The 163426-nt window shown below is 48.1% G+C and carries 142 protein-coding genes, 3 tRNA genes and 1 rRNA gene (1 of these 146 running past the window's edge); 119 read left to right on the top strand and 27 right to left on the bottom strand.

Annotation, left to right across the window (positions count from 1 at the left end; all coding sequences use genetic code 11):
• The 4 genes from GGC63_RS12475 to GGC63_RS12460 form a co-directional block, all read left to right on the top strand.
• Nucleotides 1-97 (top strand): 23S ribosomal RNA (locus GGC63_RS12475); the annotation flags it as partial.
• Nucleotides 98-231: 134 nt separating this feature from the next.
• Nucleotides 232-317 (top strand) — tRNA-Leu (locus GGC63_RS12470).
• A 9-nt stretch (nucleotides 318-326) separates the two neighbouring features.
• Nucleotides 327-411 (top strand) — tRNA-Leu (locus GGC63_RS12465).
• Nucleotides 412-417: 6 nt separating this feature from the next.
• Nucleotides 418-494, top strand: a tRNA-Arg gene (locus GGC63_RS12460).
• A 91-nt stretch (nucleotides 495-585) separates the two neighbouring features.
• Here GGC63_RS12460 and GGC63_RS12455 read toward each other — a convergent pair.
• Entirely contained in the window at nucleotides 586-792 is a 207-nt protein-coding gene (locus GGC63_RS12455; protein ID WP_192702603.1) for a hypothetical protein, read from the bottom strand.
• A 70-nt stretch (nucleotides 793-862) separates the two neighbouring features.
• Nucleotides 863-1045: a hypothetical protein gene (locus GGC63_RS12450; RefSeq protein ID WP_192702602.1), complete on the bottom strand. Its 183-nt coding sequence runs from the start codon at nucleotides 1043-1045 to the stop codon at nucleotides 863-865.
• Between the two features lie 279 nt (nucleotides 1046-1324).
• Between GGC63_RS12450 and GGC63_RS12445 the strand changes: the two genes are divergently transcribed.
• The 6 genes from GGC63_RS12445 (at nucleotide 1325) to fumC (ending at nucleotide 9374) form a co-directional block, all read left to right on the top strand.
• Nucleotides 1325-3523 (top strand): PAS domain S-box protein, encoded by a 2199-nt coding sequence (locus GGC63_RS12445; RefSeq protein ID WP_192702601.1) that lies wholly within the window; start codon nucleotides 1325-1327, stop codon nucleotides 3521-3523.
• Between the two features lie 58 nt (nucleotides 3524-3581).
• Nucleotides 3582-4511 carry an aldo/keto reductase gene (locus GGC63_RS12440; protein WP_079911901.1) on the top strand — a complete coding sequence of 310 codons (930 nt, stop codon included), beginning with the start codon at nucleotides 3582-3584 and terminating at the stop codon, nucleotides 4509-4511.
• 412 nt (nucleotides 4512-4923) lie between these two features.
• Nucleotides 4924-5865, top strand: a complete 942-nt coding sequence (locus tag GGC63_RS12435; protein WP_318781040.1) for a PRD domain-containing protein — start codon at nucleotides 4924-4926, stop codon at nucleotides 5863-5865.
• 30 nt (nucleotides 5866-5895) lie between these two features.
• The gene (locus tag GGC63_RS12430) at nucleotides 5896-6402 is read left to right on the top strand and encodes a PTS glucose transporter subunit IIA (RefSeq protein ID WP_079911900.1); all 507 of its coding nucleotides are present in this window, start codon (nucleotides 5896-5898) and stop codon (nucleotides 6400-6402) included.
• A gap of 34 nt (nucleotides 6403-6436) precedes the next feature.
• Nucleotides 6437-7891 (top strand): PTS transporter subunit EIIC, encoded by a 1455-nt coding sequence (locus GGC63_RS12425; protein ID WP_192702600.1) that lies wholly within the window; start codon nucleotides 6437-6439, stop codon nucleotides 7889-7891.
• A gap of 94 nt (nucleotides 7892-7985) precedes the next feature.
• Nucleotides 7986-9374 (top strand): class II fumarate hydratase, encoded by a 1389-nt coding sequence (fumC, locus tag GGC63_RS12420; protein ID WP_192702599.1) that lies wholly within the window; start codon nucleotides 7986-7988, stop codon nucleotides 9372-9374.
• 71 nt (nucleotides 9375-9445) lie between these two features.
• Here fumC and GGC63_RS12415 read toward each other — a convergent pair whose 3' ends face one another.
• The gene (locus GGC63_RS12415; RefSeq protein WP_192702598.1) at nucleotides 9446-10267 is read right to left on the bottom strand and encodes an AraC family transcriptional regulator; all 822 of its coding nucleotides are present in this window, start codon (nucleotides 10265-10267) and stop codon (nucleotides 9446-9448) included.
• Nucleotides 10268-10562: 295 nt separating this feature from the next.
• Between GGC63_RS12415 and GGC63_RS12410 the strand changes: the two genes are divergently transcribed.
• Nucleotides 10563-11246, top strand: coding sequence for a rhamnogalacturonan acetylesterase (locus GGC63_RS12410; protein ID WP_192702597.1), 684 nt, complete (start codon nucleotides 10563-10565; stop codon nucleotides 11244-11246).
• Between the two features lie 49 nt (nucleotides 11247-11295).
• Nucleotides 11296-11928, top strand: coding sequence for an NUDIX hydrolase (locus GGC63_RS12405; protein ID WP_192702596.1), 633 nt, complete (start codon nucleotides 11296-11298; stop codon nucleotides 11926-11928).
• A 79-nt stretch (nucleotides 11929-12007) separates the two neighbouring features.
• Here the strand turns inward: GGC63_RS12405 and GGC63_RS12400 are convergent, their stop codons facing one another.
• Nucleotides 12008-12268: a YpbS family protein gene (locus GGC63_RS12400; RefSeq protein ID WP_192702595.1), complete on the bottom strand. Its 261-nt coding sequence runs from the start codon at nucleotides 12266-12268 to the stop codon at nucleotides 12008-12010.
• 112 nt (nucleotides 12269-12380) lie between these two features.
• Nucleotides 12381-13247: a LysR family transcriptional regulator gene (locus GGC63_RS12395; RefSeq protein ID WP_192702594.1), complete on the bottom strand. Its 867-nt coding sequence runs from the start codon at nucleotides 13245-13247 to the stop codon at nucleotides 12381-12383.
• 242 nt (nucleotides 13248-13489) lie between these two features.
• Between GGC63_RS12395 and GGC63_RS12390 the strand changes: the two genes are divergently transcribed.
• From GGC63_RS12390 to GGC63_RS12255, 28 genes are all read left to right on the top strand, one after another.
• Nucleotides 13490-14146: an NADPH-dependent F420 reductase gene (locus GGC63_RS12390; protein WP_192702593.1), complete on the top strand. Its 657-nt coding sequence runs from the start codon at nucleotides 13490-13492 to the stop codon at nucleotides 14144-14146.
• Nucleotides 14147-14494: 348 nt separating this feature from the next.
• Nucleotides 14495-15688 carry an ornithine--oxo-acid transaminase gene (locus tag GGC63_RS12385; RefSeq protein ID WP_192702592.1) on the top strand — a complete coding sequence of 398 codons (1194 nt, stop codon included), beginning with the start codon at nucleotides 14495-14497 and terminating at the stop codon, nucleotides 15686-15688.
• Between the two features lie 22 nt (nucleotides 15689-15710).
• Nucleotides 15711-17261, top strand: a complete 1551-nt coding sequence (gene pruA, locus GGC63_RS12380; RefSeq protein ID WP_192702591.1) for an L-glutamate gamma-semialdehyde dehydrogenase — start codon at nucleotides 15711-15713, stop codon at nucleotides 17259-17261.
• 18 nt (nucleotides 17262-17279) lie between these two features.
• Nucleotides 17280-18209 (top strand): proline dehydrogenase family protein, encoded by a 930-nt coding sequence (locus GGC63_RS12375; protein WP_192702590.1) that lies wholly within the window; start codon nucleotides 17280-17282, stop codon nucleotides 18207-18209.
• Between the two features lie 17 nt (nucleotides 18210-18226).
• The gene (rocF, locus tag GGC63_RS12370) at nucleotides 18227-19129 is read left to right on the top strand and encodes an arginase (RefSeq protein WP_192702589.1); all 903 of its coding nucleotides are present in this window, start codon (nucleotides 18227-18229) and stop codon (nucleotides 19127-19129) included.
• Nucleotides 19130-19257: 128 nt separating this feature from the next.
• Complete coding sequence (locus GGC63_RS12365; RefSeq protein WP_225948170.1) at nucleotides 19258-20034, top strand: aminoglycoside adenylyltransferase domain-containing protein; 777 nt, start codon at nucleotides 19258-19260, stop codon at nucleotides 20032-20034.
• A 203-nt stretch (nucleotides 20035-20237) separates the two neighbouring features.
• Nucleotides 20238-22001, top strand: a complete 1764-nt coding sequence (locus GGC63_RS12360) for an ATP-binding cassette domain-containing protein (protein WP_192702587.1) — start codon at nucleotides 20238-20240, stop codon at nucleotides 21999-22001.
• A gap of 7 nt (nucleotides 22002-22008) precedes the next feature.
• The gene (locus GGC63_RS12355; protein WP_192702586.1) at nucleotides 22009-23811 is read left to right on the top strand and encodes an ABC transporter ATP-binding protein; all 1803 of its coding nucleotides are present in this window, start codon (nucleotides 22009-22011) and stop codon (nucleotides 23809-23811) included.
• Between the two features lie 25 nt (nucleotides 23812-23836).
• Nucleotides 23837-24736 carry a phosphotransferase family protein gene (locus GGC63_RS12350; RefSeq protein ID WP_192702585.1) on the top strand — a complete coding sequence of 300 codons (900 nt, stop codon included), beginning with the start codon at nucleotides 23837-23839 and terminating at the stop codon, nucleotides 24734-24736.
• A 146-nt stretch (nucleotides 24737-24882) separates the two neighbouring features.
• On the top strand, nucleotides 24883-25512 hold the full coding sequence (locus GGC63_RS12345) for a DUF2185 domain-containing protein (RefSeq protein WP_192702584.1): 630 nt from the start codon (nucleotides 24883-24885) through the stop codon (nucleotides 25510-25512).
• A gap of 140 nt (nucleotides 25513-25652) precedes the next feature.
• Nucleotides 25653-26399, top strand: coding sequence for an N-acetyltransferase (locus GGC63_RS12340; RefSeq protein ID WP_192702583.1), 747 nt, complete (start codon nucleotides 25653-25655; stop codon nucleotides 26397-26399).
• A 220-nt stretch (nucleotides 26400-26619) separates the two neighbouring features.
• Entirely contained in the window at nucleotides 26620-28917 is a 2298-nt protein-coding gene (locus GGC63_RS12335) for a helix-turn-helix domain-containing protein (protein WP_192702582.1), read from the top strand.
• A 244-nt stretch (nucleotides 28918-29161) separates the two neighbouring features.
• Nucleotides 29162-30130, top strand: a complete 969-nt coding sequence (locus GGC63_RS12330) for an ABC transporter permease (protein ID WP_192702581.1) — start codon at nucleotides 29162-29164, stop codon at nucleotides 30128-30130.
• Between the two features lie 21 nt (nucleotides 30131-30151).
• Nucleotides 30152-31033 carry a carbohydrate ABC transporter permease gene (locus tag GGC63_RS12325; protein WP_192702580.1) on the top strand — a complete coding sequence of 294 codons (882 nt, stop codon included), beginning with the start codon at nucleotides 30152-30154 and terminating at the stop codon, nucleotides 31031-31033.
• A 145-nt stretch (nucleotides 31034-31178) separates the two neighbouring features.
• Nucleotides 31179-32699, top strand: a complete 1521-nt coding sequence (locus GGC63_RS12320) for an extracellular solute-binding protein (RefSeq protein ID WP_192702579.1) — start codon at nucleotides 31179-31181, stop codon at nucleotides 32697-32699.
• Between the two features lie 274 nt (nucleotides 32700-32973).
• On the top strand, nucleotides 32974-33654 hold the full coding sequence (locus GGC63_RS12315) for a Crp/Fnr family transcriptional regulator (protein ID WP_192702578.1): 681 nt from the start codon (nucleotides 32974-32976) through the stop codon (nucleotides 33652-33654).
• Nucleotides 33655-33700: 46 nt separating this feature from the next.
• A complete protein-coding gene (locus tag GGC63_RS12310; RefSeq protein ID WP_192702577.1) occupies nucleotides 33701-34627 on the top strand; it encodes an MBL fold metallo-hydrolase in 927 nt (308 codons plus the stop codon).
• A 95-nt stretch (nucleotides 34628-34722) separates the two neighbouring features.
• Complete coding sequence (locus GGC63_RS12305; protein ID WP_192702576.1) at nucleotides 34723-35376, top strand: glycosyltransferase; 654 nt, start codon at nucleotides 34723-34725, stop codon at nucleotides 35374-35376.
• A gap of 483 nt (nucleotides 35377-35859) precedes the next feature.
• Nucleotides 35860-37185 carry an ABC transporter substrate-binding protein gene (locus GGC63_RS12300; RefSeq protein ID WP_192702575.1) on the top strand — a complete coding sequence of 442 codons (1326 nt, stop codon included), beginning with the start codon at nucleotides 35860-35862 and terminating at the stop codon, nucleotides 37183-37185.
• Nucleotides 37186-37220: 35 nt separating this feature from the next.
• Nucleotides 37221-38510: an ABC transporter substrate-binding protein gene (locus GGC63_RS12295; protein ID WP_192702574.1), complete on the top strand. Its 1290-nt coding sequence runs from the start codon at nucleotides 37221-37223 to the stop codon at nucleotides 38508-38510.
• A 36-nt stretch (nucleotides 38511-38546) separates the two neighbouring features.
• Entirely contained in the window at nucleotides 38547-40346 is a 1800-nt protein-coding gene (locus GGC63_RS12290) for an exo-alpha-sialidase (protein WP_192702573.1), read from the top strand.
• Nucleotides 40347-40604: 258 nt separating this feature from the next.
• Entirely contained in the window at nucleotides 40605-42380 is a 1776-nt protein-coding gene (locus GGC63_RS12285) for a 2-oxoacid:acceptor oxidoreductase subunit alpha (RefSeq protein WP_192702572.1), read from the top strand.
• Nucleotides 42381-42554: 174 nt separating this feature from the next.
• Nucleotides 42555-43022, top strand: coding sequence for a hypothetical protein (locus GGC63_RS12280; protein WP_192702571.1), 468 nt, complete (start codon nucleotides 42555-42557; stop codon nucleotides 43020-43022).
• Nucleotides 43023-43178: 156 nt separating this feature from the next.
• Complete coding sequence (locus GGC63_RS12275; protein WP_192702570.1) at nucleotides 43179-43841, top strand: YdeI/OmpD-associated family protein; 663 nt, start codon at nucleotides 43179-43181, stop codon at nucleotides 43839-43841.
• Nucleotides 43842-43941: 100 nt separating this feature from the next.
• The gene (locus tag GGC63_RS12270; protein ID WP_192702635.1) at nucleotides 43942-45378 is read left to right on the top strand and encodes an aldehyde dehydrogenase family protein; all 1437 of its coding nucleotides are present in this window, start codon (nucleotides 43942-43944) and stop codon (nucleotides 45376-45378) included.
• Between the two features lie 124 nt (nucleotides 45379-45502).
• Nucleotides 45503-46549 (top strand): ABC transporter substrate-binding protein, encoded by a 1047-nt coding sequence (locus GGC63_RS12265; protein WP_192702569.1) that lies wholly within the window; start codon nucleotides 45503-45505, stop codon nucleotides 46547-46549.
• A 70-nt stretch (nucleotides 46550-46619) separates the two neighbouring features.
• Entirely contained in the window at nucleotides 46620-47498 is an 879-nt protein-coding gene (locus GGC63_RS12260) for an ABC transporter permease (RefSeq protein WP_079911866.1), read from the top strand.
• Nucleotides 47499-47502: 4 nt separating this feature from the next.
• Complete coding sequence (locus tag GGC63_RS12255; RefSeq protein WP_079911865.1) at nucleotides 47503-48297, top strand: ABC transporter ATP-binding protein; 795 nt, start codon at nucleotides 47503-47505, stop codon at nucleotides 48295-48297.
• Nucleotides 48298-48379: 82 nt separating this feature from the next.
• Here GGC63_RS12255 and GGC63_RS12250 read toward each other — a convergent pair whose 3' ends face one another.
• Nucleotides 48380-49252: a helix-turn-helix transcriptional regulator gene (locus GGC63_RS12250; RefSeq protein ID WP_192702568.1), complete on the bottom strand. Its 873-nt coding sequence runs from the start codon at nucleotides 49250-49252 to the stop codon at nucleotides 48380-48382.
• A gap of 256 nt (nucleotides 49253-49508) precedes the next feature.
• Here GGC63_RS12250 and GGC63_RS12245 point away from each other — a divergent pair, with 256 nt between their 5' ends.
• The 12 genes from GGC63_RS12245 to GGC63_RS12190 all read left to right on the top strand — a co-directional run bounded on the left by GGC63_RS12245 (nucleotide 49509) and on the right by GGC63_RS12190 (nucleotide 62494).
• On the top strand, nucleotides 49509-50543 hold the full coding sequence (locus GGC63_RS12245) for a glycoside hydrolase family protein (RefSeq protein WP_192702567.1): 1035 nt from the start codon (nucleotides 49509-49511) through the stop codon (nucleotides 50541-50543).
• Nucleotides 50544-50702: 159 nt separating this feature from the next.
• Nucleotides 50703-51005 (top strand): UxaA family hydrolase, encoded by a 303-nt coding sequence (locus tag GGC63_RS12240; protein WP_412973861.1) that lies wholly within the window; start codon nucleotides 50703-50705, stop codon nucleotides 51003-51005.
• Complete coding sequence (locus tag GGC63_RS12235; protein WP_192702566.1) at nucleotides 50992-52173, top strand: UxaA family hydrolase; 1182 nt, start codon at nucleotides 50992-50994, stop codon at nucleotides 52171-52173. The genes GGC63_RS12240 and GGC63_RS12235 overlap by 14 nt, the downstream gene beginning before the upstream one ends.
• A gap of 126 nt (nucleotides 52174-52299) precedes the next feature.
• Entirely contained in the window at nucleotides 52300-53382 is a 1083-nt protein-coding gene (locus tag GGC63_RS12230; protein ID WP_192702565.1) for a VanZ family protein, read from the top strand.
• A gap of 461 nt (nucleotides 53383-53843) precedes the next feature.
• Entirely contained in the window at nucleotides 53844-55418 is a 1575-nt protein-coding gene (locus GGC63_RS12225) for a glycoside hydrolase family 43 protein (protein WP_192702564.1), read from the top strand.
• 14 nt (nucleotides 55419-55432) lie between these two features.
• The gene (locus GGC63_RS12220; RefSeq protein WP_192702563.1) at nucleotides 55433-56566 is read left to right on the top strand and encodes a hypothetical protein; all 1134 of its coding nucleotides are present in this window, start codon (nucleotides 55433-55435) and stop codon (nucleotides 56564-56566) included.
• 17 nt (nucleotides 56567-56583) lie between these two features.
• The gene (locus GGC63_RS35110) at nucleotides 56584-58110 is read left to right on the top strand and encodes a glycoside hydrolase family 43 protein (RefSeq protein ID WP_318781036.1); all 1527 of its coding nucleotides are present in this window, start codon (nucleotides 56584-56586) and stop codon (nucleotides 58108-58110) included.
• A gap of 198 nt (nucleotides 58111-58308) precedes the next feature.
• Nucleotides 58309-58713, top strand: a complete 405-nt coding sequence (locus GGC63_RS12210) for a cupredoxin domain-containing protein (protein WP_192702562.1) — start codon at nucleotides 58309-58311, stop codon at nucleotides 58711-58713.
• 281 nt (nucleotides 58714-58994) lie between these two features.
• Nucleotides 58995-59981 (top strand): lipoate--protein ligase, encoded by a 987-nt coding sequence (locus GGC63_RS12205; protein ID WP_192702561.1) that lies wholly within the window; start codon nucleotides 58995-58997, stop codon nucleotides 59979-59981.
• 71 nt (nucleotides 59982-60052) lie between these two features.
• Nucleotides 60053-60484, top strand: coding sequence for an NUDIX hydrolase (locus GGC63_RS12200; RefSeq protein ID WP_192702560.1), 432 nt, complete (start codon nucleotides 60053-60055; stop codon nucleotides 60482-60484).
• A gap of 17 nt (nucleotides 60485-60501) precedes the next feature.
• Nucleotides 60502-60981 carry a GNAT family N-acetyltransferase gene (locus GGC63_RS12195; RefSeq protein WP_192702559.1) on the top strand — a complete coding sequence of 160 codons (480 nt, stop codon included), beginning with the start codon at nucleotides 60502-60504 and terminating at the stop codon, nucleotides 60979-60981.
• A 97-nt stretch (nucleotides 60982-61078) separates the two neighbouring features.
• Nucleotides 61079-62494, top strand: a complete 1416-nt coding sequence (locus tag GGC63_RS12190; protein WP_192702558.1) for a serine hydrolase domain-containing protein — start codon at nucleotides 61079-61081, stop codon at nucleotides 62492-62494.
• A gap of 77 nt (nucleotides 62495-62571) precedes the next feature.
• On the opposite strand, the gene GGC63_RS12185 is transcribed toward GGC63_RS12190, so the two are convergent.
• Nucleotides 62572-63465: an AraC family transcriptional regulator gene (locus GGC63_RS12185; protein WP_225948139.1), complete on the bottom strand. Its 894-nt coding sequence runs from the start codon at nucleotides 63463-63465 to the stop codon at nucleotides 62572-62574.
• 195 nt (nucleotides 63466-63660) lie between these two features.
• Between GGC63_RS12185 and GGC63_RS12180 the strand changes: the two genes are divergently transcribed.
• The 7 genes from GGC63_RS12180 (at nucleotide 63661) to GGC63_RS12150 (ending at nucleotide 70019) form a co-directional block, all read left to right on the top strand.
• A complete protein-coding gene (locus GGC63_RS12180; protein WP_192702557.1) occupies nucleotides 63661-64431 on the top strand; it encodes an NUDIX domain-containing protein in 771 nt (256 codons plus the stop codon).
• Nucleotides 64432-64466: 35 nt separating this feature from the next.
• Nucleotides 64467-65000 carry a cysteine hydrolase family protein gene (locus GGC63_RS12175; protein ID WP_192702556.1) on the top strand — a complete coding sequence of 178 codons (534 nt, stop codon included), beginning with the start codon at nucleotides 64467-64469 and terminating at the stop codon, nucleotides 64998-65000.
• 66 nt (nucleotides 65001-65066) lie between these two features.
• Nucleotides 65067-66509, top strand: coding sequence for a nicotinate phosphoribosyltransferase (locus tag GGC63_RS12170; RefSeq protein WP_192702555.1), 1443 nt, complete (start codon nucleotides 65067-65069; stop codon nucleotides 66507-66509).
• A gap of 211 nt (nucleotides 66510-66720) precedes the next feature.
• Nucleotides 66721-66975 carry an HPr family phosphocarrier protein gene (locus GGC63_RS12165; protein ID WP_079911849.1) on the top strand — a complete coding sequence of 85 codons (255 nt, stop codon included), beginning with the start codon at nucleotides 66721-66723 and terminating at the stop codon, nucleotides 66973-66975.
• A 137-nt stretch (nucleotides 66976-67112) separates the two neighbouring features.
• Nucleotides 67113-67958: an alpha/beta hydrolase gene (locus GGC63_RS12160; protein WP_192702554.1), complete on the top strand. Its 846-nt coding sequence runs from the start codon at nucleotides 67113-67115 to the stop codon at nucleotides 67956-67958.
• A 109-nt stretch (nucleotides 67959-68067) separates the two neighbouring features.
• The gene (locus tag GGC63_RS12155; protein ID WP_192702553.1) at nucleotides 68068-68661 is read left to right on the top strand and encodes a TetR/AcrR family transcriptional regulator; all 594 of its coding nucleotides are present in this window, start codon (nucleotides 68068-68070) and stop codon (nucleotides 68659-68661) included.
• Nucleotides 68662-68798: 137 nt separating this feature from the next.
• The gene (locus GGC63_RS12150; RefSeq protein WP_192702552.1) at nucleotides 68799-70019 is read left to right on the top strand and encodes an MFS transporter; all 1221 of its coding nucleotides are present in this window, start codon (nucleotides 68799-68801) and stop codon (nucleotides 70017-70019) included.
• Nucleotides 70020-70194: 175 nt separating this feature from the next.
• On the opposite strand, the gene GGC63_RS12145 is transcribed toward GGC63_RS12150, so the two are convergent.
• Entirely contained in the window at nucleotides 70195-71079 is an 885-nt protein-coding gene (locus GGC63_RS12145; RefSeq protein ID WP_192702551.1) for a TetR/AcrR family transcriptional regulator, read from the bottom strand.
• 255 nt (nucleotides 71080-71334) lie between these two features.
• Here GGC63_RS12145 and GGC63_RS12140 point away from each other — a divergent pair, with 255 nt between their 5' ends.
• The 5 genes from GGC63_RS12140 (at nucleotide 71335) to GGC63_RS12120 (ending at nucleotide 78834) form a co-directional block, all read left to right on the top strand.
• Nucleotides 71335-71853, top strand: a complete 519-nt coding sequence (locus GGC63_RS12140) for a GbsR/MarR family transcriptional regulator (RefSeq protein WP_179136078.1) — start codon at nucleotides 71335-71337, stop codon at nucleotides 71851-71853.
• A gap of 33 nt (nucleotides 71854-71886) precedes the next feature.
• Nucleotides 71887-75003 carry an efflux RND transporter permease subunit gene (locus GGC63_RS12135; protein ID WP_192702550.1) on the top strand — a complete coding sequence of 1039 codons (3117 nt, stop codon included), beginning with the start codon at nucleotides 71887-71889 and terminating at the stop codon, nucleotides 75001-75003.
• 52 nt (nucleotides 75004-75055) lie between these two features.
• Complete coding sequence (locus GGC63_RS12130; RefSeq protein WP_192702549.1) at nucleotides 75056-76306, top strand: efflux RND transporter periplasmic adaptor subunit; 1251 nt, start codon at nucleotides 75056-75058, stop codon at nucleotides 76304-76306.
• Between the two features lie 26 nt (nucleotides 76307-76332).
• Nucleotides 76333-78066: a hypothetical protein gene (locus GGC63_RS12125; RefSeq protein ID WP_192702548.1), complete on the top strand. Its 1734-nt coding sequence runs from the start codon at nucleotides 76333-76335 to the stop codon at nucleotides 78064-78066.
• 198 nt (nucleotides 78067-78264) lie between these two features.
• On the top strand, nucleotides 78265-78834 hold the full coding sequence (locus GGC63_RS12120; RefSeq protein ID WP_225948138.1) for a GNAT family N-acetyltransferase: 570 nt from the start codon (nucleotides 78265-78267) through the stop codon (nucleotides 78832-78834).
• Here GGC63_RS12120 and GGC63_RS12115 read toward each other — a convergent pair.
• A complete protein-coding gene (locus GGC63_RS12115; RefSeq protein ID WP_192702547.1) occupies nucleotides 78809-78979 on the bottom strand; it encodes a hypothetical protein in 171 nt (56 codons plus the stop codon). The genes GGC63_RS12120 and GGC63_RS12115 overlap by 26 nt on opposite strands.
• Before the next feature lie 186 nt (nucleotides 78980-79165).
• Here GGC63_RS12115 and GGC63_RS12110 point away from each other — a divergent pair, with 186 nt between their 5' ends.
• From GGC63_RS12110 to GGC63_RS12090, 5 genes are all read left to right on the top strand, one after another.
• A complete protein-coding gene (locus GGC63_RS12110) occupies nucleotides 79166-79939 on the top strand; it encodes a glycosyltransferase family 2 protein (RefSeq protein WP_192702546.1) in 774 nt (257 codons plus the stop codon).
• Entirely contained in the window at nucleotides 79936-80298 is a 363-nt protein-coding gene (locus tag GGC63_RS12105) for an EamA family transporter (RefSeq protein WP_079911834.1), read from the top strand. The genes GGC63_RS12110 and GGC63_RS12105 overlap by 4 nt, the downstream gene beginning before the upstream one ends.
• Before the next feature lie 31 nt (nucleotides 80299-80329).
• Nucleotides 80330-81751, top strand: a complete 1422-nt coding sequence (locus GGC63_RS12100) for an ArnT family glycosyltransferase (protein ID WP_192702545.1) — start codon at nucleotides 80330-80332, stop codon at nucleotides 81749-81751.
• A 157-nt stretch (nucleotides 81752-81908) separates the two neighbouring features.
• Nucleotides 81909-83480, top strand: coding sequence for an FAD-dependent oxidoreductase (locus GGC63_RS12095; RefSeq protein WP_192702631.1), 1572 nt, complete (start codon nucleotides 81909-81911; stop codon nucleotides 83478-83480).
• Nucleotides 83481-83757: 277 nt separating this feature from the next.
• Nucleotides 83758-84204 carry a GNAT family N-acetyltransferase gene (locus tag GGC63_RS12090; RefSeq protein ID WP_192702544.1) on the top strand — a complete coding sequence of 149 codons (447 nt, stop codon included), beginning with the start codon at nucleotides 83758-83760 and terminating at the stop codon, nucleotides 84202-84204.
• Nucleotides 84205-84313: 109 nt separating this feature from the next.
• Here GGC63_RS12090 and GGC63_RS12085 read toward each other — a convergent pair whose 3' ends face one another.
• The 4 genes from GGC63_RS12085 to GGC63_RS12070 all read right to left on the bottom strand — a co-directional run bounded on the left by GGC63_RS12085 (nucleotide 84314) and on the right by GGC63_RS12070 (nucleotide 88907).
• Entirely contained in the window at nucleotides 84314-85672 is a 1359-nt protein-coding gene (locus GGC63_RS12085) for a sulfatase-like hydrolase/transferase (protein ID WP_192702543.1), read from the bottom strand.
• A gap of 52 nt (nucleotides 85673-85724) precedes the next feature.
• The gene (locus tag GGC63_RS12080; RefSeq protein ID WP_225948137.1) at nucleotides 85725-86585 is read right to left on the bottom strand and encodes a carbohydrate ABC transporter permease; all 861 of its coding nucleotides are present in this window, start codon (nucleotides 86583-86585) and stop codon (nucleotides 85725-85727) included.
• A complete protein-coding gene (locus GGC63_RS12075; RefSeq protein ID WP_225948136.1) occupies nucleotides 86585-87481 on the bottom strand; it encodes a carbohydrate ABC transporter permease in 897 nt (298 codons plus the stop codon). The genes GGC63_RS12080 and GGC63_RS12075 overlap by 1 nt, the downstream gene beginning before the upstream one ends.
• Nucleotides 87482-87587: 106 nt before the next feature.
• Nucleotides 87588-88907: an ABC transporter substrate-binding protein gene (locus tag GGC63_RS12070; protein WP_192702541.1), complete on the bottom strand. Its 1320-nt coding sequence runs from the start codon at nucleotides 88905-88907 to the stop codon at nucleotides 87588-87590.
• A 184-nt stretch (nucleotides 88908-89091) separates the two neighbouring features.
• Between GGC63_RS12070 and GGC63_RS12065 the strand changes: the two genes are divergently transcribed.
• The 6 genes from GGC63_RS12065 (at nucleotide 89092) to GGC63_RS12040 (ending at nucleotide 95033) form a co-directional block, all read left to right on the top strand.
• Nucleotides 89092-89838 carry a response regulator gene (locus GGC63_RS12065; RefSeq protein WP_192702540.1) on the top strand — a complete coding sequence of 249 codons (747 nt, stop codon included), beginning with the start codon at nucleotides 89092-89094 and terminating at the stop codon, nucleotides 89836-89838.
• The gene (locus GGC63_RS12060) at nucleotides 89828-91669 is read left to right on the top strand and encodes a sensor histidine kinase (protein ID WP_192702539.1); all 1842 of its coding nucleotides are present in this window, start codon (nucleotides 89828-89830) and stop codon (nucleotides 91667-91669) included. The genes GGC63_RS12065 and GGC63_RS12060 overlap by 11 nt, the downstream gene beginning before the upstream one ends.
• Before the next feature lie 173 nt (nucleotides 91670-91842).
• Complete coding sequence (locus tag GGC63_RS12055; protein WP_192702538.1) at nucleotides 91843-92424, top strand: HAD-IA family hydrolase; 582 nt, start codon at nucleotides 91843-91845, stop codon at nucleotides 92422-92424.
• Entirely contained in the window at nucleotides 92421-93065 is a 645-nt protein-coding gene (locus GGC63_RS12050) for an adenylate kinase (protein WP_192702537.1), read from the top strand. The genes GGC63_RS12055 and GGC63_RS12050 overlap by 4 nt, the downstream gene beginning before the upstream one ends.
• Nucleotides 93066-93206: 141 nt before the next feature.
• The gene (locus tag GGC63_RS12045) at nucleotides 93207-94283 is read left to right on the top strand and encodes a hypothetical protein (protein WP_192702536.1); all 1077 of its coding nucleotides are present in this window, start codon (nucleotides 93207-93209) and stop codon (nucleotides 94281-94283) included.
• A 312-nt stretch (nucleotides 94284-94595) separates the two neighbouring features.
• Nucleotides 94596-95033 carry a c-type cytochrome gene (locus GGC63_RS12040; protein ID WP_225948135.1) on the top strand — a complete coding sequence of 146 codons (438 nt, stop codon included), beginning with the start codon at nucleotides 94596-94598 and terminating at the stop codon, nucleotides 95031-95033.
• Nucleotides 95034-95080: 47 nt separating this feature from the next.
• Here GGC63_RS12040 and GGC63_RS12035 read toward each other — a convergent pair whose 3' ends face one another.
• Nucleotides 95081-95770, bottom strand: coding sequence for a YjgB family protein (locus tag GGC63_RS12035; RefSeq protein ID WP_192702535.1), 690 nt, complete (start codon nucleotides 95768-95770; stop codon nucleotides 95081-95083).
• A 176-nt stretch (nucleotides 95771-95946) separates the two neighbouring features.
• Here GGC63_RS12035 and GGC63_RS12030 point away from each other — a divergent pair, with 176 nt between their 5' ends.
• On the top strand, nucleotides 95947-96198 hold the full coding sequence (locus GGC63_RS12030) for a hypothetical protein (protein WP_079911817.1): 252 nt from the start codon (nucleotides 95947-95949) through the stop codon (nucleotides 96196-96198).
• A 160-nt stretch (nucleotides 96199-96358) separates the two neighbouring features.
• Here GGC63_RS12030 and GGC63_RS12025 read toward each other — a convergent pair whose 3' ends face one another.
• Nucleotides 96359-96664 carry a hypothetical protein gene (locus GGC63_RS12025; RefSeq protein WP_192702534.1) on the bottom strand — a complete coding sequence of 102 codons (306 nt, stop codon included), beginning with the start codon at nucleotides 96662-96664 and terminating at the stop codon, nucleotides 96359-96361.
• Between the two features lie 64 nt (nucleotides 96665-96728).
• Between GGC63_RS12025 and infC the strand changes: the two genes are divergently transcribed.
• The 6 genes from infC to GGC63_RS11995 all read left to right on the top strand — a co-directional run bounded on the left by infC (nucleotide 96729) and on the right by GGC63_RS11995 (nucleotide 101745).
• Nucleotides 96729-97205 (top strand): translation initiation factor IF-3, encoded by a 477-nt coding sequence (gene infC, locus GGC63_RS12020; protein WP_192702533.1) that lies wholly within the window; start codon nucleotides 96729-96731, stop codon nucleotides 97203-97205.
• 96 nt (nucleotides 97206-97301) lie between these two features.
• Entirely contained in the window at nucleotides 97302-97649 is a 348-nt protein-coding gene (locus tag GGC63_RS12015) for a hypothetical protein (RefSeq protein WP_192702532.1), read from the top strand.
• 318 nt (nucleotides 97650-97967) lie between these two features.
• The gene (locus GGC63_RS12010) at nucleotides 97968-98675 is read left to right on the top strand and encodes a FadR/GntR family transcriptional regulator (RefSeq protein ID WP_192702531.1); all 708 of its coding nucleotides are present in this window, start codon (nucleotides 97968-97970) and stop codon (nucleotides 98673-98675) included.
• A gap of 120 nt (nucleotides 98676-98795) precedes the next feature.
• Nucleotides 98796-100007 carry an MFS transporter gene (locus GGC63_RS12005; protein WP_192702530.1) on the top strand — a complete coding sequence of 404 codons (1212 nt, stop codon included), beginning with the start codon at nucleotides 98796-98798 and terminating at the stop codon, nucleotides 100005-100007.
• Between the two features lie 163 nt (nucleotides 100008-100170).
• On the top strand, nucleotides 100171-100344 hold the full coding sequence (locus GGC63_RS12000) for a hypothetical protein (protein ID WP_179136076.1): 174 nt from the start codon (nucleotides 100171-100173) through the stop codon (nucleotides 100342-100344).
• Between the two features lie 195 nt (nucleotides 100345-100539).
• Nucleotides 100540-101745 carry an MFS transporter gene (locus GGC63_RS11995; protein ID WP_192702529.1) on the top strand — a complete coding sequence of 402 codons (1206 nt, stop codon included), beginning with the start codon at nucleotides 100540-100542 and terminating at the stop codon, nucleotides 101743-101745.
• 26 nt (nucleotides 101746-101771) lie between these two features.
• Here GGC63_RS11995 and GGC63_RS11990 read toward each other — a convergent pair whose 3' ends face one another.
• Nucleotides 101772-102866: a GerAB/ArcD/ProY family transporter gene (locus tag GGC63_RS11990; protein ID WP_192702528.1), complete on the bottom strand. Its 1095-nt coding sequence runs from the start codon at nucleotides 102864-102866 to the stop codon at nucleotides 101772-101774.
• Between the two features lie 386 nt (nucleotides 102867-103252).
• Here GGC63_RS11990 and GGC63_RS11985 point away from each other — a divergent pair, with 386 nt between their 5' ends.
• Together GGC63_RS11985 and GGC63_RS11980 are read left to right on the top strand one after the other, a co-directional pair.
• The gene (locus GGC63_RS11985) at nucleotides 103253-106723 is read left to right on the top strand and encodes an Ig-like domain-containing protein (RefSeq protein WP_192702527.1); all 3471 of its coding nucleotides are present in this window, start codon (nucleotides 103253-103255) and stop codon (nucleotides 106721-106723) included.
• Nucleotides 106724-106744: 21 nt separating this feature from the next.
• Nucleotides 106745-106933, top strand: a complete 189-nt coding sequence (locus tag GGC63_RS11980) for a hypothetical protein (protein ID WP_192702526.1) — start codon at nucleotides 106745-106747, stop codon at nucleotides 106931-106933.
• Nucleotides 106934-107193: 260 nt separating this feature from the next.
• Here the strand turns inward: GGC63_RS11980 and GGC63_RS11975 are convergent, their stop codons facing one another.
• Nucleotides 107194-108051: a pentapeptide repeat-containing protein gene (locus tag GGC63_RS11975; protein WP_192702525.1), complete on the bottom strand. Its 858-nt coding sequence runs from the start codon at nucleotides 108049-108051 to the stop codon at nucleotides 107194-107196.
• Between the two features lie 200 nt (nucleotides 108052-108251).
• On the opposite strand from GGC63_RS11975, the gene GGC63_RS11970 reads away from it, so the two are divergent.
• Nucleotides 108252-109133: an aminoglycoside 6-adenylyltransferase gene (locus GGC63_RS11970; RefSeq protein ID WP_192702524.1), complete on the top strand. Its 882-nt coding sequence runs from the start codon at nucleotides 108252-108254 to the stop codon at nucleotides 109131-109133.
• 106 nt (nucleotides 109134-109239) lie between these two features.
• Here GGC63_RS11970 and GGC63_RS11965 read toward each other — a convergent pair whose 3' ends face one another.
• Complete coding sequence (locus tag GGC63_RS11965) at nucleotides 109240-109995, bottom strand: GTP pyrophosphokinase family protein (RefSeq protein WP_144027910.1); 756 nt, start codon at nucleotides 109993-109995, stop codon at nucleotides 109240-109242.
• Nucleotides 109996-110075: 80 nt separating this feature from the next.
• Entirely contained in the window at nucleotides 110076-110957 is an 882-nt protein-coding gene (locus tag GGC63_RS11960; RefSeq protein WP_192702523.1) for a LysR family transcriptional regulator, read from the bottom strand.
• A gap of 146 nt (nucleotides 110958-111103) precedes the next feature.
• Between GGC63_RS11960 and GGC63_RS11955 the strand changes: the two genes are divergently transcribed.
• From GGC63_RS11955 to GGC63_RS11930, 6 genes are all read left to right on the top strand, one after another.
• Nucleotides 111104-112318, top strand: a complete 1215-nt coding sequence (locus tag GGC63_RS11955) for a CynX/NimT family MFS transporter (RefSeq protein ID WP_192702522.1) — start codon at nucleotides 111104-111106, stop codon at nucleotides 112316-112318.
• Nucleotides 112319-112549: 231 nt separating this feature from the next.
• Nucleotides 112550-114067, top strand: a complete 1518-nt coding sequence (locus tag GGC63_RS11950; RefSeq protein WP_192702521.1) for an endonuclease/exonuclease/phosphatase family protein — start codon at nucleotides 112550-112552, stop codon at nucleotides 114065-114067.
• Between the two features lie 215 nt (nucleotides 114068-114282).
• Complete coding sequence (locus tag GGC63_RS11945; RefSeq protein ID WP_192702520.1) at nucleotides 114283-116586, top strand: helix-turn-helix domain-containing protein; 2304 nt, start codon at nucleotides 114283-114285, stop codon at nucleotides 116584-116586.
• 245 nt (nucleotides 116587-116831) lie between these two features.
• On the top strand, nucleotides 116832-117800 hold the full coding sequence (locus GGC63_RS11940; protein WP_192702519.1) for an ABC transporter permease subunit: 969 nt from the start codon (nucleotides 116832-116834) through the stop codon (nucleotides 117798-117800).
• A gap of 37 nt (nucleotides 117801-117837) precedes the next feature.
• On the top strand, nucleotides 117838-118713 hold the full coding sequence (locus GGC63_RS11935) for a carbohydrate ABC transporter permease (RefSeq protein WP_225948134.1): 876 nt from the start codon (nucleotides 117838-117840) through the stop codon (nucleotides 118711-118713).
• 196 nt (nucleotides 118714-118909) lie between these two features.
• Entirely contained in the window at nucleotides 118910-120454 is a 1545-nt protein-coding gene (locus GGC63_RS11930; protein WP_192702518.1) for an extracellular solute-binding protein, read from the top strand.
• Nucleotides 120455-120549: 95 nt separating this feature from the next.
• Here GGC63_RS11930 and GGC63_RS11925 read toward each other — a convergent pair whose 3' ends face one another.
• Nucleotides 120550-120738 carry a hypothetical protein gene (locus tag GGC63_RS11925; protein ID WP_192702517.1) on the bottom strand — a complete coding sequence of 63 codons (189 nt, stop codon included), beginning with the start codon at nucleotides 120736-120738 and terminating at the stop codon, nucleotides 120550-120552.
• A gap of 175 nt (nucleotides 120739-120913) precedes the next feature.
• On the opposite strand from GGC63_RS11925, the gene GGC63_RS11920 reads away from it, so the two are divergent.
• The 5 genes from GGC63_RS11920 to GGC63_RS11900 all read left to right on the top strand — a co-directional run bounded on the left by GGC63_RS11920 (nucleotide 120914) and on the right by GGC63_RS11900 (nucleotide 126752).
• Nucleotides 120914-121819: a polysaccharide deacetylase family protein gene (locus GGC63_RS11920; RefSeq protein ID WP_192702516.1), complete on the top strand. Its 906-nt coding sequence runs from the start codon at nucleotides 120914-120916 to the stop codon at nucleotides 121817-121819.
• Between the two features lie 225 nt (nucleotides 121820-122044).
• Complete coding sequence (locus tag GGC63_RS11915) at nucleotides 122045-123235, top strand: oligogalacturonate lyase family protein (protein WP_192702515.1); 1191 nt, start codon at nucleotides 122045-122047, stop codon at nucleotides 123233-123235.
• 203 nt (nucleotides 123236-123438) lie between these two features.
• Nucleotides 123439-123978 carry a hypothetical protein gene (locus GGC63_RS11910; RefSeq protein WP_079911785.1) on the top strand — a complete coding sequence of 180 codons (540 nt, stop codon included), beginning with the start codon at nucleotides 123439-123441 and terminating at the stop codon, nucleotides 123976-123978.
• A gap of 241 nt (nucleotides 123979-124219) precedes the next feature.
• Entirely contained in the window at nucleotides 124220-125545 is a 1326-nt protein-coding gene (locus GGC63_RS11905) for an ABC transporter substrate-binding protein (protein WP_192702514.1), read from the top strand.
• Between the two features lie 127 nt (nucleotides 125546-125672).
• A complete protein-coding gene (locus GGC63_RS11900) occupies nucleotides 125673-126752 on the top strand; it encodes a glycosyltransferase family 4 protein (protein ID WP_192702513.1) in 1080 nt (359 codons plus the stop codon).
• Between the two features lie 51 nt (nucleotides 126753-126803).
• Here the strand turns inward: GGC63_RS11900 and GGC63_RS11895 are convergent, their stop codons facing one another.
• Nucleotides 126804-127400, bottom strand: coding sequence for a C40 family peptidase (locus tag GGC63_RS11895; RefSeq protein ID WP_192702512.1), 597 nt, complete (start codon nucleotides 127398-127400; stop codon nucleotides 126804-126806).
• 197 nt (nucleotides 127401-127597) lie between these two features.
• The gene (gene hcp, locus GGC63_RS11890; protein WP_192702511.1) at nucleotides 127598-128887 is read right to left on the bottom strand and encodes a hydroxylamine reductase; all 1290 of its coding nucleotides are present in this window, start codon (nucleotides 128885-128887) and stop codon (nucleotides 127598-127600) included.
• A 571-nt stretch (nucleotides 128888-129458) separates the two neighbouring features.
• Here hcp and GGC63_RS11885 point away from each other — a divergent pair.
• From GGC63_RS11885 to GGC63_RS11855, 7 genes are all read left to right on the top strand, one after another.
• Entirely contained in the window at nucleotides 129459-130115 is a 657-nt protein-coding gene (locus GGC63_RS11885; RefSeq protein ID WP_192702510.1) for a response regulator transcription factor, read from the top strand.
• 3 nt (nucleotides 130116-130118) lie between these two features.
• A complete protein-coding gene (locus tag GGC63_RS11880; RefSeq protein WP_192702509.1) occupies nucleotides 130119-131549 on the top strand; it encodes a sensor histidine kinase in 1431 nt (476 codons plus the stop codon).
• 4 nt (nucleotides 131550-131553) lie between these two features.
• Nucleotides 131554-132321, top strand: a complete 768-nt coding sequence (locus tag GGC63_RS11875; protein ID WP_192702508.1) for a hypothetical protein — start codon at nucleotides 131554-131556, stop codon at nucleotides 132319-132321.
• A 729-nt stretch (nucleotides 132322-133050) separates the two neighbouring features.
• Nucleotides 133051-134937: an acyltransferase family protein gene (locus tag GGC63_RS11870; protein WP_192702507.1), complete on the top strand. Its 1887-nt coding sequence runs from the start codon at nucleotides 133051-133053 to the stop codon at nucleotides 134935-134937.
• A gap of 58 nt (nucleotides 134938-134995) precedes the next feature.
• A complete protein-coding gene (locus GGC63_RS11865; RefSeq protein ID WP_192702506.1) occupies nucleotides 134996-136258 on the top strand; it encodes a DUF418 domain-containing protein in 1263 nt (420 codons plus the stop codon).
• Between the two features lie 208 nt (nucleotides 136259-136466).
• Nucleotides 136467-137132 (top strand): MBL fold metallo-hydrolase, encoded by a 666-nt coding sequence (locus tag GGC63_RS11860; protein ID WP_192702505.1) that lies wholly within the window; start codon nucleotides 136467-136469, stop codon nucleotides 137130-137132.
• Nucleotides 137133-137284: 152 nt separating this feature from the next.
• Nucleotides 137285-138586 carry an ABC transporter substrate-binding protein gene (locus GGC63_RS11855; RefSeq protein ID WP_192702504.1) on the top strand — a complete coding sequence of 434 codons (1302 nt, stop codon included), beginning with the start codon at nucleotides 137285-137287 and terminating at the stop codon, nucleotides 138584-138586.
• 6 nt (nucleotides 138587-138592) lie between these two features.
• On the opposite strand, the gene GGC63_RS11850 is transcribed toward GGC63_RS11855, so the two are convergent.
• Nucleotides 138593-139399, bottom strand: a complete 807-nt coding sequence (locus GGC63_RS11850; RefSeq protein WP_192702503.1) for an AraC family transcriptional regulator — start codon at nucleotides 139397-139399, stop codon at nucleotides 138593-138595.
• A gap of 139 nt (nucleotides 139400-139538) precedes the next feature.
• Here GGC63_RS11850 and GGC63_RS11845 point away from each other — a divergent pair, with 139 nt between their 5' ends.
• From GGC63_RS11845 to GGC63_RS11785, 13 genes are all read left to right on the top strand, one after another.
• On the top strand, nucleotides 139539-141806 hold the full coding sequence (locus tag GGC63_RS11845) for a TIM-barrel domain-containing protein (protein ID WP_192702502.1): 2268 nt from the start codon (nucleotides 139539-139541) through the stop codon (nucleotides 141804-141806).
• A 196-nt stretch (nucleotides 141807-142002) separates the two neighbouring features.
• Complete coding sequence (locus GGC63_RS11840) at nucleotides 142003-142647, top strand: PspA/IM30 family protein (protein WP_192702501.1); 645 nt, start codon at nucleotides 142003-142005, stop codon at nucleotides 142645-142647.
• A gap of 37 nt (nucleotides 142648-142684) precedes the next feature.
• A complete protein-coding gene (locus tag GGC63_RS11835) occupies nucleotides 142685-143716 on the top strand; it encodes a TFIIB-type zinc ribbon-containing protein (RefSeq protein WP_192702500.1) in 1032 nt (343 codons plus the stop codon).
• The gene (locus GGC63_RS11830; protein ID WP_192702499.1) at nucleotides 143713-144552 is read left to right on the top strand and encodes a TPM domain-containing protein; all 840 of its coding nucleotides are present in this window, start codon (nucleotides 143713-143715) and stop codon (nucleotides 144550-144552) included. Before GGC63_RS11835 ends, GGC63_RS11830 begins: the two co-directional genes overlap by 4 nt.
• 39 nt (nucleotides 144553-144591) lie before the next feature.
• Nucleotides 144592-145548: an SPFH domain-containing protein gene (locus GGC63_RS11825; RefSeq protein WP_192702498.1), complete on the top strand. Its 957-nt coding sequence runs from the start codon at nucleotides 144592-144594 to the stop codon at nucleotides 145546-145548.
• A 77-nt stretch (nucleotides 145549-145625) separates the two neighbouring features.
• A complete protein-coding gene (locus tag GGC63_RS11820; protein ID WP_192702497.1) occupies nucleotides 145626-145898 on the top strand; it encodes a hypothetical protein in 273 nt (90 codons plus the stop codon).
• 151 nt (nucleotides 145899-146049) lie between these two features.
• Nucleotides 146050-146727 carry an HAD family hydrolase gene (locus GGC63_RS11815; protein WP_192702496.1) on the top strand — a complete coding sequence of 226 codons (678 nt, stop codon included), beginning with the start codon at nucleotides 146050-146052 and terminating at the stop codon, nucleotides 146725-146727.
• A gap of 107 nt (nucleotides 146728-146834) precedes the next feature.
• Nucleotides 146835-147752, top strand: coding sequence for an ArsR/SmtB family transcription factor (locus tag GGC63_RS11810; protein WP_192702495.1), 918 nt, complete (start codon nucleotides 146835-146837; stop codon nucleotides 147750-147752).
• Between the two features lie 376 nt (nucleotides 147753-148128).
• The gene (locus tag GGC63_RS11805; RefSeq protein WP_192702494.1) at nucleotides 148129-149448 is read left to right on the top strand and encodes an ABC transporter substrate-binding protein; all 1320 of its coding nucleotides are present in this window, start codon (nucleotides 148129-148131) and stop codon (nucleotides 149446-149448) included.
• A gap of 67 nt (nucleotides 149449-149515) precedes the next feature.
• Entirely contained in the window at nucleotides 149516-150445 is a 930-nt protein-coding gene (locus tag GGC63_RS11800; RefSeq protein WP_225948133.1) for a carbohydrate ABC transporter permease, read from the top strand.
• 12 nt (nucleotides 150446-150457) lie between these two features.
• A complete protein-coding gene (locus tag GGC63_RS11795) occupies nucleotides 150458-151300 on the top strand; it encodes a carbohydrate ABC transporter permease (RefSeq protein WP_192702493.1) in 843 nt (280 codons plus the stop codon).
• A gap of 9 nt (nucleotides 151301-151309) precedes the next feature.
• Nucleotides 151310-152305 carry a LacI family DNA-binding transcriptional regulator gene (locus GGC63_RS11790; RefSeq protein ID WP_192702492.1) on the top strand — a complete coding sequence of 332 codons (996 nt, stop codon included), beginning with the start codon at nucleotides 151310-151312 and terminating at the stop codon, nucleotides 152303-152305.
• Nucleotides 152306-152364: 59 nt separating this feature from the next.
• Nucleotides 152365-155127, top strand: a complete 2763-nt coding sequence (locus tag GGC63_RS11785) for a glycoside hydrolase family 2 protein (RefSeq protein ID WP_318781034.1) — start codon at nucleotides 152365-152367, stop codon at nucleotides 155125-155127.
• Between the two features lie 111 nt (nucleotides 155128-155238).
• On the opposite strand, the gene GGC63_RS11780 is transcribed toward GGC63_RS11785, so the two are convergent.
• A complete protein-coding gene (locus tag GGC63_RS11780) occupies nucleotides 155239-156276 on the bottom strand; it encodes a LacI family DNA-binding transcriptional regulator (protein ID WP_318781033.1) in 1038 nt (345 codons plus the stop codon).
• 517 nt (nucleotides 156277-156793) lie between these two features.
• On the opposite strand from GGC63_RS11780, the gene GGC63_RS11775 reads away from it, so the two are divergent.
• From GGC63_RS11775 to GGC63_RS11765, 3 genes are all read left to right on the top strand, one after another.
• On the top strand, nucleotides 156794-158275 hold the full coding sequence (locus tag GGC63_RS11775; RefSeq protein ID WP_192702491.1) for a DUF5060 domain-containing protein: 1482 nt from the start codon (nucleotides 156794-156796) through the stop codon (nucleotides 158273-158275).
• 249 nt (nucleotides 158276-158524) lie between these two features.
• Complete coding sequence (locus tag GGC63_RS11770) at nucleotides 158525-159853, top strand: ABC transporter substrate-binding protein (RefSeq protein ID WP_192702490.1); 1329 nt, start codon at nucleotides 158525-158527, stop codon at nucleotides 159851-159853.
• A gap of 32 nt (nucleotides 159854-159885) precedes the next feature.
• A complete protein-coding gene (locus GGC63_RS11765; RefSeq protein WP_192702489.1) occupies nucleotides 159886-161199 on the top strand; it encodes an ABC transporter substrate-binding protein in 1314 nt (437 codons plus the stop codon).
• Between the two features lie 128 nt (nucleotides 161200-161327).
• Here GGC63_RS11765 and GGC63_RS11760 read toward each other — a convergent pair whose 3' ends face one another.
• The 3 genes in view from GGC63_RS11760 to GGC63_RS11750 are tightly spaced (each overlapping or abutting the next) and all read right to left on the bottom strand, a layout consistent with a single transcriptional unit that may run on beyond the window.
• Nucleotides 161328-161681: a hypothetical protein gene (locus GGC63_RS11760; protein ID WP_192702488.1), complete on the bottom strand. Its 354-nt coding sequence runs from the start codon at nucleotides 161679-161681 to the stop codon at nucleotides 161328-161330.
• Nucleotides 161674-163104 carry a radical SAM protein gene (locus GGC63_RS11755; RefSeq protein ID WP_192702487.1) on the bottom strand — a complete coding sequence of 477 codons (1431 nt, stop codon included), beginning with the start codon at nucleotides 163102-163104 and terminating at the stop codon, nucleotides 161674-161676. The genes GGC63_RS11760 and GGC63_RS11755 overlap by 8 nt, the downstream gene beginning before the upstream one ends.
• Nucleotides 163088-163426, bottom strand: the 3' end of a protein-coding gene (locus GGC63_RS11750; protein WP_192702486.1) for a prolipoprotein diacylglyceryl transferase. It continues 477 nt past the right edge of the window; the window shows 339 of its 816 coding nt (coding positions 478-816); its start codon lies beyond the right edge, outside the window; the stop codon is at nucleotides 163088-163090. Before GGC63_RS11750 ends, GGC63_RS11755 begins: the two co-directional genes overlap by 17 nt.

The raw sequence follows: 163426 nt of genomic DNA, 5'->3' as shown, positions 1-163426 counted from the left end.
GTAAGACCCCTTGAAGACGACGAGGTAGATAGGTTCGGGGTGGAAGCACGGCAACGTGTGGAGCTGACGAATACTAATCGGTCGAGGGCTTAACCAATTATCTGCCATACGAAGTATGGTCAGAGAGCTGCGATGCGTAAGCGTCGCAGGCCCCGAAACACAAATTGCTCAAAAACACGCATGCATTTCGTATCTAGTTTTCAAGGTGCAAGCCATCTTGAAATAGAATATGCGGTTGTGGTGGAATGGCAGACACGCTATCTTGAGGGGGTAGTGGGCGTAAGCTCGTGGAGGTTCGAGTCCTCTCAACCGCACCATATCACTTTGCAGTCGTGGCGGAATTGGCAGACGCGCACGGTTCAGGTCCGTGTGGGCTAACCCCCCGTGGAGGTTCGAGTCCTCTCGACTGCATTTTATGTGCCCTTAGCTCAGCTGGATAGAGCGTTTGACTACGAATCAAAAGGTCGGGAGTTCGAATCTCTCAGGGCACGCCATTTAACTGTTCGTACCTGGCATAATAACCTCTATATAAAGAAACCTGTGATTGGAATGATTCCTCACAGGTTTCTTTGCGTTTCTTAATATTCACTGGTAATCAGACTCTTCCTCATTTACCGCAGAGGAGGCCGCATTTGCATTCTCCGTATTGCTTTGCAGCAAAGAAGAAAGCTCTTGGACTTGCTGCTGCTCTTGTTCATTTTCTGCATTAGCTTGAGCCGCATTAATACCATGTTGAATGGCATTATTGTTGTTTTCAGCCACAGGGATCACCTCCTCGCTTTTATCATCCATAGTATTCCACCAATGTCATGAGGACATGCATTAGCACGAGGAATAGAATGTAATTTTCTTTGAAAGAAGATTACGGTTGATTGCTGTTGCCGCTTTGCAAATGCATAGTTCCGCTCTCCAGCTGAACGTTTCCGTCGCTTGTCCCAGCATTATATACATCACTTAGCTGCTCTTGAGTTATTTCTTGCCCTTCCAAGCGGGAAGCTTGGGACTGACTTTGTTTATTCTGCGTGGAAGCCGATTTAGTCTCCATAAACTGACAACCTTTCTTTTTGGACTGGACCAATTGCCTTTTTAATGTGTCACAGAATGGGTTAAATATACTCGAAGCTTGTTTTTTGGGCAGGTCCATCCGATGGATTGTGCGATAGTTGTCGAGCGATTATAGAATTAAATATGAGGATATAAGAAGGAAAAGCTCATTATTTGAAGAACATTAGTAATACTGTCGAAAAAATAATCGGATATGAGGTACATTGCCATGTGCGAATCGCAGCAGAAAGTACGAAATAGAGCTGGGAATCATAATTGGTTGGAAACATCCTTGCATGTGAATGACGCATTATTCCGTGTTGCTTTTGATTATGCTGCAACGGGAATGGCCTTAAACGATCTAAGTGGAAAATGGCATAAGGTCAATAAAGCATTATGTGGAATTACAGGCTATTCTGAACAAGAGCTGCTTTCGACGGACTATCAAAGCCTGACACATCCGGAAGATCTGGAAGTCAACATCGACTACATGACACGTTTGCTTTCCGGAGAACGGGAAAGCTTTCAAATAGAGAAGCGTTTTTTACATAAAACAGGAAGAGTAATCTGGATTTTGCTTCATGTCTCTCTAGTCCGCGACCCTGAAGGTGAACCTATGTATACGATTTCACAAATTCAGGATATCAGTCCGCGGAAGCAGCTAGAGCAGAAATATCGTTCCCTTATTGAATATAATCCAGCTGGCATATTTTCATTGGACCTAGACGGTAAGATCGATGGGATCAATCCGGCAATGGAAAAAATAATCGGATACGAAGCACAAGAGCTGCTGCATACCTCGTTCAAATCGCTGATCGCAGAGGAAGAGGAGCATCTCCTCATATTGCAAAACGTGCTGGAAAACGATCAATACAATCATGAAATCACACTGACGCATAAGCAAGGCCATCAAGTATATTTGGGGGCAAAGGATGTTCCTATCATTGTGGATGGACGGATCGTCGGATTTTACATCATCGCCAGGGATATTACGGAGCATAAGAAAACCAAAGAATCGCTGCGGTTGGTGCAGCAGGACTTACAGGATGTCGTAAAGAAGCAGCAGGGAATGACGTTCAAATTCAAAATGATCGATGGCAAGTTCATTCACACCTTGTGCGACGGAGAACTGGTCTATCGTCTCGGCTTCAAACCTGAGCATATTGTAGGCTGTGAGCTGAAAGATATCTTACCGCTGGAGATTGCCTTAAATAAGGAGGAATATTATAAACGCGCTTGGGAAGGGGAGGAGCATGTCCTATATGAGGGAATGCTGAACCAGATTCCCTACTTGGCTTCACTTAGACCCATCAAGCGGGATGGACAAGTAGTCGAGGTTATTGCTTCCTGTATCGATATTACCGAACGCAAGCAAACCGAGGAGGATTTGCGGGCGACCAAGGAGATGCTGGAATCCTTTATTTCAAACACATCGGATGCGATTGAAGTTATAGACTTGGATGGCCATGTTTTGCAAATTAACAATGCTTTCGAAAAAATTTATGGCTGGACTTGCGAGGAGATTATAGGCGAGAAGCTGCCGCTGATTCCAGAAGAACGTGTAGACGAATTATATGACATAGTGAATCAGCTGTTATCCGGCAAAGAGATTACGGACTACGAAACGATTCGACTGCACAAAGATGGAACGGTACTTCAGGTTAGTCTAACCATTTCGCCGATCAAGGATGCAGATGGGGTCACTATCGCGATAGCAGGGATATCCAGAGACATTACCGAGCGCAAAAAGACGGAAGAGCTATTAAGAAAATCGGATAGGCTTGCTGTCGTTGGGCAGCTGGCTGCGGGACTCGCACACGAAATCCGTAATCCGCTGACTTCGTTAAAAGGCTTTTTGCAGCTGATGTATGAGAAAGGGCCGAATCAGCAGCGTTACTACGATATTATGAGCAGCGAGCTGAATCGGATCAATTTTATAGTCAGCGAATTTCTGATTATAGCCAAGCCGCAGGTGATCGAGTTTAATATGAAATCACTGAAGCAGATCATTCAAACGGTGATTCAGTTGATCGAGCCCGAGGCCACCATGAACAATGTGCAAATTTCGGTACAGATGCCTAAGAAGGATCCGATTATGATATGCTGTTCGGAATTTCAGATCAAGCAAGTGTTTATCAATTTATTAAAAAATGCCATTGAAGCCATGCCAAACGGCGGCGAAATTCAGATGGAGATCCGTCATGATGAGCACGAAGTTCATATCCGTATTGTAGATAACGGCCATGGCATTCCTCAGGAACGTCTGGCGTTCCTCGGTGAACCGTTCTATACAACGAAGGAGAAAGGCACCGGACTTGGGCTTATGATGTGCTACAAAATTATTGAGACTCATCAAGGGACCATTCAAATTGAGAGCCAGATTAATGCGGGCACGGAGGTCAATATGACGCTTCCGAAATCATTGAAATGCTCGAATGACCATTCTATGAGGCTGACAGCTTATTCAAGCAACACTTGATCCTGTCGACGAATCATGGTATGACTGGGTATGTACAACTTTTGGAGGAGGAATTCAATTGAAATTTTTACCATTAGGCAAAAGCGGTTTGGAAGTATCAAGAGTCACGTTCGGCTGCTGGGAGCTGGGCGGAGGGCCATGGGAGTTTACAAGCGACGAAAATAATATCAAAGCGCTTCAGGCTGCTTTTGAAATGGGGATAACCACCTTTGATACTGCGGAAGGCTACGGCTCCGGTCACTCGGAGGAAATTGTGGGCAGCGCTCTTCTTGGGATCAGAGAGCAGTGCGTCCTTTCCACCAAAGTCAGCCGCGCTAATCTGGCGCCAGCCGATGTTCGCCGTTCCGCAGAAGCCAGTCTGCAGCGATTGAAAACCGACTACATCGATATTTATTATATCCATTGGCCCAGCTTTGACATTCCGGTTTCCGAGACCTTAGGGGAGTTCAACAAGTTGAAGGAGGAAGGCTTGATCCGCGCCATCGGAGTATCGAACTTTTCTCTGGAGCAATTGGAGGAAGCGTCCCGCTACGCGCAAATCGATGTCATACAGCCGGAGTACAGCCTGCTGCACCGGTCGATAGAGCAGGACCTTATACCTTATTGCAAGGCAAACAGCATTGCTATTATGAGCTACAGCTCGATTGCCAAAGGTATACTGACAGGAGCATTTCATTCGGGGAAGAAAAAGCTGGATGCAAACGATTTCCGCAGTACGCGGCGGTTATTTTTGCCCGAGCATTTGAAAAAAGAGGAAGAGCTCATACAGCTGTTAAAGGAGATTGCCGACTCGAGAGGGAAGGCCATTTCGCAAATTGCCATTAGCTGGCTGCTGCATCAAGAAGGCTTGACTACGGCTATCGTCGGCTCTCAAAGCATCGCCCATATGAAAGAAAATATTGATGCTGTAGATATCGAGCTGAACTCGGATGAGTTAAATGCGCTTGATTCCGTAAGCAAGAAAGTCATCGCCAGTATCGACGCCTAGTATGGACGGGAGCTCTTCCAAAAATGTACCATTAAACCAGCAACCTGTTTCTGTTGCCATAACATATACGTGGTGCCCTAAAACAATGAAAGCCCTACCTCTCTTTCATCCTTGCGGCTCCGAAGACCGCGCCAGTGTGAATCAGTAACACAACAACAAATTCTTTAGGGTTAATTGGAATTTGAAATGTTGAATGGGTGGAGGTACAACGAAAAACTAACGGAGATTTAACGTTTCGAGGTTACCTTGCAATGATACATTTGATAATGATAACATAATTTTCTTACTTTTGCAAAGGAAATGAAAGACATTTTTGATTGACTGCAGCGCTTTCTTTATTATAAGATTACATTAAGTGAATAAATGAGGCGTGTTACCTTGCGAAAAGGGCATGAGCCGAGGAGAGTTTTCTATGCAGATAGAAAAACTTTTCTTGGCTCTTTTTTCTTTTATTGTATATAGTATCCATATGGACAAAATAGGCGGTGATTCGTCAGTGAAGCCAGAGAACAACCATCGCATCGAGAGAGTAATCGGAAATAATGTGATTTTGGTCAAGGAGCTGGGTACAGACAGAGAGTATGTATGGCTGGGCAAAGGAATCGGCTTTGGTACTAAAGCTTCCGAGTTCATTGACGCCAAGGATCCAAGAATTGAAAAAAGGTACCGGTTGGACGATAGAGATCAGTTGACACAATACCATTCCTTTCTGGAAGGGATTGATCCGGAGGTGATAGGTATTTCGGAAACGATTATTGCACAGATCGAGACCCATTTTTCAACCCCGGTGAACCATAAGGTGTATTTCGCCTTGCCGAGTCATATTCAATTTGCCATACACCGCCTACGCAATGGAATGGATATCGTGAATCCTTTTTTGTATGAAACGAAAATGTTTTTTCCTATGGAATATAAGATTGCCCAGCAAGCCGCGGAGCTTATCAGCAAGCAATTTCAGATTAACATCCCGGATGATGAAGTCGGCTTCCTCACTTATCACGTGCATTCGGCTGTAACGAATGTTCCGGTAGGACAGCTGGTCAAGTTCTCCAGCCTGATCAATGAAATGGTGGAAACGATTGAACATTTCAGGTCCATTCGCATCCCAAAGGAAAGCATGGACTATGTAAGGCTTGTTACTCATCTACGGTTTTCGCTAGAGCGTGTGACCCAAAAGAAAGTGGTCAGCAATCCGTTCCTTAAGCAAATGAAAAAGCAGTATAAAGAGGAATATCGATTAGCCCTGGAGCTGGCAGAGGTGATGAAGGATCATCTTCAGACGGAAATTCCAGAGGATGAGGTAGGCTTCTTGGTCATGCATTTGAATCGGTTATTTCAGGTTTATACATCATGAGGCAGGTCTAAAACAACAAGGGGGATCCGCATGTTTACTCACTGGCTTACCAACAAGACGAAGTACCAGGCTTTGGACATCAACTCACCATTAACCGGGAAATCGGTTCCCCTTGATAGGGTTCCTGATAAAGCTTTTGCCAGTAAACAGATGGGAGAAGGCCTAGCTATTGTTCCTGCGGAAGGGGTCCTTGTTGCCCCTTTTGACGGCGTGGTGGCTTATCTGATCCAATCCAAGCATGCTCTCATATTGGAACATGAATCGGGGCTGCAGCTGCTGATCCATATCGGAATGAATACAGTAGCTCTAAAAGGAGAAGGGTTCCAATCGCTTATATCCAACGGCGAAACGGTCTTGGCCGGACAACCATTGATTACATTTGATTTGAGCTATTTGAGGGAAGCCGGCTATGAGCCCATTACACCCATAGTGATTGTAAACGATATGCTTTCAGCTGAGGTCTCCTGCTCCTATAAAGAGGTCCATGCTGGCGAGCCTTACATGATGCGTGTAGTATGGCAGAGCACGATTTCATAGGCAGATGTGTTTAGAGAAAAAGGGGTTGACTTGAATGCTCGCTTCTTTACAAAAAATCGGAAAGGCGCTCATGCTGCCGGTTGCAACACTCCCTGCTGCGGCTTTGCTGCGAAGGTTCGGTGCAATTGATTATATCCATGATTTTCACCTGGGAGATAACATCGGCGGGTTTCTGAACCAGTATGTTGCCCCATTCCTTCAAGCCGGCGGTTCAGCCATCTTTGATTATTTGCCTCTGCTGTTTGCAGTGGGCATTACGATCGGTTTAATCGGCGACGCTGCGGCAACATTGGCGGCAGTGATTGCTTATCAGGTACTGGTAACGGTCCTCAGCAAGATGCCGGTAGCGTTTCCCGAATTCATAGGAAAAGATGAAAAGCTGGATATGGGCGTTATCGGAGGGATTATTGCCGGAGTCATTGCATCCTATTTATTTAAAAAATACCATGCGATCAAGCTTCCCGAATGGCTTGGTTTTTTTGGCGGGAAACGATTTGTACCGATCATAACATCGCTTACGATGGTTCTTGTCGGCATTATCCTTGGCTTGCTATGGGGACCTGTACAGCACGGGCTTGATTCGTTCGGACGATGGTTTACCGATTTGGGAAGTGTAGGGGCGTTTATTTTTGGGACGGCGAACCGTCTGCTGATTCCATTCGGTTTACATCATGTAATCAATTCCATTGCCTGGTTCCAAATCGGGGATTATACGAATGCGTCAGGTCAAATCGTCCATGGGGATCTGTACCGGTTTTTTAGCGGAGACCGGACGGCGGGTCAATTCATGACAGGCTTTTTCCCTATTATGATGTTCGCGCTGCCAGCGGGAGCTCTGGCCATTATTCATTGTGCGAAGCCGGATAAAAGAAAGCTGATCTCTTCTGCATTTATCGGAATCACCTTGACGTCTGTTTTGACAGGCATTACGGAGCCTCTTGAATTCGCTTTCATGTTTGCGGCGCCTGGATTATATGTGATCCACGCTATTATGACTGGCTTATCAGGAGCTATTGTTGAATCCATGGGGATTAAGCTCGGGTTCGGCTTCTCGGCTGGTCTTATTGATTATGTATTGAATTATCCACTGGCGACGCATCCATTGATGATCATTCCGATCGGTTTAGGCTTCAGTGTCGTATATTATGTCTTATTTCGAGTGCTTATTTTGAAATTTAACCTGAAAACGCCCGGACGAGAGGAAGAGGAGCCTTCATCCGCTGCTGCAGGCTATATGTCTCCGAGGCAGCGTACGCGGGATAAGGCACAGCGTGTACTGGCAGCCATTGGCGGAGCCGGGAATGTCGGCGGGGTGGATGCGTGTATTACCCGTTTGAGGCTCGTGCTCACAGATGATAATCTTGTCGATGACAAGGAGCTTAAGGGGCTTGGCGCTTCCGGTGTTATGCGGCTTGGCCAAGGCGCTGTTCAGATCATATTCGGCACGCAATCCGATCAATTGAAGGATGAAATCAAAAAGCTGCTCTAAGCTCTATGAGGAACGAAGTTCATATTCTATAATGGTTAGAATATCCCTGAAAATGGGTAAAATACCATGGTAGAAACAGGAGGTGCATTTCGTTATGAAATATAGAGTGGAAAGAGATACGATGGGTGAGATTCAAGTCCCCATAGATAAATTATGGGGAGCACAAACCCAGCGCAGCAGCGAAAATTTTAAAATCGGTTCGGAGCGAATGCCGCTGAGGGTGATTCAGGCGTTCGCCATCTTGAAAAAAGCGGCGGCACGGGTGAATCTTCAGCTGGGCAAGCTGGACAAGGAGAAGGCGGAAGCAATCGTTACCGCGGCTGATGAAATCCTGGCAGAGAAATGGGATGACCAATTTCCTCTTGTTGTATGGCAAACGGGCAGCGGGACGCAGTCCAATATGAACGTCAATGAAGTTATAGCCCACAGGGCCAACCAGCTGCTTGAAGCGGCGGGGAAACCGGCAAAGGTTCATCAAAACGATGACGTAAACAAATCGCAAAGCTCGAACGATACGTTTCCGACGGCATTGCATATCGCGGGGGTATTGGCGGTGGAGAACCAGCTGCTGCCTGCGCTCAAGACGCTGAAAGAAACGCTTCGAGGCAAGATGGAAGCATTCGCTGATATTATTAAAATCGGCCGGACCCACTTGCAGGATGCTACTCCCTTGACACTGGGGCAAGAGATTAGCGGTTGGTGGGCCATGCTGGAGAAGACGGAGCGAATGATTCGAGAAAGCGTCCATACGATGAAGGAACTCGCAATAGGAGGAACGGCGGTAGGGACAGGGCTTAACGCTCATCCGCAGTTCGGGGAGAAGGTAGCGGAGGAAATTAGTAAGGAGACGGGCAAGGAGTTCGTATCCGCCCCTAACAAATTTCATGCTTTGACGAGTCATGATCAGGTCGTCTACGTTCATGGAGCTATGAAAGCATTGGCAGCCGACCTGATGAAAATCGCCAATGATGTTCGTTGGCTTGCCAGCGGTCCGCGCTGCGGAATCGGAGAAATCACTATTCCGGAGAATGAGCCAGGCAGCTCGATTATGCCGGGTAAAGTGAATCCGACTCAGAGCGAAGCTATGACGATGGTGGCATGTCAGGTGATGGGCAACGATGCAGTCATAGGCTTTGCGGCCAGTCAAGGGAATTTTGAGCTCAACGTATTTAAGCCGGTGATTATTCACAATTTCCTTCAATCCGCTCAGCTGCTATCGGACACGATGCTGTCCTTTAATGACCATTGTGCGGTGGGTATTGAGCCTAACCGTGACGTCATTGATAAATATGTAAGGGAATCCCTCATGCTTGTCACTGCACTCAATCCGCATATCGGCTACGAGAAAGCGGCGATAATCGCCAAGACGGCGCACCATGAGAAGCTCACGCTAAAAGAAGCTGCCGTCCGAAGCGGCTTCTTGACAGGGGAGCAATTCGATGAATATGTGCGGCCGGAGCAAATGGTGACGCCAAATGCATAAATAGGGATTATTATTAAGAGAACCTGTCCGGCGGATACCGGACAGGTTCTTGTGTTTGATCCCCAAAGCAGCTATTTGTAATATTTCCTGTACTCTAACGGTGTCATGCCTTCATGCTGCTTAAACACGGCGCAGAAATAGCTGGGAGCCTGAAATCCGACTCTCGAGCCGATGTCCGCTACGGAGAGCTCTTCCTGATCGAGCAGCAGTTCCTTTGCCTTTTGCAAACGTAAACGAATTAAATACATGACCGGGCTCATTTGTAATGACTGCTTGAACAAACGGCATAAATATTGCGGTGATACCCGGATGATCTCGGCCAATTGGTCTAGGGAAATATCCTCGGACAAATGAGCTTCAATATGGGAAAGTACAGGCTGCAGACGATGATAGGTCGAGCTGCTAGTCTCATAATGCTCCTGATTGACGCTGCGGCTAAGCTCAATTAAAAAGCTGTAAAGCTTTCCCGAGGAGAGAAGCCCGCTGTCGGGATGGTTAGATAACGCTGATACGTAAATATCATTTATCAATCTATCGAGGAGCTGCAGATTTATATGTTTGAACACTTGAGAGCTATGAAGTCCGGTCTGCTGAAGAAAGCTGCCGACTGCATGCCCTGAAAAGGCAACCCAATGGGTTTCCCACGGCTCCTCGACTGCTGAGTAGACATAAGAGCTCTCGGGATAGAGAAGCAAGCCTGATTGCTCCGTCAGGGAATGCTCGACTCCATTCAAAAGAAGCTTACCGGCTCCTCGAATCGTATGAAGCCAAACATAATGGGGATAACCATGCAGCCGCCGGATCGGAGTTTGATTGACCATGCCCCCAACAGAATATACATAAAAAGGAAGCTGTTTCTCGGAGGTGATAATTGGAAGCACGAATTTATTCATACTTGCCCCCCAGTAGGTTTCAGAAATTGATATAAGTTCAAAAAATTAAGCTTGTTATGTCTATTATAAAACCTTAATCTATAAAAGAAAAGCAATAGGAGACAGCTCCCGTCATTCATTAAAATAATATCATTCTGCAATCGGCTTGCTCCTGGGTGGCTGGATGGAAGGATAATGTTTCACCATCAGCTCCTATGAGGGGATATCGTTGGCATCATATTTTACCAGGTGGCGCGCCAGGATGACCGCAAGAAAAAGCTGAGAGAAGCATAAGACGATATGGAGGATAAGGACAATGACAGCAGAAGCAGTGAAAAAGCAAGTCACCATTTATTTAGCCGGTGATTCCACGGTACAAACCTATAATGAAAGCTCAGCCCCCCAAGCAGGCTGGGGACAATATATCGCAGAATATTTCAGTGAGGACGTCCGCTTTGTGAATAAAGCCATAGGCGGCAGGAGCTCTAAATCTTTCGTTGCGGAAGGGAGACTAGCCGCGATAGGGGAAGAAATTCAGCCCGACGATTATTTGTTCATTCAGATGGGTCATAACGATGCCACGGTTAGCAAACCGGAGAGATACACGGAACCGTTCACAGAATATAAGCATTATTTGGGCATGTATATCACCGGCGCCAGAGAACGGCAAGCAATCCCTCTGCTTATCACCCCGGTAGGAAGGCTGCATTATGAGGAAGGACGATTTCTGAATGATTTTGAAGATTATTGCACAGCCATGAAGCAATTAGCAGAAGAAGAGCAGGTACCTGTTCTTGATCTGATGACATTGAGCCTTAAGTATTTCACCGACCTCGGATATGAGAAGGCCAAAGAATTGTTTATGATTTCCCATAACGGGACAGACTGCACTCATTTTAACGAGAAGGGTGCACAAGCTGTAGCAAGACTGGTCTCTCAAGCCATTAAACATATGAAGATGGAGCTGTCGGATTATGTGACGCTTACCCCGTACTCCTGATTTCTGGTAAACTAAGCTGTAAACATAGGAGACAAGGGGCAGGATATGGATGAAGCAGGATTTGGAGACATTTGACATCTTTGATAGGGAAATGAAGCTTATTGGCACGGCCACCCGGCGCAAGGCTCATGAGCAAGGCTTATGGCACCAAACATTTCAATGCTGGATCCTGTCTAAGCAGGAGGATGAGTGGTTTCTGTTATTTCAAATGAGGCATCCGGATAAAGATACGTTCCCCAACCTGCTTGACATCTCATGTGCCGGACATTTGCTAGCCGGGGAACAGGTGGAAGACGGCGTTAGGGAGTTAGAGGAAGAGCTTGGGATTCAGGTCGAATTTAAGGAGCTCCATTCCTGCGGAATCTATCAGGAGGAACAGTTGCTCGACGGAGGAAAGACCGATAGGGAGTTTTGCCACGTATTTGTACTGAAGGACGATAGACCGCTTCATGCCTATCGGCTTCAAGAGGACGAAGTAACCGGGTTATATCGGGTTCGTCTGGCGGATGTGAGGAGGATTTCCCATGTCCAGCTGGATGCTCCTATTCGCGCACACGGAATGGAGCCTGATAGTAACGGCCTGTTAAGGGATGTCGAGCGCACGTTTGATGCAGGGGACTTTGTTCCGCATGGAAAAGACTATTTTAGACTGGTAATGGATACCATCGAGACCTTGATATAATATAAAAAAAGCTTAGTACCGGATAAAAATCGCTTTTTATGCCGGTGCCAAAGCTTTTTTTATTCATAAGCGATAGTGCCTAGCGTCCTGACCGCTTGACGAAGTCTCTGACCATATCCACGGTAACATAGGGCCGTGTGGGGGAGATGCCATGCTTCGCATGCTCATTAATTCGTGCCGTACAGGCATTAATCTCGTCAACGGTAAACGGCTGACCGGATGCACAAAGGTTCAGGGCGCGATCGATAGCAGCTTCTCGCTGCTCGTCCAATACTTGAAATTGTTCAAGATGGGAATGCATTTTGCGGGTGTGTGCGGTTATTGCTTCGTGTACGCTCATAAGTACAAGCTCCTTTTGCTTCTGATGCTAGTTATGATACTACGTGATAAGGGTATACGGCAAGTAAGGGAGCCTAGTAATCTAGAACAATCGGACCGTGATCCTTATCCAGTTAAGGCTTGAGGTAAGCCGCCAGCAAACGTCCTTTGTCTGCCGCAGTGCGGGCCGTAGTCAATGCAATCACCCGTACCATTCCCTCATCCGCAATTGGAACGGCCGCCAGGGAAGCGGAAGCGAGATTGCGTGCAGCCATTTCGGGTAAGACGGTAATACCGGCTCCTGTAGCCACATAGCCAAGGATGAACTCGTTAAAGCCGACCTCGGTTTTGACAGAGAGACCAAAGCCAGATTGCTCCATTTGCTCTGTAAGTGTCTGTCGGATCCTGCATTCCGGTGTATGCAAAATGAATGGCTCCTTACTTAATTCGGCAAGGGAGACCGAAGTTCGTTGTGAGAAAGGATGTTCCTTATAGACTATAGCAACATAAGGCTCCGAGAATAACGTGTGCTCCCAGGTTGAAGAGACTCCCTCCGGGAGTCGTTCACATACAATGGCATCGAGTTCCCCTGCCTGGAGCCGGCTATATAGCTCGGATGATGTATTCATCACACGGAGATCGAGCTGCAGCTGTGCGGCTTCCATAGCATATACCTTCTCTGGCATATAGCCGGAGGCTAAGGTAGGCAGGGTGCCGAGCGTAAGTTGACGGATGCTTTGCTGGTTCCATTGGCCCATTTCGGAACGAATGGCAGACAGCTCTTGATAGAGAGGCTGTAGACGCTCCAGAAGATGCTTGCCTGCCTCCGTTAACTCAACACCGGTGTTTGACCTGTGAAAGAGAGCGACTCCATAATAGGCTTCCATGGCTCGCAGCTGTTTGCTGAGTGCCGGGTGGGTCAGATGAAGCTTCTCGCTTGCTTTGGAAATGCTGTTCCATCTGGCAGTCTCCAGAAAGCTTCTTATATATTCGATATTCAAGGCATCACCTGATTTCTAGCGGGTATGATCTTCAGCATACCAGAGAGGTCGAAGGCTGCCAAGCTGCCATTCGGATCTAAAGGTGAACGATAATCGTTACGGATCCGGTACCGTCTGCAGCTTCAGAAGAGACCATGTTCGCAGGCTGAAACTTTTGGTAACATCAGTGCAACCAATCGGAAATTCACAGGCAGCCTATCTTCGTTTATTCTGTCCTTACGACAGATGAAGGAGATGATGGCATGAAGGCAAGTATTATCGGAACAGGCCGTATGGGACAAGGGCTGGCTAAGGTGCTCTCTCCGGTTATACCTGATCTATTGTGGGCCTCGCGATCGAAGGAAAAGGTCAGCAGACTGATGGAAGAGGGAGGCTACGAAGCTCTGGGCGTTAAAGCCGCTTCACATGAAGAAGCACTTCAGTCTGATATCATCTTCCACAGCCTCTGGTTCAGGGATGTGATTTCCTGGGCAGTAAAGCATAGGGACTGTCTATCGGGCAAAATCCTGGTCGATCTGTGCAATCCCTTCACAGACGATTTCAGCGATTTCACGACTGACTGGGGAACATCGGCAGCAGAAGAGCTTCAGCGGGTCATACCGCAATGCTATGTTGTCGGGGCCTTCAAAAACACCTTCTTCAAAGTATTGGAACAACCGTTCCACCATAACGAACGGAGCGATGTGTACGTAACCGGGGACGATCAGCAAGCCAAGGAAACTATCATGCGGCTGCTTCACGGCATTCCCTTTCGAATACTGGACGGCGGGAACCTGAGCAATAACCGGACGATCGAGCGAATGACGTTATTCGAAAGGGAATTAGCCATTCGATACGGTCATTATCCTTATGTATCGTTCAAGCTTTTCGGGATGGAAGAGCAGGTGGACTCTATTTAAACCAATTCAACCCACCACAGAGATCAGGGAGGTGCTATCAAGCCCCATATTGATTTCTTACAGGAGCAGGCTTTCCGGGATATCCGGGGGCCTGCTTTTGCATGGGGAGCTGTTGGATGCTATGAATCAATCATACCCAGAACAAATGTTCTATTTGTACAAAACGGAGCATGCGCCCAACCCAAATGCATAGGCTAATCATAAGATAGATATACAAACGTGTCTGCTTAATATTATCAGAAAATTCAAATATTTATCCTGAGCCTCGAAGTAAGCGAAGCTGGAAAACGGATTGCATACCGGTTCATACCATCAAGAGGATCCGCGAAGTGAGGTGAAACTTGTCCAATGAGAAGAACTCAGGAAATGATACGAAAATCGGAAAGGTTCGGAGCCCATAATTATCATCCGCTTCCTATTGTTATCGCGCAGGCCGAAGGCGTGTGGGTCCGGGATGTGGCGGGCAAACGATATATGGATATGCTGAGCGGCTATTCAGCTTTAAACCAGGGGCACCGCCATCCGAGAATTATTCAAGCGCTCAAGGATCAAGCCGATAAAGTGACGCTGACCTCGAGAGCGTTCTACAATGAGCGGATGGGAGACCTGCTGGAGCTGCTGTCCGGGATTACCGGCAAGGAAGCGTTCCTGCCGATGAATACCGGAGCCGAAGCAGTTGAAACGGCGATCAAGCTGGCCCGCAGGTGGGCATACCGAGTGAAGCAGGTCCCGGACGACGAGGCGGAAATCATCGTTTGCGATAACAATTTTCACGGCAGAACGGTGACGACGACATCATGCTCCAGCACATCGGAATATCGGCAGCATTTCGGCCCCTTTACTCCGGGCATCCGGGTAATTCCATTTGACGATACCGAGGCTTTGGAGCAGGCGATAAGTCCCAGGACGGCTGCTTTTTTGGTAGAACCGATCCAAGGTGAAGCGGGAATCCGCATTCCCCGTGACGGCTTTTTGCGGAGTGCGGCCGATCTATGCGCCAAGCATCAGGTGTTGTTTATAGCGGATGAGATTCAATCGGGTCTGGGCCGTTCAGGGCAATGGTTTGCGGCCGATTGGGAGGCTGTCATTCCCGAAGTGTATATATTGGGGAAAGCGTTAGGCGGGGGCGTACTCCCCGTATCCGGGGTTGCCGCGAACCGTGATCTGATGGATGTATTTGACCCAGGCTCACACGGATCAACTTTCGGAGGAAATCCGCTGGCTTGCGCCGTAGCGATAGCTTCGCTTAAGGTGCTTCAGGAGGAGCAGCTTATTCAGCGTTCCAGAGAGCTCGGCGACTATTTCCTGGAAAGGCTGAGGCAAGAGCTTCACTCATCCAGGGTCAAAGATATCCGGGGCAGGGGGCTGTTCATCGGCATTGAGCTGTCTGTCGCGGCACGTCCTTATTGTGAAAGACTGATGAACTTAGGCATGCTGGCCAAGGAAACACACCATTTTACAATCCGGTTAGCGCCGCCCCTCATCATCACCAAGGAACAGATAGACTGGGCATTAGAGAAGATCAAAGCGGTTTTGAATTGATCTCAAGGGAGGAGAGATCGTTATGATACCTTATCGTCCGGAACCGTTAACGGATTTCACGAATCCGGCGGAAAGCCGTATATTATCGGAAGCATTAGCCGCCGTGAAAGGGCAGCTAGGCTGCAGCTATCCAATACGCATCGGTGCAAAGGAGCTGACAGCGGATGCTGTCATCGAATCTGTCAATCCATCAAACCCTAGTGAAATCATAGGGAAGGTATATAAAGCGGACCGTTCACTGGCCGAAGAGGCTATACGCTCTGCAGCGTCTGCTTTCCAATCCTGGTCCCAGGTCCGTGCGGCTGACCGGGCGGGCTTGCTATGGAAGGCAGCCGCGGCCTTGCGCAGACGCAAGCATGAATTCAATGCCTGGCTTATGCTCGAGGCCGGGAAAAGCAGGGTGGAGGCGGATGCCGATACGGCGGAGGCTATCGACTTTCTGGAATATTATGCGCGCCAAATGATAGAGTTATCGGATCGCGGCCGCAAGGAGCTGATATCCATTGCGCAAGAGCGCAATGAGCTCACTTATATTCCATTGGGCGTGGGCATCATTATTCCGCCATGGAACTTTCCGTTGGCTATTATGGCAGGTATGACAACGGCAGCTATCGTATGTGGGAATACGGTTGTGCTGAAGCCGTCGAGTCAGACGCCGGTCATAGCGGCCAAGTTCGTAGAGCTGCTGTTCGATTGCGGCTTGCCTGACGGTGTGGTTAACTTCGTACCGGGGAGTGGGAGCGAAATCGGTGATGTGCTCGTAGAGCATCCGCTTACACGGTTTGTTTCCTTCACCGGCTCGCGTGATGTCGGAGTTCATATACAGGAGCTGGCTGCTAAGGTGAATCCAAAGCAAATCTGGCTGAAACGGTTCATCGGGGAGCTTGGCGGCAAGGATTCCATTCTGGTTGACCGGGACGCCGACCTGGAAGCAGCTGCCAAAGGGATTGTCGTATCCGCCTTTGGCTATTCGGGGCAAAAATGCTCCGCATGCTCCCGGGCAATCATTCACCAGGATGTCTACGATCAAGTGTTGAACCGATGCATCGCCTTAACCAAAGCGCTGAAAGTCGGAGACGTAACGGATGCGGCCAACGATACCGGTCCGGTCATTGATGAAGCCTCTTTCAAGAAAATTATGGAGTATATTGAAATCGCCAAGGAAGAAGGCCGCATTGCAGCAGGCGGGCATGCACTTCCTTTGCCGGGATATTTTATTGCACCCACCATTATTGCAGATGCGGCACCGGATTCGCGGATCATGCAGGAAGAAATTTTCGGGCCGGTTGTTGCCTTTACACCTTGTACCGATTTTGATCATGGGTTGGACATTGCCAACAATACCGAATATGGCTTGACGGGTTCGGTATATACCCGGAACAGGGAGCATATTGCCAAGGCCAAGGAGCAGTTTCATGTCGGCAATTTGTATATCAATCGTAAATGCACCGGAGCCGTAGTAGGCGTGCATCCTTTCGGCGGATTTAATATGTCGGGAACCGATTCCAAAGCCGGAGGCCCGGACTATTTGTTCTTATTTACCCAGCCCAAAGTGGTTTCGGAGCTTCTTTGAAGAGGGGGAGGACGTGACATGCCGATGGATTCCTGGTTTCGTCGTGCAGTGCTTTTTTTGGCGGAGCAGGAGATGGTGAAGTCGATGTTCCGTAAATACGGAATGCGTATGGGGGTTCAACGATTTGTAGCTGCCGAGTCGTTAGAAGGAGTGCTGAAAAAGGTAAGAGAGCTGAATAGTCAAGGTCTTGCCGTGACACTGGATTATTTGGGAGAAAGCGTAGAAGACCCTTCTATGGCTGACGAGGCGGCCGCCCAGATTTTGGAAATGCTTCGGGTTATTTATGAGAAGCAGCTGGATGCGCATGTCTCCGTAAAGCTTAGTCAGCTGGGATGCACTATAGACCCGGGAATCTGTACCCGGCATATGGAGCGGATTGCTGGAGCCGCCAAATATTATAGGAATTTTGTACGGGTGGATATGGAAGATTCCACATTAACCGAAATGACGCTGGAGCTGTTCGAAAAGTTGGTAAAGCGTTTCGGAGCAAGTCATATCGGAACGGTGCTGCAAGCTTATTTGTACCGCTCTCCCGATGATTTAATCCGATTGGAGCAGTATGCGGCAAACGTAAGAATTGTTAAAGGAGCGTATAAAGAAGAGGCGAACGTGGCCTACCCCAATAAATCCGATGTAGATAATCAGTATGTGGCGTTAGTGAAAGCCCATCTCGATGGAGGCTATTATACGGCAGTTGCTACACATGATGCGAACATCATTGATACGGTGATCGCTTATGCGGAGCAGCACGAGATTCCGCGAAATCAGTTTGAGTTTCAAATGCTGTACGGCATAGCCCCTCAGCTCCAGCTGCAACTGGTTCAACGCGGGTTCCGAGTAAGAATCTATACCCCTTTCGGTAAACAGTGGTATCCGTATTTCACCCGACGTATCGCAGAGAGACCGGCCAACATGTTCTTTGTCCTGAAGGGATTACTGCTCAAGTAACGGGGGGAGTGGGCAGCATGATAACGAAGCATAAACCGATCGATATCATTGGCGTCCCGTTTGATCTGGGTGCGGGCAGCAGAGGCTGCCGAATGGGCCCTGATGCAATACGATGTGCGGAGCTGATACAGCGTCTGCGATCGGAAGGCAGGGAAGTGAAAGATACAGGGGATATTATGGTACCACCCGCTTCATCCGAGCCTGTCATAGGGAGTGCGAAGGCCAAATATTTACGGGAAATCGTAAAGGTGAACCGGAGATTGTACCGTACCGTCGCCGCCTCAATCCAAAACGGAAGATTGCCGCTCATTCTTGGCGGGGATCACAGCATTGCGGTTGGAAGTATTGCCGGGGCGGGACAATGGAAGCGGATTGGGGTCATTTGGTTCGATGCGCACGGCGATCTGAATACCATACAAACAAGTCCGTCGGGCAACGTTCACGGCATGTCGTTGGCGGCTTCGCTCGGCTGCGGTCATCATGCCCTGACCCGATTGGGAGGGAATCAGCCAAAGATACGGCCGGAACACGTCGTTCTTATCGGTACACGCTCCCTGGATCCAGGAGAGGAGGAGCTGATCCGGCGAATGGGGATACAGCTCTATTCTGCCAGGGATGTCAAGCGGATGGGGATGGAGGAGGTCGTTCAGCGTGCTCTGGCTGCGGTATCCGGGCATACGGACGGCGTTCATGTAAGCTTTGATATGGATGGTCTGGACCCATCCGCCGCTCCTGGAGTCGGTACGCCTGTGTCAGGGGGAATCCGTCTCCAGGAAGCCAAGACGGCCATGGAGCTTATTGGAGAATCCGGAACGCTGATTAGTGCGGATTTCGTTGAAGTCAATCCTGCACTGGATCTTCGTAACCGCACCTCCCAGGCAGCAGTTGAGCTGATGTGCAGTTTATTTAGTACGCGATAGAGATACGAGCCCGGGACATGCCGGATTTATTAGTGTGTAATCAGTTTGAAAGGATACCCTTTTATTTCCTGTATGATATAATGCTTCCATAGCTGATTTGACGGGATGGGGGCGGACGGGTGAAAGCCATGACTGAAACAGTAAAACGTGTGATGGACAGCTATTGCCGTGTATTAACCGATGAGCTGCCTGGCCAAGTGTACGGCGTTTATTTATATGGATCTACCGCACTGGGACATCATAATCCCAGACGAAGCGACATCGATTTTTTTACTGTGCTGTGCAGCTTGAATCAGCATACGCTTCCGCGTATACAAGCGGTTCATGAGCGACTGCTTATGGAGAATGACCTTGCCAATAAGCTGGAAGGGGAATACTCCCTGTTAAGTCATATACCAAAAGAACGTCGGCAGAAGTGGTACCGGTATACGTCAATGGGTATGTTTGAATGGGAGGATATGGATAATCATATCACCTGGTACCAGCTAAAGCATCACGGAATGACCGTATGGGGGCCGGACGTGTCCGCACTTGCGATTGAGGCCGATTGGAAGGATCTACGGGATATCACGAGACGAAATCTTGAAGGTTACTGGGCGAAGCAGGCTAATAGGAAGCCTGAGACAATCGATCCCGCCCATGTGGATGAGGCTGTGGAATTCGGCGTGCTGTCCTTATGTCGCATGTATATTTCCTTAGAGACAGGGGAGATGGTGACGAAGGAGAGAGGAGGAGAAATGATGCTCACCAGGCTGCCGGACAGCTGGCATCCCATTGTCAAGGAAGCTTTGAGGATTAGAGAGGGGCAGGAGGTCCTTTCCCCGTACACGGCCGAAGAACGAATTGTCTTGACACAGTCCTTTATCCGGTACATGTCCGAACGATGCTCCCCTTTTTTGAACTAAATTTATAAAAAGGAAGAACGCCCCGGAATAGGGGCATTTTTTTGTCCGTTTTTTAGAGGAAATAAATTTCTGAATTTGCAAAAAAGTATTGATCTTTTTTGAAATAATGCTAATATAGATATTCTCTGGAAAATTCATCCTGACGCGAGGTGAACTCTATTTTATACCCTTTATGGCAGCGAATAAGGGCAGTAAGCACTTTTTTGTCATCTGCCGATGCCAAGCCGGTCATAATTAAGCCGGCCGCCGACTTTGTCAATTTGCTTCTCCTGCCGGCTCAGCTTCTTCTGCATAAGTGGGTCATAGACGGACTATCCGCATGGAACGGCGGAACGGTTCAGCAAGACCTTATTATCGCATCGGGCTGGCTTGCTGCAGTCATGTTGGTTCAAGCCCTTATAGGCCGTACATCCCTCTTATCCCACAACCGGTTAAATGAGATTGGCCAATATGAAGTGGAGCGGGCAGTTCTTGAGAAAAACGCCAGGCTGAACCTGTCTCTACTGGAATCACCATCGATACAAAATCTTCGTACCCGCGCTCTTCGCGCCTCGCCCGAAATCCTTTTTATGAATGGCTATAGCTACATCCAACAACTCATTCAAAGCGTCCTATTGCTTTCCATCCTTGCTTACTTCGGTCAGTGGGCAATCGTTCTTTTCTTTCTAATTGCTCTCCCGATTCAGCTTCCCCTGCGATCCTATGCTGCACGGAAAGCGGAGCGGCTTCAGCACCAGCAAATTCCCGAGCGGAGAAGGGCTCATTATCTCGCGCAGCTTATGACTTCGAGAATTCCTGCTAAAGAAATTCGGCTGCTTGACCTAGGCAGCTATTTTCAGGCCTCCTGGATGCGCTTGCACACTAAATCCTCTAAGGAAACGGTGAGACAACGAATAAAAGAGCAGCTGCTGCAGCTTCCGTCGGAGCTGGCGGTCGCCTTGGTCCGTGCAGCCATGGCAGCTATCGTAGTGCTGGTTGCCGTCCAGCGCGGCAATACAGCCGGCGAGGTGGCGTTACTCCTTCAAATCGCCATAACCCTTGGCGGATTATGGCCCGGACTGCTGGATTTGCATGCAAGCTTGAAGCAGCAAAGCCTGCGGTGGGATGAGCTGCAGCAGTACCTTCAGCTGGAGGAGGATAAAGTACATGTTCCTTCGTACCCAAGCGGCGGCATAAGCGAGGCTAGGGCTGGCTCCCAGCGGTCCGCAGCGACAGCGGCAGCATTGAAGGTAGAACGGTTGACCTTCACCTATGAAGGAAGAGATACCCCTGCTCTTGAAGATATAACCTTTCAGGCAGCTGCCGGCGAGAAAATGGCTATCGTAGGGGAGAACGGATCCGGCAAATCCACCCTGGTCAAGCTGCTTATGGGTCTATATCTGCCTCAATCCGGCAGCGTCGAGTATTACTCTCAGGCTGGGACACTTTTGTCCGCGACAGAAGCATCCGGTTGCTTCACGGCTGTCCTGCAGGATTTTACCAAAATGAATCTGTCCATTCGGGAACAAATCGCCATTGGCAGCATAGGCCGTCTTCACGACGATCCGGCTCTCTTAGCAGCCCTAAGGCAAGCGAACGCTCATACTTGGGGGCTCGGATTAGATGAGCAGATCGGCCCGGAGTTCGGAGGAAGGGAACTGTCCGGAGGGCAGTGGCAGTCCTTAGCTGCGAGCAGGGCTTACATTAGAGAGGGGAGCATCCTGTTCTTCGATGAACCGACATCAGCGTTAGACCCACTGGCCGAGAAGGCGGCAATAACAGATTTTTTGCGCATTGCAGGAAAAAGGACAGCCTTCCTGGTGACCCATCGGTTGGGGGCGGCCCGCATGGCGGATCGCATTCTGGTATTGCAAAACGGCCGTCTGATAGAGCAGGGGACGCATGATCAGCTTATGACGGCATGCGGGGAATACGAAAGACTGTATCGTATGCAGGCTTCCTGGTACCAGGAAGGGGTAGTGAGGTGATGGAACAATGAATAAGGCTCTTGGAGGGCGCAGAACCTTAAGCGGCATGCTTCTGCTGTTATATCATATAGGAAAGCGGATGCCCCTGCTTACATGCGTATGGCTGTTCGTTCCGATTGGTATCGGGATGCTGGTGATCCCCCTCATGCTGTCCCAAAAGCAGATGATCGATAAGGCCGTTACCGGGCTTTCAGGGGGGACCTCCACCATAGATGAAATGCTTCCGGTTTGTTTTCTTTTTGGCGGAACCATAACCATACAAGTTATTGCGGAATCGCTAAGAAAGATCGTTGACGAGATGATGAACCACCGCGCTGCCGCATACATTCAGGCCGAGATTTTTACCATATCGACGAAGGTTCCTTTAGAACGATTCGAGCATTCCGAGTTTTATGACCGTCTGCATCAGGCTCATCAAGCCGCAGGCCAAGATTTGATCGGTATGCTCCGCAACGGAATCGATTCCGTGCAAAGACTGGCAGCGCTTGCGGCCATGGCGATTGTTGTATCGCAGGGCCATTGGTTGCTTGGGTACATTCTGCTGGCCATGAACGGGTTGTCCTTGTATTTTCGATTAAAAATTGAAATAGCCAAGAGAAAATGGGACAAACAAGCAACGACGGATGGCCGGCTGTCCCAGTATTGGATGAAGCAGCTGTCCGATCCCGGAACCTTGAAAGAAACCAAGCTGTTCGATTCGACCGGCTACTTCATCCGACTGTGGAGCACAAGTACGCTGAACCAGCGTTCCGGAAGATTTGCTATGAGCCGCAAGGAAAACAAGTTCGGGTTCTGGGTATCGCTTGTACATATTGCGGGAGCTTTCGGCTCCGTTGCCGTCTTGATCCTCCTGGTGGGACGGGAAGGATTGACTCCCGGGTTGGCTGCCATAGTTTTTCAAACGGTACTCCACTCACAAGGAACTGCAATAAGACTTACCTGGCCCTTGAGCAAGCTGGTTATGCAAGCTGGCAAAGCGGCGGATCTTTTTGCCTTTTTGAATGAAAACAAGGCACAGGTTCATGAAGAGGCATCGCTGGCAGAGATGGGACCTTTGAAGGAGATTTCGTTTACTAACGTTGGCTATACATACCCTAATTCAAATAAGCCCGTTCTCAAAGACTTGAATGTGACGATTCGGTCAGGGGAAATCATTGCTTTGGTTGGAGATAACGGATCGGGAAAGTCCACTTTTTTGAAGCTGCTGCTCGGATTGTATGATCCTGGTGAGGGGCAGGTCAGCTGGAACGGGGCGAACCTGTCGGCAATGGGGACGAATCGCAAGGCTCTATGGGAACGTATCAGCTCGGTATTCCAGGATCACGAGAGATACGCCTTTACCTTGCGCGATAATGTCACGCTCGGCAGCCCTGCACGGGCACATGAGGACAAAGAGATAGAATCTGCGCTGGAGGCCAGCGGAATTCACAAGCTTGCGGAGAAGGGCTTGGACACTTGGCTCGGCCGATTGGATGAAGACGGAGTGGAGCTGTCCGGAGGACAATGGCAAAGACTCGCAATGGCCAGGGCCATGTTCAGACAAGGGGAATTGGTCATACTCGATGAGCCGACGGCGGCGATCGACCCTGCCAGCGAATTGGAGCTATTCGAGCAGTTTCGCCGGTTGTGTGAAGGCAAGACAGCCATCTTCGTGACGCACCGCCTGGGCTGGGCGCGGTTTGCGGACCGGATTCTTGTCATGGACCAAGGAAAGCTGATAGAGGATGGTACCCATGAACAGCTCATGCTGCATAACGGTAAATATGCTTCCTTTTACCGGGAGCAGGCGCAATGGTACCAGTATGGTTGAATCCAATAAGAAAGCAGGAGATGAGATGAACAGCTGTATCCTTAGAGCCATTGAGGCATTTGGTCTTTCCGCGCATGAGATACGACCGGTATCGGATTCATTCAGTTCCGAAGTTGTACAAATCGTATTGCAGCAGGGGGGATCGGTCTATATCAAAATTCCTTACAATCGAACCAAGCTGTATCGGGAATATAGCATGTTGAACCGACTATACGAGTATCGTCTTCCGGTTCCCCGAGTACTTGATATATGGGAAGGGGATGAACAAACCAACGGAGCGCTGCTCTTAATGGCGATAGAAGGGAGCCCGCTCCAGAATACGGATGATGTGAACCTTGCCTATTCGATCGGTGCGCTGCATGCCGAGCTTCATTCCGTGCCGATGCCGGGATACGGCTATGACGGGCAGGACGGATTTCGATATATCGAGCAGCAAGACTGGAAAAGTTATATTCGGAGACAATTCGACTCATTCAAAGCTCCTTGCCGGGAGCTTCTTCCTCAGGGGTTATACGATGCATGCCTGTCTCATTTTGATTCCGTCTTCACGAAGCTGCCCGCGCCGGATGGACCGTGTGTGATTCATATGGACTTCAGGCCTGGTAATTTGTTGGTGAATGAATCACGTCTGGTGGGGGTTATAGACTTTGAGAGCTCCCGTGGAGGATCGTCCGAGTGCGATTTTACGAAAATGGATCGCTACCTGTGGCAGGATCGGCCATCGATGAAACATGCATATCTTCTAGGATATACCAGTATTCGTTCTATATTGGATCTCGATTTGGTGCTGCCTTTTTATTCGTTTTATGATTCCTTCAGCTCCGTAGGATGGTGTAAACAGAGGGGACTGGAAAAGAACCGGCGTTTCTATGAGGAAAGCGTTGCTGTTCTTTGTCATGAAACCGGGTGGAAGGGAAAAGAGTGAGAGGAGAGAGGGCGTACCTGGATACACGAGAGATGAACCCGGATTTTGTGGTAGAATGAATACGTCCTTTCGCCGCCTATCAAACGGTAAGCGGACCCTTCGATTCCGTAGGGTATTATTTTCGAAGCAAGGAGAGTGGGAAGGTTATGACATGGAAGCTTGACAATGCTATTGAACTACATAAAGAATCCCCGTACACTTTTTATCTTCCAAGTGAACAGATTATACAACAGCTTCAAGCAGGGGATTTGGTTAAGCTGATTTTTAAGTCTGAAACGGTGCTAGAAAATGGCTGTGAAGGAGAACGGATGTGGGTTGAAATTATGGAACGGGATGGAGCGGACTTCCAGGGGAAGTTGGTCAATCGGCCTTTTTACCTCGAGTCTTTACAGTATGGAGACATAATTCAATTTAATTCCATCCATATATGCAACACCCAATTAGATGATCCACATTCCAAAGAGATGGACTTTTATTTTGAAAATAAGGTTACCGTGAGTAATGACGTATTAGCAAGGAATGAGTTTAACTTTATGCTGAGATTTGAACCCTATGATGAGAGCGACTTGGGATGGGTTTTCTTCAGCGGGTATGAAGAGGATGATTTCAATACGGACCCTGATAACTTTCAAGTCATATCGGTGGGAAAAATGCTGAATATAGATGATTCCATATCAGAATTTCTTCACGACAGCATTCCGTGCGCTTATGAGAGAGAGGCGGCATCAAGAAAGCTGCTAAAAGTTGAAAATTATGATTTTAGTATTCATGAGTAAAGTGGATGGTGGATAAAATTAACATTCTTTTTGTGTATATGGATGAAGAGCTTATTGAGATTCTTACATCCAGAGTATCAGAGCACCTCGATGTCCCAGAATGAAAGCATGTAAAATCGTATATGAAAGGAAGGTGCAGAATGAATCTCATTGAAATCACGAAACAAAATATTGACCGAGAACATATTTGCTGCGCATTAGGTGCCAAACAGTACGAGCAGGCCGTGCTTGAAAAGAAACAATGGCTTAAGGATCGGATGGAAGAGGGGCTGACGTTTGTCCGTCTGAACGAACGAGCAAAGGTGTTTATAGAGTACCTTCCGGCAGAAAAAGCGTGGATACCGATTCAAGCACCGAACTATATGTATATTAATTGTTTATGGGTTTCTGGGAGATACAAGGATAAAGGATATGGAAAACAATTGCTAAATAGATGCAAGGACGACGCAATGGCGCTTGGTATGGATGGTATTGTTCATATTGTCGGGAAGAAGAAGCTGCCTTATTTGAGCGATAAGAAATACTTCGAACACATGGGTTTTAAAGCAGTGGATGAATCTGGTCCTTACTTTGAGTTAATGGTGTTGAGATGGAATGATTCTGCCGCTATCCCTTCGTTCAACGTCTCATCTGTTTCTGATGCCAAGGGAATCCAGATCTATTATACAGCTCAGTGCCCTTTTGCGGTTGGAGTATTAGAGGAACTAAGGGAGGTTGCAAGGAACGGGGGATTTGATTTCAATACCTACTGTTTAGAAACGAGAGAAGAAGCTCGCAAGGCCCCTTCGGCTTGGACAACATTTAGCGTCTTTTATAATGGAAGATTTATCACGCATGAAATATTGAGTCCCAAAAAATTCGAGAGTCTGTTAAATGAGTTAAAGTAAACTTTGTTTAAAAAGCCGAATAGATTGAATTGATATAAACGGCTCAAACGTGCCCAGGAAGATGGAGAGCATTAAGGTATACGGTAACGTATGCTTTTTTTGTGCTTAAAAGAAGTTGGAGAATACGATGAAGCTGAAGCCTAAGCAGAAGGGATTATGCACCCTTGCGCGAATGTTATATATCTCTAGGAAGATTTAGACAAAAGGGTGTTGATGGCATATGGTTAAAAGCCGATTTTTCCGGAGGAGTCTGATCCTGATTCTGATTATCTCCAGCATTCCGGGGCTTATTGTGAGCGGGGTATTTTACTGGATCGCTGGGGGGCCTCTGGCAAATGATATCCTGCGGCTGCATGAGGAGCAAATTACGCAAAGAGCGGCTAATCTGGACGATCAGTTCGTCTATCTGGAAGCGTCGATTTCCCATTGGGCGTTCGATCCGAAATTCAATTTGAATCTTAAGAAGACCGATTTGGGCAGGGAATTCGAAACGACCCGTGACATTATCAAAACACTGGGAGTGATGAAAGGATCCAGCCCTTTTGCGAAAAATGTCGAGCTGTATTTGAACGCTGCGCGACCTTACTTGTTCAATCGGGAATACGACGTACTGACAGAGACCAACGCGCTGGACAGCTATAATGAGCTGCTCGCCAACCCCAAATGGGTCTATTGGACATGGCTGCCGGAAAATGCGAATCGGCCGGGCAGGATGGATTTAACCCTGGTCCATAAAATACCTGCGATGGAGCCGTATCCTTTCGGGGCGTTATTGATCCGACTGGATAAGGACAAGGCAACCGGGATGTTGAAAACGTTAACGCCATACAATGTCGGAGAAACGTTCATCATGCAGGGGAACGGGGAGATGCTGCTGTCAAGTGCGGGGACGGCCGAAGCCTCCCCCTTCGAAACGGCTTTAAAGCAAGAAGTGCTCTCCAAGGGCTTGAAGGCAGGGTCGTTTTTGTACAAATGGGATAAAAACACCTATACGGTGTCGTTTGGCAGCTTTGCGCGGATTGGCACCGAATGGACCTATGTGTCCGCTTCGCCGATCAGCGTCATAACGAAGCCGGTCGTCTTTATTTCGAAGATTATTTTATCTGTCAGCTGCGCATCGCTTCTGCTCGTCGTCATTTTGTCGTGGCTTGCTTCCTACAAAATTTATACGCCGATCGACCGTCTCGTACGTCTGCTCGGAGCGGACCGCCTATTCTCGAAAAGCCAATCGGATCATCATGATGAATTCAATCTGATTGAAAAGCAGTGGCTGCATCTGACCCGGGAGAGTGCGGCGCTTCAAACCAAGCTGGAGCAGCAGCTGCCGCATGTCAAGGAGGGCTTCCTGCTGCAATTAGTGCAAGGCTTTCTGTACTCTTACTCGGAAGAGGAGCTGCTCGAGCGCATGAGAAACTACGGCTGGGAGGTGGATGGCCGGCAGTTCATCGTCCTGCATATCCAATTAACCGGCTTCGAGCATTTGGAGGGACGGTTCTCGCAAGGGGACGAGGGTCTGGTTACTTTCGCAGCGGCGAACATTATTGAGGAATTGGCTGAGAGCCGGTTCGAGCAGGTCAATATGATCAATTTCCATGATTTGTCGATCGGATTGCTGGTAATATTCCCTTCCGGAGAGCCTTACACCGAGGAGCTTCATGCGCTGTGCGGAGATATGATGCACGCAATCGATCATATTCTCAAATTGCAGGTATCCATTACGATCGGCAGACCGTCAACCTCCATCACGGACATTGCCGCTCATTATGAAGAAGTGAGGGAGGCACTGATTTACCGTAATTTTGTAAGCGAGAATCAGATCATCAATCTGGAGTCGCTTGAGGCGGAGCCTCACTCTAATGAGCTTCGCTATCCGTTCGCGTTGGAACGGGAATTATTACAGCTGATCCGCACCGGACAGCAGCAGGAAACGCAGCACTTAATCGAAGCGTTCCTGAATGAGCTGCTCGAGAGGGGAGCCAAGGAAATCGACGTTCAGCAAAGCATGCTCCAGCTGCTCGGCAGCATTCTGCACACGATTCGGCATTCCGGGATGGACCCGGTGAGAGTGTTCAAATCGAACAATTTGTATGAACAGCTGGCCCAAATAAGGGACTCGCAGAAGATGATGAAATGGTTCCACCATAAGGTGATTCAGCCGTATATGCAGGAGCTGGAAGCGCGGGCCGACGTACAAACCAAGAGAATCGTGGAAACCGCACTGATCTATTTGCAAGACAATTACATGAACGAGATCTCTCTAGATAGCTGCGCCGACCATGCGGGCATGAATCCGGTGGTACTGAGCCGGTCGATTAAACAGGTTACGGGCAAAAACTTCATTGACTATTTGACAGAGCTCCGCATGGATAAAGCCAGGGAGCTGCTCCGGGAAACCGATCTCAAAATCAATGATGTGGCGCTTCGGGTCGGCTACCAGCACAGTTATTTTAATCGCATTTTCAAAAAGCAGGAGGGCATCACCCCGGGAGAATACCGGGAAAGGAGCCGGAACAAATAAACCGGACTAAAACTAAGTTAAGCAGGGAATTCGCCTGCGGTTCAAAGGACAACATGCTGCTGTCAGCGGCAGGGTTGTCCTTTTTTGCACGTGTTATTAACAAAATCCTATCCTGTACGAAAAGTGCAAATACGGCTTGAATAGCGCAGTTGTAAAAGTCTAATTGTAGGAAACGTACGGCCCGTATACAGTGTTGCTATGGCTTCGCAATCCGATACTAATCCGTTCGAGAAGGAGTGATAACATGAATCAAGCATGGGGTACCGAACCAGCTGCGGGAAGTGCTGCCGTCATCACCCCGCGCAAGCGAAAAACATGGCTGACCCGGGCAGTGAGAGACAAGCATTTGATGCTGCTGCTTCTCCCGGGACTGCTCTACTTTATTGTTTTCAAATATGTTCCGATGTGGGGGGTGCTGCTGGCTTTCAAAAACTATCAGCCATTCATCGGATTTATGGACAGCGAATGGGTAGGCTTCGACCATTTCAAGCGGTTTTTCGCCGATCCGGTCTTCTTTCATCTTATCCGTAACACCTTGCTGCTTGGCTTGTACGATATGGTATTTTTCTTTCCGGCGCCGATTATTCTGGCTCTTATGTTAAATGAGGTGCGTGTGGCCTTCTATAAACGGTTTATTCAGTCGATCATCTATATGCCTCATTTTATCTCCATGGTTATCGTCGCCAGCATCACGTATCTTCTATTGACCACGGAGGGCGGAGTCATCAACGAGCTGCTGGTGAAGGTGATCGGGAAGAAAATCGAATTTCTGACGAGTGAATCCACGTTCCGCCCGATGATCATCATTCAGAGTATATGGAAGGAAATGGGCTGGGGGACGATCATCTTCCTCGCTGCGCTCGCCGGGGTTGATCAAGAGCAGTACGAAGCGGCAACCGTCGACGGCGCGAGCCGGTTTCGCCAGCTGTGGCACATAACACTGCCGGCCATTCAAGGCACCATTATCGTACTGCTCATTCTGCGGATGGGGAATTTCCTTGACCGGGGCTTCGAGCAGATCCTGCTTATGTCCAATGCGCTGAACCGTCCGGTCGCCGACGTATTCGACACCTACGTGTATACGGTGGGGATTACTCAAGGCGCATTCAGTTACAGCACAGCCGTCGGGTTGTTCAAAGCCGTCATCGGGGTGACCCTGGTGTTCACATCCAACTATTTGGCAAAAAGGGCCGGCCATTCCGGCATATTCTAACCGGGGGAGGAGAAGCTGTCCATGCACACGCGTCATATGTCATTCGGCGAGAAGCTCTTCGGAGTCGCCAATCATATCGTACTTGCCATAATCGCTCTAGCTATGCTCCTGCCGCTTCTGTATATTGTAGCCGGATCATTTGCGAGCGACCTCGAAATCGGGTCCAGGTCCTTCTTTCTGATCCCGCACGATGTAACGATCAATGCTTACAAATACGTATTTAAAGATAACGCGCTGCCGCGAAGCCTGCTCGTCTCCGTATTTGTAACAGTGGGAGGTACGCTGGTTAACTTGTTTTTTACGTTTACGATGGCCTATGCCTTGTCCAGACGGAACATGATCGGTCGAAGCTTTTTTGTCAAAATGGTCGTGTTCACGATGATGTTCAGCGGAGGGATCATTCCCACTTTTCTGGTCGTAAAAAATTTGGGACTGCTGAATTCCTATTGGGCCGTCATGCTGCCTACAGCGATCAATGCGTTCAACCTGATTGTCGTAAAATCGTTTTTCGAGGAAATTCCGAACGAGCTTATTGAATCGGCCCGCATCGACGGGAGCACCGATATAGGGGTGCTCTGGCGCATCGTGCTGCCGCTGTCGAAGCCGGTTATTGCGACCTTCGCGCTGTTCTACGCCGTCGCGCACTGGAACGATTTCTTCAATGCCCTCATCTACTTGACCGATGCCAAAAAGTGGCCGATGCAGGTGCTGCTGAGACAAATCGTGCTATTGGCCACAGGGGCACTGGACAATTCAGTTCAGGACCCGACCTACGTGAAGCCGCCGGATCAGTCGATCAAAATGGCTGTCATCGTCGTAGGCACCTTGCCGATTTTGCTTGTATATCCGTTTCTGCAGAAGCATTTCGCCAAAGGTGTATTGCTCGGTGCCGTGAAGGGATAATTGCTCAGCGTCCAAAGATGGTCGCGGGATCGGCACAGGAATGTGAGGAGCGCATCCTTCTATGAGAATGAGTTCCTCCGTCTGACGCAGGAAACTGCTTCATCATAAAAAAACAATAAGGGTCCATATAAAGGGAGGAAACGAAATGAATTGGAAAAAAACGTGGGCGGTCACGACTGTCACCGCTGTAGCTGCTGCGGCTATCGCCGGATGCGGCAACGATGCAAAGCCGGAAGCTTCCAAAGCGGGGGACGGGAAAGAGGCGCCATTCCCGATTTCGGTAATGCTGAAGGGCTACTACAACGATTCGGCAACGGCGGAAAGCAAGGTATGGAAAAAAATCGAGGAGTACACGAACGTCAAGCTGGATTTGCAGTTTACACCCGACGCCAACTATGGGGACAAGCTGAATATTGCGCTGGCTTCCGGTACACTGCCATCGCTTGTATTTGTGAACAACGCTAAAGTATCTGCAGTGGCGAATGCAATCAACGGCGGTGCATTTTGGGAAATCGGCCCTTATTTGAAAGACTATCCGAACCTGAGCAAAGCTAATCAAACCATTCTGAACAATACGTCGGTCAACGGCAAATACTACGGGCTCTATGTCACTCGTCCGATCGGCCGGATGGCAATCAGCTACCGCAAGGATTGGCTGGATAACCTTGGCATGAAGGAACCGAAAACCATCGACGAATTTTACAATATGCTGAAGGCTTTTGCGAGTAACGATCCGGATAAAAACGGAAAGGACGACACCTACGGCATGGTTGTCACGCGTTACGGCGGACCTTGGGATATTATGCAAACCTGGTTCGGCGTTCCGAACAAATGGGGGGAGAAGGACGGCAAGCTGGTTCCGGCACATTTGACCCCGGAGTACATGGAAGCATTAAAGTTTTTCAAAAAGCTGTATGATGAGAAGCTGGTCAATCAGGACTTCGCCGTGTACGATTCGGCCAAGTGGAATGATCCGATCATTAACGGGCAAGCGGGTGTGGCGATCGACGTAGCAGAGCGCTCCTATCAGATCGACGAGAAGATGAAGCAGAACAATTCCAAGGGCTACATCGATTTGATCGGCGCCGTCAGCGGCCCGACAGGTCTTCACAACCTGCCGACAGCCGGGCACAACGGGATGTTCCTGATCTCGAAAACCGCCGTCAAAACAGAGGCTGAGCTGAAGAAGGTACTCGCGTTCCTGGATAAAACCAACGATAAGGAAATGCAAATCCTGATCAGCCAAGGCATTGAAGGTGTTCACTATAAAGTAGAGGACGGCAAGCTGGTTCCCCTGCTGCTCGCCACAGATCCGATGACGCCGGACATTAACAACAAGAACGTCACCCAGCTGCTGACATCGATCCCGTACTTGACTCCGGAATTGTTCAAGCCGAATACGCCGCTTCGTGCCAAGGCGCTTGAAGTGATGAAGGAGAACGAGAAAATCGCGGTTCATAACCCCGGCGAGCCGTTCACGACACCGACTTACACGCAAAAAGGCACGCAGCTCGACCAAATTGTCGACGACGCGCGCACCAAATTCATCGTCGGCAAAATCGACGAGGCGGGCTTCAAAGCTGAAATGGAGCTGTGGAAAAAGAACGGCGGCGACGATTATATCAAAGAAATGAACGAATTATACGCGAAAAGCAAATCCAAGTAAATTAGATCTAATGGCTCTCCTGACGATGACCAATCTGAATGGAGAGCTTTTTCTTCACACAAGAACAGTAGGCGGATTCATTCACTATTCCTTTTTTGGGATAATGAGCTGTAGTGCGCTGGATGGCTTCTCCCGGACGGGCAGAAGTCATCTTTGCGTTATATGGCAAAAAAAGTTTGAATTTTGTCGGGCAGCCGACTGTTTTATTGTGACTAATTTAACTATAATGCAAATAGGAAAACTATGAATTAACCGGCTTCGAGGTGAATACAGGATGGCTTCATGGAATGACAGCGAGCTTACCGAGCAGGTGAAGAGAGAAGGCATGAAGGAAGAGGAGGAAGTATTGACCGGTCTGTTCGCACAGTACGGAACCGCCCGGCATTACAGGAAAAACGAGCTCATTTTCCGCGAAGACGAGGAAAGCCGTGACATCTATTGGGTTCGATGCGGGCTCGTCAAAATTTCGCAATCGGCCAAGGAAGGGCAAGGTATCACCTTGTTTCTGCGGTTTGAGGGTGAAATGTTCGGAGCGGCTGAAGTATTGACCGGCCAGCGGCGGCAGCGGTTTGCCCGGTGCATTCTGGACAGCGAGGTGCTATATGTGCCCGCCGACGAATTTCGAAGTCTGATGTTAAGCCGCCCGGAAATTATGTATGCAGTGACCGTTTCCAACGCGAGGCGACTGCTGGATACCCAGCGGCATACGGAAATGCTGATTTCCAAGCCTGTGCCCTGGAGACTGGCGCATTTTCTTCTCCGCTTGGGAGAGCGGCAAGGGAATGAGCTTCATGTCAGCCTGCCGTTAAGTCACGAAGAAATATCGTTCATTGTCGGATGCAGCCGGCAAACCGTTACGGAAACGTTAAACCGGTGGAATGAGCAAGGTATCGTCCATTACGGGAAAAAGCGCATTCGGATTCAAGAGCCTGATGCTTTTCTAACGCGTGTGTAGCTTAACTGCCGTACCCTATTCATTACTGTCACAGGAGGAAACATAAATGTACATTCAACCGCAGCTAAATCTGCAGCCAGATTTTCATGAGCATATGAAGGTTATCCTGCTCGGCACCGGCTCGCCGCGTGCTTTTTACGGCAGAGCCAAATCGGGAGTGGCCGTGCTTGCCGGACATAAGACATTCGTGGTCGACTGCGGCGGCGCCGTTGTGGACCAACTGATCAAGGCCGGCGTCATGCCCCAGCGGGTATCCGACGTCCTGCTCACTCACCACCATTATGACCATAATGGCGGATTCTTCGATCTGTTTATTACCAGCTGGAGAACCCATATTACGGCGGAGAGAGTATTCGAGGGCCGTTCAACCCCGATGCATGTGTACGGACCCGAGTCGACCCGTGACATCATCGGCAAAATGAGAGAATCGTTCGAGTTCGATGTGAAGCTTCGAGTGAGCTACAATCTGTCGGACGAAGCCGGATCGCGGATCGAATATACGGAATGCAACGAAGGCGTCGTCTATGACCGGGACGGCATCAGGATTACGGCCTTTGAGGTGGATCACCGTCCGGTTTATCCAGCCATCGCTTATAAGTTCGAATATAACGGCAAATCGGTAGTCATCTCAGGCGATACGATTCCCGTCTCCAGCATGGTCCAACACAGCCAGGGGGCTGACTTGCTTATCCACGAAGCGTACAACAAAGAGTGGCTGGACGAGTTGATCCGGCGTTATCCGGATTACGAGAAAGCTCTCTCCAATCCGGCCAAATATCATACGACGACACTGGAAGCCGCCGATATCGCCAGGCAAGCCGGGGTCAAGCATCTTGTGCTGACCCATCATATTCCGGCGCCGGAGCAGAATGAACCCGCTGAGCAGGAATATATCCGGGGAATGAATGACATTTATAACGGTCCGATCACTGTAGGACGAGACTTGATGTCGTTTGATCTGTCTCTGGACTGACGGATTCTGCTGCATGACCCTTTGTATAAAATTGGATATTACAAGCATAATAAAAAAGCCTGTCTTATTCCAGAGTTACAGAGGAGCAGATGAATGTGAAAAACAAATGGATGCCGGCGTTTCTGATAACCTTGGCGATCGTGTTTAGTGTGACACCGTTCGTAGAATCCGTACAAGCGAAAATGGCCGAGGAGGAGAATTCGGTTTGCCTAACTCCCAAAATGGTGCAGCTGAAAACCGATATGCAGAAGGTTTGGATCGATCATACGATATGGACGAGAAGCTATATTGTCAGCGCCATCTCCAATCGTCCGGATCAGAAGGACGTATTGGACCGGCTGTTGCGGAACCAGCAGGATATTGGCAACGTAATCAAGCCTTATTATGGGGAAGGCGCCGGCAATAAGCTGGCTGACCTTCTGAGAGAGCATATACTGATAGCAGTGAAAATTGTAGCGGCTGCCAAAGCGGGTAATCAGGCGGATGTGAAAAAGCTGGAAGCAGATTGGCATCTAAATGCCGACGATATCGCCAAATTTTTAAGCGCAGCGAATCCGAACTGGCAGTTTAAAACGCTGCAGGATATGCTGTATACGCATCTGCAGTTGATTACAGAAATAGTCCTTGATTGTCTCAAAGGGGATTGGAAAGCGGATATTGCAGCTACCGATAAAAACGAGATCCATATGATTCATTTGGCGGATATCCTGACAGAAGGTATCGTCAAACAGTTTCCCGATAAATTTTAAGCGGAATACGTTAGATGTTTCAAGGCAGACTTGAGCTTTCAGTAATCACCCGAAAGGGCGGTTATGGAAAGCTTTTTTTGTTAATAGTTTAGAAGAATTAACTCATAAAGTTTAGTTGATCATTTATCTGATTTTGCTTCTAATTTATGGTTATACATCATATTTAGTAAAATGAGGTGGAGAATTGAACAAAAAGTGCGTTGACACTTGAATTTAGTGATGATACGATGTGTTTGGGAAAGAGATGGGAACTAAAATGTTTAGTTTAAATGGTGGATTTTTGTAAGTTGTTATCAAAATGTTTAGATTTGTTGATTTTAAACGAATGGTTAAATCAAAAGCAAACAAAGCTAGACAGAGGGCCTGCACCCTGCCGGATTTCATTTTTGAATACGCTTACAAACAAATGGTGCCCATCTGCTTTTCGATAGGAATGATTTTCAGTCAGGTCACTTATTTTCATTCAAAGGGGTGGATAAAGCGGTGATTTTATGGAAAAAGTGTGCAATTCTTCTTTCTGCAGTATCGGTCCTTGCCGCGACATCAGCATGCAGTGAAGACAACAGAGCCGCGGAAGAACCGAAAGATTCCGGTAATGAGCTGCGCAAGAAGCTGGAAGAACCGACGGAGCTGACCGTTTTTTCACTGGAAAGTCCGGACGGCTGGAACCAGAAGTACGAGGAATATCTGAAGAGGAAGCTGCCCCAGTATAAAATCACTCACATCTCGCAAACGGAAAGCTCCCGGCTGGAGCATTTGTTAAGCTCCGGCACCCATATTGATTTATATATAGCGAATGCCCGCTCTGTAAAGCAGCAGTACATATCCTCCAATGTAGCGTTGGACATGTCGAATCTGGTGAAATCGCATCAAATCGATCTCAGTGCTTTTGAGCCTGAAGGAATCAACCAGATGACTTCGCCGGAAGGGGCGGGAGGCTTATACGGTCTGCCGATATCCAATTACACGATGGTGATGTATTACAATAAGGATATTTTTGATAAATTGGGGGTTCCCTATCCCGTAGACGGCATGACCTGGGAAGAAACATACGAATTGGCCAAAAAGCTGACGGCGAATAGCGGTGAAAAGCAATACCTCGGGTTTTGGATCTCGCCCAAGCATTATTTAAGGACGAATCAATTGTCTCTTGCGTTAGTGGACCCCAAAATGGAAAAGGCGTCTGTAACGAGCGAGGAATGGTACCGGCTTTTTGATACGATTTTTAAAAAGTTCTCGGACATTACCGCCTTCAGGGAAAGGGCGATAAAGGCATGGCCAAGCCACGATGCATTCAACGTTACTCAGGAATTAGCTATGTATGTGATGCAGTCCAGCTGGCTGATGGCCGCTCAAGAATCACTCAGCAAAATGAATTTTGACATGGTGGCGATGCCGACCTTTAAAGATAAGCCGAAAGTAGGGGTACAGGCAGCATATACCTATATGGGCGTCACTTCCATGAGCCAGAAAAAAGATCAGGCGATGGAGGTTATCCGGCAGTTAACTTCAGAGGATTATCAGATGGAAATGTCCAGGCTGGGTGTTATGACTTCACTCAAAAGCCCGGCGGTGCAGCAGGTTTATGCAACCAATACTCCGTTCAAGGATAAGAAGCTGAACATGCAGGCCGTATTTTACAACAAATTCGCTCCGACCGCGCCTATTACCGCCTACGATGAGTTTGTGGTGGAGGACGGGCTCGAGAAAACCCAGCTCAGGGATATGGTGAAAGGACTGACAGATCTCAATTCCGGTTTGAGAAAGGCAGAGGAAATTGCTAACCAGAAAATATCGACGTCAAAATGAGTCACCGGACGATATTCATGATTAGGGGGATTCCTATGTTGTTGAAAAAAGGGCTGTTGTCCATGGTGATGATCGCTGTCTTGTTGTCTGCCTCTGCATGTACTAAGAGCCAAAGCATATCCGAACCGGAGGAGTCTCCCAAGGAGGCTGAAGGGATTGCGAAAGCTCCTGTGGAGATCGCGTTCTATAGCTCGGGCAAGGAGCCTTTGTTCGTCGAAGCGGTAAGAAAGAAGTTTCCGGAGTATACCATCAAGTATATTCAGAAGGGGACGGGATTCAGCTTTCCTGAAATGATCGCCAGCAATCAAACGTTCGATATCTACGTGGAGAGTGCGCGAACCTATGCGAGAGATTTGCTCGGAGCCAAGCTCGAGATGGATATGACGGATCTTGCGAAAAAGCATCAAATCGACCTGAGCCGTTTTGACAAGAACGGTTTGGAGCAAATGCGGTCTGCAGGCGGATTGTATGGCCTTCCCGTCTACGGAAGCGGCATGGCGCTGTATTACAATAAAGAAATTTTCGATCGATTCGGCGTTCCTTATCCGAAGGATGGGATGACCTGGGAAGAAACCTATGAGCTGGCCAAAAGGCTGACCCGCGTAGACGATAAGCCTTATTACGGGTACTGGCTTAAAACCAAAAGTTATTTGCGTAAAAATCAATACTCCCTGCCATTTGTCGATATGAAGACGGAAAAGGCGCTGATCGATAACGACAAGTGGAGAAAGACCATCGAAACCGTATTCGAAAAATTCAGCGCGATCGAAGGAATGGAAGGGAAGTTCGGCGCCCAGTGGCCGGGTTCGGATGTATTTTATAAAAACAAGGACGTGGCGATGTACTTAACGGACTCGGATATGCATCAAGGCGTTAAGGAAATGAGAGACATGAAGTGGGATATGGTCTCCGTTCCCAGCTTCAACGATGCTCCGCGTGTCGGGCCGCAGATCATGTATACGTATTTAGGGATTCCTGCGTTCAGCAAGCATAAGGACGAATCGATGAAGATCATTCAATATTTAACTTCGGACGAATTCCAGATGGAGTTGTCCAAGCAAGGGTTCCTGACGGCCCTTAACAATCCTGACATTCAAAATGTGATCGGACAGGAGACGGCAGATAAGGATAAAAACTTGAAGGCCATTTATTACAACCCCTTCGCTCCGTCAGGCCCGACCACCAAATACGATGAATATGTTATCGAGGATGGAATAGACAAAGTTGCATTGAGAGAGCTGGTGAATAAAAAGCTGGACATAAATACGATGGTCCGCAAAGCGGAGGAGCTGGCCAACCAATCCATACAAAAAAATAAAAATTAATGCGTTGCAACCTAACCATTAGAACGGGGGAGCGATATGATGGAGCCAAACGAACTCATCCGCTACGTCGGCGGGCAGGCAGCCAACACGGATTATCATGATGGTCAGCTAAGACCGGTTGTCGGTACGCATAATTATCAGATCCTTCGGGCCAATCGTACCCGGCCGGAGCTTGCCGACGATTGGGGCTGGACATATAATCATGCTCCTATGCTGGCTCACTGGAACGGCAAATTTTATTTGATCTATCTAAGCAATCCGAAATCGGAGCATGTTCCGCCCGGACATACGCTGCTGACCACTTCGGAAGACGGCGTTCGTTGGGCAAAGCCGAAGGTTGTATTTCCGGCTATACCGATTCCGGCCGGCGTCTACCAGAACCCGAATGCCCCCGAGCTTCCTCCTGACAGTTACGCGGTGATGCATCAACGGATGGGCTTTTATGAAGCGCCGAACGGCAAGCTTCTAGTGCTTGGATTTTATGGCATTTGTCCAACGTACCGCGTCCATCCGAACGATGGCAATGGGATGGGACGTGTGGTTAGAGAAATCGATCGGGAAGGGAATTGGGGACCGGTTTATTTTTTGCGATATAATCTTCACGCAGGCTGGAACGAGACGAATACCGGATTCCCGTACTATAGGATGTCTGAAGATCCGGCATTCATTGAAGCTTGTGAAGCATTGCTCTCCGATAAACTGGTCACTATGCAGTGGTGGGAGGAAGATCGAAGCCCGGATGGGTTTTATACAATCACCGGAGGCAAAGCCCCCTCCACTTACCGGCTGCCGGACGGGAGAGTTATCGCGGTATTCAAATCGTCCAAGGCTGCTGTGACCGAAGATGAAGGGAAGACATGGTCGAAGCTGCAGGATGTTCCTTCTTTCATCATGGCCGGTGCCAAGGTCTGGGGACAGCAAACGGGAGACGGCAAGTATGCGCTTGTATACAACCCGACGCCTACCGGCAAATACCGCTGGCCGTTAGCCATTGTCACAAGTGAGGATGGAGTGAGCTTCGATCAGATGGCGGCTATTCATGGCGAGGTATCTCCGATGCGTTACTCCGGCCACTACAAAGATTACGGTCCGCAGTATATCCGGGGGATCGAGGCGGGCAGTCGGACGCCCATAGGCCGTGATATGTGGTTAACTTATAGCGTGAATAAAGAAGACCTATGGGTAAGCCGCGTACCCGTTCCTATAAAGCTTCGTGTGGAACAACCGGTTCAGGATACCTTTGATGATTTGCCTGCAGGCGGTTATGTCGAACGCTGGAACATCTACAGCTGCCAATGGGCGCAGGTTACGATAGAGCCCTTCCCTTCGGCACACAATAAGAGCCTAAGGCTGCATAACATGGACCCCTACGATTACTGCAAGGCGGTTCGCGTGTTTCCCGAAAGCCGAAAGGTATGCATCCAATTCAAGCTGCTCGCTGCTCAGTCCGCTAACGGGTCATTACAAATCGAAGTGTGTGATTACAAGGGAACATTTCCGCTTCGCCTGATTCTGGATGCGGACGGCTGGATCAAGGCGCAGCACGGGGGCTTGCATAAAGTCATGGCTTACTGTCCGGATACCTGGTATGAGATTAGAATAGATATCGATACGGTCAGGCAAAAGTATGAGCTTATCATAGGAGACTTCCGCAAGACTTACGGCTTCTTCGCTCCCGTTTTGACGGTAGAACGTCTTGTGCTTCGAACAGGGGCTTACCGGAAGGAGCCGAATATGGATTCCCCTTTGGATTTTGATGATCTTCATGGAGCAGATGATCCCGTGGAGGAGGCCGTCTTTTACATTCAATATGTGAAAACCTCGATGCATGAATAGAGAGAATGGAATGAAAGTGCATCGGGTATTGCTATTGGTGGTTTACGATAAACCCAACGCCAGGAGGCAGCTCTTGGCGTTTTTATTTTGTTCGGAGAGAAGCGGGCTTTCGAATTAACTATAACAATAATAGATTGAAATAACAGATATCAATATCAAAATTAGATCATAACTAGCGAAAACGGATTCTGTTTCTTTTGTCATCCACTCCATAAAATGGAAGTGTAATCCATATGAACCCAAAAGGAGTGCGCATACATGAGAGAGCAGCTGGCTTGGAAGGTTGGAGGGCAGCAAGGACAAGGGATGGAAAGCACGGATAAGGTGTTTTCGAGCGCTTTGGCGCGGCTAGGGTATTATTTGTACAGCTATCGCCATTTTTCATCGCGAATCTTGGGTGGTCATGCCAACAACAATATTCGGATTAGTACCAAGCCTATCCGGTCCGTTGCCGATGATTTGGATATTCTTGTTGCGTTGGATCAGGAGACGATACACTGGAATGCAAGGGAGTTAGTGCGAGGAGGGATCGTGATTGCGGACGAGTTATGGAAGCCCGTTCTTCCTAGCGGAGTGGAAGCCAGCTTGCTGCCAATACCGATCACCCGGATTGCCCAGGAGGCCGGATCCGCGCTGTTTAAAAATATGGCTGCATCCGGCGCGTCATGGGCGCTTCTTGGACTCCCGATGTCATTATTCTATAGCGCAATAGCCCGGCAATTTGCCGTTAAGGGGGAAGCCGTGGTTCAGAAAAATATCGAGGCTGCTAAAAAAGGAGCGGAAAGTGCGTTGGCTCTTACCGGAGGCCCGCTAGAGGCATTCCGGCTGGCACCGGCAGACGGGAAGGAGAAGCTGTTTCTCATCGGCAACGATGCTATAGGTCTTGGGGCCCTTGCTGCAGGCTGCCGTTTTATGCCCGCTTATCCGATTACTCCTGCGACCGAAATCATGGAGTACTTAATGAAGCACTTGCCGTCCTTTGGCGGCGCGGTGATTCAAACGGAAGATGAGATTGCTGCCGTGACAATGGCCATTGGGGCGAATTATGGCGGGGTCAGAGCCTGTACCGCTTCTGCCGGGCCTGGATTATCTCTGATGATGGAGGGAATCGGTCTTGCGGGAATGACGGAAACACCGGTGGTTATCATAGATACGCAGCGAGGAGGCCCCAGCACCGGACTTCCTACCAAGCAAGAGCAAAGCGATGTTTTGGCGATGATTCATGGAACGCATGGGGAAGTCCCCAAAATTGTGCTTGCTCCAAGCACCATTGAGGAATGCTTCTATGATACAGTCGATGCGTTCAATCTGGCTGAACGGTATCAATGTCCGGTCATCGTGCTGACGGATCTCCAGCTTTCCATGGGCAAGCAAACGGCGGAGTGTTTCGATTATTCGCGGCTCCAAGTTGATCGTGGAGTTTGGATGGACGAAACGAAGCTGGAAGAAGCAAGTGGAGCCTCGGGACAAAAGGAAGAGTCCAGTTCATTCCGCAGGTATGAAATCACTCCGGATGGGATATCCCCGAGAGCCATGCCAGGCGCGAAGCAGGGAATCCACCATGTAACCGGGGTCGAACATGATGAGCACGGCCGTGCGTCAGAGAGCGCTGATAACCGGAAGAAAATGATGGACAAACGGATGCAAAAGATGAAGCATATTGCGATCCGGCATCCTCTGACTGCCGATGAACCGTATCTGGAGCCGGAGTTGCTTATCATCGGGATGGGTTCGACGATAGGCGTCATGGACGAGGCCAGAAGGAAGCTGAGCATGGAAGGGATTCGAACGAACCGCATCACGGTCAGGCTGTTGCATCCGTTCCCAATGGAGGCGCTTCGTCCTTATCTTATGAAGGCTGCTAAGGTCGTTATTGTGGAACACAACGCTACCGGACAGTTGGCATCACTAATTCGTCTGCATTCCGGCAGGACTTCAGGTGTCAGCTCCCTGTTAAAATATGACGGGACGGCCTTTTTGCCTAACGAAGTTGCTGCATATTGCAGACAGGCAGTTAAAACCGCAGCAGAGTAACATGCTGATATGGAAAGTTAAGCATAGGTTTATTACCATAAGATAGGCGGACAAGTCGGTTTCTGGCGTTGTTCGCTTTTCGCTTTCCATTTACCATAATTTTCATAATCCGATATAATAGGAAGAAGCTGATGTCAATATCCATATTTTTGTAACGGGAAAGGAGCAGCTTGAGTGAACGCCCATGATGAACGGAACAAGCGAAGAATCATTCTGAGCTTACAACCGAAGCCTTACAATGAGATCCTGAAGGGAATCAAAAAGTTCGAATATCGCAGAGCATTTCTTAAGGAAGCCGTAACCGCTTTTATCTATGTGAGCTCGCCGGTCAAGGAGCTTCGTGGGATTATAGAATTCGGAACCCCGATCATCGATTCGGCAGATCGTATAGCTGCTATTGCTGAACGGGAGCACCCCGGATGGGGGCAGGGGATAACCTCTTATTTGAAGGGGCTGGACAAGGGCTACGCCATACCCATAAGGTCTATTTGCGAAATTCACACCCTCGCCTTACAGGAGCTGCGGGACAAGTATGGCTTTACCCCGCCGCAATCTTATATGTATCTGGAGAGCAATAAGAAATTGGCGGATGACTTGCTTGCTGCAGCGGGAATGCTAGCTTCGGATCCTTACAACTGCTGAACGGGTACTTGATGGATACTGAGGAGCTGTAGTGCGTTTTAAAAAGGGAGACTGTTCTTTGGCGCGGACGTGATTGTTTGGTTAAGATAGGGGGATAAGCAGCTCTGTGCTATACTAAGGGTATCCAATTGTCTTGTAAAAGGAGTCAGCATAAACATGGAAGCCGATCTAGTCAAAAAATTAAAGCTGCAGAACGCTGAACGAATCCTGATTATGAACGCTCCGGACGGTTATCTGGAAAGAATATCCCCCCTTCCGGACGATACGAGACTGGATCTACGGCCGTCTGGAGAATATGATTTCGTACATCTGTTCGCAAGCAATGTGGACGAGCTGAATGCCCTAGGTCCTGAAGCGGCCAAAGCCGTTAAACAGGACGGGCTTTTCTGGATTTCATATCCCAAGAAAAGCTCTAAAATCAAAACGGATCTTAACCGGGACGCCGGCTGGGAAACGATTCACGGAGCTGGCTTCGAAGGCATTGCCTTGATATCCATTGACGATACTTGGTCCGCCATGAGGTTTCGTCCGGCAGAGCTGGTTCAGAGCACAAGTCCGCGCAGGGAGCAGAGAAGCCGGCAACCGGCGACAACGGCTGAATCAAAGTCCCGGGTACTGGAAATTCCGGAGGATTTCCAAGCAGAGCTGGAAAGCAAGCCGGAGATCAAAGCTTTTTTTGACGGATTATCCTTCACGCACCGTAAAGAATATGTTCGTTGGATTACGGATGCGAAACGGGAGGAGACCCGTGTCAGCCGGGTTCAAAAGTCGCTGGAAAAGCTTGCCGCGGGTATAAAATCTCCGTTCCTGAAATCTTGATAGTAGCCCGAAAGCTCTTCGTCCGATAGCTTGTTCTTCGGAAGGAGGGCTTTTATACATGACCAGATGAAAAAAAAGGAGAGTGCCGGTTGTGAGTTCTATGCTGCGAGCAGGTTCTATCATTAATGGAAAAGAGGTTATCGGAAAGGATAGCAGCGTTCATAACGTGAAAAATCCGTATACAGGTGAAGCTATCGGAACCGTCGAATATGCATCGAAGGAGGACGTCGAGGCGGCGGTTGCTGCGGCGAACCAAGTATTTCACTCTGTCATGAAAACAATGCCCGCCTATCGACGTGCTGAAATATTACGGACGGCATCAGATCTGCTGGAGGCACAGACGGAAGCGTATGCCGTTATGCTGGCCAAGGAAGCGGGCAAACCGATCCGCGACGGGCGGGCGGAAGTCGGCCGTGCGGTACAGCTGCTTCGCTTCGCATCCGATGAAACCAAGACGATGCATGGCGAGCTTGTTCCAATGGATGCCGCCATCGGCGGGGAACAGCGGCTGGGGATGGTACGCCGGTATCCGATCGGTGTCGTAGCGGCAATTACTCCGTTCAACTTTCCGTTGAACCTTGTCTTGCATAAGCTGGCGCCGGCTATCGCGGCGGGCAACACAGTCGTGCTGAAGCCCTCAGAGAAGACTCCGTTCTCTGCGGTTATGCTCGCCAAGCTCTTTGAGGAAGCCGGGCTTCCCTCTGGAGCATTGAATGTGATTCAGGGGGCCGGAGCAGAGCTGGTGCCAACACTTGTTACGAACCCGCTGGTCCAAAAGGTTACTTTTACCGGAAGCTCACAGGTCGGCTTAAGCATTAAACAAATGGCAGGCTTAAAGAAAGTGACGCTGGAGCTCGGCTCCAATTCCCCGAACCTTATTTTCGAGGACGGAGACCTGGATAAAGCGGCGCGCAGCCTCGTAAAAGGAGCATTTGCCTTCGCCGGCCAAGTTTGCATCTCCGCTCAGCGCATTTATGTTCAGCGTGCCGTTTATCCGTCATTTTTGGAGCGCTATATTCCGATGGTGGAGCAGCTTGTTTCTGGTGATCCGCTGCAGGAGGCAACCGACCTCGGACCGATGATTACTGAAGAGGCGGCCCTTCGTGCGGAGCAATGGATCAGAGAAGCGGAATCCCAGGGCGCAACGGTCCTGACAGGAGGGAAGCGTAAGGGAACCATGCTGCAGCCGACAGTTCTTACCGGAGTCACCCATGACATGAAGGTCATGTGCCAGGAGGTCTTTGCTCCTGTTGTATCGGTGCTTCCGTTTGATACGGAAGAAGAGGTCATACGCTTAGCCAATGACTCTGACTATGGCTTGCAGGCGGGAATATTCACAAGGAATATCAACCGCGCCCTGCGGATAGCCGATCAGCTGGAGACCGGCGGCGTCTGGATTAATGAAATTTCAACCTACCGTCAGGATAATCAGCCTTATGGCGGCGTCAAGCTTAGCGGAACCGGCAAGGAAGGCATACGATATGCCTTGGAAGAAATGACGGAAATGAAGTTCATCGGCATTCATTACGCAGAGTAGGATGCCTACGAACGAAAAGTAAATAAATGTAAATGAATGAGAAATCATTGACGGACCCGTCCTACCGTAATAAGATAGCATTAACGCTTTAAAGCTTTCTACCTATACATAGGAGGGTCTAATAATGAAATCAGCCAAGCTTCTTTCTTTGCTCGTTGCCGTACCGTTGATTTTTGCGGCGGGCTGTGGGTCCAAACCCGCTGCGCCAGCCAATGACAACGCCGGAGGAGCATCAACACCTAGTAAAAAAGTAGTGAAAATCGGAATTTCCCAAATCGTCGAGCATCCTTCGTTGAACGCGACGCGTGAAGGCTTTCTGGCCGCGTTGAAGGAAGCAGGATATGTTGACAAAGATACGATGCAGCTTGATTATCAAAATGCGCAGGGCGATCCGACGACCAATTTAACCATTGCTCAAAAATTTGCCGCGGATAAAAAGGATCTCGTGCTTGCTATTGCAACGCCTTCCGCTCAAGCGGTTGTACAGAACGTGAAGGATGCTCCGGTATTATTCGCCGCTATAACCGACCCCGTGGGGGCTAAGCTGGTGAAATCGCTGGATCAGCCGGGCGGTAATGTAACCGGTGCCGCGGACACGAACCCTGAATCGATCACCAAGCTGATGGATCTGATCGCATCCGACTTCCCTAAAGTAAAAACAGTCGGCGTCGTGATCAACGAAGGTGAGCCGAATGCAGTCGTCATGCTGAAAACGGCAGAAGCTCAGCTTGCCAAGCATAATATCAAGGTGATCAAAGCTGCTGTAGCGAACAGCTCTGAGGTCAAGCAAGCTGCCGAGTCTTTGGCAGGCCGGGTTGACGCATTCTATACCACATTGGATAACACAGTCATCAGCGCCGTCGAGTCCATCATTAAAGTGGCTAATGACAAAAAAATTCCTTTGTTCTCTGCTGACCGCGATACGGTGGAAAAAGGAGCAGTGGCCACCTACGGCTTCAAATACTACGACCACGGCTACCAAGCCGGTAAAATGGCTGTAGAGATTTTGAAGAACGGTGCAAAACCAGGCGATATGAAGGTCACTTTCCCTGACAAGCTCGACCTGATCATCAACCAGGCTGCAGCCAAGCAGCAAGGGGTAGAAATTACAGACGCTATCAAAAATAAAATGCTAGATAAAAACAATCTGTTGAACGGTACTGCGAAATAATAACGCTTTAGAGTGACCTTCGCTGTTTCATTGCAAGGTCGCTTTTCATTCTTTATTGGAGGCTGGAAACATGGATGCTTTCTGGAGTTCGGTCGAACTCGGTTTAATTTATGCTATCATGGCTCTGGGAGTATATATTACATTCCGGATACTGGACTTTCCCGATCTGACGGTAGACGGCAGCTTCACTACCGGCGGCGCGATTGCTTCGGTCATGATCGCAGGGGGATCATCGCCGCTGTTGGCGACGGTCCTGGCTTTTGTCGGAGGCGTCCTTGCCGGTGCCTGTACCGGCTTGCTGCATACCAAAGCGAAGATCAACTCCTTGCTCGCAGGGATATTGATGATGATCGCCTTGTATTCTATCAATCTCCGCATTATGGGGAAATCCAACATTCCTCTGCTTGGTGAGGACACGCTCCTTACGGGAGTCCATGTACTGTACGTCATGCCGTTTGTCGTTATCATCGTGAAGCTCGCGCTGGATTGGTTCCTTCATACGGATCTCGGGCTTTCGCTCAGGGCTACCGGCGATAATCAGCGAATGATCCGAAGCTTTGGGGTCAACACAGACTCCACGATCATTGTTGGTGTCAGCTTATCGAACGGACTTGTCGCCTTATCCGGTGCTTTGGTCGCTCAATATTCGGCCTTTGCTGAAATTACGATGGGCGTAGGGATGATCGTGATCGGCTTGGCATCCGTCATTATTGGGGAAGCATTGTTCGGTGCCCGTACGGTCATATGGGCGACTTTATCGGTAGTTCTGGGTGCGGTGCTGTACCGCTTGATCGTCGCATTGGCGCTTCGGGTCGGACTGGAAGCTACGGACATGAAGCTGATGACGGCACTTATCGTTATTGTTGCGTTGGCACTGCCTATGGTCCGTAAACGATTTAAACAAAAGGCGCTCATTCGGAAGCGGACCAGCCAGCTGGAGGGAGAGTGACATCATGCTTAATCTGGAAAAAGTGTCAAAGCTGTTTAATCCCGGAACCCCGGATGAGAAGGTGGCTCTGTCCAATATTCAGCTGAATATGAAGGAAGGCGACTTCGTTACCGTCATTGGGAGCAATGGCGCCGGAAAGTCGACGTTAATGAACATCATTTCCGGTGTTATGATACCGGACAAAGGCACGGTCAAGATCGCCGGTCAAGCCGTGGAAAACGTACCTGAGCACAAACGGGCCAAATGGATCGGACGGGTCTTTCAGGACCCGATGGCGGGAACGGCTCCAACCATGACGATTCAGGAGAACATGGCGATTGCTTATGCAAGGAACAAAACAAGAGGGCTTGGCTTCGGCGTCACCTCCAAGAAAAAGGCGATGTTCGCGGAGCAGTTGAGCCGACTGGGCCTGAATCTGGAAAACCGGATGAATGCGAAGGTGGGCCTGCTCTCAGGCGGTGAGCGGCAAGCGCTGAGCTTGCTGATGGCAACCTTCACGGAGCCGCGCATTTTGCTGCTCGATGAGCATACGGCCGCATTGGACCCATCCCGTGCCGAACTGATCACGAGATTAACACAGCAGATCGTGCAGGAAATGCACTTAACGACTCTTATGGTGACTCATAACATGGAGCAGGCTATCCGTCTCGGCAACCGGTTGATTATGATGGACAAAGGCAAAATCATTCTGGATGTGCCGGAGGAAGAGAAGAAGGGCCTGACCGTAGAACGGCTGCTCAGGGAATTCGAGCGCATTCGCGGAGAAAAATTTGTAGACGACCGTGTCGTCCTTGGATAAATAGCTAAAGCGCACTATCTGATCTGATGGATCAGGAGTGCGCTTTTTTTGGTATTTTGTTTTTGAAAAGGGCTTGAACTTGTTAAGAAAGGCTGTGCAAATAGCCTGAACGATATTTTGCCGGCGAGATGCCCGTATGCTGCCTGAACATGCGCAAAAAATAATTGTAATCGGTGAACCCGACCTGCATAACGATCTCCTTAAGCGGCAAATCCGTATTGTGAAGCAACAACTTGGCCCGCTCGATCTTGATTCGGTTCGCATATTGCAGCGGCGTCAAGCCGGTATGCTTCTTCAAGCATTTGGACAGGTAATCGATGTGAAAATTGAAATGTCCCGACAGGTCATCCAGCCGGAACGGCCTATCGCTGGTCATATAGAGGTAGTTAATGATCTGCTCGCTAAGCTTCTGGCTTCTTGAGATGGTTTGGGTTCTCAGGCTTTTTTGCAGAGCGACGAAGAATTGCCCGAGCAGAGCTTGAAGCGGCAGCTGATTTTCCAATGAAAAGCGATTTTTCAGCATCAGCATTTGATCCAGCAATGGAAACAACTCACCCGTCTCTATTGGTCCGAATTTGGGCAGATACATCAACTGAATGCCGGGCTCCAAATCCCGGTAGGTGGGAGAAGGAGAGACGGCGGTCCATTGAACCTCATTGGCTGCAACGGTACGCAGCGGAGGCTCATGCATTAAATGCAAATAATACACCTCGGTTCCCTCCGGGCTGGGCTGATGTCCCCAATGTCTGCGGTTAGGCTCCAATATCAGCATGCCATTCTCCGGGATTTCGTACTCGATATGTTCTTCCGTCATATAAAACGCGCCTTTTTTTACCAAAATGATGTCATATAAGGGGAAGCTTCTTTCGTAGTGAACCGTGCCCTTCACTGGCTTCGAGAAGCCGACCGTCATTAGATGGGGCATCGGCGGTATCCGCAGCTCCAAGCAGTCCATATTTATCACCTGCACAACAGAATTGAAAGCGTATAATAATACGTATGTCCCCATATTGTATCCATAAGAAATCAATAAAATCAATATAAATTGAATGTAGCGTAACTAATTTTAACACTGATTTTGTGCTTAAATGGATCGGGATTTTCTATAGGCTTAGAGGGTCCTATGTGCTTAAATGAAAATAGCAGGAGTTATTTAGACGATGCAAGAGTCCCAGTGAACAAAAAAACAGATAGATAGAGGAGAGAAATCAATGTCCTTAACATTTGAGAATTTAAGCGAAAAACTGAAGCCGGCCCCGCTCAACGGCGGTTTCCGTATGGATGGTTATTGGGTATGGTGCGGTTCCGTGGTGAAAGGAGAGGACGGCCGCTTTCATATGTTCGCATCCCGCTGGCCGCAGACGCTGCCTATGCACCCCGGCTGGATTATGGGCTCTGAAGTTGTGCGCGCGGTTTCGGACACGCCGGAAGGACCGTACGAGTTCCAGGAGGTGGTTTTGCCTGCAAGGGGAGCCCAGTATTGGGACGGACGCAGTACGCACAATCCTCATATTACCAAATGCGGAGATACGTATTTGCTGTATTATATGGGCTCCACCCATCCGCTGCCGGAGCCGGTTCCGGGTGAAACCATAGGCCTTGACGATCCTCGTTGTATCGTTGGCCGTGCGAATAAGCGAGTGGGACTGGCCGTATCCAAAAGCGTGTTCGGCCCATGGGAGCGTTCGGATGCCCCGCTGCTTCCGACTCGCCCTGGCAGGTTCGACAGCTTCTTGACGTCAAACCCAGCACCATGCGTCCATAAGGATGGGTCCGTTTTGTTGGTCTACAAAGCGAGACGCTATGAAGGGAATGTACATGGCAAAATGACGATTGGCGTGGCTTATGCCGATCATTTCAGCGGCCCTTACGAACGGAGTTTGGATGAGCCATTGTTCTCGCCGGAGAAGTTCCATATTGAGGATCCGTTCATTTGGAAGACGGAATCGGGCTATGAGCTCATTGCCAAAGATATGGATGGAAATATCGGCGGCGAGAAGCACGGCGGCGTACATGCGTTCTCCGAGGACGGCAAGCAGTGGGCGTTCTGCGAGCGACCTAAAGCTTATTCCCGAACGATCACATGGGAGGACGGTACCGTCCAAACGATGGGCAGTCTGGAGCGGCCGTTCCTGCTGTTCCAGGACGGCAAGCCGACCCATTTGTTTGCAGCCGTAGCCAATGGCCCTGGCGGTTTCCAAAAGGCGACGAAAACATGGAATATGTGTATTCCCATTGGAGAGTAGGTAAATAGAAGCGGTTGGACGAACAAGTCCGGCTGCTTTTTTTTGCGCTGAAAAAAAGGTTGAAAAAGGAATTTATTCCATGTGGTAGGAATAGGATGTACCCGTCTCGAATGTAATATGCAAGCGCAATCACTTTATAATTTGATCAAGGGGGAATGTCTGTTGTCGTACCACACGGTGATGATGAAGCCAAGTGATAACGTTGCTGTCGCTCTGTCGAATATTCCTAAGGGAGCGGAGCTGACCGTAACCTGTCAGGATCGAACCTTTCCGGTGCTGCTGCTGGAGCCGATAGAATTTGGCCACAAGTTTGCGGTCACACCTATTGAAGCCGGAGGAGACATACTCAAGTACGGTGAAGTCATTGGAGCCGCTACAAGAGATATTCAAGCCGGTGAGCATGTGCATGTACATAATCTGGAAGGAAAAAGGGGAAGAGGGGATCAGCATGCCGCAATCTAATACAAGCTCCCGAAGCTTTTGGGGGTATAGGCGCCCTGACGGACGGGTTGGCGTCCGCAATCATGTATTGATTTTACCGACGATCGTATGTGCGACCCAGACCGCACAAAGAGTAACGGAACTGGTTCAGGGAACCGTTACGTTCATTCATCAGCACGGCTGTGCTCAAGTAGGTATTGATTATGAGCAAACGTTCCGCACGTATGTAGGAATGGCTGCAAATCCTAATGTATACGGTGTCATCGTATTGGGGCTAGGCTGTGAAACGCATCAGGCCCGAAGCGTTGCTTCCGAGGTACGCAAGACCGGCAAGCCTGTCGAGGTAGTTTCCATTCAGGACCACGGAGGCACTTTGTTCACGGTAGCCGAGGCGGCAAGAGCGGCAGCTAGAATGGTGCAGGATGCATCAAGGGAACGAAGGGTAGAATGTGACTTCGGGGAATTGATTGTCGGCACCGAATGCGGAGGCTCGGATGCTTGCTCCGGACTATCCGCTAACCCGGCTGTCGGTGTGTGCAGCGACAAAATAGTCGATCACGGGGGAACCTCTATTCTCGCAGAGACGACGGAGCTCATCGGCGCGGAGCATTTGTTAGCCAGACGGGCCGTTGACGATCACGTAGCCAAAAGAGTTTACCAGGTTATCGAAGCAATGGAGAAGAGGGCGTTCACGATGAATGTGGACATTCGCACCGGCAATCCAAGTCCGGGCAACATCAAGGGCGGGCTAAGCTCTTTGGAAGAGAAGTCGCTCGGTGCCTCCAACAAATCGGGAACAAGACCTTTGCAGGAGCTCATCGATTATGCCGAGAGACCGAGCCGGAAGGGATTAGTATGGATGGACACGCCGGGCCATGATATTGAGCAATTGACAGGTATGGTTGCAGGCGGCGCACAGATCGTATTGTTTACGACAGGGAGGGGGACTCCTACAGGCTCACCGATTGCGCCGGTAATCAAGATTTCAACGAACACATCCATCTATGAAAAAATGAATGATAATATCGATTTGAACGCCGGAACGATTATTGAAGGAACGGAGACGATTGAATCTGTCGGCGACCGGATCTTTGAAGAAATTATTGAGGTTTGCTCCGGCAAGCTGACCAAATCGGAAATTTTGAAGCAGCACGATTTCGGTATTTGGCGGATCGGCCCGACATTTTAGCAGCGTTATACAGGACTTAAGTCGAGGATGATACCGGGCTGAGGACGGTTCATAGTTTTGGCATAACAACGTAAACTAGGGGAAGCTTATTTCGTAGCGAATCTAATCATCAGGTGTTGACTTTTTATGATCGAATCCTACTTGTTTCCCATCCGTTATGCGCTGTTAACCTTTCCGGTTGTCGCCTTTTTTTTCACTCTGCCGTTTTTGATTATACAGTACCGGGTATATGGCTATGTTCATCGCTTCCGCGGTGTCGTGCTGTATTCCTTCCTGCTTTACCTGTTAACGGCGTATTACTTGGTCATTTTGCCGCTACCTGATACCATACATACGTGTACAGGGTCCGGGGATACCTATACGCAGTGGACACCGTTTCGATTCGTGCAGGACTTCTTGAAGGAAACGCGTATCCGTCTGGATGAACCGGCAACCTATATCGGAGTCATCAGGGAGAGGGCGTTCTGGCAGGTCGTTTTTAACATCTTGCTGCTTGTGCCTTTCGGGTTTGTGATCCGGTATTACTTTCGATTCAAATGGGTGTTTACATGCGCCGCGGCGTTCGGATTATCGCTATTTTTCGAATGGACGCAGTGGACGGGATTATACGGCATCTATGATTGTCCATACCGTCTGTTTGATGTGGACGATCTGATGCTGAATACAGCCGGAGGGGCTATAGGCGGCGCTATTGCCGTACTGATGTCGAGACTCTTGCCATCGCTGGATCAGCTGGATGACGACGTGGACTTGAAGGCTATGCGGGTCGGATTCGTGCGGCGGTTTATCGCATTTCAGACCGATTGGGTACTCCTTGTCCCATTTGCAATGTATTTATTATATATCGGAGAACCGGTCTATTTTGCTGCTCTAATCTTTGGGTATTTTATTGTGCTTCCTTACCTGACGAACGGCTTTACTGCGGGTAAATATTTCGTTCGCATCCGTCTTCGCGGCCGGGGGGAGGACATCAAGTTCAATGAGCTGCTGATACGCTACGGACTGTTATATTTTGTTATCGGCGGTGCAAACTGTTGTGTTGCTTTTGCCACAGTCCAGCAGCTGCAGCCCCTCTATTTCTTGCCTCTTTTATTAGCGGTAGCATGTATGGATGTGATGTTCGTAATCCATCTGCTAATCCGGGCCTATCGGCGGGACAAGGGCTTGTTCTACGAAATGCGGAGCGGGACTTATCACGAAATCAAATAATGTGCGTATAGTGAAATTAGAATTTGGGGAACACCAGCAGCATTAGACCATCAGATTCCGTTCTTGAGGACGGATTGCTTTTGGTCTTTTTGCTATTTTATTTTGTATCGCCAGAAGATTGCTTTTTGATTTGCATGAAGTACAGCTTGTTTTTTCTTATTTATTTATGATTTCTTTCAAACTTTTGTTTTGTTTCTTTGAAACTTTTAGCAGGTCATTTCTTTCGCAATAGAGATCAAAACCAATGATCTTCCGTTGTCATTTAACAGGAAAAAGCCGGCTTTGGTTGCTCCTCCCAGGAATATAAAGGGATATTGTGGAAGACAAAAAAACGAAACTTTACGGATGTTTAAACATCAATTTGTATAGAATCGTATGAATCTTTGTACTAGAATGAAGACAAGAATAGACATTTTATTTTGTGCTTATAAAGGACATTGTTCAAAAGGAGACCGTGCTAGATGAACTCGACGACATTTCGCAATCCCGTTATACCCGGTTTTTATCCCGATCCGTCCATTTGCAGAGCAGGAGAAGATTATTATTTAGTGACCTCTTCTTTTGAGTATTATCCGGGCGTACCTATTTTCCATAGTAAGGATCTGGTGAACTGGAGACAGATCGGACATGTTCTTGACCGTCCTTCCCAGCTCGATCTGGACGGCACGCCGACCTCCAAAGGAATCTATGCGGCGACTATTCGCTATCATAAAGGGATCTTCTATATGATCACAACCTTTGTTGTGAGTGCAACGGGGGCACGAAGAAACTTCTTCGTAACCGCCGAGGATCCGGCAGGGCCTTGGTCAGACCCGTATTGGCTGCCTGATGCTCCGGGCATCGATCCGTCCTTGTTCTTCGATGACAATGACAAAGTATATGTCATGGCCAACCGTCAGCCGCCTTCCGGACAGCAGTACCCTAAGCATATGGAAATTTGGCTGCAGGAGCTCGACTTGGAAACCAAGCAGCTGATCGGGCCCAAATTCAGCCTGTGGGACGGCGCTCTAAAGCAAATTCATGCCCAAGAAGGTCCTCATCTATATAAAATCAACGGTTATTATTACTTGCTTATTGCGGAAGGAGGGACCGGATATACCCATTCAGTCACGATAGCGAGGAGTGAGTCGATAACCGGACCGTATGAGAACTGCAAGTCCAATCCGATCTTAACTCATCGTCATCTGGGCAGAAGCTACCCTATCGTTAACGTCGGACATGCGGATATCGTAGAGACGCAGAACGGGGAATGGTGGATGGTATGCCTTGCATCGCGTCCGTACGGCGGCGAGTACAGGAATTTGGGCAGAGAAACGTTCCTTGTTCCGTTCATTTGGGAAAAAGACTGGCCTGTCGTAAACCCGGGCAAAGGGATTGTCGAAATCGAAATGCCGCGCCCTAACCTACCGGAAACAAGATGGCCGTCAGCTGCTGCCTGTGATCCATTTGAAAGCGGTACACTGGGGATGCAGTGGAATTTTATCCGGACCCCTAGAGGAGAGTTCTGGTCCCTTACAGAACGTCCGGGCTATCTTCGTTTAAAGCTGAAGCCGGAGCGGCTGTCGGAATGTGCGAATCCGAGCTTTGTCGGAAGGCGCCAGCAGCATATGAGCTTTGTTGCGCGTACGGTGATGGAGTTCGTTCCCAAGACGAGTCATGAAGCCGCCGGACTCGTTTTGCTGCAAAACCAGGATTACCATTTCCGATTGGAGTACGCTCTGGGAGAAGCCGGTCCTGTAATCAGGCTGATCCAGCGCAAGGCGGGAGAAGAAATCATATTAGGAGCCCATTCGGTCGATGCGGGCAAGCTTTACCTTAAGGTAGAGGCCATCGGGCAGGCTTATCATTTCTATTATGCAACCTCTTACGAGCAGTGGATTGCTTTGGCGGAGGATGTGGATGGAACCCTGCTCAGCTCTGATGTTGCCGGAGGCTTTATCGGAGCCTATATGGGCTTATATGCAAGCAGTGAAGGGGAAGCGAGCACGAACTACGCAGACTTCGATTGGTTTGAATACCTTCCGATCGAGGATTAAAAGGGGACATCGCGATGACAACAGGACAACAACAAATTCAAGAGCTGTTAATTGAGATAGATGCGTTATTCACGAATTTTTATCGTTGGCTCGGAGGCCAATATGACCCGGCTTCAGGCGGTTTCTACTACGCGCGGAGCTCGTTTGAAATGGAGAACTTCATTCCGGATATTGAATCGACGGCTCAAGCGCTCACTATTCTGGCACGCTCCGAGCTGCTGGATCGGCTGCCCGAATCGATGAAGCAAAGTATCGCTGCTTTTTTCCAGAAGAAGCAGGATCCTGCAACAGGATATTTCTTTGATGCAGACGAGAATATGCGTAAGGACGAGGTCATGGTCATGAGAGCGCTTGGTTACAGCAGCAACTCTCTTCGCAGACTCGGGTCGGCGCCGCTGCATCCGCTTCCGCATCAAATGATCACCCGTCCAGAGCATTTAAGTACCCCGGAAACGTACATTGCGTGGCTTAAGAAAGTGGATTTGCGCAACAGCTGGAGAGGCTGCGATTTCATGGGGACGCCGAACCATCATATTGCTAAGATGGAAGAGGAGGAGCGGAATCGGTTTATTGAAGCGGGCAAAGCCTATTTTGCCTCCATTCAAGATCCGGAAACAGGCTTATGGGGCGAAGGCAACCGGTATATTCGCATATCCGGAACGTTTAAGCTGAGCGCGTTTTATACGCAATTCGGCATTCCTCTGCCTAATGTTGACCGTATTTATCAGACGATCCTGCAATGCCTGCGGGAGGACGAGGCCAGAGATATGTGCTGGATCCGCAATCCGATCGATTTGCTCGGTACGTTCGGGCATGTGCTGACCATTCCGCAGGAGGAATTGGCGGAGATTATCCGGATCACCATAGCTAATATGCGCAAGCTGCTGCGGGAGGATGGAGGCTTCTCCAGAGAAATTCATCAATCGCCGCCTGCTCCCAACGTTGCGCAGGTGAAGGAAGGGGAGTTTTATCCCTATATGCCGGCGGCCGTCCCGATTGGAAAAGGGCGGATTGAGGGCGATATGAACGCCGGTACGCAGGCTTTATTAATTCGCGAGTTTTGCCATAAGCTGGCCGGCATCGAGCACAAGCCGATTGATCAGGCAACGGAGACGTTTTTGCAAACGATTCAAGTTCACGGAGCATAAAAGGAGTTCGATGAACAGTGACTGTCAGAACCTACTCGAATCCTATTCGACCGGGATTCCACCCAGACCCTTCGATCGTACGTGTGGGCGAGGATTATTACATGGTCAATTCGACCTTTCAGTATTTCCCTGCCATTATTATTTCCCATTCCAGGGATCTTGTGAATTGGGAATATATTGGACACGCCATCACGAAGAGCGAGGATATTCCGTTGGCGGATTTGCCGGACTCCTACGGCATCTGGGCTCCTGATATCTCTTATCACAACGGAGTGTTCACGATTATGGCCACCCTGCGGCTGCATGGGTCCGGCCGCCACAATATTCTTATGACATCGGACAAGCCGGAGGGGCCGTACTCCAAGCCTGTCATTATCAATGAAGAAGGACTGGATCCTTCGTTATTCATAGACGACGACGGCAGCCGCTATATGGTCTATGGAGGAGGCGGCGCCAAGCTGCTGAGGCTGAATGACGATATGACCGCCGCCGTAGGAGAGTCGATCTTCTTGTGGCCGGGTACGGGGAAAGCTTCGCCGGAAGGGCCTCATATACTGAAGAAGGACGGGTATTATTACATCATCCTTGCCGAAGGCGGTACCGAATATGGACACTGCGTAACGGTAGCACGTTCCCGAACGTTGACAGGTCCTTATGAAGCCTGTCCGCATAATCCCGTCCATACACAGACGGATCCGACGGCGGCCATTCAGCGCGCGGGTCACGGCAAGCTGGTACAAACCCAGTATGGCGACTGGTGGATTGTTCATCTGGCGGGCAGGCCAATCGGCGGGAACTATTGCGTGCTTGGAAGAGAAACCTGCCTGGAGCCTGTTCAATGGACAGAGGATGGATGGTTCCTGGTGAATGGGGGCTATGGCCCCAGCCATGTTCAGGCTGCACCTCAATTAGAGGAGCATCCTTATCCATTTACCGGGTTTGATGACTTTGATGATGAGAAGCTTCCGCTGCATTGGCAGTTCGTGAGAAATCCGGATCCGGCCGGATGGTCCCTTCAGGAAAGACCAGGTTATGTAAGACTGTGGACCGGGGATGCGGATATTGATTCGATCGAAGCGAAGAATGTGCTTGTTCGAAGAGAGCAGCATCATGGATACGAAGCCGCAATGAAATTGGAGTTTCATCCGGAGGTTAACGGGGAGCAGGCCGGGCTTATATGCTATTATGATACGCGATGCTTTGTAAAGCTTTGTCTGATCTATGACGAGGGACTGAAGATCAAGCTGATTGAACGGCGGGCTTCCAGTACCCGGGTTCTCACTTCGGCAGAGCTGGAGGTTCAGAAGGAACTGTATTTGAAAGTTACAGTACAACGCGAGGCTAGAAGCTTCTCTTACAGTACGGACGGATCCTCCTGGGAGCTTCTCGGGGTTATCCCGGATGCTCAATTTCTTAGCGATGAAGGAACCATGGAGAAGAAGGCATTTACGGGGACGATGGTCGGTTTTTATGCCAGCAGCGGCGGCTCCGGCAGACGTATTGCCGCTGATGTGGATTGGTTCCGGTACGACGTAGTGAGATAATCGTATCCTGTTGGGGAAAAAGGGACAGCACACCGCTGTTTCTTTTTTCTTTATGCCAATAATTGCATGGGACCTTCGTTCTCTAGGGATTGTGCTGATTACGCCATATTTGAATCGCTCCATGAACTGTTCCATCCGATATACTTAGGGTATACCCTTTGAAGGTACGATCAAGAATATGCGGAGAGGGTGGAAGCCATGAAACGGATGACAAAAGCAGTCACTCTACTAGCCGGGCTGGGTCTGCTTGGACTATGTGCCATATGGTTGTATGTTCAAAGTAAACCGGATCCTGTAGATCCTCTTATTGCGGAGCAAGCGGCGGGATATCAGGTCGCTACCATAACCGTAACAGCCGACGGCTTCGTGCCGGACCATATTGAATTACAGCCGGGTGTTCCAGCCAAAATAAACTTTAAAAAATCGACTGGCTTTACTTGCATCAAAAATATGATTTCCAAGGATTTCGGGATGGATGTTCCTCTGAATAAAGGGGACAACCTTATAACCTTAGATTCTTTGAAGCCTGGAACATACGAGTATTACTGCGGAATGTACATGTATTATGGGAAAATAACGGTGAAAGACAATAAAACGACATGATGGTTCATAAAAGAAGAATAGATGATCTGAATGGCAGGTTGGGGGCATCCTTTGGGATGCCTTTTTCTTTTGACCGACGGTCCCCGTGACGAACCACCCGATTCAGCTTTTAAGCCAAACTCCACTTTGTAGGGCAACGGCTCTTTCTCAAAATGATTCCGTATTCTCTTAGGATTTCCCCCTTTGTCGAATCATAAAGGAGCAAGAAAATTTGGCCGCGCTGTGATATGCTTATAATACATAAAGATGCTCCGTTGGGAGTTAAGGAGAGGATAAGGACCATGCTGTTTATTGATAATCAGAACATGACAGACCCGGCGCTTAATCTGGCGCTGGAGGAATATGCGCTTAGAAACCTGCCTATAGAAAATGACTATTTGCTGTTCTACATCAATGAGCCTTCTATTATTATCGGGAAAAACCAAAATACGGCGGAGGAAGTGAACCGCGAATATGTAGAGGCTAATGGGGTCCATGTCGTTCGGCGTCTATCCGGAGGCGGTGCGGTGTACCATGACCTTGGGAATCTGAATTTCAGCTTTATTACAAGGGATGACGGCAAGTCCTTCAGTAACTACCGCAAATTTACCGAGCCCGTAGTCCAAGCCCTGCATCAATTGGGTGTAGAAGCGGAGCTTTCGGGCCGTAATGATATTCAAGTAGGAGAACGGAAGGTGTCGGGGAATGCCCAGTTTTCGACCAGAGGACGCATGTTCACTCATGGAACCTTGATGCTGAATTCCCAGATTGAGAATGTCGTATCGGCTTTAAACGTGAATCCGTTGAAGATTCAGTCCAAAGGCTTTAAGTCGGTTCGGAGCCGCGTCGCCAATATTTCCGAATTTCTTCGTGAGCCGATGACCATTACGGAGTTCAGACAATATTTGTTGAATTTTATTTTCGAGGGAGCCGTTCCGACGGAGTATAAGCTGACAGAAGAGGACTGGGCAGCGGTTCGCAGGCTTGCGGATGAACGGTATCGGAGCTGGGACTGGAATTACGGTCAATCCCCGGAATTCAACGTCCATTCCATGAAGCGTCTACCGGCCGGTACGTTTGATGTGAGATTGGATGTGAAAGAGGGCGTTATCCGCGGCGCCGTCATTTACGGAGATTTCTTCGGGGTCGGGGATGCCGTAGAGTTTGCCGCCAAGCTGATCGGAGTGAAATACGATACCGAGGCCCTTCAGCAGCTGCTGGATTCTGTGGACCTTACTTATTATTTTGGCGCAGTAACTAAAGAAGAATGGCTGGAGCTGCTCTTGTAAAAGAGAACTCATAAGGATCGTGAATAAGGCGCGAGGAATCGGGCTAACAAGCAGGACATCAGGAGGGGAATATGGGAGAGCCGCTGTTTTATGGGTCTGTTCATTTATTGTTTTATCGTCAGGAGGAGGTGCTTCTTCTTAAACGGAAAAACACAGGGTTTATGGACGGCTGGTGGAGTGTCGTCGCAGGAAGAATCGACGGGAATGAGGAGGTTGTATCGGCGGCAATCCGGGAGGCACGGGAGGAAGCTGGAATCACGATCGAGCCCTCCCAGCTTAGAGTAGTTGGCGTCATGCACCGAAAGAACACAAGCTCGGAATGGGTTGATTTTTACCTGCTGGTAGATTCCTGGTCAGGCACGATTACGAACGCAGAGCCGCATAAATGCGAAGAATTAAGGTGGTTCCATATCAAGGAATTGCCAGACAACATCATTCCCTACATCAAGAAAGCGATTGAAAGAAACCATGAACACATGTGGTTCGAAAGCCATGGCTGGTGACGCTGAGGAGGGAGTCTATGTACGCCTTTAGAAGCCTGAACGAGGGAGATCTGGAGACGATTTGCCAATTTCCTCAAAGTGAAGAAGAATTGCTGTACATGAGTCCGCGGTCTCAATATCCGTTAACCCCGGAGCAGATAGTGCAATTATTGCAAAACCGATACGAACCGAGTGTCGTTATGGATGTTAAGACGCAGGAAGTGGCAGGCTATGCCAATCTATATGATCTTGACCCTGCTGAATGCTCCTGTTGGGTAGGAAACGTCATTATATCGCCGGAATACCGAGGCAAAGGAGCGGCGGAATTTTTATTTGATCATTTGCTGCAAAAGGCTAAACACAGTCTGAAGGTTCAGAAGGCTTTTCTATGGTGCCACAACACGAATACCCGGGGATTGTCGTTCTATCATAAGTACGGGTTCAAGCCTGTTGATATGAAGATTATGATGCTGGGTGCGAACAGGGTAGTAACCATCCAAATGTACAAGCCGCTATGATCAGACAAAGTATGTTTTCCAAGGTTCGCCAAAAAACATCCGTTGCCCGCGAATTTTGCGGTTGCCTGGGAAATAACGATTTCCCTTAGGAGGTTCTATGTCATATGATAAACTCTCCCCGAAATCGGTACTTCGTTTTTTAACTGACTTGGAGCGATCGAGACTTTGGGTGAACAGCTTTATTTTGTTTCAGGATGGGAATATTGAAGCCCAATTCTGGCGTAAACCATACAAGAAGGGCACACAGCAGCTATTATTTTCCCTTAGTAAGAGCTTTACATCTATTGCAGTGGGGATTGCATGGGATGAGGGCTATTTGGATTTGAAAGATCGAGTGATCTCATATTTCCCGGATAAGCTGCCGGACAAGCCTTCTGCGAATCTGATGAAAATGACAATACATCATCTGTTATGCATGAGTGCTGGACATCACGACAATATTTACAGACGAGTTGCAAGGGAGCAGGATTGGATCAAAGCGTTCCTTGCACAAGAGGTTCAGCATGAACCTGGCACTCATTATCGATACAGCACTCACTCCACTTATATGCTTGCTGCTATTGTTGAGAGGGCGACGGGGCAGAGCCTGGTAGATTTCTTAATGCCCCGGTTATTTGAGCCTCTAGGTATTCCACAGCCTGTTTGGGAAGCTTGTCCGGCAGGAGTTACTGCGGGAGGGATGGGGCTGAGTATAGGGACCGAGGGGATAGCTAGCTTCGGGCAAATGCTGCTGGATAAAGGGATGTATGGCGGGCGGAGGATTGTTTCGGAAGCATACATGGAACTGGCGACACGGGAGCAAAGCGATAACCGTCAAGATACTGCGCATGCGGATTCTTCACAAGGCTATGGATACCAATTTTTCTTATGCCGCGAAGGCTGCTACAGAGGGGGAGGCGCTTTTGGACAGCTTTGTTTTGTAGCCCCAAAGCGTCGCATTGTAATAGCGGCGACCTCCAGCTTAACCGGGAGTGCCGAACTTCAGTCTCTGCTGGACCTTGTGTATGATCATTTGATCCCCTCCGCTGATGATGGAAGTGATTCATGCTTTGATGGCAAAAAACAATTGCAGCAGAAGCTCGCTGCGATGTCCGAAACGATGCACACTCACCCTATTACAGGTTTACGGGTCCAGGCAATAGGTCATAGGAGCTACCGGACGACTCCAAATCCTCAACGAATCCGACTGGTTCATCTCCATATGGAGGGCTCGGGCTTCGAGTTACAGATAGATTATGAAGATAATCAGAATAAAAGGCTGCAGCTTGATTTTGATCGTCCGGTTCGTTTTGAGGAACGGTTCGTAAAGGACTTGTCTTTGCATCTGCAAGAGGTGATAGGTTTTGCGGGATTGGATGAGGAAGGGATCGTTCTGACGTTGTATTACATAGAAACTCCGTATGTGGTTACTTACAGAATCAGGCTCAGCGGAAGTCAATTGGAGCTGGCTTATACAATGAATGTTTCACTAAATAATGAAGCGTTTGAGGTCGTAGGGGAGCTTCTTCATTGAAGAATACAAACGGACAAAAGCCGGAGAAAAGGGAAATTACCCTTATTCTTCCGGCTTTTTATTAGCCCCTTGCAGGCTTACATGGAAGAATCACGTTCCTGCTCGATCGAATCGCTATCCGCGATCTTGTTCTGCTTCCGGTAGCGAAGCGGCGTCATTCCGGTTACTTTCTTAAAGGTAGTGTTGAAGTGGGCGACATGCTCGAAGCCTGTTTTCTCAGCAATGGTCAGCACCTTCTCATGGGTCTCTCTCAACAGCCGCTGGGCTTCCTTGACCCGAATCAGCTGAAGATACTCCCGAAAGTGAAAGCCGGTAATTTTCTTGAACACTCGGCTCAGATAGGATGTGCTTATGTAAAATTGCTTGGCAATTTGTTCGAGTGTGATGTTTTCTTGAAAATGATCATTCAGATGCGTGGCAATCTCCGAAATCTTCTGGTGCATGGGATGAGCGAACTGCAATGGCTCCTGCTTGCCATCGGTGCTGTGCCGGTATACCTTGATGAGCAGCTGATGAAGCAGCGACTTGACATAGTCGACATAGCCATCTGCCTGATTCTCGCACTCCGACAGCATTTCCCGGATCATATGCTCGATAGCCGGCTGCTCCTTCATGGAAAAACGGATCAGGCGCGAGCCTTGAACGAACGGTAAAAACTGAGGTCCGGAAGGAACGCTGTTGGCGGGAATGAATTGCTCGGAAAAGTTAATCAGGATCCGTTCGAATTCTTGTACGTCCGAGCTGGTTGTCCGGTGCACGTCATAGGGATTCACGAGAATCATATCGCCTCTGCGGGCTGTGTATATATTTCCGTTAATGAAATAGGTACGCTCGCCCTGCAGTAAATAATAAATTTCGAAGAACGGGTGGAAGTGCGGCGTCGACATCGTCGAAAACCCTTTACGATACATGTACTGGATGGAAAAAGAGTCATTCTCGATATAGTATTTGGGTCCGAAAATGTCCGGCAATCGAGGCTCCTCCTTCGACAAAGTAATACATTCATTCTATCATTGAATGCCTTAGGATGGACAGCCTGTATTTAGTATCATTTCCCCAGGATTTGTTAACGATGAAGAAAGGCAAAAAAAGGGTTGACAAATCAAATAAATATGTCATAATGATAATATCAAATCGATAATATTAAAAAGCGGTCAGGTGATACCATGAACTCCGTAGACAACGAAACAAATTATAGTGCCAGTAAATATCGAACGCCGGATGGGGCGCCTGCGGACATTGTTATTTTTACCATCACTTCAACCGAGCGTCAGGGAGTCAAGAAATCACTGCCGGTAAGGGAGCTGCAAGTGCTGCTTATCCAGCGCAAGCAATGGCCTTTTGCAGGACAATGGGCGCTGCCCGGCGGATTCTCTCAAGAGACGGAAACGATCGAGGAGAGTGCGCGGCGGGAGTTGAGGGAAGAGACGGGGGTGGACGGCGTTCATATCGAATACTTCAACGTATACAGTACGCCTAAGCGGGATCCGAGGGGTTGGATCATCTCCCATGCTTTCTTCGCCCTGGTAAACGAGCAATTATTGGAGAAGCGCCGTGCGGCGGATGATGCATCGGATGTCAGGCTGTTCCGGGTGGAGGAAGCCCTCGAGATGGACCTTGCGTTTGATCATCGGATCATTTTGCAGGATGCCTTGAACAAAATCCGGGAAAAAATGCTGACGACGACCATAGCGAAGGAATTTTTGCCGGAGCAATTCACCATCAGCGAGCTGTATCAGGTTATTCAGACGGTTTGTCCTGATTTTGAGGAGAAAAATTTTATTCGCAAAATTACTTCGACACAAAGCCGGAAGGGAATCATTGAGGAGATCAGGGATACCGAAGGCAGACCGGTGCTGTCTAACAAATATTCGCAGCGTGCCGCCCAGCTGTACGGGTTTACCGGTTATGTTCCTCCGTTATCGATATACGGCTAATCATCAATTCAATTGGGAAAAGGATGGTGTGCGATATGAAAGCTCTTATAGTGATTGATTATACCGTGGATTTTGTGACTGGAAAGCTGCCCTGCGGACAGCCTGCCATAGATATTGAAGACCAAATCGTCGGATTGACGGAAGCCTTTGTGCAAAACGGAGATTTCGTCGTTATGGCCGTCGACTTGCACGACGACACAGATCCTTATCATCCCGAACACAAGCTGTTCCCTCCTCATAATCTTCGCGGTACGGAGGGGCGGGAGCTGTACGGCAAGCTTCGCGGGGCATATGAAACGAATCGCGAGCACATCTATTGGATGGATAAGACGAGATACAGCGCATTTTGCGGAACGGATCTGGAGCTGCAGCTGCGGGCGCGCCGCATCGAAGAGATCCATCTCGTAGGGGTTTGTACTGACATATGCGTACTTCATACGGCGGTGGACGCCTACAATAAAGGCTTTCGGATTGTCATTCACCGGAATGCGGTGGCTAGCTTTAACGAAGCGGGTCATCAATGGGCGCTTGGCCATTTTGAACAGACGCTTGGCGCCGCGATCGTGTAAGTTTTAATAGAGCAAGTATGGAAACAATAGCTAATGAAAATAGTCGGTTGGATGGAGAGGATCAACATGAATTACGAGAATTTAACATTGCATACAGACAAATACCAAATCAATATGATGTACGCCCATTGGATTCATGGAACCTTGAATCAAAAAGCGGTGTTTGAAATATTTTTTCGCAAGCTTCCGTTCGGCAACGGTTTTGCGGTATTTGCGGGATTGGAACGGATTGTAGAATATGTGAAAAGCCTGAATTTCGACGATGAGGTCATACGATACCTGAAGGAGCAGGAGGAACAGTATGATCCTGCATTTCTGGAGAAGCTGCGTCAGTTCCGCTTTACCGGAACGATCAGCAGTGTGACGGAAGGGACCGTTGTGTTCCCGAACGAACCGCTTATTCGCGTAGAGGCGACGATTTTCGAGGCGCAGCTTCTGGAAACCGCTATGCTGAACTTCATGAATTTCCAGACACTTATTGCGACTAAAGCGGCCCGGATACGGCAAGTTGCACCCGACGATGTGCTGATGGAGTTTGGAACCAGAAGAGCGCAGGAGGCGGATGCCGCTATCTGGGGCGCCCGTGCAGCCTATATTGCCGGCTTCGACGCGACGTCGAACATGAGGGCGGGCATGCTTTTCGGCATTCCAAGCAAGGGAACACACGCTCACGCTTGGGTCCAGGCGCATGATACGGAGGAAGAGGCCTTCGAGCGTTACGCGTCGGCTTTGCCCGATCAAGTTACCTTGCTGGTAGATACTTACGATACGCTGAGAAGCGGTGTTCCTAACGCGATCAAAATCGCCAAGGAAATGGAGCGGCAGGGTAAAAAAATGGGCGGTATCCGTCTGGATAGCGGGGATTTGGCGTACTTGTCGAAGACGGCTCGCAAGATGCTGGATGATGCCGGGTTGCCCTACGTTGTTATCGTTGCCTCGAACGATCTGGATGAGAATATCATATTCAACCTGAAGGCTCAGGGAGCCAAGATCGACAGCTGGGGAGTAGGAACACAGTTGATAACCGCGGCGGATCAGCCTGCATTAGGCGGGGTTTACAAGCTGGTTGCCCGGGAGAAGGACGGAGAACTTGAGCCGGTTATCAAAATCTCGGGGAATCCTGAGAAAGTATCGACTCCAGGTAAGAAAGAGGCCTATCGCATTATCAATAAGGAAACCGGCAAAGCGATAGCCGACTATGTCACCCTCTCGGGAGAAACGGATGTACTGCAAGGGGAAAAGCTGAAGCTATTCGATAAAGTGCATCCTTACATTTACAGATACGTGGAGAACTACAAGACGGAGCCGCTGTTAACGCCAATCTTCGTTGACGGTGAACAGGTATACGAGCTGCCGAGCCTGGATCAAATCCGGAAGCACCATCAAGAACAGCTGACGTTATTCTGGCCGGAATATTTGCGGAAGCTGAACCCGGCGGAGTTTTCGGTCCACTTGAGCCCCAAAGCCTACGAGTTAAAAATGGACTTGATTCACAAGCATAAATCGTAAGACGGTCCTTTTGCCTGAGCTGCCAGGAACTGCATGGTTCATGGGAGTTCAGGCTTTTTTCTTTGAGGGCCAGATAGAGGATTTTCATAGATTGAAAAATATGAATTATTGTGTTGATAACGCTTACCTAATAAAAGATTTTATAGTATAATGACATCAACTTGTGTTGGGACCACAGGAAGAACCTTACATCAGGATCGGAGGAGTTGTCATGAGGGTGCACGAAATGGTCATTGCGACCGATTTTCAACCGCAATACTTGCAAATGATCGCGCAAAAGGCCAGCTATTTCAGCTCGGACATCAAAATCAAGTTTGAGAAGGAAAACATACAGCTGGACGCCAAAAGTATTCTCGGTATGATGCTGCTTCCGATTCGGCAGGGGACGAGAATTACAATTCAAACCAAAGGCGTTGACGAGGAAGAGGCCATCGAAGCAATGAGCTCCTTGCTGGATAAGCATTGATTGCGTCTGCCGGCTTCCGTAACATGCAACTTCATATCTGCTGAGAGGATGGACCGCTGAACGAATGTTAGGCGGTCTTTTTGTTTCCTTGTTAGGTAAGCGGTATCCCAGTCCATTGACGATACGGAGGAAAATAGATGCAGCTCGAGGACAACGGCCCCTGTGCCATCGTAAGGAATCTATACTATCTAGGACCTGACAGGAAAGAACGGATGGATGTCTACCTGCCGGGATCCGCAGAAGAAGAAGCTTACCCCTGTATTATTATTTATCATACCGACGGAAGGGAGAGCAGAAGATCCCGGGAGCTGGAAGCGGACATGGCTCTATACCTCGCGGCTCGCGGGTATGTCATCCTGCTTGCCGAAACGTCCACCGCTTTGCGCAATCTTGCCGGCTGGAACGAGGAGCTGGTTGTACCGGGTTGGCCGAATAACCTGTTCGAGTGCAAATCGGCGGTTCGTTATGCGCGGAAATGGGCGGATACCTATCGCATCGATCCGGCGAGAATTGGTGTCATCGGCGGCCATCTTGCACTTTTGACTGCTTTTACCGCCAACCATGCCGTCATGAACCAGGGAGGCTTATATCAGGAATATTCGTCCGAAGTCAGCTGTGCAATCGATGTGTACGGCATCGAAGATTTTCTTACCTGGTCCTATCCGGCTTACCAAGGCTTTCCATTAGCTATGATGGCAAGGAATCTCCCGACCGCGCACGAGGGATACGACGCCTTTCCAATAGAAGGGGGACCAAAACAAGGGAACGATGTGCCGCCCCTGCTTATTGTTCACGGAGCCCTTACCGGAGAATCCGGCTTAGCATTGTCGCCTGACTTCATCGAACAATTGAAAGCAACGGATTTGGCCTGGCAATTCGTTGCCGCCGGAAGCGCGACAGACCGCGAGCAGAGCTCAATCCAGGTGGATTTGCGGCAGATGATTGTGCAGTTTCTTGATCGTATTCTTAAAGCCTCCGGCTAATTCGAGGGAGGGATGGGTTCGGCAAGTGGCTCCTTGCTTTACAAACCGTTAGTCGGTTTGTAAAATGAGATCATTAATGTACCGCTAAACGGGCCATACGGAGGGGACTATGAAACGTGAATTGAAACGGCAGCAGACGCAGCAGCTGCTTCTAGACACTACCAAAGAGCTGATATTGGAAAAGGGCTGTACGAAGACGACCTTCAACGATATTATGGAGCGCTCCGGACTATCCAAGGGCGCTATTTTTCATTATGTGAAAAGCAAGGACGAGCTTTTGGCCATGGTGCTGCAGCAGCGGCTCGAAGAGATGGACAACCGCTTTTACGACGAGGTGCTTCGTTCGAAGCGGGAGCTGGCGGGACCGCTCAATCAAATTATTAGCCTTCTACCGGTTTTGGAAAACCCGCAGGATATTACGAACCAGGTGTTCATGTACTTGCTTGGAAAAAGCGATGAATCCGCGATAGAGGAAATTAGACGTTTTTATGAGCATATGCTCGGAATGTCAAAAAAATGGATTGTGACAGGACAGGAGCACGGTGTTATTCCGATGTCGGTAGACGCGAACAAGACAGCAGATCTATTCGTCCTGCTGTCTTTCGGATTTCGGATGCGAGGCTTCGTATCATCAGATGCCAAGTCCTTTCATGCTTCGGATTTCTCCGCTTTTATGGTGAAATTGCTCCAATCCAAAGAGTAAAAGAGAATGCCGGAAATTTCTCCATTCCTTTCAAAATAGTGGTTGACATGCTCGAAAGCCGTGCTATAATCGCTGAATAGCGAAAAGCGAGTCGAGCTTGTCCTTAACAACTAGAAAAAGAATGGAGAGAGATCACTGTGGAGAAAACCGCTGCAACCGCAGCACCCGCTGCTTCAACCGTATTTCCGATTATTTTCGCGATCAGTATCGTCCACCTGCTGAATGATTCCATGCAGTCGACGATCTCGGCCTTGTTTCCGATCCTCAAGGATACGCTGCAGTTAACTTATACGCAAATCGGACTTATTGCCTTTGCCATGAATATTACGGCTTCCTTCCTTCAGCCGGTCGTAGGGCTATATTCGGATATTCGTCCGCGCCCTTACATATTGCCTATCGGAGTATGCTTTACCTTGGTGGGGGTCGTTACGCTGGCGTTAGCGCCGAACTTCATCGTCATCCTGCTTTCGGTCATTGCGATGGGGATAGGCTCCGCCGTCTTTCACCCAGAATCGTCCCGGGTCGCCTATTTGGCGGCAGGAGGACAGAGAGGGCTGGCACAGTCGATATTCCAGGTCGGCGGCAACATAGGAAGCTCGCTCGGGCCGATTATGACTGCGCTTATTTTCGTGCCATTGGGACAGTTCGGCGTCATTTGGTTTACCTTTGCCGCTATTGCCGCTATCGCTATTCAATATTATGTAGCCGGATGGTACAGCAGGCAGAAGGTTCAGCCGCGCCGTTCCGCCAAGGCCACGACCGCTGAGGGGCGCAAGAGCCTGCTAACCTCGAAGCAGATCACCGCTGCGATTGTGATCCTGGTCTTTCTTGTATTTTCCAAGCATGTCTATATGTCAAGCATAACAAGCTTCTACTCCTTCTATCTGATTCAGGACTACGGCTTGACCGTTGAACACGCACAAATGTTCCTGTTTGCTTTTCTTGTTGCATCGGCTGCAGGCACTTTTTTTGGCGGTCCATTGGCGGACCGTTACGGCAGACGGAATATCATCTGGCTTTCCATATTGGGGACCGCACCATTTTCCATTTTGCTGCCTTATTCCAATCTGTTCTGGTCCGGAGTCATGTGCGTGTGCGCAGGCTTCGTCCTGTCGTCCGCCTTCTCCATCATTGTGGTCTATGCTCAGGAGCTTCTGCCGGGCAAAGTCGGTCTTGTGTCCGGACTGTTCTTCGGACTCGCCTTCGGGCTCGGAGGACTTGGCTCCGCCGTGCTTGGTTCGATAGCAGATGCGACAAGCATCGCTTTTATCATGAAGCTGTGCGCCTACCTGCCGCTGCTCGGCGTATTGGCCGTCTTGCTGCCTAAGGACGAAACGGTTAGGGGTCAAGCGGCGTAAGGGTCAGGCTGGAATGAGATGCTCCCGCAACATAGGGCCTTGACTGCGAGGATGGTCCGGATTATGCTGGGAGTCCGAAATGATAAGAAAGCCGCAGATCAGGAAAACATCCTGAACTGCGGCTTTTTAACATTCCCGACGCGAGGGAACTGTCGGATGAACAAAGCGATTCTTCTTAATTGCCGAGCCTCCAGGCCAGCAGCTGCTCCAATTGCTCAAGCAGAGGAGGATACTCCTTGCTTAAGGTCAGCAAATAATTGTACATGCCCTGAATGATAATCTCATTCGGTTCTTCTTTCTTTAGCTCGTTCACCACGGCGTGGATCGATTGAATCAAGGTATCCGAGGTACGTTGATCCTCTACATTCGTTTCGATCCATTGCTCGCACTGTTCGATCTTCAACAGCCAGGTGCTGCCATCTCCGCAAAGACCTTGCTTCTGCATCATTTCGATCGAGGAAAAGATGGGGGCATGGTTCTTTCTCATCAGGCCTTGGGCAAGATCGTCCAGCCGCTCGTACAAGAAGGAGGCTACCTCCTCAGGCTTCATAGCAATATGATAGCTGAGGCAATAAAACAAGTAATCCTTCAAGAGGCTGTTCAGCATGATCGCACAGTCGAGGGAATACTTCTCGATAGGGCTGCCGTAGACTTCGATGATTCGTTTCTGAAACCAGGATAGGATTTGAAGGTTGGTCTCAAACATCATGTTTTTTACGGTTTCGTTTTGTATAAACGCCGCTCCGTTATTTTGCATCATGGCAAGAAATTCTTTGTTGCCAATAATAATTTTCAATTGCTGAAGCAGCACCTGCCTAAGTATCGTTTCGGGAGAGGCTGTCGTGTCTGAAAGCGCTTGATCAAGCCCTTGAAATATAAGCTCGAAGAAATAATGATAAATGGAAATAAGAAGCTCTTCCTTGGAATGAAAATGCAGATAGAAGGCTCCTTTGGATACGCCGGCCAAGCTTGCTATATCTTGTATGGACGTGGTATGGTAGTCCCTTTCCCCAAACAGCTTGATAGCAGACTGAACGATCTGCAGTTTTTTACCGTTCAATGAGGATCACTTCCTGATTCGATTATTGTTGTTGTAAAGATTGTATACGCAGGTGAATCTTTAGTCAAGATTGTGACCAGTTGGTCAGTTATAGTTTAGATAAAAATAAATCAAGCAAAAAAGTATTGTAAATATTGGTTTTTTTGTATATAGTACATTATGGATGACCAGTCAGTAATTTGTGTTAACGTCTTTGTTAACGATGTTATGCTTACTACAAGGGTCTTATCAACAGAAAACGAAGAGGAGATGACTATGCAGCATGCCCCGCGAACCTTTTCAGAATTAAAACAATTTGTCAGCAATCAGATGTCCCTGCAGCTAGAGTATGACGGGCATAGTCCGTTAGTGGGAAGAATTCTGGCCTTGCTGCTGTTCGCATCCGAGCCGATAAGTCTGCAGGAGATAGCCGAGCAGCTTAAAGTTACCAGAGCCGCCGTCAGTGTACATATCCGTTCAATGGAACGTATCGGGCTGTGCTACAAAATAGCGACGAGCAATGACCGGAAAAATTATTATTACGTATCCGACGATATCGATCTGTCGTCTATTCGTTCCTTTAAAGAGAGATTGGCAAACACCCAGCAGACGGTGAACACCGCTCTCAGAGCTTATGATGTCATAACGGACGTCGAACCCCACGAACAAGAGACTTATGCCATGCTGAAGGAAAGGTTTACAGCGTTCTCGGTGCTGAGCGAACTTATCATGGCACAATTAATAGAGTTGGAGGAAAAATGGAAGGTTATTAAGCAGCAGCTAGGAAATACATAGAGAAAAGAGCAGTAGGAATGGAGGAGTAGAGAGATGAACAAGTTAACGAATTTTTCCTTGAAAAACGCTGCGGCCATTATCATTATCAGCATTCTCTTGTTCATTGCGGGAGCATATTCGGCATCACAGCTGAAGCAGGAAAGCATGCCGGATATTTCACTGCCGATGGTGTTTGTCAGCACCGTTTATCCGGCCCCGCCAAAAGATGTGATGGAAGACGTCACCAAGAAGCTGGAGAAGCGGATAGTCGGTATCGAAGGCTTGAAGAAAGTAACGTCGACCTCGAACGACGGTTTCTCGGCGATTACCGTTGAGCTGGTCAACGGCCGGAAGCCGGATGACGCAAAAAGAGATATAGAGAGCGCCATTGCCGATGTGAAGCTTCCCGCCACGGCGTCAAAGCCGAAGGTGTCCAAGTTCGGCACCAACGATTTTCCGGTCTTCTTTGCGGCTCTTAACGGGGACAACGGGATGAACCAGGAGGAGCTTAACCGGATTTACAAGGATACGATCGAGCCTACGCTCAGCGCGATGAAAGGGATCGATCACGTCGATTCCGTCGGGCAGCAGGAAGCTACGCTCAAGTTGAAGCTGGATATCAATGCCTTGAACAACTACGGAATGACCCCGACGCAGGTGCAGCAGAGCATACAAGCCGCATTGCTGACAAGTCCTGCAGGAACGGCGGATTTTAACGGCAATGAGCAGATGGTTCGTATTCAAAGCGACTTGAACACGATCTATAATCTGGAGAACATGAAGCTGACTACCGCATCGGGACAAATAGTGCTGCTCAAGCAGGTATCCAAAATTGAAGCTATCTCCGAGGCTGAATTTATCGACCGGTTGAACGGGAACACAGCTATCGGGATTACGCTGTACAAAAGCAAGGATGCCAACACGGTTGAATTTTCGAACAATGTGAAGAAGCTGATCGCAGGATGGGAGAAGGAGTTTCCTAATATCCACTTCACCACCGTCTACAACTCTGCGAATGATGTAGAGAAATCCATCCACGGGATGTTAAAAGAGGGCATCTCGGGTGCGATTCTCGCCTCGGTCATGATTTTGCTCTTCTTAAGAAACGTTCGTATGACATTGATCGTATTAGTCTCTATACCGTTATCAATTCTTACCACGCTTTCCATTATGGCGCCACTAGGCATAACGCTGAACATTATGACCTTGGGCGGCTTGACCATAGCCGTCGGACGTGTCGTGGATGATAGTATCGTTGTTATCGAGAATATTTTCAGCGAACTGCAAAAAGCTCACGAACGCAATGAATCGGTGATCAAGATGGCTACCGCAAGGGTCGCATCCGCGATTACTTCCTCGACGATTACGACAGCCGGCGTGTTTTTGCCGATTGCCTTCGTCGGAGGGATTCTGGGAGACATCTTCCGTCCGTTCGCCATCACCCTGGTCGTTGCTTTGATGACGTCTCTGATCGTTGCGCTTACGGTGATTCCGATGCTGGCAAAGCTGATGGTGCTGAAAAGCGATAAAATCAAGCATCACGACGAAGAGAAGCTGGGCGCATTTTCAAACCGGTATAAGAAGTTTTTGGAATGGTCACTCAGCAATCCTAAGAAAACATTGCTGGTTGCCTTCCTCGTATTTATCATCTCCCTCGGAGGAACCGTTCCTTTCCTGCCTGCAGCGTTCATGCCGGACAGCGCAACGGATAAGCAAGTACAGTTTACGCTCAAGCTGCCTCGTGAGACCTCGATTGAATCCATGGATCTCAAGGTGAAGGAAATCGAGGCGATGTTAAAGGAAGAGAAGGACCCAATTGGAGAGCCTGCTTTCGAATACTTTGAATCGATGGTCGGTTATGACCAGAACAATACAAGCGGTGAGCGGGTTCCTTACAAGGCGATGATTATCGGATCGTTGTCCAAAGCCTCGGATGCCAAGAAAATGGCCAAAGTCTATGCGGACAAGATGCTGTACTTGGTTCCGAAAGGCTCTGAGGTAGAAGGAAATCTGATGTCAGCGGGGATGTCCGGCTCGGGTGAGGACTTTGCTTACCTGTTGAAAGGGGATGACCTAACTCAATTGATGACCGGCGCGGAGCTGGTTAAGGCAAAGATGAAGGAGTTCCCGGAGCTTCAGGAAATCAAGGATAATTTGAGTGAGAAGAAGATGCAGGTCGAAGTCACTGTTGATCAGAACAAGGCGAGAACATACGGGTTGTCCTCCGCTCAAATTCTGGATACGGTCCGTGTCTGGTTAGGCAAGGTCGATATCGGTGAATTGAAGTTCGATAACGTAACCTTCAAAACCCAGATGATGATCCAGGACGACTTTAAAAACTCGGTGGATAAAATCGGTCAATTCCAGATTACGACACCTACAGGTACGGTCGTGAATTTGAACGAGGTCGCCAAAATCAAGCAGGTGGATGCTCCGGCAGCCATTTCCCGTGAAATGCAGGAGCAATTCGTGAAGATAACCGCCAAAATCGACAGTAAAGACAAGGGCGGCATAAGCAGTAAAGTGGCCGCAGAGCTCAAGAATCTTGAACTGCCTAACGGCGTCAGAGCTCAAGTACAGGGTGTCAGCGACGATATCCAGGAAAGCTTCGGCCAGATGGGTGTTGCAATGGTTGCAGCTATTCTTATCGTTTATCTTGTTATGGTTATTGCCTTCGGCAATGCGAGCGCGCCGTTCGTTATTTTATTCTCCTTGCCTCTGGCGGCAATCGGAGGATTCCTGGGTCTGTTTGTTGCCGGGGAATCCATTAACATTACATCCTTGATCGGATTCCTCATGCTTATCGGTGTCGTAGTTACGAATGCGATCGTACTTATCGACCGGGTGCAGCAGCTTCGGGAGGAAGGAATTCCGGTACGGGACGCCTTAGTGAAAGCGGGTCTTACACGGTTACGTCCTATCATTATGACAGCGGGCGCGACGGTTATATCCTTGCTGCCTCTCGGAATCGGCTTATCGGAAGGATCGCTTATCTCCAAGGGCTTGGCCGTGGTAGTTATTGGCGGTTTGACGACGTCCACTGTGCTGACGCTGATCGTCGTTCCGGTAGTCTATGAGGTTATTGATGCGATGAAGGTTCGCGTAAGTCGTTTATTTAATAGGAAAAGTAGCGTGAAGGCCAATTCCAAGGCTGCGAACATTACCCATTAATCCGATAAAAGCTAGACTATATAGATCGACAGGGGAAAAGGAGAAAAGTCTTATGAAACGGACAAAGGCAAACTCAGTTAAAAGAAACTTGAGTATCGTGGGAGCTCTCGTCATCAGTACGGCGCTTTTTGCCGGCTGCACAGCCAAACCTGAAGCGTCGGCTCCGGCAACTACAGAATCGCAGGTCAAAACCGTTAAGGTTGAAAAAGTACAAAAGCAAAAAATCGCCGATCCGCTGGAGCAGGTAGCGGACGTTGTCTCGTCGCTTCAGATGGACGTTGTCACCAAAGCCGGCGGAGACGTATTGGAAATGCTGAAAAAACGCGGAGACATAGTAGAAAAGGGCGAAGTGCTCTTCCGGTTGGATCCGACGGACATTCAGATTAGCAAGGAAAAAGCGCAGATCGCTTTAAACGGGACCCAGCAGCAGCTGGCTAAAGCCAAGCAGGAGCTGGAGGATTCCAAGCAGGAGCTGAAGAACGGAATCACCAAGCAGGAAATTGCGTTACAGGATGCGGAGAAAAATTACAGCAAGATGCGCAATGACTACGATCAGGGCCTTGTAACGAAGTTTCAGCTTGAACAGGTGGAAAGCCAGCTGAACAACCAGCGTCTTGATCTGGAGAACAGCCGCAGCAAGCTCAAAACCTTGGAGACAACGAACTCCCTGGCACAACTGGATCAAGCCTTGCAAACAGCGGATGTCTCAATCCGGGAAGCAGACCGTACCTTGCAGCACATGGAGGTTACCGCGCCGGCAAGTGGCGTTCTTACCGATTTTCCTATTGAGATCGGCATGACGCTGCCGGCAGGCTTCAAGGCGGCTCAGCTGCAGCAGCTGGACCCTATCAAGGTCAAAGCGGAGCTGACAGAAAGCTCTGCCAATCTCATTCGCGGCAAGCAAGAGCTGACGCTCTACGTGCCGGGGACAACCGACAAGATCAAAGGCAAGGTCGTCTACCTCGCTGATGTCATGAGTGCTCAGTCCAAGTCTTACTCGCTTGAGCTGGAGGTTCCTAATGCGGACCGTAAGCTGAAGCCGGGCATGAAGGCTCAAGTGCTTCTGACGGAGAATGAGGATCAGGTTGTTGTAGCCATTCCTACGCTAAGCGTAGTTCGTGAAGGCGGAGACACCTTCGTCTTTGTACTCTCGGGAGATCAAGTCGAGAAGCGTAAGGTAGAGATGGGCCGGCTGAACGAAACGAATCAAGAAGTGCTTTCCGGTTTGAAAGAAGGAGAGCAGCTGGTTACTTCCGGACAGCATCAGCTGAAGGATAAAGAAAAGGTTCAGTTGGCCAAATAAAGAATAACCCAGAGGAGGAGAAGCAATTGAACAAGAAGTTGAAGAAAACCGCAGCCGTCATGATCATTTCAGCATCGCTTATGAGTACGGGATATTCGGCTTTTGCTGAAGAGTCGACTCCGACTGCCTTCCAGAATCAAGCGGCAACCGTATATCCATTGACCGACAAGCTGGAAGTTGAAGTGAAGAGTATATTGAATGAACATGTAACCGGAGGTACACGCATCGGCGTGGTGGTCCGGATGAAAAATAACTATACCGATTTTGTCCGAGTACCAGACTATGAGCTTCGTGTAAAAACGAGTGAGGGCATCGAATATACTTTGCAGCCGAGCGCATCCAATGCCAAGGCAATTCAGTCCAAGGCTAATACCGAGCTGAGCTACATGGCCGTAATCGATCGTACGGACGATGTCACGCTGGCTGAAGTCAACTGGACGGATGTGGACTATTATGTCTATCCCAAGAAGCAGACGCTGATCCTGACTGTTCCAATTACGGTACAGCCATGGCAGGGAAGCGATATGCAAATTACGGATGCTGCAGCAGTGAAGAAATGGTCTGATTCCTTCAAAATTCCATCACTGGTCTCGCCGATTCAATATACGCCGGTTAACATCACCAAGCAAACGACCGAGAAGGGTACGGTCTATCTCGTGCAGCTGCTGGCTTATAATCCAACGGACAAGCGGGAGACGGTACCGGAGTTTACTATCGACGGTAAAACCGGAGCGAAAGTGTATTCCGGTAAACGAGTAGAAGAGGGATCCGTAGTATTGGAGAGCAAGGAAGAGAAATATATCCATTTCGCCATTCCTACGGACCAGGATACGGTATTATCGAGCCTGAACCTGCTGACAAGCGAGAGCTTTACACAAGGTCAGGCAGCTGCCGGGGCTGCTCCCGCACAAGTGAGCTATACCGTTGGCCGGTTGAGTATTTTGCTGCCTACCCAAACCTTGGGCAATCAGTATGAAGCCTATGCTTTGGGGAATCCGATGAAATTCGATTCGCGCAGCGAATTGATTCATCCCGATATCCAGGTTTCGGTGGTCGAATTCCACATGTATGACGATGATGAGGAAGGCAATAAAAAAGTAACGGCTAAATTCAGCTTGTACAATAAGAGCGACCGTCCAATCGCGATTCCTTCCTTTGACACATCGCTCATTAGCTCGGAAGGCTACGAGTACAGCGGCAAGCGTCAAACTATTACGGAATCTCCGATCCTGCCGAACGCAGGGATTACGGTGAATTATTCCTACTCGCTGCCTGTATCGGAATCGGGACAGGGGCTGGCGCTGAAGGTGGAAGACGCCAAAACTGCGGCTCCTTATAAAACAACCATCGGAACGTACAGTGTAGCTCTTCAGACGGATAAGGAGAATGAAACGAAATTTAACGTCTATCCGTTTAAGTTCGATATATCGCATTGGGATGTATCCTTCCAGTTCAATTCGCAAACGTTCGAATATTCATACAAGGGCAAGTTCTTGATGGATATCGAACGGGAGCCGAATGTACAAGTTGATGCCAACTTCTCGAAGCTGCAGTTCGAGCTGTATGATGCTGCGGGCCGGTTGGTTGGAACCAGCATCAACTCGTTTATCGGTCCTAACCGGTTGGTTACGGGCGAGAACAACATCGCGTTCAAGGGCACTTCCCAGCAATTTGCTTCTCCGCTGACCTTGAAGGTATTTGAAGTGTACACAACTGCCAACGGAGATGCTAAGCGTCTAGTTGCTCAATTGACTCAATAATTTTGGAATAAGCAGCAAAGTCAAGGGAAGATGCCTTTCCTTGGCTTTGCTGCTTTTATTATCGGAGAGTCAGACGCCAAAGCTGATCTACATTCGCTTAACAGGGAGACGAAGGAAAGAGTAGACGCTTCCATATTATGGTTGATTGCCGAGAGGATTCCATGTATAATGTTGCAAATGATAAAGGCGGTGGATTCGATGGCAATCACCATTGAAGCTGTATTTGGCAATCTTCCCGTTTTGGAGACAGAGCGGACCATACTTAGGAAGCTTCAGTTCCAGGATGCGGAGGACATGTTTCTGTACGGTTCAGATCCTGAAGTATCGAGATATACGACATGGCCTCCGCATCAGTCGCTGGAAGGGACAAGGAGATTTATCGAAACGGTCCTGAATGCATATGAGGAGCAAAAAATAGCCTCTTGGGCTATAGAGGATAAGCATTCGCGGAAAATGATCGGTACGGCTGGTTTTGTCAATTGGAATACAGCTCATTCTCGTGCGGAGTTGGGGTATGCGCTATCCCGGGAATTTTGGAAGCGGGGCTACATGACGGAAATTGTAAAGCGCATTGTAGATTTTGGCTTTAACGAAATGAAGCTGGTACGGATCGAAGCGAGGTGCCACCCCGATAATATTGGCTCTGCCAGAGTCATGGAGAAATCAGGGATGCAATTTGAAGGCATACTTCGTAAACATATGTATGTGAAAGGCGAGTACCAGGATGTGAAAATGTACTCGATCATTCATGAGGCTTTAGACGGATAGGCTTCTCAATCTCAGCGTAGTTTTCATTAATGTCTCTTGTCAGGGATTCCAGAATATGAAGAGCTTCCTTCTGCTTTTGTTGATCATCAATACAGAGCAGCAGGGTTTGGAGATAGTCGATTCTCGTTTTGGTGACAAGTCTCATGAAAGTGTTCTCCTCACAGCGTTTATAGTACTAACAATATCAGTATCATATCATTCGAGCAAATTTATGCTTTTCAGACCGGTCCACCAGGGCCGGTCTTTTTGTCATATCGCAAAGGGAAGTACTTGAATGGAGACAACTGGAATAAATTGAGTAATAGGAACGTGCTGGGAAGAGAGGTGTCGGATGAAATCAAATGTGATTGTGGGGCTGCCGGCGTACAATGAAGGCAATGTGCTGCCCATTCTGCTAATGAAGCTGGAGGCGCTGAGAGCCGGCTTAGAGGAACAGCTTCATATCATTGTGGTAGATGACGGGAGCACGGACGATACAGCCGCTATTTTAAGGGACCATGCAGCTGTCTTACCCAATATGAGAGTGCTTACTCACAAACATAATCGCGGACTTGGAGAAGCCATGAGTACGCTGCTGGATTATGTAGTTACTCATTTTGATTATGAAGATGTTCTGATCACGTTAGATGCCGATAATACGCATAGCCCGTCCATTATTCCCGATTTGTTCGCCAAGCTGAGGATGGAGGAGCTGGATATGGTCATAGCCTCCCGATATACGGACGGAGGACAAGAGCTTGGCTTGGCCTGGCATCGGAAGCTGTTTAGCCGCGGGGCGAGATGGTTTTTTAAGCTGTTTTTTCCCATCGCCAATGTGAATGATTATTCAAGCGGTTTCAGATGCTACCGGGTCGGTTTTCTCATTAAAGCGATGTCTTATTACAACGGGCGGTTTATTACGAGCAGCGGCTTCGAATGTATGGCGGAAATTATGGCCAGGTTCAGCCGAATGGGCGTGCGTGCAGGTGAATACCCGCTTATCCTCGAGTATCATCTGAAGGAAAGCAAAAGTAAAATGAACATTTGGAGAACGGTGATAGGGTACTTTAGACTGTTGAGAAAAGTGAAATATAACAAAAAATGGAGCAAGGAACATGCCTTATGAAAACCATTTGGTTAATTCTTATTTCGGTTGCTTTAGGATCGCTGGGCCAAGTGATTTTGAAGCTTGGCTCCAATAAATTGGGGACAATCTCTTTTTCGATCTCATCGCTGGTTCCGGTCCTGCTGCGTCTTCTTAAGACACCGGAGATCGTGCTCGGGCTGCTTTTGTTTGGAACAAGCTTTTTATTGTGGATCAAGGTATTGACGCGCTCCGAGCTGAGCTATGCCTACCCGATGGTCAGCATTGGTTATATTATTGTCGTCATTCTTTCTTACTTTCTTTTGGACGAGTCCTTTTCCTGGAACAAGCTGATGGGTATAGCCATTATTGTTGCCGGCGTATGGATGATTAACAAATAGGCAGTAAAGAACAGGAGGTTAAGGTGCGAAGGTGGATAGGAAACAATGCCGTACCTGGGTGATCCCGCTGCTGCTGCTTCTGTTCATTGCCGCTCTGCGCATTCCGTCTTTGGGGAATTCCCCTTACGAATACGATTCGTGGAGGCAGTCGGATACGGAGTCGATTGCCATTCATTTCTTGGAAGACCGCATGAACCCGCTGTACCCGCAGCTGAGCTACGACGGCCCATTGCCTAACTACGTGCAGCTGGAATTTCAAGTAACTACAACGCTAATTGCCATATTGTATCACCTGTTCGGCCATCACTATGCATTGGCCAGGGCAGTTCCATTGTGCTTCTTCCTAGGCTCAGCCTGCTTCTTGTATCTCATTGCGAAGCATTATTACTCCGTCCCAACGGCGCGGATAGCCATGCTGATATACGGAATCCTGCCGATCAACGTGTTATATTCAAGAGCTATCATGCCAGAGTCGGCTGCTTTATTTTTTATGCTTGGGGCCTTTTATTTTTTTACCCGATGGATGAACGATAAGCGCTTGATGATGCTTGGGCTTGCGTGCGGCTTCACGGCATTAGCTATTTCACAAAAAATTCCGGCTGTTTTCGTGGGAATTCCAATGGTTTGGATGGCGGTTAAGGAATATCGGCTGCGCTGCTTTCAGCAGTGGGAGCTATGGCTGTTTGCATGCTTGTCCTTATTGCCGGCCTATTTATATTTTCAATGGTTAGGCACGGTGGCGGAATTTCCTTTCGTCTCCGGCATTGCAACCAAGCATATCCTGCCCAGCTTGTTCACGAGCTTTGCTTCCGGTGAGGCGCTTCATTTCTTCGCGAGGGAATTGCCGAAGGCTTTTACCTGGTATGGCATCGTGTTGTTCCTGGCCGGGCTTATAACAGTGAATTGGAGGAAGGAATCTCCCGTTGGTGTATGGGCAATCGCAATGATAGCGGAATTAATCACCATCGTGGCTACGATTCAATTTGATTATTATTTAATATTGATCGGACCCTTGGTTGCTTTGTTCAGTGGCATTATGCTGATGTCCTTCTGGAACAGGTTAACCGGCCGGCTGATGGCGGTTGTCGTCATTGCCTTGATGGGCTGGCAGACTTATGGGATAACTGCATCGCTGCTTACGAACCAGCATACTGTTCTGCTGAGACAAGCCGAGGTGGTTCAAGCGTTAACGGGCAAGCATGATTTGATCGTCGTCGGAACGGATGACCCGTCGCTGCTCAATGCGAATCAACGTAATGGATGGAGAGTAGGTAATACGATTCCTAAGGATGCGAAGGCGGAGCTTCGCTATTTTGTCCATATGGGAGCCAAATATTTTGTACCGCTAAGAGGACATATTGACGGGGATGACGGGAGCTTAAAGCAGTATTTGGATGAAAAGTATACCTTGATGGAAGTAAAGGATGGTTATTCGATTTACAAGCTGCAATGAAATAGGATTGGATGGCGGTGGATGCTGTTACGGAAAATTTTGGTTTCTCCTGTTTCGAAGGCTGATGTCTCGTGCAACAAAAAAGCTTGGTTTGCGTCTAGATTATTGGGGTAATAAAACAAATATGGTTAAAGGAGGGAATTGAGATATGGGTAGCATGGAGCAAAGTCTACGTGCAGATATTGCGATCATTGGTGGAGGTGTAGGAGGATGTGCCGCAGCATTGGCGGCCTGCAGCCTAGGAAAAAGAGTATGTATGACGGAGGAATTCGATTGGATCGGGGGACAGCTGACGAGTCAGGCGGTGCCTCCGGATGAGCATAAATGGATTGAACAGTTCGGCTGTACGCGAAGCTATCGCAAATTTCGCGATCAGGTCAGAGGTTACTATCGCAGTCACTACCCGCTATCGGAGTATGGGCGTGCGGCGTACTATTTGAACCCTGGTAATGGGGGAGTGAGCCGTCTCTGCGCCGAGCCCCGAGTGATGCATGCCGTTCTGCAGCAGATGCTTGCGCCATTTATAAACAGCGGCAAGCTGACCATCCTTACTCGCTGTAAAATCATAAAAGCACATACGCAAGGAGACCGTATCCTGGCAGTAACCGTAAAAAAGGACGATGGAGAGCGACGGATCATCGAAGCTCCCTATTTTCTCGACGCGACGGAATGCGGGGACTTACTACCGCTTGCCCATGTCGAATATGTTACCGGAGCGGAGTCGAAGCAGGAGACTCATGAGCCCCATGCACTGGACGGTCCCGCTGACCCTCAGGATATCCAGGCCTTCACCTACTGCTTCGCCATGGATTATTTGGAGGGTGAACATCATGTCATTAATCGACCTAAGGATTACTCATTTTGGCGTTCCTTTCAAGCGCCTTTCTGGCCTAATCCGCAATTGAATTGGGTATCCCCTGACCCCAAGACGCTGGAACCGACGGAAGAGACGCTCTTCCCGGGTACGGACAAATACCCATTGTTCATCTATCGCCGAATAGTGGACCGGGCCAACTTCTTGCCGGGGACGTATGAATCGGATATTTCGTTAGTTAATTGGGCTCAAAACGATTACTTCCTGGGCAATATCTATGATGTGCCTGAGCAAGAAGCCAAGAAGCATCTGCACCAAGCCAAACAGCTGAGTCTATCCTTGCTCTACTGGCTGCAGACGGAAGCCCCCCGCCCGGATGGCGGAGCAGGCTACCCAGGACTTCGGCTGCGCCCTGACGTGGTGGGGACGGAGGATGGAATGGCCCAAGCGCCGTATATCCGGGAATCCCGCAGAATCAAAGCTGAATTTACGGTTCTGGAGCAGCATGTAAGTGCTGCCGTTCGAGAAGAATGCGGGGCAGAGGAGTTCCCGGACAGCGTAGGAATAGGCTGCTATAGAATCGATCTGCACCCTAGTATGCGGGGGAGAAATTTCCTTGACATCTCCTCGGTGCCATTTCAAATTCCACTTGGGAGTCTAATTCCCAGAAGAGTTACCAATCTGCTGGCCGCATGCAAAAATATAGGGACCACCCATATTACGAACGGCTGCTACAGGCTTCATCCGGTAGAGTGGAATATCGGGGAATCAGCAGGATATACGGCGGCATTTTGCTTGGAACGAGGGTTGACCCCGAGCGAGGTGCGTGCAAGCGCGGAAAAGCTTAAAGAGCTGCAGGCGCTGCTTACCACTAATGGGGTTGAACTGGAATGGCCAAAAATCGGGGCGGTATAATAACGGATGATACGGCGGGTATGGCTGTTTGCTATAAATCAGACAAACACCGGTCTTCGGCGTTACCTTACTGATATGGATGGTACTTAAAAATAATCATCGAATTGAATATATTGTGATATGATATTTTCCATTAAAAACCCAGTATTAGAGTTTTTAATTTCGAGAGGAGTGATGTGGTATGAAGAATATCTATGCTGCAATTTTTTTGAGGATGGTTACGAAATAGTCGTAGAGGATGAATTCCTCTGCGGAGTAAAATTTGGGAGGAATTCGTATGGCAATTGTATTAAAGCCAGTAACTATTGAGAATTGGTATGAATGTACCCAGCTTAAAGTTAAGCCCGAGCAGCTTAATGTCTTTCCTGCACCTGTGGTTTATTGGATTGCAGAATCAAAATATGTTGATGATTTTGAATTGCGTGCTATTTACTCAGAAGAAGTTCTAGTCGGATTTCTCGTATTTTGTAAGAAACCAGACAAGGATGATAACTATTGGATTCCTGCCATAATGATTGACGAAAAGCATCAAGGCAAAGGTTATGGTAGGGCAGCAATGGAAGCTTTGATTCAGTTTATGAGTATTTCACATTGTATAAGAATAATGATTGGACATCGACCAGACAATCAAATTGCAGGAAAGCTGTATGAATCTTTAGGGTTTAAAAAAGTTAGTGAAGAAGAAATAGATGGTGAAATACTGCGTCTACTTCAAACTGTTTAACAAACTGCATTGACTGTCGGCAAATGAACAGAAAAGACCCCACCGGGGTCTTTTTCTCACAATAACATTATAGATTGCCTAGAAGATCATTGCTTTTAAAGACAACGCTTTACTGCCCGTATTCACTTTCCAGCACTTTCAACTGACCAAAGGCCCGCTCCTGAGCGGCCTCAATTCGGGAAGGCGCTTCTCCAGCTTCCGCCATGCGGCGCAGAAGCCTTTCTCTCATCACCTGCTTCACCTCCCGGTGAGCCTCGCTTTCGATAAGATTATGAAGCTCCCAAGGATCTGCCTGCAAATCGTACAAAAATTCTTCTACGTACAGATCGCTGCAGCTATCTCGTATAGCATCCCGATGGGGCGCGCTTACGCTGTATTTCCATCGCTTGGTACGGACGGCACGGCCGACCTGCGACTCGCTGATCTGAACGAACACCTCGCTCGGCCATTCGACCTCCTGACGCTTGACGAGCGGCAGGACGGAACGCCCCTGCATCTCGCTGGGTACCTTAAGCCCGGCTGCATCCAGCAGGGTCGGCGGCAGATCGATCAAGCTGACGAGCTCACGGATCCGTCCGCCTCCTTGAAAGCCGGGTCCCCATATCGCCCCTGGTATACGTATGGAGCTGTCATGGCAAGAGCGTTTGTACTCTCCATTGCGCGTTTTGAAATGACTTCCGTGATCGGAAGTAAAGAGAACGATGGTAGAGTCAGCCAGATCAAGACTGATCAACGCATCCATTAAGCGGCCTAACGCTTCATCCAGACGTTTGACCATCCCATAATAACCGGGCAGATGACGCTGGGATGTACCCCCGAGCTCCGCCAAATCGGGAGGCGTCCAAGCCGATATGTAAGAGTCTTCATACCCTGACGGCGCAGGGTAATCGTCTCTTCGGTTCTGATGATGCGGCTCCAGGAAGGAGAGGAACAGGAAGAACGGATCGTTCTGATGATCATTCACATAGCGAATGGCGGCGTCCGTCAATGCATCGACCCTGTAACCCGGAAGCTTGACCCGTTCATTGGCATTGTTGTACAGTACCGAATCGTAAGCGTCGGAGGTATGCTCAAGAGAATCGGCTGCGAGCCAATATTCGTATCCGCCGCGAAGCGATTCCGGAACGGGCTCCGTTCTGGTCGATGCCAAATGCCATTTGCCGATATATCCGGTATGGTATCCGGCATCACGAAATTCGTGAGCCAACGTACGTGAGTTCCCCGGGAGTGGAATCCCGTTGCGGTAACATCCGGTCGACGTTGCGTAACGTCCGGTTTGCAGGCAGGCTCTCGCTGGTCCGCAAACAGGCTGGCAGGTGAAGGTATTGTACAAATGAGTTCCTTCCAGAGCCCATCGGTCGAAATGGGGAGTAAGCCCTAAGGGATTGCCGTGCAGTCCGGTCGTATCCCATCGCTGCTGATCTGTAAAAAATACAATGACATTCGGTTGTTGCTTCCGTTGCGGCATGGTTGAGCTCCTTTCCTTATGCTTATTTCCTGCTTAGTTTCTGAACACAAGTTTACCCTTTGATCCCTGTTGTGGCAATGCCTTCCACAAAATAGCGCTGGAACAGGAAGAAGATCAGCAGGGGAGGCAGGATGGCCAACACGGACATCGACATAATTTGGTTCCAGGCGACCGTCCCTCCAGTCGAATCGATAGTCATACGCAGTGCCAGGGAGACGGTATATTTTTTGACGCTGTTGATGAAAATGAGCGAATTGAAGAAATCGTTCCACGTCCATATGAATTGAAAGATAGCCGCAGAGAAGAGTGCCGGCTTACAGAGCGGAAGCAGGATCCGGAACAAAATAGCTGCCGGGTTGCAGCCGTCCATAACCGCCGATTCATCAAGCTCCCGTGGCAGACCGCGGAAAAACTGAATCAGCATAAAGATAAAAAACGGGTAGCATGCAAAAATTGCCGGTACGATAAAAGGCAAATACCCGTCAAGCCACCCCAGATTGCGGAATATCAAGTATCTGGGAATAATAATAACCGCATGCGGAAGCATCAGCGTTGAGATCATAAGCGCGAACAGCGTGTTCTTGAGCGGAAATTGGAAGCGGGCAAAGCCGTAAGCCACCACCGCACTGGACAAGACGGTAAAGAAGACAGTCGGCACGACAAGCATCAAGGTATTCAAGAAGAAGGTGCCGTAGGTAAATTGCCCCGTACCTTGCCAGCCTTTGCTATAAGAGTCCCAAACGAAGGTTTTTGGAAGCAGTGACAAAGAACCGAATAAATCGCTGTTGGTTTTGAACGAGCCGAAGAACAACCAGATCAGCGGATAAATCATGAGCAGACCAAAGGCCAGCAAAATTATATTTTTGACCAGCCTTGCCGCGAGCGTAGGCTGTTTCCCGTATTGCAGCATCATTAATTTTTCCCTCCGTCTTCATAATGCACCCATGATCTGGATGAACGAAAGATGATCAAGGTAAGGATCAGAATGATAGCAAATAGTACCCAGGATAAAGCGGAAGCATAGCCCATATGCAGCAGCTTGAAGGCGTCGTCATATATTTTCATCCCGATCAGGTACGTCGATTTCATGGGCCCGCCGTTCGTGACGACGAAAGCGGCGGTAAATTCCTGCAAGGCGCCGATGGTTTGCATGACCAGATTAAATAAGATGATCGGAGTCAGCAGCGGAACGGTAATGGAGACGAACATCCTCACTCTGCTTGCTCCGTCTACCATGCCGGCTTCATATAAGTCGGAAGGGATTTGTTTTAGACCTGCGAGAAACAGGACCATAGAAGAGCCGAATTGCCAAACGACCAAAAAGCTGATGGTCCATAATGCGACATTCGGGCTGCCCAGCCAATCGACCGAAGGGATGTGAAGAAAGGCCAGCACCTGGTTAACGATGCCTTCGCGCATAAACAAGAAGCGCCAAAGGATCGAGATAGCGACGCTTCCGCCAAGAATGGAAGGCAAGTAATAGATGGTTCTATATACGTTAATGAATCTCCCTTTGGAATTCAGAATGATCGCCACAAGTAAAGCGAATGCCAGCTTAAGCGGCACTGCCATCAAGGTATACAGGAGGGTTACGCGCAAAGACGGGAAGAAGTCCTTGTCCTCCTTGAACATCGTCACATAATTTTGCAAGCCGACAAAATGCGTCGCTTTCACGATGGAGTAATCGGTGAACGAATAGTACAACGACAACAGCAGAGGATAGAGCTGAAACCCTGCAAATCCGATGATCCACGGAGAAATGAACAACAGTCCCCAAGCGGCATTCGTGAATCTCATTGACTGCTTCAATATACTGAACTCCCTTCTGTACTCAAACATGCCGGTCAGATGATAGAGAGAAAGCCGTCCAACCAGACAGCTTCTCTCACCAGATGAACCATTACTTTTATAACCTCTATTTCTTTAACGCGGTCAGCTTCGAGCCATACGCTTTCAGGATTTCGTCGGTGGCTTGCTCCGGCGTCTCCTTCTGATAAATCAGCTTCTGCAGCGTGTCTTTGGCAATTTGCGCGAGATCTGCATTGATACTGATTACGTTAGGAGCAATGGTCTTCTGTTTGGAGGCAAGATCAAGACCTTTAGTAATGTTCGGATCAAGCTGCTTCGCATCCTCCAAAGCTTTTCTGGCCGTGCTCGTCGCCGGTATACCGCGCTGTGCGCCAAGGATAAGCGCCGCATCTTTATCATTAACCATCCAATTGATAAATTTCACCGCTTCTTCCGCGTTCGGAGATGTTTTGTTTACCGCGAATCCGGTTCCCGCTGCGATTGGATTGCCGGATTGCAGCGCATTCGGAGCCACAGGATAAGCCGCTACACCCAGCTTGCCGTCAGGCACGGATTGCTTATATTTATCGAAGGCGGAAATATAGTCGAACAACATGCCCACTTGTCCTTTAATCCATTTTGGATTCTGTTCCATCTTACCGACGAAGGCGGAGCTGTCCCCGAACGGCTCCAGAACCCCGTTCTTGTACAATTCGGAAAGATACGCAAGCCCCTTCGTCAAGGCAGCGTTATCGAACGCAGGAGTATAATCGTCATTGATCCAGTTCTTTCCGGTCATTTGGGCTACATAAGGCTGCAGGATCAATTTATAAATGACGTCGATATCGGCCGACAGCAGGTAAGCGTTTGGATCCTGGGCATGCACCTTCTTGCCGGTTTCCAGCAGGCTGTCCCAGGTCCATTCCGTTGTTTCCGGAATTCCGTACTTCTGGAAGAAAGCTTGATTATAGAATAAGGATGTAGCGGTGGCACCTGCCGGAGCCATAATCATCTTGTCCTTATAAGTCGCAAAGTTGCTGAGAACAGAGGGATCGTAACCGCTGGTATCAAGCGATTTGGACTGTTTTAAATCCAGCAAAAAATCATACATGTCGTTATCCCATTCATAGGTGAACTGGAATAAGTCGGGTGCGGTGCTTCCGGCGAATTGGGTCAATAATTTGTTGTAAAAGCCGTCGAAGCCCGTGTATTCCGCTTCGATTTTGACATTTGGGTGCAGCTTGGTATAAGCATCGATGGCCTTCAGCGTCGCCTGGTGGCGGGTGTCGTTGCCCCACCAGCTGAATCTTAACGTGATGGGCTTCGTGCCGTCCGCACTTCCTTTCTGCGCAGGATCATTGGCTGAATTACCTCCGCAAGCGGCCAGAGTAATCCCCATGACAGAACACATAACGAGACTGGTAATTCCCTTGAACGTTTTCTTCAATTTTTATTCTCCCCCAAGTCTTTATTATTGGTTGCGCTTTCATCATAGCATTGAAAACAAAGACAAAAAAAGGTCTCCTCCTATTGATTACGTTTTCATTTTTTTGTATCGTTGGGGAAAAGTATCATAATTTTGGATATGACACTGTCGAATTTCTGCTATAATGGTACCGGAGGTGAGTCGGATGTATAAGCTTTTGGCTGCTGACGATGAAGAGGATACCCGGGATACGCTATGCAACTGCTTTCCTTGGGAGTCGGTTGGCTTTACTGTTGTACAGCAAGTCAGCAATGGGCTGGAGGCGCTGTCGTATTTGGAATCGAATCCCGTTGATGCGCTGCTGTGCGATATCCGCATGCCGGTGATGTCCGGACTGGAGCTATGCAAGCAGATTCACGAGCGAAGAATGGGGGTTCGCATCGTGCTGCTCAGCGCATATCGCGATTTTGAGTATGCCAGGGAAGCGATGACCTACGGAGTTTCCCACTATATGCTAAAGCCGGCTAAATACGATGACATCGTCAATGTTTTTACACAGCTCAAGTCAACTCTTGACGAGATGAAAGCAGGCTTTGAAGCAGGGGGAATGGGGAACGGAGAATCGCTGTCAGGCTTGACGGATCCCGTTATTTCCAGCATCGTGAAAAGCGTGAACCAGAATTACCGCACCATCACACTGCAGCAAGCATCTGAAACGGTTGAAATGAATACAAGCTATGTAAGCGTATATTTCAAGAAAAAAACGGGGATGCATTTCTCGGAATATGTCCTGAAGGTGAGAATGGAGAAAGCTGCGGAGCTGTTAAAGCACGGACATATGAAAGCGTTTGAAGTCAGTGAAGCGGTGGGCTACGCTAATCCTAAAAACTTTATCCGAGCTTTTAAGCAATATCACGGCATAACCCCGGGGCAGTTCAAAAATGGGCGTTAATCTGAATAAGCCGCATATCGGAAGATCATTAAAAATCAAATTTTTTGTCAACAACCTGAGGAATATTTTGGCCCTGTGTTTAATTCCTCTGCTGCTGCTGGGCTCTTTATCCATCGTCATCTCCCAGCGGTACACGCGTGTTGATGCCGAGCAGAATCAGGAGAAGCTGTTAAATCAATATAATGAGCTATTTCAGGTTGTTGCATCGGAGATCGATTCTCTCAGCTTGTCCTTTAATACCAATCCTAAAATTGCGGATAAGCTTTACAATATTCTTTCGAAAACCAACTATTCCTACGAGGATGCGGAATCGTTATTTTATCTCAAGCATATTATCGATGTGTCGGCCAATTCCAGACCTTATGTTCACTCTATCTACGTCTACTATCCGAATGACCAGCAGCGTTTTCTAAGCTCGCGTGAAGGACTGGTCAATCTGCAATCTTATCTGGATAAAAGCTGGTATGACAGTTACTTGAACCTTGCGGATACGGCGGGATTCACGACAGAGGTTCGCAGTCTGCACAACTATGCCTTCGAGAGCAACCCGACCGATGTAGTAAGTATTTACAAATTGATCAATGACAGGAACAATATCAGCAAGAAGGGGGTTATAGTTCTGAACCTGTCCCCCGACTACTTTATCAAATCTTTCCCGTCCTTAAGCGAATATCCGAACCGGAGCTTTTATATCACCGATGATCATAACCAGGTTATCATGCAATCCGGGGGCACTGCATATGACCAAATCCTATCGTCTCTGCGCCTGCCCGGACAATTCGATACGCTTCAGCAGGATAACGGAATTTATCATCTCACGGTCAAGAAAGCACCGAGGTTAAACTGGAATTTGATTTCAGTCGTCCCGCGCAAGTCATTGTACAGCTTATCGTTTACCTTGATCGTCATCACTTGTCTGCTGTCAGTTGCGGCCTTGGCATTATGTGCGCTTGCCGCCTTATGGCTGACAGGCAAAAATTATCGTCAAGTCTACGGGATTCTACACTTGCTCGAATCAGCGGACGCTCCCGACACACCGGACACGATGGAGGCCAATCCGAACCAAGGGCATGATATCTATGCATTTATCATCACCCATATCCTGGAAAGCTTCCTTGAGCAAAAATATTTGAAAATTCAGCTTTCCGAACGGTTGTACCGGATGCAGGCACTGGAATTTAAAGCGCTGCAATCCCAAATCAATCCTCATTTTCTGTATAATACGCTGAACTCGATATACTGGAAGACCTTTCAATTGACAGGCTCTACGAATGCCCCAAGCCGCATGATTGAGCTGTTGACAGCCATCTTGCAATATACCCTCGATTCCTCGGCGAAGGTCGTCCGGTTAGAGGAGGAGATCGCACACACTGTCAGCTATGTTGAAATTCAGCAAATCCGCTATAAGGACCGGTTTCAGGTCATTTGGGACGATATCGGGCCTTTCTCCGATTGCGAAGTAGTGAAGCTAAGCATGCAGCCTCTGCTTGAAAATAGCATCCAATACGGGATGGAGCATACGTCCCGCCTGCTGGTCAAGTTCAAGTTCCGCATACAGCACGGTACGCTTAAGGTAACTATAATTGACAACGGAGGCGGGATAGGGAAGCAGCAGCTTGCGCAAATCCGCTCTGCACTTGATTCTGACGAGGATTCCGGCCGTCATATCGGGCTGAGCAATACCAATAAACGTATTATGCTGCAGTACGGAGAAACCAGCGGAATCAAGATTCTCAGCAGGAAGGGATGGGGTACTGCAGTCACGCTGTATTTCCCGCAGTCATCGGCTGCTCAAGCAGACACGCTCCTCATGAACGATATGGGGAATTAACTCCACAACACGGGATAAATAAAAATCACTCCTAAGAGAATTCGACCCATTCCTAAGGTATGGTTATGATGTGTGAGATATATTTTTCACTGAATCGGTACCGCATTCTTCTCTGAAAGTATGATATATTTACCTATATATTCCTTACGGGCTTTATATTAGGGAGGGATCCTTTGCATATTTTATGGGACTTTGACGGAACCTTGTTCGACACGTATCCTGTTTATACTGAGATTATGTATGAAGTTATGGAGGAAAGGGTTTCGAAAGAGGAGATTCTAAACCATTTGAAGCTCTCATTCTCGCATACTATTAAGCATTTCAGTTTAAGAGAACAGCAGTTGAACCGGATTTTTACAAAGGAACGTGATCTGCATCCTAGCCACATGAAGCCATTTCCTTTCGTAGAAGCCATTTTGAAATTGGCAGAGGTAAATGTCATTATGACACATAAACCGCGGATAGAGGTACTGCCAATATTAGAGTATTATGATTGGATGCATTATTTTGCAGAGATAGTGGCTGGCGGTGATGGCTATCCAAGCAAGCCTAATCCAGAATCGTACAAGTACTTACATGACAAGTATAAGCTCGATTTGGTTATTGGAGATCGGGAGATTGATATCCTACCGGGAAGGCACATCGGGCTTCGAACCTGCTTATTTCAGAATCACGCTCCCGGGGCGGATCTGTATGTGAATGACTATGAAGAGCTCTACACTCAATTGATAAGTGAAGGGGGAGGCAGAGTATGAATGTGATAATGTTAGGGCTGCCTGGAGCGGGTAAAGGAACACAGGCCAAGTTCATTGCCGAGAGTCAACGTATTCCGCATATTTCTACCGGCGATCTGTTCAGACAAGCGTATCAGGATCAGACTAAGCTTGGAATTTTGGCCAAAGAGTATATGAGTAAAGGCGGACTTGTGCCTGATGATGTGACGATTGGGATTGCACTGAACCGATTGGAACAAGCAGATTGCGAACATGGCTTTTTATTAGACGGATTTCCAAGAAATATTGCACAGGCCATATCCTTAAGGGAGTTTTTAATTAATAAATCGTCAAGCGTTGATCATGTCATTTACGTTGAAGTGAATGAAGACGTTCTGGTAGAGCGGCTAACCGGGAGACGGGTATGCAGTAAATGCGGGGAGACGTACCATATCATAAATAACCCTCCGGCCCAACCTGGACTCTGCAATACATGCTGGCATCCTTTGATTCAGCGGGAGGATGATTCCGAGGATACGGTAAGGGAGCGTCTCAACGTGAATAAGGAATTGACTTTACGTTTATGCGAGTTTTATAACTCAGAAGGAACCTTAAGAACGGTAGATGGATTAAGGCCTATGGATGAAGTGACCGCACAAATTAAAAAAGTGATAGGACCTTAAAAATATATGCTCAGTAAGGCATAAGTGGTAAGAAGGCACAGGTTATAGGACCTGTGTTTTTCATATAAGAATTCATATTTTTTGGGGTTTTGGGAAACAGGGCTCGAAAAATGCTGACTACATATAAACAGGAGTGTAACAATGATTCCAAACACAGAAAAGCTTATACAACTGTTGAGATCCGGCCAAAAGATAGATGCAACCGTTCTTGAATCCTATTGCCGTATAACCGCTAAGTACGGAGACCGGGAAGATGCAGCGGCTTTATTTCAAATGTTCGCGGAGCATCCCTCCGATTACAGGTACGTGATGCTGCTTGACCCCGTTATGAGATGTGGAGACTTCGCCATGGCGGAGGAGATCGATCGTTTTTGCTTTGAACATGGACAGCTTAAGGAAGAAATGCCTGGTGACATTCTTCATGTGATGGGGTATATGGGGTATGAGAAATATATCGACTATATGGTGGATTGCATCGGTGCTAACGATTGGCATCTGTGCACAAATGCTTGTCTCGGGCTATTGCACCTTCCTTGCGAATCGCATCGGGAGCGGTTGGAGAGTGAGCTGGAAAAGGTATACGGGCAGCCGCTTTTCCCTGAACTTTTACCCGCTTTGAGCTTCAAATTCGCTAATGAACAAATCGTCCCCAGGCTGGTTGCATGGGGTGAGCGGGCTTCGACGGATTGTAATGCGGGGCTGGTCCTCGGCATTTCCATGTTCGGCAGTACGCAGAAAAAGCAAGTTAAATCTATATTAATGGAACCGTTTTGGGAAATGTACAGCATTGGAACGGGCAGCCATTGGTGGGGCTATATGTCCATGCAAATGGTCGAGCTAACGTTCAGTGAACTCATCGCGGATATCAAAGCCCGGATACCTGTTGATCTGGAACATGCAGACCACATCCCTGATAAACAAACGATAGAACACTGGCTTCATGTTTTGCATGACCTGTTGGAATTGAAGCTGGCTGATGTCCCGCATCCTGTAAGGTTTTCCCCACATAATCAAGAGTCTGTAATTGGTCTTTTCCAGGAGCTGTTTCAGTGGGGTAACGAGCATAAGGATGATACGTTTAAAGGCAGAATCAGCACTTTCTTGGGATACGATCATCCGCTGATGGAAAAGTATATGCAATTAAGAGCGAGAATGGGAATGGGCATGAAGCAAGAATTAGAATTACAGGTCTGGGCAAGCGAAAGTGGCGGCATGTGAAATAAGCGAGCTCTTGCTAAGAATTCCTGGACTTACTACTTACGTTTTGTCGACAATCCAGACTGCTTTGATTTACAAAAATGAACCCTTCTCTTCATTTCATCTTTGTATTGATAACCCGATCTACAAAGAGAAATGGTTCGAGGGGTTCTTTCTAAATTTACAGCGTCAAGAGGTGAGGGGCTCTCGATCTCACGCTTGAACGGAATTATTGATAATACTTGACAATGCACCATCACATACACTACAATCCGTAGTGTAATAATATTTTACATAATTCTAGTATACCATTTCTTAGTGGAGGTTGGCTTGATGAAGGTACAAATGGCAACGATAGCAGCCCTCGTTACTGCAGCTATAGCCTTATCCGGGTGCAACGCTAAATCCGCGACGGAAGGACAAGCGCCGCCGGCTGCCTCAAGTTCGAGTCAGGTAATGCAACCGCAAGGCTCAGCTGCTCCTGCAAGTCCATCGCCGACCCCAGCGGCAGGCGGCGATAGCAAGTCGTCATCCGCCACAGCCGTTAACGCGGAATCGCTTGTCAAACAAAATTGTATTGCCTGTCATGGCGATACGCTGGATGGCAAAGGAAGCGAGAAGAAAAATCTTCAAAAGATCGGTTCAAAAATGAATCAAGAACAGCTGGTTAATCAAATTACGAACGGCGGGGGCGGTATGCCGGGCTTCAAGAGCAAGCTGAAGGAAGAAGAAATTACGGCCATCGCTGCATGGCTTGAAGCCAAAAAATAACCGTAAAGGCGGCTCACTTCCTAAGAAGCGGAGCCGCCTGGTTTTCATTATCCTGCCATTAAATTTTTGGCATCCTGCGGACTAAAGACAGAGATGTGATCTACCTTGCCGGTAGAGGAGGGAATGATAAATTTCAATTGAAATTGATCGTTTGCCTGGTAAAGGTATATCGTTTCGGTTTTATTAGCGATCGTATCGTCAGGTTGTCCTAGGGCGGATTTGATCTGTGAGAAGCTCAGTTCATGAAGCTTCGAATCATAGGATCGAACATCGAAAATAAGGCTTCCTTTATTAAAACCGAAGGCGGCTTTATGCTTCCCGTAGGTTGAATAGATACCCGAACCTGCTGTATCCTTTTGATCCGGCTTTCCCCAATCTTCCTCTACCTGGTCGATCAGGCTTTTATGCGCAGTGTAATCAAAGCCGGGTACCTTCCCTTTCTTTGCCTGTTCCATGATTTGCAGTACGTAAGCTTGAGTCCCGTTAACCTGCGGCGGCTTCCCGCTGCTTTGGGCATCCGTTGAGCCTGAAGTGGCCCCCTTGACGTCCTGTCCCGATGTTTGGGGAGCTGTTGAGCCAGGATCGGGTGACGGCGTTGGTGCTGGAGCCGGTGATTGGGTACTAGGTTCCTGCGAAGCTGCAGCGGGCTTCTCTGTAAAGCTGCAAGCGGTCAGTGCAGCGGCTAACATGGTGGCCGATAAGGTCATGATTAGAAGATGTCTGGATGATTTAGGCATATGGATTCTCCCTTAGTTAAATCTCTCTTTTATTACATCCTATCAGACGGCTCGAATCATCAATAAGTTGCAAAAAGGGATTCATCAAGGACAGGCCCTAGGCGTCTAAACGGGATTCCCGTTGTCCATAATAGTAACGTCGTTGATATTACAGACACGGACAGGGGGAATGAATCTTGCTATCGGTTCATTGGAGATTGGCAGAGCTCTGGACACTGCAAAAACAAAGGGGACTGACAGAGGAAGAAGAATCCGAAGTGAACGCTTGCCTCCATTACAATGCGATTTATGCGAGGAAGCTTGCGGGATTGTACAATCTGTCTCTTGCTGCATCTATGGTCAAGGACACTGCCTGGCAGCATGAAATATGTCAAGCAATTGAAAAGCTGCAAAACCAGGGAGGGGCATCCCCTGAGTTTACATTATAATTGCAACTTCACAGCCTGCTACAACGTGAAAAAGGGTGAAGGTTCCCAAAGGAGCCATCACCCTTTTTCAACATCACATCGAATCTGCCCGCCAAGCAGCTGATTTCAAGCTTCGAAGCCGAAGTCCTGCCTTTAAGGGCTTCTTCACCTTTTAAAATTCTTAGACGGCTTTGGGCCGTTTGGCTATTTCTTCGGTCACAACGAAAGCTAAATCCTCATTCCCGTACAAAGATAACACGCCAAGAACCGTTTCATCCGGGAGTTCACCTGCTTCTTCCTTTGATACAGTCAGATTAATAGCTTGCAGGAGAAGAGGGTTGGCCGACTGATCCGGGTATGCACGGAGATACAGGGCTGCAGGGTCCAGATCATTATTAATACACCATTGGGCGAAAACAAGAATCATCATTTGCTCGTCCTGCTGATAATTTTTTATTATTTGTTCTTCCATTTCTTTGCGGCTCATTGAAAAATCTCCTTATCATCGGTAATATAGGTTTCATTATAACGAAAGTTCAGGTGGAATCACAATGATCATGAATGAAAAAATAAAAGCGTCAGAGGTTCAACTGACAGGCATTAACGGGGAGGATTTGGGTGTTGTCCCCACATCGGAGGCTTTGGCGATGGCCAAGAAGCTGAAGGTAGATCTGATCTGTACTTCTCTGATGAGCAGCCCTCCTCCATGCAAGCTGGAAGGTGCAGGCACCGCCAAGCAAGAAGCCCAGCAGGCCAAGAGAAAGGAAAATAAAATACCTAAACTTAAAGAAATCCGGCTTACGCCTCAGATTGAAGAGCATGATTATGATACGAAAAAGCAGCAGGCAGAAAGAATTTTGACATCCGGCGATGCGGTCGTATTTACCATAAAACTCCAGAGCAAGGAAGGTGCACAAGCCAAGGAGCTGCTCGAATCACTGATCAAGGACCTTAAGCCATTTGGAACTAAAAAGACGGGGATTCAGCTCAGCGGAAAGCTGGCAACCGTTCAGCTCGACCCCAAGTAAGCCGTATCATCATAAAGTACAAGGGCAGCAACATACAGTTGAAGAGAAGAAGGAAGTTTACATTCGAATGTCAGGCTTGAAGGAGTGAATAGGAGAGTGCTGCATAAAGTAAAAGCTCTGGGGACGGAGATGAACTATGCGATCCTATCCGGATTTTCCGTATTTCTTGTGTTTATCCTTCATCTCATTCACTGGTTAATGGCTCCTATTTTGCTAGGGGCCCTGGAAATGCACGAGCATCATCACGGCGGGGGGGAGCCATTGTCTGTACAAACCATTTTGTTCACAGTAGCTCTTCTTGCCGTTAACGGCGCGGGGATGTATTTTGCTGTGCGACAGCTCATGCTGGCATGGAAGCAGCGCAAACGCGGCATGCACACGTATATTTGCTGTTCGATATCTATGGTCGTTTTGATTGTCGGTATTTACAGTATCATTGTTTAATCTAAAAGATTTGGCCCCCGCAATTAAGTGCAGCTGGAAGCAGCCTGCACTTTTTATCATTATTGCAGGATCTTTCCACAAAGCATCTGAATCCGCTTGTAAAGCCATGGTCTCACTTTGTGGGGTTATTTTATTTTTGCGGCTAAGAGTCAAAGATAGTAGAATTGTGGAAGGAAAAGAACGACGAGACGTGTCCTTCCCCAAATAACGTTATTGGCGAGGGTCCAGGGCATAATGTCAGATTAATAATATGACGAACATACATTCTTATTGCTACAATTACCAATTCATAATAAGATAACGACAGGAGATGATCAGATGAATAAAGGTTCGTTATCTTTTCAAACTGTGAAGCGCAAGCAGATCGTCGATGATGTGGTGGAGCAGCTTCAACGCAAAATTTCACTTGGAGAGCTGTCTCCAGGTATGCAGATTCCTACCGAACCGGAGCTAATGGAACAGTTTGGCGTAGGCCGGTCGACCATTCGCGAAGCCGTCCGTGTACTTGTATCTGCAGGACTTCTGGACAAAAGGCAGGGTCATGGAACGTTTGTATGCCAGCAAAAGCCTATTCAGGAGCCGCTTGATTACAGGCTGCGGCGGGCAGAGATTTTGGAGGTCTACGAGGTACGCCGCATGATGGAGATCGAGGCTGCCCGTTTGGCCGCCGACAGACGGGATGATGAGGATTTGCGAGTGATGCGCGAGCTGCTCGATCAACGCCAAGCCGCCATAGACTCAGGCCGGGTGAAGGAATATCTGGATGCGGATATAGCCTATCATATCGCTGTGGCTGCCGCTACCAAAAATGCTGTTTTGGCGGATTTGTACCGTATCTTCTCGGAAGTGCTCCGTCATTCCCTGGAGAATCTCGTTAACCATCCGCAATATAATCAATATTACACGGAGCAGCATGAGAAAATATACGAGGCAATCCGTGATAAAGATGTGCAGGCAGCGGAGCTGTACAGCATGCAGCATTTGGATGGGACGAGGACAGAGCTGGAGGAGCATATCAAAAGCTAATTTTTTTAAGATCAAACATCAGATGATAAGATGTATTAGTTTGGAATTAAACATCTGATGATATGCTGTATGAAGAGAGAATAGAACCTAAGCTTGAAGGAATAGGAGTGAGAGACAGTTATGAATCAACAAGCGGTACTGCGTCAACCCTCAACCACCATCTTTTCCGTGTTATTCGCCATCAGCTTCGTGCATTTTTTGAATGATGCCATCCAGTCCGTCATTCCGGCTATGTTTCCAATTTTACGGGATTCTTTGAATCTGAGCTTTGCCCAAATAGGCTGGATCGGTTTTACGCTTAACATGACGGCCTCCGTGATTCAGCCTGTAATAGGATTGTACACGGATTCGCGGCCAAAGCCCTATTTGCTGCCAATAGGAATGATATTCTCGCTTACGGGCGTCATTGGCCTTGCTTATGCTCCGTCGTTCATCATGCTGCTGCTATTCGTGATTCTCATCGGAATAGGCTCTGCCGTGCTGCACCCGGAATCCTCCAGGGTAGCTCATCTTGCCGGAGGGAATCGCAAAGGGCTCGCACAATCGATATTTCAGGTAGGGGGGAATACCGGCCAGGCCCTCGCTCCGGTGATGGCCGCACTTATTTTTATCCCACTGGGTCAGCAAAGCATTTTGTGGTTTACGCTCGCAGCGGGAGCCGCCATTATCATACAGCTCTATGTGTCGAGATGGTACGGCACTCATTTGCAAAACAATAGCAGGGTGAATGCGGCAGTCTATCCAAACGAACGTGGTGCAATGCTGTCTAAAGGAACCGTTGCCGTCGCGTTAGCGGTGCTTGTTTCTTTGTTGTTTTCCAAATTCGTCTATATGGCGAGCATGACCGGCTATTACGCTTTTTTCCTGATGGAACGGTTTCATATGACCGTGCAGGACGCTCAATACTATTTGTTCGCTCTGCTCATTGCCGGAATGCTCGGGACTTTGGCCGGAGGACCGTTCGCTGATCGTTTCGGAAGGCGCAACACGATCTGGTTCTCGATCCTGGGTACGGCTCCGTTCTCCATCCTCTTGCCATTTGCCGGCCCGGTATGGTCCATGGTTTTGTGCATATGCATTGGTCTTATCCTTCTATCCGGCTTTTCGGTTATCGTCGTGTACGCCCAGGAGCTGCTGCCTGGTAAAGTAGGCACAATTGCGGGCTTGTTCTTCGGTCTTGCTTTTGGACTCGGTGGAATCGGTTCGGCGCTTCTAGGCTATTTGGCGGACTCGGCGGGTCTGGATATTGTTATCAAAGTCAGCGCGTTTTTACCGCTTCTTGGGCTTCTGGCGATTCTGCTGCCCTCGGACGCCAAGCTGTCCGGCAGGTAAATCAATGACTCTTCATGATTAGGATTCGCTTGTGTGAAGTGCGGGTAAGAAAAGATAGAGCTTCGTGCTGGAGGTTCGTCTGCATCATCTCCTGATGCTTGTATAGAAATTCCATTTTTACATACGATATGTAAAACGGTTATCCAAGGAGGTTCGATGAGTAATGAGTGAAGCCAAGAGCAAGCGGGAAAACAGTCAAGAGATGCCGGTCGGCATCAATCAGCCGCTGTATCAATCCGATATTGCTGCGACAGATCTAATCAGCGATGCCGTGGAGGAAATGATGGATGAGATTGAAGAGGAGTTCACGGACCATGAGCAGGAAAACAATCAATAATTCGCCGGCTCCGTGTATAAAATGGCGGGAATAGGTGAATACATGGTTAATGTGTACAACACCTTCTGCTTAAACCGCAGTATGACATGTAATTTTCGTGTCTGCTGCGGTTTTTCCTTTTTGCATATATTCTATATGGAAAATGTAGTTTATAATGAAATAGAAAATCAATGAACGACAGAAAGAAGCTGCCTTATGATACAGAACAAGAGCGTCGTTATTCTTGCGGTCTTTTATGCTTTCATTTATATGAGCACAGGATCGTTCTCGTCCTACATCGGGGTTTATTTCACGGAACAAGGGATAGGGCATACCGATATCGGGGTTCTTACATCTATCGGGGCGGTGGTCGGGTTGTTTGCGCAGCCCTTATGGGGCTTGGCTGGTGATAGATCCCGAACCAAAAATCGGATCTTAATTCTTTGCACCTTGCTATCCGGATTGGCGGTATGGCTGATCCCTTGGGCGGGAACTATGTTCTGGCCCTTGCTATTCGGCATGGCCCTGTTCAGCCTATTCCAGATTGCCATCAACCCAATGAGCGATGCCATCACGCTTGAGCTGTCTTCGAAGGGGGTTGTGAGATTCTCGACGATTCGTACGTTCGGATCTGTAGGCTACGCTGTAATCTCGATAGCGGCCGGAGTGCTGTTCGCGCGGCATATTGATACGATCTTCATGGTAACCTCGTTCATCATGCTGGGCTGCTTCTTGCTATCTCTCGGCATTCCCAAGGTAGCCGGTCATCAAAGCGGCAAAAAGAAGGTCAAGCTGTCGGAAATTTTTCGCAGCAAGCCGCTGATGGTACTATATGGCTTTACCCTTGTACTGTCTACAACCATGGGCTTCCTGTGGGCGTTTCAAGCGATTTACAGCAAGGAGCAGGGGATCAGCATGGAAGTGATCGGAATCGGTCTCGCAATCGGCTCCTTCACGCAATTTCCCTTTATGATATTTTTTCAAAAGCTGTATGACCGGTTCGGCATTCGGAATATCTTGTTGTTTTCCGGGCTCATTCATGTCATCCGATGGTGCCTGTATTCCTTTGCTTTAACGCCTATTACGTATTTGCTTAGCTGGGTGCTTCACGGCGGAACGTACATTATGTTCTATATGTGCCTTGCCGAATATGTGAACAGGCATGTAATCAAGGAGTTGAAGGCAACGGGGCAAATGCTGAATTCCGTGATACAGTTAAGCGTAAGCAAAATCATTGGCGGTATGCTTGGAGGCGTGTACGCTGCTAAATACGGCTTCCATCAATCATTTATCGTGTTAGCCATTATTGCTGGGGCTTCAACCCTTGTGTTCTACGGGGTATGCAAATACTACGGATTATTTACGGAACAACCGTCACCTAGACAATCCAGAGGCTCAACCGGTATGACCGGATCGGCGTGACAACCATTCCCAACAGCTCATTCTGGTCAGAGTGAGCTGTTTTTGGTTTTGCGGACCCAGGAAATGGCAAGCAGAATCAGCGGATACAAGAATAGAATCGTGAAGGAATAGAACGGGGCCGTCGTTGCAAAAAAATGAATCAAGTCTTGTAAAGACGGGGTGACCCAAATACTAGTCATGCCGCACAGCAGCCCCATCGGAAACACAAGAAAGCGATAATGGGACAAACCAAGCCATTGTGCCGTACCTATGACAAGCGAATAGTACCATAAAGCGATCTGAACAAACCCTCCCAATATCCATGTAACCATGACAATAGCATCAAGATGCTCAATAAAATTGATGAAGCTGATATAAGACGCCGCATAATACACGGGGAAGCTGATGTGCCCGGTGAGATTTCCGAAGACGAACAGGCTGGCAAAATTCGTTGCTACCATAATCAGCATCATGAACAAGACCGAGAACATGCCGGCCTTGAGGCCTTTGGAAAGGTCATGGACGAAGGGAAACAAAAAGGTGATCAGGAAAAATTCCAAGAACCAGGTATGAGGCACTATAGAGCCTTGCAGAGCCGGCAGGATTCCCTTTTCCAGCATAGGCAGCATCTTTCGGGGATCCATATCCGGGATCAGCATGGCAAAAATGCAGACGAAAACCAAGCCGATGAACGGTAAAAACAGCTGCGTACAGCGAGCCAATACTTCAATACCCGAGCGCACGGCAAAGGCACATACGACAATCAGGCTCATGGTAATCGTAACCATTGGCGTTCTGGACAGGAAAGCGCTGACCACAAACTCACCGTATTCCCTCAAGATAAGACCGACTCCATGAAGCAAAAAAAATAGCACGAGCGAATTGGCGCATTTGCCAAGGAAACGTCCTAGAAGTAATTCACCAAATTGCATAATGGACTGGCCGGGAAATTTTTTATGCAAAGCCCACATGATGATAACGACAATAAATCCGCTTATAGATCCCAGGATGGGGGAAAGCCACATATCTCTTTCGGCTTGTTTTGCCGTGATGGCCGGAACGATTAACGTTGAGGTCGCCCCGATCATCAAATACATCAGCATTCCTAGTTGAAGTGCGGAAATCTTCCCTTTGTCGATCATTCGGTTGATCTCCTTTACTGGAAGTAAGCGTATTCGGTTCTTTGTTCTCATTGTTGACGAATTGCGGCGGCGATAAACGTATAAAGCTCATATAGCAGAGGGCGGAGAGTATGTGGAAAGAGAAGTGGTAAGTAGTGAGAGAAATGGTTTGACTGGAATAGGGGATAGTAGTCGTCAGTCTTGGGCTGAAACTATTCGAAATGATTATTAACTCATAAGGTAAATGATCCGAAATACTAAGTATCGGTTTGTTCAAATAATCTATCAACTACCTGAAAGGAAAAAATAGCGGAAGTCCTTTCATTAGGGTCAGTTTTGGTATAGATATCATTGTTATAAGTTTTAAGGGTTCATAGTTATGGATTTAAATTTAGGAGGAATTCGTTATGAAGAACGTATTGCGGAAATCGACATTCATGCTTGCCATTGCATTAACCCTTCAAGTGGTCATGGGAAGTTTTTTTATGCAAATAGCCTTTGCATCCCCTCCTGTCTTAACCACTAGTCCTGGATCCGCATCTTTCGTGGCCGGGGATAACACGACATCGACTCCCGTCGTTATTGACTCCGGTATCACGGTAACTGATGGAAGCAGTACTACGCTTGCAAGTGCAACAGTTGCCATTCAGAACGGTTTTCATGGTGGAGAAGATTTCTTGGGGTTCACCAATGATGGGGCGACCATGGGCAATATTTCGGCCAGTTATAATGCAGCCACTGGCGAGATGATACTGACATCTGCAGGCGCAACGGCCACCTTGGCACAGTGGCAAAGCGCCCTAAGATCCATTACTTATACTGATACGGCCATAATGCCAAATACAGCAACGCGCACGATAAGCTTCACCGCCATTAACGGCACAGGAACTACCAGCGATATGGTGACGAGAACAGTTACAGTGACTGCGACGTACCAAACACCTAAAGTAAAAACCACCGGCGGGACGACCGCCTACACGATCGGAACGTCTGCAGTCATAATTGACTCTAATGTGACGGTGTCCGACCGTGATAGCACAACAATGTCTAGTGCGCTAGTATCTATCGGGACCGGCTTTCACTCTGGAGATACGCTGACTTTCGTCAATACCAATTCGACCACATATGGAAATATTGTTGGAAGTTATAATGCAGTCAACGGCGTGCTGACGCTGACGTCGTCAGGCGCAACGGCCACCTTGTTGCAGTGGTCACATGCCTTAAGCGCGGTCTGGTTCTCCACAGCGGCGAGCAGCATGCCTGGGATTCGTACGATTAGCTTCATCGTAAACGACGGTACAAAAACCAGTGCAGCTGCTACGGATGAGGTGAATGTGATTGGGCCAGCAGTGCCTGTCGTCACGCATCCGGCAAACGGGTCGGCGACGAATGATACGACACCAGTTATCAGCGGCACTGCGGAACCAAACCATACGGTTACCATTGTGTTGGACGGTACAGCGGCAGGAACGACTGTAGCTTCATCCATGGGAAGCTGGTCGTGGACACCGGCAGTAGCGCTTGCCGAAGGACCTCATACTGTGAAGGTGAAGTCGTTGGACGGTACGGGCAATACGAGCCCCGATTCGAATACGAACACGTTTACTGTTGATACAACACCGCCTCCAGCTCCTGTCATCTTAAGGCCGGCAAACGGGTACATAACGAACGATGCTACGCCAATGATCGGCGGCACTGCGGAACCAGGTCTTACTGTGACGATTGTGCTGGATGGAACGGCGGCGGGTTCGACGGTAGCTACAGCCACGGGGACATGGTCGTGGAAGCCCGCATCAGCGCTTGCCGAGGGGACACATACAGTGAAAGCGGCGGCAATGGACATAGCGGGCAATACGAGCCCCGATTCGAATACGAACACGTGTACTGTTGACACAACACCGCCGGCAGCGCCTGTCGTTGTAACGCCGTCAAACGGGTCCACGATGAACGTTATTACGCCAACCATCAGCGGTACGGCAGAGGCAGGTACAACGGTAACGATAGTACTGGACGGAGCTGCCGCGGGAACGACAACGGCTGTGGCTAACGGAAGCTGGTCCTGGACGCCTGCGTCTGCGCTCGCCGAAGGGCCGCATACTGTGAAAGCGACGGTGACGGACACCGTGGGCAATACGAGCCCTGATTCGAATACAAACACGTTTACTATCGATACGGCCCCGCCCTTGGCGCCTGTCATCACCGTTCCTGTTAACGGATCGACGATGAACAGTCCGACTTTGGCCATCAGTGGTATGGCAGAGGCAGGCGCAGCGGTAACGATTGTAACGGACGGAGCTGCCGCGGGAACGACAACGGCTGCGGCCGACGGAAGCTGGTCCTGGACGCCTGCGTCCGCGCTCGCTGAAGGGCCGCATACCGTGAAAGCGACGGCAATGGACATCGCGGGCAATACGAGCCCCGAGTCAAATACGGTTACATTCACCATCGATACAACACCGTCGGCAGCGCCCATCGTCGTAACTCCGGCGAACGGATTCAAGACAAACAATGCGATGCCAGATATCAGCGGTACGGCAGAGGCAGACGCAGCGGTAACGGTTGTACTGGATGGAGCTGCCGCGGGAACGACAACGGCTGCGGCCAACGGAAGCTGGTCCTGGACGCCTGCATCTGCGCTCGCCGAAGGACCGCATACAGTGAAGGCGATGGCTACAGACACCGTGGGCAATACGAGCCCTGATTCGAATACGATTATGTTCACCATCGATACAATGGCTCCGGTTATTACACTACTGGGGAGCAACGCCATATCCATTACGGAAGGGGAGCCGTTTGTCGATCCGGGCGCGACGGCCGTCGACAACATGGACGGTGATCTTTCAGCGCACATTACGGTAACCGGAACGGTGTACAACCAGATCCCTGAAACGTATACGCTGAGATATAACGTTCGGGATATCGCCGGCAACGCGGCGCTGGAAGCGATACGAACAGTCCGGGTAAACCCAAGAATCCATACCTCGGGTGACGACTCCGGAGGCGATTCATCCAGCGGTTATTATTCCGGTAATGCAGATCTTAAGCAGCTTATCGTCACTGCGAATGGAATCGAGCTGCCGTTAAGTCCAGCATTCGCCGCCGGAACTGCCGAGTACACAATCGAAACGACTGCAAATCAAATTGAGGTTCGTCCGATCCCATCCGATGCCTTCGCTTCCGTTGCTGTACAAGGTGAAGCTGCAATCGGCGCCAAAACCGTGTCATTGCACGAGGGGGACAATCAGATCGAGATTTCCGTCAAGGCAGAGAACGGTACAATCAAGACCTACGCGTTAATTGTACGCAGGCCACCATCTGCAATACATGATACCCCGTCCTGCCTGTTCAGCGATATCCAAGGCCATTGGGGCGAGTCGCAAATTTGCGAAGCGGCTGCGAACGGGATCGTCGAGGGAGATACCCCGAATGTTTTCCGTCCGAACGGACTAGTATCGCGGGTGGAATTTGCAGCTATGCTGCTGCGAGCACTTGGGGTGTCCTCCGGGACGGAAGCAAACGAACTCCCGTTTACAGATCGCGCGGACGTTCCGGATTGGGCAAAGGGAACAGTAGGAACCGCGGTTGAGCGCGGCATCCTTAACGGCTATTCAGACGGTACACTGCGGCCACGGCAGACGATCAGCCGGTCCGAAGCAGCCGCTATTGTGGCGAGAGCCATGAAATGGGAGCCGATGGATAGCGCAACCACATTCACCGATGACGCAGACATACCGGTTTGGGCCAAGGGCTACGTCCAGTCAGCAGCTCGGTATGGTGTGCTTGTCGGTCGAGAAGGCAACCGATTTGCCCCGGACGAACAAGTGACAAGGGCGGAAGCGGCGGTCGCGCTTCTACGCTTGCGGCATCGTTTAAAGTAAAAAACGAGCTCAATCGATTGGATGGTGAATGGCATTGATCGCATACAAGATTTGTCAAAATTTATTAAGCTAACTGGAGAATGGGCTAAGTTGGATGCGAAAGCGAACGGGACTTATATTGTGTATAAAACCGATAAGGGAATGATCGTGAAGGAGTATGCAAACGGCGAAATCGAGATCGTTCAAAACCCGGGATTAGTCCATGAATGAATCATCCCCCTATCATGTCGTTTTTTTGCATATCGAACATATATTCAATTAAAGCTTGTTCGAACGATGGTGGACATAGTCTATACGAATGTGGATTGGTCAATTGTTATCGATCAGAGAAGCAAGTAGAGGATAAAGAAAATACCGCCCGATGATATGCTGTCCTTCTGCAGTTAGTTGTATCTAACGTGGAGGGAAGGTCATTATTCAGGCGGTTTTTTCTCTATGGATACTATGAAGTCTAGCTAAGTGAGGACAGGCTAACAGGCTTTCCAATGAGCCGGCCGTTCGAGGGCTGAAGGCAGCTTCGTCCCGGAATCGCCGATCGCTGAGTTAAGCTGAGCCTGGGTAACGAAGAGACTGCCTGTAAGATCGGCTCCCCTCAGATCCGTGTCCCGAAGGTCAGCCCCGATGAGATCGGCCGCTCTCAAATCCGCCTCTCTCAGGTCTGCAGCAATAAGATAGGCACCTCTCAGGTTGGCGCACCGGAGATCGGCGCCTTTAAGCTTGGCTCCGATGAGATCTATCCCGCGGCCCTGCTTCTTCTTGTTTACGGCAGGCCATTGATGCTTACGGCGTAGTTCCTCCCGTACGAGCTCGCTTGTTTGAAGAAGCAGCCCGTTTACCTCCGCTCTATGGGCGGCGATGTCTAGCACAGCCAGCTTGTCTGGCTGAAGATAGGTCAGCCTTTCCGTTTCAGCGATTGCTGTACGAATCGCATCGTGAACCGGCTGTGCAGCCTGAAGCGTCAGCGCTTCGTTCAGGTACCAGAGCAGCTCATGAAGCTGGCGCATGACGGGGAATACCTCGAACATTTGCTTCGCGGATTCCGGGGCTTGCTGCCAGTCGCGGCCGCTGAAAGTAAGCTGCGATACCTTCTGCCCTGCGCCGAAGCAATCGAATACGGTGCATCCGCGAAAGCCGATGCTGCGGAGGCTGTCGTGTACGCCGCAGCGGAAGTCATGGCGAAGGTTCGAACAGGGCTGTCCGGCTTCTTTGCTGACGGCAAAATCGGCAGATGCCGCGTAAGGCAGGGCTACACAGCATAAGCCGAAGCACTTCTCGCAATCGGACTGCAAAGACGCAAGCCTGTCCCTTTCTATTTTATTTTCGGGCATGTTGTTTTCTCCTTATTGATCTTTATAGCGATTACTTTTCATTTTATGACAAGGTTACGCAAATGCAAAGTTACTTTTCTTATAGAACCATTTGTTACATTCTCATTTTACTGAAGATTTCGGTAGTTACAATGTAAATAATAGGATGATACACTAAAAATAACTATATTGGTTGGCAAATAGGAAGGGGAACCCGTCTGATGAGAAGCGAGAAAGAAATGCTGGATTTGATCCTGGGTGTGGCCCGGCAGGATAATCGGATTCGAGCTGTTTACATGAACGGGTCAAGAACCAATCCGCATGCGCCTAAAGATCTGTTTCAGGACTACGATATCGTCTATGTCGTGACAGAGACAGCCTCTTTTTTTTCAGACAACGCATGGATCCGTATATTCGGGGATTTGCTGATGATTCAGGAGCCGGATCGATTAGATCAAGGACTAGGAATCAAGAAAAACTTCGACCGCTCGTACGCCTATTTAATGCTCTTTACGGATGGAAACCGGATTGATCTCCAGATAGAGACCATAGAATCCATGAAAACAGGATATGTCAGCGACAAACTCACCTTGCCCTTATTAGACAAGGATGGCTGCCTTCCCTCCATACCGCCGCCCACAGATAGCGATTATTACGTAAAAAGACCTACGGAAGGGCAGTATAATAGCTGTACGAACAATTTCTGGTGGTGTTTGCAAAACGTAGCAAAAGGAATATGGAGGGACGAGCTGCCTTATGCGAAGCTAATGTACGAGCATACTACTAGAGCTTCCCTTGATGATATGGTTAGATGGTGGATCGGAATCCACAATGATTTTCAAGTTTCTGCGGGCAAGATGGGCAAATATTTCAAAACCTATCTACCCGAAGCATACTGGGATAGGTATCAGCGAACTTATTCGGAGAGTGACTACGAGCGCTTCTGGGAAGCTATCTTTACGGCAGGGGAGTTATTCAGGATGCTGGGCAAGGAAGTCGCCGAGTATTGTCGGTTCACCTATCCTGCTGAGGATGATAAGAACATGACCGCATATCTTAAGCAAGTAAGGAATCTGCCTGCTGATGCGAAGAGCATCTTCTAAGCACTGCAGGTGCAGCTTTAAGACGATTAGTTAACGTGAAAGAATAAGCCTGGCGCATGAATCTGCACCAGGCTTGTTCTATTACGGACTGCCACCGGATGAAAATCTATGCTTCGCCGGGTCCGTCACTGATTAATCTCAACAGCGCTTCAGGCAATTGAAATTGCTGGTTGCTGATGCTGATTCGCTTGAGTTCTTCTCCCCATTCCTGTGACTGGGCTTCCTTGACTTCCGTAATCTCATTGTGCAGACGCTCCATCTTCTGATCCAGAGCCGCCGCGGAATCGGATGCTTCTTTCAGCTCCTGCAGCAGGTTACGGGGCACCGTCCGGTTGTATTTGTAGTAAATTTTGTGCTCAAGACTGGCCCAGAAATCCATCGCGATCGTACGGATTTGTACCTCGACGCATACATTTTCCTGCCGATCCGACATATAGATAGGTATTTCTATGAGCATATGAAGACTGCGATAACCGTTAGGTTTCGGGTGCTGTATGTAGTCCTCAATTTCGATGATTTTCAAATCGCTCTGATTTTGCAGCATTTCGCTGATGCGATAAATATCGGCAATAAACGAGCAGGTGATTCGGATACCCGCGACATCGGTAATATGGTTTTTTATATTGGCTAGCGAAATATCCAGTCCTTTTTTGTACAGCTTTTTCAAAATACTTTCGGGCGATTTTAATCTCGACTTGGTGTGCTCAATCGGGTTGTAGTCGTGAAATAACTGAAATTCCTCGGTTAAAATGTCAATCTTGGTTTCAAATGCATCCAGAGCGAATTTATAAGCCATCAGAAACCGTGTAATATCGTTTTTAAATTTGCGGAATTGTTCAACTGGAAGTGTGTTCACAGTCATTCTCCTTTCCATAGCCGCACATAAGCTAAAGGCTCATAATAAAAGCATATACGAAGAGTGAGGTCCAAAGCAAATGCTGCTCACAGGGCGCGGAAGTGATCGGCCAGTCTGCTAATGAACGCTTGGGCTGCTTTACTCAAAAAACGGTCCTTCCGGTAAATAATCACCAGCTCCCGCGTCGGGGCGTCCTCCTTGAAAGGGATGCAGCGCAATGTGCTCTCTTTCATGGATTGAATGAGCTGCAGCGGCTGAATGGTGGCCCCGATATTGGCTTTGACGATATTGATGAGCGAGAGCACTGAGGTAGTCTCCATAATTGTCTTAAGCTGAAAGCCGCGGCTTCGGCAGCAGCGCTCAATCAACTCACGTCCGATGAACCCCATCGGATACATGACCGTATCTATGTGCCGCAGCTCCTCCAGATGGATATAGTCTCGTTCTGACAAAGGATGATGCTCCGATACGACAAGCATGTATTTTTCCTGACACAGAGGAATTTGTACCAAACGATCATCGATGAACGACATGTTGCAGATCCCGATGTCGACCTCGTTCGCTAGCACCAGCTCCTCAATATTTACGGAGGAGACAACGCGCAGATGAATATTCGGATAGTCATGATAGTAATCGATCAGCAGCCTCGAAATGCGGTAATCCAGATCGGAGGGCAGTGTCCCCACACTTAGTGCCCCTCTGCGAATATGTTGAAGATCAAGAATCGAATCCTTCACATTTTGCAGGTTGCGAAGGATTTGCTTGCTCTGCTCGAGCAATATAAGTCCTGCTTCAGTGATGGCGATCTTTTTCCCGATCCGGTCGAATAGCGGGGTGTTCAGCTCGTCCTCCAGGGCCCCGATCTGCTGGCTTAAGGTTGGCTGTGATATGCCGATTTTTTCAGCAGCTCTGGTAAAATGCATTTCTTCACAAACTGCAATGAAGTATTCCAATTGACGCAGTTCCATTGGCTGTTCACCTTCTTCAATCATTGGTTTTACCAATGATAATAATAGAAATAATTATATTGATCAATTAACGATTTGCTCTTACACTTACTACAGCGATGAGAGGATTTTACAAAAAGAGACAGAATGTAGGAGTGGATACGTAGATGAAATACCAATTCGGATATTTGCTTTGCGCGCTTTTCTTGGCTTCGCTCAATTTGCGGCCGGCCATTTCTTCCATATCTCCTTTATTGGAGACGATTCGTAATGATTTAGGCATGAACGGCTCGGTAGCAAGCCTGTTAACCTCTATTCCAGTGCTGTGCATGGGCGTCTTCTCGCCGTTGGCGGTGAAGCTGAGCAGCCGGTGGGGGCTGGAGAGAATATTGACGCTTTCTCTTATTGTGATAGGACTGGGGACGGTACTGAGATTATCTTCCGGCTCCTCCGCGCTGCTGCTTGTAACGGCATTTCTAAGCGGCCTTGGGATTGCTATTTGCGGACCGCTGCTGTCTGGATTTATCAAAAAATACTTTGCCGACAGGGCGGCATCCATCGTCGGAATCTATTCTATGGCGTTGGTCTTGGGTGCCGCACTCAGCGCCGGTCTATCGGTTCCGTTACAGTCGGTAATGCACGGTTCTTGGAAGGCCTCCTTGGCGATATGGGCATTGTTTGCCATTATTGCCCTTCCGATCTGGATTCAGCTGTCCCTGCGGGAGAAACGTGCGGCCGGCGCAGCTCAAGGAGTAGCCTCCCATGAATCGCGGCTGCCGCTGCGCAGCAAGCGGGCATGGCTCTTGACCGCATTTTTCGGCCTCATGGCATGGATGTTCTATTCCATGACGGCATGGCTCGCTCCTGCTATGGTGAGTCTCGACTATGATAAAGGCTTTGCGGGAGGAATGCTGACGCTGTTTACAGTCATTCAAATACCGGTCAGCTTCTTCCTGCCGATGCTCATCGCCCGGTTCCCCAAAAGGATGTATTGGCTGCTGGGTTGTGCCTTGCTGGAGCTGGCCGGAGTGATCCTGTTCGTAACCCATGCGAATCCATGGCTGATTGTGATCCTCCTTGGCCTCGGAGCGGGAGGGTTGTTCCCAATGGCACTCATGCTGCCGATTGAGGAGACAGACAGTGCGGAAGCGGCAAGTGCTTTGTCGGCTATGAATCAATCGGGCGGTTATATCGTAGGCTCCCTTGGCCCGCTGTTCGTTGGCTGGGTGCATGACAAATGGGGCGGCTTCGAGCAGGCTTTCGGAGGGCTGGCTGTTCTGATCGTTATTATGCTGGTGCTTCAACTGAACATAGGCAATAAGAAGAAGCAAACGCCAGCAAAGCCTGCTGCACAGATGAAAGCAGAAGTAAGCAGATCATAGGATTGGTTAGTAAATGGAAGACGTGCTTAAACGACTGACCCATTGCCTTTAGCGCATTGGTAAGAGGTTGTCGGCACGTCTTTGTTGCTATTGGAAGCCGAGACGGCGGTCGCAGGAATCTTTTATAAAGAAAGGGAAAAAATCTATAAAAATGTTAATAGGACGGTCATCTTCCCTGCTGTATGATCAAAGGGAATTTATTCCATAGTACAATGAGGAGGCGGAAAGAAGATGATCATAAAGGCGAAAATAACGGCATTTGCGGTTCTGCTTACAGCTGTTGGTCTAACTATTGCAGGGAATCAAGCTTCAGCAGCAGCTGGTGATGAAGAGCTGTCGTCAGGCAAACTAAGAATCATGACCTCCAATCTGAGGACGGCCAGTGCCGTTGACGACCAGCCCTGGGAGAAGCGGCGTCCGGTTATGAAGCAGCTCATCGAGGCGGCCAAACCGGATGTTATTGGAACGCAGGAAGGAATCGACAGGCAAATCAAAGATTTGGAAGCGGATTTGCCCGATTACGGATGGATCGGCGTTGGCAGGGAAGGCGGCAATCTGGGCGAGTACATGGCCATTTTCTACAATAAACAGCGGCTGAAGCCATTGGAGCAGGATCATTTCTGGCTTTCCGACCGTCCCAAGCTCATTAGCTCGGTAGGGTGGGGGAACCGGATACCACGGATGGTGACCTGGGTCAGGTTTCAGGACATGCACAATCTCAAAACCTTTTACATGGTCAATACGCACCTGGATCATGAATCTGAAGCCGCCCGCCAAAAAAGCGCGCAGCTTATAGCGGATACGATCTCCTCTTTAGATCCCGATGTTCCTGTGATCTTGACAGGTGATTTCAACACGACACCGGACGGAGCCGTGTATCAAACCTTGGTCCAATCAGGGCTGATGGAAGATGCTTTTTTTCAAGCCCATCAAAAAATCCACGATGACCTGGGCACCTTCCATAATTACAAAGATCCAACAGGGGGCGGGGGCGCCAAACGGATTGACTGGATCTTGTCCCGCGGCAAGGTGAATGTCGTCCGAAGCGAGACGGTAACCTACCAGCAGGATGGCCAGTACCCGAGCGACCACTATCCGGTCACGGTGGATCTGGTCCTGCAGAAGGCGAGTAAATCGGTAGACGAAACGACGGTCAAGCAGCCGGCCAAGTCTGCGCTGCTCATCACAGAGGTCGTGCCTAATTCGACCAAAGGAAATTACAATTATGTGGAAGTGGTCAATAACAGTGATCGCGATATCGATCTCGACGGGTATAAACTTTATTATTACTACGATCCGCTGCTTCCGTTCGACAAGGCGAAATCGAACAAATGGACGATTCAAAAGGATACCTACAGCACCAGCAGTATTATAAAACCGGGAGAAGCCAAGGTCATCTGGATTAAGAAGCAGCCTTGCTGCTATAGCCTGGGTATCGATAGTTTTCGTGATCATTACGGATTGACGGCGGCCGATTTGAAGGAGGATCAGCTCTTAGCCGTATTCACGCCCGGAGATAACCAAGGACTTAATGGCACGGCAACGACGGGGCGTGCCTTGGGCATCATGTCGCCGGACGGCGCCCAGCAAGCCGGAGTGCAATACAACCTGGGCGTACTGGACGTTCAGTCGAATGAAGCAGTTACCTATACTGCGCCTGCTCCGTTCATCAGTATCATGCAAAAGCTTGGCAGCCATCAGCGTGCGACTCCGGGTATCCTTGCTGAAGGACAGCTGGCGGGGAAATAGCGTAGGGTATATAGGTGGGGTTTCCTGGGAGGGCTTGCGTTCGCCTCTTTTTGGGAAATCCCGCTTATTTTTGTTTAATCGCCGGTCCAGCCTAGTATTTTGTTGAAATTTGTGGAATCCGCTTCCGTTTGGAAGGGCTTTAATTTCCTGCAGCGAACTATATTAGGAGACATAGCCATAAAGTTCAATGATCATAGCTGACGGCGGGTGAACCCATGTTCAAAGGAAGGTTTTACCGGAATAGTCTTATCCTGATACTACTCATCTCCAGTATCCCGGGAATCATTGTCGGGGGGATTCTATATGGAATGACGGGAGGCTGGCTGGAACATGCGCTACTTCAGCTTCACACAAGCCAAATTCTGCAGAGGGCGTCCAACATTGACGACCAATTCACCTATCTGGAGACGTCGCTCGCCCATTGGGCATTTGATACCAAATTCAACAGCCAATTATATGAAACGAACTTTTATCAGGACTTTGAGATCGCCCGCGATCTTACGAAGACTTTGAATGTAATGCAGGGATCTACGCCATTGGCGAAGCAGGTGGAGCTATTTTTAAAGGGGACTCAGTACATCCGGTTTTACCCGGAATACGATGTCATCTCGAACGAAGATATGATTGCCTCATACAACCAATTTCTTTCCCAGGACAATCTTGTGTTTTGGACCACTTTATCCGACGATGCCAGTCATTTGGATAAGAAAGACCTGACGCTGGTCCATAAGATTCCCGGAGTGGACATGCATCCTTTTGGGGCGTTGTTCATCCGAATTAATGAGGAGAAGGCAACCAATCTCTTGAAAACGTTAACACCCTACAATGTTGGTGAAACGTTCATGATGCAAAACGGGGGGGATGTCCTGCTGGCGAGCTCCAAGGACCCTCAATCGGTTGTATTTGACGAAGCTTTGAAGGCGGAAGTGCTTCAACGAGGGGGCAAATCTGGCTCCTTCCTTTATGAGAGTCATAAAAACATGTATACCGTATCCTACGGAACGTTCCGCAGAGTCGGTACGGAGTGGATGTATGTCTCCGCTTCCCCGATCAGCGTCATTACGAAGCCCGTCGATTTTATCTCCAAGCTCATCTTGTCCGTCAGCTTTGCCGCTTTATTGCTGGCGGTGCTGTTGTCCTGGTTCGCTTCCCGCAAAATTTACTCTCCTGTAGATCGGCTGGTGACCCTATTAACCGGAAGCAGACCTTTGACAGGAAGCATTGGCGAGCAGCATGACGAGTTTAAGCTGATAGAAAAGGAGTGGCTGGATCTATGGAGGGAAAGCACGACGCTGCAAAACAAGCTCGAAGCACAGCTTCCCCATGTGAAGGAAGGGTTCCTGCTTCAGCTGGTGCAAGGCTTTCTCTCCGCATACTCCGAGGACGACCTGCGCGAGCGGATGCGCAATTACGGTTGGGTAGTGGATGAGTGCCAGTTTATCGTCATGCACATTCAGCTCACAGGCTTTGCCAACCTGGAAGGACGATTCGGCCAGGGAGATGAAAGCCTGGTTACGTTTGCGGCTGCCAATATCATCGAGGAACTGTCAACTAACCGTCTGGAGCAGGTGAATGGGATCAATTTTCACGATTTATCTATGGGGCTATTGATCATGCTGCCACCCCACATGTCTTATACAACTGAAGTGCATGAACTGAGCGATGAGATTATTCAGTCCATTAACCGTATTCTTAAGCTCAACGTATCGATCTGCATCGGCAAGCCTTCGACCGCTATCCGACAGATTCCGTCACACTATGAAGAGGCAAAGCAAGCCTTGAGCTACCGCAGCTTCAAGAACGAGAATCAGATCATAGATCTCAATTCCCTGGAGCCTGAGGAGGACATGGCCGAGCTGCATTATCCGTTCGTCCTGGAGAGGGAGATCGTTCAGATGATCAGGACCGGCCAGCAGCACGAAGCAATGGATTTGATCAAATCGTTCCTGGACGCATTGCTGGAGAGAGGAGCCAAGGAAATTGAAGCTCAGCAGGGGATGCTGCAGCTGCTTGGGAGTATATTGCATGCGATTCGGCATTTGGGAATGGACCCGAACCGGGTATTTCGTTCCGTCAACTTATATGATCAGCTGGGGCAAATCCGCGAGCCGCAGAAGATGCTCCACTGGTTTCAGCACAAGATCATGAATCCTTACATTCAGGAGCTGGAATCGCGCTCCGACGTGCATTGGAAGAAAGCGGTCGAGACCGCGATGGTGTATCTGCAAAATCATTATATGAAAGAAATCTCCCTGGACAGCTGCGCTGATCATGTCGGAGTAAACTCCGTTGCACTTAGCAAGTCGTTCAAGCAAATAACAGGAACGAACTTCATTGATTACTTGACGGAGCTTCGTATGGAGAAGGCAAAAGAATTACTTCGCGATACGGAGCAAAAAATTAATGATGTCGCCGTACAGGTCGGGTATCAGCACAGTTATTTTAATCGTATCTTTAAAAAGCATGTCGGTGTCACTCCGAGCCATTACCGTGAAATGAGCAGAAATATGCATAGCTAAACCTGGAGCAAGCCGGTGTCTGGAGATCAGGCGCCGGCTTGTTTTTTCTTTGTCAAAAAAGTCCAAGCCTAACGCTCAAACCGCATGAGACAGGCTTTTCAAGAAAGTGCTAAGCGGAGTGAAAAAGTGCAAATTCCACAAAAAGCGCTTCCAAAAAAGTGTGGTTGCCGGAAAAATGCCCCCCGATTAAGGTGAAATTAGCAAGCGGCTGCAACAAACTGAAGATGATGACGAGGAGTGAGAGGATGGTCAAAACATCACAAGCCGAGCAGCTCCCGGCAAGCGTTCCGTCGGCGAGGACGCGCAAGAGGGGCTCATTAATGAGTAGAATCATTCAGGATAAATATTTGCTGATGCTTTTATTACCCGGATTGGCCTACTTCATTATATTTAAGTACATTCCCATGTGGGGGGTATTGCTCGCATTCAAAAATTATCAGCCGTTCGTTGGATTTTTTAAGAGCGAATGGGTTGGAATGGATAACTTCAGGCAATTTTTTAACGACCCGATCTTTTTCCGCTTAATGAAGAATACGCTTTTGCTTGGTTTATATGACATGGTATTTTTCTTCCCCGCACCGATTATTCTAGCCCTGCTGCTTAATGAAGTCCGCAAATCCTTTTACAAACGGTTTATTCAGACCATTATTTATATACCGCACTTTATTTCTATGGTTATCGTCGCAAGTATCACATACCTCATGCTGACTACGGAAGGCGGGATTATTAACGAGCTTCTGTTCAAATTCGTGGGCGTGAAATATGAGTTTTTGACAAGTGAGGACTGGTTCCGGCCGCTCATTATTACGCAAAGCTTATGGAAGGAAATGGGATGGGGGACGATTATCTTCCTTGCCGCTCTCGCAGGAGTTGACCAAGAGCAATACGAGGCCGCTATAGTAGACGGCGCGAGCCGGTTCCGTCAGCTATGGCATATTACCCTCCCGGCAATCCGGGGAACCATTATCGTTCTGCTGATTCTTCGCATGGGAAATTTCCTGGACCGTGGCTTTGAGCAAGTGCTGTTGATGAGCAATGCGCTGAACCGCAATGTGGCGGAAGTCTTCGACACTTATGTTTATACGATCGGTATTACCCAAGGGGCTTTCAGCTACAGCACGGCGGTAGGGCTGTTCAAATCAGTGATCGGCATCATCCTGGTGCTAGGCTCCAACTACTTGGCCAAACGTGCCGGCCATTCCGGTATTTTCTAAAAGATTCCTCATCCTTAAAGCAAAGGAGGCAGCTGCCTTGAGACACAACACTTTAAGCGGAAAACTATTCGATGCCGCCAACTATATATTCCTTGCCGTCGTGGCTTTGTCGATGATTCTGCCGATCATGTATATCGTCGCCGGCTCGTTCGCAACTGAGATTGAACTGAGCAACCGGGCGTTCTTCATCATTCCGAAGACCGTGACGCTAAACGCTTATGAATATGTATTTAAGGACAACGCGCTGCCGCGAAGTCTGCTGGTATCCGTCTTTGTAACCGTCGCAGGCACCCTGGTGAATCTGTTCTTCACCTTTACTATGGCTTATGCCTTATCACGCCGGTATATGGTTGGGCGGAACGTGTTCATGAATATGGTCGTCTTTTCCATGCTGTTCAGCGGCGGCATTATTCCAACCTTCCTGGTAGTAAAAAGCATGGGTCTGCTGAATTCGTATTTGGCGGTCATGATTCCGACGGCGATCAGTGCATTTAATTTGATTGTTATCAAATCGTTCTTTCAGGAAATTCCTAATGAGCTGATCGAATCCGCCCGTATTGACGGTTGTACCGATCTTGGAGTTCTGTGGCGCATCGTTCTTCCGCTATCCAAGCCGGTTATCGCCACCTTCGCGCTTTTCTATGCTGTAGGCCACTGGAATGATTTCTTCAATGCTCTGCTGTATTTGAGCGATGCGAAGAAATGGCCGATGCAGGTGCTGCTGCGCCAAATTATATTGCTCGCTACCGGTTCCATGGATATGTCGACAATGGACCCGCAATACGTTAAACCGCCGGACCAATCCATCAAGATGGCTGTTATTGTGGTTGGAACCTTACCGATCTTGCTGGTCTATCCGTTTTTGCAGAAGCATTTTGCCAAAGGGGTTCTGTTAGGGGCTGTTAAAGGATAACGGGGCTGCTCCGCTATGTTGATAAACCCGAGTACTTTGCTTTCCGTTTGGAATAGCTGGGCGGAAATATCCGTAGCGCCGGCTGCCGGTGCAGGGATGGGAATCCTCGCAAACGCTGTTCCCGGGCACAGTATGGTGAAGGGATTATCATAGATGCTATCCAACTTTGTATACAAAAAAGGGAGGAACAAGGAAGATGAGATTCGTAAAACAGAAAAGAACGGCCATGGCCGCCATGAGCATCGCTTTGATTGCAAGCGTTTTCACTGGCTGCAGCTCAGATCCTAAACCAGAAGCCGGCAAGGGCGGCATACAAGCATCCACGGGCAAGGAAGCACCTTACAAATTTTCGATTATGATGAAAAGCTTTCAAAATGATGCCATAACCTCTGAGAGCAAAGTTTGGAAGAAGGTAGAGGAGTACACGAACACGAGTCTGGAGGTGTTGTTTACACCGGATGCAGCCTATAACGATAAGCTGAATATTACGCTGGCCTCGGGCACGATGCCTTCGGTTATTTTTACGGCAAGCGCCAAAACTCCATCCATTGTCAACGCGATCAAAGGGGGAGCTTTCTGGGAAATCGGCCCGTATTTGAAGGATTATCCGAACTTGAGACAAATGAATAGCACGATATTGAACAATACCTCCGTTAACGGCAAAACCTATGGCCTATATACAGCAAGACCGCTGGGACGCTTTGCCATCTCCTACCGCAAAGACTGGCTGCAAAATGTCGGATTGCCTGAGCCGAAGACGCCGGACGATTTTTACAATATGTTAAAAGCGTTCAAGGAGAAGGATCCGGACAAGAACGGCAAAGACGACACGTACGGCATGGTCGTGACCAAATATTCCGGTCCATGGGATATTATGCAGACTTGGTTCGGAGTTCCTAACAAATGGGGAGTTGATAAAGACGGGAAGCTGATTCCCGCCCATCTGACGAATGAATATATGGATGCGCTCCACTACTTCAAGAAGCTGTATGACGAGAAGCTGGTGAACCAGGATTTCGCCGTCTACGATTCTGCCAAGTGGAACGACCCGATCATTAACGGGCAAGCGGGTGTAGCGGTCGATGTAGTAGATCGTTCCTATCAGATCGATGAGAAAATGAAGGCGGGCAATGTCAAAGGGGAAATGGATATTATCGGGGCTATCAGCGGCAAGAATGGTCCTGTAACTCCAGCTACATCTGGATACGGCGGTATCTTCCTCATCTCCAAATCGGCGGTAAAGACCGAAGCGGAGGTGCGTAAAATCCTTAATTTCTTCGATAAAATCGACGATAAGGAATACCAGATTCTTCTGACGTACGGTATTGAAGGCACGCACTATAAGGTGGAGGACGGCAAGCTTGTCACGATTCTCTCTTCAGAGATGCCGCAAGCGCCGGATATTAACATCAAGAGCTTCAACCAAATGCTGATCGGGGTTCCGAACGTGCTGGATACGGCCTTCAAGGCTGGGACGCCTTTGAGAGCCAAAGCGAACGAGGTGAAAGCGGCTAATGAGAAGATTGCTCTGGCGAACCCCGGCGAGCCGTTGATCTCCGCTACGTATACCCAGAAGGGCGCTCAGCTGGATCAGCAAGTAGAGGACGCACGTATCAAATTTATCGTAGGGAAAATGGACGAAGCCGGCTTCAAAGCCGAGATGGAGCTGTGGAAGAAGAACGGCGGCAATGATTATATTAAAGAAATGAACGATGCCTACGCCGAAAGCAAAAAGAAATAATAGATGCACAAGGTCCGGTCTGACTCTCAGATCGGACTTTCTTCATCATAAAGGTACCGCTCTCTATTAAAATCTAATCTAACATGTAAGGCATGCTAGATCATATAATCATCGTAGTAATCGGTTTTTTTGGGCTTTTTCCTACGGATAAACAACGATACGAACAACAGGACGGCAAAAATGGCATAGTACAAGCCACACTCGAGCCAGCTCCTGGAATTGATGTAGAAGATGACGGCGAATGGAAGAGGAAACAGGAGAGAGATCCAGATCGGTTTTTTCAAAGGTGCACCTGCCAAACGTCATTTATCCCCAATCATACCATTAAAGGGCCTCAAATTGAAGGCTCCTTACCAAGCACAACGCGGACTCCATTTCATAGGCATCGACATGCAAAGTTTTCCTAAGCCCTGCTTATCTGCTATTATAAAATGGATTGCATTGTGAAAAGGAGCCATTATGAACAAAAAGATCTTATTCATTATCGGTTTTATTGTTGTTATCGGTATCGTATTGGTATTGGGTCAAATGCAATGGGGCACCTATCATTATCAGAATAAAGTCGCGGTACTGACCTATCACCATATTGATACGGAGGAATCGGAATATACCATATCCCCCGAACGATTCCGGGAGCATCTGCACGCTCTCACGGATCATCAATTCAATGTGATATCCACAGCGGAGTTCGTAGGATTCCTGAAGGAAGGGAAACCGATTCCGCCTAACGCGGTTGTCATTACTTTCGACGACGGGTATGAATCTTATTACAAATATGCCTATCCTGAGCTCAAAAAAGAGGGGATGACCGCAACCAATTTTCTTATCGTCAATTCTGTTGGCGACCGTACGGCGGAGAGTCCGTTTATGACTTGGGATGAAATAAAAGCAATGAACGCGGACGGCTTCGACTTTTTCTCCCATACCTTTGATTCCCATGGCTTTAATACGAATGAAAAGGGGAAGCAGGTTTCACCTTTAACCAACCGTATCTGGCTGGAGTCTGAGAGCCGGATGGAGACCGAAGAAGAGTATCGGAGCAGAGTGGTTAAGGATCTAAGCCAGGCGGAAAAGGTGCTTCATGACCAGCTGGGCAACACCCTATCCATCCTTTGTCTGCCGCACGGACGATATAATCAATCCCTCATCGATTTAAGCAAGCAAGCGGGGATTCAGTACATCTATACCGGTGATTACGGCCTCAATTCCAAGGGCGACTTCCTGATTAAGAGAGTTACCGCAGGCGTACCTACGTTAACGGGAGATGGTCTGGTTGCAAAAATTAATAAAGAAACGACGCTGTTAGGTAAGTTAGAGGACTTTATAAAAAATATCGTTCTGCAAGTAAGGTATCGCTATTTCTAATAATTTTCAGTAAATTTCTGGTAAAAATGGTGAGACGAAGTCCAGACTGCAACTGGGCTTTTTCCATTATCAGGATATTTCTCGCCTCGCAACAAAATAGTGCAAAGTAATAAAGAAAGTACTAGCATGAAATGAAGCGTTTCAAAAAAGTCCCGTTGTTCGAAAGGCGCGGATCAGATAGTCTTTTTTTCATGCAGCAGACTTTATGATAATGAGGTGGACGAGATGAATGTTAAAGGACAGGGAAAAGGTACCGTATGGCCGGCAGAGTGGAGAACAACGAAGGATTTGATTACAGGCATTCCGTTGAAGCAGTTAACGAATCATATGGCGCACAGCTTCCATCTGTATTTCACTAACGACGGCTGGTATGACAATGGCCGGAAATTGTTGTTCGCTTCCGATAGATACAATGCCACGAACTTATATAGCATGGATTTGCAAACCGGTGAAATTACACAGCTGACGGATCACCCGGAGGGGGCGTCGGTTCATCTTCAGCAAACGTATATCAATCCAAAGGGGCATGAAGCTTACTTTGAAAAAGGGAATCAAATCATCGCTATCCACCTGCAAACGCTTGAAGAGAGAGTCATCTATGAAGCGCCGGAGAAGTTCAACCTGGGGAATTTGAGCTGTACCTCGGATGGGGAGTGGTTATGTACCTGCATCAAGGAGGACTTGTCCGATCGCATTCAGGCATCCCTTGGAGCGGGCTATATCGGATTTGAGGAGACTGCAAGAGCCAAGCCTCTCTGCAAGATTGTGAAGATTCCTGTAGCGGGCGGTGAGGCTAAGGTCATTCACGAGGATAAAGTATGGATAGGACATGTCAATACGTCCCCGACACAGCCGCATTTGCTGAGCTTTTGCCACGAGGGTCCCTGGGATCTCGTCGATCACCGTATCTGGTGCTTGAACATGGACACTCAGGAGGTGTGGAAAATACGACCATCCCAAGACAACGTCTTCGTAGGTCACGAGTATTGGCATGCCGACGGTATTACAATCGGGTATCACGGGTATACGGAGTCCCTATCCAACAAGGACGGTAAGTTTATCGGCTCTATCCGATATGATAATACGAACCGCCAAGAGAGTGCGTTCCCGTTCCAGAATATGCACATCCATTCGAACGATTCCAGCCTTATTGTGGGAGACGGGCAGCAAACAAGCGCTTATCATGGAGAGCAGTTCCAGGATACGATTTGTTTGTGGAGAAACAACGCCGGGGTGCTGGAAGGACCGAGAATCCTGTGCCGGCACCGGGGAAGCTTCCAGGCACAAAAGCTTCACGTTCACCCAAGATTCAGTCCGGATGGAACCAAGGTCTTGTTTACAAGCGATATGACCGGCTATGGCAATCTGTACCTGGTTGACGTGCCTGAATTCGACTCGCTTCCAAAGCAGCCATAATGAAGGATAGAAGAGACAGGTCGCCGATAAGGCGGCCTGTTTCTTCTCAACTTCTCCAAATACCTCTGCAGCTGCAGGGAATTGCTTATAAGGTCTATTAGCCTATTGATCTTGGCGGGCAAGTGGCGTTAAACTAAACAATCGGTAGGTAAAATAGAAAAGAATTCCGTCGGCATTCGATGTAGATGGGAGAGGAGAACCTCATGAGCTTATCAAAAATATGGATTCCTGTTGCTGCCCTCAGCATGATGTTTCTTATGCCTGCGGCTGCTGTAGAGCCGACGGCGGCCGAGCACCAGCAGATGGCTGAACCGCGCAGCATGTCGTTTCAAATTCCAATGAACAACTACTGCAGTCTCGAGAACCCGCAGGATTTCTCATTCCAGCTGTCTAACGCCTCCGACTCGGCAGCGAACATTACGGTCCGCTTCTTCCAACAAGACGGAACTGAGTTTAAGGAGGAAGGAACCGCTTATCGTGAGATGAAATCGGATATCGTCCCCGGCAAGCCGACGAGCCTTCAAGCTCATGCAACAGGGGTATATCACATCAATTTTGGCAACCACAAGCAATGTAATGAGCGAGTTTACTTGGGTGAAATCAAGGTTAACTCTGGACAAGCCTCCTTGCTCGCAACCGGCTGGGTTAATACGGCAGGAACGTACGAGAAGATCGTTGTGAACGATAACCGCAAATTTGATCTGTCTGCACCTGTGAGTACGGCAGGAACTTCTTCTCCATAAAGGTTCCCTGTGTCTATAGAAAAGGTAGAGCCGCTTGGCATGCATTTTTTTGTATGCCGGGGGGCTTTTTTTATTTGTGACCAGGGATATGATTTCGCAAAAAGTTAGTATTGTACAACAATTTGTTAATATCAAACATCCAGTTTGCGTATTCATTTGTAATATGATAAACGTATTCCGAGTCTTACTCAGAAGAGCTGGGCTATTCCAAATCATCCATTTGAAAAGAGGGGAACAATAAATGAAGAGAAAGCTGCCGTTCCAAATGGTTTCATTATCGCTAGGTCTCGTACTAATCGTTAGCGGGTGCAGCTCGTCTAATGCGCCTGCTGCCCCAACGGGAAGCAATGAATCTGAAGCTAAAGTAAGCAATGAACCGATTACCCTCACATTTTTTACGGCGCAAAATTCTGTATACGCAAATGAAAGCGGTTTCGACAATGAGATTGGCCAATACATAAGAAAGAAATTCCCCAATATAACGATCAAGCATATCCATAAAGCGGCCGGGCAGGATTACGGTGATCTTATTGCAGCGGGAACCATCCCTGATATTGTATTGGAATCAAGCGGTAACATCATTTCCAAAATCAAAGAGTTTGATTTGGCCAATGATATGGCGGATCTTATAAAAAAGCATAATTTCGATCTTTCCAGAATGGACGAGGCGGCGATTGCCCAAGTGAAGAACGCCAACCCTGACGGGCAGCTGTGGGGTCTTCCTTTTACGCTCAGCAACATTATTATGTTCTATAACAAGGATTTATTCGACAAGTTCGGAGTTCCGTATCCTAAGGATGGAATGACCTGGGATGAAGTTTACGACGTCGCCAAGAAGATGACCCGATCGGTGGATGGCGTACAATACAAAGGGCTGTCCATGCATCCGGGCGTCATGACGAGCTATAACCAATTGTCGTTAACCCCGCTGGATTTAAAGGAAAATAAAGCGGCGATCAATACTGAAAAGTGGAAGACCTTGATCGAGAATTACAAGCGGTTCTATGATATTCCAGGGAATGAATTCACTAACATTGACGACTTTCCGAAGGGTCAAATGGCCATAGGAATCCATGTAGCTGAGAAAGTCACGAGCTGGTACACAGCGAACAAAGACCTGAACTTCGATTTGGCTTCGCCACCCTCCTTCAAGGATCTGCCCAACACTGGCATGCTGCCTAACACGTATTCTTTATTTATTACCAAAAATTCCAAGTATAAAGATCAAGCCTTCCAGGTTATCTCGTACCTGCTCTCCGATGAGGTTCAATCCGAATTATCCAAGCAGGGTATCGTAACCCCATTGAAAAGCAAAGCCGTGCATGACGTATATGGTCAAAGCCTTCCTCAATTAAAAGGCAAAAATACAGGAGCGGTATATTACAGCAAGAACGCGCAGCCTGCGCCTCCAAGAGCCCCAGGACTCGTCTATTACAGCGTCAATACCAGTAAAATTTTTGATAATATCTATAAAAACAATATGGATGTAAACAGCGCCATTCGTGCGGTAGAAGAAGAAGCCAACGCCGCTATACAGCAGCTGGTGCTTCAAAAGGGCGGAAAATAACCAATAAGGCTTGCCAACTAATGGGCACTAGTGAGTTTTAAGCAATTGTGCAACAGATATCTAGTACACAATCTTCTCTAATACATATCGTAAGAGTACGATGTCATAATTAGTGGAGGGATTGTGGGTGAGAATCCTCATGGTAGCGCCCGAGCAAATTCCGGTACCGGGGAACGGGTCCGTCGAAATATGCATGTTGTCCATAGCTAAGCAGCTTGCAAAGCAACACCAGGTCACCATTGTCAGCCGCCAAAGTTCGGGGCTTCCAAAAATAAGCCATCATGGGAAATTGACTATCGTCAGAGTTCCTTCCGGGAGAGGGAAAAGATATATTTCATCCGTATTGCAGTATATTCGGGGTAAACATTACGATGTCATTCAGGTGGACAATCGTCCTCATTACATGGCGCAAGTCAAACGGGTATTTCCGCATACTCCGGTTGCGTTGTTCCTTCATTCACTGACGTTCGTTCCGAAAACCAGCAGTGTAGCCGCGAGTATGTCCTATGCCAATCTGATCATCGCCAACAGTGATTCCTTGAAAACCAACCTGTCCCGAATGTTCCCATCCCAAGCGCACAAAATCCGAGTGGTCCATTTAGGCGTGGATGTAGACCGGTTCAGGCCCTCGAGCCACTCTAGCCGCTCTAGCCGGCAGGGGACCTTTCATGTATTATTTGCCGGCAGGGTCATCCCCCGCAAAGGAGTGCCGGTATTGATCAAAGCAATAAGTATTGCGCGAAGGCAGCAGTCGAATATTCACCTAACGGTTGTCGGGGGAGGAAAGCCTCATTATATAGGCTGGTTGAGATCACTTGCCCGCAAATATGGCGTACCAACCCGCTTTACAGGCAGGGTATCGCATCAAAAAATTCATGAATGGTACAGGAAGGCAGACTGCTTCGCTTGCCCGTCACAAAGGCATGAAGCATTCGGACTGGTTAATGTGGAGGCTATGGCTTCAGGACTGCCGGTTATTGCGTCCAAAATTGGCGGGATCGGGGAAATTGTGAACCATCGCAGCAACGGCTACCTTGTTCGGAAGTATACTCGTCCTGAGGACCACGCCAAATATATATTGAGGGTCGCTCAAAATAGGGAGCTGACCGATCAATTGTCCAGGCAGGCCCGATCCGACGCAGTGAACCGGTTCAGCTGGAAGCAAACAGCCTCCAGATTAATAGCCATCTACAGTGCAGCCCGATAATGGTCCGATTATCGGGTTTTTTGCGTTTTCATGGATCAACGAAAAAGTGGCCTAACCTGGAATTACTCTACGGGCAAAAAGGTAATGCTGATACCAGTATTCTCCTTCTTTTTGATCCTTATGGATATTGCTGATGATAACTCCGATTCCTTGCTCATAAGTATGGAGGATTTGCCCTTCTCCCATATAAATACCGACATGCCTAACTTTATTTAATCCCGTTTCATTGGGGAAATCTTCATCGGAAAAAAACATGAGATCTCCTTTTCGCAAATTCATAAATGGGATCTCTTCCCCTTGAACCGCCTGTTCTCTTGCATTATAGCCCAGTTTGATTCCTTGTTTACTGTAAAGATACTGAACGTAAGAAGAACAGTCAAAAGCTTTATCTTTAAATCTTTCCGCTCCGTAGACATAAGGAGTCCCCATATAACGAATTCCCTCTGTAATAATGGAATCTGCTGTTTTTTGCCACTGGGGTACGTCTGCTGCCTCTTGGATTTTATACGGTCTTGTGTCATTTACCGCATTAGGCTTAGCTCCATCCTTATCATTCACCCCTTTTTTAGCAGTACATCCGGTTATTGTTCCTAAAAATAGGGTCGGGATTAAAAAGATTTTGATTACATTGCCAAACGAATTTTTCATATTCCACCTCCTGTCCACTATTGTCTTATTTCAAGTGAACCTCTATTCTTTGTAAAAGATGGTTATGGATTCGAAAGCAGAAATCTTGCTCTGTAATAAAATTGTAGTAAGTGAGACATAATTGGAAGAGAAAATCTATTGGTACATATTATAAAAAAAAGGACGCATAGCCGATGAGCTATACGTCCATATCTTACTTATTGTGCGAGCATTGCGGCCATGTCTTCTTGAGCATTCCCTATCAATTTAAGCCCGAATGTCTCTGTAAGCACGTTCATGACCCCTGGAGTAATGAATTCCGGAGGCTTAGGTCCGATGCGAATATCCTTGATTCCGAGACTAAACAAGCCGAGCAGGATGGCGACTGCTTTTTGCTCAAACCAGGAAAGCACGATGCTCACCGGCAAGTCGTTAACGCTGCAGCCAAACGCGTCAGCTAAGGCCATGGCGATCTTGACGGTAGAGCCGGAATTGTTGCACTGCCCAAGATCGATATAACGAGGGATGCCTGTGTCCGCCACCGTTCCGTAATCCACATCGTTGAAGCGGAACTTGCCGCAGGAGGTGGTGAGGATGACCGTATCGTTAGGCAGGGAGGTTGCAAGCTCGCGATAATATTCGCCGCCGGTTCCTGGCGCGTCACAGCCTGCGATGACAAAGAAGCGTTTGATTTTTCCTTGCTTCACTGCTTGAATGATCTCAGGAGCAAGTCCAATCACCGTCTCATGATGATAGCCCGTCGTTAGAATCTGCTCGGAGTCAATGTCTACAGCGGGTAAAGACAAAGCCTTCTCGATCAATGGTGTGAAGTCATTCTCTGCGATTTTGGTAACCCCTTCGAGACCTGCAATATCGTAAGAGAAGAAGCGGTCGGCGTAGGTGCCTTTAATTGGCATAACACAGTTAGTTGTAGCCAGAATGGCCCCCGGGAATTTTTCAAACAGACGCCTTTGATCATACCAGGCTTTTCCGATATTTCCTTTGAGGTGAGCATACTTCTTTAGCTGGGGATATCCGTGGGCAGGAAGCATTTCGGAGTGAGTATAGATATGGACACCTTTGCCCTCCGTCTGTTTAAGCAATTCCTCCAAAGCGTAAAGGTTGTGACCGGTGACAACAATGGCATGACCTTCGATTTTATTCTGAGAAACCGTGACGGGCTGAGGTATTCCAAAATGTGTCGTATGCGCGCGGTCAAGCACATCCATAATTCTTACCGCGGCGGAGCCTACTTTTATAGCCATATCAATATGCTCTTGAAGATTGAAATTGGAATTTGTAAGTGTCATATATAAAGCTTCATGTGTGATTCGATCTACTTCAGGATCATGATACCCCAGTTGTCTTGCATGCGTAGCATAAGCAGCGATACCTTTTAATGCGAAGATGATGGTATCCTGCAGACTTGCAATGTTCTCATCTTTTCCGCAGACGCCGATAACCTTACATCCGCCGGGTGTAGTTTGCTCGCATTGATAACAAAACATGTTGGACCCCTCCGTCACAATTCATATTCAATAACAATGAATAAGCTATCAGATCAGCCGCGGATCTTAAATGATAATTATCACAATTTGCGATACCGCACTAATGCCGAACGATCTTTTCATCCGGAAGATCCTCTGTTCGGGTTTTTATCGGAAATATCATAAGGAGAAGGGATTGTGAAATGTGCCGGTATTGTCCGGTTGTCCCAAACGATTTTACAACTTCATTACAACTTGATCTAACTTCCAATACATCCAAGTGATACTCTAACAATGTCCGTATGCATGTCAATATGATCGGTTTTATCTAAAGGGACATACTGTATTCCTTCCGATGCTGGGTAACCGCCAAAAATTGACACTATGACCTCCTTCGACAATAAGTCCCTATTCTGTTAAGGTAATTCATAAGGAAGTAAAATCTTTAGAAGCAGTCCCTATGAAAAACTGGGGTGCTTCTTTTTTCGCTGGATTATGCGGATATCCCGTGTAACCGCCAACAATTAAACGTCTTATTATCGTACATACTCGGAACAGAGTATAAAATATTAAGTCAGGAGCTCTATAAAAGATGGGAAAGAGAATATTGATCGTCGAAGATGATCTTCACATATCCAATATCATTAAAATGAATCTAAACCTCGTAAACTATGCAACGACTGAGGTACATGACGGAATAGCGGCGTTGGAAGCGATAGAGCGAGAAAAGTTTGATCTTATCCTGCTGGACATCATGATTCCGAAGCTGGACGGCTTTGCGCTGATGGAAAAAATACAGCCCTACCGCATACCGGTTATTTTCCTAACTGCGAAAAACTCCGTGTACGATAAGGTGACCGGACTTAAATTGGGGGCGGATGATTACATGGTTAAGCCCTTTGAAGCAATCGAGCTCTTGGCGCGGATAGAAACGGTGTTACGTAGATACGGCAAAGAACAGACTGTGATGGAGTTCCATAACGGTCAAGTCACCCTAGACAAACGTGAGGTGACCATCTTTGGCGAGCCGGTTGAACTGACACCAAAAGAATACGATTTGCTGGTTGTATTACTGAAAAACAAGAATATCGCGCTATCACGGGAGCAGATTATCGATAAAGTATGGGGCATTGACTATTACGGGGAAACAAGAACGGTCGATATGCATATCAAATCGCTGCGCAAAAAGCTTCAGCTTCAGGACCATATAAAAACGATCTATAAAATCGGTTACCGGCTGGAGGATTGATTGATGAAGTTTTGGCAAAAGATTTATTTGTTTTCAATTCTGTCCTTTGTTCTTATTTTTAATGCGGCTTCCATTATAGTCATTGAGCAAAATCATAACAAGATGCTGCAGCAGGAAATCAATGGCACACTGAGCGAGAATATGAACATTCATTCTAGCGTCGATGCGATCGTTCCGATTTTCCGTATTTATGATTCCATTAATTACGAGAAAGCCGTGTTAACGAAAATTGCCAAAGAATTTGTTGAGAAGAACGGTGACCAACGTAAATATTTACAAATCTTGAACGATAGCAATATCGAGATTTTTAACAATACCGACTTCAAAATGCCGGTGCATCGTGAGGAATTGGACAAGCTGGCCGCTGATGAAATCAAATATGTTATAAGGGATATAGACAGGCGTACGCTATTATTTACAGTAAATATAACGGATATTAATCGTAAAAGCTACGTGTTCACCTATATGAAAGACATTACTCCTTTGTACCAGGAGCGCGCGGACCAGTACCGCTTTTTCGTTAAAGTGGATATCGCCACATGCTTTATGTATATGCTTGTTATGTTTTTCGTAAGTAGAGGGTTGACTAAGCCAATCAATTACCTCAACCGCACGGCTCAAGTCATTGCAAAGGGCGGTTTTTCGGAACGCGTTCATTTGAAATCGAAGGATGAAATAGGCATTCTCGCAAGTAACTTCAATGCAATGGCCGTGGTTGTCGAGGAGAAAATCAGAAACCTGGAGCGGCACAATCAAGAGAAACAAAGATTCATCGACAATTTTACCCATGAATTAAAAACTCCGCTAACGTCGATTATCGGATATGCGAATTTCCTGAGGACAACCAAATACAACGAAGAGCAGTTTCTAGACGGGGTGGATGTTATTTACTCCGAGGGGAAGCGACTGGAGTCGCTTTCATTGAAGCTGATGGACTTGATTTTGCTTCAGGAGGACCATTTTCTGATGGAGGAGTATGAACTTGGGGCTATCATCACAGAGATCAAACCCGCGCTAGAGATGAAAGCCAAGGAGAAACAAGTTGCGATAGTCACTGATTGTGAAGAAGGTAGATTACTGCTGGACAAGGATTTAATAAAAATCATGATCTTCAATTTAGTAAATAATGCCCTTAAGGCATCAGACGCAGGGCAAAGCATTACGATCCGTACTCACTGGCACGGTAGCCGATACGTTCTTGAAGTAATCGACCAGGGCGTCGGTATTGCCAAAGAGCATCAAGACAAAATTTTCGAACCGTTCTACGTGGTAGATAAAGCTAGAACGAGAGCCAACAATGGAGCCGGCTTAGGCCTTTCGATATGTCAGGGCGTGGCGAGCATACACCATGCCGTCATTGAAGTGAGTAGTGAGGTGAATCAGGGCACGACGATCGGAGTCATCTTCGATCAGAAGGTTCGAAAGGCAGGGTGAAGCGATGAAAAAGCTCAGCGTCCTTATAGTATTTGCGGCGTTCATGATCTTGACGACGGGGTGTGGGACATTCTATACAACCATCGATAAAGATACCGTCATGGTTAAAAAAATAAACAATGAGGACAAAAGGAGTGAAGTGCAGTACGAAGCTGCACTCTCTCAAGATACTGCGAAGACGTTAAGTGTCAAAGCGGTCAACAAATATTTTAACGAGAATTTCACGGTAGACAAATTCAAGTTTGAGTTGATGGTGGTAGATCAGAATAAGTTGAAAGACACAGTTGAAAACAGTGTTAATTCACAGCTGAATCAGAAAGATAAAGAGGATTTCGAAACGGAGCTCAACAAAGTTCCTGATGGCTTATTTTATTTAACACTAACCGGTTCTTACAGTCGCGATGGAGTATATGATGTCGTCTTGAATGCAAGAACCGGCGATGTACTTAAAATCTTTAAATACCCTAATGCTGACGGTAGTAAGGGTATAGATGGAAGTGTGTCTAATGAACAAATAATAAAAACTGCCGATCGGTTTATTCAAGCAGAGGGAAGTTATGCCATTTCTGATCTAACTATGGATCTTCGAACGATTCGCTCATATTGGGCGGAAGTGTATTATAGGAGCAACAATGGTAAATCATTGAAATATCATGTCATTGTCCAATTAAAAGATATGAAAGTGTTAGGATTCAACAAGGATCTAATGGCGATGCTCAATTATTATACAGGGATAACATACTATCAATACTACAGATACTACCAATATTAACCGGACAGGGACTAGTTGCTTAAGCAACTAGTTTTTTTGCGCTGTTCTGACTAAATCATTAAAAGTTTATTTCTATCATGCTAATTGAATGAGTACACAAAAATCTTCGGGAGTGGAACCCTGATTCACAGAGTATTGAGGGCTATTTTCAGAGGACAGATTAGGAGGAGTAACATGGTTGGGATTGGAAAAGAAAATCAAAATAAACGAGCTAAAAAAAGAAAGCATTGGGGCCATCAATACACTGGATAGTTTGGATAAACCGAAAGACACGATACCGACGGACAGAATAAGGAAGATCATTCAATGAAACCCGTCAAATGGGAAGACACTGAACGAGTCAACACGGCGCTTGCACTAGGCACCTTGCGATGATAACAATTGGCGATTTGCTTGTGCCTTGACATTCAATATTACGTCTATACCGATTTAGAAGGATTTAAATCGCTTATTGATGCGTTAGACGGGATCGATTTCTTTGTTGGTTCAGAACGAGGGGGTAATGTGGACGAGATTTCGAAGGCGCATACTCACTAGTTATAATTTGTCTTGATTATGAAGTACCGGCTGGGTTCAAAAATTTACAACTTCATTACAAGTCCATCTCACTTATCATATTTTCGCGTATTATACTAGTTCACATCCTTCGATATTTGACAATAAATCTGAAGAATGCCACTTCCACCGGCCATCGTTAAAAACTACTTTATAAAAGGGAGGGTAAGTGAGATGTCATTAACGATGGGTAGATTGACTAATATTCATCCAAACAATTCTCTTAATGTAATAAAATACAAACCGCGCTATATGCCGGGACTAGATGGACTCAGGGCTTTAGCCGTTCTCGCTGTCATTGCTTATCATTTTAAATGGGGCGTGGCAACGGGAGGATTATTGGGAGTGGGCGTCTTCTTTGTACTCTCTGGCTACCTCATAACAGATTTGCTGATGGAAGAGCGTAAGAGGAAGGGTCGAATCAACATGAGACAGTTCTGGTTGAGGCGCATGTACAGACTGTTGCCGGCCATGCTGTTAATGCTGTGCATTCTAACCGTCTATCTTACGATTGTTGATCCCGGAAGGCTATCTTCGATTCGCGGGGATATTTGGTCATCGTTAACATATACGACTAATTGGTATTTAATTTATCATAATGTATCCTACTTCGAAAGCTTTGGCCCCCCTTCACCTATCGGACATCTTTGGTCGCTCGCCGTGGAGGAACAATTTTACTTGATATGGCCGTTGCTTCTCATGATATTGATTTCTACCTTAGCCCCAACGCGTGGCAAGCTTTTTTTGCTAATACTTGCGGGAGCAGCAGTCTCTTTCGCATCGATGGTGCTTTTGTATGAGCCAGGCACAGACCCGAGCCGAGTTTATTACGGAACGGATACGAGAGCTTTTGGGCTGTTGATTGGAGCTGCATTTGCAATTATATGTCCAAGCCACAAATTTGCTGAGCCATATTCACGAAAGCGGGCCGCTAGGGTTAACTTTTGGGGAGTTATCGGTCTCTGTATCGTGATGTATATGTTGACAATGACAGGGAAATACGATGAATCATTATACCGTGGCGGCATGGTCATTCTCTCTGTAGCATCTGCATTGGTCATTGCGGCTGCGGCGATTCCGTTCAGTACAATAGGCAAACTGCTTGCCTGGAAGCCCCTTCGCTGGATCGGAAAGCGATCTTATGGCATTTATTTGTTACATTATCCGGTAATTGTTTTAACCGGTCCAACAGATCCAAACGCAAATCCGAATCTGATTCTCCAGCTAGCCCAGCTGACGACAATTGTTATACTAGCCGATTTGTCTTATAGATTTGTGGAGGAGCCCATTCGGAACGGCATGACAAACCCTTTAAGGAAAGAGGTTAGATATATGGAAAATTCAAAACAGGTCAAACGTATATTTTTGCTGTTTTCCTTCGTTATGACAATCTTCATTTGCGTAGCTTGTGCACGAGCAGAAAGTGGAAATTATGGACCTTCTGAACTGAAAAAATCCGAAATAAGCGAGACTTCCACCGAGAATACCAAACAATCTGAATTGGCACCATTGAATAATTCAAAATCGATGTCGAGCAGTAACCTATCGCAAGAGCCAAAGTCAACACCCAAGGATGAGAAGTCCTCTAAGTCAACTGTAGAAATTACAGCGATAGGTGACTCCGTGTTGGTCGGAGTAGCGCCTTACCTGAAAGAATTAATACCCAACATCAATATAGATGGTAAGGTAGGTCGGCAAATGTCTGAAGCGAAGGATGTCGTTGCACAACTCAATTCGAAAAAGAATCTAGGGAGTATCGTCATCGTTGGGCTTGGCACGAATGGCCTATTTTCTTCTGAAAAACTCGAAGAACTACTCAATACCATTGGCAAGAATAGGCAAATCTATCTCATTAACATCCGTGTGCCACGAGACTGGCAAGACTCAGTAAACAAAACATTGGCTGATGCTGTCAAGGGGCGTTCCAGCGTCACATTGATCGATTGGCACTCGTTTAGTGCCGACAAACCAGAATGGTTCACAAAGGACGGTGTTCACCTGCAACCGGAAGGAGCTAAGAAGTACGCTTCACTTATTGCTAAGTCAATACAGTCTAGATAGCATTAAATTATTTTGCGAAATCTATATAGTGGTGGAATATTTTGAGGAGGAATGCTAATTGTCAGCCAATATCAAGTTTTCGGACGAATCCGGCAGTGAAAATAATACAGGAGTAACCATCAATGATGTAGCGGATTCCAAAAACAACGGATTGAAAAACAAGGCGGTTTTAGGCGAACCACGGGGGTCGGGGCGTCTCGTGGCGCTTGATGCAGCGCGGGGGTTAGCGGTCTTAGGGATGTATTTGCAGCACTTCGCATCGAATAAAACGATTTCTGCGATCGTTTCCGGGAACACGACGCTGCTGTTCGTGCTCTGTGGCGGGATTTCTTACTCGATTATGGCGCAACGCATGAAGGATCGAAAAACGGAGACGACCACGTTCCGGGCACGGATGCTCGCTCGTGCGGTGTTCATTGATGTGATTGGATATCTGCTCATCCTGCTGAATACCTCGTACGGGGTAATCTTACCCGCCTACGCGGTAATGTTCGTGTTGGCATTGGTGCTGATTCGTCATTCGACGCGCGTGCTCGTTACGACAGCAGCCGTTTTGACCGTGGTTGCCCCACCACTGATGATTCTTGGCATGAGCGTTCTATCAGGAGCGTACCTCCTTGATGATATCGCGGGCGGTCCGATGTCCGCGCTCGCACTCGCTCCTGCTTTCGTCGCCGGTATGGCAATCGGGCGCCTTGATCTCACCAAGATACGCATCGCACTCTCGCTCACGGTAGGTGGTGGTATCATGCTCGTTGTTGGCAAGATGCTGGGCGTTTTCGTTATTCCCGGGCTGAGCCGTTCCTTCGACGGTTGGCTCATTGGCCTTAAAGGCACTGTCAGTACCATGCCGACCCTGCCGGATCTGAATGCAATCTGGCCTCTCAACAGCGAACCTCCGCTGTGGAACATGCTTCTCTGGACATCTCCGCACAGTGCGTCGACGTTTCAGACGGTGATTGGGCTGGGTATCGCATCACTCGTGCTGGGACTGGTATGTCTCGTGCCGAAAAATACCTCTCTAGTGTTAATGCCTTTCGCGGCTGTCGGACGCGTGGCATTGACGATGTATGCGGCTCAATTCGTTGTGATATGGTCTCTCAAACTGGCGGGGATAAAATATGGTGTTGGAGGGATTCCATTCGGTGACCTTCTCGTCGCGGCCTCAACGCTGTTGACAGGGTGGTTGATCTCGCGGCTTCCTCACGGTCCTCTCGAGTCAATGATGAGACACTTTGATCGCGCGTTCAGCGATTCCCGAACTGCACCGTACACGAAAGGACGTTCATCCTCGATGACGGACACGGGTCTTATGCACTAGTGCAATGGTCGTCGGGTCACCCTCTCAAACCACACTAAAAAGTTACCGATTATTGTCCTTTCTTCGATACATGAATGAAAGGGCAGTTTAATGCAATCCCCCAAAAAAATAGGTCGTGTGATGGTTTGCTATGTGTTGACAAGGGACAAATCAACATAATAAAATATTTTTACATAAAATTATATTTTTACGATGGAGGTTCGAAGCAATGGAAATAGGTAAGGGAATAGAAATGCTTCACCTAGATTATCATGGGAATGTAATTCATCCCATTTTAGTAAGGGATCAAGATATGGCCGTTTTAATAGATACAGGATTTCCGGGACAATTTGAAGAGCTGCGCTTCGCTATGGAAAAGGCCGGAGTGCCGCTCGACAAGCTAACAGCAGTGATATTGACGCATCAGGATGTGGATCATATAGGCAGTCTTCCTGAGATTTTGAAGGAGTGCGGCAATGCTGTTAAAGTATACGCGCATGAGCTCGATAAGCCGTATATTCAGGGGGAGATACCTCTTATCAAAGACGGACTCCTTGAGAATCCTCCGAAGGGCAAAGTAGATGAAACCTTGGTAGACGGTCAGGAACTGCCGTTTTGCGGCGGGATCCGCGTCATCCATACCCCAGGACATACTCCGGGCCATATCAGCCTTTATTTAAGACAAAGCAAGACTCTCATTGCCGGAGATTCCATGTACAGTGTAGACGGAAGGCTCGGGGGAATTCATATTCCAACCACACTGGATATAATAGCAGCTCGATTTTCTTTGAAAAAATATGCAGACCTTGACATCACAAACGTGGTTTGTTATCACGGGGGATTAAGTAATGTCAATGTAAACGATCAGATAGATGGACTTATCCAAGGACTATAAAGGTACGTAAGCGATGGGAAGGTGCAGGCTGCAGCTTGATTCGTGCTGAAATAGAGTGCAAGTGATCTGATAACTCCGTGCATTACAACCTGCTATGAAATGATGTACATTGAAAGAAGGAATATTATATCGTTTCATATTAGGAGGGGCTTATGAACCATAGGGGCAAAGCGTTCGCTGTATTTTGTATGGCCAGCACGGTTCTCATTTCAGGCTGTTCCAGGGGGAATCAAGCGGAGGAAACCGCACGGAGCAGTCCTGCAGCCGTTAGCGCTAATACCGAACCTGTCACCATCACGATGAGCCTGGACACCAATATTGATGAAGATCTGATCACACAAATTCAAGAGCAATTGAAGATGAAGCATCCGAACATTACGCTGCAGCTGATCAAGCCCGGCAATGGAACCAGTCTTGCAGAATTGATCATGGCAGGTCAAACGCCGGATATCGTTCTTACTTATAACGGCAAGCTTGCTTCCTATCAGGACCTCGAAATTCTTTACGACATGACACCTTTATTGAAGCAGTATGATGTCGATTTAAGCAGGTTCGAGCCTGCTATTCTGGAGGATTCCAAAATCGCCTCGACCAAGGATGAGCTCTACGGCCTTCCGTTGAGCTTAAATTACCATGCGTTGTATTATAACAAGGATATCTTTGATAAATACGGCGTCCCGTATCCTACGGATGGCATGACATGGGATCAGGTGCTTCAGCTTGCCAAGAAATTGACCCGCATGGACAACGGCACACAAATACGGGGGTTCGATCCCGGTAACAGTGTAATCTGGGTTTCCCAGCCCTTAGGCATCGCGGCGATCGATCCAAAAACGGAGAAGGCCTCCATCAATAATGATCAATGGAAAAAAGTATTTGAACTTGTGAAAGCGTTTTATTCGATACCGGGGAATGAGCCTAATGGCGCAGCTAAGGATGCATTTCTTAAAGAGAAAAATTTGGCCATGTATACGGATTTAAGCATCATCAACGATTTGGAGCTTGCATCCAAAAATGCGTTGAACTGGGATATGGTGCAATACCCCAGCTATCCCGAGAAGCCGAACGTATACGGGAATGCCAGCGTCAATATGCTGATGATTACGAAAACAAGCAAGCATAAGGATCAGGCGCTTCAGGTCATTAATGTGGCCACTTCGGACGAAGTTCAGCTGGAAAGTGCGAGGAAGGGAAGAGTCACCCCACTGAAGGATCCTAAATTCAAAGCCGAATTCGGCACCGCCCGAGAGGTACTGAACAACAAAAACGTACAGGGCATCTTCAAAAGCAAGCCGGTAAAATATCCGATTGCTTCCAAGTATAGAGGAAAAGCGGAAACGATGGTCCGCAACAAATTTACCGAATATGTAAACGGCAATATCGATGTGAATAGTGCGCTTTCCCAGCTGGATGAAGAAATTAATAGAATGATTCAAACGGAATCCGGGAAGTAACCTTAATTATAATTGATGAGTCCTGCGATAGAGTGAGGGGCTCATCATTAATTTTTTGGAAAATAGCCTGCTTAAATAATAGCCGTTCTCGTAACCGCATTGTTGAGCTACCTCTTCCACGGTAAGGGTACTTGTAATCAATAAGGTGCAGGCTTTCTGCAAACGGATCCGTGTGAGATATTCGCTGGGTACCGTCCCCAATGCGGCTTGGAATCTTCTAGTGAATTGTACAGGGCTAAGTCCAAGCGAATCGGACAGAGACTTCATGCTGAAGGCTTCGAAGGCATTCTGCTTGATCAAGGCTGCTGCGCGTTCCATAAGCGGATCATCCCGTAAAGGCGCTTTTACTTCAGGCTGTTCGGATTCGAAGCCGTATTGGAACAATATATCTTTAAGATGAAGGGAAATCCAAGCTAAGTGAAAAGGGTCTGTACCGTCCGCCAATTTTTTTATTCGAAAATAATCAGAGGCGAGTCTCCGGGTATCTTTGACTGTTATTTTGCCAGTGGGGATCGAATCGTGGTGAGCAACGACATTAGCGCTTGCATCCGACCATTGAAACCGGAAGAAAAAGAATGAAAGCGGGGTAACGATTTCCCTATAAAACGGTGTACCCGGAGGACAAATGACGAGATCACCGAACAAGGCCGTTCCGGAATGTTCATTGATCTCATATTGGAAAGCGCCGTCCTCAACAGCAAATATGATCCACTCGTCATAAGTATCTACCTTATAAGAGAATTGCTGCTTTTGATCCCAATAGGTGCATTGAATCATTTGGGGAGTGAGAGACCAGAGCGGTAATAAGGCCATCGTTGAGACCCTCCAGTTACGCTGTTATCTGAAATATTGTATTGATTATATATGAATACAGTGCATTTTAAAAGGAAATTCAATCGTTTAAAGTGAAATTGTAGATATTTCATACCATCGAATTAGGGAGAGTGAAGTAATGATTCGAAAGGAAGCACCCCTTCAAGCAGAGGGGTTCACCGTGCAGGAGGAGCCGGGCCGGCTGATCATCGGTACAGCGGGATACTTTATGCATATAGATAAACAAGGATGCTGCTTCTCCTTTCATTCCCCTGAAGGGAGAGTTATTGCTGCGGCACATACTGTATCGGGAATCCGGTTCTCCTCCCCTAACGAAGAGGAAGTATTTGATGCGGTATCGGCTTCATTGATTTCTATTGACAAGCATCAAGTCTGCATCCTCGTGAGTAATAGGAATGGAGATCAAGCGCACATAAGGATCGAGCCCTTTTCCAGCTTTGTTAAGCTGCAAGTGATTCCCCGAGTGGAGGGAAGGTATATTATCGACGCCAGGACAGCTCCGTTACAGCCGGTTTACGGGTTAGGGGATCACGGCGGATACGGGGAGAGCACGAACGTTTTCGGTATAACCGACGATCAGTTTTTCAATTCAAATGACGGTAAACGCTTCGTATCCAATTTCGCTGTGTTTCCGGCGGCCGGTTTTGCACAGGTGCTCTTTGAGGATGGGGTAAAACGGGTGAGAATTAACGGGGAAGAAAACGCTCTTGGAGCTTCCGGGGTTAGAGGGGTTCACAGCCTGTATTATTTTATCGGAGACCCGAAGCAAATCTATTTAGATTATAAGCAAGCACGTCATTGGGAAGGCTATCCCGACCTCAAACCGAAGTATGACTTTTTTGAAGTGGGCTACGAGGCTTTTGGCTCTTTGGGCTGGAATACATGCCAAGAGTCTGTGACGGAGGATGTTCAAACCTATCTAAATAAAGGGTATCGATTGAAGTGGGCTGTTATCGGCTCCGGATTTTGGAAAGGGGACAGGAAGGCGGACGACCAAGGGGCCACCACCAGCTTCGGGATCTGGGATGATGTGAGTGAGGAAGATCGGACGGATGGATTGCCTAATCCCAGGTATCCGGATAAGGAGGCCATGAAGGAATTTTTCCGTTCCCGGGGGATAAAGCTCATTCTTGGGCTGCGGATCAGCTTTAAGGCACTCCCCGAAGATGGGGGCCATCATAATGCGTTATATGACGGCACCTTTATCCATGAAGGGCTGGAGCGAGGCTATTTCGTAACCGACGAAAGGGGAAAGCCGATCACCTTCCGGGTCCAGTTTCCTAAAGGGGCCGTTTATTTATTGGATGCCCGGAATGATGAAGCGGTGAACTGGTATTTGTCGCTTGCCCAACTCTGGGGCGCTGACGGCTTCAAGGAGGATACGATGCTGAAGGACGGGGCGCTCTTACTGAATGATGCCAAATGCAATGGGACGAACGCCAAGCTGATGGAAGCTGGGTATTACTCGATGGTTAGGAATGCAGCATATTCCGTACCGGGTGAGATTCTTCGGCTGGAAGATACGATGTATGGCATGGATCAGGACCGTCCGGCTATTAACGGTTTAAATTATGCGGCAAGCGGGGCCCCAAATGTCTACGCAGATATCATTGCGGGCAAATATCTAGCAATTCCGTTGACGGAGGATCAGAAGCTGTATATGGTTCGCAATGCCATGTTTGCTTTTGTTTTCCCGGCCATGTCCGTAGGATTAGGCCCCTGGAACATGAACTGCGTCCATTTCGAAGACATTGTCAAAAAGGCGTGCGATTGGCATTCATCCATGGCGCCATACCTATATAGCGCGGCTATAGATAGCTTTCATTCAGGCTACCCGCATACGATGACGCCTCTTCCGATCGCGTTTCCGACGGATACAACTACATATGAGCTGGGCTGCAAAAGTAAGAAGCAATATGAATGGATGCTGGGTCCATCCCTTCTGGCTGCACCCGCTTATGGCAGCGACTACGCACGGGTTACGGCCCGAGATGTGTATTTGCCGGAAGGAAAGTGGATCGATTATGAAACGGGAGCGGTATTTCATGGCCCTGTAACTTTGTACGGATACGAAATTCCCCTGGACAAAATTCCGGTTTTTATCGGAGGCAAGGGAGTGGTTGTCGTAAGGGATTTAACGGATGACCGACTTTATGCCGAGGTATATCCTATTCAGCAGCAAGGCTCGAAGTACGTTTTCCATTATCCTGACGGCAAGCATTCCACCATCATCACGAACGATAATGCAGGATGGAATGTCGAAACGCTGGAAATCATCGAGACGGAATCAGAGAACCTTGTCCCTTTCCGTTACAACGCCAAGACAGGCTCTTTCAGTTTTCTCATCCAAGAAGGAGTAAATTACCGATTACTTGACGGGAAGTAAGAATCTAACGGTGTTTAGCAGCACAAAGTAAGGAAGCTGATTGCCGCAGCAATCGCTTCCTTTTTTATTGAACCGGTACCATGAAGCTGCTCTTTAATAGTTGAATAAAATAACATTTTTCTTAGTCATTGAAACCTTTTTCATGAAATTATTGTATTATTAGAATAAAGCATTATGACGAAGGGAGTGGTGCATCATGGGAATCTTGTCAAGATTAACCGATATTATGAGAGTGAATGTCGACTCCATACTACAGCGGAATAACGACCCGGAGAAGACGATCGATGAATATATGCGGACCTTGAACAGCGACTTGAGGAAGGTAAAAGCCGAAACGGCTTCCGTGCTTGCGGAGGAGCAAAGAGCAAAGGCACAGCTCGATGAGTGCAGTTCCGAGATCAAGAAGCTGCAGCGGTATGCGGAGAAATCGGTCGAATCAGGTAATGAGGAAGGCGCCTTGAAATTCCTGGAGAGGAAAGCGCAGCTGGGAGAGAGGTTAACCGAGCTTCAGGCAGCTTACGAGCTTGCCTCCAACCATGCTGCAAGCATGAAGCAAATGCAGGATAAGCTAGTTGCGGATCTGGGACAGCTGGAGGCTCGGCGGGTAGAGCTTAAAGGGAAGCTGGCCGCTGCGAAGCTGCAGCAGGAAGCGAATTCAGGCCGCTCCTCTTCCGGGGATGTTCAGGCGTCCTTTCGGGCAATGGAGGAACGGGCCGATCAAGCGTTGAATGAAGCCGAGGCACTGGCTGAACTGAGGGCCGGAGCGAAGGAGGATGATTTGGACGCGCAGCTTGCTCAACTGGAGAAGCATTCGGGTGCGCAACAAGGTGAGAAAGGATAAAGTTCTTGGTTATTCCTAAAGTCCCAGAGGTGAACAGATGAACGTTATTGAATACAAATGTCCTAACTGCGGCAGCGGCATGGTCTTCGACTCCGAGACGGGGATGTTGTCGTGTCATAGCTGCGGAAGAAAGGATAATATCGAGCAGATCTCCGATCCGCTTGGCCGGCAAGGTCTATCTTCAAATGAGGTTCAGGAATATCACTGTACAAGCTGCGGAGCTGTCGTTATCACGGAACCGGAAACGGCGGCAACCGTTTGCAGCTTTTGCGGCTCGGCGGTTGTTCTCGGTGACCGCTTGAGCGGGAAGCTGGCTCCTGCCGTTGTTATTCCTTTCACAATCAGTAAGGAGAAAGCGATAAAGGCGTTCCGGAAATGGTGCAGAAACGGGCTTCTTACTCCGGACGATTTTATGACCGCAGATCGTATCAAAAGTATAACCGGCATGTACATCCCTTTTTGGCTGTACGAATTACATAATAATGTGGAGGTAAGCGGTCATGCCACGAGGGTGAAAACGTATACAAAAGAGGATTACCGATATACGGAAACCGAGCATTTTGACATCTACCGCAGGCTTCAATTGAATTATGTGAGAGTGCCTATTGATTCGTCAGAGAAGATGAATGATAAGCTAATGGATAGACTGGAGCCTTTTCACTACGATCAACTGAAGAGCTTTAAAACTCCTTATCTGGCAGGCTACGTAGCGGAGAAATACAGTTACACGGATACGGAGATGCTGCCGCGCGCGAAGGATAAAATCAGAGAATATATCGAAGCTTCCATTTCGTCATCGGTGACGGGATATTCTACTGTTACTATAACGAATAAGGATATAGATACAAGAGTAAAGAATGTAGAGTATTGTTTGCTTCCGGTATGGGTTGTTCATTATGATTATAATAAACGGGAGTATATGTTTGCCATGAACGGTCAGACGGGCAAGGTCGTCGGCAAGCCTCCTATCAGCATGCTGAAGGTAACGGCATGGTTTGCAGGAGTTTCTGTTTTTTCTTTCCTATCTCTGAAAATAATTTCGTGGATGATGGGGGGAGGGTTCCTGTGAGAAGGCAAGGTGCTTTGCTGGCAGTTCTATTCTTCTTCGTGATGTATCTTTCCGTTCCTGTTCAAATCATGGCGGCGGCAAGGGAAGAGAAGACATTGATCTATGATGAGGCGAAGCTGCTTAGTTCTGAAGAAATTCGTGAACTGAATTCGCTGGCCAATCAATATGGCGCCAAAAGGAAGACGGATATTATCGTCATGACTTCCAATAACGACCAAGATGTAGATGTCAAAAAGATGACGGAGAATTTCTATGATGAGAATGGACCCGGGTACGACAAGTCTCATGGCAACGCAGTCATTTTAACATTGGATATGAAAAACCGTGATATTTATTTGGCTGGATTTTATAAGGCTGAACAGTATCTTGGCGATAACAGGCTAGACAAAATACGGGATAAGATTACTCCCGATTTGTCACAAGGCAATTATAAGCAGGCATTCGAAACCTATATCTTAACGTCCTATAAATATATGGGCGTCAAGCCCGGAGTGGATCCAGATAACGTGCTGTTTGACATAAGGTTCCAACTCGTAGGGTCCTTGGCTATTGGATGTATGGTTGTTGGAATAATAGCCTACCGCTCCGGCGGACGCGTCACTGTAAATCGGCATACCTACGAGGACGCAAGCAGTTCAGGAATTCTGGATCGGCAGGATCAGTACATTCGAACAACCATAACGCAGGAGAAAATTGAAAAAAGCTCTGGAAATAGCTCTGGCAAAAGCTCCGGCGGCGCTAGCTCCGGTGGCAGTGGAGGTTTCACTGGAAGAAGCGGCGGTGGCGGAGTCACTGGCGGAGGCCATTCGCATAGCGGCAGCAGAGGCAAGTTTTAATCAAGTGTTGAGTTTGAACAACAGGAAAGGGGAATTTCGATGGGATTTTTCAAAAATCAGTTTTCAAACGTAGTAGAATGGGAAGAGTTTAGAGAGGATATGATCTTTTGGAAGTGGAGCAATCGGGAGATTAAGAAAGGAAGTAAGCTGATTATCCGCCCGGGTCAAGATGCTATTTTCGTGAATAATGGCAAAATTGAGGGGATATTCCAGGATGACGGGGAATATAAGATCGATTCGGATATCATTCCTTTCTTATCTACTTTAAAAGGCTTTAAATTCGGCTTCAACAGCGGCATGAGAGTGGAAGTATTATTTGTGAACACGAAGGAATTTACTGTCAAATGGGGGACGCAAAATCCTGTTCTGATCCCAACACCGCAGCTTCCGGGCGGTATGCCGATACGCGCGAACGGAACGTTCAATTTTAAAGTGAATGATTATGTCAGATTGATCGATAAAATTGCCGGGATGAAAGACAGCTATCTTGTGGAGGATATTAAAATTCGTATCATTTCGGTGCTGGACCAGCTTCTGATGAAGTGGATCAGCAGAGAAGGAAAGGACATGTTCAATCTGCAGGCGAATGCGTCAGAAATTGCCAGAGGTATTCGCGAGGATCTGGATATGGAAGTATTGGATAATGGAATGACCATTACGGGCTTTCAAGTGATGAGCTTTAATTATCCTCAAGAGATTCAGGATATGATTACAAAGACGGCTTCTCACGAAATGATCGGCAACCTGCAAAAATATCAGCAGGTCAGCATGACCGATGCAATGGCATCCGGTAAATTGCATGGCGGTGGAGCTGCTTCAGACATGGCAGGCATGATGATGGGAATGAACATGGCCAATGAAATGATGAAAAACATGAATCAGACTCCGCCACCTTCTTCTTCTCCAGGCGGAAGCAAGCCAAACTTTTGTCCTAACTGTGGCACGAAAAACGAAGGAGCTAACTTTTGTCCGAATTGTGGTCAAAAGCTGAGCTAATTAGCATAGATTAATTTTCCTCTAGGTTCAATTTGTTGCAGGATCTGGTTTACTAAACAACAAAGGGAGGGAATCCCATGTTCAGCTTCACATGTACAAATTGCTTCCATGTGGAGACTTTTAATCTGCTGCAGGACCTGGTAGAAACGGATGGGTTGTGGCATCTCTATTGCAGCCATTGCAGCCATGAATACTTTGCAGTCAATGCTTTTGAACGTGATCAAATGATTGAAGGCATGAGATTAACAATGCTATATGTTCCTGACATTATCAAAGCCTATAAACCTAGCGAGAAGGAATTGCCCTCTCAAATTAAATTTGTTGTACCACAAGATGGAAGACATACATAAATCATACGCTGACTGCCGGACGAACGGCAGTCTTTTTTGCGTAATCTAATAAAAATGATATACAAATAATACCATTTACTGTATATTGGAATGGTACAATGGTAACGTATTAAAGTATTAACATATTAAAGAAAGAAGGTCGATACATTCTATGTTTAAAGCGGTGTTTCTAGATTTCTACGGTACACTGGTATACGAAGATGATGAGGTTATTGGCGATATCAGCAGGAAGATTGCAGCATCTGCACAGAGTCAAGCGACCGCCCAAGAGATAGCTGCCTATTGGTGGAAATCATTCTCCCAAAGGATGCATGCATCTTACAGCGAGCTCTTTCAATCGCAACGCGACATCGAGCTGCAATCTCTAGAAGATACCATTTCTTATTACAAGTCGCCGGAGAACCCGCACAAACTAAGCGAGCTTATCTATCCATACTGGCAAGCCCCTCAGCTATTCGAAGATACACCGCTATTTCTGAAAAGCGTCGGAATTCCCGTCGTTATCCTCTCCAATATCGATCGGGCAGACATTCAATCGGCCATTAGATATAATCAAATTCCTATAGAGAACGTCATTACCAGCGAGGATGCAAAAGCCTACAAACCAAGACCAGACATGTTTCTGCAGGCACTTGAAGCCTACAATCTAAAACCCTCAGAGGTTCTCCATGTAGGGGACTCACTTACCAGCGACATAGGGGGAGCCCAGAGCACAGGTATTCAAGCAGCATGGCTCAATCGTAAAAATAAGCAGCTTCCGCAATCCTTTACCCCGGATTATGTTGTGAACTCGCTAACTGAGCTGCTTCCTTTGCTAGGATCAAAATGAATTCATACCATCAATCGTTGCATCGTTCCCTAAATGCGATATACTCATACTAAAAGCGGCAGACTTCAGTTATTTTTTGTAAAATAACAAGAAAGTAGGGGAAGTGCATGCTAGAGTTAACGATAGATGAGCCCGATCGGTTGATAAAGGTTGCACACGCTTTGTCTTCAGAGATTCGCATCAATATTTTAAAGCTGTTAAGCAATCAAAATGAAAACATTGTCGATATTGCGGACAAATTAAATTTGCCAGTATCAACCGTTGCTTCCAATGTAAAAGTGATGGAGGATGCGGGGATTATTGTGACGGAAATTCGGCGGGCATCGAGAGGAACAATGAAGGTTTGTGCCAGAACCTTCGATGATATTCATATGAATCTTAATGTGAATGTCGGATACAATAATCCGAACTGCTACCAGATCGATATGCCGGTAGGCTTTTATACGGATTGTGACATTCACCCTACTTGCGGAATGATTAATCAGAACGGCGTATGCAAGCCCGATGACGAGCCTTCGATCTTTTTTCATCCCAACCGGATGTCAGCGCAGATGATTTGGTTCCGTCGCGGCTTCGTTGAATACCGTTTTCCAACATTGACCGTGCCGAATGCCAAAGTTCAGTCCATTCAATTCTCTATGGAGCTGTGCTCTGAGGCGCCGAGATACGATCATAATTGGCCTTCGGATATAACTGCTTGGATCAATGGAGTTGAAATTGGGACATGGACCTGTCCGGGAGATTTTGGAGATCGTAGGGGCAGGCTAAATCCAGCGTGGTTTCCCGACCAGCATACCCAGTATGGATTATTGAAAACCTGGAAGGTGGACGCAACGGGCAGTTACCTTGATGATGTGAAAATATCGGAGATTAACTTGCGGGATATTCAATTAGGGAACCATCAAGCCATTCGGTTTCGCGTAGGCAATATGCCTCATGCAGAGCATATGGGGGGCATTAATTTATTTGGCAAAGAGTTAGGAGATCATGATCAGGATATCGTAATGAGAATCATTTATACCTGATAGTAAAGGCCCGGAGAGCCACTTTTGGTGGGATCGATGGGCTTTTTTTGTCGAATTAGCCAGGTTCCGGATAGAAAACCTGATTTGGTACAAGCATTTATTACGGATGTTTTGTAACAAACGAAAAATCGAGAAAATACTGTTGACACTTTGGAAGTCCTTGGTTAATGTTGAATTAACGATACCGGGAACGTTAACATGAACGTTCATGGTACCTAATCGACGGTCCGGTTAAACAATAACGAGAGGAGGGGCTTTTTCAAAAAGAGGCGCTCAGAAAAATGTCACGTTGAAAGCGCATACATCTCAGTGGTTTCTTATGGTGTTGCATGAATGTAAGCTTGAATGGATAACGAATCGAATAGGAGGAGTTAACATGAATCGTTTCAAAATGGTAACGTTGCCTATGAGCATTATCCTTCTTTCATCGCTTTTACTAAACGCATGTTCCGATAGCACCAAGAATAGCAATGACAGCGGTTCTACAGACGGCCCTTCCGCTAAAAACGGGAAGGTAACACTCACCTACTGGAACTTGTTTGCCGGCGGTGACGGTGAAAACATGAACGAAATGGTTAAGAAATTTAACGAGGAGAACAAGGATAAAATCGAAGTAAAGGCGTTAACCCAGGATTGGGGACAATACTATACGAAGCTGCAGACCGCTGTTGCGGGCGGGGTTGCACCGGATATCGGCATTTCGCATACTTCCAAATTATCGGAGCTTGTTACGCTAGGAATCATTGAACCCATGGACGATTATGCCAAAGCAGGCTCAGTGGATTGGAGCGGATATAACCAGAATATTTTGAATGCGACCGTGTTTGATGGCAAACACTATGCACTGCCTTTGGACGCACATCCGTTCATATTGTATTACAACAAAAAAATATTGAAGGATATGAACCTGCTGAGTGATGATGGAAAACCCAAAATGGAGCCAGGCGCAGACGGATTCACGGGCCTCCTCAGCAAAGTGAAGCAAAATGCACCTCAGGGCGTTTATCCTATGCTGCTGTCATCCAGCGGAGAGGATCCGTACCGGATGTGGTGGGCGTTCTACAATCAGCTGAATGGGCCCGGATTATTGGATGCGTCGGGGAAAAAAGCGGTATTCAACAACGAGCAGGGCAAGAAGGCGGCTGAGTACACGCTAAATTTCTTCAACAGCGGTCTTGTGCCGAAGAACTTCCAAGATATCGGCAAGTCGTTCCAGGCAGGGAAAGCGGCGCTGATGCCTTCCGGTGTCTGGTTCACGAGTACGTTAGAAGCTACACAAGGGCTTGAATTTGGTGCCATTCCATTACCTCAATTTTTCAATAAATCGGCTACATGGATTGATTCTCATACCTTGGTCATTCCTGTTCAGAAGAAAAATAAAGACCCCAAAAAGATCGAAGCGGCGATGACCTTCGCCAAATGGATTGCGGATCACGGTGCCATGTGGGCTAAGGCCGGGCATATTCCGGCATCAAACGCGGCAGTACAATCACAAGAATTCAAGAGTATGCCGCTTCGTTCCGATTATCTCAAAGCAGCCTCCGACGGCGTCTATTTACCTAATTCTCCAAAAATGTGGCCGGCAAAAGACCAGCTGGTTCAAGCGCTGGATGCGATATGGGCTGGAAAAGAACCGGTGGATAAAGGACTGGAGAAAGCTGTGCAAAGCGTTGAGAAAATTTTGTCCCAGCCTTAAAGGGTGTACACATCACTGCGGGGTTACCCGTAACCCCTGACCCCAATCTGCTATGGGAGGGAGTAAGATGAATGGGGCAATGACAACAGCCGATCCCAAGTCCACCAGAAAAGCAAAAACCAGACGCAAGCTCAACAAATATAACGAATGGCTGGGTTCAGCCTTCATAGCACCGTATTTCGTTTTTTTTATCACGTTTTCCCTGGTGCCCATATTCTATGGATTATGGGTCAGCTTTCATAAATGGACGCTGGTAGGTAAGGTAAGCTTTGTAGGTTTGGAAAATTATATCTACGCTGTTAAGGATGTTGACTTTTGGCTGTCACTTTGGCATACCACTTTATTTGTTCTCATTTCCACGCCGGTGCTGGTTCTTGTTCCCTTCCTCCTCGCTTTGATCATCGACCAGAAAATGAAAGGAAGAACACTGCTCAGAACGGTCTTTTTTACTCCTAACATCCTGTCGGTCTCCGTAGTGAGCAGTGTGTGGATCTTCGTGCTAAAGCCGTATAACGGGCTGCTGAACAATATTCTGCACACCATCGGGGTAGAAAAGGAGCTCTTCTGGCTGAGTGAGCCGGGTCTAGCCTGGATTTCCATCGTCATGATCACATTATGGTGGACCGAAGGGTTTAACATGATGATTTACTTGGCCGGCTTGCAGGATATTCCGGCAGAGCATTACGAAGCTGCCACAATCGACGGGGCAGGCGCTTGGCAGAAGCTCAGATTTATTACATTGCCAGCGATGAAAGGAATTTTCATTCTTATAACCGTATTGCAGGTTATTGCCTCGTTCAAAATATTCGGCCAGGTATGGCTCGTAACCCGTGGAGGACCCGGAAACCAGACCCGAACGATTATCCAATATATTTACGAGACAGGTTTTTCAGCCAATGATCTGGGGCGGGCAACAGCGATGTCGTTTATTTTCTTCCTGATTTTAATAACGCTTTCGTTTTTGCAATTCAAATTTTTCAGCGGAAAAAAAGATTAAGGAGAAAACCAAATGAACGAGTATGCGGGAAGCCGAAGATTAACCGTTGGTAAAGTGGCGTTGTATGCAGTCGGCTATGCCTTGGCTATCGCTATCGCATTTCCGGTGATTTGGATGATCGTGACATCCTTTAAGCCGCAAGGCAGCCTGGTTGCCGATATAAGCCAAAGATTTTCACCGCCGTTCTCCATCGAAAACTACGTTTACATTTTTGAAAATGCGCCTGTACTGAAATGGACGATGAACAGTGTGATCGTATCCTGCATCATACCGGTTGCAAGCTTAACACTCGGATCGCTGGCCGCATTCGCACTTTCCCGGATTGACTTCAGCTACAGAAAGGCTGCTTTTTGGATTATTCTTGGCGGCATGATGATTCCCGGTGAAGCGACGATCATCTCCTTGTATATCGTAACCAATGGTCTGAACCTCTTGGATACGTATTTTGCACTCATTCTGCCATCCTTGGCAGGTCCTTTAGGGGTGCTTGTGATGAAGCAGTTTTTTGACGGAATTCCTGATGAGCTGGTAGATGCGGCCAAAATTGACGGATGCAGCATGTTTCGGATCTGGTGGAACATGTTTCTCCCTTTGTCGAAGCCTGTGCTGGCGTCATTGATGATTTTCTCCTTCCTTGGTTCGTGGAATGATTTTTTATGGCCGTTCCTCTCCATAACCTCGGAAGAGCTGATGACACTACCCGTCGGTATTCCGTTCTTCAACAGCTCTTATACGCAGGATGAGACGCTGCCAATGACGATTAACGCCTATGCTTCTATTCCCATCATTATCGTGTTTATTATTTTTCAAAAATATATTGTCAAAGGCATCACACTTTCGGGAATCAAAGGCTGATATTGCGCTATGAAAATTCGACTGAAGGACATTGCCTTGAGAACAGGCTTCAGCATTAATACGGTTTCTCGAGCGTTACAGAACAAAGAGGATATTGCCAAAGAAACCAGGCAGATTATCCTTGCGACAGCAAGGGAGCTCGGGTATATCCCGAATGGGCTCGCCAGCGGACTGAGGTCCGGATTGACAAGGACGATTGCCGTCATTCTCAGTGATGTCGCCAATCCATTCTTTGCCATCATGACTAGATTTATCGAGATAGCCGCCAGAAAAAACAATTACGCTGTCTTCGTGCTCAATAGTGGAGAGGAGCAGGAGCTGGAGGAGCAAGCCATCGGCATCGCTATGAATAAAGGCGTCGACGGAATCATCCTGTTCCCGGTTCAAGAGTCTGCTAGAAGCATCGAACTGCTGAGGCAAGCAAAAATTCCCTATGTGCTGGTCGGCAGACATATTGATCACGAGGACACGGACTTCCTGATTACCGATGATATCAATGGCGGCTATCTTGCTACAGAGCATTTGATTCAAGCGGGGGCGAGGCGGATCTTATTGTTAAATGGACCTGGCCATATGTCCTGTGCGAGGGAGCGGGAGGAGGGATACCGAAAGGCGCTGAAGGCTTACGGAATCGGATATAATTCTGGACTGGTGATTCAACACGAAATCACACATGGTAACACGTATGCTTTGATGAAGCAAATCTTGGCAAACCGGTTTGAGTTTACGGGTATTTTTGCATTCAGCGATGTTGTGGCATGGGAAGCTATCTACGCCCTTCAAGAAGCAGGAATCCGGGTCCCTGAACAAATGAAGGTTGTAGGCTATGATAATATTCAATCTCAGCTGTATTACCCATTTCCTTTAACGACGATTCATATCTCCAAGGATCGCATGGCCTTTAGAGCTGTCGAGATTATGATGAAAAAAATTAAAGGAGAGGCGGAGCTTGAATGCTATCAGGAAATATTCGAAACGACGCTGGTCGTGCGAAGCAGCTGTTAATGGTTTCTTCAATATGCCGGAGATGAACCGCCATTTTAAAGAGAAAGCAGGGATAGGCTGTGACCTTTCTAGAAACCGAACAAAATGTACGAAATCCAATCGCGAGACCGGAATATCCAAGACCGGACTGGCAGCGTGACGATTGGCTTAATTTGAACGGCAGCTGGGATTTTATGTTCGATACCGAGGATCAGGGCTTGATGGAAGCGTGGTATTTGGCTGATGGCCCTGTATTTACAAGGAAGATTCAAGTCCCCTTCTCCTGGGTAAGTCCTCTCTCAGGCATCGGAGAAGATGTGAAGGGCATCGCTTGGTATGGCACAACGGCCCGATGGAAGCCTCGGCAAAAGGAAGGGCGCGTGTTTCTCCGCTTCGGAGCCGTTGATTACCATTGTCAGCTATGGGTCAATCAGATTGAGATTGGAGCCCATAAGGGAGGCTACGGCGCCTTTGAATTCGACATTACCGATGCCTGGAAGCCTGATGGGGATAATCGGATAATACTTCGGGTTCAAGACGAAGACGAGGCTTACCAGACTCGGGGCAAGCAAGGCTATGGCGAGCTTCGGGGAATATGGCAGACGGTCTGGCTGGAATCCCGTCCGCATAATTATATTGCTGCGGCTCGCTTCACGACGCATACAGACGGGACTGTTGAAGTAGACGGGACCGTTCAAGCCCGCCTGGCAGGTCACGCGAAGCTGCGATTTGACTTTGGCAATGGAGCGGTGAATCATGTTCTGCGGTTGGAGCTTACGGAAGGCAGTAACACGTTCCGCACTTCTTTCCAGGTTGACGCACCAAAGCTGTGGAGTCCGGATTCCCCCTATTTGTATGAAGGAGAGCTGACCCTCGAGCATGACCTGCCGGAAATCGGAGAGGATCGTATTTCCACTTATTTCGGCATTCGTGAGATAGGAACAGCCAAGTTCGACGGGAGGGAATATCGCTGGATCACATTGAATGGCGAGCCTGTGTTCCTGAATGGAACGTTGGATCAATCCTTCATCCCGGACGGATTCTTCACCTTCCCTAGTGAAGATTACATTCGTGATGAAATATGGAGATTGAAGCGGCTGGGCCTGAATTTCGTGCGCATTCATATCAAACCGGAGGAGCCGCTGAAGCTGTATTGGGCCGATAAACTGGGCGTGCTGGTTATGGAGGATATGCCCTGCTTCTGGGGGGAACCGGATGAAAGGGCGAGAGCGGCGTACGAGAGGGAGGCACGCGAGATTATCGAACGTGATTTCAACCATCCGTCGATTATATCCTGGGTATTATTCAACGAAACCTGGGGGCTGTTTACAAAACAGGAGACAGGGGAAAGGAAGTATCTTCCGGAGACGCAGGAATGGGTCCGTTCCGTATATCAATGGGCAAAGACGGAGGATCCGACGCGACTTGTCGAAGATAATTCTCCATGCAATTATGATCATGTAGAGACAGATCTGAACACCTGGCATTTCTATCTTAACGGATATGAAACTGTCCGCAATCATGTTCAGGATGTCGTCGATAAGACCTTTCCGGGGTCTTCGTTCAATTATATCGGCGGAAATGTGCAGAGCGACGCCCCGCTCATGAATAGCGAATGCGGGGCCGTATGGGGAATAGAAGGCAGTGCGGGCGACAGTGATCTAGCCTGGCATTACCGTTATATGATTAACGAGTTTCGACGCCATGATAAATTATGCGGATTTATTTTTACAGAGTTTCATGACGTTATCAACGAATTTAACGGCTATTACCGAATGGATCGCCAAGAAAAGGACTTTGGCTATGAATCGTTCTGCCCAGGGATGAGCTTGCGCGATTTGCATTCGCCTGATTTTATCGTCATTGATGCTCCCCCAAGCCGTACGGTAAGACTAGGAGAAGCAGTGGAAGTGCCGCTTCTCGCTTCCAGTTACTCACGACGATACCAGGGAGAGTCTCTGCATTTGAAATGGGAGCTGATCTTTCATAATTTTGAAGAGAAAGTGATAGCCGGTGCAGGGGAAGAGGTGGTTGAATGGAACGGTTACGGGGTAAGGCAGTTAACGAGGCTGCAGCTGGCTATGCCTGAGGCCGATGCGGTAGCTATTCTTGCTGTCACGCTTCAAACCAAGGATGGGAATGCCATCACGCGTAATTTTGTTACATTTGACGTACAGAGCGGAGAAGCGCAAGGGGCGTATGTCATCGAAGGGAATTGGTTGAGCATTCGTCCAGCTTCCTATTCAGCTGCTCAGTGGGATTACGAGTGGAAGGCGTTGTCCGGGCATAAAGTGAATGGCGGCGGAGCGGGCTTTTTTGAATATAAGATTGTACTGCCCGAGAGCGTCAACCCTTCTGCCGTAACGGATCTTGAGGTGGTTTTTGAGGCCGGAGCCAAAGCGGTTCTCGGTAAGGATAAAGAGCTGGTCCATGCGAAACCGCAGGATATTTCTTATATGCACGGCGCGAAGATGGATCCGGGTATGAATATCAACTCCTATTTTATGACCGATGAGCATAAGTCGCCTTCCTCCATCGAGGTTTCCATTGATGGGGAGTTGATTCGTAACTGCTATTTGGAGGATGATCCTGCGGACAGCCGAGGAGTCTTATCGTGGCACTATCAGTCGAATGACCGCAAGCTCGAAGAAGCCGGATCTTACGGTTATCTTCATCGGGTGCGGATCCCAAGCAGGCTCGTTGCCCGTATCCTCGATAAAGGCAGCTTCCTCTTAAGGTTCTCCGTACCTGCTGGCAATGTTGAAGGGGAGGCAGGAGGACTCGCGCTATACGGCCGAAATTCAGGACGATATCCTACAGATATTGTTATAATATGGAAATGAAATTTTCGATTCCGAGTTCGATCTAAAGTTTCCACCCAATGCAAAAACCGCCCCTTCTCAACAGAAGGGTCGGTTTTCTTATTTACTTTCCGTTACACAGCGTATACCTAATCAATGAAGTTCCCTGCAGGAGCTTCGTATGATCAATTGGGTGTCTATGAATGACTTGATTTTAATATTGTCGCCGTACTCGATCATATCGATCAGCTTGGTGACGGCGAGCTCGGCCAATTTCCCTTTTTCAACATGCACGGTCGTAAGCTCCGGTGTAATGACGGTCGATTCCCGGATATTATCAAAGCCGATGACCGATATATCGTCCGGAACGCGGATTCCTAGCTCAACCAAGGACTTGATGACACTGATGGCAATATAATCGCACTCGCAGAAAAGAGCGGTCGGCAGCTCTCCCTTAAGCTTGGCCAGCTGCTGTTTGAACTCTTCCTGAGAGCTCACAACGGTCGGGGATACGGTAAAAAGATACCGATCATTCCACTTGATGCGTTCTTCCTCTAATGCCTGGAAAAATCCGCGTTTGCGCGAATCGAAATTATACATGCGCGAATTCGACTCGACATACCCGATAGTCCGATGACCCAATTCTATGAGATGGCTCGCGGCTTGGTAGGCGCCCATCACGTTATTCATAACAATATAATTCACGCTTAGCGTTTCATAGCAGGTGTCCAGGACAACCAGATTGGGCTGCTTTTTGGCTATAGTCCGTATCTGATCGGAAGTCAGGTTGGTCCCCAGCAGGATAAGTCCGTTGGATTCATGCTCCGTTTCCATCGTCTCTATCACTTCCTCGAACTGATCGGTAGGAACGGAGGAGAAGAATAGGGAGTAGCCGCGAGAACGGCATTGCTCTTCAATGTGATGAATCAGCTCCATAAAAAAAGGCTGTTTATAATATTCCTCGAGAACAATACCGGAATTGGTGCAAGCCACGAACCGGAGTGTTTTCGTTAAGCCGTAAACGCGATCCGCCTTGATCATCGGACGGGGCAGGTATCCGCTTTCCTTCACGATTCTTAATATTTTGGAGCGGGTTTCCTCGCTTATTCCGGGCTTCCCGCTTAAGGCCAGCGAGACAGCTGATTTTGAAACATTCGCCATTTTGGCTATATCTTCCATCTTAATCTTCACGAAATACAGTCGCTCCTTCTGTGAACGTCTTTTCACTTTTTCTAAACTTGTTTAGAATTAGTTTACAATGATTACTATCATTATTCAATATGTGCGCCTGCGGTTTGTTAGAGCGGGAATCATAGCCGGCTACCGAATGGAGGTGAATATGTTTATACAAATTTTGATTTTGATATAAATAATTTTACTAAAAATAGTTGACCCGGTTTAGGTGTGATGATATCATTTGGATAAAGTTACTGTTAAGTCTTAACTTTTTAGCTCCAGAAGCGCGTTGGAGGGGCTGGCGGTTGAACCCCAAGATTCGATGGGTAATAAGAACTTCTAAATCGGGAGGTTGCCGTCAATAAATAACTAAATATATTTAGTTATTTTGGTATGGACAGCCTGCTGGTTACGTAAATTTCTAGGCCATAAGTACGATAATAGAGCATTATCGGTAATTTTGCAATCGCTTACAACGATGAAATGAACAGGAGAAGCATAAGTCTTCATTCATTTAAGGGGGAACAGATCTATGGTTTCAGAAAACCAATTGCAAACGAGCGAACGCTGGGGAGTGTTTGAGCTTTCCTTATCCGGACCTGATGTTGGCAATCCATTTGTCGATGTGCAGCTTCAAGCCCTATTTCAGCATACGACAACGGCCCGCACCGTAACTGTTGAAGGATTTTATGATGGGAACGGGGTATACAAAGTCCGCTTCATGCCCGACGCGGAGGGGGAATGGAGCTTTACCGTGAAGAGCGGCTGCTCGGAGCTGGATGGTGCAGCAGGGCATTTCCTTTGCACAGCTCCATCGGCGGATAACCATGGGCCGGTTCGAGTCAAGGATGCCGACCGTTTTGGCTATGAAGACGGCAGCATCTACCGGCCGATTGGTACGACATGCTATGCTTGGACCCATCAGAGCGATATGCTTCAGGAGCAAACCCTGCAAAGCTTGGCCGATTCGCCGTTTAACAAGATCAGGATGTGCTTGTTCCCCAAACGGTACAGCTTTAATACGAATGAACCGGAGCGGTTTCCTTTTGAAGGCTCGCGAGAGGAGGGCTTTCAATGGACTCGCTTCAATCCGGAGTATTTTCACCGTCTCGAAAAGCGGTTGGTTGAGCTGCAGCAATTAGGGATCGAAGCGGATTTGATCTTATTCCATCCTTACGATAAAGGTCATTGGGGATTCGACAGGATGGATCGCGATACGGATTTGCTATATCTGCGTTACGTGATCAACCGATTGGCCGCTTTCCGCAACGTTTGGTGGTCATTGGCGAATGAGTTTGATTTTATGTCCAACAAAACCATGGACGATTGGGACTGCTTCTTCCAGTTTATACAAGAGAAGGACCCTTACGGGCACCTGCGTTCGATACATAACGGAACCAAGATGTACGATCCGTCTCAGCTTGTTTTGTACGATCATACTAAGCCATGGGTAACACATGTCAGCATGCAGTATTGGGAGCTCTCACCGGTCACGGCGTGGAGAAGCAGATATAGGAAGCCTGTAGTGGTGGATGAGTGCTGCTATGAGGGCAATTTGCCGCAGCGATGGGGCAACATTACGGGGGAAGACATGACGGCACGGTTCTGGGAAGGCTTTGCTCGAGGCGGTTATGTCGGTCATGGCGAGACCTTCCTGCATCCGGAAGACATTATCTGGTGGTCCAAGGGGGGGCGGCTGCATGGCGAAAGTGTGCCGCGAATCGCATTTCTCCAAAGGATATTTAACGAATTGCCGGTTGAAGCAGCGCCGCTGGAAGCGTTCCGGGATGTGCCTACGATCGGCGTAGCGGGTGTCTGCTATCTGCAATATTATGGTAATCACCGTCCCGCATACCGCGAGCTGCCGCTGCCGGAGGATGCCTCCTTCCAAATTGACATTATCGATACATGGAGCATGGAAATTCAGACACTTGAAGGACTATATAGCGGGATAAGCCGTGTCGAATTGCCGGGAAGGCCGTATCTGGCCGTGAGAGCCCGTCTCGCAACCTGAAGAGTAAACGGTATGGGAACCATTCCATGCCCCTACGGCAGCTAATGATAGATGGAACGGCTCGTTGAATCTGGATAACACAGGTGCGCTCTTTGAACAAATAGGATCCGGAAAACGGGCAAAGCATGTTCATTCGGTGATGAATCAGGGATTTCGCTTAGGTTCGGGCCAGCGGTTGTACGGCGGCTTGCAGCCGCTGCTTGAGCTAATCGAAGATAATCTTGCTCAATTAGAGGAGTGTCGGTGTCCATGAAATCAAAAGCATTGCGAACCATCGCAGGTGCGGCGGCCATCATTTCGTTCATTGCCGGCTGCAGTCAGCAGCAGGCAGTCCAGCCGGTAGAGGGGGATTCGAAGCCGGCGCCTCCGGTCCAGAGCGAGCAGGTTGAAATCACGGTCTATTCGGCGCCAGGAGACTCGGAAGAATCCTGGAATGAAAATTTCGGAAACGCCATCCGCAAAAAATTTCCTAATTACAAGATCCGTTTCATCAATCCCCGGGGCAATGACGCGCTCAAGATTCAAAACCAGATTGTAGCCGGGCAAAACATCGACATTTATTACGAATCGATAGGCGGTTTTTTCTCCAGTGTTCCGGAGATTGGCCTGCAATACGATATGAGCGACCTGGTCAAGAAATATAACCTGGACGTAAGCCGATTCGAACCGACAGCCATAGAAGCGATGAAAGAAAATGCGGGCGGCCAAATATGGGGACTGCCTGTCTATACGAACAGCATGGTGCTCTATTATAACAAGGATATTTTCGATAAATTTGCGGTTCCCTATCCGACGGACGGGATGACGTGGGACGAAGTGTTGACGCTTGCCCGCAAGCTGAACAAGGAGGATGGCGGTAAGCAGTATTTCGGCCTAGCCGTATCACCGGCACATATTATCAAGATGAATCCGTTCTCCCTCCCCTTGGTGGATCGGGCAACCGGGACTGCAACCATCAACAAGGATGAGCGATGGAAGCAGCTGTTTCAAACGGTCTTTGACGAGCCGACGTCCGATTCGGGCTACCGGAATGCGATCCAGGCCATAGGAAACAAATTGCCTTATACGGATAACTTCGTTAAGGACGGGACCGTAGCCATGTTTGAAATGCTGTCCAACCTTCCGACCCTCATACCGGAATTTGCCAATGTCAACTGGGATATGGTCGCGACACCGACATTCAAGGATTTTCCAGGGGTTGGCACCCAGAGCTACCCGACCTACTTTGCCATTCCGAACTTCAGCAAGCACAAGGAGGAAGCGTTTCAAATTATTCAATATTTGACCTCGGATGAGGTTCAGAAGGATAACGCCAAAAAAGGTGTCATGTCCGTTTTGAACGGGCAACAATTCAAGGACCTGTATGGGGAAAGCAGGTATCAGGGCAAAAATTATAAAGCGGTTTTTTATGATCGTTTTCCAAGTATTATGAGCAAAACCCCTTACGATAGCATTGCAGAAAAGGCTTACACCAAGTCGATCGTCGATCTCTCCCTTGGGAAGATCGATCTGAATACCCTTCTCCGAACAGCAGAGGAAGAGGCCAACAAGGGGATCGAAAGCGCGAAGAAGAAGTGAAGGCACATTCAGTTCTTTGAGGAGGAACTCCTATGAAGCGGTATCGTATTGTATTCATGTCCATTTGTGTGTTAGCCGCAGCGGGCTTAAGCGCGTGCAGTAAGGGTCAGCCTAGTGCATCCCAGACTAATGACGCTTCACCACCCGGCGGGGAACGAACGGAGCTGTTCTTTTATTCCGGAGGCGGGGATACGACGGAGGCCTTCGATGCAAGGTTCGGCGATGCGCTCCGCAAAAAATTCCCGAACTACGATATTACCTACATTCCTGTTGACACGAATAATAGATTGCAGCAGCTGGTCACGGCGGGCAAACGAATTGATTTTTATTACGGCTCTATCGGTGTGTTCCCCGAATTTACCCAAATCGGACTTCAATTCGATATGACTGACCTGGCCAAGAAGCACAACGTGGACCTGAGCAGCTTTGAACCGACACTGATTGATGCGGCGAAAATGATATCGGACGGGAAGCTGTACGGATTACCTGTCTTTAACAACATTATGGTGACTTATTATAACAAGACATTATTTCAAAAATTTGGAATTCCGTCTCCTAAGGATGGCATGACATGGGACGAAATGCATGATCTTGCACGTAAGATGACACGCAATGACGGAGGCAAGCAATATATCGGTCTCGTGGTGTCCCCGACGCATGTGCTTCGGTTGAACCAGTTTTCACAGCCTTACGTCGATCCGAAAACGGAGCAGGCTACCATCAATAGCGATATGTGGAAAAGGATGTACGAGGCATACTATACGATCCCCGCTCAGGATCAAGGCTACAAAGACCGGATTGTCGCACTGAATAACAAGCTGCCGTATAAGGATGACTTTCTCAAGGATCAGAATCTGGCTATGTTCGTCTACTTGTCGGATTTGCAATCCATTCTGTCCAAGGAGATGGCCGCGCTGGATTGGGATATCGTCTCAATGCCGACCTTCAAAGAGCTTCCAGGGATAGGCTCCCAAGCTTATCCAACCTTCATGAGTATTACCAATCAAACCGTTAATAAAGATGCAGCCATGGAGGTGCTGAAATATTTGGTCTCCGAAGAATACCAGACGCTGGCGGCGAAGAAAGCGGCTTTGCCGGTTCTGAAGAGCAAGACCGTGCAGGATGCGCTTGGTCAAAGTGCGGAGTTCAAAGACAAAAATTTGAAAGCGATCTTCTTCAATCAGCTGGCGCCGATATCTCCCAAAAGCAAATATGACGGTGCCGTAGAAAAGGCCTACACGAAGCCGCAAGTCGACCTCTCGCTCGGCAAAATCGATCTTAATACGGCATTACGGTCAGCCGAAGAAGAGGCCAACAAAGCGATCGAGCAGGAGAAACGGAAGTAGATTGGAAGTCGATTATGAAGAGCTCGTCCCAGAAGTGAAGTTGTATAGTCTTGAAAAAGAGGGTGCTCAAAACCATATTCATGGCTTCGGGACACCCTCGCATTGTGTTTGCAGTCTATTCAGCTTCGCTATAATCTAATATTGCCGCCAAGCAGAAGACCGAAACAGGCGGCATTAAGCAGAAACGTAATTCCTGCGCCGATCAGCAGGCCTTGAAAGATGCCTTTATTTTTACGTAAAAGAATAAGCGCCGGAATCAGGTATACAAGCTGAGCGACACTTATAAAGAAAATTGCAACGGGGACAAGAAACAGTAACAGATGAAGCAGCAGCAGCAATCCTATTCCCTTCAGCACTTGCAAGGTGTGGTTCTGCGGTGGCGGCTGGGTAGGAGGTCTCTGTTCGCTAGGTCCCTGATCATTGGATAACGTGTCTTCTTCTGATGGAAGATGATTCGGCTCCTTGTTTCCGTCTTCAGTCATGAATGACACCTCCTGCCTGTAAGTCAAATTCAGCACGGAGCTCAGCCAGCTTCTGCTCCTGATCTCCCCGATAAAACATATTGTATGTGTCAAACGGGATGATTCTTCCATCGGGGTGCACGATATGGACGCAAGATTTTTTGACGGAACGAACATCAAAATTGTAGGGATCCAGGAACTGCATAATAATGACGCGAAATACGTTATCGTAGCTGATATTCTCCGGAACGGCTACCATGGGCAGACAGCACAACAAATTTTTAAGCGAAAGTGCTGACGAGGCAGGAGAATGGGCTGTCGAGAATAGCTCGAAAATTTTTGACTTGAGCGTTTGATCCTGTTCAAAAACGATAGTGTTGCGACCGCCTTCTAACAAAATTTGCGGGTCCATCAGACCTGTAAGCGGCAGTACTTCATCGCCGAGCTTCAGGGCGTAACCCATCGCCAGGCAATCGGGATGGCATGGGACAGGGATCATATCCTCCGCACGAAACACACCGGATTGCTCGATAATACGCTGCCTTACCTCGCTGAGCGTCAGGCGGTCCTTCGCCGGATCGTAAGCCTCCAAGCGTCCTGCGGCCTGGATAGGCTGGAAGGTAACTCCGCGTACGGCCGACTGCTTCAAGCCAAACTGAATGATGTCCCCGATTTCATGGTCATTCAACCCTTTTTTTAGGGTGACGACTAATGTAGTCGAAATGTTGAATTCGTTCAGATGCTCCAGGGCCCGGCGGCGAATATCCCGCAAATCCGCGCCGCGAAGCTCCCGTAATGCTTCTTCCTGAAAGCTGTCAAACTGCAAGTAAATTTCAAATCCTGGCATATAGGCTGCCAATTTTTTTACAAATTCGCGGTCTTGGGCAATTTTAATGCCGTTGGTGTTAACCATAATGTGCTTGATCGGCTTGCTTTTGGCAAGATCGAGGATGTCAAAAAATTGCGGATGGATGGTAGGCTCCCCACCGCTTATTTGCACAATATCCGGTTCACCCTCGTTTCGGACGATCGCATCGAGCATCTTTTCGATCTGATCAAGAGAGCGCCACGTTTCCCGCTGCGGTGAAGACTCGGCATAGCAGATGGGGCACTGGAGATTGCATCGGTCCGTGACCTCGATCAAGGTCAAGCAACTGTGCTGCTCGTGGTCGGGGCATAGCCCGCAATCATAAGGACAGCCATACCGGATCGGTGTGTTCCAATACTGGGGCATTTCTGCGGGCTTTAGAAACTCGCGGCACTTCTTGTAATACGCTGCATCATTGGCGATTAAGACTTTTTCACGGCCATGCTTCCCGCAATATTTGAGCAGGAATACTTGATCATCCTCAATAATAACCTTGGCCTCCACCTTTCGCAGGCACTGGGAGCAAATGCTGTTAGTAAGCTCATAGAAAATATAGGGTCTATTCTTGGTTGACATTACGGTAATCCTCCTTAGGTATGCTGTGTGATTTGCCGAGCCATTTGCTCAATAAAACGATGTAATAGATCAAGCCTGCGAGACAAGCTAATTGAATATTGTTTAACCCGATAAAAGGGTGAGGCGTCGGCTTGATGAAGTCTATGACCAAGCGAAAAGCTAAATATCCTGTCATAAACAGCTGAAACATAGCTCCGTCGGTTATCGGTCTGAAGGCAGATGACGCTGACATCTCGCGCATTCTCTTCCGGTGTTTCCAAGTAAGCAGAAAGCCGCCAAGCAGCAATAAGAAAACAATTTCATAGAGCTGTGTAGGGTGACG

This window comes from Paenibacillus sp. OAS669 (assembly GCF_014873645.1).
Lineage (GTDB): Bacteria > Bacillota > Bacilli > Paenibacillales > NBRC-103111 > Paenibacillus_S > Paenibacillus_S vulneris.
The sequence above is the reverse complement of the archived record's forward strand: the minus strand, read 5'-3'. Positions and strand labels throughout refer to the sequence as shown.

What these genes read in the sequence shown, in the direction of transcription:
- GGC63_RS12140 (WP_179136078.1), top strand. Translation starts at nt 71,335, where the DNA reads ATGCAGCATGCCCCGCGAACCTTTTCAGAATTAAAACAATTTGTCAGC.
- GGC63_RS12435 (WP_318781040.1), top strand. Translation starts at nt 4,924, where the DNA reads ATGCAGATAGAAAAACTTTTCTTGGCTCTTTTTTCTTTTATTGTATAT.
- GGC63_RS12120 (WP_225948138.1), top strand. Translation starts at nt 78,265, where the DNA reads ATGGCAATCACCATTGAAGCTGTATTTGGCAATCTTCCCGTTTTGGAG.
- GGC63_RS12135 (WP_192702550.1), top strand. Translation starts at nt 71,887, where the DNA reads ATGAACAAGTTAACGAATTTTTCCTTGAAAAACGCTGCGGCCATTATC.
- GGC63_RS12090 (WP_192702544.1), top strand. Translation starts at nt 83,758, where the DNA reads ATGGCAATTGTATTAAAGCCAGTAACTATTGAGAATTGGTATGAATGT.
- GGC63_RS12320 (WP_192702579.1), top strand. Translation starts at nt 31,179, where the DNA reads ATGAATTGGAAAAAAACGTGGGCGGTCACGACTGTCACCGCTGTAGCT.
- GGC63_RS11820 (WP_192702497.1), top strand. Translation starts at nt 145,626, where the DNA reads ATGTTCAGCTTCACATGTACAAATTGCTTCCATGTGGAGACTTTTAAT.
- GGC63_RS11850 (WP_192702503.1), bottom strand. Translation starts at nt 139,399, where the DNA reads ATGGCCTTATTACCGCTCTGGTCTCTCACTCCCCAAATGATTCAATGC.
- GGC63_RS12265 (WP_192702569.1), top strand. Translation starts at nt 45,503, where the DNA reads ATGAAATCAGCCAAGCTTCTTTCTTTGCTCGTTGCCGTACCGTTGATT.
- GGC63_RS12285 (WP_192702572.1), top strand. Translation starts at nt 40,605, where the DNA reads ATGAGAGAGCAGCTGGCTTGGAAGGTTGGAGGGCAGCAAGGACAAGGG.
- GGC63_RS11965 (WP_144027910.1), bottom strand. Translation starts at nt 109,995, where the DNA reads ATGACTGTGAACACACTTCCAGTTGAACAATTCCGCAAATTTAAAAAC.
- GGC63_RS12350 (WP_192702585.1), top strand. Translation starts at nt 23,837, where the DNA reads ATGAACAGCTGTATCCTTAGAGCCATTGAGGCATTTGGTCTTTCCGCG.
- GGC63_RS12455 (WP_192702603.1), bottom strand. Translation starts at nt 792, where the DNA reads ATGGATGATAAAAGCGAGGAGGTGATCCCTGTGGCTGAAAACAACAAT.
- GGC63_RS11770 (WP_192702490.1), top strand. Translation starts at nt 158,525, where the DNA reads ATGAAATCAAAAGCATTGCGAACCATCGCAGGTGCGGCGGCCATCATT.
- GGC63_RS11875 (WP_192702508.1), top strand. Translation starts at nt 131,554, where the DNA reads ATGAAAAAGCTCAGCGTCCTTATAGTATTTGCGGCGTTCATGATCTTG.
- GGC63_RS11990 (WP_192702528.1), bottom strand. Translation starts at nt 102,866, where the DNA reads ATGATCGACAAAGGGAAGATTTCCGCACTTCAACTAGGAATGCTGATG.
- GGC63_RS12200 (WP_192702560.1), top strand. Translation starts at nt 60,053, where the DNA reads ATGGGAGAGCCGCTGTTTTATGGGTCTGTTCATTTATTGTTTTATCGT.
- GGC63_RS11945 (WP_192702520.1), top strand. Translation starts at nt 114,283, where the DNA reads ATGTTCAAAGGAAGGTTTTACCGGAATAGTCTTATCCTGATACTACTC.
- GGC63_RS12425 (WP_192702600.1), top strand. Translation starts at nt 6,437, where the DNA reads ATGCTCGCTTCTTTACAAAAAATCGGAAAGGCGCTCATGCTGCCGGTT.
- GGC63_RS11920 (WP_192702516.1), top strand. Translation starts at nt 120,914, where the DNA reads ATGAACAAAAAGATCTTATTCATTATCGGTTTTATTGTTGTTATCGGT.
- GGC63_RS12230 (WP_192702565.1), top strand. Translation starts at nt 52,300, where the DNA reads ATGATCGAATCCTACTTGTTTCCCATCCGTTATGCGCTGTTAACCTTT.
- GGC63_RS12165 (WP_079911849.1), top strand. Translation starts at nt 66,721, where the DNA reads ATGAGGGTGCACGAAATGGTCATTGCGACCGATTTTCAACCGCAATAC.
- GGC63_RS12170 (WP_192702555.1), top strand. Translation starts at nt 65,067, where the DNA reads ATGAATTACGAGAATTTAACATTGCATACAGACAAATACCAAATCAAT.
- GGC63_RS11995 (WP_192702529.1), top strand. Translation starts at nt 100,540, where the DNA reads ATGATACAGAACAAGAGCGTCGTTATTCTTGCGGTCTTTTATGCTTTC.
- GGC63_RS12010 (WP_192702531.1), top strand. Translation starts at nt 97,968, where the DNA reads ATGAATAAAGGTTCGTTATCTTTTCAAACTGTGAAGCGCAAGCAGATC.
- GGC63_RS11910 (WP_079911785.1), top strand. Translation starts at nt 123,439, where the DNA reads ATGAGCTTATCAAAAATATGGATTCCTGTTGCTGCCCTCAGCATGATG.
- GGC63_RS12365 (WP_225948170.1), top strand. Translation starts at nt 19,258, where the DNA reads ATGACTGAAACAGTAAAACGTGTGATGGACAGCTATTGCCGTGTATTA.
- GGC63_RS11755 (WP_192702487.1), bottom strand. Translation starts at nt 163,104, where the DNA reads ATGTCAACCAAGAATAGACCCTATATTTTCTATGAGCTTACTAACAGC.
- rocF (WP_192702589.1), top strand. Translation starts at nt 18,227, where the DNA reads ATGATAACGAAGCATAAACCGATCGATATCATTGGCGTCCCGTTTGAT.
- GGC63_RS12415 (WP_192702598.1), bottom strand. Translation starts at nt 10,267, where the DNA reads ATGAATAAATTCGTGCTTCCAATTATCACCTCCGAGAAACAGCTTCCT.
- GGC63_RS11870 (WP_192702507.1), top strand. Translation starts at nt 133,051, where the DNA reads ATGTCATTAACGATGGGTAGATTGACTAATATTCATCCAAACAATTCT.
- GGC63_RS12155 (WP_192702553.1), top strand. Translation starts at nt 68,068, where the DNA reads ATGAAACGTGAATTGAAACGGCAGCAGACGCAGCAGCTGCTTCTAGAC.
- GGC63_RS11775 (WP_192702491.1), top strand. Translation starts at nt 156,794, where the DNA reads ATGGTTTCAGAAAACCAATTGCAAACGAGCGAACGCTGGGGAGTGTTT.
- GGC63_RS11915 (WP_192702515.1), top strand. Translation starts at nt 122,045, where the DNA reads ATGAATGTTAAAGGACAGGGAAAAGGTACCGTATGGCCGGCAGAGTGG.
- GGC63_RS12325 (WP_192702580.1), top strand. Translation starts at nt 30,152, where the DNA reads ATGCACACGCGTCATATGTCATTCGGCGAGAAGCTCTTCGGAGTCGCC.
- GGC63_RS12210 (WP_192702562.1), top strand. Translation starts at nt 58,309, where the DNA reads ATGAAACGGATGACAAAAGCAGTCACTCTACTAGCCGGGCTGGGTCTG.
- GGC63_RS12375 (WP_192702590.1), top strand. Translation starts at nt 17,280, where the DNA reads ATGCCGATGGATTCCTGGTTTCGTCGTGCAGTGCTTTTTTTGGCGGAG.
- GGC63_RS11895 (WP_192702512.1), bottom strand. Translation starts at nt 127,400, where the DNA reads ATGAAAAATTCGTTTGGCAATGTAATCAAAATCTTTTTAATCCCGACC.
- infC (WP_192702533.1), top strand. Translation starts at nt 96,729, where the DNA reads ATGATCATGAATGAAAAAATAAAAGCGTCAGAGGTTCAACTGACAGGC.
- GGC63_RS12035 (WP_192702535.1), bottom strand. Translation starts at nt 95,770, where the DNA reads ATGCCTAAATCATCCAGACATCTTCTAATCATGACCTTATCGGCCACC.
- GGC63_RS12045 (WP_192702536.1), top strand. Translation starts at nt 93,207, where the DNA reads ATGATTCCAAACACAGAAAAGCTTATACAACTGTTGAGATCCGGCCAA.
- GGC63_RS12050 (WP_192702537.1), top strand. Translation starts at nt 92,421, where the DNA reads ATGAATGTGATAATGTTAGGGCTGCCTGGAGCGGGTAAAGGAACACAG.
- GGC63_RS12195 (WP_192702559.1), top strand. Translation starts at nt 60,502, where the DNA reads ATGTACGCCTTTAGAAGCCTGAACGAGGGAGATCTGGAGACGATTTGC.
- GGC63_RS12270 (WP_192702635.1), top strand. Translation starts at nt 43,942, where the DNA reads ATGCTGCGAGCAGGTTCTATCATTAATGGAAAAGAGGTTATCGGAAAG.
- GGC63_RS11980 (WP_192702526.1), top strand. Translation starts at nt 106,745, where the DNA reads ATGGTGAATGGCATTGATCGCATACAAGATTTGTCAAAATTTATTAAG.
- GGC63_RS12405 (WP_192702596.1), top strand. Translation starts at nt 11,296, where the DNA reads ATGAAGCAGGATTTGGAGACATTTGACATCTTTGATAGGGAAATGAAG.
- GGC63_RS12255 (WP_079911865.1), top strand. Translation starts at nt 47,503, where the DNA reads ATGCTTAATCTGGAAAAAGTGTCAAAGCTGTTTAATCCCGGAACCCCG.
- GGC63_RS12080 (WP_225948137.1), bottom strand. Translation starts at nt 86,585, where the DNA reads ATGATGCTGCAATACGGGAAACAGCCTACGCTCGCGGCAAGGCTGGTC.
- GGC63_RS11975 (WP_192702525.1), bottom strand. Translation starts at nt 108,051, where the DNA reads ATGCCCGAAAATAAAATAGAAAGGGACAGGCTTGCGTCTTTGCAGTCC.
- GGC63_RS12000 (WP_179136076.1), top strand. Translation starts at nt 100,171, where the DNA reads ATGAGTGAAGCCAAGAGCAAGCGGGAAAACAGTCAAGAGATGCCGGTC.
- GGC63_RS12410 (WP_192702597.1), top strand. Translation starts at nt 10,563, where the DNA reads ATGACAGCAGAAGCAGTGAAAAAGCAAGTCACCATTTATTTAGCCGGT.
- GGC63_RS12110 (WP_192702546.1), top strand. Translation starts at nt 79,166, where the DNA reads ATGAAATCAAATGTGATTGTGGGGCTGCCGGCGTACAATGAAGGCAAT.
- GGC63_RS12040 (WP_225948135.1), top strand. Translation starts at nt 94,596, where the DNA reads ATGAAGGTACAAATGGCAACGATAGCAGCCCTCGTTACTGCAGCTATA.
- hcp (WP_192702511.1), bottom strand. Translation starts at nt 128,887, where the DNA reads ATGTTTTGTTATCAATGCGAGCAAACTACACCCGGCGGATGTAAGGTT.
- GGC63_RS12335 (WP_192702582.1), top strand. Translation starts at nt 26,620, where the DNA reads ATGGTTAAAAGCCGATTTTTCCGGAGGAGTCTGATCCTGATTCTGATT.
- GGC63_RS12260 (WP_079911866.1), top strand. Translation starts at nt 46,620, where the DNA reads ATGGATGCTTTCTGGAGTTCGGTCGAACTCGGTTTAATTTATGCTATC.
- GGC63_RS12085 (WP_192702543.1), bottom strand. Translation starts at nt 85,672, where the DNA reads ATGCCGCAACGGAAGCAACAACCGAATGTCATTGTATTTTTTACAGAT.
- GGC63_RS11760 (WP_192702488.1), bottom strand. Translation starts at nt 161,681, where the DNA reads ATGACTGAAGACGGAAACAAGGAGCCGAATCATCTTCCATCAGAAGAA.
- GGC63_RS12400 (WP_192702595.1), bottom strand. Translation starts at nt 12,268, where the DNA reads ATGAGCGTACACGAAGCAATAACCGCACACACCCGCAAAATGCATTCC.
- GGC63_RS12315 (WP_192702578.1), top strand. Translation starts at nt 32,974, where the DNA reads ATGGCTTCATGGAATGACAGCGAGCTTACCGAGCAGGTGAAGAGAGAA.
- GGC63_RS11860 (WP_192702505.1), top strand. Translation starts at nt 136,467, where the DNA reads ATGGAAATAGGTAAGGGAATAGAAATGCTTCACCTAGATTATCATGGG.
- GGC63_RS12065 (WP_192702540.1), top strand. Translation starts at nt 89,092, where the DNA reads ATGTATAAGCTTTTGGCTGCTGACGATGAAGAGGATACCCGGGATACG.
- GGC63_RS11825 (WP_192702498.1), top strand. Translation starts at nt 144,592, where the DNA reads ATGGGATTTTTCAAAAATCAGTTTTCAAACGTAGTAGAATGGGAAGAG.
- GGC63_RS11805 (WP_192702494.1), top strand. Translation starts at nt 148,129, where the DNA reads ATGAATCGTTTCAAAATGGTAACGTTGCCTATGAGCATTATCCTTCTT.
- GGC63_RS12450 (WP_192702602.1), bottom strand. Translation starts at nt 1,045, where the DNA reads ATGGAGACTAAATCGGCTTCCACGCAGAATAAACAAAGTCAGTCCCAA.
- GGC63_RS12390 (WP_192702593.1), top strand. Translation starts at nt 13,490, where the DNA reads ATGAAGGCAAGTATTATCGGAACAGGCCGTATGGGACAAGGGCTGGCT.
- GGC63_RS11765 (WP_192702489.1), top strand. Translation starts at nt 159,886, where the DNA reads ATGAAGCGGTATCGTATTGTATTCATGTCCATTTGTGTGTTAGCCGCA.
- GGC63_RS11930 (WP_192702518.1), top strand. Translation starts at nt 118,910, where the DNA reads ATGAGATTCGTAAAACAGAAAAGAACGGCCATGGCCGCCATGAGCATC.
- GGC63_RS12295 (WP_192702574.1), top strand. Translation starts at nt 37,221, where the DNA reads ATGTTGTTGAAAAAAGGGCTGTTGTCCATGGTGATGATCGCTGTCTTG.
- GGC63_RS12345 (WP_192702584.1), top strand. Translation starts at nt 24,883, where the DNA reads ATGACATGGAAGCTTGACAATGCTATTGAACTACATAAAGAATCCCCG.
- GGC63_RS12250 (WP_192702568.1), bottom strand. Translation starts at nt 49,252, where the DNA reads ATGGACTGCTTGGAGCTGCGGATACCGCCGATGCCCCATCTAATGACG.
- GGC63_RS11795 (WP_192702493.1), top strand. Translation starts at nt 150,458, where the DNA reads ATGAACGAGTATGCGGGAAGCCGAAGATTAACCGTTGGTAAAGTGGCG.
- GGC63_RS12180 (WP_192702557.1), top strand. Translation starts at nt 63,661, where the DNA reads ATGAACTCCGTAGACAACGAAACAAATTATAGTGCCAGTAAATATCGA.
- GGC63_RS12220 (WP_192702563.1), top strand. Translation starts at nt 55,433, where the DNA reads ATGACAACAGGACAACAACAAATTCAAGAGCTGTTAATTGAGATAGAT.
- GGC63_RS11950 (WP_192702521.1), top strand. Translation starts at nt 112,550, where the DNA reads ATGATCATAAAGGCGAAAATAACGGCATTTGCGGTTCTGCTTACAGCT.
- GGC63_RS11955 (WP_192702522.1), top strand. Translation starts at nt 111,104, where the DNA reads ATGAAATACCAATTCGGATATTTGCTTTGCGCGCTTTTCTTGGCTTCG.
- GGC63_RS12275 (WP_192702570.1), top strand. Translation starts at nt 43,179, where the DNA reads ATGGAAGCCGATCTAGTCAAAAAATTAAAGCTGCAGAACGCTGAACGA.
- GGC63_RS11880 (WP_192702509.1), top strand. Translation starts at nt 130,119, where the DNA reads ATGAAGTTTTGGCAAAAGATTTATTTGTTTTCAATTCTGTCCTTTGTT.
- GGC63_RS12060 (WP_192702539.1), top strand. Translation starts at nt 89,828, where the DNA reads ATGGGCGTTAATCTGAATAAGCCGCATATCGGAAGATCATTAAAAATC.
- GGC63_RS11985 (WP_192702527.1), top strand. Translation starts at nt 103,253, where the DNA reads ATGAAGAACGTATTGCGGAAATCGACATTCATGCTTGCCATTGCATTA.
- GGC63_RS12385 (WP_192702592.1), top strand. Translation starts at nt 14,495, where the DNA reads ATGAGAAGAACTCAGGAAATGATACGAAAATCGGAAAGGTTCGGAGCC.
- GGC63_RS12160 (WP_192702554.1), top strand. Translation starts at nt 67,113, where the DNA reads ATGCAGCTCGAGGACAACGGCCCCTGTGCCATCGTAAGGAATCTATAC.
- pruA (WP_192702591.1), top strand. Translation starts at nt 15,711, where the DNA reads ATGATACCTTATCGTCCGGAACCGTTAACGGATTTCACGAATCCGGCG.
- GGC63_RS12290 (WP_192702573.1), top strand. Translation starts at nt 38,547, where the DNA reads ATGATGGAGCCAAACGAACTCATCCGCTACGTCGGCGGGCAGGCAGCC.
- GGC63_RS12235 (WP_192702566.1), top strand. Translation starts at nt 50,992, where the DNA reads ATGCCGCAATCTAATACAAGCTCCCGAAGCTTTTGGGGGTATAGGCGC.
- GGC63_RS11800 (WP_225948133.1), top strand. Translation starts at nt 149,516, where the DNA reads ATGAATGGGGCAATGACAACAGCCGATCCCAAGTCCACCAGAAAAGCA.
- GGC63_RS11810 (WP_192702495.1), top strand. Translation starts at nt 146,835, where the DNA reads ATGCTAGAGTTAACGATAGATGAGCCCGATCGGTTGATAAAGGTTGCA.
- GGC63_RS11835 (WP_192702500.1), top strand. Translation starts at nt 142,685, where the DNA reads ATGAACGTTATTGAATACAAATGTCCTAACTGCGGCAGCGGCATGGTC.
- GGC63_RS12105 (WP_079911834.1), top strand. Translation starts at nt 79,936, where the DNA reads ATGAAAACCATTTGGTTAATTCTTATTTCGGTTGCTTTAGGATCGCTG.
- GGC63_RS12190 (WP_192702558.1), top strand. Translation starts at nt 61,079, where the DNA reads ATGTCATATGATAAACTCTCCCCGAAATCGGTACTTCGTTTTTTAACT.
- GGC63_RS12005 (WP_192702530.1), top strand. Translation starts at nt 98,796, where the DNA reads ATGAATCAACAAGCGGTACTGCGTCAACCCTCAACCACCATCTTTTCC.
- GGC63_RS12095 (WP_192702631.1), top strand. Translation starts at nt 81,909, where the DNA reads ATGGAGCAAAGTCTACGTGCAGATATTGCGATCATTGGTGGAGGTGTA.
- GGC63_RS11840 (WP_192702501.1), top strand. Translation starts at nt 142,003, where the DNA reads ATGGGAATCTTGTCAAGATTAACCGATATTATGAGAGTGAATGTCGAC.
- GGC63_RS11905 (WP_192702514.1), top strand. Translation starts at nt 124,220, where the DNA reads ATGAAGAGAAAGCTGCCGTTCCAAATGGTTTCATTATCGCTAGGTCTC.
- GGC63_RS11845 (WP_192702502.1), top strand. Translation starts at nt 139,539, where the DNA reads ATGATTCGAAAGGAAGCACCCCTTCAAGCAGAGGGGTTCACCGTGCAG.
- GGC63_RS11885 (WP_192702510.1), top strand. Translation starts at nt 129,459, where the DNA reads ATGGGAAAGAGAATATTGATCGTCGAAGATGATCTTCACATATCCAAT.
- GGC63_RS12245 (WP_192702567.1), top strand. Translation starts at nt 49,509, where the DNA reads ATGTCCTTAACATTTGAGAATTTAAGCGAAAAACTGAAGCCGGCCCCG.
- GGC63_RS11940 (WP_192702519.1), top strand. Translation starts at nt 116,832, where the DNA reads ATGGTCAAAACATCACAAGCCGAGCAGCTCCCGGCAAGCGTTCCGTCG.
- fumC (WP_192702599.1), top strand. Translation starts at nt 7,986, where the DNA reads ATGAAATATAGAGTGGAAAGAGATACGATGGGTGAGATTCAAGTCCCC.
- GGC63_RS12025 (WP_192702534.1), bottom strand. Translation starts at nt 96,664, where the DNA reads ATGAGCCGCAAAGAAATGGAAGAACAAATAATAAAAAATTATCAGCAG.
- GGC63_RS12430 (WP_079911900.1), top strand. Translation starts at nt 5,896, where the DNA reads ATGTTTACTCACTGGCTTACCAACAAGACGAAGTACCAGGCTTTGGAC.
- GGC63_RS11960 (WP_192702523.1), bottom strand. Translation starts at nt 110,957, where the DNA reads ATGGAACTGCGTCAATTGGAATACTTCATTGCAGTTTGTGAAGAAATG.
- GGC63_RS12175 (WP_192702556.1), top strand. Translation starts at nt 64,467, where the DNA reads ATGAAAGCTCTTATAGTGATTGATTATACCGTGGATTTTGTGACTGGA.
- GGC63_RS12340 (WP_192702583.1), top strand. Translation starts at nt 25,653, where the DNA reads ATGAATCTCATTGAAATCACGAAACAAAATATTGACCGAGAACATATT.
- GGC63_RS12130 (WP_192702549.1), top strand. Translation starts at nt 75,056, where the DNA reads ATGAAACGGACAAAGGCAAACTCAGTTAAAAGAAACTTGAGTATCGTG.
- GGC63_RS11790 (WP_192702492.1), top strand. Translation starts at nt 151,310, where the DNA reads ATGAAAATTCGACTGAAGGACATTGCCTTGAGAACAGGCTTCAGCATT.
- GGC63_RS12205 (WP_192702561.1), top strand. Translation starts at nt 58,995, where the DNA reads ATGCTGTTTATTGATAATCAGAACATGACAGACCCGGCGCTTAATCTG.
- GGC63_RS12355 (WP_192702586.1), top strand. Translation starts at nt 22,009, where the DNA reads ATGAATAAGGCTCTTGGAGGGCGCAGAACCTTAAGCGGCATGCTTCTG.
- GGC63_RS12330 (WP_192702581.1), top strand. Translation starts at nt 29,162, where the DNA reads ATGAATCAAGCATGGGGTACCGAACCAGCTGCGGGAAGTGCTGCCGTC.
- GGC63_RS12115 (WP_192702547.1), bottom strand. Translation starts at nt 78,979, where the DNA reads ATGAGACTTGTCACCAAAACGAGAATCGACTATCTCCAAACCCTGCTG.
- GGC63_RS11855 (WP_192702504.1), top strand. Translation starts at nt 137,285, where the DNA reads ATGAACCATAGGGGCAAAGCGTTCGCTGTATTTTGTATGGCCAGCACG.
- GGC63_RS11970 (WP_192702524.1), top strand. Translation starts at nt 108,252, where the DNA reads ATGAGAAGCGAGAAAGAAATGCTGGATTTGATCCTGGGTGTGGCCCGG.
- GGC63_RS11815 (WP_192702496.1), top strand. Translation starts at nt 146,050, where the DNA reads ATGTTTAAAGCGGTGTTTCTAGATTTCTACGGTACACTGGTATACGAA.
- GGC63_RS12225 (WP_192702564.1), top strand. Translation starts at nt 53,844, where the DNA reads ATGAACTCGACGACATTTCGCAATCCCGTTATACCCGGTTTTTATCCC.
- GGC63_RS12310 (WP_192702577.1), top strand. Translation starts at nt 33,701, where the DNA reads ATGTACATTCAACCGCAGCTAAATCTGCAGCCAGATTTTCATGAGCAT.